Source organism: Rhizomicrobium sp., assembly GCA_037200985.1.
Lineage (GTDB): Bacteria > Pseudomonadota > Alphaproteobacteria > Micropepsales > Micropepsaceae > Rhizomicrobium.
The window spans coordinates 3,873,398-4,094,544 of record JBBCGJ010000001.1; the positions used below are offsets into that span (position 1 = coordinate 3,873,398).

The following is a 221,147-nucleotide window of genomic DNA, read 5'->3' on the forward strand; positions in this document are numbered from 1 at the left end:
GACCGCACCATTCTCGCTCGCGCCGCTGCCGTGGGACGAAGCCGCGCTCGAACCCGTGATCTCCGCGCGCACGATCGGCTTTCACTATCACAAGCATCACAAGACCTATGTCGACACGCTGAACACGCTGGTGGCCGGCACGCCCTATGCCGACATGCCCCTGGAGCGCGTCGTCCAGCAGGCCTTCAGCGCGGCCGAGGGTTCCAAGGAAAAGAAGATCTTCAACAATGCCGGCCAGGTGTGGAACCACGATTTCTACTGGCGCTCGCTGGCGCCCAAGCCCGGCAAGCTGACCGGCAAGCTGGCGCAGGCGGTGGAGCGCGATTTCGGCTCGGCCGCCGCGCTGATCGAGCAACTCGCGACCGGGGGCAAGGACCAGTTCGGCTCCGGCTGGGTGTGGCTGGTGTCCAAGGGCGGCAAGCTCGCGGTCGAGAAGACCGCCAATGCGATCTCGCCGATGGCCATGGGCGTCAACTGCCTGCTGACCCTGGATGTGTGGGAACACGCCTATTATCTCGACTATCAGAACGAGCGGCCGCGATATCTCGAAGCGGCGCTCAAGACGCTGATCGATTGGGATTTCGCGGCGGCGAATCTCGGCAAGGAAGATCACGCGGTGCGCGCCGCGGCGGAGTGATCCTCCGCGCCTCTCCCCGCTTTGCGGGGAGAGGAAAGCGCATGCTTTACGCGCGTTCACCGTGTTCTTTCATTTTCCGTGAATGAAGCCGCCGTAATCTTCGCTGCTTGGGCAGAGGCGCGCGATGGCGGCGACATTCGGCAAACGGGCCGTGCAGACGACGATGCCGCGCGTTGCGGCGCACGCGCCGGTCGCTGCGGCGGCCGTCGCTGCCGTGCCGGTCGCGACGTCGCCCCGCATCGAGCTTCCCACGATCCGCTTCCCGCTGGTCACGATCGGCCTCCTGGTCCTGCTCAGCCTCGTCTTCCTCTGGGAAGCGCATGCCGCGCCGGTCCTGCATCGCGGGGTGTCGCCCGGCGTCGACGCGCTGATCGGCTTCGGCGCGATCGATCGCGCGCTGGTTTTCGCGGGCGGCTGGTGGCGCGTGCTGACCGCGCCGCTGCTGCACGCCAATCTCAGCCATCTGATCTCCAACGGCGTCGTGCTGGGCCTGATCGGCTTCATGCTGGAGCCGCTGATCGGTCCGCGCTGGTTCGCCGCGATGTATGCCGCCGGCGCCGTCGGCGGCTCGCTGTGCTCCATCGCACTCAACGAGGCGGACATTCCTTCGGTCGGCGCCTCGGGCGCGATCATGGGCGTGCTGGCCGGCGCCTTCTTCTGCGGCGCCAGCGCCAAGGCGGGACCCAAGGGCCGCAAGATGCAGACCTGGGCGCTAAGGCTGATGCTGCCGGCGCTCATTCCGCTCGCCGCGGATTCGCATGTCGACTATGCCGGCCATCTGGGCGGCGTCGTGGCCGGCCTGGCGATGGGCGTGCTGCTGCAGATGGCCTGGCCGCGCGGCGCCGAGCGGCCGGAGCTCGGCAACACCGCCGCCGCGGTCGGCGGCGTCGTCCTGGCCGGCGGGCTGTTCGCGCTGGTGCTCGTGCCCCATGGCGCCGTGACCGCGGCGATCGCCGCCTCGACCCCCTCGACGCTGATGCCCGAGGAGGAGGTGCCCGATATCGCGGCGGTGACGTCCGACCGCGCCCGCGATCTGCTCACGCGCTATCCGCACGATCCGCGCGCCCATCTGCTGCGCGGCTTCGCCTTCCTGCGCGACGACCGCGACCTCGCCGACGCGGAAGAGCAGTTCCGCCAGGCGCTGGCGGCCAAGGACGTCGCCGGCCTCGATCCGGATTTCGCCAAGACCGTCACGGTCTTCCTGGCGCTGACCGTCGCCTATGAACACCGCCCCGACGAGGCCCGGGCGCTGGGCGCGCCGCTCTGCGGCTTCGCGGAGCAGCACCTGCCGGAGATTTCCGGCAATCTGCGTGAAAAGGGCGTCTGCGTGTAGCGGGCGCGGCGCGGCTTTCGCGCCGTCGGAGCATCCTGTAAGTCCTTACCCATGACCGACTATGTCCGCCAGAAGGGCAGCGCCGCGTTCGGCACGCGCCTGCGGCGCCTGTCCGAACGCCTCGACCGCCAGGTGCTCGCGGTCTATCGCGAGCACGATTCCGCCTTCCAGCCGCGCTGGTTCGCGGTGGTCGGCGCGCTGCGCGAGAAGGAGTGCCTCGCGGTCGGCGAACTTGCGGCGCTGCTCGGCATCACCCATGCCGCCGTCAGCCAGTTGCGCGGCGAGCTGATCGCGGCCGGGCTGGTGCGCGCCAAGGCCGATCCCGCCGACGCCCGGCGCCAGCTCCTGGAGCTGTCGCCGAACGGCCGGCGTGCCGTGGCAAGGCTCGAACCGCTGTGGTCGGCGATCGCCACGGCCACCGGCCAGCTCGTGGCCGGCGCGGCGCCGCGCCTGCTCGACGACCTCGGCCGGCTCGAAGCGGCGCTGGACGAGACCGAGCTGGCGGAGCGGGTACGCGCAATACTAGCCTCGACGGCTAGACCGGACTGAACACCAAATCGGGTAGGAATTTTGACATAAAATGACACGATCAGTCGCGGCCATGAAATTTTCACGACGCGCTTGACGTTGACGTAAGCGCCGTTCCAATATTCAAGAACTGAGAAATTATCAGGGAGAGCGGGCGACAAGGCGTCAAGCCGAGCGACCCGCAAGGGAGACCATGAGCCACGTGAACCGTACCTACACCATCCGTCAGCTCACCAAGGAGTTCGACGTCACCGCGCGCACGCTGCGCTTCTACGAGGACGAGGGCCTGATCGCGCCGGAGCGGCGCGGCCAGACCCGGATCTACGGCAGCCGCGACCGGGTGCGCATCATCCTCATCCTTCGGGGCCGGCGCGTCGGCTTCTCGCTGAGCGAGATCCGCGAAATCCTCGATCTCTACGACACCCACCATGACGGCGGCGTGACGCAGACGCTGCACGCGCGCAAGAAGTTCGAGGAGCAGCTCCACAAGCTGGAGCGCCAGAAGATCGACATCGAGGATTCGCTGACCGAGCTGAAGCGCGCGATCTCCACGATCGACGATGCCATCGCCAAGGGCGAGCTCGCCAGGCCGATGCACCCGCACCAAGTCGCGGCGGAATAGGGTTACGGCGCGAGCGCGGCGGCGGCCGCCGCGTTCAGGCCGGCCGGACCGAACGGATTGCGCACGGTGACGGCGCCGAGCTTGGCGCCGTCCTTCATGTCTTCGCTCAGAAGCGTGGTGCATCCGGCTTCGGCGGCGGAGGCGAGCAGGACGCAATCCCAATAGGAGAAACGGCCCGCGGCGGCCTCGCGCGCGGCGATCCGGTGCGCGTCTTCCGTCGCTTGGAACAACGGGAATGTCGCGAGATAGCGCAGCGCGATGCGTCCGGCGTCGGCCGGCGCCAAAATCTTCTTGCGCGTCGACGCGGCATAGAACTCGCCTATGCCCTGCAGACCGAGCAGGCAATCCCGCAATGCAGCCGTGCGCACGATCTGCTCGGCGATCGATTGCTTCAGGGGATCGCGAAAATCCGCGGCATAGACCAGAACATTGGAATCGAGCGAGAAGCGCCTAGCGCTCATGCATCTCGTCGCGGGTCAATTTTCGTCCACGCGACTTGCCGCGAACCCGATGCGCGATGTCAAACATCTCCTTCAGAGCGGCCTCTTGTTCCGGCGTCAGTTTGCGCACGGCGCTCTTCTTCTCGGCAGGATGTATTTCGACGGCCAGTTCGCCATGCCGGTAGACCGAGACGGGCTCGCCGGTCTCCTGTACCTCGCGCACGAGCCGGGAAAAGCGCTGGTTCGCTTCCCTGAGATTGACCTTCCGCATTCCTGCTCTCCAATGTAGCACATATGTAGCACAACCTTGCCCGTGCGGCAATCGCGGCTTCGGCTATGCTCCGCGCCAGCGGCAAACAAGGGACGCGCCATGGCCTATAAGGAAATCCTCACCGAGCTCTCCGAGAACATCCTCACCATCACGCTGAACCGGCCGGAGAAGCTCAACGCCTTCACCGGAACGATGATGAACGAGCTGATCGACGCGTTCCGCGCCGCCAATGCGGATGACGCGGTTCGCTGCATCATCGTCACCGGCGCGGGCCGCGCCTTCTGCGCCGGCGCCGATCTGTCGGCCGGGGCCGCCACCTTCGATGCGACCAAGCGCGCCGACCGGCCGGAGCGCAATGCGGGGGCACCCGACAGCCCGGACTTCAATTGGTCCGACGAGCGCGTGCGCGACGGCGGCGGGCGCGTGACGCTCGAGATCTTCGAGAGTCTGAAGCCCGTCATCGCGGCGGTGAACGGCCCGGCGGTCGGCATCGGCGTCACCATGCAGCTTCCGATGGACATCCGCATCGCATCGGAGACCGCGCGTTTCGGCTTCGTGTTCGCCCGCCGCGGCATCGTGCCGGAAGCGGCGTCGAGCTTCTTCCTGCCGCGCATCGTCGGCATCGCCCAGGCGCTTTCCTGGTGCTTCTCCGGCAAGGTGTTTGACGCAGCGGAAGCGCTCAAGGGCGGCCTCGTCAGCGAGGTCGTGCCGCCGGACCAGCTCCTGCCGCGCGCCCGCGCCATCGCGCGCGAGATCGCCGACAACACCGCGCCGGTCTCGGTCGCGCTGATCCGCCAGATGATGTGGCGCGGCCTCGGCATGGATCACCCGATGGAGGCGCACAAGGTCGACAGCCGCGGCATCTATTCGCGCGGCGCCTCGGGCGACGTGAAGGAAGGCGTGGTCGCGTTCCTGGAGAAGCGCCCGGCGAAATTCCCCGACGTCGTGTCGAAGGACCTGCCGTCCTATTTCCCATGGTGGAGCCCGCGGACCTATTCATAAGAACCGGCGGCGCGACGCCGGGACAGGTTCGCGCGGAGACGCGAAGGCGCGAGCGGAACGCTCCGCGCCTTCGCGTGAATCGCACGTTGTGCCGAAGGTCCCGGGCTGTGCTAGCGTCGAATCCTCGTTCGAGGGGGAAATCCTGATGATGCGTAGGATCGGCGCAGTCGCCGCTTTGGCTTCGGCCGCACTGGCACCCGCGGCGCTCGCCGACGACAGTTCGGCGATGCTGGGCGCCGGCGGCATCGTGCTGACCAAGAGCGCCGATATCCGCATGGCGGTCGAGGATCTGTTCCTGAGCCCCACGGCGGTCAAGGTGCACTACGTTTTCGCCAATGACAGCGCCAACGACATCGACACCATCGTCGCCTTTCCCCTGCCGGACATCGACAATTACGAATATTCCGAATCCCCCATCGGCACGACGCTCGATACCACGCCGAATTTCGTCGGCTTCAAGCTCCTGATCGACGGCAAGCCGGTCGCCGCGACGGCGGAGGTGCGCGCCATCCAGGACGGGCGGGACGTGACGGCGCAGGTGCTGGCCGCCGGCGCGCCGCTCGATGTCGTGATCGGCGGCGGCTACGACAAGCTGCAGAAGCTGTCCAAGAGCGCGCGCGCCAGCCTGATCAAACAGGGCCTGCTCGAAGGCGACGACAGCTACACCCACGCCAAATGGACGACGACGACCAAATACTGGTGGAAAATGCACTTCCCGGCCCATGGCACGGTGAGCGTCGACCACACCTATCAGCCGGTGACCGGCCAAACCTTCTTCACGACCTATGCGCTGAGCGACAAGGAGCAGTGGAGCGACTATGCCAAGAATTACTGCATCGACGCGTCGACGCGCGCGACGATCGCCGGCGGTTTTGCCGCGATGAAGAAGGCGACCGGCAATGACGGACTGTTCAACCAGTACACCACGCAATTCGTCATCAAGACCGCCAACAACTGGAAGGGCCCGATCGGGCGTTTCCACCTGACGCTCGACAAGCTGAAGCCCTCGAACATCCTGTCGCTGTGCTGGGCCGGCAATCTCGCCAAGACCGGCGCGACGCGGTTCGAATCGACGCTGACGGATTTCGCGCCCAAGGCGGACATCAAGTTCCTGGTGCTGGAGCTGCCGGCGCCGGGGCAGCAATAGGATTTACCCTCCCTCAAGGGGAGGGTAGGCGGAAGGCCGTATTCGGGACCTACTGCTTCTTGAACATCGCGCGCAGGGCGCGGCGGAGGAATTCCGGCAGCAGGGGCGTGCTCGGGTGCGGCTCGTAAGCAGCGCGATTCGGAACCAGCAATCCCAGCATCGAAAGCTCCTCATAGAGAGCATTAGCGACGTACACGGATTATGTGACAGTTTGCCTGTCGGCTTACGCTGTCAAGCGTCCACGATGCGGAAAAGTGGTTAACCGGTCGTTAAGGCTTCGGCTCGATGCGCCTATCGCGCGCCCGGCGCGCCTCAACGCACGTAATGCGTCAGCCGCTCGCCCCAGGAATCGAGCAGCCCGCCGGCGCAGGCGCCGGTCGACATCTGGCTGGTCTCGACCCGCGTCCACGGCTCGGCCGCGACGCCGGCGTGCGAGCGGCGCGCCCGCTCCACCGCCAGCGCCCGGCAGGGATCGGCCTGGCCATAGGCGGCGAACAGCGAGCCGAAGGCGAAGAACAGCACGCCGAACAGCACCAGGAGCCCGGCGCGCAGCCGGGGCGTGCGCAACAGCGCGCTCACGGATTGGGTCTCTGGTCGGGCAGGTCGCTGGAATTGGGATTGCTGCTGCGATTGTACTGGTTGTTGCACAGCGCATAGCCGGAGCCCCAGCCGGAGCGATAGGGCTGCGAGGTGGCGTAGAGCGACTCGTCGCGGATCTTGTCGCCGCGATAATTGGTGCCGCGCGAATTGGCGCTGGCGCAGCCGTCCGAATAGCCGGCCTGGAAGGACGGGTCGTTGCGCATGGCGCGATCGCGCTTGCTCTCGAAGAAGATGCAGCCGGTGAGGGCGAAGGCGAGCGCGATCGCGGCGGCCCGGCGAAGGATGGTTCCATGGGTCATGCGCCAGTGTACCAGCCCCGCACGGCATCCGAAACTCGCCCGCGCCCCACTTAACCGCAGTTTAACGCGTCCTCGGTCATCCTTGGGCGTTGGGAACGGTGAACATGATCGGATCGGCGGATCTTCGCAATCTGCACGTGCTGCTCGTCGGCGGTCGGCCGGCCAGCATTCAAATCCTGCGCACGGCCTTCGGCCTTCTGGGCATGAAGCAGGTCACGGTGATCGGCGAGTCGGCGCGCGCCATCGAGACTCTGCGCGCCCAGACCTTCGACGCGATCTTCTGCGACGCCGGCGCCGAGCCGTACAAGAACATGAGCTTCCCCGCCGCGGCGCGCCGCGCCAACGGCATCCTCAATCCGATGGCGCCGCTGTTCGTCATCTACACCAATGCGCGCCAGCGCCAGGTCGAGCAGGCGCGCGACGTCGGCGTCACCGACGTGCTCACCCATCCGGTCAGCGCCTCGACCATCGCGCGCAAGCTCGAAGCCGCGATCGTGGCGCCGCGCCCCTTCATCGCCGCGCCGACCTTCTTCGGCCCCGACCGCCGCGCGCGGCGCGGCACGACGACCTGGAGCGGCGACGAGCGGCGCAAGCGCACCGCCAAGAAGACCAAGGTCTCGGTCGCCGAAGCGCCCGGCGCCGACACGACGTTCGTCTAGCTGCCGCTGGGACCACCCTCCCAAATCCGATTTCGCTCCCACAACCGGGAATAGTCCGTGCGCGGAACATTGCCCGGCGTCGACCCCTCCCGCCGGACCCCGTCGGCGGCCACAAACGGCGCGGTTCGGGTAGGCCGGGGTGTGGATAACTCGGCCGGAATCGGGATATTTTCCCGGGATTTTCTAGTATAAGTTGTATTTCTTATCCAACACACCCAGAAGTAGGATAATCTTCCTCCGAAGGCCGTCCTGAAGGAGGCGCGGCCATATCGGCAAAAACAGGGGTGTTTTCATGGATTCGTTCTACCGCAATGACAAAAGGCCCGGCGCGCTCGCGCCGCTGCACGCCGGCATGATCCAGATCGTCGTCGCCCACGCCTATGGCGTGACGCTCGACGACCTGCGCTCGCCGTCGCGCGTCGGCCATGTCGCGCTCGCGCGCCAGGTCGCGATGTATCTCGCGCATATCGTGTTCTCGATGAGCATGACGGAGGTCGGCCGCGGCTTCGGCCGCGACCGCTCCACCGCCTGCCACGCCATCCAGCGCGTCGAGGCGATGCGCGACGATCCGGAGCTCAACCGGACCCTGGGCTGGCTCGAAGCGACCTTGCGCGTCGTCGCGGAGAAGCGGCCGTGAGCGCGCAAGGCGAGGTCGAGCGCGAGGCGCGCCGCATCTTCCGCAAGCTGGCGGCGCCGGGCGCGCATCTTGTCCCGCAAGGGACCGATGCATTCCGGCTCGTCAGCCGCGACGAGCTCCATGCCGCGCGCGTCGCGCCGCTCAGCGCCGCGACGGTGGAGGCGTTCGCGCGCCAGGGCTGGATCCGGCGCGCCGGCGCGGCCAGAACCTATGTGCTCAGCGACGCCGGCAAGGGCTGGCTGGAGCGCGCGGGCGCCACAGGCGATCCGTTCGAGGAACAGCACCAGCTTCGCCGCACGCGGCTCGTCAAGGACGCGCGCGGCGTCGAGCGCCGCGTGACGGTGGACGAGGGCGAGTCGCCGCTGGCGCGGCTGAAGCAGCGCGGCCTGGTCGACGGGGCGCAGTTCGACGCGGGCGAAAAGCTCCGGCGCGACTTCACGCTGGCCCAGCTCATGCCGCGCCTCGGCGTCGACTATTCCGCGGCGGTGGCGATGGGCAAGCGCGGCCAGAAGAACGAGGCCGAGTTCACCGACATGGTGGTGGCGGCGAAGCAGCGCTTCGCCAACGCGATGCGCGCGGTCGGGCCGGGGCTGTCGGACCTTCTGTTCGACGTCTGCTGCCATCTGCGCGGGCTGGAAGAGGCCGAACGCGCCAATGCCTGGCCGAGCCGCTCGGCGCGCGTGGTGCTCGGCCTGGCGCTGGATCGGCTCGCCGATCACTACGGCCTGCGCGGCCAGACCCGCGCGCGGATGCGCGCCTGGGCGATGGAGGGGGAAAAAAGCGAGATCTAATCCTCGCTCTTTTTTTCCTCCGCGATGTCCGCTCCTGTGCCTTGATCGTATGCACCAACCATCGAGTGACCGGCATTGCCCAGTTCGGAAAACGGCCCTCATGGACGATTTGCCGATACCTGTTTTCAATCCTTTCAATTTCAAGGAAAGGCACCAACCTGGCGTGTTCCACGATGGATTTTCGATACGAATTATCGAAAAGGACAGTTTTCTCGCAAAGACCTATTGCGGCAGGCAAGAGCGCCAGCGATCGGTGATAGCGTTGCTTGATGCGATCCACCGGAACATCGTGGCCGCCAAGATCGACCCGCTGGGCTACACGCTCGACGTTCAACTCCGGCGAATCAGTGGCGATAAAGTACAGGACATTTCGAAATCCGTTCCGCTGCGCCTCGGCAAGAACGTCGATCTTGGAGGAGTGCGATGACCGTTTCGAACGAGAAGTCCCGCTTGTCTCGAATGCATTCGGCTCTCAATTCGTCCGCGATCGTCTGAGCGCTTGCGACACGCTTGTCATAAGCGCCTGTCAATTCGGCAGCGATGTCGTCGGGATTGATATACCGACCGAGATCAAGGCCCTCGGCGATCAATTGCTTCGTGAGAGTGGATTTCCCCGACCCATTCGGGCCGGCAATCATGAGCAGAAACGGCGCTTCGCTCACGCGACCTTGGATTTGTCTTGGCGCAGACTCTTTCGTCCAGTGTAGACCTTCCTACGCGGCGTTAGATCTGGAAGAGCCCGGGGCAATTCACCCTCAAGCGCGGCAGGAACGATGCCCTTCGCGCGGGCGATTTCGTCTGCGCCTTTCGCTGCCCGGTCAGCAATGACGGCCAATTCTTCAACCGTGAGGGATATGGGCGTCTTACGCATGCAAACGCTATAACTCAGTGCAGAATTGAAGCAATTCTTTTCAAGGGAATTCTCGCAGCCGCATCAAATACTTATGCGTCCCGTCCAGCACCAGTTCGCTTTTCTGGTTGTGCACGGTGGCGCGCATCGCGACGATGCCGGTGGTCTTCTGGCGCACCAGCTCGGCGACGGTCAGCGCCGGATAGAGCGTGTCGCCGGCAAAGACGCCTTTGAGGAATTTCGCGTTCACCTCGATGAAGCCGATCAGCGTCTCGCCGACGACATGCGGGAACAGCCCGGCGCCGGCGGCGGTGAAGCCGAGGACCTGGAGCCCATGGGCGAGCGGCGCGGGATAGCCCAGCCGCCTGCAGTATTCGACGTCGTAATGGATCGGATGATTGTCCAGGCTCACCGTCTGGAAGGCGGCGAAATTCGCCTCGGTCAGGGTGCGCGAGGGCAGGGCGAACACCTCGCCGATCGCGAGTTCGTCGAAGCCGCGCAGCGCGACGAGGCGGTGCTCTTTGGGATCGAAGCTCATGGCGGTGTTCTAGCGCGGCGCGCGGGGCGGGTCGATCCGACCTTACGCCGGGACGCGGCTAATGCACCTTCGTCCGGTTCGCCTCGATATCGGCGCGCACCTGGTCGAGCGAGCGCACCGCATAGGCCTGGAAACCGTCGAGGACGGAAAGGCCGCCGGCGCAGGCCTCCTTGTGCTGGGCGCAGGCATCCTGCACGTCGGTCGACTGGATCAGCGAAGCGATGGAGGCGGGCGAGACCGCCACGCCCGGCCGGCCGAAGCCGAGATCCGGCTCGCGCGGCATGAGAAACGAGACCAGTCCGATCCAGAAGATCGCGCGCATGATCATGAGACACCCTTCAAGGCTTACCCGCCTTCATGCAGCGATCATGCGCGGGCCGCTTTAGGGGGACCTGAAACGTTTCGGTAAAGTTCGAGACAATCCGGTTAATTCAGGGCCTTAGGCCGAAACTTGCAAAAAATTCTCTGCCGGTTTCGCGCAAATAAGACTCAAGCTTTGCGCCAGTTCGAGACGAATTTTGTTCGACTTCGACACAAGTTTTGCGCGTCCTTGATTCAAGTTTGAATCGAATCCTCGCGTGAAGGCCCCCGCGTGATAGTTCCGGGCAGACAAGGGGATGCGCGCTTGTCCGAGATACTGTCTCTCGACGCGGCCGCGCAGTTGCGGCGCTTGCCGGCGACGGCGATGCCGGCGGGCGTCATGCCGCAAGGACGTCCGGTCGGCGTGCAGCTCATCGGGCCGTGCGGCGGCGTTATCCCGCCGCCGGCAGATCGATCGTCGCGGTGAAGCCCAGGCCGGGAGCGCTCTCGACGGCGAGAAGGCCGCCATGCAGTTCGGCGAAGGCCTTCACCAGCGTCAGGCCCAGCCCCGCGCCGGCCGCATGATCGGTCGTGGCGCGCCCGACCTGCTCGAAGGGCTCAAGGATGCGGGCGAGGTCTTCCGCCGCGACGCCCGGGCCGTTGTCGCGGACGCTCAGGCAGACGCGCCCGCCTTCCGCCCGCGCGGCCAGCGCGATGTGTCCGCCCTCCGGGGTGAAGGCGATGGCGTTGTCGAGGAGATGGCCGATCATCTGGCCGAAGGCGTTCTCGTCCGCCTCGACGATCAGCCCGACCGGGCAGGCGTCGGCGTCGATCACCAGGCCCTTGGCCGCGGCGCGCTCGGCGGCCGCGTCCTTGGCGATCCACATCGCGCCGCCGGCATCGATGCGCACCTTCTGGGTCTCGAACCGTCCGGCGGCGACCTTGGTGAGGTCGAGGATATGGTTGATGAGCTTGAGCAGGTTGTGGCCGCCGGCATGGATGAGGCCGGCATATTCGCGCACCTGGGCGGTGTCGAAGCGCTCCGCCATCTGGCCCAGGAGGTCGGAGAAGCCGATGATCGCGTTGAGCGGCGTCTTGAGCTCGTGGCTCATGGTGCGCAGCAGCGTCTTCTTCGTCGTGTCGGCGGAGGCCGCGGCGGCGTCGAGACGCCTGGTCAGGTCGGCGAGATAGGTCGCCTGCTCGCGCGAGGTGGCGAGCTCCGCCCTTGTCTGCGCCAGGGCCTTCTCGACGCGGCGCTCGTCGGTGACGTCGGTCAGCACGACGACATGTCCGTCGCGGGTCTTGCGGTCGCGCACCAGATAGGCGGCGCCGTCCGTCATCTCCAGCGTCATCGCGCCGGACGCGGCGCGGTGCAGGTCGAGGCGGCGGCGCAGCCAGGCCTCGCCGTCGCCGTCGACGCGCACCCGGCCGTTTCCCACCGCCTCGCGCAGGATATCGCCGAAGGCCGCGCCGCGCATCGTCTCGACGCCGCAGCCGTGCAGCGCGGCATATTCCTTGTTGCACACGACCAGCCGCTCGCTCCGGTCGTAGAAGGCGAAGGCGTCGGCCGAGAGGGCGATCGCGTCCTCCAGCCGCCCGAAGACCTGGCGCGCGAAGGTCACGTCGCTCCACAGCGCGATCCAGCCGCCGGCAGGGGCGCGCCGCGACTTGATCTCGACGATGCGGCCGTCGGCGAGTTCCAGGTCGAAGGGCTTGAAGTCGCCGCTGGTGAGCTGGGCGCGCCGCCGCGCCACGAAATCCTCCACGCCGCGGCCGAGCGCCTCGGGCGCGATCTCGCCGCCCGCAGCCTCCAGCCGCACGATGTCGCCATAGCTTTGGCCCAGGAGCAGGGCGCGGGCGGGCAGGCCGCGGAACAGATAGTCGAAATGCTGGTTGGCGTAGGTCAGCCGCTCGTCGCAGTCGTACAGCGTGATCGCGATGCGCAGGCAGTCGAGCGCCGGTACCAGGCCCGCCGCCATGGCCGCTTCGACCGCGTCGTCCTCCGGCGCGCGCACCTTCTGTGCCGTCGCAGTTGCCACCCGGTCCCTCCTTCGACAGGGGCGGGATTGTTGGCCCAAGGCGTTGCCGTTTGGTTGCGCGATACCGGACTCCGCCCGAATCGCGTCATCATCCCTAATAAGCGGTGAATATGTCCCGCCACAGGTGTTGCCGATTAACGAACGAAGTTCCCGGGCGTTCAAGGTTCGTTAAGTTTGCGGACCCATCCTCGTGGCCCGGGTGGTGGTCCTTGAGTCGGCGAAGTCCTAATGGCGGTTAACGACGAAATCGCAAGCTATGCGGGCGACAGCCGCGCGCTGCGCCGCCTCTTCGTCTCGGTGCAGGCGTCGAAGGCGGTGGTCGGGGCGGTGCTGGGCCTGGCCTTCGTGTCCTTCATCGGCCGCCCCGACGCGGCGGAAGCCATCGCCATCGCCGGGCTGATGGCGCCGGCGATCCTGGCGCTTCTCGCCTTCACATCCGTTCCCCTCGCGCTGCTGGAACAGGCGGCGCTCGCCATCTTCGCGGTCCTGATCGGCTATCTCGCGGCGCTGACCGGCGGGGTGCTGTCGCCGCTGGTCGTGTGGTTCGCCCTGGTGCCGGCGGAAGCGGCCCTGGCGGGCGGGCGGCCCGCCGTGCTGCGCGCCGCGGCCGCGGCCTCGGTCGCGCTCATCATCGTCGCCGCCATCGGGGCGCTGGGCGCGCTGCCGGTGTCGCGCCTGCCGGTGCCGCTGTGGGAACTCTACGCGGTGTCGGTGCTCGCCGCGGTGGTCCAGGCGGCGCTCGTCGCCGCGGCGGCGCAGGACCGCCAGCGCGCCGCCGACGAGGCCGCGGCGGAGGGCGCCGCGATGTACCGCTTCCTCGCCGACAACGCGATGGACCTGATCACGCGCCATTCCTCCGACGGGCGGGTGCGCTTCGCGAGCCCCGCGGCGCAGACGATCCTCGACATGCCGCCGGAGAACCTGATCGGCGCGGCGCCGGCCAGCCTGGTGCATCCCGACGATCTGAAGCGCATGCAGGCCGCCTTCATGGAGTCGGCGTATTACGCGCGGCCCGCGACCGCGGAAGTGCGGATGAAGCGGCGCGACGGCTCTTATGTGTGGGCGGAGATCCGCTGCCGCCCGGCGCCGCCCGCCCATGGCGAGGCGTCCGACATCGTCGCCGTCACCCGCGACATCACCGAGCGCAAGGCGCAGGAGCGCGAGCTGATCGCGGCCCGCGACGCGGCGGAATCGGCCAGCCGCGCCAAGTCGAGCTTCCTCGCCAATATGAGCCACGAGCTGCGCACGCCCTTGAACGCCATCCTCGGCTTCTCCGAAGTGATGACGCATGAGATGTTCGGCCCGGTCGGCAGCGCCAAATATCTCGAATATTCGCGCCTCATCCACGAATCGGGCGGCCATCTGCTGGAGCTGATCAATTCGGTGCTCGACATGTCCAAGATCGAGGCTGGCAAGCTCGATCTCTACGAAGAGGTGTTCGACCTCACCGGCACGGCCGAATCCGCCGTGCGCTTCGTCAAGCTCCAGGCGGAGCGGGCGGGCGTCGCGCTGCGGCTCTCCGTCGGTCCCGGCGCCGGCACGATCTTCGCCGACAAGCGCGCCGTGAAGCAGATGCTGATCAACCTTCTGACCAACGGCATCAAATACACCCCGCGCGGCGGCGATGTGCGGCTGAAGGCGCAGCGCGACGAACGCGGCATCGTCATCGAGGTCGCCGATTCCGGCGTCGGCATCTCGGCCAAGGACCTGCAGCGCCTGGGCCAGCCCTTCGAGCAGGTCGAGGGCGAGCATGTGCGCGCCAAGGAAGGCACGGGTCTCGGCCTCGCGCTGGTCAAGGCGCTGAGCGCGCTGCATGGCGGCGAGGCGCGGATCGAATCGGTGCTGGGCGAGGGGACCACGGTGATCATCCGCCTGCCCTTCGCCTCGGTCGACGAGAGCGGCCAGGCGCTGCGCCCGCGCGAAGCCAAGATCATCCCCTTCAAGGGCGCGGCCTGAGCCCGCCTAAGTAGATTTCCCTAAGAGGAGATTTACCGGTCGTTCACCGGATGGGACGAGGTTTGCGGTATGCCGCCCAACCTCATGCAGCCGAACCGCCAGCCGCCCTGGGACGCATTCAATGCCCGCGCCGGGCGCGAGGGATGGACGGTCGTCTGCGATGCGTCGCTCGCCTTCGACTGCGCGCGCCTCAAGGAGCTGCTCGAGATCTGGCGCCGGGTGAAGGGGCCGCGGCACCTGCCGACGCGCGCGGATTTCACCGCCCGCGCCCTGGTCCGCCATCTCAAGGACATCGTCTTCATCGAGCGCTTGCAGGAGCCCGACCGGTCTCGGCGCTACCGCTTCCGCATGGTCGGCCGCGACCAGGTCCGCAGCGGCAGCGACGTCACCGGAAAATATCTCGACGAGGTCATCCTGCCGCCCTTCCTCGCGAGCTGGTACGACGCCTACGACATGGCGCTCGACATCGCCGCCCCGCTGCGTTTCGTTTCGCATCTCCGATCGCTCGGCCTCGACCATATGACCGCCGAAACCCTGATCACGCCGCTCGGCGACGCGGCGGGCGCGCCCTGGGGCCTTCTGACCTCCACGGCCTTCGAGCCGCGCACGGCATAGGGCGCGCAAATCGTCTATAGTCGGCGCATGACCGCCCCCCGCCTGAAAGCCGGCATCTTCGTCCGCGCCGTCATCCGCCGCGCCGAGGTCGAGGGTGCGCAGGCCTATGTCGCCAAGAAGGGGATCGAAGAGTCGGGCGCGGTGTTCCTCAAGATCAACCGGCTCGACGGCCATGTGCTGGTGCTGTCCCAGGCGCGGCGCGGCGACGGCGAACTGGTCTGGGCCCGCCCGCTCGGCGACTGGTCCGACGAGGAGAAGGCGCGCGCCTATCTCGACAAGCAGATGAAATTCGATCCGGACCTCTGGATCGTGGAGATCGAGGACCGCCAGGGCCGCGCTTTCGTCGACGATCCGGTCGTCTAGGCCGTGGAGGTCGTCGAAATCCGGCACGGCAAGGGCGCGTTGTGCGCCGAGATCCTCGCCGCGCTGCCGGAGTGGTTCGGCCTGGCGGAGGCCAATGCCGCCTATGCGCGCGACGTGGAGACGATGGCGATGTTCGCCGCGGTCGCGGGCGGCGAGACGCTCGGCTTCGCCGCGCTGAAGCGGCACACGCCCCACGCCATGGAGATTCATGTGATGGGGGTGAGCCCCGCGCATCACCGCCAGGGCGCCGGCCGTGCGCTGATCGACGCCGCGCTGCGTCATGCACGCGAACAGGGCGCGCGTTTCCTTACCGTGAAGACGCTGTCGGACCGCCATCCCGATCGCGCCTATGCCGGGACCCGCGCCTTCTACGAAGCCGTCGGATTCCTCGCCGTCGAGGAACTTCCGACGCTGTGGGGGCCGGACAATCCCGCGCTGATGCTGATCCGGCCGCTGGCCTGAAGGACCGCCGGCGATCTTGCCGACGCGGCGCGGGCTTGCTAAGCGCGAGGCCGTGACCACGCTGTACAACCGCATCGCCGGCCGCAACCGGGAGCGCCTCGCGGCGCTCTCCGACGGCGTCTTCGCCTTCGCGATGACGGTCCTGGTGCTCGACATCCGCCCGCCGCCGCTGGAGGACATCCACAGCGAGGCCGACCTGGTGCGCGCCCTGATCCATCTCGGCCCGCGCTTCGTGACCTTCCTGATGAGCTTTATGACCCTTGGCATCTTCTGGCTCGGCCAGCAGACCCAGCACGACGCGCTGGCGCATGCCGACCGCTCCTATGCCTGGCTGCATATCGGCTTCCTGATGGCGGTGTGCGTGCTGCCGTTCTCCACCGCGCTGTTGTCCGAATACATCGAATTCCGCGCGGCGCTGCTGGTCTACTGGTTCAACATCCTGCTGCTCGGCGTGTTCCTCCTGGCGGGCTGGTACCGCGCCAAATGGTTCGGCCTCGTCCGTCCCGACGCGCCGCCCGATGTCGACCGGGCCTTCGTGCGGCGTGTGCTGATCGCGCAGGCGCTCTATGCCGCCGGCGCGGCGCTGTGCGTGTTCTCGACCTGGTGGAGCATCGCGGTGATCTTCGCCGTCCAGCTCAACTACGTCATCGCCCCGCGCGTCTGGCCGTTCAACCGGATGTAGCCGCCGTTCAGTGCAGCGCCGCCTTGAAGCTGCCGGCGATGTCGGCCTTCTGCCCCGGCACGCAGAAATGGATCTTGCCCGCCAGCGTGTTGCCCGTCTTCTGCCCGAGTTCGACGCGGATCGCGGCGTTCTCCTGCGTGAAGCTGGTGTCGACATCGGCGGCCTCGAGCTCGAGCCCCCAGCCCTGCACTTCGGGCGTGCCCGGCGCGGCGGCGGGCTGGGCTCCGATGTCGCCGGTCGGCAGCACGCGGAAGACGCGGCCGGCCGGCGTCTTGCCGAGCGGCACCAGCATCGTCACGGTCATCTCGTTGAAGATGCCGTCGGTCATGATCGACAGCGTGTATTTGTCGAACTTGGCGTCGTCGATCTCCATGCCGTCCCGGGTGACGTCGATGCGGGTCTCCTTCGGCACGAAGGGCTTGCCGGCGACGGTGCCTAAGACCGGCGTGTCGGGGATCGCGCCCGTGCTGCAATCGGCCGCCGCGGCGGGCGCGGCGATGAGGGCACTGAGCACCAGGGCACGGGCGAACATCGTCATCGCGGTCTCCAAATCGGATCGCGCCAGCTTACGCCTTCCCGGGGGGAATATCCTCTCCGGCCGTTCCGCGAACGCGCCTAATTCGAAGACGGCGCTGCGGGGCTCCAGGCGTCGGCGCGCGCCTGCGCCTGCGCCCATGTCGCCGCGGTCAGGACGGCGTCCAGCCGCGCCTGCAGGTCCGCCGAGATGCCCGGCAGGCCGAGCGCGAAGCGCGCACCGTTCGCGCGATAGATCAGCGCCCATTTGCCGGCTTCGACGGGATCGGGCGCGACGCCGTTGCCGTCGAGATACAGCACCGCCAGGCTGAGCTGCGCCTTGGGGAGGTTTTGGCTCGCGGCTTTGAGGATGAAGGCGGCGCCTTCCTGCTTCAGGCTCGCAGCGCGCTGCGCATCCGGATCCGCCTTGCCGGTATCGAGCAGGCACAGGCCGAGATTGTACTGGGCAAGTTCGTGGCCGTCGCCGCCCGCCGCCAATTGGCGAAGGATCGGGATGGCCTCGTTGCATTTTCCGGCCAGCCGCAGATCCTCGGCTCTGCCCTCGGGATCGGGCGGGAGGCCGGCGGGGCGCGACAGCGTGCTGCCGTCCGGATCGATCACCTGGTCGGCCGGGCCGCCCTGCGCCTGGGCGGCGCCCGGAACGGCAAGGCAAGCCAGGATCGACAAGACCGCAAGCGCTGTTTTCCGTTTCATCCCGCATCGTCCCGTCGCCGCCGTTTCTTTCTAATTGGACGGCGGCGCGCCCGTCCACCCCGGCGAATATCGGCCGCGGCCGGCGGCGGAGATGACAGGGCTTTGCGATCCTGCTACGCCCCCGCCGTCATGAGTACGCCCGCCTCCCAAGCCGCCCGGCGCCGGACTTTCGCGATCATCTCGCACCCGGACGCCGGCAAGACGACGCTGACCGAGCATCTTCTGCTGCTCGGCGGCGCGATCCATGCCGCCGGCCGCGTCAAGGCGCGCGGCGAGGCGCGCCGGGCGAAATCGGACTGGATGAAGATCGAGCAGGAGCGCGGCATCTCGGTGACCAGCGCGGTCATGACCTTCGAGTTCGAGGATGCGGTGTTCAACCTGCTCGACACGCCGGGCCATGAGGATTTCTCGGAAGACACCTACCGCACGCTGACCGCCGCCGATTCCGCGGTGATGGTGATCGACGCGGCGAAGGGCATCGAGACCCAGACCCGCAAGCTGTTCGAAGTCTGCCGGCTGCGCGACATCCCGATCATGACCTTCGTCAACAAGATGGACCGCGAGGCGCGCGATCCGCTCGAGCTGCTGGACGAGATCGCCGACCAGCTCCAGCTCGAATGCGCCCCGATGGTGTGGCCGGTCGGCATGGGGCTGAACTTCCGCGGCACCGTCGATCTCTATACGGAGGAATTCTCCCCCTTCGGCGGCGGCGCAAAGCTCGGCGGCAACGCGGTGGCCGCGCTGCTGAGCGCCGAAGAGAAGGACAAGCTCGACGAGGACGTCGAGCTCGTCCGCGCCGGCATGCCGCGCTTCGACCACGGCACCTATCGCGAGGGCCACCAGACGCCGGTCTATTTCGGCTCGGCGCTGAAGAATTTCGGCGTGCGCGACCTGCTCTCGGCGCTGGCCCGGAACGCGCCGCCGCCCGGCCCGGCGCCGACCCGCGGGCGCACGGTCGAGCCGTCCGACGGCGAAGTCACCGGCTTCGTGTTCAAGGTCCAGGCCAATATGGATCCCAACCACCGCGACCGCGTCGCCTTCCTGCGCCTCGCGTCGGGAAAATTCCGCCGCGGCATGAAGCTCACGCAATCGGGCACGCATAAGAGCATCGGCGTGCACAATCCGATCCTGTTCTTCGCCCAGGAGCGCGAGACGGTGGACGAGGCCTGGCCGGGCGACATCATCGGCATCCCGAATCACGGCGTGCTGCGCGTCGGCGACACGCTGTCGGAGACCGGCGAGGTCGTGTTCACCGGCATCCCGAACTTCGCGCCCGAGATCCTGCGCCGCGTGCGGCTCGGCGATCCGATGAAGCAGAAGCACCTGACGCGCGCGCTCGAAAGCCTCGCGGAGGAGGGCGTCACGCAGGTGTTCAAGCCGCAGATCGGCTCGGCCTGGATCGTCGGCGTGGTGGGGCCGTTGCAGCTCGATGTCCTCAAGTCGCGGCTCAACGCCGAATACGGCCTGGACGCCGACCTGGAGCCGGCGCCTTACGAGACCGCGCGCTGGCTTTCCGGCAGCGACGCCGAGCTGGAGAAATTCCAGGCGTCGAACCGCGGCGGCATGGCGGCGGACCGCGACGGCGCGCCGGTTTTCCTGGCGAAGAGCGCGTGGGAAGTGGGCTATGTGGCGGACAAATTCCCGAACATAAAATTCGCCAAGACCCGCGAACGGCACGACGTGAACGCGGAAAAGTAGTTTTTGCAAAATAATGACTGACGCGTGACGCTCGTCACGGCGTCATGGCCACGCCCTTCTGTTGAATGCTCTTGCCGGCGGTTTCCGCAGGCATCGCTATGGGGGCGACCATGCTGTTCAAGGCCGACAAGGACAAGATTCTGATCATCGCGGCGACGCTGAAGCCGAACGCGATGGGTGCACGGGGCTGGTACACGCTGAACCGTTACGCGGCCGCGGGGCGGAGCGCGATCGGAAATTCCGGCGCTACCGGCAGCGAGCACTACGCTTTCACCTTCTCGCCGACCGACATCGCCGGCTGGGACAAGGCCACGCAACTGGAATTCGACGTGCTCGCGACCTTCCTGGGTGCCACCAGCGCGGATTTCCTGATCGATGTGCTGCAGATCGATCCAGCCACTGGCGCGCACGTCCCGTGCGGCAATCTCGACGCCGTTCCGGCCGGAAAGCCGCCGAACTACCGCTTCACGGTCGATACGCCCGATATGCTGCTGCCTTCGGGCACGTTTGCGGTCGTCTTCTGAGGAGCGGGCCGGTGAAACGTCTCCTGATCGTCTGCGGTCTTTCGGCCGCCGCGTTTCTCGCTTGCCTTCCGCCGTCCGCGAGCAAAGCCGCCGGACGTGCTCACGGCTCGGCCGATGACAACGCGGCCGCACCGGCCGGCGCGGCGCCCCTATCTGACGATCAGAAGGCATCCGACGCGACAATTACTCTGTTCAAATCCGATGCGCAGAACAAAGACATTTTTGCATTCGACTACGGTGTGCCGGTTTCGCCGGCGCTCGCACTGATCGGCACGAACGAAACGCTGTCCGGTTCCGCGGCGCTCAAGCCCTACACGCTTCAGGCGCCCGCGGCGGACGGCGGCGCAAAGGGTGCCCAGTCCTTCGCCGCCGACATAGCGCCGGCCTGGTTCCTGCTCGGCAGCGACGTCAATAACTATGACAACTATATCGGCACCGGGAATGGCGGCTACGACGGCGCCTATGGCCTGCGTCTCGCGAACCGCACGCGGTTCGGCACGTCGCTTTATCTTGGCGACAAGGGCGGCGGCGATCCTTCTAAGGCCAAAGACTCCCGCCTCGCGCTCGGTCTGAGCATCGCCGTCCTGGATCAGAGCGATCCGCTCGCCGCCATCTACGTGCCCGACAAAGGACCGAACAAGGGGCGGATCGAGCCAGTATGGGCGGAATGCGCCGACACCGTCTATGCGACCCTCTATCCGGACTACGACGCGAAGTATCTGGCCGCCATCAAGGACGAGACCGACGAGCAGCATTCGCTGCGGACGTACCGGGGGTCGTTCGATGGCCTTGCCGCGGAAGCGCATATCGATCCGGCCGGGGTCACCCAGGCGAATATCGATGCCGCAGCGCCGGACGTCGACGGTTGTCTCGACGATGTTTGCAACAAGTTTCCCGAACTGGCTCAAAGGCTTCACGACGCATTGCATGCCGACAGCAGACCGGCCGACAAGGCGATTGCCGTGCACGCCGTCTTCGAGGAGATCAACCTCGCGATTACCGACAGGGCGGGCGATGCCGCCAAGAAAATCGCGAACAGTCTCAACGTCACCAAGGCCTTCGACGTCTGTATCGCCAAGGCGAACGCCTATGCCCGCTTCGGCAGCAAACTCGATCTTGGCGGCGGCGTCGTATGGGACGGCGAGCCGGGCACGGCAAACGGTTTTTCCAAGACCAGCGGCGCGGTCTGGATCGCGGGACGCTATCCGCTCAACTTTCCCGAAGATCCGACCGCCGACATCGATCTTCTCAGCTACTGGATGATCGGCGGCACGGTGCGGGCGGGTCTGAACGAAACGGTGGCGACGGGAAACGCCGGGACGCCGAAATTTGACGCGAATACGGTCGATGCCTGGGTCGGACTCGAAAGCTATTCCGCGGATCTCAAATTCGCGGCGCTTGCCGGCTATAAGGACACGATGGCTGTGCATGCAGCCGATGCTGCGTTCGCGAGTTCCGGCTTCCGCTGGCAAATTTCCGGCGCGATCCGGTTGTCGCGCGTGCTGAGCGGCCTGGTCGGCCGATTCGGTCCGGACGGCAATGCCGCCACAACCGGCGCTTGGCTCAACGTGTCCTACGGCTCGGCCAATGGGACGGTAAAGACACTCGACGACAAGGCGATCCTCGTCACGCTGTCTTTCTCGCCTGGCCGGGACAATCTCTTGGGCGAAGGCGGCTGAGGAACGACTCGGCGCATCCGACCCGAATACCGCGCTATTTCTCCAGGAACGCCGTCACCATCGCAACCGTCGCGTCCGGGTTCTCTTCCATGATCCAGTGGCCGGAGTTCGGAACGATCCCGCCCGTGACGTCGCTCGCGGCCGCGCGCAGGATGTCCGCCTCCTGCGCGCCCATCGACTTCTCGGCGCCGAGCGCCAGCACCGGCATCGCAAGCTTGCCGCCGGCCGCCAGCAGGGCCTTGTCGTCGATCGCGTCCTGCGAAAACGCGGCGAACTGCTCGAACGCGTCGTGCATGGCATGGGGGCGGGCGTAGAGCGCCGCATAGTGCCGGCGCGTCGCTTCGTCGATGCGGCGCGGATCGGCCGACAATTCGTTGTAGAACCTGTCGAGATAGATGCGCTCGCGCCCCTTGACCAGCCGCTCCATGTCGGGCCCGCGGAAATTGAAATGCCAGAGGAGCGGGCTCTTGAGGATTTCCTCCCAGGGACCGATGCCGGGGATCGGCGCGTCGATCACCACCCATTTCGCGATCCGGGCGGGAAACTGCGCCGCCAGCGCGTAGCCGACCATGTTGCCGATGTCATGGGTGACGAGATCGGCGCGTGCGATCTTCAGCGCATCCATCACGCCGGCGATGTCAAGCGCCTGGTTCTTCTTGGTGTAGCCGGTGTCCGGATGCGCCGAGAGCCCCATGCCGCGCAGATCGGGCACGATCACGGTGTGATCCCGGGCGAGCCTGACGGCCAGCGGTTCCCACATATCGCCGGTGTCGGCGAAGCCGTGCAGCAGCACGACCGCCGGGCCGTGGCCGCCGACGCGGACATAAAGGCTGATGCCGTTGGTCGCGATTGTGCGGGCCTGGAAGCTCTTGGGGTAGGGCAGGACCTTGGCGGAGGCGGGAGCGGCGAGCATCAGCGCCCCGAACAGGGCGGCGGCAAGGCGGCGCGACATGGCGAATCTCCGAAGGAAGGACCTCCAGTGTCGCGCACTGCCGCGCGCGGCGATACCCACGGGGCCGGGCGATATTTTCCTTAAGCCGCCCGCTCGACCTGGGCGGAGCCTTCGCCGCGGGCGCGCCAGAACGCGACGAGCTGGCGGGCGCCGTTCTGCGGCACGCCGTCGAACACGCCCAGCATGGCGAAGTTCTCATGCACCGAGCGCGCCGGCCCCGCCAGCAGCGCCATGGCGGAGAAGGTGGCGCGGCTGACGCCGGTGGCGCGCGCCAGCGCGGCCAGCGCGCGCGCCGACGGATCGCCGAGCATCGCGGCGGCGACGGGAAGGGGAAGGCCGGCGACCTGTGCAAGCTCGGCCGCGAAGTCCCGCGCCGTCCGCGCCGCGTGAAGCAGGGCCTCGGCGTCGACCGGGGCGCATTCGATCGGGCCTTCGGCGTCGTTGCGCATCAGGATCGCGTCCTTCATCGGCGCCGGCGCGAACAGGAAGAATTCGTTGAGCAGCGACAGCGGGAAGTCGCCGCGGTCGCGGAAACGGGCCGCCAGCACGGCGCGGCCGGGCCCCGTCATCTCGCGCACGATCTTCTCCAGGAGCGCGACGAAGGTTGCGCGCATCCCTTCGGGGTACTGCGCCGGCCAGTCGAGCAGGAGGTCCGCGACCTCGTCGGCCAGATGGGCGCGCTCGCCCGCGCCTTGCGCGGCGAGTTCGAGAAGGTGGCTCAATCGCTCTTTCGGTGTCGGCATCATGGGTATCCCGAGAAGGACCCTAGCCGAAACACGTTAACGCTCTGTTGGCCTTGTAATGCCAGCTATTTCAGGGGTTTGACGGTCGAGGCGATCCGGTTGAGCAGGCCGACCACCGCCGCGTGGTCGAAGGCCGGCGGGGCGTTCGCACCCTGTCCCTGACCGTAAACCAGGATGTAATGCGCCGCGATGCAGGGCTGGCGCACCCCGATCAGCACGATGTGCTCGATGGTGTAGAGGTCGCCCGCCTTGGCCACGGTGCGCACCGCGTCCGGCCTGTCGACCGGCCGTTCGGTGAAATAGTCGGGCGGCGGATCGACCAGGAAGGCCCGCGCCTCGCAGCGGTCGGCCGGCCGCGCGGTCTCGATCGCGAGCACGAGCTGGGGGCTCTCCAGATTGGTTCCCGGCGCGAGATCGACGGTCGGCTTCAGCGCCACGCCGTCGCGATAATCGTCGGTGTCGCCCTGGAAGAAGCCATAGCCCTTGTCCTTGAAGCCGGGATCCACGGTCCAGCCGTCGGGATAGTCGATGGAAAAGCCGCGCTTGGCGTCGGTATAGGTGTGCCAGGCCGGCTCGGCTGCGGCGCCGGTCGCGAGGACGATGCTCAGCGCTATGCCGATGGCAAGGCGGTTCACTAATTCCCCACGATCGCCCAGGTGTCGGGGAAGAAGCCGTTGAAGGTCGTGCGCACCGCCACCGAATAGGCGCCCATATAGTCGAACACGATGAAATCGCCCGGCCCGACATTGGCCGGCAGCATGATCGGCCGGGGCAGTACGTCCAGCGTATCGCAGGTCGGGCCATAGACCCGGAACGGCAGCGTCGCGCCGGGCAGCGGCAGGGCGCGGCCCTTGCCGTCCAGGGTGAACACCCGCACCGGATAATCCGCGTTCCAGCCCGGCAGGGTCAGCTCGTCGAACGAGCCATAGACGCCGTCGTTGATATAAAGTCGGTCGCCCTTGCGCAGGATCACCTGGGTGATCAGCGACAGGCCCTCTGCGATCAGGGCGCGGCCGGGCTCGCAGATCAGCGGCACTTTGGGATTGGGCAGAGTCTCGAGCGCTTCCTTGATGGTGTCGAAATACCAGTGATAGGGCGGCACGTCGTCGCCCTGATAGGGCCCCGGAAAGCCGCCGCCGATGTCGAGCGCCGCGATCTCCACGCCGGCGATCTGCGCCGTGCGCCGCGCCATCTCGATCGCCTGGGCATAGGAGAAGGGCGAGAGGCACTGCGAGCCGACATGGAAGGTGATGCAGGGCGCGGCGCCGGATTCCTCCACGCGCTTGAGCAGCCGGGCGGCCTCGGCCGGGGGCACGCCGAACTTGCTCGACAGTTCCAGCACCGCGCCGCCGAGCGGCGTCGCGATGCGCACGAAGATGCGCAGCTTCCTGGGCGCCTTGGTCTCGGCCAGGAGCTTGTCGAGCTCGTAGTCGCAATCGACCACATAGTCGGTCACGCCGAACTGCTCGAACGCCTTCTTGGCGGCGCCGACCTGGCGCACCGGCGACATGAAATGGCAATGCGCCTCGGGAAAGCGGGTCTTGACGATCTCGATCTCCGGAACCGAGGCGGTGTCGAAATGGCGGATGCCCGCCGCCCACACCTGGTCGAGCACATGCGGCGCCGGATTGGCCTTGATCGCATAAAGCGGATCGCCCGGAAACGCGTCGAGGAAGCGCTTCGCCGCCGCGGCGAATTTCTCCGGAAAGATGCAATAGACCGGCTCGCCCGGCTTCATCGTGGCGATGGCCTTTTCGATCGTGCCGAAGCGGGGAAGCGTGTCGATGCGTGCGGGTGCGTTCACGGCCGGCACCTCATTTCCGTTGCGCGGCCTCTTTGGGGCAAAGGGGGGTGGGGGTCAAGAAATATAGTGTGACAGGTCTATTCGACCTTTGCCTCCAGCTTGTGGCCGTCGGGATCGATGACGAAGGCGGCGTAATAGTCGGCGCCGTAATGGGGGCGCAGGCCCGGCGCGCCGGCATCGGTTCCGCCCGCCGCGAGCGCCGCCGCATGGAATGCGTCGACGGCATCGCGATCGGGTGCCGCGAAGCAGAGATGGAACCCGGCGCCCGGCGCCCGCGCCGCGGCGCCGCGCGCGAACAGCGCCAGCCGGTCCTCGCCGCCCGCCGCGCCGAACCCGCTGCCGCGCGGGTTGCGCCACACGCAGACGAATCCAAGCGGTGACAACACCGCCTCGTAGAACGCCGTGGCGCGGGCAAGATCGTTAACGCCGAGAGAAAGATGGCTGAGCATTCTTGAACGGCCTCCCATCGGCGCGCGGTTCGTGGCCCAACCGCCGTCCGATGAGCTTTGTGTCGGAATTCGACATAGGGCGGGCATCGAGATGCGATTTGGCATTGCGCCGAAATCAGCCTAGCTTGACCGAAGCGCCGAGGGGATGGCGCTCCAGAGGTTCCTTGCAATGACGATTGCGCCGAACGCCTTTTCTCGCGGCCTCGATCTGCGCCGCGTCGGCGCCCATCCCGATTATTGGTATCCGCTCGCCTGGAGCGGCGAGGTCAAGGCCGGCAGGACGCTGGCGCGGCGCTTCGCGGGCGAGCCCATCGTGCTGTTTCGCGGCGCGAGCGGCACGGTGTCCGCGCTGGAAGACCGCTGCGCCCACCGCCAGGTCCCGCTGTCGCTCGGCGTCGTGCAGGGCGACACGCTGAAATGCGGCTATCACGGCTGGGCCTATAGCTGCGCCGGCAACTGCATCGACGTGCCCTATCTCGGCCGCGACCGGCTGCCCAACGGCGTGCGCGCCTATCCCACGCGCGAGGTCGACGGCCTGATCTTCGTCTTTCCCGGCGATCCGGCGCTGGCGGAGGACCGCGCCCCGGCCGCGCTCGGCTCGAAGGCCGACGCCGGCTACAAGACGCGCCAGCTCAACCGCGAGGTCGCCTGTCACTACAGCTTCATGCACGAGAACCTGTTCGACATGAACCATCAGTTCCTGCACAGGAGCCTGATGGGCACGATCAAGGCGACGTGCCTGGGCCGCCGCCAAGGCGACGATTGGTGCGAGGTCGACTACACATTCACGCGCACCGCCGGGCGCCAGTCGCTGGGCGAGGCGGCGATCCTCAACGTTATGCGCAGCGAGGATGAGGGCGTGAACGCCGATCTGATGACCATCCGCACCGGCTATCCGTATCAGAGCCTGAAAGTGTGGGTGAACGGCGGCGAGCCGGTGCTCGACGTCTGGCTCGGCTACACCCCGCTCGACCAGCAGCAGCGCACCAACCGGACCTTCGGTTATCTCTCGGTGAAGAAGCCGAAGCTTCCCGGCCTCATCCATGCGGCATGGCCGTTCATCACCTGGTTCACCGAAGGCATCTTCGCGCAGGACAAGCACATCGTGGAGCAGGAGCAGAAGGCGCACGACGCCCAGGGCGGCGACTGGAACAACGAGGTGTTCCCGCCGGTCAAGGACCTGCGCGCGGTTCTGGCGCGCTGCGGCGTGCCGATGGACGGCGCGGAGGCGGCGCCGTCCGCCGAGCGGCTGCCCAGCATCGCGGCGGCGGAATAGGCGCCGCGGCGCTAGCGCCGTGTATCGAACATTGGCCTCATGAGGTCGGCCGTCCAGGCGCCGATCCAGCTTCCGGCGACGGGAAACATCCATCGCATGTCGTCGAAGCCGCCGCGCAGCGGCGCGGCGACCGCCATGAAGAGAAGCAGAACGACCGGCGTCAATATCAAGCCGTAAGCCAAGGGCTTCGGCCATTCGACGTCGTCGGCGTTCTGCGCCGCGACGGATCGCGGCCGCAGAAGCAAAAAAATGAATGTGAGGACGCCGGCCAGGGATGGCGCCATCACGACCCAGGCGAGAAAGCCGTTCGTCGTCATGAAGCGCCAGGCTTCGTATGCGTCGCAGGCGTACAGGACGACGGTCGCGATCAAGGCGCCGCCAAGGACGTGTCTGTGACGGATGCTGTCCATTGTCCGTATGCCGTTTTGGTTCTCACGCCTCTATTATGCGCCGTCGACAGGTGCTCAAGGCGAAACAAGCGTCACGGTGGGGAAGTAGGTCTCTATGAAACCCCGGTCTCGGGTGAGCACCGCCGCGCCCGAGACGAAGGCATGGGCACCGATGAAAAAGTCGGGCAGCACGCCCGTCTTCGTGCCCCGCCGCCGGTATTGCCGAAAGGCATGTCCGGCCAGAAAGAGCGCCAATTTCGGCGTTTGCGCGCGCGCAACACGCAATGTCGCCAGCGCCTCGTCGAGCTTCGCCATCTCTCGATAGCCCGACGCGAGTTCGGCGTAGACGACATCGTCGATGAACAGTTCGTCTCCGCCGGCCGATTCTTCCAAAGCGGCCATGGACCAGAACCGCCAAGCCGAGTGGGTTCCCACCACATCGAGAATGACGTTGGTGTCGACGAGGATCAATCTTCTCCCCGCAACATGTCCATGTATGCGTCGACCGACATGCCGAGATCCAGCGTGCCGATGACGCTTTCGATGCGCTTGCGATAGTCGCTCTTGGTCGCCTTGCCCACCGGCTTGATCAGAACACCTCCGTCCCGATATTCGACCGTCACCTTGGTCCCGGCTTTCACGCCGGATGCATCGCGCACCCGCTTGGGGATCGTCACTTGGCCTTTGCTCGTAACATTCGTGGTGGCCATCGCGGTATTACCGGGGAGTTTCACGGTAATACTTATCACACGGGGCGGTGCGCTGCAAAGGCGCCTACTTTCCTGCTCGCAGCTCGCGGATCGTCTTCTTCCCGTCGGCCGAGGGCTGGTAGACGTTTGTCATCTCGGTCAGCGCGCGGTTGAAGTCGTCCGCGGTCAGCGGATGCGTCGGGTCGAAGCCGTCGAAGCCGACGCGCACCAGATAGGCGATCTGGTCGTAGATATAGTCGCCCACCGCGCGCACCTCGCCCGTATAGCCCAGCCGCGTGCGCAGCATCCGCGCCCAGGAGAAGCCGCGCCCGTCGGCGAATTTGGGAAATTCGATGGCGACGACCGACAGCCGCCCCAGGTCGGGGCCGAGGCCTTCCGGCGTCTCGTCGGATTTCAGCCGGACGCCGATCGGCGCGTTGCGCGCCAGCAGCGTCTCGCGGTCCTTGATGAAGCGCGCCAGCGAGACGATGGCGCCGCCGTCTTGCGGCAGTGCCGCGTCGTCGGATACGGACACGAAGCCGTCCTCGGCCGCCGCGGCGCGGCCGCCCTCAACCCGTATGAACGCCATGCGCCCCGGTCCCGTAAGCGACGGTCTTGAACGGCTCCATGCCGATGCGGCGATAGGTGTCGAGGAAGCGCTCGTCGCCTTGCCGCTCCTTCAGATAGAGGTCGACCACGCGCTCCACCGCGTCGGCGATCTCGTGCTCGCCGAAGCCGGGCCCCATGATGTCGCCGATGGCGGCATCTTCCGCGCCGGAGCCGCCGAGCTGGAGCTGGTAGAACTCCACGCCCTTCTTGTCGACGCCAAGAATGCCGATATGGCCGGCGTGATGATGGCCGCAGGCGTTGATGCAGCCGCTGATCTTGATCTTCAGCTCGCCGATATCCTGCTGGCGGGCGAGACCGGCAAACCGCCGCGACAGGTCCTGCGCGATCGGGATCGAGCGCGCATTGGCGAGGTCGCAATAGTCGAGCCCCGGGCAGGCGATGATGTCGGTGATCAGCCCGGCATTCGGCGTGGCGAGATCGAGTTCCTTCAGCCGGGCATGGATCGCCGGCAGGTCCTTCTTGCGGACGTGCGGCAGCACGAGGTTCTGCTCATGGCTGACGCGGATTTCCTCGATGCCATAGGCGTCCATCAGATCGGCCAGCGCGTCGAGCTGCGCGTCGGTCGCGTCGCCCGGCACGCCGCCGATGGGCTTCAGGGAGACCGTCGCGATGGCATAGCCCGGCGCGCGATGCGGATGGGTGTTGGTCTTTGTCCAGTCCGCGAAATCGGCGTCGCCCGCCGGAATCGTGTCCGGCAGCGTCTCGAATTTCGGCGGTGCGAAGTATGCGTCGATGCGGTCGAGTTCCTCGCGCGGCACCTGCAGCGTGCCGGCCCGGCTGATCTCCTCGAATTCGCGCATCACCTGGCGGTGCATCTCTTCGGGCCCGAGTGCATTGGCCAGGATCTTCACCCGCGCCTTGTACTTGTTGTCGCGCCGGCCGGACTGGTTGTAGACGCGCATCACGCTTTCGAGGAAGGCGAGGATGTCTTCCTTCGCCACGAACTCGCCGATGACGAAGCCGACATAGGGCGTGCGCCCCATGCCGCCGCCGACCAGCACGCGATAGCCTGTCTCGCCCGCCGCGTTCTTCACGATCTCGACCGCCATGTCGTGGAATTTCAGCGCCGCGCGGTCGTGCGGCGAACCGCTCACGGCGATCTTGAATTTGCGCGGCAGGAAGACGAATTCGGGATGCAGGCTCGACCATTGCCGGACGATTTCGGCCAGCGGGCGCGGATCCTCGATCTCGTCGGCGGCGGCGCCGGCGAAATGATCGGCGGTGACGTTGCGGATGCAATTGCCCGACGTCTGGATCGCATGCATCTCGACCGTCGCGAGGTCGGCCAGGATGTCGGGCACGTCGACCAGCTTCGGCCAGTTGAACTGGATGTTCTGCCGCGTGGTGAAATGGCCATAGCCCTTGTCGTATTTGCGCGCGATATGCGCCAGCATGCGCATCTGCCGCGCGTTCAGCGTGCCGTACGGCACCGCGATGCGCAGCATATAGGCGTGCAGTTGCAGGTAGAGCCCGTTCATCAGCCGGAGCGGCTTGAACTCGTCCTCGGTCAGTTCGCCGGAGAGGCGGCGCGCCACCTGGCCGCGGAACTGCGCCACGCGCTCGGCGACGAATTTCGCGTCGAACTCGTCATACCTATACATGCGTCGCCTGCTTGCCGAGGTCGTGGCGCACCGTCGGCCCGGCGGCGCGGATGACCTCGCGCTCCTTGACGGGGGTGACGCCGCCGCCGTTCCGCTTCACCTCGAACAGATAGGGCGCCACCACCACGTTCCCGGTCACATATTTCTGTGCCGCCGCCAGGGCCGCGTCGGCGTCCTTCGGGTCGGCGAACACGTCGCCTTCGACCAGCGTCAGCACCCAGTCGCCGCCTTTCCAATACAGAACGTCGCCGTCGACCAGACGGTTCGCGGTCAGCATCTGCGGATTCTGAACCTTTGACATGGCGGCTAGATCACATGCCGAGCCGCAAACTTCAATGCTTCACAGGGAGTTTGTGTGAATTTGAAAAAATAACATATTCTTTCGTGTGAATTTTGTGCAGCCGCAGTATATACGTGTATATACATGCAGCGTCCCCTGTGCTAGAATATTGTTCGTGGAGCAAATCGCCATGCGCAGCAAAGTCTTCCGATCCGGCAACAGTAACGCCGTTCGCCTGCCCGCCGAAATCGCCTATCCGGTCAACACGGAGGTGGAGATCACGCGCCACGGCGATACCGTCACGATCCGTCCGGCCGCGGGAAGCCTCCGGGAACTGGTCGCCATCCTGAACGGGATGCCGAAGCCGGACACGATCGAACCGCTCGAGCGCACGGACGTCCCCGAACGCGAATGGGACTGACCGCCTTTGCTCTATCTGCTCGATTCCAACACGGTCATATATGCGCGTGACGGATCGGGGCCTGTGCTCGCGAAGTTCGCCCAGTTCGACGGTTCGATCTCGATGTCGGCCATCGTCCTCGCCGAATTGCAACGCGGCTTCTTCAAAGCCGGATCGCAAGCCGACCTGCGAAAGGCGAGACTCGAAGAACTTGTCGCGCGCATTCCGGTCGTCGCGTTCGATGCGGACGCGGCACGCCGCTACGGGCGCATCATCGCCGATGTTGGCTGGGCGCGCGGGAAGGACTTCGATCGCATGATCGCCGCACACGCGCTCAGCTTGGGCGCCACGCTGGTGACGAACAACCAAGCCGACTTCTCCGACATACCCGGCCTTGTCCTGGAAAACTGGACCGTTCCCTAGCCGATTGCGCCGCCTGCCGCCTGCTGGCACGCTCGGCCCGGGATGGGCGAAGACACGGAATCCGATCGGCGGAACGAAGCTTCGGGGGCAGGGCCGGCGGTGGCTCTGGCCGCGGCCAGCCGCGCGCGCGCCGATGCCTTTCTCGCCGAGCAGACCGAACTCACCCGCCTGCAGATCGAGCGCGAGCACAAGGAAGAGCGGCTGCGCAACTGGTCGCAATTCGTCGACTACGCCAGCGCGGTCCTGAAGCTCGCCTTCGAATTCGTCGTCGCCCTGATCGTCATCGTGATCGGGGCCGCGGTCGGCGCCGCCCTGTGGACCGCCGCCCACGACAAGGGGCTCGTCATCGAGGCCTTCTCGGTGCCGCCGGACCTCGCCGATCGCGGCCTGACCGGCGAGGTCGTGGCCGGCAAGGTGCTCGACCGCCTGACCGCCTTGCAGGCGCAGACCGTGTCGAACCGCGCCGCTTCGAGCTACGTCAACAATTGGGGCACCGACATCAAGGTCCAGATTCCGGAGACCGGGGTGTCCATCGGCGAGCTCTACCGCTACATGGCGCAATGGCTGGGCCATGAGACGCACATCGCCGGCGAGATTTATCGCGACGACAAGGAGCTTTCCGTCACCGCGCGGGTCGGCGGCCAGCCGGCGACCACGATCCAAGGCACCGATGCCGAGCTCGACACGCTGATCCAGAAATCCGCCGAGGCGGTCTATCGCCGGACCCAGCCCTATCGCTATGCCGTCTATCTCGCGGCGCATGGCCGCGGCGCCGAGGCGACCGCGATCTACCGCGAATTGATCGCCGGCTCTTCGGTCGACGACCGCGCCTGGGCCTATATCGGCATCTCGGCGCAGAAGAGCGCCGCGGGCGAATTCGCCGACTCCAACGCCGCGCTCATGCGGGCGATGGCGATCAAGCCGGACATCCCGCTGATCTACGGCAACCTCTCGGCCAATCACGGCTCCCTGCAGCATGACGAGCTGTCGCTGTATTATATCGGCAAGACCCTGGAGACGACCGCGCGGCGCGGCCGCGACGCGTCGATGGGCGAGCTCGATGTCCGCATGCTCGATCTGCAAAGCCGCGGCGGGCGGGCGCAGGCGCTGGGAGACTTCGCCCAGGCGGCGCGCATCAACCGCCAGCTCGAAGCGATGGGCGACGACAATGGCAGCCTGCAGCAGCAGCGCATCAACGATATCGGCCTATGCGGCACGATGCGCGACTATGCCTGCTATCAGGTGGCGCTGGACGAGACCTCCGCCGCCGCCGGCGTGCCGGCGCTCAACCGCGCGGCCTCCATCCAGCAGGCCGCCTTCTTCTTCGAGAACTGGCGCGAGGCGATCGCCCAGGGCGATCTGCTCGTCGCGCGCCTGAAACGGCTCGGGCCGGTGGGGGCCATGTTCATCGCGCGGGCGGTCAGTCCGCTGCTCGCCTGCGCCCATGCGGGCGCCGGCGATTTCAAGGCCGCCGACGCCGCCCTGGCGCCGATGCCGCCCGATTGCGACACCTGCCTGCGCGCCCGCGCCCGCATTGCCGCGCTGAAGCATCGCTGGGCAGCGGCCGAATACTGGCTCGCGCGCGCCGCCGCGTCCGCGCCGTCGACCCCGTTTCCGTTCGGCGATTGGGGCGAGATCCTGCTGTGGAAGGGCGATCCCGATGCCGCCATTTTCAAATTCCGCCGCGCGCTGGACCGCGGCCCGCACTACTTCCCCGCGATGGAATTGTGGGGCGAGGCGCTGATCGCGAAGAACCGCTCCGACCTCGCCCTCGCCAAGTTTTCGATGGCGAACAGCTTCGCGCCCAATTGGGGCCACCTGCATCTCAAATGGGGCGAGGCCTTGCTGTGGACCGGCGACGCGGCCGGCGCGCAGAAGCAGTTCGCGCTCGCCGGCGCGCTCTTCCTCACGCCCGCCGACCGCGCGATCCTCGCGCGGCTGAAGGGAGACCATGTCTGAGGACGGCGACAGCGCGAGGCCGTCGGATGCGACCGGCGCGGCGGCGGCCGGTCTGGCGCTGGGCGCCGCTCCCGAATTCGCCGCGGATGCGCGCGCCTATCTGCGCGAGCAGACCGATCTCACCCGTCTGCAGAAGGCCAATCTTCTGGAGCAGAACGCCTTCGAGCTGTCGCACTTGCGCTTCCGCCGCTTCAGCGATTGGGCGAAGTTCGCGCTGGAGCTTTCCGTCGCGCTGGTCGTGCTGCTGCTCGTCTGCGGCCTGGGTACCATGGTGTGGAACGCGGCCCAGGATCGCGATCTCGTTGTCGACGCCTTCTCGGTGCCGCCCGATGTCGCGCAGACCGGCATGACCGGCAATGTGCTGGCGGCGCGCGTGCTCGACCGCTTCGGCGCCATGGACGCGGGCATCCTGACCTTCAGCGAGGACTTCTCCGGCTATCACGGCCGCGCCGCCGACGAGGTGCGGGTGGAGATTCCGTCGACCGGCGTCTCCATCGGCGAGATCGACCGGCTGCTGCGCGCCTGGCTCGGCCATGAGACGCATGTCTCGGGCGAATTGGTGCACACGGCCAAGGGCCTTGCCGTCACCGTGCGCTATGACGGACAGCCGGGCGTCACCGCCGGGGGGCCGGCGGACGGACTGGATGCGCTGATCCAGACCTCGGCGGAGAACATGTTCGCCGCGGTCAGGCCGCTGCGCTTTGCGGACTATCTTTCCTCGCACAACCGTTTTGCCGAGGCGCTGGCGATCATCCGGCGCGAGAGCGCGACCGGCGACGCCGCCCATCGCGTCGCCGCCTATTTGAGCTGGACCTATCTCGATTTCTGGGAGGGCGACAATGATGCCCTCGCCGTCCACAGCGCGATGGCGCTGGCGCTGGATCCGGCCAATCCGGTGGCCCATTTCGCCCATGTCGCGGCGGCGAACAATGTCGACCATAACGAGGCGCTCTATGTCGGGACGAAGGCTTTTCTCGCCGTCGCGCGTGACGCCGCGCATGGCGAGATCGATCCCGTCGCCGCCGCCGCGACCGCCGTCTCGATGCGCTCGGGTCTGCTGGCCGATCAGGGCGACGGGCTCGGCGCGATCGCGACGTGCCGGCAAATGGTCGGCCCGGGTCGAGGCGCCTGCGATGCGAGCGGATTTGGGTTTCTCTACGCCGGTATCCACGACATCGAGCAGGCGCAGCGCGCTCTCGACCGGGCGCCGCTCACCGACGGCCGGGGCCGGCTGAACTTCGCCGCGACGTTCACGCGCTCCTATGTCGCGCTCGCAGCCGGCGATATCCCGCGGGCGATCGCGCTATCCGCCAGGGCGGACGCGCTCAGCGCGGCGGACCCGGGCGAAAAACTGGATCGCGAGATATTTTTTTCCCCCCTGCGGGCCGAAGCGCTGGCGCGGGGCGGCCAGATCGCCGCCGCGCGGGCGATAATCGCGGCCACGCGGACGGATTGCGACGCCTGCGCCTTGGCGCGCGGCCGCGTCGAGGCGGCGGCGCGCGACTGGGCCGGGGCGGCGCGCTGGTTCAAGCTGGTGTCGGACCGCTCGCCGCATATTCCTTTCGCGGACGCCGATTGGGGCCGCATGCTGCTCGCCAAGGGCGATCCCGCCGCCGCCATCGCGAAATTCGCGAGCGCGCATGCGAAAGGCCCGCGCTTCGCCGATCCGCTGGAAATGTGGGGCGAGGCGCTGATCGCGACGAACCGCTCCGACCTGGCGCTGGCGAAGTTCGAAGAGGCGGCGCGCTACGCCCCCAATTGGGGAAGGCTGCATCTGAAATGGGGCGAGGCGCTGCTATGGGCCGGCGACCGCGAGGGCGCGGGGCGCCAGTTCGCACTGGCGGCCACGCTGGTCCTTGCGCCGAACGAGGCGGCGGAGCTGGCGCGGATGCGAGGGCGGAATGGCTGAGGAAAGCGATGCCATGGCCCCCGGCGCGGCCGGGGACGGCGCCGCGGAGCAGCTCGCGCTCGCCGGCGCCAGCCGCGACAAGGCGGACACTTATCTCGACAAGCAGGGCCGCCTCGCCGAGCTGCAGGCGCAGAACCTGGTCGAGCAGAACGCCTTCGAGCTGTCGCACCTACGGTTCCGCCGCTTCAGCGACTGGGCGAAGTTCGCGCTGGAGCTGTCCGTCGGCCTGGTCGTGCTCCTGATCGTCGCCGGCCTGGGCACGATGGTGTGGAACGCGGCGCAGGACCGCGATCTGGTGGTCGACGCGTTCTCGGTGCCGGCCGACGTGTCGTCCGGCGGCATGACGGGGGGCGTGCTGGCGGGCCGGGTGCTCGATTCCTTCGGCCGCATGCAGGGCTCGATCGCCCTATCGGTGCTGCAGGGGGCCGATTCCTACCGCGCGCGGGGCGGCGAAGAGGTGCGCGTCGAGATTCCGCAGACCGGGATTTCGCTCGGCGAGCTCGATCGCTATCTGCGCGGCTGGCTCGGCCACGAAACCCGCGTCACGGGCGATCTGGTGCGCACGGCCAAGGGCTATGCGCTCACCCTGCGCTATGGCGGCGCGCCGGGCATCACGGTCGAGGGCGCGGATCTGGATGCGCTGGTCGCCCAGGCGGCCGAGCATCTGTTCGCCGCGGTGCGGCCGCTGCGCTATCTCGATTATCTCGTGAAGGACAAGCGCTCCGCGGAGGCGCTCGCCGCCGTCGCGCCCTTGGCCCTCGATCCCGATCCGCAGCGCCGCAGCTCGGCGCTGGCCGCCTGGGCCGGGCTTCTGAGCGACACCGGCGACCTCGATGCGGCGGATGCCAAGGCGCATGCGGCGGTGGAGGCCGATCCCGCCAACCCGCGCGCCGTGGGCTGGCTCAGCGCCACCCGGGGCACGCTCGGCCATGACGATGCGTCCTATCTGCTGGCGGCGCGCAATATCGGCTTGTGGACGGGCGCCGAGGCCGCGGACCTCGATCCCGCCTTTGCCGCTCAAGCGCCGCTGTTCTTCACCCGCCGCGCGGCCAGCAAGATCGGCGATTACCGCGCCGCGATCGCGATCGACCTGGACGCAAGGCGCCGTGGCTATGACTTCTTCGATCCGCTCGAGGCGACCGAGGCCGCGGCGCCCAATCACGACATCGCGCTGGCGCGAAGCCTTGCGGCGGAGATACCTGCGACGGTCGACGGCAAGCCCAGCACCGACCTCGCGGCGGTGCGCCTCCATATTGCCCTGGCCGAGCGCGACTGGGGCGCGGCCGTCGCCGCCGGCCGCGCGGCGGAAGCGGTTTTCGGCACCGATCCGAGACTGTACCGGTATCTGCACCGTTATATCTGGCCCGGGCTGGCCGTGGCCCTTGCGCACACCGGCGATTTCAAAGCGGCAGATGCCATCGTGTCCCAACTGCGCGCCGACAATGACGACGGCACCCGCGCCCGCGGCGCGATGGCGGCGCTCCGGCGCGATTGGCGCGGCGCGGCTGAGTCCTTCGCCGCCGTCGCCGCGCGCGAGCCGCACATCCCCTTCGCCGACACCGATTGGGGCGAGATGCTGCTGGCCAAGGGCGACCGCGACGGCGCCATCGCGGAATTCGACATCGCCCACAGGAAAAGTCCGCATTTCGCCGATCCGCTGGAAATGTGGGGCGAGGCGCTGATCGCCAAGAACCGCTCCGACCTCGCATTGGCGAAATTCAGCGAGGCGGACAAATACGCCCCCCATTGGGGAAGGCTGCATCTGAAATGGGGCGAGGCCCTTTTGTGGTCCGGCGACACGCCCGGCGCGGCGAAGCAGTTCGCGGCCGCCGGCTCTCTTTTCTTGACGCCTTCCGAACAGGCCGAGCTTTCGCGCGTGAGGACATCGCATGGCTGAGCTGCCGCCCAAGATCAAACTGGTCGATGCCGCGCTTTACACGCTGGCGCTCGGCACCGGCATGCGCTGGATCGCGGTCGCGGCGGCGGTGGGTCCGTCCTCGCTGCCGCTCTGGCTGCTGGCGCTCGCGACCTTCTTCCTGCCGCTGGCAATCGCGACGGCGGAGCTGACGGCGCGGTTCGACGGCGAAGGCGGCATCTATGCCTGGACGCGCCATGTCCTGGGCCCGATGGCGGGCTATCTCTGCGGCTGGTCCTATTGGATCGCGCAGCTCCCCTATTTCGCCGGCATCCTCTATTTTCTCAGCGGCCTGATCCTCGCCGCGCTCGGCGGCGATCCCAAGGACACGCTGTCCTATCTGGCGATCTCGCTGGCGTTGCTCGCGCTCGTCACCGGGGTGCAACTCGCGGGGCTGCGCTACGGCAAATGGCTGCCGAATTTCGGGACGCTGGGCGGCTGGATCGTGCTCGCCGTCATTCTCGTCGTCGGCGTCGCGATCGCCGTGAAGGGCGAGGGCGCCACGTCGTTCCGCAATGCCGCCTACCTGCCGTCGCTGAATTTCGACACCCTGATCCTCTGGGGCACCATCGTCTTCGCCTATAGCGGGGTCGAGGCGGTCGCCTTCCTGCGCAACGAGGTCGAAGGCGGCATGAAGAGCATCCTGCGCGTGCTGACCATCGTCGGCCTCGGCACCACCTTCATCTACATCGCCGGCACCGTCGCGTTCCTGGTGATCTTGCCGCAGAGCGCGCTGACGCGGCTGAGCGGTTTTCCCGATGCGCTCCGGCTGGGCCTTGCCCATGTCGGTGCCGCCGGCTGGGCGGCGCCGGTGATCGGGCTCTTCGCGCTCTCGATGCTGGGGCAGTTTACCGCCTGGTTCGGCGTGGGCGCGCGGCTGCCCTTCGCGGCGGGCATCGATGCCTTCCTGCCGAAGGCATTCGCGCGGCGCCATCCGAAGACCGGTGCGCCGACCGTCTCCATCCTGTTCCAGGCGGCGATGACGGCGGTCATGGTGTTGCTCAGCCAGGCCGGCGCCAGCGTCGCCGGCGCTTACGACTTCCTGGTCGCGATGGGCGTGCTGACCGCGACCATCCCCTACGTCTTCATGTTCGCCGCCTATCTGAAGGCGGCCCGCCTCACGCCCGTCGCCGGCGCCTGGGCCCCGCCCGGCGGCCTGCGGACGAGCTTTGTCCTGGGCTGGATCGGCATGGTCTCGACGCTTCTCGCCATCGCCTGCACCCTGGTGCCGGGGCCGGGCGAGGCGCATCCCGTCGCCGCGATCTTCAAATTCGTCGGTTCGGCCGTCGCGATGGGCGCGGTGGGCCTCCTGCTCTACTGGCTCTCCAATCGCCGCCGCATCGCCGCGACCGGAGCGGCGGCATGACCGATGTTGCGTCGGGCGTCGAATCCTTCGGCTACAAGCAGGAGCTGAAGCGCTCCCTCAGCCTGTTCGATCTTCTGGTCTACGGCCTGGTCTTCATCGTGCCGGGCGCGCCGGTCGCGGTGTTCGGCATCGTGTTCAACGCCAGCCACGGCATGGTGCCGCTGGTCTACGCCATCGGTCTCGTCGCCATGGTGTTCACCGCGCTCTCCTATATGGCGATGTCCAAGGCGATCCCCGTCGCCGGCTCGGTCTATGCCTATGCCGCGCATGCGCTGGGCCCGGCGGCCGGGTTCTTCGCCGGCTGGGCGATCCTGCTCGACTATCTGCTGCTGCCGACGCTGAACTATGTCGCCTCCGCCATCGCGGTGCACGCGGCCTTTCCGTTCCTGCCGGCATGGACGGTCGTCGTCGCCTTCCTCGTCTTCGCGACGGTGGTGAACTATTTCGGGATCGAGACCACGGCGAAGACGAACGTCTATCTCCTGGTGTTCCAGCTCGTCATCCTCGGCATCTTCGCCGCGGTTGGGGTGTGGGCGCTCGTCCATGGCGTGGCGGGGGCGCATCTGTCGACGCTGCCGCTCTACAATCCGAAGGAGGCGAGCTTCGGCCTCCTGTTCGGCGCGCTGTCGCTGGCGGTGCTGAGCTTTCTCGGCTTCGACGCGATCTCGACCCTGTCGGAGGAATCGCGCGGCGGATCGCATGCCATCGCGCGCGCCACCATGGCCTCGCTCTGCGTCTCGGCGGTGCTGTTCGTGGCCCAGACCTGGCTCGCCTCGCTCTTCGTGCTCGGCCGCACCGGCTTCGCGCCCGGCGATCCGACCAATGCCGCGTTCTACGACATCGCCCAGGCCATCGGCGGCTATTGGCTGAAATTCCTCCTGACCGTGCCGGTCGCGGCGATGGCCGGCGTCGCGGGCGCGCTGACCGCCCAGGCGGCGACGGCGCGGCTGCTCTTCTCCATGGCGCGCGATGGCAAGCTGCCGCGCGTCCTCGCCCATGTGAACCCGCACCGCCGCGTGCCCGACCGCGCGATCTTCGCGGTGGCCGCCGTGACGCTGGTGCTCGGCGTCTTCCTGGTCGACAAGCTGGAGCTGCTCACCTCCATGGTCAGCTTCGGCGCGCTGGTCGGCTTTCTCCTGCTTCATGTCTCCGTGATGGCCTATTTCCTCGGGCGCAAGCAGAGCCGCGACTGGCTGCGGCATCTGGTTCTTCCGGCCATCGGCTTGGCCATCGTCGCCACCGTGCTCGTCAACGCCGAGGCCAACGCCAAGATCGCCGGCGTGCTCTGGATGATCGGCGGGCTGGTGCTGTTCGTGGTCCTGCGCCTGCTCGGCCGCTCCACCGTGCTTCCGGTGGACCAGGTGTGAGCGCCCCCGCTTGACGGTCCGTTTACCATCCTTGGTTAGCCTCCGGGACGGTCGTGAAGACGCGTTCGGGGGAACGATGAAGGCCAAGGTCCTGGTACCGGTCGACCGCGACGCCGCGGTCGAGGCGATCCGCGCGCTGGACGCGCTGGGCGATGCGTTGCGCGAGACCGGCTGGCCCAAGAAGCTCAAGCGGCAATACCGCCAGGCGCGGCGTGACCTGGTCGACGCCATCGGCTATGCCGCGCTGTTCGCCGGCATCGCGGACGCCATCGACTGACCGCGCCGGCGGCGGCGATGGACTTGCGCCGCCAAGATCGTGCAATGCTAGGCGCTCAGCCTCATCCGGAGCGCCCGTGTCAGACGTTGCCGCCGTCAACCCGCCCGTCATCAAGCGCCGCCATGTCGCCGCCGCGGTCGCGGGCAATGCGCTCGAATTCTACGATTTCACGAGCTACGCGTTCTTCGCCACCGCCATCGGCCAGGCGTTCTTCCCCTCCGGCCCCGCCGGTCTGACGCAGACCGAATTCGGCAGCCTGATGGCCTCGCTCGGCACCTTCTGGGCCGGGTTCCTGCTCCGACCCGTGGGCGGCATGGTCATCGGCGCCTATTCGGATCGCGTCGGCCGCCGCCCCGCCATGCTCCTCAGCTTTACGCTCATGGGCGTCTCCATCCTCGCGCTGGCGCTGATCCCGTCCTATAGCAGCATCGGAGTCGCGGCGCCCATCCTCGCCGTCCTGGCGCGCCTGGCGCAGGGTTTCGCGCTCGGCGGCGAAGTCGGCCCGACCACCGCCTATCTCGTGGAAGCGGCGCCGCCGGCGCATCGCGGCCTCTATGCGAGTTGGCAGGGCGCCAGTCAGAGCATCGCCAGCTTCACCGGCGGCGGCGTCGGCGTGCTGCTGTCGCTGGTCCTGGCGCCGCATCTGCTGGATGTCTGGGGCTGGCGCATCGCCTTCCTGATCGGCGCGGTGACGCTGCCCTTCGGCCTCATCCTGCGCCGCACGCTGCCCGAGACGCTGCACGCGCCGGACCACCTGCCGGTCTATGACGCAAAGCAGGCGGGCGCGGTGCAGATCGTGGGCGATCATGCGCGGCCCATCATTCTCGGCCTCCTGATCCTGGCCGGCGGCACGATATCGACCTATGTGCTGAACTACATGACGACCTTCGCGCGCACCACCCTGCATATGGGCTCGACCGTGGCGTTCTCCGCGACGCTGGTCCTCGGGCTGTTCGGCGCGCTTTCGTCGCTGGCCGGAGGCTGGCTGTCCGACCGCTATGGACGGCGCAACATCATGGTCTGGCCGCGCATCGTGTTCTGCCTGTCGATCATCCCGCTGTTCACCTGGATCGTGACGCAGCACAGCGCCTTCGCGCTGCTCGGCGGCTCGGCGCTGCTTGCCATCATCGGAAGCATCAGCAGCTCGGCCTTCTATGTCGCGTTCGGCGAAAGCCTGCCCAAGCATGTGCGCGGCGTCATTTTCGCCACCGTCTATGCCACCTCGATCACCGTGTTCGGCGGCTCGACGCAATCGGTCATCACCTGGCTGATCCACGTCACCGGCAATCCGATGGCGCCGGCGTGGTATCTGGTCGCCGCCACCGCCGTCAGCATCGTGGCGATGTATCTGATGGCCGAGACAGCGCCCGTGCGGCTGGCGAAACCGGAGCCCGCGGAATGACCGATCGCGCCGCCGATCCGCAACCGCTGTGGCACAGCCTCGGCATCGAGAAGGTGGTCGACCATGGCGCGGGCGGCCGCGCCGTTCTCCACATCCGCGCGCGGATGGAGATGTGCCATTCCGGCGGCATCGTGCAGGGCGGCTTCGTCACCGGCTGGATCGATGCGGCGATGGCCCATGTCGTGATCGCGGCGACGAATTTCGAATTCTCGCCGCTCAGCCTGGAAATAAAGGTCTCCTTCCTGCAATCGGCCGCGCCCGGCCTGATCGTCGCCGAGGCCTGGATCGAGCGCCGGGGCCGCAGCACGGCCTTCCTCGAAGGCCACATCAGGAACGAGACGGGCGAGGTTCTCGCCAAAGGCTCCTCGACCGTGCGGCTCGTGCCGATGAAGCGGGCAGGTTAGTTTTCCCGCTTCACCGCGCTCTCGTGCCAGCGGTGGAGCAGGGCCCATTCCAGGGCCGTCATCGCGAACAGGATCGCGATGCCCAGGATCGACAGCAGGGCCAGCGCGGCGAATTCCTGCGCCGTGTCGAGATTGCGGTTGGCCAGCGTGATCACCCAGCCGAGCCCCAGATCGGTGCCCGAGCCGGCGACGAACTCGGCCGTCACCGCGCCGATCAGCGCCAGCCCGCCGGAGATCTTCATGCCGGTCAGGATGTAGGGCAGGGCGCCGGGCAATTGCAGCCGCCACAGAACCTGCCAGCGCGACGCGCCATAGAGCTTCATCAGGTCGATCAGGTTGTGGTCGGCGGAGCGCAGGCCGGTGATGGTGTTCGACAGCACGGTGAAGAAGGCGATGATCCAGGCCAGCACGACCAGGACCTCGGTGACGTTGTCGTAGCCGATCCAGATCAGCAGCAGGGGCGCGATGGCGACCACCGGCGTCACCTGCAGGACCACGGCGAAGGGATAGAGCGCGTATTCGATCAGCCGGCTCTGGCTGAACAGGACCGCGAGGCCGACGCCCGCGACGGTGGCGAGCACGAAGGCGAAGGCGGTGATCCGCACCGTGAACAGCAGCGCCGGCAGGAGGATGTCGGCATGTTCGAAGAACGCGGCCCAGATCTCGTTCGGTGTCGCCAGCACGAGCGGCGAGATGCCCAGCGCGTGCACCCGCCATTCCCAGAAGGCGAGCGCCGCCACGAACACCAGCGCCGGCACGACATAGCGGGGCCAGGTCTTCATGCCGCCATCGCCTGTTTCAGCGCCGCCGAGACCCGCGCCGCCTCTTTGGCGAACTCCGTCGTGAGGCGCCAGCTCTCGTCGCGAACCGGCGGCGGCGCCAGCGCGATCTGGGCCGCCACGCGACCGGGCCGGGGCGTCATCACCACCACGCGCGACGACAGATAGGTGCTCTCATAGACGCTGTGGGTGACGAACAGCACGGTCAGCGCGTCCTCGTGCTTCAGCTTCAAGAGGTCGTCGTTCAGCGCCTGGCGCGTCAATTCGTCGAGCGCCGCGAAAGGCTCGTCCATCAGGAGCAGCTTCGGCCCGGCGGCGATGGCGCGGGCGATGGAGACGCGCATCTTCATGCCGCCGGACAGCTCGCGCGGGAAGGCTTTCTCGAAGCCGGCCAGACCGACGCGGGCCAGCGCGCGCGCCGCGCGGTCGTTCGCCTCGGAGCGGTTCACATGTTTGAGGTCGAGCGGCAGCCGCGCATTGGCGAGCGCCCGCGCCCAGGGCATCAAGGTCGGCTCCTGGAACACGAAGCTCATTTCCGGTTTGCCGGCCGGGAACGCCACCGTCCCGGCATCCGGCTTGAGCAGTCCCGCGACGATGCGCAGCGCCGTGGACTTGCCGCAGCCCGACGGCCCCACCAGCGACACGAATTCGCCGTCCGCGACATCGAGATCGAGGCGCGCGATCGCCTGCGTGCCAGAGTCGAACCGCTTGGCGATGGCGGAGAGGGAGAGGAGGGGTGCGTCTTCAGCCATAATTGTCATGGCCCGCAAAAGCGGGCCATCCAGCTGCGAGCGGCATGTCATTTGCCATTGGCGACGGCCGACGCGTTCGCTGCGATCAGCCAGTCGGGAGGCCCTGCGGGCGCGATCATGTCTTCGTACAAATCATGCCATTCTACGTTCGACGCCTGGACTAGATCGATCTTCCACTGGCGCCTCGATTTCTTTAGCCGCTTCTCGCGATGAATCGCTGCATGGACATCCTCGAACATCTCATAGTGCACAAGGTGCTTGACGTTATGTTCGCTCGTGAAGCCCGGGATATGGCCTTCCCGATGCTCCCAAACGCGCCGAAGGAGATCGTTGGTCACACCGATATAGAGCGTGCCATTGCGCTGGCTGGCCACGATGCAAACGTAGTAGAGCTTCGACATGGAAGGCAGCTTCAACTGGATGGCCCGCTTTTGCGGGCCATGACAACTATAGTTGAATCGAAATCCCCTTCTACTGGAAATTCATCGGCATGGCGCGCACGAAGCGCAGATCGTATGCCTGCTTGTACGGCAGGTTCTTGTCGTAGAGCCCGTCCTTCACCATCGTGTCGAAGAACTCCTTCCACCTGGCGTCCGTCATCGTGCCCAGGCCCAGCGTCACCGCGTCGCCCGAGATCGCGATGCCATAGGCCTTCAGCTTGGCGATCGCCTGGCGGATCAGCGCGTCGCTCTCCTCCGGGTTGTCGCGCTTGATCAGCGCGTTGGCCGGCGCGGGATTGCCGTTCAGGTAGTCGAGCCAGCCGTGCTGCGTCGCGTTGACGAAGGCCTGCACCGCCTTCGGATTGCCGTCGATCCAGCGCTGCGGCGCGAACACCATGTTGGCGTAGCCGGGAAAGCCGTTGTCGGCCAGAAGGAACACCTGCGGGCGGATATGCGCCTGGGTCTGGATCGTATAGGGCTCGCTCGACAGATAGCCTTCCTGGATCGCCAGGGGATCGACGATGAACGGCGCCAGGTTGAAGGTGTATTTGCGGATCTGGGAATCCGTGAAGCCGTATTTCTTCTTCAGCCACGGCCACCATGCCACCGTCGCCGCGTCGGACAGCAGGATGGGCTTGCCCTTCATGTCGGCGAGCCGCTTCACATCGGGGCGCGGATGGGTGATCAGCACCTGCGGGTTCTTCTGGAAGATCGCCATCACCGCCTTGATCGGCGCATGCTGGCGCACGAGGTTGAGCGCGATGAAGCAGTCCGAGCCGATGCCGAGGTCGGCCGCTCCGCCGGCCAGCATCTGCGGCACGTTCACCGACGGGCCGCCCTCGATGATGACGACGTCGAGCCCGGCCTTCTTGTAGAGCCCCTCGGCCAGCGCCTCGTAGAAACCGCCATGCTCGGCCTGCGCCTTCCAGTCGGTGACGAAGCGGATCCTGGTCAGCGGCGCGGCTTGGGAGGAGGCGATAAATAGCAGCGACGCCATGACGAACGCGGACAGCGATTTCATGTAAGCCCCGATTTCGATGCCGACAGTCTACCCTCCCCCGAGGGTGGGTCGAAATTTTCTTCGCACGAAGTGAGAAGGAAGTTTCGCGGAGGGGTCAACCCTCGCCGCCGGACCCCTCCCCGAAATGTCTTCGCCGCGCTACGACATTTCGAACCTCCTCGAGGGGAGGGTGGAACAATGCCTTCTGGCGGGACCGATTTGCGCGCATACTGTGCCATGACCCTACTGGAGCCCGTTCAGCAGTCCGCGCCGGTGCTGCGGGGACGCGCCCGCGCCGTGCTATTGGGCGAGCGCCTCGCGATCGATCGCGCGCGCTTCGCCAATGTCGTGTCGACGGCGCCGTTCGGCTATCGGGTCGGCGAGGGCTATGTCGTCGCCTTTCGCTACGGCGTGGTGGTCCTGGTGGGTCTCGACGAGGCTGCGGAGCAGGCGGCGCTGGCGCAGTTCGACGGCGATGTGCGCCATGCCGCGCCCGTCGAGGAAGAGAAGGTCCCGTTCGAGACCGCCGGCGCGGAAGACGGGCCGACGCCCGACGGCATCCTGCGCCTGAGGACGCTGAGCGTTCCCCATGTGCTGGTCCTCGCCGACATCCTGGCCAAGAGCGTCGCGCTCGCGCGCTATGAGCGCGAGATCGCGCAGGTCTTCGACACCATCGAATCCGCCGCCACCGAGCTTGCCGCCAGCGGCCGGGTGCCGAGCGAGAAGAAGCCGCTGCTGCGGCTGATCGGCTCGGCGCTGCTCGCCCAGCACCGCGTCTCGGGCCGCATCGCCTTCGCGGAGAAGCCGGACATCCTGTGGGATCATCCCGAACTCGGCCGCTTCTACGCGAGGTTGGAAGACGAGTACGAGATCGTGGAGCGCGGCACGCTGCTCAACGGCAAGCTCGACGTCATCGGTACGGTGGCCGAGACCTTCATGGACATGATCGACACCGCGCGCTCGACGCGGCTGGAGCTGCTGATCGTCGTGCTGATCCTGGCCGAACTCGTCATCGGCATCGTGGCGCTGTTCCGCTGACGCGGCGTCCCGGCCGATAGGGCTCGCACGCCGCAGCCCAAACAAAAAGGGCGCCGTTGCCGGCGCCCTTTCCGTGCCCACTGTTCGGACTATTCGTTACGCGGCGACCTCGTCGCCGACCGCCGGGTCGCGCAGGACATAGCCGCGGCCCCACACCGTCTCGATGTAGTTGTCGCCATTGGTCGCCGCCGCCAGCTTCTTGCGCAGCTTGCAGATGAACACGTCGATGATCTTGAGCTCGGGCTCATCCATGCCGCCATAGAGATGGTTCAGGAACATCTCCTTGGTCAGCGTCGTGCCCTTGCGCAGCGAGAGCAGCTCGAGCATCTGATATTCCTTGCCGGTCAGGTGCACGCGCTGGCCGTCGACCTCCACCGTCTTGGCGTCGAGATTGACGATCAGCTTGCCGGTCGTGATCACCGACTGGCTGTGGCCCTTGGAGCGGCGCACCACCGCCTGGATGCGTGCGACCAGCTCGTCCTTGTGGAACGGCTTGGTCATGTAGTCGTCGGCGCCGAAGCCCAGCGCCTTGACCTTGGCCTCGACGATCGCGTTGCCGGAGAGGATCAGGACCGGCGTCTGCACCTTGGCGACGCGCAGGGCCTTGAGCACTTCGAAGCCGCTCATGTCGGGCAGCTGGAGGTCGAGCACGATGATGTCGTAGTCGTAGAGCTTGCCGAGGTCGATGCCCTCTTCGCCCAAATCCGTCGTGTAGACGTTGAGCCCCTCGCTGCGGAGCATCAGCTCGATGCTGCGCGCCATGGCGCTGTCGTCTTCGATCAGGAGAACACGCATATCGAATAACCCCTCTCAGGCAGGTCGTCGCTTAAGGAACCCTATCCTTAACTGGTTAACATCTTGTTGCATTGATTAATGGCAACTCACTTCCGACTCATCCGGGCTTAAGAAACCGTTCGCGGGCGGGGGGCATCCCCTTGATTCGCTTTATTAAGTTTACCGCCACTTAAAACCTTGTCGGCAAGATCAACCCACATCGCCGGACAGAAAGTCTTCGCGAAAAGGGCCCCATGCACGCATTGCTCAAGGATATCGCCGCGATTACGCCGGTTCGCCGCTTCGGCCGCGTGGCCCGGATCGAGGGTCTGCTGGTCGAGATCACCGGGGCGGCCGGGGCCATCAGCCTGGGCGGACAGGTACGCCTAACCTCAGGTTCCGGCAAGCAGATTCCCTGCGAAGTGGTCGGTTTCCGCGACGGGCGGGCGCTCGCCATGCCGCTCGGCAGCCTCGACGGCATGACGCTGGGCGCGCGCGCCGATTTCGACAACCAGCCCGCCACCATCTTCCCCAGCCGCGCCTGGCTCGGCCGGGTGGTCGACGGCTTCGGCAATCCGGCCGACGGCAAGGGCGCGCTTGCCCGCGGCACCGAGCCCTATCCCCTGAAGGCCAATCCGCCGGCCGCCGCGTCGCGCGCGCGGGTCGGCGCCAAGCTCGACCTGGGCGTGCGCGCGCTGAACGCCTTCGCGACCTGCTGCCAGGGCCAGCGCATGGGCATCTTCTCGGGTTCGGGCGTCGGCAAGTCGACATTGCTTGCCATGCTGGCGCGCAATTCCGACGCCGACGCGATCGTCATCGCCCTGGTCGGCGAGCGCGGCCGCGAGGTGAAGGAATTCGTCGAGGACGACCTCGGCGAAGAAGGCCTGGCGCGCTCCGTCGTGGTCGCCGCGACCTCGGACGAGCCGCCGCTGGTGCGTCGCCAGGCGGCCTATGTCGCGATGGCGGTCGCCGAGAAGCTGCGCGACGACGGGCTGAACGTCCTGCTTCTGATGGATTCGGTCACGCGCTTCGCCATGGCGCAGCGCGAGGTCGGTCTCTCCGCCGGCGAGCCGCCCGCGAGCAAGGGCTACACGCCGACCGTGTTCGCGGAACTTCCCCGCCTGCTTGAACGCGCCGGACCGGGCCGGCAGGGCGAGCCGGGTTCGATCACCGGGCTCTTCACCGTCCTGGTCGAGGGCGACGATCATAATGAACCGGTCGCCGACGCGGTGCGCGGCATCCTGGACGGCCATATTGTCCTGGAACGGAACATCGCCGAGCGCGGGCGCTTTCCCGCGATCAACATCCTCAAATCGGTCTCCCGCGCCATGCCCGGCTGCAATAGCGAGGCGGAACAGGCGCTTGTGCAGCGCGCGCGGGCGCCGCTCGCGGTTTACGACGACATGGCGGAGCTGATCCGTCTCGGCGCCTACAAATCTGGCACAAATGCTGAAGTGGACAGAGCCGTAAAGGTTTATCCGCAGCTCGAAGCTTTCCTGGCACAGAACAAGGACGAGCGCGCGTCGTTTACCGAATGCTATGCCGGCCTTGAGAAGATCATGGGGCCGGGGAAAGGTGATGGATCATGAAGCGTGGGGACACTTTGATCCGGTTGCGTCGCTTCCGCGTCGACGAGATGAAGCGCCGCATGGCGACGCTCGACGGCATGAAGGCCGACGCCGAGCGCAAGCTCGCCGATCTGGAAGACAGCGTCGCGCGTGAGCGCCAGCGCGCCGGCGATTCCGACATCGGCCGTCTCGCCTTCCCGTCCTTCCTCCGCTCCATCGAGGCGCGCCGCGAAAATCTCCGTGCCACGCTCAAGGATCTCGAGCGCGAGCGCGTCACCGCCCAATCCGAACTCAACGTCGCCTTCCAGGACCTGAAGAGCCTGGAATTCGCCACCGAGCAGCAGGCCAAGCGCGCCCAGGAGATCGAGGAACGCCGCGCCCAGTCGCGCCTCGACGAAATGGCGCTGGTCCGGCACCTACGCAAACACGCCCTGCGCGGGGCGTAAAAACTGTCGTCCCCGACTGAGCGTTGCGATAGCAACGCGAAGGGAAGGGGACCCAGGCGGATAGACCGGGCCCGGTCTATCCGCCTGGGTCCCCTTCCCTCGCCGCGCTTCGCGCGGCTCGCCGGGGATGACAGCCATATATCGCGCTGCGCTGTACACTCCTCCCGCTGATTCGCACGGGCGCCTCGCCATGTCGTTCTCCGAATACATCTCTCCCCTGATCGGCCGGCTGATCCTGGCCTGGTTCTTCCTCAGCGCAGCGCTCGACTACGGCAACCAATGGGACGCGACCATCCAGCTCATGGCGCTCAAGGGCATTCCGGCCGCGCCGCTGCTCCTGGCGCTGGCCCTGATCGCGCTTGTCCTGGGCGGGCTGTCGCTGGTGTTCGGTTTCCAGACGCGCTATGGCGCGGTCATGCTCTTCGGCTTCACCATCGTCGCCTCGGTGGCGATGCACGACTACTGGCTGATCACCAATCCGATCGATCGCGCCGCCGATTTCCAGGTCTTCGCCCGCAACATGGCCATCGCCGGCGGCTTGCTGCTGCTGGTCGGCCTGGGACCTGGGCCTGTCGCGATCGACAGCATAAAGCCGAAGAAGCGGTAGCGGCCCGTGTCTGTAGTTTGCTGCATTCAATAACGATGTCATACCCCGCGAATGCGGGGTACCCAGTTGACGCTTGCACCGGCAGCGCAGGTTTCAGCTGGGTCCGCCGCATTCGCGGCGGATGACACCAAGTGATGTGAACTGCCGGTCAGGACCATAACATCTCACCAGCCGCCGCCGCCACCACCGCCTCCACCGCCGCCGGAGAATCCGCCGCCGCCCGCGCCCGAGCCCGGTGCGACCGAGGCCGACGCGACCGCATTGCCGATCGATGCGCCGATGGACGAGACGAACATGGCGGTGCCGAGCGTGCTGAACGAAGCGCCCTGGTACCACATCGGCATGTAGGGATGGCTTCCTCCGCCGGCATCGCCGGTGCCGGCCGCCGCCGTCATGGCTTCGAATTTGCGGCTCCACGCGTTCTCGCAATCGAGCGCGATGGCATAGGGCAGGTAGGCCTCGAACATTTGCGGCGTGACCTCGGGCGGCTGCAAGGCTTCGAGGCGCGGCTGCTCGGCGGTTTTCAGGAACAGGGCGAATCCGTCGATCTCGTCGCGCAATTTCTGGCCGGCCAGAGTCGGCGCGCGCAGCAGCGCATAGAACGCGATCGCCGCCGCGCCTTCCGCCGCCAGGATCAGGATGGTCAGCGGCTGGATTGCGTCGTTCAGGAAGAACGTCACGCCGATCAGCGTCGCCACGAAGGGCAGGGCGCACAGCGTGCGCAACAGCGCGATGCCGAGATGCACGATGCGCGAGCCGGCGCCGCTCACGACATTGCGCCACGCCTGAAACGCGAAATAGGCGAACATGCCGGCCGCCACGCCGAACAGTCCGCTCCACAGAAAGACGAGGAAGGCGCCGGAGGGATCGTCCGACAGCAGCGCGGCGGCGAGCGCGCTCAGGCCGATGACGCCCAGCCCCGGCCAGAACCAGGCCTGGTTGCGGTTGAAATAGACCTTCTCGTATTCGTCGCTCAGGTCTTTCTTCAGCGTCGCGATGGCGGCGGCGATGCGGCCATGGCTCGCCTGCGTCAACTCGCATTCGTCCTCGCCGAAGCCGAGCAGCGCGTCGAACACGCCGGCCTCGGGCGCCGAAAGCGTTTCGCGCGGCCCATCCGCGCGCCGGAGCGTGTAGACCGGTCCCAGGAAATGCTCGGTCTCCGCGATGGCGACGGCGCCCTTCACCGCCAATCCGACGAGCGTCGCGGCGAACGCCTTGCGGTCGTAGTGCATGCGATGGATAAAGCGCGCCGCGGCCGGCGAAAGCCCACGCGGCGGCGCGAACAGCGGCACGATGGTGCCGCGCTTCGGGTCGCGCCCGACCAGTCCCCACGCGACGAGAAAATAGACGAACAGCAGGGTCAACCCCGCCAACGCGCCGGCCGCGCCTTCATTGTCGCGCAAAAGGAAACGCGCCTTATCGCCTCGCGTCGGCGGCGCCACCGCGCCCTTGGCGAAGTCGATGGCGACCGTCAGGCCTTGATTGGGATCGAGGGCCGCCGTCGTCTCGAACGCCATGGCGTTCGGCGCCAGCTTCCGCGCGATGGCGTTGCCGGCGCGCGCGCCTTGCCCGCCGGTGAAGAAGTCCGCGCCGGTGATCGTCGCGCCCGGCGGCAGATGCACCTCCGCCCGCACTCGGTCGATCCGGAAATCCCAGCCATTGCCGGTGACGTTCCAATAGATCTCGTCATGATCCTTGAGGAACGCGACCTGCCGGTCGGTGATGTAGCGGAAGCGGAAGACATGCGTCCCGCGGCTCAGCGTCGTGTCGGCGTCGCCCATCCTGAGGCGCCGCCCGTTCTCGATGCCGGATATGTCGGTGGGCGTGTCGCGGCCGTCCAGCGTCGCGCCGACCACGTCGAACGCGACATGCACATTGCCCGAGGCGCGATAGATCGTCGGGAAGTCGCGAAAGATGCCGTGGACGATGAAATCGCCCTGGGCGTTGACCGTGATCGTCTCCTCGACGTCGAGCCGGCCGTCGCGTTCCACCGCGACGTCGGCGCGATAGTCGACGATGCGCTCGATATCGTCGGCGCGCGCCGCGGATGCGGCGCAGGCGATGGCGAGAAGGACGAGGGCGCGCAGCGCGCTACCAGCCGCCGCCGCCGCCACCGCCGCCGCCCCCGCCGGAGAACCCGCCGCCGCCCGATCCCGAACTCGATCCCGGCGCGGTCGAGGCGGACGCCGCGGCGCTGCCGATCGACGAGCCGATGGACGAGGCGAAGCCCGCCGTCCCGAGATTTCCGAAATTGCTTCCCGTGTACCAGACCGGCACGTAGCCGTAGTTGTTGTCCGCGCCCATGCCGGCAGCCGCGGCCTCCGCCTCGAATTTCCGGCTCCACTGGTTCTCGCAATCGAGCGCGATGGCATAGGGCAGGAATTTCTCGAACACCTCGGGCGTGACGTTGGGCGGGTGGAGCATTTCCAGCCGGTCCTTCTCGGCGGTGACGAGGAAGAGCTTGAAGCCGTCGATCTGGTCCAGGATCGCCGCGCCCGCCGCCGTCGGCGCCTTCAGCAGGTAATAGAAGACATAAGCGAGGACGCCGCCCGCCACCAGTGCCGCGAGGGAGGCGGACGAGACCGAGAGGCCGAACATGTAGAAGGCGAAGACGAGGCCGCCGGCGAAGGGGATCGCGAAGATGCTTGTCACCACCGCGCCCGCGAAATTCGCGACGCGCGATCCGGGGCCGGCGAACACGCTCACCCAGCCTTGCCAGGCCTGGTGCAGCAGGAAGGCCGCGGCCACCGACCAGACCGACACGAACAGCATGAGCGGGATCGCGGTGCCCGGCTCCTCCGCCAGCAGCGCCGAGGCGAGGCCCGTCAGGCCCAGGATCGCGAGGCCGCCGGCGAACCAGCCGGCATTGGTGACGAAATAATGCCGCTCGCACTCGTTCTTCAGCCCGTTCTTCAGCGCCGTGATGGCGCGCTGGATGACGGTATGATTGGTCTGCTTGAGTTCGATGGAATCCGTCGGGCTGTCGAACAGCGCATCCGCCATGGCGATCTCGTTCGGCGACAGCCCGCAATCGCCCACCGTCTTGCCCGTCCGCGTCAGCGTATAGGTGCCGCCGTCCTCCGAGATGGTGAGGAAACCCTTCACCGCCATGTTGATGAGCGCCGCCGCGAACGCCTTGCGGTCATAGGCCATCTTGTGGATGAAGCGCACCGATTCCGGCGACAGGCCGGCCGGCGGCGCGAACAGCGGGATGATCGTGCCGCGCCTGGGATCGCGCCCCACATGCCACCAGGCGGCGAGATAGAAGATGGCGAGCACCAGCACGCCGAGCAGGGCGACGAAGGTCCCCGCATTGGCGACGATGTAGTCGCGGCGCAATTCCTCCGCGCTCGGCGGCAGCACCGCGTTCTTGGCGAAGCCGACGGCGATGGTGAGGCCCTGATAGGCCTCCAGCGGCGCCGTCGTCACGAAGCGGATCGTGTCGCTCGAAAGCTGATCGGCGGTCGCGTTGCGGTCGGTCGAGCCCTGGCTGCCGGTATAGACCGCGTCCTGCAGGATGCTCGCGCCCTTGGGCAGGCGCACCGTCGCGGACGCCTTGTCGATCGGAAGCACCCAGCCATTGCCGGTGACGTTCCAGTAGAGCTCGTCGTATTTGACGAAGAAGCCGATCTGCCGCGCCGTGATGTAGGTCAGCACATAGGTGTGGTCGCCGACGTCGACATAGGTGTCCTTGTCGCCGATCTTCACGCGCACGCCGTTGTCGATGCTCTCGGTCGCATAGGGCTCGTCGTGCCCGTCCATCGTCACGCCCACGACGTCGAAGCGCACATGCACGTTCGCGCCGTGCCGGTCGGTGTAGCGGGTCGGGAAGTCGCGATAGATGCCGTGCTTGATCACGTCGTCCGCGGCATGGACCTGGATGGTCTCGACCACGGTCATCGTGCCGTTGCGCGCCACCGTGATGTCGCTGTCGAAGGCGATGATGCGCTCGGTGTCGTTGCGCGGATCGACCGCGGCCGCCGGCGGTTCCGCGGGCTCCGGACGCTCCGGCACGGTGCCGCGGCGATGCAGGGGTTCGCTGGTTTCGGATTGCTGGGCGGCGGCGGGTAGGACCGCGAGGGCGAACAGCAGCGCGAGCACGCTGCGCAGCATCAGCCGAACGAGACCTTCGGCGCGTTGCGGTCGGCGGGGTTGTCGAGCTGGAAGAACTGCGCCGCGGTGAAGCCGGTCGCATTGGCGACGAGGTTGGAGGGGAATTGCTGCACGCTGACGTTCAGGTTGCGCACCGCGCCGTTGTAATAGCGCCGCGCGAGCTGGATCTGGTCTTCGAGATCGGCAAGCTCGGTCTGGAGCTGCTGGAAATTCGTCGACGCCTTCAGCTCGGGATAGGCCTCGGCCACCGCCATGATCTTGCCGATCGCCGCGGTGATCGCCTGTTCGGACGCCGCGCGCTGCGCCGGGTCCTGGCTGCCGCCTTGGCTGCGCAGCCGCGCCAGTTCGTCGAAAGTGGTGCGTTCATGCGTGGCATAGCCCTTCACCGTCTCGACCAGGTTCGGGATCAGGTCGGCGCGGCGCTTGAGCTGGGCATCGATGCCGCTCCAGCCTTCCGCCACCATGGCGCGGCGCGAGACCAGGCCGTTATAGGTCAGGATCGCCCACAGGACGACGACCACGACGACGGCGATGACGAGGTAAAGGACCATGCGGCGAAGCTAGCCGCTTCGCCGCTCGGCGTCCATGCCGGAACGGGCGTCTCTAGCGGTCGAGGATCAGTGACCGCGCGGCATGCGCGATGGCGATGGCGACGGCGAAGATCACGCCATAGGCCAGAAGCGTCAGCATGTGCAGCTCCTGGAAGGCCTTCCAGTCGGCGGTCGCATAGGCCGAGGCGTTCTGCTTGCCGATGGTGATCGCCACCGCATATTCGACCAGCGCGAAGGCGACGAGGGCCACGACCGTGGCCGAGACCACTGAGCCGAAGCTCTGCATCAAATAACCGGCGCCCAGCGCGATGACCGCCATGATCGCCAGCGTCTTCCAGTCGGAGGACAGGACGACGTCGTGGATGGCGTGCCAGATATCCATGAGAAAAGGCATGAGACCCCCGTGTGACAGACGCTTCGCGCGAACAGCTTCGGGGCCACCCCGGACCCGTGCTGCTTGTTAAGGGATCATACACCAGTTCCGATCTGCCGAGAATTCAGGCAGCGGGAAAATCCATCAATGACGATTGAGGGTTAACGCAGCCCCGCCGCCACCAGAGGCGCCCCGGACCGGCCGTGCAGCTGCAGCGCAAGGGACTCGATGGCGGTCGCCGCGAGCGTCTGCGGGAAGAGCGCGAGCAGCGGGCTTTGCCGCCGGACGGCCTCGGAAACCCGCGCATCGTGGGGGATATGCCCGAGATAGTCCGGCGTGCATTTCAGGAAGGCGCGCGCCGAATTCATCAGCGCCTCGGCGATGCGCCGGCCCTCGGTGGCGTTCAGCGCCATGTTGACGACAAGTTGCGGCACGCGTGTCGTTGTGCGGCGCAGCAAGAGTTTTGCGAACGCGTAGGCGTCGGTCAGCGACGAGGGATCGGGCGTCACCACCAGAAGGACATCGTCGGCATGGGCGGCGAAGGTCATGATCCGCGCGTCGACGCCGGCGCCCAGGTCGATCAGCACGCGGTCGTACTGCCCCGCCTGCGCCACCGCCTCGATCAGTCTCTCGATCGCGTCCTCGCCGGCATCGGCGAGCGCGCCCGAGCCGGACGGCGCCGCGAGAATGTCGAAACTGTTGTGCGGCCCGCAGGCGACGCGCGCCACGGCCTCTTTCAGGGTCTTGCGGCCCGCGAGCAGGGCGCCGAGATCGCCGGTTTCGGAAAGCCCCAGATGCACGCCGGCATTTGACAGGCCGAGATCGGCATCGCACAGAAGAACGCGCTCGCCGCGATGCGCCAGCGCATGCGCGAGACTGACCGCGATCAGGGTCTTGCCGGTGCCGCCCTTGCCCGAGCCGATGGCCGTCAGACGAGTCGTCATTGTGCGCTCCGTTGTTCGTCGAGCAGGTGCCGCGCCAGCGTCAGCGAGGTCGGCAATTCCAATCCGCCCGCGATGAAGGGCGAGCGGGTGACATGGGCGAGGGGAAGGTCCTGCGCCGCCACCGCGATCAGCGCGCCGGCGCGGCGCGCCAGGTCGGCCTGGGTGACGATGAGGCGCTTGGCGCCGAGCGCCGCAAGCGCCTGCGCGATCTCGGCGGCCTCTTCCGCGTCGTTCAGCGCCGAGACGACGCCGATGGCTTCGAGCTTGGGCGTCTGGGCGAGGGCGGCGAAGGCGGTGCGCGCCCGGGCGTCGCGCGGATCGAAGCCGGCGGTATCGACGATGACGAAGGTCTTCTTGGAAATGCATTCGCCGACCAGCGCGTTCAGCTCGGCGGCGCTGTCGGCGGTGGTGACGGCGCAGTCGAGATGGCGCGCGAAGGTCTCCAGCCGCGCCACCGCGCCGGCCCCGGCGGAGTCGGAGGCGACGAGCGTGATGCGGCGGCCTTCGAGCCGCGCATGGGCCGCGATCTTGGCCGCGACGGCGGTCTTGCCGGCGCCATTGGGTCCGACCAGCAGCAGCGCCGTAACGGCGGCCATGTCGATCGGATGGGGCTTGAAGCGCTTGTCGAGAGCGAAGGCCAGCGCCAGCGTCATGTCGGTGAGCTGCGCCTTGGCGGCGGTTTCGGCCAGGCCGTGGGCGAGCGCGTCGGGCAGGCGGTGGCGGGCGAGCGCGGCGAGAAGCTCGGTGCGACCGAACGACAGGCGCGCCTTGGTTTCGCCGGCGCCGCGCAGGCGGCGCAGCAGGCCCTCGCGATAATGCAGGTCGAAATCGGCGACCGGCGATGCGGTCTCGGTCGGCGGCGCCGGTTCGTCGGGGTCGGAGGTATCCAGCGCCGCGCGCACCATAACGCCGCCGCTCTTGGCTTTCTCGGACGCGATGATGACCGCCTCCGGCCCCATATCGGCGCGCACGGTGGCGAGCGCTTCTTTCATGTCCTTGGCGAGGAAGGTACGAAGTTGCATCTACGAGACCTCACCCTGCGCTTTTCCTCCCCCGCTGTTGCGGGGGAGGTGCCGAGCGAAGCGAGGCGGAGGGGGCCCGCCGTGCCCCCTCCGTCGCGCCTTCGCTTCGCTGCGGCGCGCCACCTCCCCCGCAACAGCGGGGGAGGAAAACAAGTCGCGCGAACCGACCAAAATCATCACACCTGCCCCATCGTGCGAAGTTTTACCGAGGCGTGGATCTCGTTCTGCGACATCACCACGGTCTGCGAACGGAAGCGTTCGACGATGGAGCGCACGAAGGGCCGCACCTGCGGGCTGGTCAGCAGCACCGGCACCTCGCCCTTGCTGCTCGCCTCGTCGAAGCGGTCGCGCACCGTCTGGATGAACGCCTGGAGCTGCGACGGCGCCATGGCGAGCTGGCGGTCCTCGCCCTGGCCGACGATCGACTCCGCGAAGGCCTGCTCCCAGGCCGGCGACAGCGCGACCAGCGGCAGGTAGCCGCCCGGCGACAGGTTGGCGTGGCAGAGCTGGCGTGCCAGCCGGGTGCGGACATGCTCGGTGATGTACATCGCGTTCTTGGTGTGGCCGACCGCTTCGGCGATGCCTTCCAGGATCGCCGGCAGGTCGCGGATCGAGACGCGCTCGCCGAGCAGGGTCTGCAGCACGCGCTGCACGCCCGTCACCGCGATCTGCGACGGGATCAGCTCGTCCACCAGCTTCTTGTTCTCCGGCGGCAGGTCGTCGAGCAGCTTCTTGGTCTCGGCATAGGAGAGCAGCTCCGACATATGCGACTTGAGCACCTCGGTCAGATGCGTCGTCAGCACCGTGCCGGGATCGACCACGGTATAGCCCTTGAAGCTCGCCTGTTCGCGCAGCGCCTGGCTCACCCAGGTCGCCGGCAGGCCGAAGGCCGGCTCGGTGGTGTGCGTGCCGGGCAGGTCGACCGGCAGGCCCTTGGGATCCATGACCAAGAGGCTGCCCGGATAAAGATCGCCGCGGCCCGAATCCACTTCCTTGACGCGGATGCGGTACTCATTGGCGCCGAGCTGCATGTTGTCCAGGATGCGCACCGCCGGCATGACGAACCCCATCTCGGTGGCGAGCTGGCGGCGCAGCGCCTTGATCTGGTCGGTGATGCGGTGGCCCTTCACGTCGTTGATCAGCGGCAGGAGGCCATAGCCCAATTCGACGCGCAGGAGGTCGAGCGCCAGCGCGGTGGAGATCGGCTCCTCCTTGGAGGTCTCCGCGGTCTTGCTCTTTTCCTCCTCGGCGCGCTCGACGGCCGCGATCGCGTCCTTCTTCTTATAGGCGACATAGGCGAGGCCGCCGGCGCCGCCCGCCAGTCCCAGGAAGACCAGCGTCGGCATGCCGGGCAACAGGCCGATGATGCCCATCACGGCCGAGGCCATGCCGAGCGCCTGCGGGTAGTAGGAAAGCTGGCCGATCAGCGCCTTGTCGGTGGCGCCCTCGACGCCGGCCTTGGAGACCATCAGGCCCGCCGCGGTGGAGACGATCAGGGCCGGCATCTGGCTGACCAGGCCGTCGCCGACGGTGAGCAGCGTATAGGTCTGCGAGGCGTCCACGAAGCTGACGCCGTGCTGCGCCACGCCGATGATGATGCCGCCGATCACGTTGATCGCCACGATCATCAGGCCGGCGATGGCGTCGCCGCGCACGAATTTGCTGGCGCCGTCCATGGCGCCGAAGAAGTTCGATTCCGCCTCCAGGTCCTTGCGGCGCCGCTTGGCCTCCTTCTCGTCGATCAGGCCGGCGGAGAGGTCGGCGTCGACCGCCATCTGCTTGCCGGGCATCGCGTCCAGGCTGAAGCGCGCCGCGACTTCGGCGATTCGGCCCGAGCCCTTGGTGATGACGATGAAGTTCACGATCACCAGGATGGCGAACACGATCAGGCCGATGACGAAATTGCCGCCCATGATCAGCTTGCCGAACGCCTGGATGACATAACCGGACGCGGCGGTGCCCTCGTTGCCGTGGCCGAGGATCAGCCGCGTCGAGGCGAGGTTGAGCGCCAGCCGCAGCATCGTGGTGATGAGCAGGATGGTGGGGAAGGAGCTGAATTCCAGCGGCTTTCGGATGAACACCGCCGTCATCAGGATCAGGATCGAGAAGCTGAGCGACAGCGCCAGCGAGATGTCGAGCAGCCAGGGCGGCAGCGGCAGCAGCAGCACGACGAGGATCGCCATGATGCCGATGGCGAGCGCCAGGTCGGAGCGCTTGAGGATGTCGACGATCTGGCCGGCGCTGAAGTTGAACGCGCCGGCGGCGGGCGCGGCGGTCGTATTGGCGGCGGAAACGTCAGCCATGGATCACCGCGGTGTTTCCTCCCCCGCGTTTGCGGGGGAGGTGGCACGCCGAAGCGCAGCGTAGGCGTGACGGAGGGGGCCCCTCCGCCTCGCTGCGCTCGGCACCTCCCCCGCAACAGCGGGGGAGGAAAATGTATGCGCGATCGCGTTCATCCCGCCGCCACGCGCTGTTCGCCGTGGTTGGGGATCGCCAGGCCCGATTGCGAATATTCCCGCAGCTTGTTGCGCAGGGTGCGGATCGAGATGCCCAGGATGTTCGCGGCATGCGTGCGATTGCCCAGGCAATGGTCCAGCGTGTCCAGGATCAGGTCGCGCTCGACATCGGCGACGGTGCGCCCGACGAGGCCGCGCGTCACCGCGACCGCGTTGTTCACCGCGGTCTGCACCGGCGCGGGCAGATCGCTCACCGCCCGGTTTCCGACCTGGGTGCCGTCCGGAAGGCGGATCGCCTCGGGCTGGATGTCCGGCCCGCTCGCGAGGAGCACGGCGCGATGGATGGTGTTCTCCAGCTCGCGGACATTGCCGCGCCAGGGATGGCCGGCGAGCAGCCTCTCCGTCACGGGCGCGATGGCGCGATAAGCCACGCCGTTGGCCTGGGCGTATTTGTGCGCGAAATGCCGCGCCAGCGCCTGGATGTCCCGCGGGCGCTCGCGCAACGCGGGCAGCCGAAGGTTCACGACATTGAGGCGATAGAGCAGGTCCTCGCGGAACGTGCCGTGCTTCACCGCTTCGGCGAGGTCGCGGTTGGAGGTCGCGATGATGCGGATGTCGACCTTGACCGGCTTGGTGCCGCCGACGCGGTCGATCTCGCGCTCCTGGATGGCGCGCAAGAGCTTGGCCTGCAGCCGCGCGTCCATCTCGCTGATTTCGTCCAGCAGCAGCGTGCCGCCATTCGCTTCCTCGAACTTGCCGATGCGCCGCGCGATGGCGCCGGTGAAGGCGCCCTTCTCATGGCCGAACAATTCGCTTTCGAGCAGGTTCTCGGGGATCGCGGCGCAGTTGACCGAGATGAACGCCTTGTCCGCACGCTGGGACTTCCTATGGATATAGCGCGCCATCACCTCCTTGCCGGTGCCGCTTTCGCCGGTGATGAGGATCGAAGCCTCGCTCGGCGCCACCTGGTCGGCGAGGGAGATCACCGCTTCCATCGCGGGATCCTCGAAGATCATCTGGTGGCTTTCGTCGGCCACGGCCGCCAGCACGGCGGCGATCAGCTCGGGATCGGGCGGCAGCGGCAGGTATTCCTTGGCGCCGGCGCGGATCGCGTCGACCGCGCTCCTCGCATCCGTGCCGATGCCGCAGGCCACGACCGGCGTGCAGATGCGCTCGGTGGAGAGCCCGCGCACGAGCTGGCCGATGTCGCATTTGACGTCGCAGAGCACGAGGTCGGCGCCCTTGCCGCCGCGCAGGCTCGCCAGCGCCTGTTCGATGTCGATGGCGTGGGTCACCTTGGCGCCGCGGTCCATCGCGATCTTGGTCGCGGTGGTGAGCTGGCCTTGGAGCTGTCCGACGATGAGTAGTCTCATGGCACTCTTCCTTCCGCCGCTTACGACTGACCGGCTTTGATGATTTCCGTCATGGTGACGCCCAGGCGGTCCTCGACGAGGACGACCTCGCCGCGCGCGACCAGCCGGTCGTTGACGTAGATGTCGATCGCCTCGCCGACCTTGCGGTCGAGCTCGACGATGGTGCCCTTGCCGAGCTTGAGGAGCTGGCTGACCTCCATCGCCGACTTGCCGAGCACGGCCGAGACCGTGACGGGCACGTCGAACACCGCTTCCAGGTCCTGGGCGGTGCGCTTGATGTCGGCCTCCTGCGAGGCGTCGTTGGTCAGGAGCGCGTGGCCCGTGCCCGGCGCGTCATGGCCCAGATCGGGCAGATCGACATTGTCGCTGGCTGCCATGGTCTATTCCTCCGACGGATGTGAAAAACGCCGCGCGATCAGTTCGCCGATCGCGCTCTCGATCTGCTGGGCGGACCGTTCGGCCCCGCCGCCGCGCCATTCGATGCGGCAGTCCGCGGCGCCCATGGCCGCCTCGCCGCTGACCACGACGCGGCCCTCGAAGCCTTCCTCATGCGCGATCTCCGCAAGCTTGGCGCGCAGCAATTCGGCGACGAGCGGGCTGGTGTGGAGCACGATGCGCGGCTCGCCGAGGGCCTGGTGCAGGGCATGGCGCAGCACGTCCTCGACGTCGGCTATGGGCAGTGCCGCGACGGCGGCACCGGCAAGCTTGCGCGCCGCGGCGAGCGCGAGCATCGAGGCTTCCTCGCGCACCTCGTCGGTCGCTTTTGCCGAGCGCGTCACGACGGCCTTCAGCGCCTCGACCAGCTTGGTCACTTCCTGCGTTTGGGCTTCGGCGGCGCGGACCTGGCCGGCCTTCATGCCCTGCTCGCGCGCGCGGGCGGAGAGCTGGTCGATCTCGTCCATCGTATAGGCGCGCTTCTGGCGCGCCCGCGCGGCGTTGGAGACGAGGTCGCCCTCGGGGCGGAATTCGATGTCGAAGGTGTATTTCGCGGCTGTGCTCATCAGTACACCAGCTCGTCTTCGGCGTTGCCGTTGGCGATCATGATCTCGCCCTTGTTGGCGAGGTCCTTGGCGACGTTGACCATGCGCATCTGCGCCTCGTCGACGTCCTTCAGGCGCACCGGGCCCATCGCCTCCATGTCCTCGCGGAGAATCTTTCCGGCGCGCTCGCTCATGTTGGAGAAGAACACGTCGCGCAGCGTGTCGGTCGAACCCTTGAGCGCCAGCCCCAGCTTGTCCTTCTCGACATGGCGCAGGAGCGTCTGGATCGAGCCCGGATCGAGCTTGCCGAGGTCCTCGAAGGTGAACATCAGCGCCTTGATGCGCTCGGCGGAATCGCGGCTTCTCTCTTCCAGCGCGGTGACGAAGCGGCTTTCGGTCTGGCGGTCGAAATTGTTGAAGATTTCCGCCATGTGCTCATGCGCGTCGCGCTTGGCGGTGCGGGCGAGGTTGGACATGAATTCGATGCGCAGCGTCTGCTCGACCTTGTCGAGGATCTCCTTGGGCACCGATTCCATCCGCAGCATCCGCTGCACGACCTCAAGCGCGAATTCCTCGGGCAGCGAACCCAGCACGCGGGCGGCATGCTCCGGCTTGATCTTGGAGAGCACCACCGAGACGGTCTGCGGATATTCGTTCTTCAGGTAGTTCGCCAGCACGGTCTCGTTCACATTGGCGAGCTTGTCCCACATGGTGCGGCCGGCCGGTCCGCGGATTTCCTCCATGATCTGGGAGACTTTTTCCTCCGGCATCATGCGCGAGAGCAGCCGCTCGGTGGATTCGTAGGAGCCCATCAGCGAGCCGGTGCCGGACATCTGCGACACGAAATCGACCAAGAGCTTCTCGACCAGGTTGGAGCTGACCGAGCCCAGGGTCGACATGACCTGGGACACTTCCTTGACCTCGTCCTCGTCCATGAGCTGCCAGAGGCGCTGCGAATGCTCCTCGCCCAGCGACAGCATGATGATGGCCGAGCGCTCGGCGCCCGTGAGCTGGCGGACGTCTTCCTTGGTGGCGGATTTGCTGCGGGGTGCCATGGTCTCTTATGCCGGTTCGTGGAGCCAGGTGCGGATGATGGCCAGCGCTTCCTCGGGATGCGCGCTGACCACTTCGCCGACCTTCTTGATGGAGGAATCGCGCACCTGCCCCTCGAACTGCGCGATGTCGATGGAGGACCGTTGCGGCGCCGCGATGGCGAGCGGCTGGCCGCTGGCGTCGAGCTGCGGCGTGCCGGGCGAAGGCGCGGCGCCGGCCGGCGCGGGCAGGGCGCCGGCGACCACCGGGCCGCCGCCGACCGTCGTGGTGGTCACGGTGATCGGCGAGAACATGCGCGCGATCAGGGGCCGCGCCACGAAGAAGCCGATCAGGAGCGCGGTCAGCGACAGGATCGCCACCTCGATGATCTTGAACCAGTCCTGGCCGTCGAGGCCGAGCAGCGGCGTCGGCGCCGGCGTGCCGTCGCTCACATCCATGCGGGCGAACGCCATGTTGTCGACCTGCACGATGTCGCCGCGCTTGGCGTCGAAGCCGATCGCCGACTTCACCAGATCGGAGATCTGCTTCATCTCGGCGGCGGTGCGCGGCTTGTAGGCGCCGCCGGTGCCCGGCGTTCCGTCCACCACGACCGCGACGGAGAGCCGCTTGATCGCCCCGCCGTCGACGGTGGAGGTCGTGATGTCCTTGTTGATCTCGTAGTTGGTGGTTTCCTCGGTGCGCGAGGCGTCGGATTTTCCGGCGTCGCCGGCCGGCGTGGGAGGGGCGCCGGGAAGCGCGCTGCCGACCGACACCGCCGCGGCGCCGCTGCCATTGGAATCGGTGTTGTTGGATTCGACCGTCTGGGTCGAGCGGACCACCTTGCTGTCCGGGTCGAAATGCTCGCTCGTCGTCGAGGTATGGGTGTATGACATGTCGGCCGTGACCTGCACGCGGACATGGCCGGGCCCGACCACGGAGGCGACGATGGATTCGACGCGATTGCGCAGCCGGTCCTCGAAATCGCTGGTTTCGGTGGCTTCGCCGATCGAGGCCGCGTTGGGTCCGGTCTTGCCGTCGCCGCCGGCGAGCAGGTCGCCCTTGTCGTCGACCACGGCGACGCGCTCCGGCGTCAGCCCGGCGACCGCGGCCGCCACCAGGTGCTGCACCGCCAGGACCTGGCCGCGTCCGAGCACGCCGCGCGTCTTGAGCACGACGGAGGCGGTGGGCGACTGGTCGTCGTGCGAAAAGATCTCCTTCTCCGGGATGACGAGGTGCACGCGCACGCCGTCGACGCCGTCGATGGTCTGGATCGACCGCGCCAGCTCGCCCTCGAGGGCGCGCAGGCGGTTGATGTTCTGCACGAAGGCGGTGGCGCCGAAGGCGTCCGACTTGTCGAAGATCTCATAGCCGACGCCGGCCGCCGGCAGATTGTCGGAGGCCAGCGTCATGCGCAGCTTGGTCACGTCGTCGGCGGGAACCAGGATCGTGCCGCCGTCGCCCTTGGCCTCGTATTTGACGTTCAGCGAGTCGAGCTTGGCGGTGACGGCCGCCGCGTCGCGCGGCTCCAGGCCCGAGAACAGGATGGATTTGGGCGGCTCGGTCAGCGCGCCGGCGATGTACAGGAAGAATGCGGTCAGCGCCGCGGCGACGCCCGCCATGACGCCGAACCGCGCCGCACCGATCGCTTTGACGAATTCCGGCAAAGTGCCCTCCGCTCTCGAACGCGAAGCCGAAGGGGCCCCGCGCCGTGCTAGGCAAACATTGCCGTGCGGATGGTAAAGCCGGACTTAACGATGGACTGCGTCAAAGCGAATGGCGAATGGCCGATAGCGGGTAGGGATTCGATAACCTTTTTCGTCCCGCGCTCCCCCACTCGCTACTCGCCATTCGCTAGTTACGATACTGCTGCACGCGCGTGGCGCGCAGGCCCGGCATGCCGAAGCGGTCGATCGCGCGCTGCCAGGCGAGGAATTCCTCCACGGTCAGCGTGTAGCGCTTGCAGGCGTCGTCGAGGCTGAGCAGGCCGCCGCGCACCGCGGCGACCACTTCGGCCTTGCGGCGGATGACCCAGCGCCGGGTTCCCGGTGGCGGAAGGTCGGCGAGCGTCAACGGGCTGCCGTCCGGCCCGATAACGTAGCTCACGCGTCCTTTTCTTTCTTCGACCATGTTTTCTGGTCTCCCAACTTCATTACCCTCGCGCAAGCTACGCGCCCGGCCTCTAAGATTTTGCCAAGGGGCGTGGTAAACGAAGTCGTACGATTGCTCTTCCAATTTTACCGTTTGCGGAACTATCGGCGCCGCGCCTGCGGCGGGCGCCGATGTTTCCGCGACTGCGTTACTGGATTTGTTCCAGCGTCTGCAGCATTTGATCGGCCGTGGTGATGATACGGGCCGACGCCGAATAGGCGCGTTGCGTCGTGATCAGGTTGGTGAACTCGGCGGCGAGATCGACGGTCGAACCCTCGAGCGCCTTGGACTGGATGGTTCCGGCGCCGCCAAGAGAGGCTTCGCCGATGGTCGGCGCGCCGCTCGCATTGGACGCGGCATAGGCGTTGCCGTCCACCGCCTGCAATCCGTCGGGATTGGCGAAGGTGGCGACCGGCAGCTTGAACACTTTCTGCGTCAGGCCGTTCGAGAAGTGCGCCGACACGAAGCCGTCGGAATCCACCGAGACGCTCGACACCGCGCCGAACAGCGAGCCGTCGACCGAGGACGACACCAGCGCAGACGGGTTGTCGAACTGCGTCACGCCGTCGGAATTGCCCGGCGTGCCCATGTCGAGGGAGATCGTCTGCGGGTTGAGGCCCGAAGCGGCCGCCCAGGGGATGGTGACGTTGATCGACCCGGTCGGCGTCGCGGACGCCGTGTTCGCCGTCTGCAGCGTGCCGTCGGCGTTGAAGGCCATCGTGCCCGAGGCGATCAGGTTGTTCGTCGGGCTGCCGATATTCGCGCCCGCCCCCTGATAGGTCACTTCATACGCCCAGGTGTTGGCGCCGGTCTTGGTGTAGGAGATCTGCAAGGGCTGCGTGCCGCCCTGGCTGTCGTAGATGTTGATGGTGCGCTGGAAATCCGGCGTGACGGCGCCGGACGCCATGGCGCCCGCGGTGTAGGGCGAGGTGATCGTCGTGCTCGACTGCAGATTGGCCTTGAACGACAGCTTGGTGGTCGCTTCCGCCTTGCCCGACAGGTTGTTCAGGTTGATGTTGGTCAGGTCGTTGCGGTCGGTCGGCACATTGCCGCTGCCGTCGAGCGGCCAGCCCATCAGGTAGAGCCCCGCCGCGTTCTGCAGATTGCCGCTGGAATCGGGCAGGAACGAGCCCGCGCGGGTATAGAGGTAGGACTGGCTCGCGCCCGAGCCGCCCGAGGTCGGGCTGACGACGAAGAAGCCGTTGCCCGAAAGCGCCAGGTCGGTGTTCGACTGGGTCGAATTGATGCCGCCCTGCGCCGTGACGTTCTGGATGGTGTGTGAGATCACGCTGGCCGAGGCATCGCTGCCCGAGCCGGCGCTGGACGCCAGCAAGGTCGAAAACGCGCTGTCGCTCGTCTTGTAGCCGACCGTGTTGACGTTCGCGATGTTGGACGAGGCGACGCTGAGGGCCTGGCTGTTGGCGCCAAGGCCCGCGACGCCGATCATCATTGCGCCATACAAGCTCATTGTTTTCACTTTCCTTCCGCTGCGCGCCGGCTTCGGCCGACGCTGAGCGTTTCAGGCGCCCGTTTCTCGGGCGCAGGGTTTCAATCGAGGCTCTGGACGCCCGCGACGTCGGTGAGCTGCACCGGCATCGGGCCGACCATCAGCACGGGCGAGGCGCCGGTCATGTCGACCTCGCCCACCACGCCGGTGCTGGTCACGGTCGAGGTGACGGTGCTGCCGTCCGCCGCGGTCGCGGCTACCGTCAGCTTGTAGGTGCCGTCGGGAAGCTGCGTGCCGTTGGTGTTCTTGCCGTCCCAGGTGAAGGCGTGGGCGCCCGACGCGGTCTCGCCCGTGCCGCTATAGACCACGGTGCCGTTGGTGTCGGTGACGGTGAGCTTGGTGTTCGTCGCGGTGGTGTCGAGGTTGTAGGCCCAGATCGCCTGGCCCTTGGCGAGCGGCGCCTGGCCGTTCGCGATCGTCACCGCCTTGCCGAGATAGGATACCGCATAGGAGCCCGTCTGGCTCGAGCCCTGGCCGATCAGGGTCTTGAGGTTGTCGTTGGTGTTGATCTGCTGCTCGACCTGGCTGAACTCGACCAATTGCTGGGTGAACTGGTTGGAATCCATCGGATTCATCGGATCCTGGTTCTGCAGCTGCGTGGTGAGCAGCGTCAGGAAGGTGTCGAAATTTCCCGCGAGCTGCTGCTGCGCCGTCGGCGGCGTGGTGGCGGGGGGCGTCGTACCGGGGGGCGGTGTCGTGGAACTGGGAACGGTCGTCATGGCTGTGGCCTCAGACTCGGATGTCGAGCCGTGTGTCGCTCGACGACACCTGGCCCAGGGAAACGGTGGATGCGGCGCTGTCGACGGCCGCGATGGCGCGCGCGGCGAGCGTGCGGCCGCGCGAGGAGGCGGCGCTGCCGCCGCCATGGCCGCTGCCTTGCTGCTGGCCCTTGAGCGAGAAGGCGAGGCCGTTCTGCGACAGGTCGAGGCCGGCATCCTTCAGCGCGCGTTCGAGCTGCGGCTGGTCCTTCTGCAGGAGTTCGAGGGTCTGCGGCTTCTCGACCGACAGCATGGCCTGCGCCTTGCCGGCATCGTCCACCGTCAGGCGCACATCGACGCGGCCGAGCTCGGCCGGGTCGAGCCGGATGTCGAAATGCCTGGAGCCGCCTTCCGATTTCGATGCGATGTTGAAGGCGAGCGTCGCGATGTCGGGCTGTGCCGGATGGCCGATCTGAAGCTGGGCCGAGACCGCGGCGTTGGCGGCCGCGGGCTGCGACGGCGCGGCCGGCGCGGCGGCAAGAATGGGCGGCGCCGGTTGCGGCGGCGCGGTTTGCGCATGGGCCGGCGGCGCGGCGGCGGGCGCATCGGGAAGCTGCGGTGCATTCGAGGACGTCTGCGTCGCTTTGCTGTCCGGGTTCGGGGGAGCGGACGGATCGGTCGCGGGCGGCGTCGCCGGCTTCGCGGCATCCGCCGGCGCATGCACCGGCAGCGCGCTCGCCACCTTCTGATCGGTGAAGACGCGGCCCAGCGCCTTGCCGGCGTCGGCGAGTGCCGATGCGGCGGACTGGCGGCCCTGCGACTTCGCGTTGCCGATCTGCGGCTTGGCGGCGTCGCCCGGCTGGGCCGGTTTGGCGATCGTGCCGGCCGGCTGCATCGCCGCGGCGGCAATATCGGTGGCGGCCTCCTGCACGGGGACGGTGGGCAGCGGGGCAGCTTGCGGCGCGGCCGGGGGCGCTGCCGTTTCCGGGTCGGTCGCCGGCGCGGGATCGGAGGGCGGCGCCGTGGTCACCGTCGCCGGATCGACGACGTTCGGCGTCGCAGCGCTCGCGGGCTGCGGCGGCGTCTGCGCGAGGTTCGGATCGGTCGCGTCGGACTGGCGGTGCGCGGCATGCGATGCCATGCGCCCCGGCTGTGCGCGAACGCCGCGATGCGGCGCGTCCGCGGTCTTGAGCGGCTTGGCCGATGGGCTCTTCGACACATCGGGCGTCGCGTCCGGATCCTCGGCGGCGGCATCGCTGCGCGGTTTGGCGGACACCGCGTCGTCGCTATCGCGCGCCACGGCATCGTCCGCCTCGGTGGGGACGGTTTGCGCCGCTGCCGGTGTCGCAACGCCCGTTTGCGCAACCGGGGTCGACGCGTCGGACGGCGCGGGATCGGCCGCGACCGGCAGCGAAGGATCGCCGGCGGTCTGTACCGAAGGATCGGGCGCGCTCGGCGCATCGCTCGGCGCGGCGGTGACGTTCGCGCCGCCGGCGGCCTGCACGATCTCGTCGAGCAGGGCGGCGAACGCATCGTCCGTTGCCGTCGGCGGTGCAACGGCGCCGCCCGCGGCAATGGCTTGCCGTCCGTTGGTCACGACATTCGCTGCAAGGGTGCTCACAAGCCGATCCGCGCTGTTCCGCACGGCGTCGTAGCAAGGCCCGGACCAGATGGTTTTCGCGCGCCTTTGCGCGTCTTACGGCGAAAGCCGCCGCCGCGCGGTCGGCGCGAGGGGGCACGAACTGCCGCGACCGGCAAACTCTGCCGGCCCGGGTGACGATTCCTGCCGCGGCGACGGCGCAATGCCTGCGAAAATCGCGCGAAAGCCATGGCATAGGCCTTGCGATCCCGTCTTCGGCGGCAAAGCAATTCGCGGGATCGATCGCGTGAGTTTGAACGGCATCGCAGCGTCGGCGCTCAGCGCGCTCCAGACCAACAGCACGGCGCTGCGGGTGGTCTCGAACAACGTCGCGAACCTCAACACCCAGGGCTATGCGCGCCGCGTCGTCAACGAGGCGACGCTCAGCAATGGCGGCACGCTCGGCGGCGTCACGATCGCCGACATCCAGCGCGTCGCCGACCAGTTTCTCGATGCCGAGCAGCTCGCATCGGGCGCGTCGTCCGCGCGCTACGACACCCAGGCATCCGTCTTCGACCAACTGAACGGCATCTTCGGCCAGCCCGGCGACGGGACCAGCCTCACCGCGCAGCTCAGCAATGTGTCCGCCGCGCTCGGCCAGGCGGCCCTCGCGCCCACGTCCAGCGCCAACCAGGTCGGCACGCTGAACAGCCTGCAGAACCTCGCGGCCACGCTCTCCAGCCTGTCCTCGCAGGTCTCCGGCCTGCGGGGCCAGGTCGACCAGCAGGTCGCGGCGACGGTCACCGGCGCCAACGCGCTGATCAAGCAGGTCTACGACCTGAACATGCAGATCAAGACGGCGCAGTCCGGCGGCGACACCGCCTCGGCCCTGCTCGACCAGCGCGACACCGCGCTCCAGAGCCTGTCGCAGTTCGTCGGCGTCCGCACTGTGCCCCAGGACGACGGTCGCATCACCGTGATGACGAATGACGGCATCAGCCTCGTCGGCGACAGCTACGCGCAACTTTCCTATTCACCGGGCGCCAACAACGGCACCTATGGCTCGATCACCACCCAGGACATCAATCCGGCCTCGGGCCAGCCGATCTCGCCGCCGCAGAATTTCGAGCCGCACCTGGATTCGGGCAAGCTCAAGGGCCTGCTCGACATGCGCGACGGCACGCTGTCCGATCTCGGCCAGGAAATCGGCAATCTCGCGCGCACCACCGCGCTGGCTTATAATACGCAGCACAACGCCAACACCGCCTTTCCGCCGCCGGCCTCGCTGACCGGCCGCAACACCGGCCTCACCGCCGCCGATGCGCTGAACTTCTCCGGCAAGACGACGATCGCCGTGACGGATTCCAGCGGCACGATGGTCAGCCGCATCGACGTGAACTTCGGCGCCCGCACGATTTCGGTCAACGGCGCGCCCGCCACCTCCTTCGCCAACACCGTCGGGGGCTTCGCCACCGCGCTCAACACCGCGCTCGGCGCCAATGGCAGCGCCAGCTTCGCCAACGGCGTGCTCAGCGTCTCCGCGTCCGGCGGCAACGGCATCGTCACGCAGGACGACGCGACCACGCCGGCCGACCGCGGCGGCTCGGGCTTCGCGCAGTTCTTCGGCCTGAACGACCTCTTCCGCTCCGCCGCGCCGTCGATCCTCTCGACCGGGCTTTCCGCCGGCGATGCCAGCGGCTTCGCCGCCGGCAGCCAGATCAGCCTGCAGCTCAAGGGTCCCAATGGCGAGGTCGCCAAGACCGCGACGGTCACGCTGACCGCCGGCATGACGATCGGCAATGTGGTGACGGCGCTCAACACCGCGATGGGCGGGGCGGCGACCTTCACGCTCAACCCCGACGGCTCGATCGGCGAGACCCAGTCCAACAGTCTTTCGACCTATTCGCTGAACGTCACCAACGACACCACGGCGCGCGGCAACACCGGCATGAGCTTCAGCCAGCTCTTCGGCATCGGCACCAACCAGACCGCGCTCGCGGCCTCCGGCTTTTCGGTCAACAGCCAGATCGCGGCGGCGCCGCAGCGCCTCGCCTTCGCGACCGCGCAGATCACATCGTCGACCTCGGCGGGCGATGCGATCGTCGGCCATGGCGACAATTCCGGCGCGGTGGCACTGCAGAATGTCGGCTCGGCGACGCAGAGTTTCGCCAAGGCGGGCGACATGGCGGCGCAGACCGGCGCGCTCAGCGACTATGCGGCGGCGTTCTACCAGGACGTCGCGACCCGGGGCTCGGCCGCGGCCGCGAACCAGGCCGCGCAGGACGACCGCTTCCAGGAGGCGCAGTCGCGCCAATCGGCGAATTCGGGCGTCAATCTCGACGAAGAACTCACCAACATGATGACCTATCAGCAGGCCTATAGCGCGGGCGCGCGGATGCTGTCGGTCGTCCAGCAGCTCTACGACACGCTGCTGCAGATCCAGTAAGAGCGAGCCATGACGATCGAGCGCACCTCCACCTCCGGCCAGTCGCAATTCCTGCTGTCGCAGATCCAGTCCGCCGTGCAGCAGCTCGACAAGACCCAGGCCCAGGTCGCCAGCGGCAAGGCGTCGACCGACTATTCGGGCCTCGGCGACAAGGTCTCGGTGCTCGAAGCCGCGCGCACCGCCGCCAGCAAGGCCGACGCCTACCAGGCGAGCACCACCCAGGCGGTGAGCCAGGCCGATCTCCAGGATTCGCAGCTCAGCTCGCTGTCCGACCTCGCCAACCAGCTCCGCCAGGCGATCACCACCTCGGTCGCGAACGGCGACGGCTCGACGCTGATGGCGACCGCGCAGGGCATCTTCGACCAGGCGAGCCAGATCCTGAACACCAAGGACGCCAACGGCAATTATCTCTATGGCGGGGAGAAGGACAACACGCCGCCGGTCAACGTCACCTCGCTGTCGCAGCTCGCGGCGCTGCCGTCGGTCTCGGGGGCGTTCTCCAACGGCACGATGAAGAAGTCGGTGATGGTCGGCGACGGCCAGAACGTGCAGGTCGGCGTGCTCGCCTCCGACGTCGCCACCGGCCTGATGCAGACGCTGAAGGACCTCGCGAGCTTCGATGCCGGCCCGTCCGGCAATTTCGCCGCCACCCAGAACCTGACCCAGGCGCAGAACAGTTTCCTCACGGGCGAGATCCCGACCGCGGCGGACGCCGCGACCGGGGTGAACGCCGCCGCCGCCGCGAACGGCTTCGTCTACAACCAGCTCAAGGACGCGTCTGATCACCAGACCGCGCTGTCGACGCTCTACAAGGGCTTCGTCTCGGACATCGAGAACGTCGACATGCCGACCGCGATCACCCAGCTCAACCAGAACCAGATCGCGCTCCAGGCCGCGCTGCAGGTCACGGCACAGCTGAACCAGGTCTCGCTGCTGAACTATCTGCCGCAGTCCTAGCCCGTCTAGGCTTCCACCCCCGCCGGAATGACATAGCCGGCGCGCGGCAGCAGCAGGCGCAGCAGCGGTCCTGTCATCACCGTGGTGACGACCGCCATGATGACCAGCATGGTGAAGACGTTCTGCGGGATGAATCCCAGGTCGAAGCCGATGTTGAGGACGATCAGCTCCATCAGGGCGCGGGTGTTCATCAACGAGCCCAGGATCATGGACTCCTGGTGGTTGAAGCCGGAGATCCGGCCGGCGAGATAGACCGGAACGATCTTGCCCAGGATCGCCGCGGTCAGCACCACGGCCAGCCATTGCCAGTCCGACGCGCTCGCCAGCCCCAGCACATTGGTGCGCAGGCCCGTATAGGTGAAGAACACCGGTAGGAAGAACACCAGCACGAACTTGCCGATCTGCGCCCGCCAGGCCTCGACGAAGGTCTTGTCCTGGTGGAACAGGAGCCCGGCGAGGAAGCCGCCGAAGATCGTGAAGATGCCGAGCTTGTAGGTGCAGATGCCCATCACGAAGATCAGGCAGAGCACGACCGTCATCAGGTTGGGCGGCACATGGCCGTCGGCGACCGGTATCCTGGCCAGCAGCCATCTCACCAGCGGGCGCAGCAGCAGCCACGCGACGGCGGCCAGGACGAATATGCCGCCCACCTGCAAGCCGATGGCGCCGGTCGAGAACTGCGCCGAGGCATAGGCCGAAATGCCCGCGAGCAGCACCCAGCCCGTCACGTCGTTGCTGGCCGCAGCCGAGATCGCCACCACGCCGATCTCGGTGCGCGTCAGATCGAACTCGCGCAGGATGCGGCCGAGGATCGGCACCGCCGTGATCGCCAGGCCGACGCCGAAGAACAGGCTGTAGGTCAAAGGATCGATATGCGGCGCCAGGTAGGACGACGAGTATTGGCCGATGCCGAAGCCGAGCGCGAAGGGCACGGCGACCGAGGCCGCCGCGATGCCCAGCGTGCCGTTGCGATTGCGCTTGCGCGCCATATGGCCGAACTCGAAATCGGTTCCGATCTGGAACATCAGGAGCACCAGCCCGATCTGGCTGATGATGGTGATGGGCGGCGAGGCCTTGGCGCCGAACAGCGCCATCGAGGCGTCGGGAAAGAAATGTCCGAACAGCGAAGGGCCGAGCAGCAGGCCGGCCAGGATCTCGCCGATGACGCCTGGCTGTCCGAGGCGGCGCAGGATCTGATTGCCGATTCGCGCCGCGGCGATCATGACGATGAGCTGCAGCAGGACCGCAAACAGCAGGTTTTCCGTTTGATGGACCGACGAATGCATGGCGCTCCCTCCTGTTTCATCTCTTCCGAACTTGCGGCGCCGCTCAGGGCGTCTGTGCGGCGGACACCGGGGACTCCAGCTCGCGCAGGTCGCGCCCGCGCGTCTCGCGCCCGTAGAAGGCGACCAGCGCCAGACCCAGTATGGTCGGAACGGCGATCAGCAGGGCCGCGGCGCCCAGCGTCGGCACCGCCGCGGCCACGCTCAGGCCCTGGCAGATGAGCCCGCCCGTCTTGCTGCACCCCGCCACCCAGCCGGTCGCCCGTCCGCGCACCCGCACCGGATAGTTCTCGGCGGCGTAAGGCAGCAGGATCGAGATCACCCCCGTCGAGCCCAGGATCAGAAGCGTGATCGGCACCAGCGGATTGGACACCGCCGGCAGCCCGCTCTGGCGCAGCATCACCGCCAGCATGCCGAGCACGGTGATGCCGATCATCACGATGAGCGAGCCCCGCGTGCTCCATCGCGTGTAGAGAAAGGCGGCCAGCACCACGACCGGCGCCGCGATCAGCGAGGATTGCGCGATGATCTTGCCCGCCGCGCCCATGTCGCGTCCCTCGGCGATCAATTCGCTGGGCAGCCACAGCAGCAGACCGAAATTGACGAAGCCCCAGGACAGCGCCACGAGGGTGAGCGCGATTGTGGTGCCGAGATAGCGCCGATCCGCGGGCGGCAGGTGCGAATGATCCTGTCTGGCCTCCTCGTCCCAGTCCTCGCTCTGCGTCGCGATCACCGAGCCGAAGCGCGCCAGCACCGCATAGGCCTCCCTTGTCTGGCCGATATGCATCAGGAAGCGCGCCGATTCCGGAATGAAGGCGCTGAGCCCGATCAGCATCAAGCCGGTCGGCATGTTCAGGAACCACATGATCCGCCAGCCGAAGATCGGTTGCAGCAGCGACGCCAGGCCCGAAGCCGCGAGATAGCCGCCGACCGCGCCGATGCCGCCGACGATCACCAGGCTGAGGCCGCGATATTTGGTCGGCATGATCTCGGCCAAGAGGGCATAGGCCACGGGCAGCATGCCGCCGGCCGACAATCCCATGAGGAAGCACATGAACACGTTCCACCACAGCGACGGCATGGCGCCGCAGATCGACGTGCCGATGAACATGACGGCCGAGAGCAGGATCGTGGCGCGCCGCCCATAAATGTCCGCCAGCGCCCCCCAGATGAAGGAGCCGAGCGCCGTGCCGATCAGGGCGGAGAAGGGCAGGAACGCGACCACGGCTTTCGAGACGTTGTACTCGACCCGCATGCCCGGCGTGACCAGCCCCAGGCTGGCGGGTTTCATAATGTCGATGACGAGCGCCATGGCGAGCGCGATCGCCGCGAGCCAATGCGCCAAGGTGAGCGGCGCGTCTTCCGGCGCCATGATCTTCTGGTGCGGCAGCAGCGCGTGCGCGCTCGCCTCCCTGGGCACCAGGCCGTAAGCGGCGAAGCCGATGCCGGCGACGATGAGTGCCATCCCCCACAGCATGCCGGGATCCATCGGCATGCCGGCCAGGACAAAGCCCATGTCCTTCGCCATCAGGAACATCGGCAGATGCAGGACCACGCCGGCCGTGACGGCGGCGCAGCCGATCCAGAAGACGAGCGCATTGCGCCGCGCGGAAAACATGAACAATCCCATGGCGTGGCCTGCCGACGCGGGACGAAGGAACAGGTCGACCGCCGGCGGACGCCGCCCCTTCGCGCCGCGGAGCCGGTAACGGAACCGCCGCGGCCGAAAACGCCGGTACGTGCCCGTTGACGATTTTGGTGTTTGCGCCGCGGCCCTCGAGCACGCGCGCGCATCCCTGTATAGCGCTACCATCGCAAATGATGCAATTCTAAAATTGCAGGCGGCGGTGCGAGAGCGCGCCTTGGTTAAGCCGCCGCCGGGAGGGAGCATCGTTCATGACCGACACGCGCATCCGCAGCGTGGTGATCGTCGGCGGCGGCACCGCCGGCTGGATGGCCGCGGCCAGCCTCGCCAAATTCCTGGAGAACATGAACGTCCGCATAAGGCTGATCGAATCGGAAGAGATCGGTACCGTGGGCGTGGGCGAAGCCACCATTCCGCCGATCATCGATTTCATCCGCGTGCTCGGCATCGACGAGAACGAGATCATCCGCCAGATCAAGGCGACCTTCAAACTCGGCATCGGCTTCGCCGACTGGACGCGGCCGGGCGATTTCTACTTCCACCCCTTCGGGCCGACCGGCTTCGGGATGGGCTCCGTCTCCTTCCCGTCCTACTGGCTGAAGATGCGCCTCGAGGGAAAGGCGTCGCGGCTGGAGGACTATTCGATGCAGGCCGTGGCGGCCGAGCAGGGCAAGTTCATGCGCCCGGTGCACGCGCCGAACACGCCGCTGAACAAGATCACCTATGCGCTGCATTTCGACGCCTCGCTGTTCGCGCGCTATCTGCGGACCTGGTCGGAGGCGCGCGGCGTGGTGCGCACCGAAGGCAAGGTGCGGCAGGTCTCGCTCGGCCTCGAGAACGGCTTCATCGAATCGGTGACCCTGGAAAGCGGCGAGACGGTCGCGGGCGACCTCTTCGTCGACTGCAGCGGCTTCCGCGGCGTCCTGATCGAGCAGGCGCTGAAGACCGGCTATGAGGACTGGACCCGCTGGCTGCCCTGCGACCGCGCCCTGGCCGTGCCCAGCGAGAGCGTCGGCGCGCCGGCGCCCTACACGCTGGCCACGGCGCGCGACGCGGGCTGGCAATGGCGCATCCCGCTGCAGCACCGCGTCGGCAACGGCCATGTCTATTGCAGCGGCTTCATCGCGGACGACAAGGCGGCCGATGTGCTGCTCGCCAACCTGCAAGCCAAGGCGCTGCGCGATCCGATGCCGTTGCGCTTCACCACCGGCCGGCGCCGCAAGGCCTGGAACAAGAACTGCGTCGCCCTCGGCCTCGCCTCCGGCTTCCTCGAACCCCTGGAATCGACCAGCATCCATCTGATCCATCGCGGCATCGCGATGCTGCTGAAATTCTTTCCCGACCGCAATTTCGAACAGGCCGACATCGACCGCTACAACAAGATCTTCGAATTCGAGTTCGGCCGGGTGCGCGACTTTCTGCTGCTGCACTACACCCACACCGAACGCGAAGGCGCCTTCTGGGAGCATTGCCGCAACATTCCCCTGACCGACAGCCTTCAGGAGAAGATCGACCTCTTCCGCAGCCATGGCCGCATCCTGCGCGAGGACACCGAACTCTTCCCGATCCAGAGCTGGCTGTTCGTGATGAGCGGCCAGGCCATCGTGCCGCGCGGCTACGATGCGATGGTCGACAGCCTCGACGCGCAGAAGATCAAGGCCAATCTGGACGACATCCGCGTCGTGGTGCGCCGCTGCGCCGACGCCATGCCGTCGCACCAGGATTTCATCGACCAGAACTGCTCGTCGTTCCGGGTCTCTCTGGCCGAGCCGCGCCCGGTCGATCCGAAAGTGAGCGCCTACACGCTGGCGCGGGACGCCGGCACCTAGGGTCGGCGGATCGCGCGGCGCGGAACATGAACAGCGCGGCAATCATCGGTGCGCCGTTCTGCCTGATTTTCGATCAGAAACGAATCGGCGAAACCGTGACTCCGTTGCAGGCGTGACGAGTCATTGCTCCGGTTCCTCGCTTCTGTATCAATGGACCGGACGGCAAGGCTGGGGGCGATGTGGCGAGACAGATTGACGGGGGCGCCGGTGCCGGCCCGGCCGGCGCGCGGGCCCTCATGCGCCGGTCCATCGCCGCCGCCACCGTCGGCAACGCGCTCGAATTCTACGACTTCATCACCTACGCCTTCTTCGCGATCCAGATCGGTCACGCCTTCTTCCCGTCGCACAACGCCTATGCCAGCTTGATGCTGTCCCTGGCGACGTTCGGCGCGGGGTTCGTCACGCGGCCCATCGGCGGCATCGTGATCGGGGCCTATGCCGACCGCGTCGGCCGCAGGCCGGCGATGATGCTCAGCTTCACGATGATGGGCTGCGCCATCATCGCGATCGCGCTCATTCCCTCCTATGCGACCATCGGGATCGCGGCGCCGATCCTGGCGGTCCTGGCGCGCATGGTGCAGGGCTTCTCGCTGGGCGGCGAAGTCGGCCCTACCACCGCCTATCTGCTGGAAGCCGCGCCGCTGAACGGACGCGGACTTGCGGTCTCCTGGCAGAGCGCGAGCCAGAGCGTCGCCGCCACGGTGGGCGGGCTGGTCGGCGTCGGCCTCTCGGCGTTCATGGCGCCGGCGGCGCTGGATGCCTATGGCTGGCGCATCGCGTTTCTGCTGGGCGCGGTGACCTTGCCGTTCGGGCTCTGGATCCGGCGCGGCCTGCCGGAAACGCTGCACGCGCCGGATCCGACCGGACCGGTCTCCACCGCGCGCACCGGGCTGGGCGCCGTGCGCGAGAATTGGCGCATCATCGTGCTCGCCCTGATCGCGCTGGCCTCCGGCACGATCGGCACCTACATCTTCGACTACATCACGACCTTCGCGCAGGACACGCTGCACATCTCGGCGACCGTCGCGTTCCTGGCGGGCGCGCTCGGCAATGTGGCGGCCATCGTCGCGGTGCTGTGGGGCGGCTGGCTCTCGGACCGCATCGGACGCCGGCCGGTGATGATCTGGTCCAATCTCGGCTTTCTCGTCCTGATCCTCCCGATCTTCTTCTGGATCGTGGAGACCCGCAGCGCGGTGGCGCTGCTCGTCGGCAGCATCACGCTCGGCTTCGTGTGTTCGATCAATGGCGGGGCGTTCTACGCCGCGGTGACCGAAACCCTGCCCAAGCGCATTCGCGGCGCCGCCTTCGCGACCATCTACGCCACCTCGATCGCGTTTTTCGGCGGCACGACCCAGCTTGTCGTCACCTGGCTGATCCACTTCACCGGCAGCGCGCTGGCGCCCGCCTGGTATCTGTTCGGCGCCACGATCGTGGGCCAGATCGCCTATATGCTGATCCTCGAAAGCGCGCCGGCGAAGAACCCGGTCGCTCCGGCCCCCGCCTGACGCGTTCGCGCCGATTATCCTGTTGATCGCGGCGGCGCGGATGAAGTAACTTTAATTTTGGGCGGAAATGGCGGGGGTGGGATGCGCGGCAGTGTCCTCAGTTTCGATCCGAATCGGGGCGAGGGGATCATTCTCGCCGACGACGGCAATCGCCGCCCCTTCACCGAACAATATTGGTCGGACAAGGCGTCCCGTCCGGTGGCGGGGCTTACGGTCGATTTCGTGACCGACGGCGAATCCGCCAGGGACATATTCGCGATCCGGCAGGCCCCGGCGTCCGCGCCGCCCCAGGCGCCGCGCGGTCCCGCGGCCAGTCCGTCCACGAGCGACGGGTCCCTGCTCGGCGGCCTGTCGCTGGGCGCGGCCGTATTGGGCCTGCTTCCCGGCTTCGGCGTGCTGTTCCTGATCGCCGGCTTCGTTCTCGGCATCATGGCGCGCCGGCAGGCCAAGATCGCCGGAAACTCGACGGGCCTGATGCTCGGCGCGATCGGCATCGCGCTCTCGTCTATCGTCGTCGTCGTGGAGCTGATCTTCGTCGTGTTCCTCGGCGCCGTGCTGTTCGCCAGCAGCACCGGCAGTCCATGAGCGATCTCGCCGACAAGGCCCGGCGGGACTATGAGGTCGTGAAGGGGATCGTCACCGCCAGCTATGACGACTTCATGCGCGTCCGGAAGGAAGACGGAAGCACGCTCGGCTTCAAGATGAAGGGTCCCGCCACCGGGCTTCAGCCGGGAACCCAGGTCGGCATCGTGGCGCATCGCGGCACCGACCAGGCGATCTTCCTCGTCGATCGCCAATCCGGTCAGCGCTTCGATCTGTCGATCTGGCACAACCAGGCCAACAAGGGCCCAAGCGCCGGATCGATCGCCCTGCGCATCGTCTCGCTGGCGATCCTGCTTATCCCGTTCCTCGGCCAGTTCGGGGCGCTCTTCGGCGGGCTCGGCGCGATCGTCGGCGGGCTGATCGTCTCGTCGAGCATGCAGGGCCAGGCGCGCGCGCCGATCTCCCGGATTCTCGTATCGCTGGCGATCTATTTCTTCGGCAGTGCCCTCTTCTTCATGGGCTGGTTCGGCGGCGATTCGAACCAGGCGGTCCTCGGCTATCTCATCCTGGCCGGCGGGGCCTTTGCCTATGCCTTCTGGGTGCATCGTCCCGTCACCCAATATTATCTCGAAGTGAACAAGCTGCTCGACGAGGCCGCCGCTTAGCCGCGCGGCCTTCGCAGCCCGCCGCGCAAAAAGCGCAGGAACGTGCAAGCGGCGCGGTCGCGCCGCCGCTCGTGAACGGCGTGCATGACGGGATGATTCCCGTCCCGAACTCCTACCGGCTGGCGGAGAACCTTCCGAACGCGGTGCTCCCGACCGATCCCGACGCCGGCCACGGCTCTCTATTTCAGTATCTGGAATCGTCCACGCGCCAGGTCGCGGCGTTCCTCGCATCCGACTCTCCCTTTGCGCCTTATTGAGGCCGGACACCGGGCTGCGCGCGAGAGATATCGCTCAACCCCATATCGGGCCTGCGGAAACCCATCGCGATCCAGGCGAGGATCAGTTTCAGCATGAAACGACCCGGATAACCGTCGTAGTTCGGGACGTCGTCCCGCAGCACGACGTCCGCGCGGCGTTCTTTTGTGTTGATCCGCATTTCTATCGGCGGCGCGCCGTCGGGAAGCCGCTTGCGGTAGATCGACAGCCAATGTCCTTTCGTGAAGTCCAGGAACATCGGCGCGTTGCAGCAGGTTGCGATGACGCGCCGCGTCGGGGAATCGGGCTTGAGCCTGAACTCTTGGAGATGCTCTTTCCCCGCTTCGCACCGGACGCGATCCTTCCGATACAGGACCATGGGGGTGCCGCCATCGGCATCCATCGCCAGCGGCGCGGAAGGCAGATTCGCGAATTCCTGCCCGGCTTTCTGGCAACTGCCGCAATAGCAGGAGGCGGCCAAAATGGGCGCGCGGTCGGCGCTGAATAAGACCTTGCCGCATAGGCAGGCGACCGCGACGGATTCGGCTTGTTTCTCGCGCATCGATCTTCCCGGTCTCGTCTTGGCGCAGCTTCCGCGATCCGGCGAAGAAAACAAGAATCGTGTCGGCGGGCAAAGCAGGGTTGGCGTTGCGGCTGCTCTGCCCGCCCGCCATGCGGGCGAACATTTTGGGTTGGCGGGCGGCAAAATGTTCGCCCGCCGGACAGGATTAAACTAAGAACCGCGCGGGCGGGCAAAGTAGGGTTGGCGTGGCGGCTACTTTGCCCGCCCGCCATCAAAAGTGGCGCGCCCTAGGGGAGTCGAACCCCTCTTGCAAGATTGAAAGTCTCGAGTCCTAACCGATAGACGAAGGGCGCGTGGCGGTGCCTATACTAAGCAAGCCGCCGGCTTGCAATGGACCTTCGGCGGCCCTTGTCGCCGCTGCCGCCCTGACGTTAAGAAGGCGCCTCGACCAGGGAAAGGGCCGCGAAACGCGCCGCCGGTTCCGTTGGGGGATCGTCTAATGGTAGGACAGCAGACTTTGACTCTGCTTATCATGGTTCGAATCCATGTCCCCCAGCCAATCCCTTGCTTTGGACCGGCCATTCGCTATAAGCGGGCCGGCCGCCCGACGCCGTCGCCCGCGGGCGACACAGGCCCGTAGCTCAGCGGTAGAGCAACAGACTTTTAATCTGCCGGCCGTGGGTTCGATCCCCACCGGGCCTACCACCGCAACGCCGCCGCGCCGTTTCCGGCGCCCGGCAGTGTCCTAATGCGACGAGAGCCGCTATCGTGGCCGCGACGAGCGGAGGCTGCCGATGGCGCGCATTACGGCATTTGGTGGGGTCTTCTTCCATAGCGCAAATCCACAGGCACTTGCCGCGTGGTATCGCGACACGCTCGGGCTGACGATCGAGGATTGGGGCGGCGCGATGATCCGCGCGGACGGCGCCGGTCCATCCTACGGGGTATGGGCTCCTTTCAACAAGGACACGGGCTATTTCGAGCCCTCGTCGCGCGAGTTCATGATCAATTTCGCGGTGGACGACCTGGATGGATTCCTGGCCGGGCTCGAGGCCAAGGGCGTCGAGGTGAAAGGCCGTCAGCACATGGACGGCATGGGCAAGTTCGCCTGGATCCTCGATCCCGACGGAACGAAGCTCGAATTTTGGCAGCCGGAGCCGTAGCCGCCCTCAAATCGGACAAGACAGAACGCCCATTCGGCGCGGGTTCGGCGTTTGTCGGAAGGCCCTGCCGCATTATATTGTTCCTCGAGATCTCGCAGGGAGGCGGCGGCGTGAATCCGGTCGGCCATGCGCTGGTGGTCGGCGGCTCCGGCATGCTCGCGGGCCTTTGCCGCTCGCTGTGCGCGCATGCGGAGCGGGTTTCCGTCCTGGCGCGCAACGACCGGCGCATCCGCGCCGTGGCGCCCGATATCGAACCTGTCGCCTGCGATTACAATGACGGCCGGGCCCTGGCCGAGACCCTCGCGCTGATCGAGCCGCCCGATCTGGTCGTCGCCTGGATTCACGGCCGTGCTCCCGCCGCGCGGCGTGCCCTGGCCGAAAGCGTCGCCGCCGAGGGGCGTTTCGTCCAGGTGCTGGGCAGCGCGCATGGCGATCCCGCCCATCCCGAGCGCCTGAAGGAGATGGCGCAGGCCACCGACGGTCTTCCCATCGACTATCAGGCGGTGGTGCTCGGCTTCGTCGTGACCGAGGGCCGCTCGCGCTGGCTGACCAATGACGAGATTTCGGACGGCGTGTTCGCCGCGCTCGAATCCGGCTCGGCATTCTCCATCGTCGGTACGGTGGAACCGTGGAGCGCGCACCCTTAGCGGTTCGAGCGCCGCACCGGATTGCCGTCCGGGTCTTGCCGTTGCAGAACTGGAACGCGTCCGATGCGTTATCCCGTCATGAAGACGACGAAGGCGAAGACGACGAAGAAGACGACCAAGCGGACGACGTCCGCTGCGCGCTGGTCCGGCCGGGTCACGCGCGAGAGCCATGCGCTGACGCTGGAGGACAAGGTCTTCACCGGTTCCGATCCGAAGAAGATCGCGCATTCGCTGAAGCGCTCGGCCGAACGCAGCCATGCGCGCAAGACCTCGCCCTACCGCTCGGCGCTGTCCATGCTCACCTTCTACATCAACCGCGCCGGCAAGGCGCTGCCGGCAAGCCGCCGCCGCGTGCTCGAACGCGCCAAGGGCGAACTCAAGACGCTATTCGGCCGTTAGCCGCGCCTGGAGCTTTTTCGGCGCCGTATACCGCCAGGCGGCTTCGACATAGGCGCGCAATTCCTTCGGCCCGAGCTTGGTCACGTCGACATAGAGCCACAGCAGTGCGCCTGCCCGCATCGGCGCGAAGGTGTCCGGCGCGGCCTCGACCAGCATCGTCACCCGATCCTTCGGCAGGCGCAGGGTCCACCGCTCCGACCTGCTCCCGAACAGCGCGAAGGTCTTGCTCCCGATATTGAACCAGATGCCATGGCCGTCCTGGATTTCCCGCGTGCTGGGCAGGGCCAGCGCCGCCTTCTTGATGGCGGCGTATTTCGGCGGCGTTTTGATGCGCGGGCTCGGCATGGCGGGGCAGATTATGCCACGGCCCGGCCGCCGGTCCCATCGGCAGGCTTGCCTTGACAGGCTTTCCCCCCGCCCATTACATGCCGCGCCGCGAAAGGTTTGGCAGCGTAGCTCAGTGGTAGAGCAGGGGAATCATAATCCCTTGGTCGGGGGTTCAAATCCCTCCGCTGCTACCAGACTTGCGATGAGGTGACGCGTTGGACGCACAGACCGCCCCGATCACCATCGACGATGTCCGCGCCGCCGCGCGCGCCATCCAGGGCGCGGTCGAGCGCACGCCGACCCGCCATTCCGAGACGCTCTCGCGCATCGCCGGCGCCGGCCTGCACCTGAAATTCGAGAACCTGCAATACACCGCCTCCTTCAAGGAGCGCGGCGCGCTGAACAAGCTGCTCTCGCTCTCCGAGGAGGAGCGCAAGCGCGGCGTCATCGCGATGTCGGCCGGCAACCACGCCCAGGGCGTCGCCTATCACGGCGGAAGGCTCGGCGTTCCCGTCACCATCGTGATGCCGCTCGGCACGCCCTTCACCAAGGTCCGGCACACCAAGGATTTCGGTGCCCATGTCATCCTGGAAGGCGCCACGCTAAGCGAATCCTACACTCACGCCCTCGCCATCGCGAAGGAACAGGGTCTGGCCTTCGTCCATCCTTACGACGATCCGATGATCATCGCCGGCCAGGGCACGGTGGCGCTCGAGATGCTGGCCGACGCGGAAGAGCCGCTCGACACCCTCGTCGTGCCGGTCGGCGGCGGCGGGCTGATCTCCGGCATCGCCATCGCCGCCAAGGCGATCAATCCCGCGATCCAGATCTACGGCGTGCAGACCCGCGCCTATCCCTCGATGTACGACACCGTCAAGAGCGCGAACCTGCCGAGCGCCGGCCAGACCATCGCCGAGGGCATCGCGGTCAAGGACCCCGGCAAGATCACGCGCGAGATCGTGCGCGCCCATGTCCACGACATCCTGCTGGTCGACGAGGCCCAGATCGAACAGGCCCTGGCCGCGCTGCTCGAGATCGAGAAGACGGTGGTCGAGGGCGCCGCCGCGGCGGCCTATGCCGCGGTGCTCGACAACAAGCAGCTTTTCCACGGCAAGCGCGTCGGCATTGTGCTGTCGGGCGGTAATATCGACATGCGGCTGCTGTCCAACGTCATCCTGCGCGAGCTGTCGCGCGAGGGCCGCCTGCTCAGCCTCGAAGTCGAGATCGAGGACCGCCCCGGCCTTCTGGCGCGCGTCGCCACGCTGGTCGGCGACGCCGGCGGCAACATCCTGGAAGTCAGCCACAACCGCATGATGACCGACATGCCGGTCAAGTCGGCTTATCTGGGCATGGTGGTGGAAGCGCGCGACAGCGGCCACGCCGACGAGATCCGCGCCGCGCTCACCGGCGCCGGATTCACGCTCAGGACGACGGGCGTCTGATTTACCCTCCCTCAAGGCGAGGGTAGTCACCGGCTGAATTTCTCGCTCAACACGATGGACGACACCGTCCGCGCCACGCCGGCGGTCTTGCCGATGCGGTCGAGCAGGGCGTCGATCCGCGCCGGCGTCTCGGTCTCCACGGTCGCGATCAAATCGAAGCTGCCCGCCACCGCCGCAAGGGAGCGAACCTCCGGCATCTTCTTCAGTTCCGCCGCCACCCGGTCGGCGCGCTTAGGATCGCTCGCGATCATCACCACGGCGCGCAGCTTGCCCGTATCCGCCTCGTCGGAGAGGCGTACGGTATAGCCCTTGATCGTTCCCGCGCGCTCCAGCCGCGCGATGCGCTCCTGCACGGTGGAGCGCGCCAGCCCCAGCTTGCGCGCCAGCGAAGCGGTCGGCTCGCGCGCATTGGCGCGCAGCAGGGCGAGCAGCCTGGCATCGGACTCGCGCATGGGAGAAATCCGGCGAATTGCCGGATAACCCTGCGATTCGCCGGAAGGAAATGCAACCCTCGGCGCATTGCCGTCTGCGAAACGTCTCTTTCCTCCTTCAAACTCCGTCATCGCCCGGCCCACGCCGTCGCTAGGCCTGTCCGGGCGACCCGTTTTCGTTGCCGATTGGATCGCCCGCATGCGCGGGCGATGACGGCTTTGGAGGTACGTATGAAAAACGTCATGCTGGTCGGCGGCGGCAAGATCGGGATCGCGATCGCCGAGCTTCTGTCGGGCACGGGCGATTATCGCGTGACGGTCGCCGACCGCGACGCCGCCTCGCTGGCGCGCATGCCGCGGACGAACGTGACGACCCGCGTCGTCGAGATCGCTGATCCCGCGTCCTTCGCGGCCGCGGTGAAGGGCCATGACGTCGTGCTCTCCGCCACGCCCTATCATCTGACCGCCGTCGTCGCCGACGCCGCCAAGACGGCCGGCGCGCACTATCTCGACCTGACCGAGGACGTCGAGTCGACCCGCACCATCCGCCGCCTTGCCGCGGGCGCCGACACGGCGTTCATCCCGCAATGCGGCCTCGCCCCCGGCTTCATCTCGATCGTCGCCGCCGACCTCGCCAAGAAATTCGACAGCCTGCGCGAGGTGCAGATGCGCGTCGGCGCGCTGCCGGAGTTTCCGACCAACGCGCTCAAATACAATCTCACCTGGTCGACCGACGGGCTGATCAACGAATACTGCAACCCTTGCGAATCGATCCGCGACGGCCGCCGGGGCGAGGTCCCAGCGCTCGAAGAGCTCGAGGAATTCGCCCTCGACGGCACCGAATACGAGGCGTTCAACACCTCGGGCGGCCTCGGCACGCTGTGCGACACGCTGGACGGCAAGGTCGAGAATCTGAACTACAAGACCGTGCGCTATCCCGGCCACCGAGACATCGTGAAGATGCTGGTGCGCGACCTGCGCCTGGGCCTGCGCCGCGACGTGCTGAAGGACGTGCTGGAGACCGCGATCCCGATCACCTATCAGGACGTGGTGCTGATCTTCGTCACCGTCTCGGGCCTGCGCGAGGGAAGGCTGACGCAGGAAAGCTATGCCCGGAAGATCTACGCTCAGGAGGTCGGGGGCCGGCTGATGAGCGCGATCCAGATCACCACCGCGGCCGGCATCTGCGCCATGTGCGACATGCTGGTGGACGGCAAGCTGCCGCAGAAAGGCTTCGTGCGCCAGGAAGAGGCGAAGCTGTCGGACTTCCTCGCCAACCGCTTCGGCCGCTACTACGCCGGTGCGCAGTAGCGCTCCGCTATTCGCGCAGCTTCGCCAGCATCGCGCGGAAGATGTCGGAATAGTCGTCGCTCCAGGCGCGCTGCGCCGGCATCACGACGCGCCAGCCGGGGCCGAGCTTCAGCGCCTTCAGGTCTTCGGCCGAACGGGCGACGAGCCCGATCTCGGCCTGAAGGTGCAGCGTATGCGGCGTCGGCACCGGATCGCGCCGCACGACCGTGATCATGCCGTTCTCCGCCGCAGCCGCGGCGACGACCTCGGCCAGCCTTACGTTCTTGTTGGAGATGTTGACGACGATGGCGCCGTGCGGCGAAAGCCGGGCGCGATAGAGCGCGAAGGCCTCGCGCGTCAGCATATGCGTGGGCACCGCGTCGGACGAGAACATGTCGAGCAGCAGCAGGTCGATCCCCGGCGCGGTCTCGCGCAGGGTGAGCCTGCCGTCGCCGATCACCGTGGCGGCGCCCGGCGCGCAGGTCGAGAAGGAGCGGAACAGGCTCCGGTCGCGCGCGATGGTGTCGCTCATCGGATCGAGTTCGTAGAACGTCCAGCGCTCGCCCGGCGCGCTCTCGCAGGACAGCGCCCCCATGCCGAGCCCGACCAGCGCGACCCGCGCCAGCCGTCCGCCGGCGCGCGCCCGCACCGCCTCGATGGCGCCGGCATAGGAGCCGCCGCGATAGTAATAGGTGAGCGGTTCGGGCCGCGCGGTCAGCGCCCGGCCCCGATCGTCGCGGATCTGCTCGCCGCCATGGGCGACCGTGCCCTGGTACAGCACGCGATATTTGCCGCCGTCGATGTCGACCGCCCGGTAGACCGCGTAGAACGAGCGGCCGCGATACACCGCGCTCTGCGAGATGTCGTAGAGATCGGTCACCGCGAACAGGAGCGCGGCCAGGCCGATCAGGCGCGCCGGATGGGCGCCCTGGAACGCCGTCAGCACCGCCAGCGCCATCACCGCGACGGCGAAATAGGCGGCGCGCTGCTCGAGGAAGAGAAACGGAACCGCGACCGCCGCGCCCAGCACGAGCACGAACGCACCGTCCTTCAGCCAGGCCGCGCGCGGCGTCGTCCACATATTCGGCCGCACCAGCAGCGCGGCGACGGCGAGCAGCGGATATTCCAGCACGGTGGTGAAGATCTGCGGCGCCAGCAGGGCCGCGAAGGCGCCGCCGAGCACGCCGCCCAGCGACATCCAGACATAGAACGACGTGATCTGCGCCGGCGCCGGACGGCGGCGATAGAGCTCCGCCTGGCACACCATCGCCGCGACGAAGAACGCGGCGAGATGGCCGCAGATCGCCAGCCCCCAGCCGATATGTCCCGTCCACAGCAGGAGCACGATCAGCAGGGCCGTGGTGAAAGGCTGCGCCGCGAGCATCAGCCGGGGCGCGATCGGCGGCCGGTCGGAGAACGCGAAGACGAAGGTGAGCAGATAGAGCGCCAGTGGCATGATCCACAGGAACGGCGCCGAGGCGACGTCGGTGGCGATATGCGCCGTCACTGCGACCAGCAATCCGGACGGAATGAATCCGAGAACCGCCCAGGACAGCTTGTCGCGCGCCGCGACCTTCGTCCGCGCGGCGGGCGCGGCCGATGCGGCGCCGCTCCGGCGCATCGCCAGCGTCCCGCTGGCGGCGATGGCGAACACCAGCACGATATAGCCGATGCTCCACAGCCGCGACTGCTGCGTCAGGCCGAAGCTCGGCTCGATCGCGAACGGATAGGCGAGCAGGACCGCGAAGGAGCCGAGATTGGAGGCGCGGTAGAGGTGATACGCATTGGGCGCGCCGGTCTGCGCGAGCCAGGCCTGGAGCAGCGGCGCGTTGGCCGACAGCGCGAAACAGGGCAGCCCGACGGAGGCGAGGAACAGCCCGATCAGCCAGAGCGACACCCCCGATTGCGGCGGGTGGACGAAGCCGGCGCCGATCGCGATCGGCAGCAGCAGCGTCGCGAGCGCCAGCACCGCGACATGCACCAGCGCCGCATGGCGCAGCGGCAGCAGCCGCATCAGCAGATGGGCATAGACATAGCCGGCCAGCAAAAGGCCCTGGAACACCACCATCGCGACAGACCACACCGCGGCGGAGCCGCCGAGGACCGGCAGCACCATCTTGGAGAACATCGGCTCGACGAAGAACAGAAGGGCCGCCGACAGGAAGGCGCTCGCGGAAAACACGAGCGTGGGCGCGGCCGCGCCGGGCTGCGCGCGCGAGACGGTATCGGCGTCCAAGGCGGTCATGAGGGTTCCGTTCGGCTGGCCGGCAAGGCTACGCCGGCCGGGTTAAGGCAAGCTTTCCCGGCCGCATTGATCGGGCCGCGAAAGCGGAGTACTGAGCCGCAATTCTCCCGTTTTTCGAGGGTTTCATGACCGCGCGCGATGTTCTGCAAGTTCTCGGCGTCGAGAGTTCCGGCGACCATGTCGTCCGCTCGCCCATCGACGGGGCGGAGATCGGCCGCGTCGCCTTCGACGACGCTGGGACCGTCCAAACCAAGATCGCCGCGAGCGCCGAGGCTTTCCGCGCCTGGCGCGACGTGCCGGCGCCGCGCCGCGGCGAGCTGGTCCGCCTGTTCGGCGAAGAGCTGCGCGCCAACAAGGACGCGCTCGGCCGCCTGGTGACGCTGGAAGCCGGCAAGATCCTCCAGGAGGGCCTGGGCGAAGTGCAGGAGATGATCGACATCTGCGACTTCGCGGTCGGCCTGTCGCGCCAGCTTTATGGTCTGACCATCGCGTCCGAGCGCCCCGGCCACCGCATGATGGAGACCTGGCACCCCGCCGGTCCCGTCGCGGTGATCTCGGCGTTCAATTTCCCGGTCGCGGTGTGGGCGTGGAACGCGGCGCTGGCGCTGGTCTGCGGCGACAGCGTGCTCTGGAAGCCGTCCGAGAAGACGCCGCTCACCGCGCTCGCCTGCCAGGCGCTGTTCGCGCGGGCCGCCAAGCGCTTCGGCGACGCGCCGGCGCACCTGTCCCAGGTCCTGCTCGGCGAACGCGATGTCGGCGAGGCGCTGGCGAAGGATGCGCGCATCCCGGTCGTCAGCGCCACGGGCTCGACGCGGATGGGCCGCGAATTGGCGCCCGTGGTCGCCGCGCGCTTCGGCCGCGCCATCCTGGAGCTCGGCGGCAACAATGCGATGATCGTCGCGCCCTCGGCCAAGCTCGACCTGGCGGTGCGCGCCATCTTGTTCGCCGCGGTCGGCACCGCCGGCCAGCGCTGCACCAGCCTGCGCCGCCTCTTCGTGCATGACAGCGTCTACGACAAACTGGTTCCGGCACTGAAATCCGCCTATGCGAAGCTCGCCATCGGCAGTCCGCTGGAGCCCGCCACGCTGGTCGGACCGCTGATCGACAAGGCGGCGTTCGACGCCATGGAGCGCGCCCTTGCCGCCGCGCAGGCGGAAGGCGGCGGCGTTACCGGCGGCGGCCGCGCGCTGACGGACGAATTCCCCGACGCGCGCTACACCCGTCCCGCCATCGTCGAAATGCCCGCGCAGACGCCCACAGTGTGCCGCGAGACCTTCGCGCCGATCCTCTATGTGATGCGCTATGCGAAATTCGCGGACGCGCTGGCGCTGCACAATGCGGTGCCGCAGGGCCTGTCGTCCTGCATCTTCACCCTGGACATGCAGGAGGCCGAGCGTTTCCTCGCGGCGTCCGGCAGCGATTGCGGCATCGCCAATGTGAACATCGGCCCCTCCGGCGCGGAGATCGGCGGCGCCTTCGGCGGCGAGAAGGAGACCGGCGGCGGTCGCGAAAGCGGCTCGGATTCCTGGAAGGCCTATATGCGGCGCCAGACCGCGACCATCAATTATTCCAACGCCTTGCCGCTCGCCCAGGGGATCGAATTCGGGGTGTAGCCGGGTTGTCATGCCCGCGAAGGCGGGAATCCAGTGCCGCAAGCTGGATGCCCGCCTTCGCGGACATGACAGCGGAGATTTGGCCGGATCGGCATTGCTCTGGAAATCCCCCGCGGCCTCCCCATATCTCGGCTGTCGCATTGGGGAGGCTGGCATGCTCCACGCGCTTCTGTTCTGGCCTTTCGCCTTCTGGGTGTTCGGACCGTTCCACGGCCTTTTGAGCCTTTTGGTCCTCATCCTGATCTTCGGGCTGATCTTCGGCCGCCGCCGCTACTATTACGGCTATCCCTGGTGGTGGCACGAGCCGGCGCCCGACAGCCGCGCCGGCGCCAGGCGCATCCTGGAAGAGCGCTACGCCAGGGGCGAAATCCAGCGCGACGAGTACCTGCAGAAGCGCCAGGACCTCGGCGGCTGACGGATTAACTCTTCCTTCACCAGTTCCTTCACCTCGCCGCGTCCTTCGCCTAGCCTCGGTGCGTTCACTGGGGGACGCGTGGGATGCCGAGGACCGTGGCGCAGCTGGCCGGAATGATCGTGACGTCGATCGTGGTGTTCGGCACCGATGTCGACGTGTTCACCGCGCTGCCGCTGGGCATCGTGGCCGGCGCGCTGGCGACCTTCTTCGTCGCGCTGTCGGACGAAAAGCGCAAGCTCGCGAAGGCTTAGCCGCCGTCCGGCGGGATGGTGTTCAGCGCCTCTTCCAACTCGGCGAAGGAAGGCTGCGCCTCGCTCGGCACGCTGCCGCGGCCGATCTCCACCGACACCTGCGCCGCGTTGCCGTGCAGATGCGCGACCAGGATGTCGCGGATGACGTGATAGAACTGCGCGTCCTCGTCGACGATGGCTTTCAGCCGCGCGCCCATCGGGCCGACGATGCCATAGGCCAGGAACACGCCCAGGAAAGTGCCGACCAGCGCCGAGCCGATCATGCCGCCCAGCACCTCGGGCGGCTCGCTGATCGCGCCCATCGTCTTGATGACGCCCAAGACCGCCGCGACGATGCCGAGCGCCGGCAGGCCGTCCGACATCGTGGTCAGCGCATTGGCGCCGACCAGCGCTTCGTGATGATGCTTCTCGAGCTGCTTCTCCATCGCGGTCTCGACCTGGTGCGGATCCTCCAGGCTCATCGTCATCATGCGCAGCGTGTCGCAGATGAAATCGAGCGCGAAATGGTCCTTCATGATCTTCGGATAGCGCTTGAAGATCGAGGATTCTTCGGGTTTCTCGATATGCGCTTCCAGCGCGATCAGGCCCTTGGACTTCATCGTCTTGGTGAGCAGGAACAGAAGGCAGAGCAGGTCGCGATAGTCGCCCGGTTTCCATTGCGGCCCGGAGATCACCTTGCCCAGGGAGCCCGCGACCTTCTTGACCGAATACATCGATCCGGCGATCAGCATCGCCGCGATGGCGGCGCCGAAGATGGTGAGCATCTCGTGCGGCAGCGCCTCGAACACGACGCCGAGCGAGCCGCCGGTCATCAGATAGCCGCCGAACACGCATGCGAAGAGAACTACGATGCCGCCGATCTGAAGCATGGCCCGCCCACGAGAAATCAGGCCGTTAGTATTAAGAAAAGGGCTTAAGAAGCGCTGAATGCTGTTCCAGCGCGATCCCGCGCCGGGTTCAGCGCCGTGCCGAAACCTTGGCCTCGGCCAGCTTGCGCGCGACCAGCGCGGCCAATTGCTGCGCCACGGCGTCGCCGTGGCGCGCCGCGTCGTCCTCGGTGCGGGCGGAGCGGATCACCGCGTCGAGATGCAGGCCGGCGACCGCCGCGTCGGGCTCGATCCCGAGCTGCGCAATCGAATCGAGATAATGGCAAAGCCCGTTGGCGATGCGCCCCGTGGCGACCAGCCCCGCCGTGCCGGCGAGGCCGCGGATTTCGTGCGTCGCGGAGAACACTGTGGGCCAGTCCCGCGCCCGCATCGCGGCGCCCAGCTCATCGACGAGCGCCAGCACCGCGCCGCGCAGCTCGGCGGTCTTCAGCGCGATGACGCGGCTCGCCCGGGCGAGCGTCTCGCTGCTCTTGAGCTTGGCCATCGCCTGCTTGCGCCCCGCTTCGGAAAGAAGCGGCGGATAGTCCCCGGCGGGGCCGGCATCGTCGGCGCGTCTGGCCATGATTTTCCTCAGCGGACCGCGACGTCGTTCTCGAAATCGTCGCGGCGGCGGAACGGCCCGGCATAGTTCTCCACGGCGTGGCGCCGTCGGTCGGGCCCGAAATAGCCGGTCGTCGCCTTCACGAAGGGGCGCGGCCGGTCGAGGATCTCCCCGATGCGCTGGAACAGGTTGGCCGCGGTGATCGGCTTGGCCAGCACCTCGGTCACGCCGGCGTCGCGCGCCGCCTCGATGCGGTGGCGCTCGGTGTGGCCCGTCACCATGATGATCGGGATATAGGGATTGGGACTGTCCTTGGACATGCGCACCCCGCGCGCGAAATCCAGCCCGTCCATCGGCGTCATCGACAGGTCCGACAGGATGATGTCGGGCTGCTTGTCGCGCAGAAGCACCAGGGCGTCCTCGCCGTTCGCGGCCTCGAACACCGTGTCGATGCCGAGCGCGTTCAGCAGCGAGCGCAGCAGCATGCGCATATGCTGGTTGTCTTCGACGACCAGCGCCTTCAGGTGATCGAATGCCCCCCCGGACATGGCTACCGCCCCGTGTCGCGCAATGGACTCATGACCAATCCGCGCCGCCGCATGCGATGCGGCCGGCCCTTTCTGACGATGTACCCAGCAACGTCAATATAGGCTTCGCTTTGTTTGGTCCCGGCAGGTTAGAAACAGCGGGTTATTAATTGGTTACGCAGGCCGCCCTCGGAGGAACGACATGCTTTCGCGACTGGGGCTCCGGGTGAGGCAGTTCGTCTTGGGATCGCTGGCGACGACGGTCCGGGCGCTGATCGCGCCGGTCGCCCTCGGGGCGCACGGTCTTCTGGTCGACGAAAGCGGCCGCGTCGGCCTGGTGCGCCACTCCTATCACCCCGGCTGGTCGTTTCCCGGCGGCGGGGTGGCGCGCGGCGAGCCGGCCGTCGCCGCGATGCTGCGGGAACTCGGCGAGGAGTTGGGAAGCGTTCACAGCGATCCGCCTCGGTTTTTCGGGCTTTACACGCGGTCCGCCGGTTGGGCGACCAACGTGATCGCGCTCTATCTCCTGACGAATGCACGGGTCCAGTTTCGGCCCAACCTCGAGGTTCGCGAGCTCATTTTCGTCGATCCGGCGGCGCCGCCGCCCGGAACCTCGCCCGGGACCCTGCGGCGCCTCGCCGAATTCGTCGGCAAGACGCCGCCCGACCCATATTGGTGATCAGCCCGCTGTCGCCGGCGAGACCGGAAAGAATTTTTCTTTCATCTGCTCGAAGCACTCCGTCGCGATGTCTTCCGGCGTCCAGCCGCCGTCCCTGGTCAGGTTCAGGATCGCGCGCGGCTGGCTGTAGAGCTCGATCGTGTCGCCGCGGGCGCCGAAGATCTGCCCCGAGACTTGCCCGGCGAGGTCCGACACCAGGGCCACGGCGAGCTTCGCCGGCTGATCGGGGCGGATGGTTTGCGCCATCGCTTCGCGCCGCTTGGCCTGCGCCTCGTCGCGGATCGGTATCGACTGGGTCATGCGCGTCCAGGCGACCGGGGCGATGATGTTCGAGCGCACGCCGTATCGCGCGCCTTCCATCGCGACGACGCGCGACAATCCCATGATGCCGAGCTTCGCCGCCGCGTAATTCGCCTGGCCGATATTGCCGATCAGGCCCGAGGTCGACGTGAACAGCGCATAGGCGCCGGCCTGCTGTTCGCGGAAATGCTCGATCGTGGCGCGGCAGACGTTGAAGGAGCCTCTGAGATGGACCTCGATCACCTTGTCCCAGTCGAATTCGGTCATCTTGTGAAACATGGCGTCGCGCAGGATGCCGGCGGGATTGATCACGCCGTGCAGCCCGCCGAACTCCGTCAGCGTCCGGTCGCGCAAGGCTTCCATCGCGGAAAGCGACGTCACGCTGTCGGAGTTGGAAAACGCCCGGCCGCCGCCGGCGCGGATTTCGGCCGCCACCTGCTCGGCCGGCGAGGCGGAGCCCTGGTCGGTCGCGTCGCCCTTGAAGCCGCCGCCCAGATCGTTGACGACCACGGCCGCGCCTTCCTTGGCGGCGATCAGCGCCGTGTCCCTGCCGATCCCGTTGCCGCCGCCGGTGACCCAGACGACCTTGCCCGCCAAGATGCCCATGACTTCCTCCGTTTGGCCGTTATGTCCTGCGTCGCGACAAGCGCCGCGTCCTACCCTCCCCTTGAGGGAGGGTCGAAAAATTCGCAGCGCAGCGAAGAATTTTTCGGGGGAAGGGTCGGTACGGTCACCTCACCCTCCTCCGAAATTGCTTCGCGACGCTCGGCCGGGATGACAGCGCCGCAGACGTCGCTACACCGGATCCCAGCCGAACGTGCCCGTGGTCGGCAGAAGGTCGGTGAAGCTCGGCTTCATCGCCGCCATGCAGTGCTCGGCGATGGTCGCCGGCGTCCAGCCCTCGATCTTGCCCAGGCCGCGCACCGGGCGCGGCTGGCTCATCAGGAAGATCTCGTTGCCGCGCGCGGTGAAGATCTGGCCGCTGACGTCCTTGCACCCCGGCGAGGCGAGCGAGACGGCAAGCTGCGCCACCTGGTCGGCGCGCATATAGTTCTTCATGCGCTCGACGCGCTTGGCCGAGGCTTCGTCCTTCACCGGGATGGTGGCGATCATGCGCGACCAGGCGAAAGGCGCGATGGTGTTGGAGCGCACATTCTTGGCCGCGCCCTCCATCGCGAGGATGCGCGACAGCCCGACCACGCCCATCTTCACCGCGGCATAGTTCGCCTGCCCGATATTGCCGATCAGCCCCGAGGTCGAGGTGAACAGGACATAGGAGCCTTCGTTCTGCTCGCGGAAATGATTGATCGTGGCGCGCGTCACGTTATAGGCGCCGTTCAGGTGGACATCGACCACCATGTCCCAGTCGGCGTCGCTCATCTTGTGGAACATGGTGTCGCGCAGGATGCCGGCGGGATTGATCACCGCGTGCAGGCCTTTGAATTCGTCCATCGCCTGTTCGATCATGTGCGCGACGCCCTTGCGGTCGGTCACGCTGTCGGAGTTCGACACGGCGCGCCCGCCGCTCTTGCGGATCTCCTGCGCGACCTGTTCGGCGGGCCCGGCCGAGCCTTCGTCGCCGCCCGCGACCGCGCCGCCGAGGTCGTTGACGACGACCGCCGCGCCTTCCTTCGCCGCGAGCAGCGCGCATTCCTTGCCGATGCCGTTGGCGCCGCCCGTCACCAGAACGACCTTGCCATCGAGTACGCCCATGTGCTTCCTCCGCCGGAATTTCCGTGAACCCCAAGACTACCGAGCCCGGCTTGAGCGACGCAAGCGAACCCCGTTGGACGATCCGGCCGGAGCGGCCCGAGGACGCGCCCCTGGTCGAGGCGCTGAACGAGGCGGCGTTCGGTCCGGGCCGCTTCGCGAAATCCGCCTATCGCCTGAGGGAAGGCGTGTCGCAGGTCGCGTCGCTGGCCTTCGTCGCCATCGAGGACGCGCAGTTGCGCGGTTCCGTGCGCTTCTGGCCGGTGATGATCGGCGGCCACAAGGCGCTGATGCTCGGCCCGCTTGCCGTTACGGCGGACCAGCGCGGCCGCGGCATCGGCGTGGCGCTGATGGAGCGCGGCCTCGAAGCGGCGCGCGCCGCCGGCTTCGAAGTCGTGGTCCTGGTGGGCGACGAGCCTTATTACGCGCGCGTCGGCTTCTCGAAGCTTCCGCCGGGTCGCATCCGCTTTCCGGGACCGGTGGACCAGTCGCGGATTCTGGGATTGTCGCTGAAGGCGGGTGCCGCGCTGACGCTGTCGGGCGAGGTTCGCCGCGCCCGGCTCGACGACACCGTCTGTGCCGACGGCGCGGGGGTGGGGTAGCTATTCGGCCGCGACCTTCTTCGGCCGGCCGCGCCCACGGCGCGTGACGGGCCGGTAGTGTGCCGCAAAGACGGTCGGATCGCTGTCGAGCGCCCGAAGCGCGATGGAGACGGTCTCCGGCAGCGCATCGGCATTGCGATAAGCACGAATGGTCCTTTCGGCCACATGCAGCAGTGCTGCCGTTTCGGCCGTGTTCAGATCATGCTTTTGCTCGAAAGCGATGAGATGCTTTCCGGACTGCGCCTGTTGCTGCTCGGACAGGGTCCGCAGCGTCGCCGCGCTATAGTCCAGGCCATTGTCCCAGCCGATGCCGGAGCCATGGCCGACCGGCTTTACCCGGCGGAACGCGGCCTGGTCCTCGGCGAAGCCCGCGAAATGCCGCGAGCTGTGCACCAGGCCGGTCAGGTCGACGCGCGATTTCGTGCCGTCGTCCCAGGTCACGCGCAGCGACAGCGGTTCCTTCGCGGCTTCCACGGCCCTTACGCGGGCCAGGTTCTTGCTCTTCGTCAATGCAGCTCGTCCCATTTTCGCAACAGCGTCTCGCGGTTGTCCGCGATCCACGTCATCGCCGTTCGTCATGCCCGCGGCGGCGCGGCACCTGCCAGAACGGCACCGTCCCGGATCGCCACGAGCATCTCGAATTCCCGCCCGACCACATGGACATGGGGCGGGTTGTGATCTTCGAAATACATGTCGATCTCGAAATTCGCGAAGCGCGAAAGCGTCGGCATCGTAAAGGATATTACGGCATATTCTGCCGGATTTCAAGAGAAATAACGGCAGATATTGCCGCCTTTATCGCCCCTCGACCCGCCACGCGATCAGCAGCGTGCCCAGCAGCAACAGCAGCGCCAGCCAGGCCGGCAGCAGCGGCTGCTGCTCCACGCTCGTCACGCGATAGGCGCCGTTGGCCCGAAGCCCGATCCAGTTCGATCCCGCCGCATTGCCGCCGGCGCCGACGCGGCGCACATCCGGCACGCCGTCGCTCAGCCAATGCACTGAGCCGCCGCTCGCATCCGCGATCGGCGACAGGATCGCCTGCGTCGCGCGCATGTCGGCGACCTCTTTCGGGTTCAGCGGTCCCGCCGCCGCCACCGCGGTCAGCGTCCCGTCGGTCAGCCGGTAGAGCCCGAGCTCGTCGGCCTTTGCGGTGGCGCGCCACACGCCGGGCTCGACCTTGGTCAGCGTCAGCGTCGCGGTCTTGCCCGACGGATAGGTCAGCGTCACCGGCGCCGCATGGTCCGCCATGGTGCGCCGCTCGACCGCGATGCGGCCGTCGGCGATGGTCGCGGCCAGGCGCTCCTCTTCCAGCTCCGGCTCCTTCATCAGCCAATGCGCCAGCCGGCGCAGCAATTCGGCCTGCGGCCCGCCGCCCTCGAAGCCGCGCGCCCACAGCCAGACCTGGTCGGACAGAAGCTCCGCGACGCGGCCCTTGCGCACTTTGTCGAGCACCAGCAGCGGCCGGCCGCCCGGCCCGCTCATCAGCGTCTCGCCGCCCACCTTGTTGGCGCCGATGACGCGGAACCAGCGGCCCCAGCTCGGGGCCGCCGTCTCGGTGTTGGCGCCGGGCAGGTCGCGCGTCACCGGATGCGCCATGCCCTGCGCCGTTACGACGGGCTTGTAGCCTTGCGTCACGATCTCGCCGGTCGGCTGCGCCGGCAGCACGGCGGCGAGCGGCGTATGCGAGATGCTCATCGGTCCGGCGAATTCCGGCCCCGACGACACCAGCAGCGCCCCGCCATTGTCGACATAGTCGGCGAGGTTCTCGAAATAGGGCAGCGGCAATATCCCGCGCTCGCTGTAGCGGTCGAAGATCACCAGGTCGAAACTGTCGAGCTTCTCGCTGAACAATTCCTGGGTCGGAAAGGCGATCAGCGACAGCTCGTTGACCGGGATCGTCGGGTCCTGTTTCGAGGGCGGCCGCAGGATCGTGAAGTGGATCAGGTCGACCGACGGGTCGGACTTCAAAAGATTGCGCCACACCCGCTCGCCCGCATGCGGCTCGCCGCTGACCAGCAGCACGCGCAGCCGGTCGCGCACGCCCGACACGGTGACGACGGCGCGGTTGTTCTGCAGCGTCAGTTCCGCCGGCCCCGGCTCGGCCTCGACCTCCACGACGTTCTCGCCGCCGTGGCGGACCGGGATCTGCAGCGTCGCGTTGCGCCCGACCGGCACGGTCTGCGTTCCCAGCGTCGTCCCGTCGATGCGCAGCACGATCCCCGCCGTTCCGCCGCCGCCGGAGCCGAAATCGTCGACCCGCACCACCATCGGGGCGCTCTGCGCGACGATGGCGAAGCGCGCCGCGTTCACGATGGTGAGCTTGCGGTCCTTCTCGCCGCGCCGCCCGGCGATCAGGGCATGGATCGGCGCATGGACGGCGAGCTTGTCCGGCGCCGGCGCGTCGTGCACCTCGCCGTCGGTGATCAGGATCGCGCCTGCGATCCGTTCCGGCGGCACGTCGGCGAGCGCGGCATTGAGCCCGGCGAAAAGCTGCGTGCCGTTGTCCTCGCCCGTCGCGGTCGTCGTCACCACGCTTTCGCGGATTTCCAGGGTCTTGTCGCCGGCGAGCTGTTTCTTGATCGCGGCCAGCGCCGCGTCCTCCTGCGCCTTGCGGTCGTCCACGCCCATGCTCTGCGAGCGGTCGATCACGATCGCCGCGACATCGGGAAGAGGACTGTGCGTCTCGTTGACGATGAGCGGATTGGCGAGCACGAAGATCAGCGCCGCGAAGACCAGCGCCCGCGCCCAGGCGCCGCGCGCCCGCAGCGCGAAGGACAGGATCGTGAGCGCGACGGCAATCCCCACCGCGGCCCAGAACAGCGCGAGCGGCACATGCGGCGCGAAGTCGATGCTGAGGTTCACGGCTGGCGGCCCATGCGCTTGAGCAGTGCCGGCCAATGCACCATGTCGGCCTTGTAGTTGCCGGTGAAGGCATACATCACCAGATTGACGCCGAAGCGATAGGCCATCTCGCGCTGGCGCTCGCCGCCCGGCACCACGTCGACCATCGGCGCGCCGTCGGGCCGCACGGCCCAGGCCGCCGCCCAGTCATTGCCGCCGATGATCACCGGCGAGACGCCGTCGCCGCCGCGCGCCGGCGCCGCGCCGGCATTGGGATCGGCCGGCGGCAGCGCCTCGACCCATACCTTGCCGCCGTCCCAGCGGCCGGGAAAATTCTGGATGATGTAGAACGTCTTGGTCAGCACGTGATCGGACGGCACCGGCTGCAGCGGCGGCAGGTCGAGCTTGGCGACCAGCCTTCGCAGCGTCTGCTCCCCCGGCGACTGCGCGCCACGCGCCGCGCCCAGCGTCAGGTCGCGGGTGTCGAACAGGATCGTCCCGCCGTTGCGCATATAGTCGCTGATCTTCGACAGCGCCTCGGGCGAAAGGTCCTTCTCGCGCGGGTCCATCGGCCAGTAGAGCAGGGGGAAGAACGACAGGTCGTCCTTCGCGACGTCGACGCCCATCGGGTCCTGCGGCTCGTAAGAGGTGCGTGCCCGCAATTGCAGCGCAAGGCCGGTCAGCCCTGCCCGGCTCATCTCGTCGACATCGGCAAGCCCGGTGACGACATAGGCGAGCCGCGTGTCGTCCGCGGCTTTCAGGTCGAACGCATCGTCCGCGCGCGCGCTGTGCCCGCGCACCGCGAACAGGAGCGCGAGCGCGACCGCCGCGATCCGCGTCAGCCGCAGCCGCGAAAGATAGCCGCGCAGCCAGAGCGACAGCAGCGCGTCGAGGAACAGGAGCGCGAGCGCCACGCCCAGGAACCACGGCGCCAGCGCCGTCACCGTCGATTGCGGATAGGGCTCGGTGTCGATGCCGGCGAAAGGCAGCAGCACCGTATCGGCCTTGACCGCGTTCAGCGCATCCTCGGTGCCGGCGACGCCGTAGAGCCCCGGCGGGTGGACCGGCGACGGCACGGTCTTCGCCAGATCGGCGGCGCGGATCGGCAGCACTTCGGCCGGCGGCTTGCGGGCCCGGCCGAAGCCGTCCAGCGTCGTCACCGGCGGCAGCGTCGTGGCGCTCTTCATGTCGCTGGCCTTGGCCCCCGCCGACAGCGCCAGCAGCCGCCGCATCATGTCGACGTAAAGTCCGGACAGCGGCAGCGATGACCAGCTCGGCCCCGCCGTGATGTGGAACAGGACGATGAATCCCTTGCCGCGATTCTCCGCGGTGACAAGCGGCGTGCCGTCCGCCAGCCTTGCCCAGCTCCGGTCCGCCAGTTCGACCGACGGCTCCGCCAGCACCTGCCGCGTCACCGATACGTCGGCCGGGATCGTCAATCCCGCGAAGGGACTGGAATCGGAGAACGGCGCCAGCTTCTGCGGCTCGGCCCAGGCCAGCGCGCCGCCGAGATAGCGCCCGCCGACCCGCAGCTTCACCGGCACCAGGTCGTCGGTGCCGCCGGTCATGCGCCCGCCCGCGAAGCGGATCACGAGCCCGCCGCCGGCGACGAATTTCGCCACCTTGTCGTAGTCGCTGCCCGTCACCCGTGCGACATCGGCCAGGATCAGCACCGACACATTGCGCGCCAGCACGGCGCCGATCGTGCCCTTGCGCACCTCGGCATAGGGCGCCAGCGCGCGCTCCAGATAATACGTGTCGGAGAGCAGCGGCTGGGTGTCCTCGGCGACGTCGGCTGCGACAAGGCCCACGGCGCGGCGCGATCCGCCGCCGCCCAGGAGCTGCACCGCCCCTGCCGAATCCGCGTTCGCGACGGCGATGCGCGTCGTCTCGTTGCGCACCTCCAGCGGAAGGCTGATATGCGCGTCCGCCCTGGCGCGCGCGCCTTCGAAGCGGAAGGCGCCTTCCGCCAGCATCTCGCCATGGCTGCCCAGCGCCTGGACGCGGCCGCCGCGCGCCCCGTCGGTGTCGGCGCGCAGCACCGAGACGTCGAAGCCGTTCGCCTTGTTGGCCGGCGGCAGCAGCGCCAGCGCCCCCTGGCCCGGCGCATCGGCATAGATCGTCAGCGCGCCGGCCTTCGCCAGCGCGTCGGCGGTGGCGCCCGCCGTGCCGTCCTCGATCCCGTCGCTCAGCCACAGGATCTGCGGCGGCGCCGCGAACTTCGCTCTGGCGATCGCGGCCGCGGCGCGACGGCGGTCCGGCAACCAGGGCTGCGGCACCAGCGCCTGCGCGATGCGCGCCGCGCGTCCCGCATCCATCAGGCTCACATCGGGAATGTCGGCGGTCGGCACGATGGCGACGGCGCGCCTCTGCTGCGTCGCGCTGCGCAGCACGTCCGCGATCACCGCCTGCCGCGCGTCCCAATTCGCGGCCGAGGTCCAGCCATTGTCGACCACCAGCACGACGGGTCCGGTTCCGGCGACGGTCGGGCCCTTGCCGAACAGGGGCTCGGCGAGCGCCACGATCACGCAGGCCGCCGCGATCAGGCGCAGCAGCAGCAGCCACCAGGGCGTCCGCGCCGGCGTCTCTTCCTTTCCGGACAATCCCAGAAGCAACCGCAGCGGCGGGAATACCAGCCTTCGCGGCAGGGGCGGCGTCACGCGCAGCAGCCACCACACCGCCGGCAGCACGATCAGGGCGCCGAGGATGAAGGGCGCGCCGAAACTCAATCCCGCGAGCAATCCGGCCACGTCAGGTGCCGCTCATGTCGGCATAGAGCGCGATCAGCGCGGTCTGCGGCGGCTTGTCCGTGCGGTGCGCGATATAGGACCAGCCCAGCCGCCGCGCCAGCGCGCCCAAGGTCTCGGCATGTGCCTTGAACCGCGCGCGATAGGCGCCTGCCACCGTCTCGGCGCGGCCGATCGTTTCGCTCAAGTCGCCCTTCGTGTCCTCGAAGCGCACGCGCCCGGCATAGGGAAAATCCTCTTCCGCCGGATCGATGATGTGCACCACCTGTCCCGTCACCGCCGAATGCGACAGCCGCCTGAGCGTCGCCTCGATATCGATCAGCGGCGAGAGAAAGTCGGAGAACCAGACGAATTGCGCGTTCTTGGTGATCGCCGCGTCGGGCGGCAGCGCGATGTCGCGGTCCGGTCCGTCCAGCAGCGTGTGCCCGATCCGCCGGAGCGCCGCGCGCGAACTGGCCGGCGCGTGTCCGTCGCCATAGAGCGCTACGCGCTCGCCGCCGCGCACCAGCAGCGACGCCAGCGCCAGGCCGAGCAGCTTGGCCCGCTCCGCCTTGGTGGTCTTGGCCGATGCGAATTGCATGCCGGCCGAGGCATCGCACCAGAACCACACCGACTGCGCCGCCTCCCATTCGCGCTCGCGCACGAAGAGATGCTGCGACTTGGCCGATTGCCGCCAGTCGATCGCGCTCGCTGCGTCCTCCGGCGTATAGCGGCGGAACTGCCAGAAGCTCTCGCCCATGCCGGCCTTGCGCCGTCCGTGCACGCCGAGACTCACCGCCGCGGCCAGCCGCTCGGCGTCGAGCAGGAGCGGCGGCAGGCCGGCGCCGAGCGCCTCGGCTTCATATTGGAGATTCGAACTCAAAGAATGCTCCGGCTGAGCCTTTCGATGACGGAGGTCACCGTCATGCCTTCGGCGCGCGCCGGGAAGGTGAGCGCCATGCGATGGCGCAGCACCGGCTGCGCCAGGGCCTCGACGTCGTCGGTCGACGGCGCCAGCCGTCCCTCGATCAGCGCCCGCGCCCGCACCGCCAGCATGAAGGCCTGGCTCGCGCGCGGACCCGGACCCCAGGCCACGGCGTCGCGGACGTCCTTGGGCCCTTCTTCGCCGGGCCGTGCCGCGCGCACCAGCTTCAGGATCGCGTCGACGACCTTCTCGCCGACCGGGATGTGCCGCACGATCTGCTGCGCCAGCATCAGGTCGGCGGCGCTGCACACCGCGACCGGCTTCTCCTCCTCGCCGAAGGTCGTGGCCGCCAGCATGCGCCGCTCGGCCTCCTTGTCGGGATAGCCGATGTCGATCTGCAACAGGAACCGGTCGAGCTGTGCCTCGGGCAGGGGATAGGTGCCTTCCTGCTCCAGCGGGTTCTGCGTCGCCAGCACATGGAACGGCTTGGGCAGGTCGTAGCGCTGGCCGGCCACCGTGACGTGCCGCTCCTGCATCGCCTGCAGCAGCGCCGATTGGGTACGCGGGCTGGCGCGGTTGATCTCGTCGGCCATCAGCAATTGGGTGAACACCGGACCCGCGATGAAGCGGAAGCTGCGCTTGCCGCCGGCCTCTTCCAGGACTTCGGAGCCGATGATGTCGGTCGGCATCAGGTCCGGGGTGAACTGGATGCGTTTCCAGTCCAGGCCGAGCACGATGCCCAGCGTCTCGACCAGCTTGGTCTTGGCGAGGCCCGGCACGCCGATCAGAAGGCCGTGCCCGCCGGCCAGGAGCGTCACCAGCGTCTGCTCGATCACCGCATCTTGGCCGAAGATCGCCCGCCCGACCGCCTCGCGCACCTTGGCCAGCGTGGCCGCGGCGCGCTCCAGATGGGCGGCGGCGCCAGAACTCTCAGCCACGGTATCGTTCATGAAGGGGGTCCGGATGCTTGGTTGCCGGTCCACGGACCGCACCTTATCTTCCGGGTGCGCCGGGACCGGACCTATCTACCCCGGCGATGCAGGCGCAACAAGGAAAACACCCGGTCCGCACAGGGCTGTGAAGGACGTGGTCCGATCGACATGAGCAGCTTCCCCCTCGGCCTCGCAAGCCTGCAGCGCGACGCCGCCGCCGGCCGCGGCCTGCCGCCCGTGGAGACGTGGAACCCGGCCCATTGCGGCGACATCGACATCCGCATCGCGCGCGACGGCACCTGGCATCACGAAGGCAGTCCCATCGGCCGCAGGGAATTGGTGCGCCTTTTTTCGACCATATTGCGCCGCGACCCCGACGGCTTCGTCCTCGTCACCCCGGCCGAGAAAATGCGCATCGTGGTCGAGGATGCGCCGTTTCTTGCCGTGCTGCTGGACGTCGAGGGCGAAGGCCGCGACCAGAAACTCGTCTTCACGACGAATGTCGGCGATGAGACCGTTGCCGGCCCCGCCAATCCCATCCGCGTCGAGACCGATCCGGCGACGGGCGAACCCGCGCCCTACGTCCATGTCCGCAAAGGGCTGGAGGCACGCATCGCGCGGCCGGTATTCTACCAGCTCGCCGATCTCGCCGTCCCCGGCGAAGGCGAACATCGCGGCACGCTCGGCGTGTGGAGCAGCGGCGTCTTTTATCCCCTCGGCCGTCCCGAATGAGCGCGCCGGAGGAATCTCCCGCCGCCATCGGCCGGCGCATCGTCTGCGGCGGCATCGATCTTTTGCGCTCGCGCCTGCTGCACGAACCGCCGCTGCTGCCGCTGATGCCGACGCGCGGCGACTACGACCTCAATCCGCAGAACCGCCCGGCGAAGACGCCCGATCTCACGCCCGCCGCGGTGCTGCTGCCGCTCATCCTGCACCGCGAGCCGCATGTGCTCCTGACCCAGCGCACCGACAGCCTCACCCGGCACGCCGGGCAGGTCGCCTTTCCCGGCGGGCGCGTCGAACCGAAGGACATATCCCTCGTCGAAACGGCCCTGCGCGAGACGCAGGAGGAGACCGGCATCGAACCCGCCTTCGTCACCGTGGCGGGCTTCCTCGACGCCTATGAGACCGGCACCGGTTTCGCCATCCTGCCCGTCGTCGGCATCCTGAGCGAAGGCTTCGCGCTTGCGCCGGACGCCAGCGAGGTCGCCAGCATCTTCGAAGTGCCGCTCGACTTCCTGCTCGATCCCGCCAACCGCCAGAAGCAGACCCGCGAATTCCAGGGCCGCATGCGGACCTTCAACGCCTTCACCTACGAAGGCCACTACATCTGGGGCGCGACCGCGGCCATGCTGATCGATTTCGCCGAGCGGATCACCGCGCCATGACCCGTTCCATTCTCGAGCGCATCCTGCTCTTCGCGGTTCCGTTCCTGCTCTATGGCGCCTATCTGCTGCTGCTGCGCCTGCGCCCGCCCGTGAACCGGCCCGTGACGCCCTGGACCTGGCTGACCATCGCCGGATTGTCGCTGGTGGCGCTCAGCTTTCTCGTGGTCGGCTTCCTCGAAGGCGAGCCGATCACCGGCCTCTATGTCGCGCCGCATGTGGTGAACGGCAAGATCGTTCCGGGCTATGTTGCGCCGGCACCGGAGAAGACGAAGTGAAGCTCGACCCCAAACGCCATCCCTGGATGACCGCGCGCGAAACGCGCGCCGTGCTCGATGCGCTCGGCGGGCAGGGCCGGTTCGTCGGCGGCGCGGTGCGCAATGCGCTGCTCGGAAAGCCGGTCGCCGATATCGACATCGCGACGCCGCTCCTGCCCGACGATGTGACGGCGCGGCTGAAGAAAGCCGGCCTCGGCGCGGTGCCGACCGGGATCGAGCACGGCACGGTGACGGCGGTTGCGAACGGCAAGCCCTTCGAGGTGACGACACTGCGCCGCGACGTCGCGACCGACGGCCGCCGCGCCGTGGTGGCGTTCACGACCGATTGGGCGGAAGACGCGCAGCGCCGCGACTTCACCATGAACGCGCTCTATGCCGATGCCGATGGCGCGATCCTCGACACGGTTGGCGGCATCGCCGATCTCGAGGCCCGTCGCGTTCGCTTTGTCGGCGATGCCGCGCGCCGCATCCGAGAGGATTACCTACGCATCCTGCGCCTCTTCCGCTTCCATGCCTGGTACGGCAAGGGGCCCATCGACTCGGACGCCCTGCATGCCGCCGCCGCGGAGAAAGGCGGTCTCACCATGCTCGCCGGCGAGCGCGTCTCGAAGGAGATGCTGCGCCTGCTGGAAGCCGACGATCCGGTGCCCGCGCTGCGCCAGATGGCGGCGAGCGGCATCCTGGCGGATATCCTGATCGGCAATCTGAACGTCCACCGCCTCGAACGCCTGGTGCGGATCGACGCCGAAGCCTTCTTCACGCCCGACGCGATCCTGCGCCTTGCCGCGCTGCTGCCGGCCGAGGCCGCCGAGGCGCGCGCCGTCGCCAAGGAATGGCGGCTATCGAACGCCGACGCCGACCGCCTCGCCGACATCGCCGGCGCGCGCGAGAAGATCGTCTCCTATCTGTCGGTGAAGGAGATGCGCAAGCTGCTCTACCGGCTGGGCGCCGGGCCGTTCAAGGACCGCGTCTTCCTCAAATGGGCGGAGGATCCCAAGGAGTCGAACGCCATTCAGTGGCGCATGCTGCTCGCCGTCGCCGACGCCTGGGCGCGTCCGCGCTTCCCGCTGACGGGCCGCGAGGTGATGCTGGCCGGCGTGCCCGAAGGCCCGCTGGTCGGCCGCATCCTGGAGGAGGTCGAAGACTGGTGGGTCGACGCCGACTTCATCGAGGACGAGTTCTCCCTCGCCGAACGCCTGAAGGCGGTGGTTCAGGCCATGGTATACTGATGCCCTTCCAAATCCTCGACACGATCTCCCTTCCCGGCGATCCCTATAAGCCGAACGACGACTCCTTCGGCCATGCGGACACCGCCGCCGTGGTCCTCGACGGCGCCACCAGCCTCGGCGATCCCCTGATGCCCGGCGACAGCGACGCCGCCTGGATCGCGCATTTCGGCGCGCGCCGGTTGATGGCGCATTGCCGCGACGGCGACGCGCCCAAGGACGCACTGCGCCACACGCTCGCCGACGCGGAGAAGTCGTTCATCGCGCTGCGCCGCCGCGCGCCGGAAGCGATGTGGGAGATGCCCTTCGCCTCCATGGCCTTCGCCGCCGAGGCGACCGGCGGCTTCGATTTCCTGTGGTACGGCGACTGTGCCGGCCTTCTGCTGCGGCCCGGCGAAAAGGTCGAGGTCCTGGGCGAATCCTTCGCCAAGAAGGCGCAGGAATCCGCCCATGTCGCGCGCCTCGCCAAGGAGAAGAACCTCTCGCCCGCCTCCGGCGCCAACCGTCCCGAATATCTGCCCTCGCTGCGCAAGGCGCGCGACCGGCTCAACAGCGGCAGCCATTGGGCCTTCAGCCCCGACGAACGCGCCGCCGGCCATGTCGCGAGCAGGCATGTGGCGGCCCCGGCGGGTTCGAGCCTGCTGCTCGCCTCCGACGGCTTCCTGGCGCTGACGACGGACTACGGCGCCCACACGGTGGATTCGCTGATGGCCAAGGCCCTGGACAAGGGCCTTGCCGCGCTGGCCGAGGAGCTGCGTGCCGCCGAAGAGGCCGATGCCGAAGGCCACAAATTCCCGCGCTTCAAGAAAAGCGACGATGCGACCGCGGTGCTCCTGCGGCTCGGCTAGCCGGTCGTTCCCTCGACCAGCATCCAGCCGCCCTGCCAGACCATCTTGATCGCGACATAGAGCACGATGAACAGCCCGGCATAGCTGATCCACGGATAGCGGCCGAGCGCCTTGGCGATCACGCTGGCCGCGATGCCCATCAGCCCGATCGACAGCATCAGGCCGACCGCCAGCACCGCATAGTTCTTCTGTGCCGCGCCGGCGACCGCCAGCACGTTGTCGAGCGACATGGACAGATCGGCGGCCGCGATCTGCACGATCGCGCGGCGCACCATCGCCGCGCTCGCCTCTGTGCTGTAGGGCCCGCCGAGCTTGCCCGGATCGGTCTTGAGCGTCTCAAGCGAATGGCGCTCCTCGGCCGCGTCGCGGATGTCGCGATAGAGCTTCCAGCACACCCACAGGAGCAGGATGCCGCCCGCGAACATCAGCCCGATGATATCGAGCAGTTCGACGGTGATGGAGGCCAGGAAGACTCGCAGCACCACCGCGGCGACCAGGCCCCAGAAGATCACCTTGCGGCGCACCACCTGCGGCACGCGGGCCGCCGCCATGCCGATGACGAGCGCATTGTCGCCGGCCAGCACGATGTCGATCAGGACGACTTGCAGGAGCGCGAACAGGGAGGCGTGACTGAACGAAAGCTCCAAAACAACGCACCTCGTCGAAAGATAAGGATCAGGGCCAGCGGGCTTCCGGCGGCATCGAAACCAGGATGGCGTCGATATTCCCGCCGGTCTTCAGGCCGAATTGCGTGCCACGGTCCCACAAAAGATTGAATTCCACGTAGCGACCGCGGCGGATGAGCTGGTGATCGCGGTCCGCCGTGGTCCAGGCCAGCTCCATTCGCCTGCGTACGATCTGGGGATAGATCGTGGCAAATGCGAGTCCCACGTCGCGGGTAAAGGCGAAATCCTTGTCCCAATCGCCGCTGTCGAGCCGGTCGTAGAAGATTCCGCCCGCTCCGCGCGGTTCGCCGCGGTGCGGCAGGTAGAAATATTCGTCGCACCATTTCTTGAAACGCGCGTAATAGTTCGGATCGTGCGCATCGCAGGCCTGCCGCAGCGCAGCATGGAAATCGGCGGCATCCGCTTCATTGGGAAACATCGGCGTCAGGTCGGCGCCGCCGCCCCACCACGACGTCGTGGTCACCATATGGCGGGTGTTCATGTGCACCGCCGGCACGTGCGGGTTCTGCATATGCGCGATCAGCGAGATGCCCGACGACCAGAAGCGCGGATCCTCCTGCGCCCCCGGGATCGTCTTGGCGAATTCGGGCGAGAATTTTCCGTACACGGTCGAAACATTGACGCCGACCTTCTCGAAAACCCGCCCCTTCATGACGCTCATCACGCCGCCGCCGGCATCGGCGCCGTCCTCGCCGGGCCGGGACCACGCCTTGCGCTCGAACTTCCCCGGCGGCCGGTCGGAAAGCGGACCGGCATGCTCTTCCTCGATCCGCTCGAAATCGGCGCAGAGGCGGTCGCGCAGGGATTCGAACCAGGCCCGCGCCTGGGCCTTCCGCTCGTTCCTGGGATCCTGTGTCGTCATGGAAACAACCCTGTCTGTCGCATCGCCTCGCCCAATACCATCGCGCCGGCCTGCGCCACGTTGATCGAACGCAAGCCCGATTTCATCGGAATGCGCAAGCGGGCGTCGGCCCGGTCGTGCACGAAATCGGGCACGCCGGCGCTCTCGCGCCCCAGCAGGATGCTGTCGTCGGCCGCGAAAGCGAAGTCCGTGTACGGCAGGGCACCCTTGGACGTCAGCAGCACGATCCGTCCCGTCTTGTGCTGCGCCAGATACGTCGCCCAGGAGGCATGCCGGACCATGTCGGCCTGTTCCAGGTAATCCATCCCCGCCCGCCGCATCCGCGCCTCGCCGAGCACGAAGCCGCAAGGCTCGACGATATCCACCGCGATGCCCAGGCAGGCGCCCAGCCGCAGCAAACTGCCGGCGTTCTGCGGAATATCGGGCTCGAACAGGACGAGACGCATCCTTGACAAGTTCCTATTTATTCCTTAGGTTTATTCCTGCAAATTAGGAACACAGGAACTATGCTGACCTATGAGCCTCTCCAGAACTATCTGTCCCGTCAAACGGAGGATGTCGTGGCGCTGACGTTCGAGGACATAGAACGAATCATCGGCGCGGAATTGCCGGCGTCGGCAATTCGGCGAAACGAGTGGTGGTCGAACAACGCGACCGGTCACTCGCAGGCAAAGGCGTGGCTCGACGCCGGGTTCGTCACCGCGAATCTGGATCGGAAAGGCAAGACCGTCGTCTTCCGGCGCGCATCCGGGCGGATTGCCCGCGGGGGCGGCTTGCGCGAGGAACCGGCAGAATTCAGGTCCGCAATGGAGGCTGATATGAACGCAACGCATCACCCGGCGTTTGGCGCGATGAAAGGGACTTTTACGATCGAGCCCGGCTATGACATCACCAAGCCGGTCTACACGGACGAAGAGTGGAATGAGATCGAGAGCGAGGTACTCGCGAAGTTCGATCGCATGTTTCCCGGCGATGCCAAATGACCTTCCCTTTCCTGCTCGATACCTGCGCCGCGATGTGGTTAGTCGACGGCGCGTTGCGCCCCAATGCTGCGGAAGCTCTCGCGGCTTCCTATCGTGCCGGCCGCACCACTTTTGTTTCGCCGTTCACGGCTTGGGAAATCGGCTTGCTGTCGGTATCGGGCAGATTTCGCTCGACATATTCCGTGGAAGGCTGGCTGAAGCGCGTCACAAGCCTTCCGGGAATTGCCCTGGCCGACCTACCTGCAAGGGTTCTGCTCGATTCCTGGAAACTTCCAGGCAAGCTCAATCGCGATCCTGCCGACAGGATCATTGCCGCGACAGCGCGCGAATTCGGCTACACGGTGGTGACGCGCGATCGCGCAATGCTGGCCTATGCGAAGCAAGGACATGTAAGCGTGCTCGAATGCTGATGCGTCGCTTCGTGCCAAGTCTGTGAATCTCCGGCATTTTCTGCGTCATCGTGCCGCAAGACCCACCAAATCCGTCTCTCTATTTTACCCCCGCAAAGCGGCGCGCGCTTGAGAGTCCCGGGGGTGGTGCGCACGCGGTTTCCCGCCGCCCGGAGCGTCTCGAACGATTGATAAAGGTGAAGCCTTGGCCACCACGACGACCGCCGAACCGACGCGGCGCGACTTCCTCTACATCGCCACGGCCTCCGTCGCCGCCGTTGGCGCCGCCGCTGTCGCCTGGCCGCTGATCGACCAGATGAACCCGAGCTCCGCCGTCCTGGCGCTCGCCTCCATCGAGATCGACCTGACGCCGATCCAGGTCGGCCAGTCGGTCACGTTCAAATTCCGCGGCCACCCGCTCTTCGTGCGCCGCCGCAGCCCGGCCGAGATCGCGACGGCCAAGGCGGTTCCGGTGTCGGAGCTGATCGACCCCATCGCCCGCAACCTCAACCTGCCCGAGGACGCCCCGGCGACCGACGCCAACCGTGAGACCCATCCCGAATGGCTGGTGGTCTCGGGCGTCTGCACCCATCTGGGCTGCACGCCGACGGCCTATGAAGGCGATTTCGGCGGCTGGCTTTGCCATTGCCACGGTTCGCAGTACGACGTCGCCGGACGGGTGCGCAAAGGCCCGGCGCCGCAGAACCTCGAAATCCCCGTCTATTCCTTCCTCTCGCCCACCCGCGTCAAAGTCGGTTGAGGAGCATCCAGATGTCCGGTCCATCGACTTACGTGCCTCAAACGGGCTTCACCCGCTGGCTCGACGCGCGGCTGCCGATCCTGCGCCTCAGCCACGACACCATGCTGACCTTCCCGACGCCCAGGAACCTGAACTTCTGGTACGCCTTCGGCGCCATCCTCACCTTCTGCCTCGGCGTGCAGATCGTCACCGGCATCGTGCTGGCGATGCATTTCGATCCCAGCGCCAATGTCGCCGCCGTCCCCGGTTCGAGCGCGGCCTTCGACAGCGTCGAGAGCATTATGCGCGACGTGAATTACGGCTGGCTGCTGCGCTATGTGCACGCCAACGGCGCCTCGATGTTCTTCCTCGCGGTCTATGTCCACATGTTCCGCGGCCTTTATTACGGCTCCTACAAGGCGCCGCGCGAGATCCTCTGGATCCTCGGCGTGATCATCTATCTGCTGATGGTGATGACCGCGTTCATGGGTTACGTGCTGCCCTGGGGTCAGATGTCGTTCTGGGCCGCCACCGTCATCACCAACCTGTTCTCCTCGCTCGACCAGGTCACGGGTGGGCTCAAGGTCGGCAGCCACATCGCCACCTGGCTGTGGGGCGATTTCGCGGTCGGCGGCCCGACGCTGAACCGCTTCTTCTCGCTGCACTACCTCCTGCCCTTCATCATCGCGGCGGTGGTCGGGCTGCACATCTGGGCGCTGCACGTGCCGGGCAACAACAACCCGCTGGGCATCGACGTGAAGGGGCCGCAGGACACCGTGCCCTTCCACCCCTACTACACCGCGAAGGACGCGTTCTATGTCGGTCTCTTCGCGATCCTGTTCGCCGTGCTGGTGTTCTTCGCGCCCGACTTCGTCGGCAATCCGGACAATTACATCCCGGCCAATCCGCTGGTGACGCCGGCCGACATCGTGCCCGAATGGTACCTCTTGCCGTTCTACGCGATGCTCCGCTCGATCCCGCAGAAGCTGATCGGCGTGCTGGTGCTGGGCGGCGCCATCGTGACGCTCGCCTTCATCCCCTGGCTCGACACGTCGAAGGTGCGCTCCAACCGTTTCCGCCCCCTGATGAAGCAGTTCTTCTGGCTGTTTGTGGTCGACTGCCTCGTGCTCGGCTATTGCGGCTCGCAGGGCGTCGATGCCGCGGTCGTCGGCATTCCGCTGGTCTGGGTCGCCCGCCTCGGCACGGCCTATTACTACGGCTTCTTCTGGGTGCTCATGCCGCTGATCGGCCTGATCGAGACGCCGAGGCCGCTTCCCGACTCCATCGCCAAATCCGTGCTGGGCGCCGCCCCCGCACCCGCCGAGTGAGGACTTCCATGCGCTTCGCGCTCGCAGCCGGCCTTATCCTGGCTCTCTCCGCCGCTTCGCCCGCGCTGGCGGCGGACGGCGATCCGTATCCGCTCAAGACCCCGCCTCAGGGCTGGTCGTTCGAAGGCCCGTTCGGCAAGTACAACGAGGCCGACCTGCAGCACGGCTTCCAGGTCTACAAGGAAGTCTGCTCGGCCTGTCACAGCCTGAACCGCGTCGCCTTCCACACCCTGTCGGAGCCGGGCGGCCCCGGCTTCAGCGACGCGCAGATGAAGGCGATCGCCGGCTCGTACAAGGTGCTCGCCGGCCCCGACGACAAGGGCGACACGGTCGACGACAAGGGCAATCCCCTGACCCGTGCCGGCACGCCGGCCGACACCTTCCCGCCGCCCTTCCCGAACGAGGAAGCGGCCCGTGCCGCCAATGGCGGTGCGTTGCCGCCCGACCTCTCGCTGATCGAGAAGGCGCGTGCCGGCGGCCCGAACTACATCTACTCGCTGATGACCGGCTTCCACGAGACGCCGCCCAAGGGCTTCGCCGTCACGGCGAACAAGTACTTCAATCCGTATTTCATCGGCTGGGACATCTCGATGCCGCCGCCGCTGGCCGACGGCCAGGTGACCTTCGTGGACGGCGCGCCGAACAAGATCGCCGACGAGGCCTATGCCGTCGCCAACTTCCTGGCCTGGACCAGCGAGCCGCATCTGGACGACCGCCACCGCATCGGCGTCGGCGTGATGCTGTTCCTGATCGTCCTCTCGGGCCTGCTCTACCTCTCCTACCGCAGGGTCTGGAAGGACGAGGCGCACTAACTTCGAACTCTTTCCTCCCCCGCTTGCGGAGGAGGTGGCACGCCGTAGCGCAGCGGAGGCGTGACGGAGGGGGCCGCCGCCCCGCACAGTCCCCCTCCGCCTCGCTTCGCTCGGCACCTCCCCCGCAACGGCGGGGAGGAAAATGTTGAGGCACCTATGACCAAAACCGTCCTCGGCGTCATCGGCGGCAGCGGCGTCTATGACATTCCCGGCCTGGAGAATCCGCGTTGGAAGAAGATCGCCTCGCCCTGGGGGGCGCCGTCGGACGCGCTCCTGTTCGGCACCTACAAGGGCACCGATCTGGTCTTCCTGCCGCGCCATGGCCGCGGCCATATCCAGACGCCGTCCTCGATCAACTACCGCGCCAATATCGACGTGCTCAAGCGCGCCGGCGTCACCGACCTGATCAGCGTCTCCGCCTGCGGTTCGCTGAAGGAAGAGCTGCCGCCTGGCACCTTCGTCATCGCCGACCAGTTCATCGACCGCACCTATGCGCGCGAGAAAAGCTTCTTCGGCCCCGGCCTCGTCGCCCATGTCTCGATGGCCCATCCGGTCGACGGCCATATCGCGAACGCGCTCGGCCTCGCCTGCGCCGAGGAGGGCATCGCCTATGCCCGGGGCGGCACCTATATCTGCATCGAGGGTCCGCAATTCTCATCCCTGGCGGAGAGCAATCTCTACCGCTCCTGGGGCTGCAGCGTGATCGGCATGACCGCGATGCCCGAGGCCAAGCTCGCCCGCGAGGCGGAGCTGCCCTACGCCATCGTCGCCATGGTGACGGATTACGATTGCTGGCATCCCGACCACGACCATGTGACGGTCGACGCCGTGGTGAAGATCATGCATGCGAATGCCGAACATGCGCGCAAGCTGATCATGAACGTCGCCGGCAAGCTCGGTCCGGCGCATGCGCCGTCGCCGGGGATCGAATCGGTGCTCGACACCGCGCTCATGACCGCGCCGGCCAAGCGCGATGCGCGCCTGATCGCCAGGCTCGACGCCGTGGCGGGGCGCGTCCTGCCGAAGCGGCGGCCCGCGAAGACGCCGGCGAAGAAATCTAAGCGCCGGAAATAGCGCGGCGCAGCGCGGCGATCAGCGCGTCCGCATCGTCCGCCGGCACGAGCGTCAATCCATTTTGCGGCGGCAATCCGCAAGCTTGCGTCGCGACGACCGGAACGCCGCTCGCCAGCGCCTGAAGCAGGCGGCGCGGCGCGTCTTCGAGCAGGGCAGGCTGCACCACCGCCGCGACACCATCGAGCCAGTCTTCCGAAGTCGCCTGGCGGGAGCGCACGCCGTCCCAGAAATCCGCGCCTTCCAACGCGCTGCCGACGAGCATGATCTCCAGATCGAGCGCCTTCGCCGCCTCGCGCAATTCGTAAGCGCCCTTGCGCGCGATGGTCGGGCCGGGAAACGTGATGCGGCGCGGCACGACGGCGCCCGCCCGCGCACGGGCTTTCGGCATTGCCCAGTCGAGCCGCACGGCGCGTTCGCCGAACAATTCGGCGATGGCCGCATGCGGCGTGACGATCGAATCCGCCGCCGCCAGGGCCTCGCGCTCGGACGCGACCAGCGCGGGATCGGCGCGGAAATCCGCCAGCGTGCGCCGCCCGGGATGCCGCGCCGCCGCCGCGTCCAGCCGCGCCTCGATCTGCTCCATCGGCATCCGCGTCATGAGGACCGAGAGCCGCCGCCCGCCCAGATGCCTCTCGCGCCACAGGAAGGGCAGCAGCGATTGCGCCGCCACGACTTCTGTCACGTCCGGCGTCAGCGCCTGCGCCAGCCGCCGCGCCAGCGCCTCGGCGCCGCGCATGTCCGCCGCGCGCCGCTCCGCCCCGTCCTTGGCGAAGCGCAGCCGCAGGCTGCGCATGAGGGCCGTCAGGCTCGCCGGCGCCACGCGGCCGAAGCCGCCCGTGTCCCAGGCATAGCGCGCCGCCCTCCATCGCGCGCCGTCGAGCGGCAGCGCCAGCACGTCGCCGTCCCGCCGCGTTTGTGCGACATGGCGGCGAAATTCCGGCCAGTTCTCGTCGACCAGGAACGCGGTGCGCCCCTCCGGCGCCGCGTGCCCGCCTTCATGCCGGAAGCAGCCCGTCTCCGCGCAGATGCCGCAACTCTCCGTTCCACCTCCCGGCATCGCGGGGAGATCGAAAATCGTGAAGCGATTTTCGGGCGGGGCAGCGACTCCCTGCGCAACCAGCCGCACCACCAATTCGTCCCGCTCCACCGCCACCCGCAGCATCGCCGCGCGCGGCGCCGCGAACCGCAGGTCGACATAGTTCCACGCCACCGTCGCATCGCGCCCCGTCGTGCCGCGCGAGCCCGGCACGATCCGCGAATGCGCATGGCGCTCGACGATCGCGCATCCGGCCGTCAGCGCCGCGTCGTAGAGCGCGTTGGAAAGCTGGCACAGCCCGCCGCCCGTCGCCGGCACCAGGCAACCCTCCTGCAGCATCCGCCCCGCGACGAAGCCGCGCCGCGCGCTCGCCCGCCCCATTTGCCGCCAGAAGCTGAACACCGCGCCCGCCGGCAGCACGGTCCGGTCGAGCAGCCGGGCCGCCACCCGCAGGTTCTGCACCTTGCCCCATTGCAGCGCGCGCTCGCCGGCGCGCGGGTCGCTCCACAGGGGCGAGCGGCTCTCGGCCAGGACCGCGGCGAAGCCCGCCGGATCGCCCTTCTTGAGCCGCGCCGGCGCCCGCCCGAGCTCGGCCGCGAAGCGCCGCGCGCGGAACAGGTTGGCCTTGAGCTGGAACAGCGCCGCGCCGAGCCGCGTGGGAACGCTCCGCTCCGGCAACCGCGATCTGGCCTCGGCAAGCGCCATCTGTGGAGGAAATCCCCGCTTCGACGGTGCCGATTGTCGCGCCGGATCGTGTCCAAAGCCAGGCGGACTTGGGGAATTGCCGCGATCTGTATAGAACGTCTCGTCATCCGCCCGAGACCGCCATGAACTTCAAGGACACCATCCGGACCATTCCGGATTATCCCAAGCCCGGCATCATGTTCCGCGACGTGACGACCCTGATGGGCAATCCGCGCGCCTTCCGCCGCGCGATCGACGAGCTGGTGCAGCCCTATGCCGGCGTCGACATCCACAAGGTCGCGGGCATTGAGGCGCGCGGCTTCATCTTGGGGGGCGCGGTGGCGCACCAGCTTTCCACCGGCTTCGTGCCGGTGCGCAAGAAGGGCAAGCTCCCCTTCACCGTGCTGGGCGAGGACTACGACCTCGAATACGGCACCGACCGGGTCGAGATCCATACCGATGCCGTGCACAAGGGTGAGAACGTGATCGTGGTCGACGACCTGATCGCCACCGGCGGCACCTGCGTGGCGGCGATCAAGCTGCTCGAGCGGGCCGGCGCCAATGTGGTGGGCTGTTCCTTCGTGATCGACCTCCCCGAGCTCGGCGGCGCCGACAAGATCAGGAAGCTCGGCAAGCAGGTGACGACGCTGGTGGCGTATGAAGGGCATTGATTTTCCTCTCCCGCTCGCGGGGTCCGTAGCGACAGCGTAGGGACGCGTAGCGAAGCGGAGCAGGAGGACGCAAAATCCTGCACTTAGCGGAGCGAAGCGCAGCCAAGTGCTTGGATTTTGCTAGGTGAGGGGTAAGGCCGCGCGACAGCCCCTCATCGCCTCGCTTCGCTCGGCACCTCTCCCGCAAGCGGGGGAGGACATCGAAGTCATAGTGGCGACAGGTTTGCAATGAAGCTCTACACCCACCCCGCATCGCCCTTCGCGCGCAAGTGCCGCGTCGTCGCCCATGAGCTGAATCTCAAGCTGGAGGAGATCGTCGTCGCCAATGCGCGCGACGACGAAAGCATCCGCCGCATCAACCCGCTCAAGAAGATTCCGATCCTGATCCTCGACGACGGCTCGGCGCTGTTCGACTCGTCCGTGATCTGCGAGTACCTGAACAATATCGGCGGCGGGAAGTTCTTTCCCGGCATGACGATCTGGCGCAGCGTCTCCGGCCGCTGGCGGGCGCTCGGGCTCCAGGCGCTGGCGGACGGCATCATGGATGCCGCGGTCGGCTGCCGCTATGAGCGGCTTGTGCCGGAAGAACGTCAGAACCAGGACCACATCGCCCGCCACATGACGACCGTGAAGGCCGGCCTCGACGCGCTGGAGCGCATGAAGCTCATCGACCCGCCGACCATTGGCGAAGTCGCGACCGGCTGCGCCCTGGGCTATCTCGATTTCCGCTACCCGGACCTCGCCTGGCGCGAGGGACGGCCGAAATTGGCGCAATGGTACGAGGGATTCTCGAAGTTCGCCTCGATGCAGGCGACGGTGCCGCACTGATATCCTCTTCCGCGCGCGGGAGAGGACGCAAAATCCTGCACTTAGCGGAGCGAAGCGCAGCTAAGTGCTTGGATTTTGCTGGTGAGGGGTAAGGCCGCGAGACGGGCCCTCACCGTCTCGCTTCGCTCGCCACCCCTCCCGCTCCGCGGGAGAGGACAAATCGCGCTAGAGCCCGCCAACTTTTCCCGCTAAACACCGCCCCATGAAAATCAACGGCAAGCACTACCGCTCGGTCTGGCCCGTCGGCGAGGATGCGTTCGGCATCATCGACCAGACCAAGCTGCCCTTCGCGTTCGAGACCCTGACGCTCACCTCCGCCGCCGACGCGGCGCACGTCATCAAGGCGATGATCACCCGCGGCGCGCCCTTGATCGGCGCCGTCGCCGCCTACGGCCTGGCGCTCGCCGTCCGCGCCGACCCGTCCGACGAGAACCTCACCGCCACCCACGACATGCTGGCGGAAACCCGGCCGACCGCCATCAACCTGCGCTGGGCGCTGAAGCGGATGTGCGACGCGCTCCGCAACCACCCGCGCGCCGAACGCGCCGCGCTGGCGTGGAAGGAAGCCGCCGCCATCGCCGACGAAGACGCCGCGATGTGCGAAGCCATCGGACGCAACGGCCTCGCCATCATCCGCAACCTCTACAAAGAGAAGAACCGCAAGCTCAACATCCTGACCCATTGCAACGCCGGCTGGCTGGCGACGGTGGACTGGGGCACCGCGCTGGCGCCGATCTACATGGCGCATGACGAAGGCGTCCCGCTCCATGTCTGGGTCGACGAAACCCGGCCGCGCAACCAGGGCGCCTCGCTGACGGCGTTCGAGCTCGGCGGCCATGGCGTCGCCCACACCATCCTCGCCGACAATGCCGGCGGCCATTACATGCAGCACGGCCAGGTCGATCTCGTGATCGTCGGCACCGACCGCGTCACCGCCAACGGCGACGTCGCCAACAAGATCGGCACCTATCTGAAGGCGCTCGCCGCCAAGGACAACGGCGTACCGTTCTATGTCGCGCTGCCGTCCTCGACCATCGACTGGACGCTGGCGCGCGGCGCAGACATCCCCATCGAGGAAAGATCGCAGGACGAGGTCTTGAAAATGACCGGCCGCACCCCATCTGGAACCATCTTGACGGTCGAGATCGCGGCACCCGGTTCGGGGGCGGCGAACCCCGGCTTCGACGTCACGCCGCAGCGCCTCGTCACCGGTTTCATCACCGAACGAGGGACTTGCGCGGCGACGGAGCAGGGCCTACGCAGCCTTTTCCCCGCCGCCTGATGGCCCTGTGTTGGGCGGCGGGGACTCTCACCGAGACCTCGAAAACAATACGATGTGTTCCGGCCGATCCGACGGCCCCAAGATGTGGTGGTTGAACGACGATGAAGTCCCGCTGGGTTGAGTCCGACGCCGACGATTTCGTGACGCGCTACGCCGAGAAAGGCGTCAACGCCGATCTCGCGATCCGCACCTATACCACGCGTCTCCTGGGCTCCGATCCGAAGCTTGTGCTCCATGGCGGCGGCAACACGTCTGTGAAGACCACCGCCAAGGACCAGCTCGGCGAAGACGTCGAGGTCCTGTGCGTCAAGGGCTCGGGCTGGGACATGAGCAATATCGAGCCGCAGGGGCTTCCCGCCGTGCGCCTCGCCGAGCTGCGGCGCCTGCGCCGTCTCAATACGCTCAGCGACGAGGACATGGTCAATTTCCAGCGCATCAACCTGCTGGACGCCTCGGCACCGAACCCCTCGGTGGAGACGCTGCTGCACGCCTTCCTGCCGCACAAATTCATCGACCACACCCATTCCACCGCCGTGCTCGCGCTGACCGACCAGCCGGACGGCGAGGCCATCGCGCGCGACATCTACGGCAAGCGCGTCGCCTATGTGCCGTATTTCATCCCGGGCTTCACGCTGGCCAAGGCGGTCGCCGACGTGTTCGACGCCAATCCGGACGTCGAAGGCCTGATCCTGCCGCGGCATGGCATCTTCACCTTCGCGCAGGACGCAAAGACCGCCTATGAGAAGATGATCGAATTCGTCACCCTGGCGGAGGACCGCCTCAAGCAGAACCGCAAGCCGCTGAAGCCGGCCGCGCTGCCCGCGCACCTCGCCCGCGTCGCCGACATCGCGCCGATCCTGCGCGGCGCCGTCGCCATCGCGCGCAACCCGATGGCCGGCACGGTCAAGCGCCAGATCCTCTGCTTCCGCACCAGCCCGGCGATCCTCACTTATGTGAACGGCGCCGACCTCGCGCGCTATTCCCAGGTCGGCGTTGTGACGCCCGACCACACGATCCGCACCAAGAACTGGCCGCTGGTCGTGCCCGCGCCGGACGCCCACAAGCTCGACGACTGGAAGAAGTCCGTGCACGACGCGGTCGAGGCCTTCGTCGCGCGCTATCACGATTATTTCCGCCGCAACAACGAGACCTCGAACCCGAAGAAGAAGGAGCTCGATCCGCTGCCGCGCGTGATCCTGGTCCCCGGCCTCGGCCTGTTCGGCATCGGCGCCAGCGCCAAGGACGCGGCCATCGCCGCCGACATCGCGGAGAACACGGTGGAGGTCATCAGCGACGCAGAGGCGATCGGCGAATATCGCTGCATCTCCGAGAACGACATGTTCGAGGTCGAATACTGGTCGCTGGAGCAGGCCAAGCTTGGCAAGGGCGCGGAGAAGACGCTGGCCCGTCAGGTCTGCGTCATCACCGGCGGCGGCTCCGGCATCGGGGCGGCGACGGCGCGCGCCATGGCGGCGGAGGGGGCGGAGATCGCCATACTCGACCGCGATCATGACATGGCGGTGAAGGCCGCCAAGGCGGTGCACAGCCACGCGCTGGCGATCCAGTGCGACGTGACCGACCCGGCCTCGGTGAAGGCGGCGTTCGACAAGGTGGTGGAAGCCTTCGGCGGCGTCGACATTGTCGTCTCCAACGCCGGCGCGGCCTGGCAGGGCGCCATCGGCAGTGTCGACGACGCCGTGCTGCGCAAATCCTTCGAGCTCAACTTCTTCGCGCACCAGTCCGTGGCGCAGAACGCGGTTCATATCATGCGCGCGCAGGGCACCTATGGCTGCCTCTTGTTCAACACGTCCAAGCAGGCGGTGAACCCCGGCAAGGATTTCGGCCCCTATGGCCTGCCCAAGGCGGCGACGCTCTTCCTGGTGCGCCAGTATGCGCTCGACCACGGCAAGGACGGCATCCGCGCCAACGCGGTCAACGCCGACCGCATCCGCTCGGGCCTTCTGACCGACGAGATGGTCGCCGCCCGCGCCAAGGCGCGCGGCATGTCGGAAGACAGCTATATGTCGGGAAATCTGCTGGGCCGCGAGGTCTATGCGTCGGAAGTCGCGGAAGCCTTCGTCTACCTGGCCCATGCCGAGAAGACGACGGCCGCGGTTATCACCGTCGACGGCGGCAATATCGAGGCGGCGCTTCGCTGAGCGATGCGCCGCGCCCGGACAAAATAGGGCCGGCCTGTACGGCCAGCCCTACCGGTCTTACCAGCTGCGGCAATAGCGGTGATGATGGCGATAGCCCCAGCCGCGGCAGCCGTGATGATGGTGGCCGTGCACGCCGAGACCGATGCCGAGACCGCCGACATGGACGCCGATACCCGCCGCGCTCGCGGTACCGGACAGGAGCGTCAACGCAACAATGGATGCGAACAGGGTTTTCATGTTTCGAGCCTTGGTTGGTTCCACCGTTAACCCCGGCGCGCACGGATAAGTTCCGGCGCCGGGCCATGTTAGGCGCCGCCATCGCGAAGATGCCGGCGCCCACACCGCGGGTTCAATCGCCGTCGTCATCGTCGTCGCCGCGATAGGCCGATTGCGAATAGCCGGACTCCCGCGCATCGGCGATGGCGTCATGCGCCTGGTCCATCGCGTCGCGATAGGCGTCGTGCTCGCAGCGTCCCATATCCATCCGGTTCAGGTCGGTGGCGCTGTCGGTCCGGTCGCGCAGCTCGGCGCAGACCTCGCGCGCCGTGTCGCGCACCCGGGAGCGCAATTCGCGCGCGCCGGCCCGCGTCGAAAGATCGAGATCGGCGAAGGACACTTCCCGCGACAGCGTCACCGTGCCGTCCGGATAGCGGCGAAGATCGTCATAGGACGGACGCACGATCACGCGTTCCGTGCCGTCGGCGCCATAGACGACATCGCGATAAGCACCGTCCTGTGCCTTTGCCGCCGTGGCGGTCAGGCCGAGGCCGATGGCGCCCGCCAGCAGCGCGAGGCGCAAGGGATTGAGAGAAGATCGGAAGGACATGAGCAACTCCTAAGCTTGCTTGTGCCCCGTTGCCCGACTCCCAAACGATCATGCCACGCGTGCCGTTCCGGTTCCGGAATCCGGCACAAATGCGGCGCGCTATCCCCCGTGCGCCCGGAACAATTCCAGCGTCCGCTTGCGCGCCAGCGCGGCGGCGTCGGGGTTGAAGTCGGTGCGGCGGTCCGAATTGAATCCGTGGCCGGCGTCGTAGAGGAACACCTGCACCTTGGGATGCGCCGCGGCGATCTTCTGCACCGTCTCCATCGGGATGCCGTGATCCTTCTCGCCGAAATGCAGGATGGTCGGGCATTTCGGTTCCAGGTCGATCATCTGGCCGATATTGCCGCCGTAATAGCCCGCCGCCGCCGCCAGCCCGGTGCAGCGCCCTGCCGCTGCCCAGGTCACGCTGCCGCCATAGCAATAGCCGGTGATGAACACCGCCCCGCGCGCCTTCAGGTCGTCGATGCAGGTCTGCGTGTCGGCGATGGAAAGATCGAAGGGATGTTCCGCCCGCGCCAGCTTGATGCCGGTCTGGATGTCCTCCGGCGAATAGGTCGCCTGGAAGTTCGGATGCTCGCGGTCGTAGAGTGCCGGGCCCAGCACCTCATAGCCGTCGGCGGCATAGCCGTCGCACAATTCCATGATGTGCTCGGTGACGCCGAAGATCTCCTGGATGAGCACCAGCCCGCCGCGCCGCGCCCCTTCGGGCTGCACGCGATAGACGCCGATCTGGGCGCCGTCGCTCATCGTCATCTTTTCCATCTTGCCTTTGGGGGCCATGGTCCGTTCCCGCGTTTTATCCGGCCGGAACGATGGCCTTTTGCCGCCGCCGAAACAACCGCCACAGCCACGAGACCGTGTAAATTCCCGCCGCCAGGATCGGCAGCCACGGGATCGCGGCGATGACGAACAGCACCGCGCCCGCGGCGTTCTCGGCGAGGACGTCGCCCGCGTTTTGCAGCATGCGGCCGAAAGGCCCGACGGGCACGATGCGCTCCGACAATTGGACGGTCACGCTTTCCCGCGCGATACCCGCGTTCAGCCCGCGCGCGGTCGTCCGCGCCGTGTCGAGATCGTCCTCGACCCGGGCCCGCTCCGCCTCCAGCTTGATGATGTCGTCGATGGCAAGATTGGGCCGCATGGCGATCTCCGCCAGCCGGTCGCGATAGGCGGAAAGCTGCGCCGCCTTGCGCCCCGCATCGCCGGCTTCGGTCTCGACGCTCTGCGCCTGGGTGGAACGCGACGTCATCGCGGCGTCTCCGGCCGCCTCGCCGGCCACCGGCGCCAGCAGCGCGCGCTCGAACGCCTCCAGCCCGGCATGCGGCAACTGCACGGCGAGCGAAGCGGAGACATAGCCGTCGTCGCCGCTCGTGAGATTGGCGGTGACGAGCTTGCAATCCAGCGCGCGGTCCTTGAGGCAAAGATCGCGCGCCCGCCGGAAGCGCGGCGCCACGGCGGCGCGCGCCATCTCCACCGTCCAGGCGTGGCTGTAGCTGAATTGCTGGGATATGCCCGGGACGAGGGACGGCGGCGGCGCGACATCCGGAACGGGAGCAGCAAGGTTCATGACTCCGCGGCGTGCGTCCGCGAGGCCGTACGGATTGCGGCTACCCGGCGGGCCGGAGCGGTCGCCGCAACCCGCCAACAGCAACACACAGCTGACGAGAAAAATGGATCGACGAACCATGACGCATCCCCTCCGTTCGGTTCGACCGAAAGGCTGGGCGCGCAATGGGGCGCGACTTGGGTGCGATTGCGGCTTCTTTATGCGTTGAAGCGGAAGTGCATCACGTCGCCGTCGGCGACGACATAGTCCTTGCCTTCCAGCCGGAATTTGCCCGCGTCGCGCGCGCCCGCCTCGCCGTTATTGGCGACATAGTCGGCGAAGGCGATGGTCTCGGCCCGGATGAAGCCGTGCTCGAAATCGGTATGGATCACGCCCGCCGCCTGCGGCGCGCGCGAACCTTTCGTGACGGTCCAGGCCCGCGCCTCTTTCGGCCCCACGGTGAAGAACGTAAGCAGGCCCAGCAACGCATAGCCGGCGCGGATCAGCTTGTTGAGGCCGGGCTCGTCGAGGCCCAGGCTCGCGAGAAATTCCTCGCGCTCGCCGGCCGGCAATTGCGCGACCTCTTCCTCGATGCGGCAGGAGATCGTCACCGTGCCCGCGCCCTGCGCCTTGGCCATCGCTTCCACCGCAGCCGAGTATTTGTTGCCCGTCGCCGCCGACCCTTCCTCGACATTGCAGACATAGAGCACCGGCTTGGCGGTCATCAGCCCGAGCTGGGAGAACGGCGCGCTCTCCTCCGGCGTCAGCGCGGCGTCCCGCGCCGGCTTGCCTTCGCGCAGCAGGACGATGGCCTTCATCATCAGCGCGAGCTGTTCCTTGGCTTCCTTCTCCCCCGAGTTCGCCTTCTTCTCGAGCGGCTTGATGCGCTTCTCCAGGCTCTCCAGGTCGGCGAGCATCAGCTCGGTCTCGACCGTCTCGGCGTCGCCGACCGGATCGATCCGGTTCTCGACATGGGTGATGTCGTCGTCCTCGAAGCAGCGCAGCACATGCGCGATGGCATCGACCTCGCGGATATTGGCGAGGAACTGGTTGCCGAGCCCCTCGCCCTTCGACGCGCCGCGCACCAGCCCCGCGATGTCCACGAAGGTGATGCGGGTCGGGATGATCTCCTGCGACTTGCCGATCCGCGCCAGCGTCTCGAGGCGCGGGTCCGGCACCGCCACGTCGCCGACATTGGGCTCGATGGTGCAGAAGGGATAATTCGCCGCCTGCGCCGCCGCGGTCTGCGTCAGCGCGTTGAACAGCGTCGACTTGCCGACATTCGGCAGCCCGACAATTCCACACTTGAAGCCCATCTATCTTCTCTCTCTGAATGGACTCACGCGGAGACGCGGAGTCGCGGAGGATTGTAACTCCGCGTTCTCCGCGGCTCCGCGTGAATCATTCCGGCTTCGCCGGTTTTTCTTTTTTCGCCGGCGGCTTCAGGATCAGCGCCACCTTGCTCATGAACCCCGCATCGTCGTCCTTGGCAAGCATCGGCGCGGCCTCGGCGATGGCCGACAGCATCGGCACCAGCCAATCCTCGTCCGCCTTGCTGAAATTGCCCAGCACATGGCCCATCACCCGGTGCTTCTCGCCCGGATGGCCGATCCCGATCCGCACCCGGCGGTAGTCCGGCCCGATCGCCGCGGTGATCGAACGGGCGCCGTTGTTGCCCGCATCGCCGCCGCCCGTCTTCACCTTCAGCTTGGCCGCCGCGAGGTCGAGCTCGTCATGCATGACGACGATGGCCGACAGCGGCAGCTTGAAGAACCGCATCGCGTCGCCGACCGACCGGCCGCTCTCGTTCATATAGGTCGTGGGCTTGAGCAGATAGGTCTTGCGGCCGTCGAGGCTGCCTTCGCTGATCAGCCCGTGGAAGCGCGCCCGCCACGGTGCGAACGGATAGCTCGCCTGGATCGTGTCGACCGCCATGAAGCCGACATTGTGGCGGTTGCGCGCATACGCCGCGCCGGGATTGCCGAGCCCGGCGATGAGGAGAGGCGTATCGGCCATGGAAGCGTCCTGCGCCGGCGCGCGAGGTTACTTCTTCTCTGGAGCCTTGGCGGCGGCGGCCGGCGCGGCACCCGCGGCGGGGGCGGCACCCTCGGCGGCGGCGCCTTCCTCGGCGACCGGCGCGGACGCGGCGGCTGCTGCCGCGGCGGCTGCGGCCTTCTGCTCTTCGAGCACGCTGGTCGGCGCGACGATGGAGCAGATGGTGAAGTCGCGGCCGCGGATGATCGGCTTGACGCCCTCGGGCAGCTTCACGGAGTTGATATGCACCGAGCCATGGATGTCGAGGCCGGTGAGGTCGATGTTGATCTCTTCCGGAATGCTTTCGGCCGGGCACAAGAGCTCGATCTCGTGGCGCACGATGTTCAGCACGCCGCCCTTCTTGAGGCCGGGGGAGTCGCCCTGGTTGCGGAAATGCACCGGAATGGCGAGCCGCACCTTGGCGCCTTCGCCGAGCCGCATGAAATCGACATGCACCGGGCGGTCGGTCACCGGATCGACCTGCACTTCGCGCGGGATCACGCGGGTCTTCTTGCCGGCGACGTCGAGCATCACCAGCGAGGTCGTGAAGCTGCCGGTCTGGTAGGCGCGCTCCAGCGTGCGGTAGTCGACCGAGACGTTCTCGGGGGCGTCATCGCCGCCATAGACCACGGCCGGCACCTGGCCCTGCAGACGGGTCTGGAAGGCCGATCCCTTGCCGGTGCCGCTGCGCGGCTGGGCGACGAGTTCCTGGGGCTGGCGCATGATCTGGAATTCCTTGGGCTTTTTCAGGCTCTGACGCATGAAGAGCCCGCGAAGGCGCGGCTTTTAGCGGATGCGCGGGCCCCGCGCAACGGGGCTTTCCCCATCCCTTGCCCCGTCATCGCCCGCTTTACGCGGGCGGCCCAATTTTCCTTGGCCGGAAAAAATGGCTTGCCCGGACGAGCCTGGCAATGACGCCGTGTTATATTGCGGCACGCTTGGCCTAACTATTTGATAGGATTATATTTTACAGCTCCGCATGGCCAACAAAGCCGCCCGCGCCCTGGAACGTCTCGCCTATGCCGTCCAGGACGGCGCGCTGAAACTCGCCCTCCCGCTCATCGACAGCCGCGTCCCGCGTTCCGGCTACCGCGTGCTGGCGGACCTCGCCTACGGTCCGGCCGCCCGTCAGAAGCTCGACCTCTACGTCCCCGACGGCCTGACGGCGCCCGCGCCGGTGCTGCTGTTCTTCTACGGCGGAAGCTGGCAGAGCGGCTCCAAGGCGATCTACCGCGCCTTCGGCCAGGCCTTCGCGAGCGAGGGCATCGTCACCGCGGTCGCCGACTACCGCCTCTATCCCGAGGTCCGATATCCCGCCTTCGTCGAGGACGGCGCGCTGGCCTTGCGCTTCCTGCGCCGGCAGGCGGGCGCGCAGGGCGGCGATCCGGATCGCCTCTTCGTCAGCGGCCATTCCGCCGGCGCCTATATCGCGACGATGCTGGCGGTGAACGCGGATTATCTGAAAGCGGTCGACCTGTCGCCCGCCGCCATTCGCGGCGTCATCGGCCTCGCCGGTCCCTACGACTTCCTGCCGCTCTACGATCCGGCGCTGATCGACATCTTCGGCGGCGCCCGCGTGATGGCGACGCAGCCGATCAAGCATGTCGCCCCCGGCGCGCCGCCCATGCTGCTGGCGCACGGCACGGGGGACACCACGGTCGGCGCCGGCAATTCGCGGCGCTTCGCGCGGCGCCTGGCCGCCGCCGACAACGCGGTCGAGCTGATCGAATACAGGGGGATCGGCCATCTCGGCATCATCCTGTCGCTGGCGCGCGACCTGCGCCGCCGCACGACGCTCCACGCCGACATGCTGCGCTTCATCGCGGCGCTTTAGATTTTGTCGTTGCCGTCTTGGCCTTGGGCGGCGGCGGCAGGTTCTTCGTCCACGCCTCGCGGATCAACGCCTCCAATTCGCGCTTGGAGATCTTGTCGATCTGCACGATCACATTGGCGGTCTTGCCCCACATATATTTGACGAAGACCTTGGGATCGGCCTCGAACAGAAATTCCTTCCGCGCCTCGTCGAGATTGAGATAGAGCCCGTCCGGTCGCATCACCGCGAAAATGCGCTTGGCGGTACGATAAGCCGGCCGCCCCCAGTGATCGACCTCCGTCACGCCGTCGAGGGACAGCGCGATCTTGCGGACGTCCGACGTGCTAGGCATTTGCCGCTCGCCCTTTCGTTATCGCCGGCTGACCGACCTCAGGTTTCGGCAGTGGGAGCTGCCACATCCGCAACGGAGGAAGTCGTCGCTTCCACGTCGGCCGCCGACCTGGGCGCTCTCGGAACCCTGTTGAGTTTCCTGACGGCTTTCGCCGCGACCTTCGCCTCATCGGCTTCAATCAGCTCGCGCTTGATGACCTGCGTCTCGATGATATTTCGAACGTCATCGATATCGGGATTGATTCCGTCCGCAAGTTTGCGCAGTTCACGGCGGACCATGCCGACGACCGGATCGGACAGGAGAAGCTGTGCGATGGAATATTTGCTCATGGCCTGTTTGGCCTTGAACATTTGCGACATCGAATCGGGCGTGAACACCTCGCGACTCAAGCCGCCGAAGAGATCGAACAGCTCCTCTTCCTTTAAATTGCTCGTACAGATGTCGACGTCCAGCACGAGGGTGCCGGCGATGGGCTTGTTGAAATTGACCTTGTAGGCCTGCCAGCGCGCGCCGTTGGTCAGAACGACCCAATCGGCGGGAAGATTTGCCGCGTAGTTCACGATCTGGGTGACGTGCACTTCCTTTAATTCGATATTGATCGCCTTGACCTCCACCAGAAAGCGGAAGGCATTGCCGACTTTTACGGCGAGATCGGCGAATGTGCCTTTGATCGCCTTCTCCGAGGTGATCTCCTCGATTTTCTTGTAGCCGAAGACATCGCATAGAATGTCCATCGCGAGATGAGCGGTGTCGGCCTCATTGATGTCGCGCTTGCGCGCATCGATTACGGTTGCCTGATATCGCTTAAGCTGCTGAGCGACTCGGCCCTGGACCTTTGCAGGAATTTTGATCGACATCTTCCACCCCGATAGAAGCCCTATTGGGGTAGACTACAGGTTGTGGCGCGCGAGTAAAAGGACGCCAACGAGAGTCAATCGAACAGGCTCGACACGCTCTCTTCGTGGTTGATCCGCCGCATCGCCTCGCCGATCAGGGGGGCGATGGAGATGCGCCTGATGTTGGGGCATTTGCGCTGCTCCTCGGTGGCGGCGATGGAATCGGTCACCACCATCGATTTGAGCTTCGATCCCGCGATGCGCGCCACCGCGCCGCCCGACAGCACGCCATGGGTCGCATAGGCGCAGACGTCCTTGGCGCCGTTCTTGAGCAGCGCCTCCGCCGCGTTGCAGATCGTGCCGCCCGAATCCACGATGTCGTCGATCAGGATGCAGCTTCGCCCCCGCACGTCGCCGATGATGTTCATCACCTCCGATTCGCCGGCCCGCTCGCGCCGCTTGTCGACGATGGCGAGTTCGGTGCCCAGCCTCTTGGCCAGCGCGCGCGCCCGCACCACGCCGCCGACGTCGGGCGACACCACCATGAGGTGATCGCCGGTGCCCAGATAGTCCTGGATGTCGCGCACCATCACCGGCATGGCGAACAAATTGTCGGTCGGGATGTCGAAGAAGCCCTGGATCTGCCCGGCATGGAGATCGACGGTGAGCACGCGGTTGGCGCCCGCCTCGGTGATCAGGTTCGCCACCAGCTTGGCCGAGATGGGGGTGCGCGGGCCGACCTTGCGATCCTGCCGGGCATAGCCGAAATAGGGCAGCACCGCCGTGATGCGCCGCGCCGAGGCGCGCCGGAGCGCATCGATGATGATCAAGAGCTCCATCAGGTTGTCGTTGGCCGGGAAGCTGGTCGACTGGACGACGAAGATGTCCTCGCCGCGGACGTTCTCCTCGATCTCGACGAACACTTCCATGTCGGCGAAGCGGCGCACCGTCGCCTTGGTGGAGGGCAGCTTCAGGAAAGCCGCGATCGATTTGGCCAGTTCGGGGTTGGAGTTGCCCGCCAGCAGCTTCATTCCCGTCGATCCGTTCGGTTCGGTCATGAAAGCGGCCCCGCGCATGTGATGTTTTGATGACGGGCTTGTAGCAAGTGACATCGAAGATGTCATCCCGGACGCGCAGCGTAGCGGAGCGATCCGGGATCCAGAACACCGAATCGCGGGAAGTGTCAGCGCAGCACGATCGCCGATATTTCGCGTCCGTAATCGGGTTCCTTGGCGTGGGTGGCGCGGCGGAAGCTGAAAAAATCGGCGCCGCGCGCATAAGTGCAGGCGCCGAGCGCGTCGACGTTGTCCACACCGGCCCGCCTCAGCCGCGCCGCCGCGAAACCTTCCAGGTCGAAGCGGTGATGGGCGTCGCGGTCGCTGGGGATGAAGAACCTCGTATTGCCCGCGTCGGCGGCGGCGAATCGCGCCGCGAATTCCGGTCCGACCTCGTAATTCGCCTGCGAGATGCAGGGGCCGATGGCGGCGGCGATCCGGCCGCGCCGCGCCCCCAGCGCCTCCATCGCGTCCAGCGTCGCCTCCAGCACGCCGCCGAGCGCGCCCGTCCATCCCGCATGCGCCGCGCCGATCACCCGGGCCTCGGCATCCGCGAACAGCACCGGCGCGCAATCGGCGGTCAGGATGCCGAGCGCGATCCCGGGTGTCGCCGTCACCATCGCATCGGCTTCGGGGCTTTGCGCCAAATCCCAAGCCGCCGACACGCAAACGACTTTCGCGCTATGGATCTGGCTCAGGGTGACGATCTGCGCTCCGCCGAGTGCGTCGGCGACGCGGCGGCGGTTCTGCACCGCGGCGCCCCAGCCGTCCTTCTCGCCGGCCAGCCTGCTGAAACCGCAATTCAACGACTCGTAGATTCCGGTGGAAACGCCGCCGGTCCGCCCGAAGAAACCGTGCGCGATGCCGGGTAGGTCGGTGAGGTTGGAGGACGTGAGCGTAAGCATCTTTACAACCAATCCGTCATCGCCCGGCTTGTCCGGGCGACCCAATTTTCTATCTCGGCCGGCGTCATCGTTTTCGGATACCACGTCTCGGCCAGGTCGTTCCAATCGGGATTGTCCGTGCGGATCAGGTTGATCTTCCACGCACGGGGCCATTTCTTGATTCGTTTCTCGCGCTGGATGGCAGCGTGCGCCTCGGCATGTTCCTCGAGGTAGACGAGCGTCTTCACGTCGTACTTCTTGGTGAAGCCATCGAACCGTCCTTCGCGATGCTGAAAGACCCGTGCTTCGACGTCGCTTGTCACGCCTGTATAAAGCGTGCCCCATGGCTTGCTGGCCATGATGTAGACCCAGAAGCGCTTGATCATCGAGATTGCCCGCCGACAGCGGCGTATTATAGCAAAGACGAAATTGGATCGCCCGCATGCGCGGCGATAACGATCATATTTTTATCTCAAAGAAATCTCGTCATCGCCGGGCTTGTCGGGCGACCCATTTTTCTTTCTTCTTGGGGCCAAATTGGATCCCCCGGATCGCTCGCTGCGCTCGCGACCGGAGGATGACGGGATTTGTCAAAACCCCGCCGGTGTCGGCGCGCCCTTCGGCACGATCGCCAGCGCCTTGAACAGCCTACCCATCTGCTCGGGCAGGATCAGCCGCTCCAATTGCCGCCGCACCTCCGGCGCCTCGCTCGGATGGCCGGTCCAGCGGCCGCGCCGCGCCAATCTCTCGGCCCGCGCGACGATGCCGAGCGCCGTCAGGAACGCGCCCTGTTCCACCGGGCCGCTGGCGCTCGCGCCGCCGCGCACCGCCGCCTCGGCGAGCGCGTTGAAATCGACATGCGCCGACAGATCGCGCGTGCCCGGCGCGTCCAGCACATCGGCGAAGGCGTGCCCCGCCACCGCCTGCAGCGTTTCCCCGAACCCCGGCGCGTCATAGCCGTAATCGACGATCAGCGCCGCGCCGCCCTGCGCCGCGATCCGATGCCCGATCTCCTCCGCCACCGCCGCGCCCGCCGGCGAGATCTCGTGGACGCCGCCCGGCGGCGTGTCGTCGCGGCCCGGCGGCGTGGACGGCAAAGCCACCGGCGACAGCGCGAAGGCGAGCGCGCCCTCCGCGTCAACCGTCACCATCCGCTCGCACCAGCCGCGCGCGGTCTTCACATATTGATGGATCGGCAGCGCATCGAAGAACTCGTTGGCGATGAGGAACAGCGGCCGGTCCGCCGGCACCGCGTCGAAGCTCGCGACCGACCGGATCGGAACGTCGATGTGCGCGAGCGCCGCCTGCTGGATCGTCTCCAGCACCGGGCTCGCCTCGACCAGCACGACGTCGATCTGGCCGCGCAAATCCGGCACCAGCTTGAGCGCCCGCAGCACGTCGCCCATCAGCGTGCCGCGTCCCGGCCCCAGTTCGACCAGCAGCGGCCGCGCCGGCCGGCCCTGGTCGGTCCAGGCCTGCGCCAGCCACAGTCCGATGAGTTCGCCGAACATCTGGCTGATTTCCGGCGCGGTGATGAAATCGACGCGCAGCGGATCGCGCGTCGCATAATAGCCGTCCTTCGGATCGAGCAGCGCCATGGTCATGAACTGCGCGATCGTCATCGGCCCCTGGGCGTCGATCGCGACCGCGATGCGCGCGCCGAGCGCCGTCATGCGCGTCCGTTTGCGTGTGGCTTCAGCGCCGCCCACAGGAAATAGCCGGCCGCGATCCACAGCGGGATCGACAGCGCCATGCCCATGCTGAACCAGCCGATGAACGGCCCGTCCGGCTCGCGCCAGAACTCGACCACGAAGCGGAACACGCCATAGCCGGCGAAGAACAATCCGGTCAGCAGGCCCGGCCGCTCGTTCGCCTTGTAGACGCGCAGCGCGACCTGCAGGATCGCGAACAGCACGAGGCCTTCGAGGAACGCCTCGTAGAGCTGGCTCGGATGGCGCGCGATGGGCCCGGCCGGGCAGACTCCATGGATCGCCTCGATATATTTGTTGCAGAACACCATCGCCCAGGGCACGTCGGTCGGCTTGCCCCACAATTCGCCGTTGACGAAATTGGCGATGCGGCCGAAGAACAACCCGATCGGCGCCACCACCGCGATCATGTCGGCGACCGGGAAAAGCTGCAGCTTGTTTTTGCGGCAGAACAGCCAGATCGCCACTGCCACGCCGGCGAGCCCGCCGTGGAAGGACATCCCGCCCTCCCAGATCGTGATCAGGTGCATCGGGTGATAGAGAAAGCCGAGCGGCAGCGGCGGCCCGCCCGCCACATGGCACATCGCCGTCTCCGGCGACGCCGCGCACAGCGCGATGCCGTAGAACAGGATCCAGCCCAGCCGCCCGCCCAGGATCACGCCGAAGGTCGCCCACACCACCAGGTCGCCGATCTGCTCGGCGGTGATCGGCGCCTTGCCGGCGAAGGTCGGGTTCGTCCACAGCCCGCGTTCCCGCGTCGTCCGCGACGCCGCCCACCAGCCGAACAGCAGGCCCGCGATATAGGAGATCGCGTACCAGCGGATGGCGAGCGGCCCCAGCTGGACCAGGATGGGGTCGATGGCGGGATAGGGCAGCAGGGCCGGAATCATGGGCGAACCACGTCTGTTTCGCGCGTTCCTGTCAAGCGTCGCGCCTTGTCGGACTTCGCTCGAAGCGCCATATCAGTTTCCTCCCCCGCGTTTGCGGGGGAGGTGCCGAGCGAAGCGAGGCGGAGGGGGTCGTCGTTCCCCCCCCACCGCTTCGCGGTCCCCCTCCCCCGCAAACGCGGGGGAGGAAAGATGTTTATCGGAGGCTTGCATGGCTCAGACCGACAACCCGTTCCTCGACGGCATGGCCCGTCTCTTCACCGACGCGGCCGGCGCGGCCAAGAGCGTGCGCGACGAGATCGACACCTTCGTGAAGCACCGGCTGGAAAAGCTGGTCGCCGACATGGATTTCGTGCCGCGCGAGGAGTTCGAGGCGGTCAAGGCAATGGCCGCCAAGGCCCGCGCCGAGAACGAGGCGCTCGCAGCGAGGATCGCGGCGCTGGAGTCGAAAGCGGCGCCGCCTGCCGCCACCGCATAACCGTCATCGCCCGCTTCATGCGGGCGACCCATTTTTCTCGCCGCTCCAAGATGGATCACCCGCATGCGCGGGTGATGACGAGTGTGGGCAAAGGGCGATATCCCCCGATTCAAATCGCCGCATCCCGAACCCTGTGGATGCCCCGGACTGTCCAGAGTCTGTTGGAGTCGGACTCTTGTGCCGCCACAAAATCTTGTGCCAGTTTGATTCACGACTGCTTCGCGTTGCGTCGCGGTCGTATCCGGAGCACGCGATGACCGTCATTCACCACGACGAGGCCCCCGCCGCCATCCATCCGATCGACATGCTCGAACGGGCGGTCGAGGAGAACGGCTGGGCGTTCGAGCGCGCCGGACGCGACGAGCTCAACCTCTCCGTCGCCGGGCGCTGGAGCGACCATCATTTCAGCTTTTCCTGGCGCGAGGATCTGCAATCGCTGCATCTGTCCAGCGCCTTCGACATGCGCATCACGGACGGCACGCGCCGCAGCAACGTCGCCGATCTCTTGATGTACGTGAACGCGCGGCTGTGGATCGGTCATTTCGACCTGTGGCCCGAGGACGGCACCATCGTCTTCCGCCATGCGATGATCTTCCCCGACGCGCGCGCCTCCGCTTCGCAATGCGAGGCGCTGCTGAATCTCGCGCTCGAATCCTGCGAGCATTATTATCCGGCCTTCCAGTTCGTGCTGTGGGGCGGCAAGACCGCCGAGGAGGCCGTCGCCGCCGCGGTGCTGGAGTGCGCGGGGCAGGCGTGAGCCCGATCCTCCTGATCGGTGCCGGGCGCATGGGTTCGGCGCTCCTGAAGGGCTGGTCGGCGCGGGGGCTCGGCCCCGTGATCGCGGTCGAACCGTCGCCGTCGCCGGCGCTGAAAACCCTCGCGAAGAAGAACCGCATCGCGCTGTTCGCGAGCGTCGCGCAGCTCGACACCGTCCGCGCGCGAGCCTGCGTCGTCGCGCTGAAGCCGCAAGTTTTGAAGACCGAGGCCGCCGCGCTCGTCCCGCTGGCGCGCAGCGGCGCGCTGATGATCTCCATCGCCGCCGGCACGACGATGGGCGCGATGCGCAAGGCCTGGGGGCCGCGCACCCGCATCGTCCGCGCCATGCCCAACACGCCCGGCGCCATCGGCCGCGGCATCACCGCGCTCTGCGCCGCCAAGGGCGTCACGGCACAGGACAAGGCGCTCGCCAGGAGCCTGCTGTCGGCCTTGGGCGAGACCATGTGGGTGACGCGCGAATCCGACATGGACACCGTGACCGCCGTCTCCGGCTCCGGTCCCGCCTATGTCTTCCTGCTGGTCGAGTCCCTGGCCGACGCCGCGCGGGCCGAAGGCCTGCCGCGTGCCCTCGCTGAAAATCTCGCCCGCGCGACGGTGGCCGGCTCCGGTGCCTTGCTCGACGCCGATCCGTCCGCGCCCGAAGCGCTTCGCCGCGCCGTCACCAGCCCCGGCGGGACGACCGAAGCGGCATTGGAAGTGCTGATGGCAAAGAACGGTCTTGCACCGCTGATGCGCAAGGCCATCGCCGCAGCCCGCAAGCGCGCCAGAGAACTCGGACAATAGCGATTCGCGCTGCCCGTCCATCCGGCGCGCACTCGCGCGCCAAAGATTCACGCGGAGCCGCGGAGAACGCGGAGTTTTTCCTGAATCTCCGCGTTCTCCGCGGCTCCGCGTGAATCACATCGCGCTTCGCGCGATGGGGGTTGCTACACCGGCAACCTTATCGTCGCCCGCAATCCGCCCATCGGGCTCTTGTCCAGGATGATGTCTCCGCCATGCGCCCGAGCGATATCCCGCGCGATCGCCAAGCCCAAGCCGGACCCGCCGGTCTGCAGGTTGCGCCCCTCATCGAGCCGGTGGAACGGACGGAACGCCTCCTCGCGCCGCTCGGCGGGAATGCCCGGCCCGTCATCGTCGACGACGAGCCGCGCGAAACGGTCGTCGCGCGCCACCGTCACCTTCGCCTGTCGCCCGTATTTCAGCGCGTTCTCGATCAAATTGGTCAGGCAGCGGCGCAGCGCCTTGCGCTTGACGTCGAGCAGGATTGGCCCCGGCGCCTCGACCGAGACATTCGCCTGCTCCATGCCGAGCGCTCCGGCGCAGGCCGCCGCCGCGTCGCGCGCCAGATCGCTCAAATCTTCCGGCGTCGACTGCTCGCCGCCCTCGCCGCGCGCGAAGTCGAGATATTCGTTCAGCATGTATTCCATCTCGGCGATGTCGCCGCGCAGCGCCTGGATGTCCGGGCTCTCCTCCATCATCGCGAGCTGCAGCTTCATGCGCGACAAGGGCGTCTTCATGTCGTGGCTGATGCCCGCCAGCATCTCGGTGCGCTGGCCGACATGGCGCTCGATGCGCTGGCGCATGGTGAGGAAGGCCTGCGCCGCGCGCCTGACCTCGGTCGCGCCATAGGGCTTGAAGTCCGGCACGGCGCGGCCCTTGCCGAACGCCTCCGAGGCCAGCGCCAGCCGCTCGATCGGCCGCACCTGGTTCCTCAGGAACAGGATCGCGATGGCGAGCAGGATCAGCGAACACCCGGCCATCAGTCCGATGAAGATGTCGGGGCTCGTCACCGTCACGCGGCTGCGCGGCACCAGCATCTGCAGCACGCCGTCATGCACCTCGATCCTTATGTCGATGGTGCGGTCGCCGCTCGACACCTCGAAATGCCGCTTGACCGCGATCTGCGCCACCACATCGTCCAGCGCCCGGTCGATGGTGCTGCGCCGCTGCCGCGCCGGCGGCTCGATCTGCCGGCCCGGCAGGAAGACGACCGGATAGTCCAGCATGCGGGCGGCCAGCGCCCGCAGCCGCACCCGCTCCGCCGGCGGGCTGGTGTCCTCGATCGCCACCAGGAACGCGGCGTCGGCGGCGATGTCGCGCGCCATCCAATGCGTGGTGGTGTCGAGGTGCCGCTCGAAGAAGACATAGGTCATCACGCCTAGCAGCAACACCATCGGCATGCCGATGATCAGCAGCGATCGCCAGAACAGCCCGCGCGGCAGGACGCGCTTCACATAGCGGAACGGATCGTAGCGCGCGAGATCAGCTGACACGGTCGGGCACCAGGACATAGCCGACGCCGCGCACCGTCTGCAGATAGAGCGGCAGCTTGGGGTCTTCCTCGATCTTGCGGCGCAGCCGCGTCACCTGCACGTCGATCGAGCGTTCCAGCGCCACGCCCAGCCGCGTGCACAGGTCGCTGCGGGAAAAGCTGCGCCCCGCATTCGCCGCGAACAGCTTGAGCAGTGCGCTTTCCGAGCTCGTCAGGTGCACCGGCTTGCCCTTGCGGCGAAGCTGGCCGCGCTCGGGATCGTAGACCGCCTCGCCCATCCGCACTTCCGCATGCGCGTTCGCAGCCGGCGGGCCGGCGCGGCGCAGCAGCGCGTTGACGCGCAGCACCAGCTCGCGCGGCTCGAACGGCTTGGGCAGGTAGTCGTCGGCGCCCAGTTCGAGGCCCGCGATGCGGTCCTCCGCCTCCGCCTTGGCGGTCAGCATCAGGATCGGCACGGTGGAATTCTCGCGGACGGATTTGGTGAGGTCGAAGCCGGATTCGCCCGGCATCATCACGTCCAGCACCAGAAGGTCGAAGGCGAAGCTTTTCATCAGGGCGCGCGCTCCGGCGGCATCCGCCGCCGCCGTCACGCGATAGCCGTTGGAGGTCAGATAGCGGTGCAGCAGCGTGCGCAGCCGCTCGTCGTCGTCCACGACAAGCAGGTGCGGGTCTTCCATCGAAGACTGGGCGGCGGTCATGGCAGCTATTCCCGATGCCTTGTTTGCATGCCCTTGTCCGGCGCTATAATACCGAGAAAGGACGCTAACCCCTTGCGATAACTAGGCTGAACCCGCCCTGCGGGCAAGGCCGGAGAGACCCCGATGGCCGACATCCTCCCCTTCGATCAGCGCGAGGGCCACCTCTGGTATGACGGCCATATGGTGAAATGGGGCGATGCGAAGACCCATGTCCTGACGCACGGCCTGCATTACGGCTCCTGCGTGTTCGAGGGCGAGCGCATCTATAACGGCCGCATCTACAAGCTGGAGGAGCATACCGCCCGCCTGTTCGCCTCCGCGAAAATCCTCGGCATGCACATCCCCTTCAGCCAGGAGGAGATCAACAAGGCCTGCATCGAATCCGCCGCAATCCAGGGCATCGTCGACGGCTATATCCGCCCCGTGGTGTTCCGCGGCAGCGAGCAGATGGCGGTCAGCGCCCAGAACAGCCACATCCATGTCGCGGTCGCCTGCTGGCAATGGCCGAGCTATTTCGATCCGAAGGAGAAGCTGAAGGGCATCCGCCTGACGATCTCCGACTGGAAGCGGCCGGCGCCCGACACCGCCCCGACCCAGGCCAAGGCCGCCGGCCTCTACATGATCTGCACGCTGTCCAAGCACGCCGCCGAAGCGGCCGGCTATGCCGATGCCTTGATGTACGACTATCGCGGCTATGTCGCCGAGGCGACGGGCGCCAACGTGTTCTTCGTGAAGGACGGGGAGCTGCACACGCCGACGCCGGATTGTTTCCTGAACGGCATCACGCGCCAGTCGGTGATCGAGCTTGCCAAGGCGCGCCAGATCCCGGTGAACGTCCGCCATATCGAGCCGAAGGAGCTGATCCATTTCACCGAATGCTTCATCACCGGCTCGGCGGCGGAAGTGACGCCCGTGAGCGAGATCGGTCCCTACCGGTTCAAGCCCGGCCAGATCAGCGAGACGCTGATGAACGACTATGCCGACGACGTGCGGGCGGAGAAGAGCCGCGTCGTGCTGCCGAAGGCGGGTTGACGGCCTTCAGGATTTCGGCGGCACCACGCCTCCCGGCGTCATCGCGTCAACCGCGTGCGGCAGCACCTCAGCCAGCTTCGCCGCCAGCTCCTGCGGCGTCATCCCCGCCTTGGCCGCAAGCTCGTTGATCGTCTGGTCGCCGAAGGTGCTCTGGACGTGCTGCGGCGTGATCGGCGTGTTCGGGCCTTCCTTGACCCAGGAGTTCACCGTCGCTCCCAGGCCCTGGGTCTGGAACTGGTTCACGATGCCTTGCACGCCGCCATGCTGCTGAATCAGGTTGTTCACGATCGGCACCATCGCCGCCCCGACCATGCTGCCGACCATGCTGTCCAGAAATCCCATGCCCATGCTCCTTCGTCGCTTCCCGGCGCCAGGATAGGCCGTCCGGGCGGCACAGGTACACAGGCTTGCCGCGCGGATTTCCGCCGCGGCGCCCCTGAAAGCCGCCTTTGGCGGCCGCCAGGGACGCACCCATTTAGCCTACGGGGCGTTGTCAGGTCTGGGAACTCTGTCAACTCAGATCTCCGCGACATCGAGCCGTGGATCACTCACGGACGAAGACATGGAGACTGCAGTCGTGCTGGTTGTCGAGAGCGAAGCGCTGATTCGGATGAGCGCCGTCCATATCGTGGAGGATGCGGGCTACCCGGCCCTCGGCGCCTCGAACGCCGACGAGGCGATCGCGATCCTGGACGCCCGCCGGGACATCCGCGCCGTCTTCACGGACATCCGCATGCCAGGCACGATGGACGGATTGCGGCTGGCGCATGCGATACGCCATCGCTGGCCGCCCATTCGCCTGCTGGTCACGTCGGGACTGAATGTGTCCCCCGACGAGGAATTCCCGCCGAATTGGCGGTTTATTCTCAAGCCCTACACCGCCGAACATGTCGCGGCCGCGTTGCACGACCTGCTCGGCTCGCATCCCGCGCCGCTGCGATTGGTCGCCGACAGTCGCCGGAACGATGGTAAGCTCGCGCGACGATAATGTATGGGCCGCGCACGGCCCGGACGATTTGCAGAATTTGTCCCGGGGTACGGCTTTCGCTTCGCGAGCCTCCGGTTCTCAGAAAGGGGTAGCCATGGCTCCCCACTCGACCGATGTGGCACGCAATCTCGCTTTGGCGGTCATCGCCTCATCGACCGCGCCTCTATTGCTGCTGGACGGCGACCTGACGCTGGTCGCCGCGAGCAAATCGTTCTGCCGGTCGTTCCAGGTCGATCCGGCGGGCATCGCGGGGCGCGCGCTGCACGAGCTCGGATCGGGCGAATGGGCGGTGCCTCAACTCATGGCCCTCCTCAAGGCGACGGCAGCCGGTTATGCCGAAGTCGACGGCTATGAGATCGACCTCAATCGCGCCGGCCGTGAGGGCCGCCGCCTCGTCCTGAACGCCAAGAAGCTCGACTACGGCAGCCCCGACGATATCCGGCTTCTCGTATCGGTCTCGGACGTCACCGAGGCCCGCATCGCCGAGAAGCTGAAGGACGAGATGCTGAAGGAGAAGGCGGTCCTCCTCCAGGAGCTTCAGCACCGCGTCGCCAACAGCCTGCAGATCATCGCCAGCGTGCTCCTGCAGAGCGCGCGCAAGGTGCAGTCCGACGAGACCCGAAGCCATCTGCACGATGCGCATCAGCGCGTCATGTCGGTGGCCGCGCTGCAGCAGCAGCTCGCCGCCTCCAAGGTGGGCGATGTCGAGCTCCGGCCCTATTTCATCGCCCTGTGCGCCAGCATCGGCGCCTCGATGATCCGCGATCACGCCCAGTTGGCGCTCGACGTGAACGTCGACGACAGCGTGACCAAGGCCGACGTCTCGGTCAGCCTCGGCCTGATCGTCACCGAATTGGTGATCAATGCGCTCAAGCATGCCTTTCCCGGCGATCGCGGCGGCAAGATCAAGGTCGACTACCAGTCCCACGGGCCGAACTGGGTGCTGAGCGTCACGGACAACGGAATCGGAATGCCGGCTGACGCGGTCGGCGCCAAGCCCGGTCTCGGCACCAACATCGTCCAGGCGCTGACCGCCCAGCTTCAGGCCACGGTCCAGATCGCCGACGCCAAACCGGGCACGGCGGTGACCGTGGCGCACACGCAGATTTCCGCCGTGCGGAACAGCGCGACGGCGGACCGCGCGCTATAGCTCAAGGCTGCCCGCCGCCGCCCGCCGCGCCGTAGATCTGACCCGTCGCATAGCTCGCATCGGCGGCCGCGAGCTGCACATAGATCGAAGCAAGTTCCGCCGGCTGGCCGGGCCGTCCCATCGGCGTCTGGCCGCCGAACTTCTCCAGCTTCTCCATCGTCGCGCCGCCCGAGACCTGCAGCGGCGTCCAGATCGGTCCCGGCGCCACGCCGTTGACGCGGATGCCCTTGGGCGCGAGCTGCTTGGCCAGCGATTTGACGTAGTTCATCGTCGCCGCCTTGGTCTGCGCATAGTCGTAGAGCTCGGGCGATGGGTCATAGGCCTGCTCCGACGCCGTGGCGATGATCGCCGATCCCGGCTTCAGATGCGGCAGCGCCGCCTTGATGATCCAGAACGGCGCGTAGATGTTGGTCTTCATCGTCGCGTCGAAATCCTCGGTCGTCACGTCCAGGATCGATTTGCGCGTCTGCTGCCGCGCCGCGTTGCACACCAGGATGTCGAGCCCGTCCAGCCCGCGCACCGCCTTCTCCACCAGCGCCTTGCAGAACGCCTCGTCGCGCAGATCGCCCGGGATCGAGAGCCCGATGCGTTTCTCGCGAAGGATGAGATCGATCACCTCGCGGGCATCCGCCTCTTCGGCCGCCAGATGGTTGATCGCGACATCGGCACCCTCGCGCGCGAAGGCGATCGCCGCCGCGCGGCCCATGCCGGAATCCCCGCCGGTGATCAGCGCCTTGCGCCCGGCGAGCCGTCCCGAGCCCTTGTAGCTCCTCTCGCCGTGATCGGGCGGCGGCTCCATCCTGCCGGCAAGGCCGGGCCAGGGCTGTTCCTGCTTCTTGAAGGGCGGCTTGGGATATTTGTCGTTCGGATTGCTATCGGACATGTGAACCTTCCGCGAATGACCCTGCTGGAACGGCTCAGGCCGGCGAAAAGTGCCGTGGAACTTCAGCGGTGCGAATAGACCAGCAGCACGGCGCCCGCGACCAGCAGCACGATCCCCGCCGCCTCGCGCGCCGTGGTCTTCTGGCGGAACACGATGTGGCTCACCATCTGCGCGAACAGCACGTCGATCAGCCCCAGCGTGCGCACGCTGGCGGCCGTCGCCAGCGCGAAGGCGAGAAACCAGAATTCGCTCGCCGCCGCCCCCATGAAGCCGGCGAACAGCGAAGGCCGCCACAGCCGGACGATCGCGCGCAGCACGGCAAAGTCGCGCACCGCCAGATAGAGCGTCAGGATCGCCGCCTGCGCCACCAGCCCCACCGCCAGGGTGAAGGTCGCCGGCATCACATAGCCGGGCATGTGCAGCGAAAGGATCGCGCCGCGATAGCCGATGGCCGAGACCGCGAACATCGCGCCGGCCGACAGGCCGTAGAGCGCCGAATGGATCCCGCCGCCTTCCGCGATGCGCCCGCGCAGCGAGATGAGGACCACGCCCACCGTCGCGATCACGATCGCCGCGCCCATCCCGAGGGTCAAAGGGTCGTGCAGGAAGGCCAGTCCCAGCCCCGCCACGAACAGCGGCTCGGTCTTCAGATACGCCACCGTCACCACGAAGGAGCGCTCGGTCATGGTCTTGAGCATCAGCGCGGTGCCGCCGATCTGGGTCAGCGCCCCCGCCAGCACCCAGAGCCAGAACGCCGCATTCGTCGCGGGCAGGGCTGTGTGGGTGAAAAGCGATGCCGCCGTCAGGAAGATGAGCGCGAAGGGAAAGCCGAACAGGAACCGCACATGCGTGGCGCCGACCGAGCCCAGGCTCGCCGTCAGCTCGCGCTGCATGGCGTTGCGCGCCGTCTGGCCGGCGGCCGCGACGACGGTGAAAAGCACCCAAAGGAAATTCATGTCTTGCGCCAGCGCCCCGCCGCCGCATCGTCGGAAGGCTTGGCCTCGACCCAATCCGCCGCGCCGCCGCGCTCTTCCTGCTTCCAGAACGGGGCGCGGGTCTTCAGGTAATCCATCAGGAACTGGCAGGCCTCGAAGGCGCTGCCGCGATGTGCGGCCGCGACCGCAACCAGCACGATCCGCTCGCCGACCTCGAGCCGCCCGACGCGGTGGATGACGGTGATGCCGCCGAGCGTCCAGCGCCCCTCAGCCTCCCGCGCGATGCGCGCGATCTCGCGCTCCGTCATGCCAGGGTAATGTTCGAGCGTCAGCGCCGTCAGCCCGTCGCCGCCGCGCACCAGGCCGACGAAGCTCGCCACCGCGCCGGTCCCGTCGCCGCTCAGCGCCTCGATCTCGTCGTTGAGGTCGAAGTCTTCGTCCTGGATGTGGATATTGACGATCATCCGCCGGTCACCGGCGGAAAGAACGCCACTTCGTCGCCCGCGGCCAGGATGGCGTCCATCCCGGCATGGTTCTGGTTGACCGCGGCGCGCAGCCGGCGCAGGTCGCCGAATGCCTCGCCATAGCCGCCGCCGCGCGCCCGCAGCATCGCGGCCAGGTCGCCCACCGTGCGCAGGGCCGGCGTGTGCTCGATGGTTTCCTCGGTGCGCCCCGTCTTCTGCCGGACCCAGGCGAAGTAGAGGACGTTCATGTCGGCTTGCGGCTGTCCGCGATATGCGCGAAGGCCACGACGACATGGTCGACGAGATAAAGGACGGCGCTCGCCACCGCGAGCCAGAACAGCGTCATCGTCACCGGCAGTCCGCGGACCGGCTGCGCGCTGCCGCCGGCCACCGCTTCGATGATGATCGCCGCCTGCGCCACCAGATAGACCGCGATGCGCAGCCGCGCCGAGAAGCGCACGCCGACCGGCCGCCCCGCCTGCTGCGCGAAGACCCGCAGATAGGGCGGAATGAACTCGCAGATATAGATGACGATGAAGCCCCACACCGGCAGCCAGTGATTGCCCAGGAACACGACGAACAGCGTCAGGCAGAAGATCGCGATGGAGGCGCGGCCCAGGGCGGCGAAGGCGCGGGGCCAAGCCTCGCCGCTGCGTTGGAATCCGAACAGCGCCATCGCGCTGACGCAGGCGGTCAGGACGAGAGCGACGGCCAGCGCCAGCCGGTTGTCGGTCAGCAGCAACAGGCCCGCCGCCGGCGCCAGCAGCGCCGGAACGGTCGGATAGTAGCGGGCCAGGGTCGGATGCAAGGTGCGGAACCGTCTTGTGTCGCGCCAGCCTAACCCGGCGGGGCGCGATTCTCTATGACGTTTCCTGCAGGACCGAACATCAGCGCCTCGTGGCGCATCAATTCCGCGAAATCGCCATGGAAATATCCCGCCTTCGCCCGCCACAGCCGCGACAGCCGGTATTGTTCCAGGTCGTGGAGGCGCGAGATCAGCAGCGTCTTGCCGGCGCGGTGCACGTCTTCGCTCGCGCGCCGGATGCGGTCGGCGCTCCCCCACCAGCGGACCGCGATGCCGTCGATCTGGGGCATCTCGGTCAGGGGCACGAAGCGCGGAACCACCTGGTCCGGCGCAAGGACCATGGCCTTGCCACCGCTCACATACTCGCTGTGCAGCGTGACCGTCAGGTCCGGGCGCATCGCCTTCACCCGGCTCGCCAGCTTGAGCGAGAACCCGTCGATCCAGTATCGCCCCGCGAAATCGCGGTCGAGCAGGCCCAGCAGCCGCTCGATCGCCCCTCGGCCGCGTCCGACCTTCAGCTCGATGGCCAGGAACACGGAGGCTGGCACCAGCGCCGGCAGATCCTCCACTCGAATCAAGGCGGTTCCGGCCGCGTCGATGGCCCGCGCGTCCAGGCTGTCGAAGATGCGGCGGGGATGGCGGAAATAGAGATCGCTGCGCCCGTCGGCGAAATTCCAGCACACATCGCCTTCGAAGACATGCGTCACCTCGGGGAAGGCGGCGGCGGCGCGGCCGGCCGCGGCCAGCGCGGCGCGGTCGTTCAGGGCGCGATGATGGATATAGCCATAGGTCCCGAAGCGGGAGAACGGCATGCCTCAGCGGCCCGCCGGCTGCGGCCCGAGCACGCTCAGCGTGTAGTCGACGAAGGAATAGGCGGTGACAAGAACGGCGATGGTCAGCATCGCCGAGCGGAGAACGGCGAAGGTTTCGGGATGGGCGGTGCCGAACAGGGCGAAGAAGCCGACGATGCTGAGCTGCGCCGCGGCCTGCGCCACGGCCTTCCACTTGCCGCTGTCGCGCGCCCCCAGCGTCTGCTGGCGCGCCTCGGCGAATTCGCGCAAATGCGAGACGGCGACGTCGCGGATCAGGATCACCGCCAGCATCCACATCGGCATCCAGCCGATGGCGAGGAAGGCGATGAAGATCGACCCGCGATAGAGCCCGTCCGCCATGGGATCGAGGATCTTGCCGACCTTGGTCACCTGCCGCGCCGACCGGGCGACATAGCCGTCCAGGGCGTCCGAGATCTCGGCCAGGATCATCAGTCCCAGCACGGCCCAGATCGAGCCCGCCATCGGATAGGCCAGCAACAACAGGCAGAGCGGCCCGGCCACGAATCGATAGCCGGTGATCGCATTGGGCAATGTCCACAATTCCCGCGCCATGCGCCGGCAACCTTCTCTGCTGCGTGCGGCCGCGAGCTTAGACGAATTCCATCGGCGGTGATAGAAACCGCGACAAGAGGACATCCCGCTTGCCCGACGCCATGCTCCCGCTGTCCCGCCTGTCGCCGAGCCGGGCGGCCCGGTTCCGTTTCGTCCTGAGCGACATCGACGACACGCTGACCGAGGACGGAAATCTTTCGGCCGCGACCTACCGCCAGCTGGAAAAGCTGGGCGACAGCGGCCGCAAGGTGATCCTGGTCACCGGGCGCCCGGCCGGCTGGTGCGATCTCATCGCGCGCTTCTGGCCGGTCGACGCCGTGGTCGGCGAGAACGGCGCGTTCTATTTCCTCTACGACCGGGCGGGACGGAAGATGATCCGCCGCTTCCACCGCAGCGAGGCCGAGCGCGCGGTCGACACGGCGCGGCTGAAGAAGATGTTCGCGAAATTGCGCAAGGAATTTCCCGGCATCGAACTCGCCGCCGACCAGGCCTTCCGCATCAGCGACATCGCCATCGACGTCTGCGAGGACCGCGCGCCTCTGCCGGCCGAGACGGTGGCGCGCCTCATCGCGCGGCTGGAGGCGATGGGCGCGACGGTGAAGCTCAGCTCGATCCACATCAACGCCTGGATCGGCGATTTCGACAAGCTGGGAATGATCCGGCAATTGCTGCGCGGCGTGTATCGGCTGAGCGATACCGAAATGCAGCGCGCCTGCGTCTATCTCGGCGATTCCCCGAACGACGAGCCGATGTTCGCCCATTTCGAGAATTCGATTGGCGTGGCGAACATCCGCGCCTTCGCGTCCCGGATGAAATCCCTGCCGCGCCACGTCACGCGAAAGCCCGGTGGCCGTGGCTTCGCCGAATTCGCCAGGCTGGCGCTGCGGCCCGGCACCTAAACGGTATCATGGCCCGCAGTCGCGGGCCATGACAGTGTTGGGTGTGGCGGCAGTGCGCTCACCCGCTCGGATGGAAGAAGTCATAGATCTTCTTCGCCATATTTCCGCTGACGCCCTCGACCGTCTCGATATCGCTGATCCCCGCCGCCGCCACCGCGCGGGCCGAGCCGAAATGCTGCAGCAATGCCCGTTTCCGCGCCGCGCCGATGCCGGCGATTTCGTCCAGCGGGCTCGCTCCGATCGCCTTGCTCCGCTTCTTGCGATGGCTGCCGATGGCGAAGCGGTGCGCCTCGTCGCGCAGGCGCTGCAAATAATAGAGCACCGGGTCTTTCGGATCGAGGCGGAACGGCTCCTTGCCCGGCAGGTAGAAATGCTCGCGCCCCGCGTCGCGGTCCGGGCCCTTGGAGATGCCGACCAGCGCCACGTCCTCCACGCCCAGATCGGCGAACACCTGGCAGGCGATGGCAAGCTGCCCCGGCCCGCCGTCGATCAGCGCGATGTCGGGCCATTTGGTCTTGGGATCGTCGCCTTCCTTCACCAGCCGCGCGAAGCGCCGCGTCAGCACCTCGCGCATCATCCCGTAGTCGTCGCCGGGCGTGAGCTCGGTCGATTTGATGTTGAACTTGCGGTACTCGCCTTTTTCGAAGCCCTCCGGCCCGGCGACGATCATGCCGCCCAGCGCATTGGTCCCCATGATGTGCGAATTGTCGTAGACCTCGATCCGCTTGGGCGGCTGTTCCAGGCCGAAGACGTTCGCCACGCCTTCCAGCAATTCGCGCTGCGCCGAATTCTCCGCCATGCGGCGTCCGAGCTGCTCGCGGGCATTGGTGAGCGCCATCTCGACGATCTCGCGCTTCTCGCCGCGCTGCGGCACCGAAATCTCGATCCGGCGTTCCGCGCGCAAGCTCAGCGCCTCGGCCAGCAGGTCGTCATTGGGGATCGCATGGCTGAGCAGCACCAGCGCCGGCGCGGTGCGATCGTCATAGAACTGGCCGATGAAGGCCTCCAGAACCTCGCCTTCACTCTCCTCTATCCCGGAGCGCGGGAAATAGGGCTTGTTGCCCCAGTTCTGCCCGGCGCGGAAGAAGAACACCTGCACGCAGGTCTCGCCGCCCTGGGTGTGGAGCGCGAACACGTCGGCGTCCGAGAAGGTCGAGGGATTGATCCCCTGGTTGAGCTGGATATGGCTCATGGCGCGGATGCGGTCGCGCAGGCGCGCCGCCTCCTCGAACTTGGTCTCCTCCGCCGCGCGGGTCATCTCGCGCACCAGAAGGTCCTGCACCGCGCGGCTCTTGCCGGTGAGGAACTGCTCGGCCTCGCTGACCAGCTCGGAATAGCCCGCCCGGTCGATCCGCCCGACGCAGGGCGCGCTGCAGCGCTTGATCTGGAACAGAAGGCAGGGCCGGGTGCGCGACTCGAACACCGAATCCGAGCACGACCGCAGAAGGAAGGCGCGCTGCAGCGTGTTGAGCGTGTTCGTCACCGCCTTGGCGCTGGCGAAGGGCCCGAAATAGCTGCCCGCGGTCGATTTGGCGCCGCGATGCTTGAGGAGCTGCGGATAGTCGTGATCCTCGCGCAGCAGGATGTTCGGGAAGGACTTGTCGTCGCGATAGGAGACGTTGTAGCGCGGCTTGAGCTGCTTGATCAGGTTGGATTCGAGCAGCAGCGCCTCGATCTCGCTCTTCGTGGTGACGAACAGCATCTCGGCGGTATCGGCGATCATCCGCGTCAGCCGGTCCGAATGCGGCCGGCCGCTGGCATAGGCCGCGACCCGCTTCTTCAGGCTCTTGGCCTTGCCGACATAGAGCACGTCGCCCTTGGCATCGAGCATGCGGTAGACGCCCGGCGCGTCCGGCAGCGTCTTCAGATAGGCCGCGATGCGCTCGGCGCCTTTGAGGGGCGCGGCCGAGGATGTCTGATCGGAATCCATGTCACGGATATAATAGCGGATTTCCATCCGGCACGGGTCAGCAGCGACGCGCCTAGGGCCGCGCCCGCTCGATCTCCACGCCGCCGGATTCGGCACCGGGGAGCGCGTGCAGCTTCTCGACCCGGATGCGCGCGGTCGCCACGCGGGCGTCCTCGAAACAGGCCGTCGCGATCCGCTCCGCCAGCGTCTCGGCCAGGTTGATGTGCCCCGCCGCCAGGATCGCGCGGATCTTGCCCGTGATCGCGTCATAATCGACCACGACCTCCAGCCGGTCCTCCAGGATGGCGGCATCCTCGACCGCGAGGTCGACATTGATCCGCACCGGCTGGAGCTTGCCCTGCTCGTGGCCGTGCACGCCGATATGCGCCAGCACTTCCAGATTGCGGATGAAGACGTGCCGGATCGCCAGCGCCGCGCTGGCGATGGGAAGGCGGCTGACATTTGCGTTGCTCATGGGGTCGAGTTGTACCCCTTTGGCCGCGAATGCTAAAGCGGGACCATGAAGAAAGCGCCGAAGCCGGCTCCCACGCCCGCCCATTGGACCGCGGACCGGGGCTATGTCCGCATGATGATCCGCGACCTCGTGACCGAGGTCCGGCTCGGCCTGCATCCCTGGGAGCGCCATCCGGAGAAGCCGCAGCGCATCGTGGTGAATGTCGAGCTCTACGCCGCGCCGCAGACGATCGGCTACAGTCACGTCTCTTCCGTCGTCGATTATGACTATATCCGCGACGCGCTGAAGAAATGGCCCCGGCGCAAGCATACCGTGTTCATCGAAACGCTGCTCGACGAGCTGGTGAAGCTCTGCTTCAAGGACAAGCGCGTGCAGGCGGCCCGCGTCTCGATCTTCAAGCCGGACATCTACAACGAGGCGGCCGGCGCCGGCGTCGAGATCTACCGCGTGCGACCATGACCGGGTTCCCCGACGCCAGAGGCTATGCGCTCGTCACCGGCGGCGGCGCGCGCATCGGGGCGGCCCTGGTGCGGCGGCTCGCGGCCGACGGCTGGGCGGTGGCGATCCACCACCGCAGCTCCGCGCAGGGCGCCGAAGCGCTCGCAAGGGAGATCGTCGCCGGCGGCGGCCGCGCGGTCGCGCTCGGCTGCGATCTGGGCGCGGCGGCCGAATTCACGGATCTCTTCGCCCGCGCCGGCGCGGCGCTCGGCTTCTGTTCGCTCCTCGTGAACAGCGCATCCGCCTTCGAGTATGACGACATCTCCAACGTCACCCGCGAGCATCTGGAAAAACTGTTCGCCGTGAACCTGCATGCGCCGGTGCTGCTCGCCCGCGACTTCGCCGCGCAATTGCCGGAGGGCGCCAAGGGCCTGATCGTCAACCTGCTCGATCAGAAAGTGTTCAATCTCAATCCCGATTTCCTGTCCTACACGCTGACCAAGTCGGCGCTGGAGGCGGCCACGCGTCTGCTGGCGCAGGCGATGGGTCCGCGCATCCGCGTTTGCGGCATCGCGCCGGGCCTCACGCTGAAAAGCGGCGAGCAATCCGAAGCGGGCTTCGAGGCCGCGCACGGCCAGACGCCGCTCGGTTTCGGCAGCCAGCCGTCCGACATCGCCGAGACGCTATCCTACTTGGTGAAAGTCCCCGCGATCACCGGCCACACGATCCTGGTCGACGGCGGCCAGCACCTGCAGCCGCGCACGAGAGACGTGATGTTCACCTACGGCATCCCGGAGGATGCGCCGGTGGGAAAGCAATAACGCCTGTCATCCCCGTTCCCTCGCGCCGCTTCGCGGCGTTCGGCCGGGGATGACAGGCGGAACGCTTAAACCGCGAACCCCACAACCTTCTTCACCTCGGCCACGATCGGCCCCGCGATGGCGCGCGCCTTCTCGGCGCCGTCGGCCAGCAGCCGATCGATCTCTCCTTGATCGGCCATCAGCCGGCGCATCTCCGCGGTGATCGGCGTCAGCTTGGCGACCGCGAGGTCCGCCAGCTCGTTCTTGAAGGTCGAGAATTGCTGGCCGCCGAACCGCGCCAGCACCGCCTTCGCGTCCTCGTCCGCCAGTCCGGCATAGATGTTGATCAGGTTCTCCGCTTCCGGCCGCGTCTTGAACTCCGCCGCGTCGGAGGGCAGCGGCAAGGGATCGGTCTTCGCCTTGCGGATCTTCTGCGCGATCGTGTCGGCGTCGTCGGTCAGGTTGATGCGCGAATTGTCCGACTCGTCGGTCTTCGACATCTTCTTGAGCCCGTCGCGCAGGCTCATCACCCGCGTGCCGGGCCCGGTGATCACCGGCTCGGGCTGCGGGAAATAATCCGCCACCTGATAATCGTTGTTGAACTTCTGCGCGATGTCGCGCGCCAGTTCCAGATGCTGCTTCTGGTCCTCGCCCACCGGCACATGCGTCGCCTTGTAGACGAGGATGTCCGCCGCCATCAGCACCGGATAGGTATAGAGCCCGACCGAAGCGCGTTCCTTGTGCTTGCCGGATTTCTCCTTGAACTGCGTCATGCGGTCGAGCCAGCCGATCCGCGCCACGCAGTTGAAGATCCATGCCAGTTCGGCATGCTCGGGCACGCGGCTCTGGTTGAAGATCGGCGAGCGCTTGGGATCGATGCCCGCCGCGATATAGGCGGCCGTCACCTCCAGTGTCGCGCGGCGCACGTCGTCGGGCTTGGCATAGCCGGATTCCTGCGTCAGCGCGTGCATGTCGACGACGCAGAACAGGCAGTCCATCTCGTCCTGCATGCGCACCCAGTTCTTGAGCGCGCCCAGATAATTGCCCAGATGGAGCGTGTTGGTCGGCTGCATCCCGGACAGGACGCGCTTGGTATGGCTTGTGGTCATGGGGAAGTTCCGAAAAGCAAGAGGGTGGTTCGAAAAGGCGCGATTACGCGCGCCACCACCGCCGCGACGGCAGGGGCGAACCGGACAGGATGTCTGTATGCCGTACGCGCACGGAACGACCCGTCGATGCTTGCAGGGCCGGATATAGCCTGTCGGCGGCCCGGTTGAAAGGGCCTCAGCTATTGTCCAGGGCGGCCAGGAGCTGCTCGCGCACCGCCGCCAGCCGCGCCTCGTGCCGCACCTTGTGGCCGAAACCGTCGCGGACATAGAAGACGTCGACCGCCCGCTCGCCATAGGTCGACACCATCGCCGACGAGATCGACAGCCCCGACTGGAAGATGGCATCGGTCACGTCGTAGAGCAGGCCCGGCCGGTCGAGGCCCTCGACCTCCACCACCGTCGCGCGCGCCGACGCCTCGTTGTCGAAATTGACGCGCGGGGTGACGCGGAACGCGCTGGTGCGCTTCCTCGCCGTCCGCTTGGCGATCGCGTCGCGCGGATAGCTCGCCCCGCGCAGCGTCCGCTCGATCGACTGGCGCAGCCGCTCGATCCGCGCCGCGTCGCCGAACGTGCCCCCCTCCGCGTCCTGGACCGAGAACACGTCGAGCGCGAAGCCGTCGGACGTGGTGAACGCCTTGGCATCCACGATGCTGCCGCCCGATCCCGACACCGCGCCGGCAAGCTGCGAGAACAGGCCGGGATGATCGGGGGTATAGAGCACGATCTCGGTCACGCTGCGGAAATCGTTGCTCTCGGCGTTGAGGGCGAACAATTCGCCCTTGGCGTCGGCCTCGGCCATCATCCGCGCATGGCGCTCATGCGCCGCGTCGTCGAAGGCGAGCCAGTAATGGTCGTAGTGCCGCGACAGCAGCCGCTCCTGCTCCGCCTTCGGCAGGTCGCCGATGCGTCCCGCCAGCGCGATCTTCGCGGTCTCGACGCGCGCGGCGCGGGCCGGCGCGCCGTCGCCGCCGGTCATCACGCTTTCGGCCTCGTAGTAGAGCTCGCGCAGGAGCTGGCCCTTCCAGCCGTTCCACACGCCGGGACCGACGGCGCTGATGTCGGCCACCGTCAGCACCAGCAGCAGGCGCAGCATCTCCGGCGTCTGCACCAGCGCGACGAAATCCTTTACCGTCTTCGGGTCCGATATGTCGCGCCGCTGCGCCGTGTCGCTCATCACCAGATGGTTCTTCACCAGCCACATCGTGGCGTGGGTGTCCTCGGCCGACAGGCCGAGCCGGGGGCACAGGCCCTGGGCGATCGCCTCGCCGACGTCGGAATGATCGCCCGGCAGGCCCTTGGCGATGTCGTGCAGCAGCATCGCGACATAGAGCGTCTCGCGCGACTTGATGCGCTTGATGATGTCAGTCGCCAGCGGATGCTCGGCGCGATGCTCGCCGCGGTCGATGGAGGCGATATAGCCGACGGCGCGGATCAGGTGCTCGTCCACCGTATAGTGGTGGTACATGTTGAACTGCATCAGCCCGACGACGCGGCCGAACTCCAGCACGAAGCGCCCGAACACTCCGGCCTCGTTCATCAGCCGGAGCGCCCGCTCCGGATCGTTGCGCGAGCTCAAGATGTCCAGGAACAGGGCGTTGGCGGCGGGATCGCGCCGCACCTCGTCGTCGATCAGGTCGAGGCTGCGGGTGATGGTGCGCAACGCGTCGGGATGGATGTCGACCTTCTTGGCGTCGGCGATATGGAAGATGCGGATCATGTTGACCGGATCGGCGCGGAAGATCTGCGCCTTGGCGCACAGCCTGCCGTTCTCGACATAGAAGTCGTCGCCCGAGGTGCGCGGGCGCAGGAAGCCCGGCAGCATGGAGGCGAGGCTGGGCCGGCGCTTCCTGTTCTGGTCCTCGAGCGCGGCGCAGAAGATGCGAGTCAAATCGCCGACGTCCTTGGCGACCAGGAAATAGGCCTTCATGAACGCCTCGACGGCGCGGCGCGGATTGTCGCCGAAATAGCCCATGCGCGACGCCAGCTCCGGCTGGACGTCGAAGCTCAGCCGCTCCTCCGCGCGCCCGACGAGATAGTGCAGCTTGACGCGCACCTCCCACAGGAAGGCCTCGGCCTTCTGGAAAGTCTTGTACTCGTCGCGGGTCAGCACGTTGTGGTCGACGAGGTCGGCCGCGTCCTCCAGGTGATAGACGTATTTGCCGATCCAGTAGAGCGTCTGCAGGTCGCGCAGCCCGCCCTTGCCCTCCTTGATGTTCGGCTCGACGAGATAGCGGCTCTCGCCCTGGCGGGCATGGCGCTCGTTGCGCTCGGCGAGCTTGGCCTCGACGAAGTCCTGGCCCGTGCCGGTCGCGACCTCGCTCCAGAACTTCTTGCGCAGCTCCTCGAACAGGTTCTTGTCGCCCCAGAGGTAGCGGGCTTCCAGGATCGCGGTTCTTATCGTTATGTCCTGCTTGCTGAGGCGCACGCATTCGGCGAGCGAGCGCGTGGCGTGGCCGACCTTCAGCCCCAGATCCCACAGCATGTAGAGGATGAATTCGATGACGCTTTCGCCCCAGGGCGTCTGCTTGAAGGGGCGGATGAACAGCAGGTCGATGTCCGACCCCGGCGCCAGCTCGCCGCGGCCGTAGCCGCCGGTCGCGACCACGCAGATGCGCTCCGCCGCGGTCGGGTTCTGCGCGTAGTAGAAATGTTTGGTCGCAAAATCGTAGAGCACCTGGATCGTCGCGTCCTGGAGCACCGAGAGCGCGCGCGCCGCGGCGAGCCCGCTCAGCGTGCCGCCCTCGACCCCCGCCTTGACCCGGGCGCGGCCGTCCTGGAATTCCGCTTTGATCAGCGCAAGCGCCTCGGCGCGCAGCCGGGTCTTGTCGGTCGAGGCTTGCGCCAGCGCGGTCAGCGCGTGCCGAAGCGCGTCGCCGTCCAGAAGCGTGGCCAGGGCCGGTCCTTCATATCCCATGCAAACGCCATATCACGGCGGGGCAAGCCCGTCTCCACGGCACGATTCCGGCAACATAATTGCCGCACATGCAACGGGCGACAGCAGCGATCCGTGTGGCGGGTCCTACGTCGCGAGCTTCTGCGAGGTCTGCCGTTCGGTCTGGTGCGACACCAGCCAGCGCTGGACGAGCCCGGCGAGACCCGCGCCCACCAGCGGCATCACCCAGAACAGCCAGAGCTGCTCGATCGCCCAGCTTCCCTGGAAGATCGCGACGCCGGTCGCGCGCGCGGGATTGACCGAGGTGTTGGTCACCGGGATCGAGATCAGGTGGATCAGCGTCAGGCACAGGCCGATGGCGATCGGCGCATAGCCCGGCGCCGCCAGCGTCGAGTTCAGGATCACGATCAGGAACATGAAGGTCATCACGCCCTCGCACACCGCGCAGGCGAGCAGCGAATAGTGCTGCGGCGAGTGATCGCCGTAACCATTGTTGGCGAAGCCGGCGCCCGGATCGAAGCCGGCGGCGCCGCTCGCGATCACATAGAGCACGGCGCCCGCCGCGATGCCGCCCAGCAGCTGTGCGATCCAATAGGCCGCGATGTCCTTGGCCGGAAAGCGTCCCGCGACATAGAGGCCGAAGGTCACCGCCGGATTGAAATGCCCGCCCGAGATGTGCCCGAAGGCATAGGCGCCGGTGAGCACGGTCAGCCCGAAGGCGAGCGCCACGCCGGCATAGCCGATGCCGACATCCGGCACGCCAGCCGCCAGCACCGCGGCGCCGCAGCCGCCCAGCACCAGCCAGAACGTGCCGAGAAACTCGGCGGCGATCTTCTTCGAACTGTCCATTGGTCACCCCTCGTGTCGGCCGCAGTCTGAAGCGGAATCTTCGGCGTTGTCTATCCTCCGGCCGATCGCGGCGAGGCGATTTGCTGCAAAGCAAAACGGCGCGGGATTTCTCCCGCGCCGTTCGCTTGTCGAAAGTTCGTCCGACTTAGACGAGCTTCAGATTGACGGCCTTGGGGCCGCGCTTGTCGGCTTCGACGTCGAAGTTGACGCGCTGGCCTTCGTTCAGGCCGCGAAGACCCGCCGCCTGGACCGCGGTGACGTGCACGAACACGTCCTTGCCGCCGTCTTCCGGAGCGATGAATCCGAAACCCTTCGTGGTGTTGAAGAACTTAACTTGACCGATCATTACGGCTTTCTCCTGAAAGCATTTGAGCTACCGCGAAGGACACCGTGTCCCACGCGATCGTCGAACCCGCGACTTTTTTCAGGAAAAGCGTCGTCGTCACTCCAGCACTGTTCCCCGGTGGAATGGGGCCTCGCTTGGGCACGGCTCTGAACTTCTCTAAAGGCTGCGCGGCCTCGACTGCGCGGCGATATAGTCACTCGGCCGGAGCAAGGCAAGTCACCAGCGTTCACCGAGCGGGATGTGCCCGGGCTGCTCGGCGACGCGCGCCAGCCAGCGCGAAACCGCCGGATAATCCGCCAGTTCGAACCCGCCATCCGCCGCGCTGTGGGTGTAGCCGTAAAGCGCAATATCCGCGATGGAGCAGCGGTTCCCGGCGAACCAATCCTGCGTCCCGAGATGGGATTCCATCACGCACAGGGCCGCATTGCCCTTCGCGTGCCATTCCGGAACCAGATGTTTGCGCTTCTCTCGTTCCGCCTCGGGCGCGAAGGCGAGCCAGAAGCGCGCCACGGCGATATAGGGCTCGTGGCTGTACTGTTCGAAGAACATCCATTGCAGCATCTGCGCGCGATCCCAACTGCCCTCCGGGATCAGGGCCGAGCCCTCGGCGAGGAAGGACAGGATCGCGCCGGACTCGGCGAGGAAGCGGCCGTCCTCCAGTTCCAGCAGCGGCACGCGCCCGTTCGGGTTCTTCGCGAGAAATTCCGGCGTCCGCGTCGCGCCGTCATGCAGGCCGTATTCGCGCAGCGCGAGCGCGATACCGAGCCGGCGCGCCGCCAGCCGCACCTTGTAGCAATTGCCCGACATCTGCATCTGATGCAGCGCATACATGACCGCCTCCGCCTCGCACGGCGCGATCATGCACGAAACGCCGTGCGCTACTTATGCGCTTTGCGCTTGCCCGGCTTGCGCGACGCCGGTCCGACGGTGCGCATGATCACGCCGCAGGCGATGCGGTCGCCGGAATTGCCGGCGGGCTGGCTGATGTAATCGTCGGCGCGCGCATGCACGATGATCGATGCGCCGTCGCGGTCGAAGATCGATTTCTTGCCGTTGCCGAGCGAGAAGGCGTTGCTGATCGTGCTCGCATGCAGCGTGCCGTCGGCGGCGGCGAACTCGTTGGGCAGATCGCCCGGATGCGGGCTGTGCTGCGCCATATAGCCGTGCATCTTCGTCGGATCGGGCGAGAAATGCGGTCCCGCCGAGGCGAAACCGACCTTGGGATCGCAATTGCCCGAGGTGTGGATGTGGATCGCATGCGCGCCGGGCGTGAGCCCTTTGAGGTTGTATTCGATCAACACGCCATGCGATGTTGCGGCGAAGGTGATCGTGCCGACGGGGCTGCCGTCGCGCGCGATCGGTCTGGCGATGGCACGGGCTTTCGATGCGGCTGCCCCGGCCGGTGCCGGCGCGGCCAGGATCGCCGCCAGGCCCAGGAAAATCATCGCCTTTCGCATTTGCACGTCCCCGTTGCTCACCGGTGGCACAATACAACTTTCGCACCGCGCGCCAACGTCAAGGAGAGCTTGACAAAACTGTCAGGGTGATCTTGACTGTCAGGGTCTCCTTGACAGAGGGTCCGATGACCGCGAAGCCCACCCCCCTCCTGTTCTGCTCGTTCTGCGCCAAGTCCCAGCACGACGTGAAAAAGCTGATCGCCGGTCCCGGCATCTTCATCTGCGACGAATGCACTGCGCTTTGCGCCAGGATCGTCGCGGAATCGCCCGCCGCCGATCCCGAGGCGAGGATCGACTGGCCGTCCACCGTCGAGACCGCGCAATTGCTGACCTATCTCGGCGCCGCCGATTCGGTGCTGCAGCGCATCCGCGACCGCGTCCAGGAAACCGTCGACATCTTGCGCCGGCGCGAGGTGAGCTGGGCCGATATCGGCGCCGCGCTCAAGGTCTCGCGTCAGGCGGCCTGGGAGCGGTTCTCCTGAGCCGCCGGAACAATTGATCGGCCGCAACGTTTCTGCCATGCGAGTCGCCCATCCTTGCCGGCGATCTGCAGGAGGATTCCATGATGATGTTTCCCGCCGCCGCGATTCTGCTCGCCCAGGCCGTGACCGCGCCCGCCATGCCCCAGCCCATGGCGATGGACACGCCGGTCTCCTTCGGCGGCGTCCAGGCCGCCTGCACCGGCGTCGGCTCGGCCAAGGACGATCCGCAATGGTCCTCCTATCCGATCCGCATCGAGTTCTCGAATGGCGGCGCGCAATATCTGTCCGGCGCGCATGTGACGCTGACGAGCGGCGCCAGCGCCGTCGCCGACATCAACTGCGCCGGCCCCTGGGTCCTGGTGAAGGGCACGCCCGGCGCCTACCGCGTCAGCGCCACGATCAACGGCTCGCAGGCCAAGCCCGTGACGGCGGCGTTCACCCTGGGCACGGGCGCGCAGAAGCGCATCGTGCTGCGCTTTCCCGATTTCCAGGCGAACGAATAGCCGTCTCGAACCGCTGATCGGTTGACGCGCCGCGAACGGCGCTGAATATCTGCCCTGCGGACACGCGGGGGCGATCATGTTCGGCAGGATATTGACGGCCGGTCACGGCCTGGTGTCGATCGCCGTGCAGATCTGGGCGATGATCACCATTCCGCTCGCGGTCGTCAGCGCCGTCCACGATCTCACCCATGCGCGCGGAATCCTGTTCGGCCTTTCGAAGGAATGGAGCGGGCTGTTGCGGACGCAGTTGCCATGGCCGTCCCATCTCCCGGACTGGGCGATGTCGCTGTCCTATATCGCGATCCTGTGCGCCGGGCTGGCATGGCTTTATTGGACGAGCGTCGTGCTCGTCTCCAAAAGCTACTACGCCGCGGCGCTGCACGGCGATCTCGGCCCCGTTGCGCCGCAGATGACCGGCCCTTCCGGCGCCGAATCCGCGGTCGCCGGCGTCGGTATCCTCGCGATCCTCGGCGGCACGCTCGCGGGTCAGTCCGCCGCCGCCGCGGGCCTGGCCCTGATGGGGCCCGTCGGCATCAGCATCGTCGTGATCGCCGGCGGCTGGGCCATCCTCGTCGGCGTGAGCAAGAGCGAAGAGGCGCGCAACGAGGCCATCAAGGACCAGGCCCGGCAAGCCACCGAGGAGCTGGTGCGCAAACGCGAGGCGCTCGCGGCCGAGGCCGTCGAACAATACAAGTCCCAGGAAATCCGACGACTGAAAATGTCCGGTGTCGTCGTCTTGGCGCTGGTGGCGATCAACTTCGCGGCGCCCCTGATCCTGCCGCTGTTCGCCGGCCGCTAGACGACCACCTGTTCGCTGACCTCTTCGGCCTCGACCTCCGCCTCGGTCAGGCCGTCGATGATGCGCCGCTTCTTCCAGTCGCCGCGGGAGAACCACAGGAAGCTCATGACCGCCGTGATCACATTGGCGACCGGGAACGCCCACCAGATGCCGTGCGCGCCCAGATGGGCGCGGTGCGACAGCACGAAGGCGAGCGGGAAGGTCAGCATCCACTGCGATACCAGGCTGATCGTCATCGCCGCGAACATGTTGCCGCTGGCGCGCAGCACGCCCATCAGCGCGAACTGGACGCCGATGAAGCCGAAGCTCCACGACACGGTGCGGATGAACACGCTCGCCTCGTGGACCACGGCCTTGTCGTGCGGCACGAAGAACGCCGCGATGTGGTTGGCGAAGGCGAAGGCGAACAGCCCGAAGGCCGTGAGCACCGAGAAGGTGATCAACGTCGCGAGCCGCGCCACGGCTTCGGCGCGCTTGATGTTCCCGGCGCCGATGTTCTGGCCGACCAGCGTCGAGGTCGCCATGGAGAAGCCCATCGCCGGGATGACCGCAAATTGCAGCATGTTGCCGCCGACGCCATAGGCCGCCGTCGTCACCGTGCCGAAGCTGGTGATGAGGAACATCATCACCGTCACGCCGAGGCCGCGGGCGGAGCCCTCGATCGCCGCCGGATAGCCGAGGTTGACCGCGCGCTTGATGAACGCGAAATCGGGCCTGAGCTCGCGGATCCTGAGCTGGATGCCGTAGCGGCCCTGGACCAGCAGCACGATGGCCGCCGCCGCCGCGATCGTCTGGCTGATCACGGTCGCCAGCGCCGCGCCCATCACGCCCCAGCCCATCCAGAAGATGAACACCGGATCGAGCACGAAATTGACGAACACCGTTCCGGCCGTGAGATAGAGCGGCACCGTCACCTGGCCCATGCCGCGCATCTGCGACTGGAAGCAGAAGAAGACGAAGGCGAGCGGCAGGCCGATGAACTGCACCCGCAGAAAGCCGAGCGCGGCGTGGTAGACGTCGGGCGCCACCTCCATCAGTTCCAGCAGGTAGGGCGCGGCCACGAAGCCGAGCAGGCCGAGAACCGCCGATACGGCGACCACCGTCAAAAGCGTCTGACCGGCGACATGGTCGACCATGGCGCGGTTGCGCGCCCCGACATATTGCGCGATCAGGGTCGAGCCGGCGATGGTGAAGCCCATGCCGATCGCCATCATCAGGAACCAGAACGGCAGCGACACCGACACGGCGGCGACCGCCGTCGCGCCCAGCCGTCCCACCCAGAACGCATCCACGAGCTGATAGGCGATCTGCAGGAGGCTGCCGCCCGTGATCGGGACGGCGAGCAGGAACAGGGACCGCGAGATCGAGCCCTCGAGCAGTCTCGGATCGAAGGCACGGCCTCCGATGCCGCGCCCGCCGGGCATATAGGCGGCGGGTCGCGCCGGCGGCGACTGATCCTTGTCGGAAGACATGCCGTCATTTTCGGCCATTCGCGGGGTCTTTGGCAAATCGCGGGGCTCGCTATAATCCTTGATCGTCGCCGACCTCGAAGAGCCCGCGCCCATGCGTCCTGCGTTCCTGATTTGCGCCGCCGTCCTCCTTGCCGCGACCTCGGCCCGCGCCGAGAGTTGGCAGCACACCCGCGACAATGGCGGCGGCTATCCCATGTGCTTCGACAAGGACAGCGTCACGACCAAGCCCGACGGGCTCACCTACTACGCGGTCAAGATGTGCAAGGATGCCGTGCCGCAATACTACGCGGTCGACTGCACGAAGAACTTCAAGGTCGAGCTGCTGGTGCGCATCTACGACGTCGGCTCGACCACGCATTTTCGCGAGATAACCGCCGACTATCCGCAATCCGGCATGGCGCTCGACGCCGACATGGCCTGCCGCAAATAGCGCGGCCCCGAAACGAAACGGCCGGCGGAGGTCCGCCGGCCGTTCCATTGAAAGCGTGGCCGCTCGTCAGACCGCCTTCAGGTTCACGGCCTTGGCGCCGCGCGCATCGGGCTGCACGTCGAAGGACACTTTCTGCCCCTCATTGAGACTGCGCAGGCCCGCCGCCTCCACGGCGGTGGCGTGGACGAACACGTCCTTGCCGCCGCCTTCCGGCGCGATGAAGCCATAGCCCTTTGCTGTGTTGAAGAACTTCACGGTTCCGATCGTCATGTCTCAGTCGTCCTGCTCACGAAGTTTCCACACCGGCCTCATGCCGCCATGGGACGAAAAACGGCCATCGGGGAGAGGAAGGGAGGCTGTCTCGTCCAGCGGAAGGAAACGGTAACAGTCGAGCGCTTTCTCTGACGGGACGCCGTCCACGCGCGCAAAGGCTATCCCAAACCGGAGAGCAGTCAATCTCTCGGCCGGGTTCCTTGCTACGCGGTCTTTTCGGTCTTCTTCTTCGCCGCCGCGGTTTTCTTGGGCGGCGCTTCGGCCGCCAGCTTGATCGCCTGCGCCGCGTCCGCCGCCTCCTTGGCGAGTCGCAGCGCGCGCAGCTTGGCGGTCTTGACCTCGAACGCCTGGCGCTCGGCCTCCAATTCCTTCTTCACCAGCGCGTCGCGGGCCTCGGACGCGGTGAAGGTCGCGCCGGTCTTGCGGCGGCCCAGATCTCGGATCGGTTCGGACATGACGGGCTCCTCTGCTGACGCGGGGTCCGGGTCCGCCCAGGAGGCGGGCAGGGGCTCTGCGGTGGGCCGGCGCCGAAGCGCGGGTCCGCGAATGCGATTATAGCCGAAAATGCTGCGCTGCGGTGCGGAAATATTCATGCGTGTACGCAGCATTTCCGCGCCGGCGCGCCGTTTGGCGCGCTTTTTTTGGCTACCGGGCCGCCCGATTTTCGCAGGCCGCCGGCGAAGATGTCTGGGACATGAACGGCGGCGCGCGGACGCCGTTCATTTCGAAGGGATCAGTGTCGCCGTCTCGATGCACTCAAGGAGAACGACATGACCAAGGCCAGACTGCTCAAGACCGCGATCGTCGCCGCCATCATCGGCGTCGCCGGCGCGGCGTCCATCGCGCCCGCCAGCGCGCGCGACCACGACCGGAACAATGCCAGCTTTCGCGGCGATCACCGCGACAACGATCGCTTCGACCGCGGCAACCGCCACGATCATCGCTGGCACCATCGCCGTCACCACCGCTTTCATCGCGGCTGGTACTGAACGCGACGGGCGGGCGCGGCGGCTGGGCCGCGCCCGTTTCGCCGCCCCTTGCGGCGGCGCGAAATGCTCATAAAGTCACCGGCGCATCGTCCGGAGACACCGTCATGATCCGTGCAATGATCTTCGCCGCGGCGCTCCTCGCCGCCGCGCCGGCGGCAGCGTCGGACCAGGGCGATCTCGCCGCCGCCGTCAACGCCTATAACGACACGCTCAACAAGAACGATTTTCCGGGCGCCGCCGCCTTCTACACGGCATCGCCGTCCATCGTCGACGAGTTCTCGCCGCATGTCTGGTCGGGCGCCGACGCCTTCGCGCAATGGGGGGCCGATTACGGCGTCTATGCCAAGGCGGAGCAGATGACGGAACCCTTCATGGTGCTCGCCAAGCCGACCCATGTCCTGGTCGAGGGCGATCGCGGCTACGCCGTGTTTCCCGCGAACTTCACGTTCAAGCGCGCCGGCAAGCCGGTGCGCGAGCCCGGCATCATGACCTTCGCGATGCAGAAGATCGACGGCAAATGGAAGATCGCCGGCTGGTCGTGGACTGTGAAATAGCGTCTACGCCTTCGCCGCCTTCAGGAACGCCGCCGCCGCGGCCGGATTGCGCACCTTCGCGCCGGCGATGAAATAGACGAAGACGTCGCGCTTCTTTTTCGCCGGTGCCTTGGCGAGCAGCGTCATGCCCTTGGGCGCGCCGCCCGCCTCCCAGGCCTTCGCGGCGGCGACCCAGTCCTTGATCGCGGCGGGGCTGTAGCCGGTCTCGATCTTTTCCTGCGATTCCTGCAGCCGGCAATAGACGAAGTCGGCCGTCGCGTCGGCGATCGTAGGAAACTTTTTGGCATCCGCGAACACGATCGCCGCGCCGTATTTGCGCGCCAGGGCGACGAAATCCCCCGTCTTGAAGCTCTCGTGCCGGGGCTCGACCGCGTGGCGCAGCGCGACGCCGTCGATGCTCTTCGGCAGGAGCGCGAGGAAGGCCTCGAAATCCGCCGGATCGAATTTCTTCGTATGCATGAACTGCCACAGGATCGGTCCGAGCTTGTGCTTCAGTTCCGACACGCCGCTTTCGAGGAAGCGCGCGATGGAAGGCCCCGCCTCGCCCAGCACCTTGCGGTTGGTCGCGAAGCGGTTCGCCTTCAGCGAGAAGACGAAATCCTCCGGCGTCTCGTCATGCCATTTCTTGAAGGTCGGCGGCTTGAAGGTCGAATAGAAGGTGCCGTTGACCTCGATGCTCGAAAGCTGGCGGCTGGCATAGGCGAGCTCCTTGGCCTTGGACGTGCCTTTCGGGAAGAACACGCCGCGCCACGGCTCGAAATTCCACCCGCCGATGCCTGCCCGGATCATGTCGTCGTCGCCCGCCTCGAACCGCGTGCGAGCTTAGTCTATCTCGGCGGCGTCGCCCAATCGGCGAAGCCCGGCATCGTGCCGAACACGGTGCGCAGGCCGCGCGACAGCGCCGCGGGATAGACCGAATGATGCGTCTCGCCCGCGAACACCTCCAGCGCCAGCCGAAGCTTGCGGTAGCGCCGCCGGCGCAGGCGCGCATCCAGCTCGTAGACATTCGATACCATGCGCGCCGCGCCGTGCTCGGCCTCTTCCAATCCGCCGACCGAGAGGAAGAGATTGACGGCCGGCTCGCCGCCGCGCGCCGCGCTGGCGGATTCCTGCTCCAGGATCGCGCGGCCGTTCCACCAGATCGATGGGCTGGCGACGACATAGCGCTGGAAATTCCTGGGTGAGTCGAACAGCGTGTGGAGCGCGAACAAGCCGCCCAGCGACATGCCGGCGAGCGTCTGGTCGTCGGTATCGACCGGATAGCGTTCTTCGATCAGCGGCTTCACCTCGTCCTGGAGGAAAGTTAGAAACGCCGCCGCGCCGCCAAGCGGCAGATCGGCCGGTACCGCGTTCGCCGTGCCGGCCACCATGCCGCGATAGGCGGGGTCGTCGGTCGGCGTGAACTCGCGCAGGCGAAGCTGGCCGATGCGCGCCGCGTCGAATTCCGCCGGATAGCCGATGCCGACCAGGATCGCCGGCGGCAGGGCACCGCCGGACCGCAGCAAGTCCACGATCTGCGCCGCCATGCCGAAGCCGGAACTGCTGTCGAGCAGGTAGATGACCGGCAGCTTGCGATCCGCCTCGGCGGGCGGCGCGAGAACGTCGATCTGGAAAATCTGGTCGATCCCGCGCGCGGCGAGCGCGAAGCTCTCGGCGCCGCGGATGACCGTCGGCGCCGGATCTTTCAGCACCGTCACTCCGCCGCCACCGCCAGGCGCGCGCCGAGTTTCGCCTTCGTGTCGTCGTATTCGCGCTTGAGCCGCGCCACCAGTTCGCCGGCGGGGACGACCGCCTTTACCCGGCCGATGCCCTGCCCGCAGCCCCAGATGTCCTTCCAGGCTTTCGCCTTGCTGCTCCCGCCCGAGCCGAAATTCATCTTGGAGGGATCGCTGACCGGCAGATTGTCCGGGTCCATCCCCGCCGCGACGATCGACGGGCGCAGATAATTGCCGTGCACGCCGGTGAACAGGTTGGTGTAGACGATGTCGTCGCCCGCCGACCGCGCGATCATCGCCTTATAGGCCTCCTGCGCATTGGCCTCCTCGGTCGCGATGAAGGCCGAGCCGATATAGGCGAAATCCGCGCCCAGCGCCTGCGCCGCCAGCACCGCGCGCCCCGTGGAGATCGCGCCCGACAGCGCGAGCGGTCCGTCGAACCATTCGCGGATTTCCTCGACCAGCGCGAAGGGTGACAGCGTGCCGGCATGGCCGCCGGCGCCCGCCGCCACCGCAATGATGCCGTCGGCGCCCTTCTCGACCGCCTTGTGGGCGAAGCGGTTGTTGATGATGTCGTGCATCACGACGCCGCCATAGGAATGCACCGCGGCAAAGACGTCCTCGCGCGCGCCAAGCGAGGTGATCACGACCGGCGCCTTGTACTTCACGCAGAGCGCCAGGTCCTGCTCCAGCCGGTCGTTCGACTTGTGCACGATCTGGTTGACGGCGAACGGCGCCGACGGGCTTTCCGGATGCGCCCGGTCCCACGCCGCCAGTTCCTCGGTGATGCGCGCCAGCCATTCGTCGAGCATCGAGAGCGGCCGCGCGTTCAGCGACGGGAACGAGCCGATGATGCCGGCCTTGCACTGCGCCAGCACCAGTTCGGGGCCCGAGATGATGAACAGCGGCGAGCCGATCACCGGCACGGACAGCTTTTTGGCCAATGCGCCTTTGAGAGTCATGGGATTTTCTCCGGTTGCGGTTGCGATTTGAAGCGCGGCGTCCTGGTGCGCGTCGCGGGGGTGCGCGCGCCGCGGAAGGTGAGCCGCATGGTCTCGAAATAGAGGTCCTCGACCTTCATCCCGGCCGGCAGGCGCCCGGCGAGATGCAGCACGATGACGCCATGCGACGCCGCCCACAGCGCGTTGCCGATGACCTTGGGATCGCCCTGCACGATGCCGGCGGCGACAAGGTCCTTCACATGCCGCGTCACCGTCTCGCCGGCACGTTTGCCGGCGCGGCGCAGATCGGGATGCCGGGCTTCGTCCGGCGGATCGAGGTCGAACATCAGCCGGTAGGCGTTGGGATGGGCGAGCGCGAAATCGAGATAGGCGCGGCCCACGGCGCGGGCCCGCGCGAAGCCGTCGCCGCCGGACGCGAAAGCGCCCTCCAGCGCATCGGAAAAACGGTCGAACGCATCGGCGCGCACGAAGGCCAGGATCTCCTCGCGGTCGGCGAAATAGCGGTAGAGGCCCATCGGGCTGCGGCCCAGCTTCTTGGCGATATCGCGCATCGTGATCGCGTGGACGCCGCCGGTCGCGTAAAGCGCCGCCGCCGCCTGGCCGATCCTGGCGCGGACGGCCTCGAAATCTTCGCTGGAAAGCTCGCGCGGCATAGAGTCTCGTACGATGTACGCGTACCCTGTACGGGACGGCCGCCGCGAGTCAAGACCGTTCAGGAAAGCGAGTGGCGCAGCACTTCGGCGATCAGGATCGCAACCCGCGTCCAAAGTTCGGCGCGCAACAGATCGCCGGTGCTGCGATTGTCGTGGGCCAAGGCGTCGGCGATGCGAAGCGCGTCCTGCGGAAATCCCTCGGCCAACAGCAAGGCCGTCCGGCGGACTTCCTCTTCGTCTGGTGCGTTCGCTGCCAACACGCGGCCCCCCGGCCCAGTCTGGTGGTTCACCGCGTAGCAGAATGAAGAAGGCCGCGCTGATCTGGAAGGGACTCGGCTCGGCTCCAAGTGCGATTAGGGTGAGCCGAATGTCTTCGTCGCTAGTCAAAATGGGGAAATCGGGATAAGCGGGTTCCGGCGCGCATGCCGCCGGGGCCGGCGCCGCGCACGGTTTATCGCCGCGCGACAATCATCGTAACCTGCGACATGAACTTGCGCTCCTTCCCGCTTGCCGCCGTTTTCTGCCTCGCGGCCACCGGCGCCTCGGCCGGGGTCGAAACCGTCGTGGTGACGGCCAGCCCGCCCGATCCGGTCGGCAACGCGGCATTCTCGGTGGTGACGCTGGGGGCCGCCGATATCCGCGGCGCGACGGAACTCGACCGTGCGCTGGGCCAGGTGCCCGGCCTGTCGCTGTTCCGCCGCGACTCCAGCCTCTCGGCCAACCCGACGACCCAGGGCCTGTCGCTGCGCTCCATCGCGCCCTCCGGCGCCGGCCGTGCCCTGGTGACGCTCGATGGAGTGCCGCAGAACGATCCGTTCGGCGGCTGGGTGATCTGGTCCTCGCTGCCGCCCGAAGACATCGGCGGGGCCGAGATCGTGCGCGGCGCCGGTGCCGGCCCTTATGGCGCCGGGGCGCTGACCGGCGTGGTCGCGCTCAGCGAGCAGCGCGGCGACGGATTGGTGGCGGGCGATGCCTCGCTGGCGCAGTTGAACGGCAAGCGCCTCGCCGCCGCGGGCGGCACCGCGATCGGACCGGTCACGCTGTTCGCCAGCGCCTCCGACGAGGACAGCGACGGCTGGATCCCGGTCGATCCGGCCCAGCGCGGCCCCGCCGACGATGCCGTCACCTATCACGCCCGCAACGTCTCGCTGCGCGCGGAAACCATGCCCTGGACCGACACGCTGCTGTCCCTGCGCCTCGGCGCCTATGGCGAGAACCGCGATTCCGGCCTGGTCGGCTCGCGCTCCTCCGCCGACGGCGTCACCGCGAGCCTGACCCTGGCGCATCCCGAGAGCGACGGCGATCTGGGCTATCGCCTGCAGGCCTGGATGCGCAATTCTGGCTTCTCGAACACCTCCGCCACGGTCATCCAGCCCGGCCGCAGCGGCACCACGCTTTCGAACGACCAGTTCTCGACGCCAGCGCTCGGCTGGGGCTTCAACGCGGCGCTGCGCGGCGCCTGGTCCGTGATCGATTGGGAAATCGGCGGCGATGCGCGCTTCACGCAGGGCGAGTCGAAGGAGCATTTCCAGCCGGTCGCCGGCGTGTTCAGCCAGGGGCGCATCAGCGGCGGCCGCACCTTCGTCGGCGGCGTCTATGTCGAGACCGCGGCCCGCTTCGACGGCCTGCTGCTGACCGCCGGCATCCGCGCCGACCGATGGGCCTCGACCGGCGGCCATCTGATCCAGACCACGCTCGCGACCGGCGCCGTGACGGTGAACCAGCGCACGCCTTCGAAAAGCGGCGTCGTGCCGACGGCACGGTTCGGCCTGCGCCAGGACCTGGGCGACGGTCTCTTCATCCGCTCCGCCGCCTATGGTGGCTTCCGCGCCCCGACGCTCAACGAGCTCTATCGCCCGTTCCGGCTCGGCAGCAATCTCACCGAAGCCAATCCCGGCCTCGCGCCGGAGAAGCTCTACGGCGCCGAGATCGGCGTCGGCCAGACGGCGGAGCGCTTCGATTGGAACGTGGCCGGCTTCTACAACCAGCTTCACGGCGCCATCACCAACGTCACCGTCGCGCGCGGCCCGGTGACCGTGCCCGGCCTCGGCGCCGTGCCGGCCGGCGGCCTTCTCATCCAGCGCCAGAACGCCGGCAATATCGACGCCTATGGCATCGAGTCCGAAGCGCATTGGCGGGTGCGCGACTGGCTCGGCCTCAACGCCGCCTTCGATTATGTCGACGCCCGCGTCCAGGGCGGGACGGCCGCGGCCCAGCTCACCGGCAAGCGCCCGGCCCAGGCGCCGCGCTTCACCCTGACCGCCGGCATCCGGGCCGAGCCCTTGGAACGGCTGACCGTAACCGCCGACATCCGTCACGAGAGCACGCGCTTCGCCGACGACCAGAACACGCTGGCGCTGGCGCCGGCCACGACGGTCGATGCCCGCATCTCCTATCGCCTCTGGGAAGGGCTTTCCGCCTATCTCGCGGGGGACAACCTGCTGAACGCCCGCGTCGCCACGACGGAGAGCGCGGACTTCGTCACGAATTTCGCGTCGCCCCGCGTGTTGCGGGTGGGCGTTTCCTGGACGGAATGACGCGCGCGCGCCGCGCGGGCCCGCGCTATAGTCGCCGCCGCTCTCTGCCGGGTCCGCCATGAAGAAAAAAATCCATCCCGACGCCAAGGCCGCGCTCGACGGCCTTCTGTTCGACGGCATGACGATCATGTCCGGCGGCTTCGGCCTCTGCGGCATTCCCGAGAAGCTGATCGCCGCGCTGGTGGACTCCGGCGTGAAGGACCTGACGGTGATCTCCAACAATGCGGGGGTCGACGAGTTCGGCCTCGGCCTTTTGCTGCAGACCCGCCAGATCAAGAAGATGATCTCCTCTTATGTCGGCGAGAACGCGACCTTCGAGCGGCAATATCTCGCGGGCGAGCTGGAGCTCGAATTCAATCCGCAAGGCACGCTGGCCGAGCGCATCCGCGCCGGCGGCGCGGGCATCCCCGGCTTCTACACCAAGACCGGCGTCGGCACGCTGATCGCCGAGGGCAAGGAGCACAAGGATTTCGGCGGTGTGACCTATGTCCTGGAGACCGGCCTCGTCGCCGATCTGTCCATCGTCAAGGCATGGAAGGGCGACGCGCAGGGCAATCTCGTCTTCCGCAAGACGGCGCGCAACTTCAACCCGATGATGGCGACCGCCGGCAAGGTGACGGTGGCGGAGGTCGAGGAGCTGGTCCCGGTCGGCGCGCTCGACCCCGACACGATCCATACCCCCGGCATTTTCGTCCAGCGCATCGTCGAGGGCGCCAACTACGAAAAGCGGATCGAGAAGCGCACGGTAAGGCAGACCGCCTGACGAGCCGGGTGTTTATGCGCTATAGTCGGGCGGAAAGGACGATGCCATGAACGCGCTGCTCAAGCGCATCAACTCCGGCCCCAAGATCATGGTCGGCAAGCCCATCATCCGCGGCACGCGGATCATGGTGGAGCAGCATCGATGACGGGACGGTATTCAGCCTCGCGCAGGATGGAGGCCGCGTCCTTCTGGCGAACGATCGGGATTTCGGCCTGATCGCCGAGCGCGCGGAGACGCGGCCTCCGGCCGTCATGCTGATGCGGCTGGAACGGCCTCGGTCTTCCTCGCCGTACGGAGATTGTGCTGCGTACTTCGCCGAGCTGGGCGACGGCATCGATAGTCGCTTCATCGTGATCGAACCTCATCAGGTCCGAACGCGGGTTTACGAACCTTAGGAGACGCCCATGCCCTGGACACGTGACGATCTCGCAAAGATTGCGGCGCGCGAATTGCGCGACGGGTTCTATGTCAATCTCGGCATCGGCATCCCGACCCTGGTGGCGAACTACATCCCCGAGGGCATGGACGTCACGCTGCAGTCGGAGAACGGCATGCTCGGCATGGGGCCGTTCCCGACCGAGAACGAGGTCGATCCCGATCTCATCAATGCCGGCAAGCAGACCATCACCGAGCTCGACCGCACCTCCTATTTCTCCTCCGCCGACAGCTTCGCGATGATCCGCGGCGGCCATATCGACTTGTCGATCCTCGGCGCGATGGAAGTCTCGGAGACCGGCGATCTGGCGAACTGGATGGTGCCGGGCAAGCTGGTGAAGGGCATGGGCGGCGCGATGGATCTGGTCGCCGGCGTCAAGCGCTGCGTCGTGACGATGGATCACACCGACAAGGCCGGCAATTCCAAGCTCCTGAAGGCCTGTACGCTGCCCCTGACCGGCAAGGCCTGCGTCCATCGCATCATCACCAATCTCGGCGTCTTCGACGTCGTCCCCGGCGGCCTCAAGCTGATGGAACTGGCGCCCGGCGTGACGGGCGACGAAGTCACCGCCAAGACGCAGGCGAAGCTGGTTTAACTTCCCGGCCCGCTGACCGTCAGTCCGGCGGCCTCCAGCCGCTCCAGCACGCCGCCCTTGCGCAGGAAGAAGCCCATCGGCATCACCGCGAAGGTCTTGCCCGGCGTCTTCAGCGCGGTCAGGATCGCGTTCGTCATGTCGCGGTTGGCGGTCTCGCGCAGCGCGCGATAGGCCGAATTCTGCTGCAGGCAATCGTCGAGGCGCGTCTCGAAATAATGCGCCTTCATCCCCGCCAGGTCGCCGACCGCCCAGGCCTGCGCCGCGGCCGCCGCATGCGCGGTGGCCGTGTCGATGTCCGTCAGCGCGAAATCGAGGCAGGCCAGATGCGCCGCCGGCGTCATCTTCGGCACGTCGCGGATCACGTCCATCGCCGGATAGGTCGCGGTCGTGCGCACCGGCACGCCGGCATGCGAGGCGATGTTCTCCACCGTCTTCTGCGGCCCGTTCGGCGTCAGTTTGGCATAGCTGAAATAATCGCCCTCCAGCCGGAGCGCCGCGACGCCGCCGAGAAACTTCGCATAGCGGTCGGCGTCCTCGCCGATGCGCGTGCGCGTCGCGACGAAGCGGCCCTTCAGCGGCTCCGGCAGGGTCGTTTCCAGTTCGACGCCGTCCGGCTGCTCGAGCTTGTCCATGCCGGTCATCCAGAACCACAGGCCCTCGAACACGCCGAGCGTCGCGCGCGGCGGCAGCAGCAGAACCTTCGAGCCCTTGATCTCGCCGGAGACGAACTTGCCGTCCCATACGAGGTCCTTTGGCACCGGCGAAACGGTCGGTAGGATCCAGACCTCGGCGGTCGGCGTCGCGATGTGCCACAGCGCCGGGCCCGCCGCCTCGGGCGTCACGACCACCGTCTCGACATTGGACCAGTCCCGGGTCGGCGGCGCGTCGGGCACCGGCGCCGCTGCCGTCAGCGCGACGAGCCCGGCCAGGGCCAGGGGACGAAATCGCGAGAAACGCATGCCTGCTCCGATCGAGAATTCGATGAAAACTCTTCGCGAAACCGAGTCAATTGCACGGCCGCCTTTTCAACGCACCGTAACGCCTCGCGCCGATGATGAAGGTTAGCACATCTGGCCGGTGGGTCCGGCGAAAGGGGCGGGATGCACGTTCTGGTATTGGCCTCCCAGAAGGGCGGCTCGGGCAAGACCACGCTGTCGGGCCATCTGGCGGTCGAGGCCGAGGCCGCGGGCGTCGGCCCCGTCGCCCTGATCGACACCGATCCGCAGGGCTCGCTGTCGCATTGGTGGAACGCCCGCCAATCCTCGACGCCGCACTTCGCCAAAGTCGGGCTGCGGGATCTCGGCGACGCGCTCGGCCAGATGAAGGCGAGCGGCATCCGCCTCGCGGTCATCGACACGCCGCCGGCCGTCACCGCCTCGATCTCCCAGGTCGTCGCGCATGCCGATCTGGTCGCCGTGCCGACGCGGCCGAGCCCGCACGATCTGCGCGCCGTCGGCGCCACCGTCGACATCGCCGAGCGCCACGGCAAGCCTGTGATCTTCGTGGTGAACGGGGCGACGCCGCGCGCCCGCATCACCGGCGAGGCCGCCGTCGCGCTGTCGCAGCACGGCACGGTCGCGCCGGTGACGCTGCATCACCGCGTCGATTTCGCCGCCTCCATGGTCGACGGGCGCACCGTGGGCGAGGTCGTTCCCAAATCGCAATCGACGAAGGAGGTGCGCGATCTGTGGCTCTACATCCAGGAGCGCCTGGCGCGGCTGACCGGCGACCTGGCGTTCCTGCCCGAGGTGCGCCCCATCCATTTCGCCACCGATGCGCTCTCCGCGCTCGGCGACGACAAATCCCTCTCGATAGAGCCCGAGGTGCCGCCGGCGATGGAAGACCTGGCGCCGCCGCCCTTGCCGGAGCGCCGCTTCGTTCCCGAGCGCCGCGGCAATGTCACGCCGTTCGGCGGCGTCGACCGCCGCGTCCATCCGTTCGGCCGCCGCGCCGCCGACCGCCCGCAATAGGAGCAACCGACTTTGAGCACGCAGCGTTTCGCGCCCTTGACCTCGAACCTCTTTGCGCGCAAGGGCGATGCCGCGCCGTCCGCGCCCAAGCCGTCGCTCTTCTGGACGCGCGAGCCGCCGCCGGCGCCGAAGCCCGACATGCCGGCCCCGCCTCCGCCGCCACCGGTGGACCGGCCGCACCGCATGATGGTGACGCTGTCGCCGACAGAATACGAAAAGCTCGGCATAGCCGCGGTGAAGAAGGGCATGACGCGCCACCAGGTTCTGCGCACCGCGCTTGACGCGCATCTGGACCGCCTGAAGCGCGAATATGGCGGCTGCGGCTGCATGGCGATGCCCTGCCAGGACGGCTGCCCGTGAGTCGACCCTCCCCTTGAGGGAGGGTAGGCGCCATGGGAGGGCAGGCGGTATGCTCCATCCATGGACTACAAAACACTCGGCCGCACCGGCCTGAAGGTCAGCGTCGCGGGATTGGGCTGCGGCGGCCACAGCCGGCTCGGCCAGGCCTACGGCAACACGACGGAACAGAGCGTCGCCGTCGTCCGCGGCGCCATCGATCTGGGCATCAACTGGATCGACACGGCGGCCGCTTACGGCACGGAGCCGATCGTCGGCGCGGCCGTGCGCGGCCTGCGCGACAAGGTCTATATCTCGACCAAGACGGCGATCGGTTCGTGGAGCGGCGGCCAGACGCCGTCCTTCACCGGGGCGCAGGTGCTCGAACATCTCGAGCAGAATCTCGAGCGTCTCGGCACAGACTATATCGATCTCTACAATCTGCACGGCATCGTGTCGGCCCAGCTCGACTATGTCGCGGCGGAGATCGTGCCGGCGCTGATCAAGGCGCGCGAGCAGGGGAAAATCCGCTTCCTCGGCATCACCGAACATTTCGGCAGCGACACCTCGCACAAGATGCTGACCGCCGCGGTGCCGACCGGCATGTGGGATGTGGTGATGGTGGGCTTCAATCTGCTGAACCCGTCGGCCCGCCGCGACGTCCTGAAGCTTACCCAGGCGCACAAGGTCGGCGTGCAGGACATGTTCGCGGTGCGCCGTGCCCTCTCCGATCCGCGAGGTCTCAACGATGCGCTCTCCGAGATCGAGAAGGCCGGCCAGATCGACCGCGCCAGGCTCGACGCCGCCGATCCGCTGGGCTTCCTGAAAGACGGCACCGAAGGTATCGTCGACGCCGCCTACCGCTTCTGCCGCCACGAGCCCGGCATCGACATCGTGCTCACCGGCACCGGCAAGGTCGAGCACCTGAAGGAGAACGTCGCCTCGATCCTGCGCGGTCCGCTGCCGGCGAAGACGCTGGCGAGGCTGGAAGAACTGTTCGGCCGGGTCGATTCGGTATCGGGGAATTAGGCGACGGCCATGCGCGTCGAGACACCGCGATGCGCGTCAGATCATGATCTCGGCGATGCCGCGGGCGAGCAGCGGCGCGATGTCGTCCACGCCGGCGGCGTCCAGCACGCGTGTCGGCACGTCATAGATCGCTTCGAGCGATGGACCGCGGTGCGGATGCGGCTCGACCGTCACCAGCCAGTCGATCTGCGGCGACAGCCGCGCGGCGAACAGCCGGGACGACGGCGCCTCGCCCGAAGGCCGGTCCGGCCGCATATCGGCGGCATAGGGCGCGACCAGCCCGACGCTGGCGGCGCCCAGTTCGCTCGCCGTGCGGGCCGCGAACAGCAGCGGCAGGAATTTTGCGTCCGGATCGTCCAGCGCGCAGACCAGGGCCACGCGCCGGCCATGCAGGTCGATGTCGAGGCGGAAACGGGGCTCGCCGTCGGGCAAATGCCGCATCTCGGGAATGCGCAGTTCGCCGTCGAGCAGTCCGGCCAGCCGAGCCGCGATGGCCTCGTTGCCGGAAAGCGGGATGAGGACGAGCCTGCTCGTGGTTGCCATGGCACACTTAAGGCCCTGTCTCGGAGCGTCCGATTGATCGAACGCAAGGCCTTGGGGATTTGACGCGCCTCAATGACCGGCAAACCCGATCCGCGGGAAGCTTCCGGTCGGTTTGCAGGGATACACATCATGAGCGCGGCGAGCATCGCGAAACGGCATTTCGACCTGGCGATCTCCGAAGCCGTCGCCGCCGGTTATGACGCGGAAAGTACGGCGCGTTACATGCTAAACTGCGTGGTGGAGAAATATCTGGAGACCCGCGGCGTGGCCGATGTGAGATCCGAATTGCAATTCGTCGCCGAGAACTGCGATCCCGACGCCGATTTCATGTTCATGCGGCCCTAGTGGACACGCTCGTCATCCTGCAGCGGCTGCTTCTGGCGCTGGCCATCGGCCTTCTGGTCGGGGTCGAGCGCGGCTGGCAGGAGCGCGACGGCAAGGAAGGCAGCCGCGCCGCTGGCGTGCGCACCTTCGCCCTGATCGGCCTTTTGGGCGGCGTTTCGGCGCTCCTGAGCGGGTTCGCCGGGCCGCTCTTCCTCGGCTTTGCCATCGTCGCCTTCGCCGCCGGGCTGCTGCCTTTCGTGTGGCGCGAGGCCGCCGCCGCCGGCAGTTCCTCGGCCACCGGCATGATTGCCGGCCTCGTCACCTTCGCGTTCGGCGCCTATGCCGTGATCGGCGACGCGGCCGCGGCGGCTGCGGCCGGCATCGCCGCGACCATCGTCCTGGCCGAGCGCAAGGCACTGCACGATTTCGTGTCGCGGCTGCGCTGGAGCGAGCTGCGCGCCGCGCTCCTCCTCCTCACCATGACCTTCGTGCTGCTGCCGATCCTGCCCGACCGCACCGTCGATCCGTGGGATGCGCTCAATCCGCGCCAGCTCTGGCTGATGATGGTGGTGATCGCGGCGGTGTCCTATGTCGGCTATATCTGCGTGCGCGTCGCGGGCGAGCGTGCCGGCCTGATCTACGCCGCCGCGGCCGGCGGGCTGGTGTCGTCGACGGCGGTGACGCTCGCCTATTCCCGGCTTTCGAAGAAGAGCCCCGCGAGCGCCGTGGCGTTGGCCTCCGGCGTGACGGCGGCGTGGACCGTGTCGCTGCTGCGCCAGTCGACCATCGCCGTCGCGATCGCGCCGGCGATGCTCGTGCCCCTGGCCGCGACGCTCGGCCCGCCCGCGGCGCTTCTGGCGATCGTCGCCCTCGGCCTCTACATCCGCGCCGGCAAGCACGAGGAACCGTCGCCGCTGGTGCTCGCCGATCCGTTCGAACTGAGCGAGGTGCTGCGCTTCGGCCTGCTGCTCGCCGTCGTCCTTCTGGCCGCAAAGCTTTCGGGGTCGTGGACCCACGAGATGAGCCTGGTGCCGCTCGCGGCGGTGTCGGGTGCGGTCGACGTCGATCCGATCACGCTGTCGGCCGCGAAGCTGTCGGGGGCGGGTATCGCGCCGTCTTACGCCGCGACGGTCGTCATGGTCGCGGCCGGCGCCAATATCGTGTGCAAGAGCACGGTCGCGCTGCTGCTGGGCTCGCGCGTCTTCGCGGCGATCGTGCTGGGTTCGGCGGCGGCAGCGGCTGCCGTGGCTGCCGCCGCCTGGTTCGTTCTCGGCTAGCGCTTCGGCTTGCCGGGCGCGACGACCGAGCCATAGGCCAGCGCGAGCCCGAAGGTGACGAAGGACACGACGAGAATGATGAGAAAGATTTCGCTCTCGACCGGCATGAGCAACTCCTCTTGGGAAGATCGAACGGGCCGATCATTCACAATCGGGACGCCGCAAACCTTGAGCGAGGTCAAGGACGCGGCGAGTGCCCGAGCGCGCGGATATAGGCGACGATGTCGTCGAGATCGCGCGGCACGAAGCGTTGTTCGCGCATCGGATGATCGGGCGCCAGGATAAAGGCGCGCAAACCTGCCGCGTCGTGGCGGAATTTGCCGCCGATGGCGGCGAAGGACGGCGCCGCGACGGCCTCGGCGGTGTCGGGATCGGCGACCGGCGCCGGGCGCGGCTGGCGCGCCGTCACCTGGTGGCAGGCGGAGCAAGCCTCGATGGCGAGCCCGCGGCCGCGCGCCGCATCGGGCATGCCCGCCGCGGCGGCGGTGGCAAAGACAAGCGTGAGACCGAGAGTGCCGAAGAAGACGCGCATGGCCAGTTTCCTTCCAGCGCCCGCCCCCGCACGGGAATGCGCTTCCACATATGGCAAGTTAACGGGTAAAGACGTTATTCGCCTTGACCGCAATCAACACGCCTTCGAAAATCGCGTCCGCCCATGACCGCCAAGCCGATGCCCCCGACGCGCCTTGCGACCGACGACGGCGGCTCGCTGTTCGACGCGCTGATCGGCATGGCGGTCGACGGCATCATGATGATCGACGAGAAGGGGATCGTCCGGGTCTACAACAAGGCGTGCGAGACCCTGTTCGGCTACGAAGCGCCGGAGGTGATCGGCCGCAATGTGAAGATGCTGATGCCCGAGCCCTATCATGCCGAGCATGACGGTTATCTCCACCATTATGTGAAGACCGGCGAGAAGCACATCATCGGCATCGGCCGCGAGGTCTCCGGCCGCCGCAAGGACGGCACCACCTTCCCCTTGCGGCTCTCGGTCGGTGAGGGCGTGGTGCGCGGCGACCGTATTTTCCTGGGCATCATCACCGACATCTCCGAAGGCCTGGAACAGGACCGCCGGATCGAGGAATTGCAGGCCGAGATGCTGCATGTCAGCCGCCTCACCGACATGGGCCAGGTCGCCGCCGGACTGGCGCATGAACTGAACCAGCCGCTGACCGCGATCCTGAACTACACCAATGCCTGCATCGATATCGCCGAGGAGCGCGGCGACGCGCGGATGCAGGAGATCTTCGCCAAGGTCGCCGAGCAGGCGACGCGCGCCGGCAACATCATCCGCCGCCTGCGCGGCTTCCTCGAGAAGCGCGGCCCCAACATGGTGCCGGAGGACATCGCGCGCACCGTCGATGAGGCGATCAGGCTCGGGCAGATCAACGCGGCCGAGCGCGGCATCAAGCTCAAGGTTGCGATCGAGCCCGGCCTGCCGCCGGTCCGGATCGACCGCATCCAGATCCAGCAGGTGCTGATCAACCTGATGAAGAACGCCGCCGAGGCGATGGAGACATCGCCGCGCCGCGACCTGTCGGTGACGATCGCGCGCGCCGCGCCCGAGCAGGTCGCCGTCTCCGTCGCCGATAGCGGGCCCGGCATCTCCAAGGAGGTGTCGGAGAAGCTGTTCCAGCCTTTCGTCACCACCAAGGCGCACGGCATGGGGATGGGGCTTTCCATCTGCCGCGGCATCGTGGAGGCGCATGGCGGCAAGCTCACGCTGGCGGACAATCCCGGCGGCGGCGCGCTGTTCCGCTTCACCGTCGCCGTGGCGCCGGAGGATCCGCATGACGCGTGAACGCACCGTATGCGTCGTCGACGACGATCCGGATGTGCGCGATTCGCTCGCGGTCCTTCTGGCGCGGCGCTATCGCGTTCAGGCCTTCGAATCCGCGCGCGCCCTGCTCGATGCCGGCATCCAGGCGCGCGACACCTGCGTCCTCGCCGACGTCCGCATGCCGGAGATGGACGGGCTGGCGCTGCAGCGCGAGATCAACCGGACGATCCCGGGCCTGCCGGTGATCATCATGACGGGCCACGGCGACGTGCCGATGGCGGTGCAGGCGATGAAGGAAGGCGCGGTCGAATTCCTGGAAAAGCCGTTCGAGCGGGCGGCTCTGCTGGGCGCGCTGGAAAATGCGTTCGCGCACGCCGCCCTCGCGACGGCGGCCGCGGTCGGCACGGCGGCGGTCGATGCCGCGGCGCGCCGGGCACTGACCGGCCGCGAGCAGGACGTGTTCGATCTCCTGGTCGAAGGCCACCAGAACAAGGTGATCGCCCACAAGCTCGGCATCTCCGCCCGTACGGTGGAGGTCCACCGCGCCCGGGTGATGGACAAGCTCGGCGCGCGAAGCTTGGCCGACCTGGTGCGGCTGTCGCTCGGACGCGGCGCGAAGTAGCCGCTACGTACGTAGTCCCCCTAAGTAGCGCGGCGGATTCTTCGCCCGTTACGTACGAAGAACTCCCAATTTCTGCGGACATTGCGGGCTGTCAATTTGCTCTCGTCGAACACGGAGAGAGCCATGAGCGCCGCAGGTTATCTGACCCCCGCAAGAGTCCCGCTGCCCGCCATGCCCCGCGCGCCCGAGGCGCGTTCGACGTTGGCCTCGCTCGGCACCATCGGCCATTTCGACCGCAATGCGACGATCTTCAGCGAAGGCGACGACGCGGACTATTCCTACAAGGTGCTCGCCGGCGCGGTGCGACTCTCCAAGATGATGTCCGACGGCCGTCGCCAGATCGCCGAATTCGCGCTCCCCGGCGACTTCATCGGCATCAACTGGCTCGCGGAGCACGCGATGACCGCCGAGGCGCTGAACGACGTCACCGTGGTCGCCTATGCCCGCGGCCGGCTGGAACGGCTGGGCGACGAGAACCGCGAAATCCGCGCCGAGCTCTTCGCCAATCTGCGCCACGATCTGTGGTCGGCGCAGAACCATCTCGTCATCCTGGGACGCCAGAGCGCGCTGGAGCGCGTCGCGAATTTCCTGGCGCAGCTCCTGGAGCGCAGCCGCAGCGCCGACAAGACCCGTCTCGACATCCCCATGACGCGCCAGGACATCGCCGACTATCTCGGCCTCACCATCGAGACCGTCTGCCGGATGCTCACCAAGCTGAAGCTGTCGGGCATCATCGGCATTCCCGACCGGCACACCATCACCGTCCGCAACGCCGCGGGCCTCAGGCGCGCGGCGCAGCCCGAAGAGTGATCTTCCCCACGGGAGCCTACCCATGCCTTACAGCGTCGAAGGATATGCGGATCGCGCGCAGGAATGCGTCACGCTCGCCAACCAGGCGAAGGATCCGATGATCCGGATGGAGCTGCTCAAGCTCCGCCAGACCTATCTGACCATCGCCGAACGCCTGCGCCGGCAGGGCTTCGAGGCCGCATCCGCCGAACGCGCCAGGGGAGCGGCCCATTGACCGCCCGTCCGTTCGTCGGTCCCTACAGGCAGCACCATGCGCTGGCCGTCGCTGGCCTGCTTCTCGTGGCGCTCGTCCTGCTGTTGTGGAGCACGCGCGGCCTTTCCCATCCCAATCCGGCCGACACCCGCGCGCCCGCCGCCGCGCTTCAACGGCAAGCGGAGTCCGAGCGCGATGCCGCGGTCACGCGCCTGACGATGATGTGCCTGGAGGCGCTGGCGCGGGGCCAACTCAAGGCGGCGGTCGGCCATTGCGATCTCGCCATCGATCTGGATCCGAACAACGTCACGCTCCTCGATCTGCGCGGCAATGTGCGGCTGCTGGCCGGAAATCCCGGCAAGGCGCTCGCCGACTTCTCCCGCGCCGTCGCGCTCGCGCCGACCAATCCGGAAGCCTATCGCTACCGCGCCAACGTCTATTTCACCCAGGGCCGCGATGCGCTGGCGCTCGCCGACTACGACCGCGCCATCGTGCTCGATCCCAAGAACGCGATCGGCATCGAACTGCGCGGGCACTTCCATCAGGCGCGGGGCCGCTACGCACTGGCGATCGCGGATTTCTCCCGGGCCATCGCGCTCAAGCCCGGCGAGGCGCGGACATGGAATTCGCGCTGCTGGACGCGCGTCCTCGCCAATAGCGGCCTCGATGCCGCGCTCGCCGACTGCGATCGTGCCATCGCGCTCGCGCCGCGTTCGGCCAGCGCCCATGACAGCCGCGGCTTCGTCCATGTGCGCATGAATAGATTCGCGGCTGCCATCGCGGATTTCGACCGCGCGCTCGCGCTCGAGCCGAAACAGGCCTCGTCCCTGTTCGGCCGCGGCCTCGCGAAACAGAGGATCGGCGACGCCTCGGCGCGCGTCGATCTGGCGTGGGCGCGCCTCCTCGATCGCACGATCGAAGCGCGGTTCGCCGCGATGGGCTTTCGTTTGAAGCCAAACGGCGTCTCGGGCGCCTGAAGGAACGGCCATGAAACACGCGGTCATCGTCGCCCACCCCAATGCGGACAGCTATACCGCCGCGCTGGCTTCGGCCTATCGCGAAGCGGGACTCGCCGCCGGCCACGAGGTGATCTTCCGCGACCTCTACGCGATGGGCTTCGATCCCAGGCTCGCCGAGAGCGAGATTCCCTGGTCGCCGCATTTCGCGCTGAAGGACGACGTGATCGCCGAGCGTGCGCTGCTGCAGGACGTCGACGTCTTCGCCTTCTTCTATCCGCTCTGGCTCAATTCGCCGCCGGCGATCCTCAAGGGCTATCTGGAGCGCGTCTTCGGCCTCGGCTTCGCCTATCGCCGCGAGGGCGCGGGCAACGCGCCGCTGCTCAAGGGCCGCAAGATGATCAGCTTCACCGCCTCTGGCGCGCCGACCGAATGGGTCATCCAGTCCGGCGCCTGGGCCGCGATGCGCACGCTGTTCGACAGCCATTTCGCCACGGTGTGCGGGCTGGAGGTGGTCGACCACGTCCATTTCGGCGGCATCCATCCCGGCATTCGCGCCGATTCGGTCCGCAACGATGGAGACACCGTGCGCGCCACGCTCGCCAGGCATTTCGCGGCACGTCCGCGCCTCGCCGCCGCGGGTTGAGAGAAATCAAGGGCATCTCTCCAGATTCTGCTAGTTTGGTGCTGTCATCCCCGCGCAAGCGGCAATCCAGTCTTGGTCGCCGGCGACCTGGATGCCCGCTTGCGCGGGCATGACAAAGGCTGCCCGGAGAGACTCGTGACCGTCCGCAATCTCGACATCTTCTTCAAGCCGAAGAGCATCGCTCTGATCGGCGCCAGCAACAAGCCGCACTCCATCGGCGCGGTCACGGCCGACAATCTGCGCCTCGCCGGCTTCGACGGGCCTATCCTGCCGGTCAATCCGTATCATGCCGCGGTCGCCGGCGCGCTGTCTTATAAAGACGTTGCCGCCCTGCCGCTGACGCCCGATCTCGCCGTGATCTGCACGCCGCCCGAGACCGTGCCCGGCCTGATCGCGGAGCTCGGCGCGCGCGGCACCAGGGCCGCCATCGTGATCACCGCCGGCTTCAAGGAGGCTGGCAGCGCCGAGGGCCACCGCCTGGAACAGGCGATGCTCGACGCCGCCAGGCCCCATCTGATGCGCATCGTCGGGCCCAATTGCCTGGGCGTGATCTCCACGCCGCAGAACGTCAACGCGTCCTTCGCGCAGGCCATGCCGGCAAAAGGCGGCGTCGCCTTCGTGGCGCAATCGGGCGCCATGGTCACGACCGTGCTCGACTGGGCGAACGGCCGCGGCATCGGCTTCTCGCACCTGGTCTCGCTGGGCGACATGAGCGACGTCGATTTCGGCGACATGCTCGACTATCTCGCGACCGACGATTCCACGACCGCGATCCTGCTCTATATCGAGGCGGTGACGAGCGCGCGCAAATTCCTCTCCGCGGCGCGCGCCGCGGCCCGGCTGAAGCCGGTCATCGCCATCAAGGCGGGGCGTGCCCCGGCCGCCGCCAAGGCCGCGTCGTCGCACACCGGCGCGCTCGCCGGCATGGACGCGGTCTACGACGCCGCTTTCGAGCGGGCCGGCATCCTGCGCGTCAACGATCTCGACGAGGTGTTCGACGCGGTGGAGACGCTGTCGTCGCGGCCCGACATCAGGGGCGGGCGGCTGACCATCGTGACCAATGGCGGCGGCGTCGGCGTGCTCGCCACCGATTCGCTGATCGCCCAGGGCGGCGCGCTGGCGGCGTTGTCGCCGGAAACCGTCGCCAAGCTGAACGCCGTGCTGCCGCCGACCTGGAGCCACGCCAATCCCATCGACATCATCGGCGACGCCGGGGCGAAGCGTTACGCCGACACGCTCGCCATCCTCGCCGGCACGCGCGAGCAGGACGCGATCCTGGTGCTCAACTGCCCGACCGCCGTCGCTTCCGGCGGCGAGGCGGCCGACGCGGTCGCCGCAGCGGCGAAGACCTCGAAGATCCCGATCCTGACCAATTGGCTGGGCGCCCGTTCGGCGGAGCAGGCGCGCCGCACCTTCGCCGCCGCCAGACTGCCGGGCTACGACACGCCGGAAAAGGCGACGCGGGGCTTCATGCACATGGTGCGCTACCGCCGGCTTCAGAACCTGCTGATGGAAGTGCCGCCCTCGATCCCACCGGGCGAGCAGCCCGACCGCGCGCGGGCGCGGGCGATTCTCGCGAAGGCCGAACCCGGCTGGCTCGATGCGCTGTCGGTGCAGGCGCTGCTCGAATCCTACCGCATCCCGCTCGTGCGCCTGATGCGCGCCGCGAACGCGGACGAGGTCGCGGCGGCGGCGGCGAAGATCGGTGGGCCGGTGGCGCTCAAGATCTTTTCGCCCGACATCACGCACAAATCCGACATCGGCGGCGTGGTGCTGGACATCGTCGGCGCCGAGGCGGCGCGTGCCGCCGCGCGCGACATGCATTCCCGCATCGCGAAGGCCGTGCCTTCGGCGCGGCTCGAAGGCTTCCTGGTGCAGGAGATGGTGCACCGGCCCGACGCCCATGAGCTGATCCTCGGCATGGCGTCGGATGCGACCTTCGGACCGTTCCTGCTGTTCGGCCAGGGTGGCGTCGCGGTTGAAGTGATCGACGACAAGACGCTCGGCCTGCCGCCGCTCAACCTCAAGCTCGCGCGCGAGATGATCGACAAGACGCGCGTGAGCCGACAGCTCAAGGGCTATCGCGATCATAAGCCGGCGGCGATGGACGCCATCGCGCTGACGCTCGTCCATCTCTCGCAATTGATCTGCGATTGGCCGCAGATCGCCGAGCTCGACATCAACCCGCTGCTCGCCGACGAGACCGGCGTCATCGCGGTCGATGCGCGGGTCAAGATCGCGCCGGCCGCCCGTCCAGACCGCATCGCCATCCGCCCCTATCCGGAAGAACTGACCCACGCTGAAGCTGTGCCGGGCATTGGCCGGTTCACCCTGCGTCCGGTGCGCCCCGAAGACGCCCCGGCGTTCGAACGCTTCTTCGAACGGCTCGCGCCCGAGGACATCCGCATGCGCTTCTTCACAGCGCTGACCATGCTGCCGCCCGCCATGCTGGCGCGGCTGACGCAGATCGACTACGACCGCGAAATGGCGCTGGTCCTGTTCGACGATGCTGGCGCCATGGCCGGCGTCGTCCGCCTGGCCGCCGACCCCGACGGCGCCCGCGCCGAGTTCGCCGTCCTGGTGCGCAGCGACCTGAAGGGCCATGGCGTCGGCACGCTGCTGATGGCACGCCTCATCGCCTATGCCCGCGCCCGCGGCATCGGCGAATTGTGGGGCGACGTGCTGCCGGAGAACCACATGATGCAGGCGCTGTGCCGCGACCAGGGCCTCGTCCTGGCGCCGTCGCCGCACGATCCCGCCATGCTGCGTGCGACGCTGAAGCTCTGAGAATTCCGCGCGCGTTCCTGACCTCGGTCAATGCCCTTCTGGCGGCGACGCGCAAAGGTTCCGGCGTCATCGGAGTCCCATATGTCGATTGCCAAGATCCTGGTGCCGGTCAGCGGTGCCGCCTGCGATGCGGCAGCCATTGCCACGGCCATTGCGGCGGCGCGGCCTTTCGGCAGCCATATCCAGCTTTTCGCGATCCACGAAGACCCGGCGCTCGCGGTGCCGCTGGTCGGCGTGCCGCTGCCGCCCGATGCCATTGCCTCCATCATCGAGGGCCAGACGCGCCACGGCAACGATGCCGCGTCGCGCGCCCGCGCGACGATGCGCGAGGTCTGCGGCCGCGAAGCGGTGCGCATCGTGCCGGCGGCGATGCGGGACGCGGCGCCGACCTGCTCCTTCCGCCAATGCTGGGGCAATGTCGCCGTCGGCATCGGCAACGCGGCGGCGCTCAGCGATCTCGTGGTGCTGGGACCGATCTGCTGGGACAACGACCAGGCCTTCAACGAAGCCTTTCTCGACGTGCTGCGCGATGTGCGCCGTCCGATCCTGGTGGCGCGGGGCGCGCCCCGCGAACCCAGGCGCATCGTCCTCGGCTGGGACGGCAGTTCGGCGGCGGCGAATGCGGTGGCGAGCGCCATGCCCTTCCTCGAACGCGCCGAGGCGGTGACGGTCGTCACCGTCGCCTGCCGCGGCGCGATCTGCGCGTCCACCGCACCGTTGGCCGATTATCTCGTCCGGCACGGCATCGCCTTCGAGCATCGCAAGATCGACGCCGGCGAAGCGTCGGCGGGCGAGGCGCTGCTCGCCGCCGCGAAGGATGCGGGCCTGCTGGTGGCCGGCGCCTATGGCCACGATCATCTCGGCGAAACGCTCTTTGGCGGCGCCACGGAAACGCTGGCGGCCGGGGCCGGGCTGCCCGTGCTGCTGGCGCATTGAACGGACGGGCACGATGACCATCGCGGAAATTCTCCTGGCCTTGAGCGGCACGCCGGCCGATGCGGTGGCGCTGGACACGGCCTTCGCCGCCGCCGCGCCCTTCGGCGCGCATGTCACCGCGCTCTACGCGGTCCAGGACGCGCGCGAGGCCGTTTCGGCCGCGGATCTTCGAGAGGCGGTGCCGGCCCGCGGCGAACGGCTCGCCGGCGCGCGGGAGGAAACGCGGCTCGCCTTCGCCGGCGCGGCGCGAAAGGCCGATGCCGCCATCCGCGCCGGAGCGGCACGCTGCGGCACGCTGTCGGCGTCCTATCGCGAGGTGCCGGGCGCGCTGGCCGGCGTTTTTTCCGACGCGGCGTTGTTCGCCGATCTCGTCGTCTTTCCGCACGGCGCGGCGGAGGGCGCGCAGCGCGCGGCCTTCGTCCGCCTCCTGACGCAATCGGAGAAGCCGGTCCTTCTCGCGGGCAAGGTCGCTGCCCGGCCGTCGCGCATCGCGGTCGGCTGGGACGGCAGTCTTCCCGCCGCCCGCGCGATGACGGCCGCATTGCCCTTGCTCGAGAAGGCCGGGACCGTGGAACTTCTCGTCGTCGGCGAATGCACCGGCATCGCCGCCGCCGAGGCGCTCGAATATCTCGCGCTGCACGGCGTGACGGCATCGGTCCGCACGCTCGGGGCGGCGCCGGTGCCGGTCGGCCGAACCCTTCTGGCGGGCGCCGAAGATGCCGATCTCCTGGTGCTGGGTGCCTATGGGCATAGCCGTCTGCTCGAGCGGCTGTTCGGCGGCGTGACCGCGCATGTGCTGGCGGATGCCGACAGGGCGATCCTGCTGGCGCATTGAGACCCGCAATCCCGTCCGGCATCGGCGACGATCGCGGGGCTCGCGGAAGGCCCGTTCCGTGTCCCTTCAAAGGGATAGCGGCCGCCGCGCCACGGCGGCACGAAACGCTTGAATGCCAACGGCTTAGGCAATAGAAGCGTCGCTATTCTGTCAGAACGCCGTTCCGCCAGAATAGGGTGGGAGCTGTGGCCGAGAGGCTGAAGGCGGCGGTTTGCTAAACCGTTATACGGTTGAAAAGCCGTATCGAGGGTTCGAATCCCTCCGGCTCCGCCATCATACTGTCATTCAGATCAAATGGTTAGTGGGTATTCGAGCTCACCAAACGCCGAGGCATTCAGCGCAAATTTGCGACGCCGGTCTGCGGCTGCAGCGGAGTTCCGCCAGAAGCGTCGGATGAGGCCATCGCGCCACGCCGCGGCCAAATTGGCGCTTCATTTTTCTCTGTGAGCGATCCGATATTGATGGGACTCAACGCTTGATTGGCGGCGAGCACGCCGGGAATCTGAGGCATGACTCACAAGCTTGCCGGACTGGTGAAATGGGCGGAACGCGAAGAGTGGCGCGAGCCGTTCAGCGAACTGATGATCCTTCATCTGGGGCCAGCCTGTGCGAAGGCCGGGGTCGCCATCGAGGATCTTCCGGACGTCATCGGCGACGACAGGACCGGCGTCTTGTGGGGATGCATCTTCGAGGATTTCCTGACGCGCGAGCTCGAAGACGGCAGCAACGTCGCCGATGACTATCTAAAGCGGCGCGGCTGGAAGGAGAGCGTTCCGACCAGACGGTATGTGGCAGCGCTCCGCTCGTCGGTGATGAGCCTTTACGAAATCAGCGAGGTGGTGCGCGACCAAGGCTTTCTGGCCCGTGACCTGATACGCGGCGGCGAACCGGTGCGCGTGAGTGAAAAAACGGGAACGCATTCGCTCAAGCAATGGGACCGGATCGCGGTGCGGATCGTACCGCTAGGCCCGAAGACGGAAATGTCGGGCGGAGCCCTGCCTTTCGATCATGATCTGAGTGAGACTCTTCTCGATAGCCTTCGCAAAGCGGGCAAGAAGGCGCGGACGGCGCTGGACACCGAAACGCTGCGCACGACGGCTTTCATGTTCACCGGCCTGTGGCTGGACGGTGTCTTGCACAGGACGCTTCATCCGACCCTGCCGCGGCTATGCAACGGCGATGGAGATGACATCGCGTGGACGACGGCACGCTATCCGCTGGAGCCTACGGTCGGCGCCGGGGCGGTGAATCTCGTCCTTGCGGCGCTCCCCGCCTTTCGCCCGGCCGGCGAGACGTTCTGGAACTGGATCGGCGTTGAGTGGCGAAGCGGCGGCAAGGGGCCGGCGAACGCGCAGACACTCGTCACCACGCTCGACGACGGCTCGGTGGTTCTCGGAAGTCTGGAACTGAAAGACGGAAATTTGATTTTCGAAGCGAATTCCCGCGAGCGCGCGGAACGGGGCCGCGCCCTGATCGAGCCTCATCTTGCGGGTCTTGTCGGCCGGCCCAAAATCGAGTCGAGAACGGTTGCCGAAATGATGGCGTCCCGACCGGAAGGAGAACCCGAACGCCTGTCGAGTGGTCTCTCGCCCGATGAAGAGCGTGCCATCCTGCATGCGAACCTGGAACGGCACTACGCAAGCGTGCTCGATGAACCGGTGCCGGCGCTCGGAAACATCACGCCGCGCCGGGCCGCGAAGACCGCAAAAGGCCGGCTGAAGCTCGTGGATTGGCTCAAATATCTCGAAAACGGTGCGGCCAAGGACAACTCTGCGGCGGGGGCCTACGATCTGCGCTGGATGTGGGATGAACTCGGGATCGGAGACCTGCGGCGCTGAGTTCGGCGTGAGCCGGCTGGAGTCCCGGCGGCGGCGTAGGCACGAACGCCCGCGGCGGAGAATGTTTGTTCTAAGTTCCCGCCACTTCAACGACTTGGTCCGGTCTTGCACACCGCTGCGGGAGCTGCCCGTGACCCTCTTTGCTCCGTAGTCTCGATTCGCAACTGAATATGTGGATGACGACCGGATTTCAACCGATCGCAGTCATGTCGGCTTCTGCTTGTCACGTTGAAGCGTGTGTCGATGGCATGGTGCTGTTTACCGTCTCAGCACGGTTCGCATCGAACCCGATATGGCCGGGCGCGGGGTTACTTCGCCGGACACCGCTAAGAGCCGGGTGAAGGTTTTTCGCTCTACTTTACGGGGACCGATTCTGTCTGATTGGATAGTGCCGGTTGAAGAAGGCCGCACTTGCAAGCGCGGACGGCGTTTCGACGTTCGTCGGTCGAGCGGATCACAACGGACATCGCTCGCATTCCCCCCGGCCTGCTAGACGCATGGAGGGTCCATGACCCTCAATGATCGCCCTGAAAAAAAAGACACCGCCTGCCCACGGCCTGATCTAAAGTTTCTAGAGGTGGGGTGCGTGGCGTGGCGGACGAGGAACCGGATTCGGGCTTTTGGGTGCGGGCGCTCAAGCAGGTGGTGCGCCGCACGCATGGGAATCCGGACGCCGAAGACCTGTTGCACGCGGCCTATCTAAGGCTCGAAGCTTACCGGGCCCAGCAGCCAGTCACGCAGCCTATCGGATTTCTCGTTCGCACGGCGGTCAATCTTAGCATCGACGAACATCGCCGGGCCTCGCGCAATGTCGAGGACGGCGAAACCCATATTCTCACCGTGGTCGATGACGGACCGCTCGCCGATGAGGTAATTGCCGCGCGCGAACGTCTAAGAAGGGTGAAGCAGGGCCTCGAAAAAATGCCTGCCCGCCGTCGGGAGATTTTTCTCATGCACCGGATAGGGGGGCTTACCTATCGACAGATCGCGGTCCAGGTCGGCCTCTCCCAGAGTATGATCGAGAAGGAAATGGCCAAGGCGATCCTGTTCCTGACGGAATGGATGGACGGCTGGCAATGAGCGGCTCTCCTCCTCCCCTCTCCCCGTTGGTGCGGGCGGAGGCTGCCGCATGGATCGCGCGTCTGCGCGCGGACGACCGTTCGTCCAATGACGAGCAGGCATTCCGCGCCTGGCTTCAGGATGACCCGGAACACCTGCGCGCGTTCGACGCCGTGACGTCGGTGTGGGATGTCGTGGGTGGTTTTCGCGATGCGGTCCCGACCCAACGGCGCATCGCGGACAGGGCGATACCGCGGCGAGCGGTGCTGGCAAGCCTGGGCGTTCTCACGCTTGCGGGCGGCACCTTTGCGACATGGCGCGCCGCCTATGCCGGCATCTACGAGACCTCGGTCGGCGGGCAGGAGCACATCGCCCTGGAAGACGGCACGCAGGCCTTCCTCGATACGGATACGCGGATCCGCGTGCTTTATGCCGACGAGGAGCGAGCGGTGCGGTTGGACCGCGGTCGCGTGAACTTCCGGGTCGCGTCAGATCCGAAGCGGCCCTTTGTCGTGGAGGCCGCCAACCGGCGCATCATTGCCACGCAGACGACGCTCGACGTCTATCGCGACGGCGATCGGCTCTCCGTCGTGCTCCTGCGTGGGAGCGCTTCGGTTGTCGATGTGCAGACCGCGGCAGCGATGCCCAAGGTGCTCACGGCGGGAGAGAGACTCCTCGCCACCCCCGTCTCGGTCCATACCGACCGGCCGAACCTGACACCGCTCCTCGCCTGGCAGCTCGGGCAGGCCATTTTCGAAAACGAGACCCTTGCGGACGCCGCGGCGGAGATGAACCGCTATTCGACGGTCAAGCTTGAGATCGACGATCCGCAGGCGGCTCGTCTGAGGATTTCCGGCGTCTATCGCGTCGGCGACACCGCGGCTTTCGCGCGCTCCGTCGCGTCGCTGCTGCCGGTCGAGGTCGAGTTCGCGGACGATCGCGTGCACCTTGTTTCCGATCCGGCACACCTGCAAGGAACCTGACGAAAAGGAGTGAGGCGAGCGTCGCGTTCATACGTCCTTCATATGAGGCATTAGGGGGCGCCTTGCTCTGACGGCAAGGCCATAAGGGGGTAACGTATGCGTATGCGTTTGACGGCCGCGCTTCTTGCAAGCGCGGCAATGACGATTTTCGCCGGCACGGCACTGGCCCAAACCGCCGGCATCAGCACGCCGGAAGAACCGCTTGCTCAGTCCCTGCGCGAAATCGCGCACCAGACCGGCACCAACATCCTGTTCACGCCGGACGCGGTCGAGGGCATCAAGGCGCGCGCGCTCCAAGGCACGATGAGCGCCCAGGAGGCGGTGGAACAGCTTCTGGCCGGCTCGGGACTCGAGGCCGTGTCCGACGGCAATGGCGGCCTCATCGTGCGCAAGAAGGAAAGCGCAAGACCGCAGCAGCACGCGGAGTTCGTGCCGGAAACGGTGATCGTGACGGGCACGCGCATTCCCGGCGCGGACGTCGCGTCGCCGGTGATCGCCATCACGCAGGATCAGATCAAGCTCCAGGGCTACACCGATCTGGGGCAGGTCGTGCGCGGCCTGCCGCAGAACTTCAACGGCGGCCAAAATCCCGGCGTCCTGTCGGGCGCGCCGAGCGTCAACGACCAGAACATCACGTCTGCGTCGAGCGTGAACCTGCGCGGGCTGGGCGCCGATGCAACGCTTACCCTGCTGAACGGCCGCCGTCTGGCCTATGACGGCTTCACGCAGGCCATCGATATCGCCTCCATTCCGGTCGACGCGGTGAACCGGCTCGAAGTGCTGCTCGACGGCGCCTCGGCGATCTACGGTTCGGACGCGGTGGGCGGCGTCGCCAACGTCATCCTCAAGCGCGATTATGACGGCATCGAGATGACCGGCCGCTTCGGCGCCGCGACCCAGGGCGGCGACGTCCAGGCCGAATACGACGCTGTCGGCGGAACGACCTGGGAGGGCGGCGGCTTCCTGCTGACCTATGCCGGCGAATGGGACTCGGCCATCGACGCGCCGCAGCGCAGCGTGTCGGCCTTTCTCGGCCCGCAGAATTCCCAGCTCCCGTCCATCATGCACCAGAACGTTCTTTTCAGCGGCCATCAGGACATCGTCCCGGGCGTCGAAATCGACCTCGATGCGGTCTACAGCTTTCGCGACAGCCATCAATCGGTCAACGCCTTCGGCTTGCTGGGCCTGTCGCTGTCGCGCGGCGAGACTTGGGTCGTGTCGCCGACCCTGCGCGCCGATCTTCCGGCCGGCTGGACGCTGGCGGTGAACGGCTCCGTCGGCATCGACCACGCGCGATCGATCCAGTCGCAGACCTATTTGGGCATGGTCTTCCCGCCGACCTCGACCTGCTATTGCAACACCGCGGTGTCCGGAGAGGCCGATGCGGAAGGGCCGCTGTTCGCGCTGCCGGGCGGCGACGCCCACGCCTCGATCGGCGCCGGCTATCGCGACAACGACTTCAAATACGATTCCGGATCCGGCCTGGCGATCAAGGGTTCGCGCAATTCCTATTACGCCTTCGGCGAGGTCAATCTGCCCTTCCTGTCGCCCGAGAACGAGATCCCGTTCGTCCGTCGGCTGTCGCTGGATGCCGCGGTGCGTTACGAGAACTATTCCGACTTCGGCTCGGTCGCCACGCCGAAGATCGGCGTGATCTGGGGACCGCTTGCCGATCTCGACTTCAAGGGCACCTGGGGCCAGTCGTTCAAGGCGCCGACGCTGTTCCAGGAATTCTCGCCGAGCGTCGTCGACCTCGCGCCGGCGGTTCTCTTCGGCGGAACGGCACCGCCGACCGCCGTCGGCTTTCTCCTGCAAGGCGGCAATCGCAACCTCGATCCCGAACGCGCCAACACCTATACGATCGGATTCGACGCGCATCCCCGCTGGGTCCCCGGCCTCGACGTCCAGCTCGACTATTATGCCGTTCACTACAACAACCGCGTCATCAGCCCGGTCGATATCGTGAGCAGCGCCTTGAGCGATCCCGCCTACGCCGAGTTCGTCACGCACAATCCATCGGTTGCGCTGCTGCAGACATACTACAATCAGGCGGCGGCGGTGCTGAACCAGGTCGGCACGCCGTTCGATCCGACCACGGTCACCGATCTGATCGACGATCGCTACACCAACGCGGTGCGTCAGCGGATCAGCGGCATCGATCTCACCTTCACCTACGTCAAGGAGCTCGCCGTCGGTACGCTGTCCACCAACGGCAATTTCGCATGGCTGCAGGGAACCCAGCAGAACTCGCCGACCTCCGCGGTGATGAAGACGATCGGCACGATCTTCCGTCCGGCGAAATTCCGCTTCCGCGGCGGCGTGGACTGGACGACGGGCGGGCTGACCCTCGGGGCCTATGCCAACTACATCGGCGGGGTGCTCGACACCCAGGTCGCCCCGAACGAGCCCGGCGACGGCATGACGACGATCGACGCCATCGCCGACTACCGGATCGACGAATGGGGACCCATCAAGAATCTCGAGTTCAATCTTTCGGTCCTCAACCTGGCCGACGAGAAGCCGCCGCTCTTCAACAGCGTCAATGCCTTTGTCGTGAATTACGACTCCACGAATTATTCCGCCGTCGGCCGGTTCGTGGGGCTATCGATCACCAAGCGCTGGTGAGCGGCTGGCGGGCGGCGGCGGTTTCCCCCTTTGGGGTTGTCCGCCGCTCGCCGAAGCCGGCGCACCGGTAGGAGCGCAGTCATGGCAGGTCCCATCGGCGCGGTATCCGCGCGGCTGTTCCCGCGCGCCGCCAAAGCCGTTCTTTTGAGCGCCGCATTGTCGATCGCCGCCGCGACGCATGCCGTCGCCGGCGACGTCCCGCGTGCGGTCACCATCGACGATCTGCTGAACGCGGAAACCCTTGACCGCACGGAGTTCTCGTCCGACGGCCGCTGGCTCGTCTTCGTGCGCGAGGTGCCGGCTACGCAGCAGCCGAGCTGGGGCTATATGGATGCGAGCCGGGTGCGCGCGCGGATCTTCGTCGCGCACGCCGACGGCACGTCGCTGCACGAAATCGCCTCGCGTCCCGACGTCCGATACGCGTTGGCGCCGAACGAAATCTGGTCGCCGGACGGCAAGGGGCTTTTGCTGCTCGCGTCGCGGCGCGGCGGTTACGGCGTTGCTTATGGCGATCTCGCGACCGGCGCGGTGACCGAGTTTCCGGGCCAATCCTTCTACGGCATCGGTGCCTGGATGCCCGACGGGCGCGTCGTCTACGCTGCGATGGCGGATGGCGAACGGCCGCTCGACCTCGAAAGCTCGGTGCTGGACGGCCTGGACAAGCGCTGGCGCGGCGCCTGGAACGGACACCGGCCGCAGGTCACGGTCAGCGCGCCCAATCCCGTTTTCCCGACGCCGCCGCCGCCGGCCGGCGCGCTGATGCTGGCCGATCCGCATGGCGGTGCGGCGCAGACCGTCGCGCGGGGCAACTTCAGCGCAATCGCCGCATCGAGCGACGGCCGGCACATCGCTGCGATCGGCGCGGCCGAGGAGCTGCCCGATGCGATCGCCGGGCGCGGCCTTCGCAGCGAGCTTCGGATCTTCGCGATCGACGGCAAGGGCGCGCATCTGGTGCGCCGCTATCCGGGCATCGACCTTCCGCAAGCCGGCAGTCTCGCCTGGTCGCCCTCCGGCGGCAAGCTGATCTTCATCGGGCGGCCGCTGCGCGACGCGCAAAGCCGGCCGATCGATTACGGCCGGGACCTGCATGGCGGGCTTCGCCTGTATGAGACCGACGCCGCGGGCGCGCCGCCGCGCCCGCTGACGGATGCGGATCAATCGATGGCCGATTGGAACGCGAAGGGCGTTCTGCCGATCGGCTGGCTCGGCGAGCGTCCGATCGCGGCGGTGGCACATTCCGCCGCGGACGCGGCGCCGTCCTCTTCCCCTGTTCTGCAGAGTCATCTGGAGTACGGCCAGGCGCGCGGCACGCGGATCGACGTCTTTGCCTTTGACGGCCGTTCGCGCGAGAACCTCACATCCTTCGCCAAGAGTGCGGTCGACCAGTTCCTGGCGCCCAAACGCGGACAATTCGCCTTCGTCGTCGCCGACGGCGCGCTTTGGAGAGTGCAGCCGGGGCAGGGCCCGCAGCGCATCTCGCCCGGCGGCGCACCGCCCATCCTGGGCTTCGGCACCGAAAGTCGCTATCTCGACGCAACCGGCGGCGCGTATTATCGCGGCACCGACGCCGAGCGCATCTCGCTCACGACCCTGTCGGGCAGCAACGTTGCCCGGCTGGTGCTGGACTTGAAGTCCGGTACCCTTTCGGCGCTTTCGCCGCCTGGCACGATCGTCGCGACGGCGCCGGATCAGTTGACGACCATCAGCAGACGCGTCGACGGCTGGTCGTCGACCGTGCATCTGAACGGCTCCCACGACCGCATCCTGGCCGATTTGAACGCGGATCTGCGCGACCGCGCCGTGGCGCCGGCCGAGAAATTCACCTTCGCGTACAAAGGCGCGACCTTGACCGGTTGGCTGGTCACGCCGCCGGGGACGCCGCTCCCGCACAAGCTGCCGGCCATCGTGTCGATCTACGGCGGATCGATGTACGGCGACACGGTACCGATCTATGCGCGCACGGACATGCCGGTGCCCCAGCTCGGCGCCCAGCTTTTCGCGGCGCAAGGCTATGCCGTCATCTATCCGAGCACGCCACTGGGCGCGGGCGCCGACACGGACATGATGGCAACACTGGCCGGCGAGGCGGTCGCCGCCGTCGATGCCCTCGCCGCCAAGGAGATCGTCGATCCCGCCCGCGTCGGCATCACCGGTCAGAGCTTCGGCGGATTTTCGACCGCGGCGGTTCTGGCCGAACGCTCCGACCGTTTCCGGGCGGGCGTCGCCCTGGCGGGCATATATGACTGGGTCCACGGCTACGGCCTGCGCGACATGGCGGCAATGCTGGACGGCGGCAGCGACATGCTGGCGCCCGAGATCCTGATGATCGAATCGAGCCAGGCCCGGCTTGCCAGGCCCTTCTGGGATTCGCCGGACGCCTATATCCGCAACAGCCCGATCTTCCGCGCCGACAAGATCGACGCGCCGCTGCTGCTGCTGCACGGCGATCTCGACATGGCTGTGACGGGCCTGTCGGGCGCCGAACGGCTGTACAACGCGATGCTGCGGGCCGGCAAAACGGCGGCGCTGGTGCGCTATTGGGGCGAAGGCCATGTCGCGGTCGACGACTGGGCGATCCGCGATCAGTGGCAGCGGATGAACGCCTGGTTCGACTTCTATCTCAAGGGAGCGAAGCCGGCTGCCGCGCATGACTAGAACAGCGTTCCAACCGTTCCTGTTGCTTGCCTGCCTGGCGCTTGCCGGATGCGCCTGCGGCGACGCGTTCATGCCGGTCGCCGGCGAGACGCCGCATGCCATGCAGCTTCGCTATCTCGACTGGAGCGCCCATCGTCCCGGCTGGTCGCACAGCGCCAGCGGATTGCTCTATCGCCGGATCGGGGACGCCCATCCATCCGGCGCCGTGCCCAAACCCGATTCCATCGTGACGGTGGCGTGCGACGGCCATTTCGTCGACGGCAAGCCGTTCTTCGCGACCGAACCGGACAAGCCACTCGTCGCGCCGGTGACGAAGTTCATCAAGGGCTGGCAGGAAGGCCTGTTGCTGATGCATGCGGGCGAAAGCTTCGAATTCGTGCTGCCGCCCGACCTTGCCTATGGCGAGAAGGGCCGGCCGCCGCAAATCCCGCCCGATGCCGCATTGCTGTTCAAGATAGAGCTGCTGGCCGTCGTCCAGCCAAGCGAGAGGACCGCACCATGATCCCGACCCTTCGCCGTTGTGCGGTGCTTGCCGCCGCGATTGCGCTCGGCTGTTTCGCGAGCGTCGCCGAACCGCCGGCGGCCGGCGCGCCGCATCCGGTCACCCTCGACGACATGACGGCGATGGAAAGCGTCCAGCGCATCGAGATCGCGGGCGGCGGGCGCTTCGTGCTCTATGATAAGCACGGCCCGAACGAAGGCTTCACGGATTACGGCATCGACGATCCGAGCGCATCGAGCCGTATCTATGTCTACGACCGCGCCGCCGGCACGACCAGGCGGCTGCTCGACGGTTTCGCCTTTCCCAATTGGATGGGCGCGGTTTCGCCCAGCGGCGGCAAGCTCGCGATCTATTGGTTCGAGAACGGCCATGTCAAAGCGGGCGTCGTCGATCTGGCCGGCGGCAAGCTCACCGGTTTCGCCTTCACGCCGACCTTCGATTTCCAGGTGAGCGCGCCGGTCTGGGTGTCGGACAGCACGCTGATCTATGCCGCCGATCCCGATGGGGCCTTCTCGCCGCGCACCGATTTTCGCCGCCGCGCCGCGCTGATCCAGGAAGAAGGCCAGCGCCGCGCCTGGCAAGGCGGGTCCTCGGCGATGGTGCTGGAGAACCGGCCGGCCGGCACCCTGCCGGAGTGGCGGCCCGGTTCGCTGCTGCGTGTCGACGCCGACAGCGGCAAGACCGAAACTTTGGCCGACGGCCATTATGTCGAGATAGCGCTGTCGCCGGACCGGCGCTTCCTCGCCGTGGCGCGGCAAGGCCATTTCCTTCCGTTCACGACCGATGTCGGCAAGCAGGTGTTCGATCTGCATCGGCTCGAGCCGTTCGTGATCGATCTCGCCCATCCGCATGCGGCGGCGGCGATGTGCCCGCATTGCCAGCTCGGCGGCATCGGCGATTTCGCCTGGTCGCCCTCGGGCCATCGCGTGAGCTTCTTCGCGCGCTTCGGCAAGGAGTTGTGGGAGCGCGCGCGCTTCCATGTCTACGATGCCGACCGCAAAATACTGACCGAGATTCCGCATGTCGGCCTCGACCTCGCCTCGCAGCGCGAAATCACCGGCGCCCTGAACGGTCCCGTCACCGCCATTCCGTTCGGGGCGGGGGCATTGATGCCGGCGCGCAAGCAGGCCGATCCCAAGGCAGCGCCGATCTTCACGCTGAAGGATCCGGTCAGCCTGGCGCGCATGGGGATCGTGCGCAGCGGCTACAAGGCGACGCTCGGCCGGCTGGACTGGTACTATGTGGAGCCCGACGGCTCCTCGCGCGCGCTGACGGCGGGCCTCGACGACGTGCAGCCCAGCTCCGTCGCCAGCGATCCGGGCGGGCTGTATTTCATGGGCACCAGCAAGGTCACGCGCCTCGCCTATGACGGCAAGGCGGAGGAGGTCGCGACGCTGGCCGGCTTCGGCATGATCTATAAGCTGGACGGTTCGGTCGATGCGGGCGGCCATAGCCTGGCGGTATCGATGACGCCCGACGGGGGCCGCGTCCTGCAATTCTTCGAAGGGACGAAAGAAACGGGTCGGGTGAAGGCGGGCGCGGAGACCGGCTTCCCGCTCGCGGCCGACGCCGCGTCCGGCGTCGTGGTGCTGGAAGGCTCCAGCGCCCAGGGCACCGTCATCACCCTGATGGACCGCGACGGGCATGTGACGACGATCGCGTCGCTCAATACGCATCTTAAGCAGGTCCTGCCGGCCAAGACGGTCATGGTGAAATACACGCTGCCGAGCGGCGAAGCGCTGCAGTCCTGCGTCCTGCTGCCGCCCGGCGCGCCGGCGGGCAAGCCTTTGCCGACCATCGTCTCGGTTTATCCGGGCGCGATGGGCTGTTTCAGCACCTGGCAGCATGGCCTTGGCAACCCCTATGACGAGGAGCTGTTCACCGGCCTGGGCTACGCGGTGCTCAAGCCGGCGACGCCCGCCAACCTGCTGCGCCAGGGCGACGATCCGACCGCCCATTGGGGCGCGCTGGTGGAGGCGGCGGTGAACGCCGCGGCGGCTCAGGGCTATGTCGATAAGAGCCGGCTCGGTCTTTGGGGCCTGAGCCATGGCGGCCATAGCGGCTTGTCGACGCTGTCGCAGACGTCGATCTTCAAGGCCGGCGTGGTCGCCAACAGCGCCACGGACTTCTTCAGCCATTATGGAACCCTGGGCGTGGTCCGCACCATGCTGTCGGACGACCTGTTCGCCGCGGGGTCCTCGACGCTTTACGAGAGCGCACCGGAGGAGGGGCTTTATATCGGCGCCGCGCCCTGGGAGAAGCCGCAAGCCTATGCCGTTGCAAGTCCGCTGTCCCATGCCGGGCAGATGAACACGCCGCTTCTCATGCTTGCAGGCGATCTCGATTGGAATTACCAGCCGTCGGAATTCGACCAATATTACGTGGCGCTTATTCGCCAGGGCAAGGAAGCGACCTATGTGCGCTATCTCGGCGAAGGCCACGGCAACACCAGCCCAGCCAATCTCAGCGATTCCTGGCAGCGGATACGCGATTGGTTCGCGAGCCACATCAAGTGAAGCGGCGGCCCGCTTCCCGTTCGGCCACTGGACGGTCGCGTTTCGGTTAGCCTGCCGCTAGTCCCGGGCCTTTCGAAGCGCGCCTTCGAGCTTCTTCCGCTCGGCGTCCCATCGCCGCTCTTCGGCTTCCGACCTCCGGTCGAGCGCATCCCGTTCGGAATCGAGGGCGGCAACGCTCTCCTCGTGCCGTTCCCGCGCCCTATCGAGCGCGCCCTGCGCTCTCGCAACGGCGCGTTCGCGCCGCGCGCGCTCCCGTCCACGAGCCGCCTCGTCCCTTGCGTGCTCGCGTTCCTGCCGCTTGTGCTCTCTGTCGTAGTCGGCAGCAGCGGTCCGCGCGGCGCGTTCGCTCGCGAGATCGACGACCTTCGCCGGCCGGGTGCCGGTCTTCGGCTTCTTCCCTTTGTGCCTGACATCGGCCGGCACCGCCCTTGGCAGCTTCGCCGGCAGCGAATTCGGCAGCTCGGTATTTTCCGTGAAAGGCCCGTTTGATCCCACCGGCCGTCGAAGAACGGTTCCCGGCCTTGCCATCGCCGCCGCTACGATCCTCGGGTCGACGGTCTCATGCGCGAAACCCTGATGAAAGAGATCGCGCGACACGCCCCAGGCTTCGAGCGCCGCCTTCATGGACGGTGCGGCGACCGCGAGGTCGTAAAATCCGAGGGAAGTGGCGAATGTCCTGAGCTTGCGGGGCATCATTAGGGCCGGTTTGGGATGGATGAGGTCTTCACTGGTGCCAACGCATGACCCGCGCCAGAAGTGCAATGAAAAGGTCCCGTGTTCGAGGCACGCGGGCGTCACCAGGACGTCCGCAACGAAAATTGACATCAAAAAGCCCCACTGCTAGCCCTGAATACGCTGGCAACCTCGTTGGACGAACTTGAAGCGCGCACGCCGATTCCTGTCCATGTTGCTTGTCGCGCTGTTGGCTGTCGCGGCGCTGGACAACGCCGTGTGCTACGCTGAGGACATCCAGGCATCCGCGGTCACGGGCGTGGCGGACAAAGGCACGCCGGCCCAATCGCCGGATGCGGATCATGTGTGCCAGCACGGTCACCATCATCAGACGTCGATCCCTGTGCTGGGCGAAAAGGGCCTGACCTTGGCCGTATGCTTGTCCGACGCCTTCTTCCCGTCCGAGCGGGCGCACGCGTCCCTCGTGTCGGCGTCGCTTGAACGGCCCCCGCGTATCTGAACCCTCCGTTTGTTCGTCTCGTCCGACCGCGCGGTGCGAACCGTACGGGCGACGATCTCGCCAATGTCGCCGGAGCCATGCGCTCGGCGCAAACGGGTTCATTCCATGTCGAACACCGCATGGGGCGGTTATGCCGCCCGCCTTCGTCGCGTTATCGCTCTTTCGCCGCTTCGGATCGCCGGCGTTGCGGCGGCCATCCTTCTCGCGCTCGTCGCTTGGCTTATGTGGCCCAAGACGCCGGAAAGCGGTCCACGGGGAGTTCCCACCGGCGCCATCGTGCTCGGCGCAGAGCAGCGCCGGGCCGCGGGGATCGTCGTCGCGCCTCTCCGGGCATCGCCTCTGCCGCGCATCTTCCGCGCGCCGGGCGAAGTGAAGGCGGACGACTACACCTCCGGCATCGTGGCTCCGCGCGTCACCGCCAGCGTGGTTTCGCGCGCGGCAAAGCTCGGCGACCATGTCGAGAAGGGCCAGGCACTCGTCACGCTCTACAGCCAGGACGTCGCGGCGGCGCAGAGCGAGTTTCTGCTGGCGCGGCGCAATCTGGGCCGGATGACGCGTCTGAGCGGCATGGTTGCGCGGCAACTGGTCGATGAAGCCGTGGTCAAGGAACAGGAAGCGCGGGGTCGTCTCGAAAGCTTCGGCTTGACGGCATCCGACATCGCGTCGATCGCGTCCAACGGCCTGAATGGAACACGCCTCGGACAGTTCACGCTCTCCGCGTCGCAGTCCGGCTCCATCATCGAGGACAGCTTCCGCGTCGGCGACGTGGTGGACGCGGGCAAAACCCTGTTTCAGATCGCGAACCTGACGGGCGTCTGGATCGAGGCGGCGGTCAGCCCCTCGATTTTGCCGCGGATCGCGGGCGGCGACGCCTTGATTGCGACCGGTGAGGTCGTGCGCAGAGCGGTTGTCCTGCAGCGGCGCGATACGGTCGACGAGGCGACGCGCACGGTGGGCGTCCGGCTAAAGGCGGAGAACGCCGACGGCCTGCTGCGCCCCGGACAATTCGTGGATGTCGAACTCTACGGCAGCCGCGTTCCGGTGCTGCATGTGCCGACGGCGGCGGTGTTGCGGGAACCAAGCGGGCGTTGGGTCGTCTTTGCCGAGCGGCCGGACCACCGGTTCGTGGCGCGTGCCGTGACCGTTCTTTACGCCGCCGGCGACCGAACCGCGATCGGCGGCATCCCTCCCGGAACGCCGGTCGTTGTGGCCGGCGCGTTCTTTGTGATGTCCGAGGGCGGCAAGGCCGCTTTCGGCGAAGACGAGTGAGGGACGCCATGCTTGACCAGGCTGTCCGTCTCGCCGTCGCGAGCCGTCTATTCATCGTCCTCGCCGTCATCGGTGCCTGCATCGGCGCGGGTCTGCTGCTGCCCCGCCTCAACCTCGACGCCTTTCCGGACGTGACCAACATTCAGGTCACGGTGAACACGGAGGCACAGGGCCTGGCGGCGCCGGAGGTCGAACAGCTCATCACCTATCCCATCGAGGCGTCGATGTACGCGATGGCGAACGTGGCCGAGGTGCGTTCCATTTCCAGCACCGGCCTTTCCATCGTGACGGTGGTGTTCAAGGAAGGGACCGACATCCACTTTGCGCGGCAACAGGTGTTCCAACAGCTTCAGGCGGCACGCGCGAGCATTCCGACCTCGGCCGGCACGCCCGATCTGGGACCCGACACATCCGGCCTGGGCCAGGTCTTCCAGTACATCCTTTATTCCGAGAAACCCGGCGCCTACGACAAGGCGACGCTCCGCAGCCTGAATGACTGGGTGGTGAAGCTGCTGCTGCGTCCCGCCGACGGCGTGACCGATGTCGTCTCGTTCGGCGGCGAGGTCCGCCAGTATCAGGTCAACCTCGATCCGTCGCGGCTCATCGCCCACAAGCTTGCGCCGGGGGACGTGGTTCGCGCCATCGAAGCCAGCAACCGGAACGTCGGCGGCTGGTATCAGGATCGCGGCGCGGAGCAATTGGTCATTCGCGGTATAGGCTGGATGCGGCCCGGCGATGCCGGTCTTGCCGACATCGCCAATGTGCCGCTCAAGGAGGCGGACGGAACCGTCGTGCGGGTGCGCGACGTCGGGACCGTCGCGTTCGGCGGCGAAATCCGCCAGGGCGCGACCGCGATCACGATACGCGACGGCGCCTCGAACCCTCTGCCGCTCGGCGAGGTCGTGACCGGCATCGTCCTGAAGCGTTTCGGCGCCGATACCGACGCGACGATCAAGAGCGTAAAGGCAAGGTTGCCGCAAATCGAGGCCGCGCTGCCGCCGGGTGTGAAGCTGCGGGTGATGTACGATCAGTCGGACCTGATACAGGCGGCGATCAAGACGGTCACCAGCGCGCTGCTGGAAGCGTTCGTTCTGATCGTCATCGTCGTCATGCTGTTCCTGATGAACGCGCGCGCCGCGGCGCTTGTCGTGTTGTCGGTTCCGCTGTCGCTCCTGTTCGCTCTTGCGGCGATGGCGTATTTCGGGGTTTCGGCGAACCTGATGTCGCTTGGGGGGCTTGCGATCGCCATCGGCATGATCGTGGACGGCTCGGTGGTGATGACGGAGAACATCTTCCGCCATCTGACGGAGGCCGAAGGCAGTCTCGCGCCGCGCATCCGGGAAGCTGCCCGCGAGGTCGCGCAGCCGGTGTTCTTTGCCGTGCTGATCATCGTGGTGGTGTTCGCGCCGCTGTTCGGACTCGAAGGTGTCGAGGGCAAGATGTTTCAGCCCATGGCCGTCGCCATCGTCTTCGGCCTGCTCGCTTCGCTTGCGGTCGCGATAATGGTCGTGCCGGCGCTTGCCACATACCTCTTCGTGCGGCCCCCGGTGCATCGGGACAGCCCCGTGCTTGCGGGGGCCGAGCGCTTCTACCGCCGCGCTCTCCCGTGGATCAGGGCGCGCCGCAAGGCGGTGATGATGGTTGCCGGGGGAGCCTTTGCGGCATCGCTGGCGCTGGTGCCTCTTTTGGGCACAGAGTTCGTGCCGGAGCTTGAGGAAGGAAGCCTGATCGTTCGGCTCACCTATGCGCCGTCCATCAATCTGGACACCGCGCTTCGGCAGGCCCAAGGCGTCGAGAAGACGCTGATGCGGTTCCCGGAGATAACCTATGCCTGGAGCCGGATCGGAAGGCCCGAGCTCGGCGGCGATCCCGAGCCGGTCTCCAACGACGAAATGTATATCGGCCTCAAACCGCAGGCCGAATGGACCTCTGCGGGATCGCGCCCCGAGCTGCAGGAAAAGCTGGCCAAGGCGCTTTCGGTCTATCCCGGCGTCGCCATTGCGTTCAGCCAGCCGATTGCCGCCCGCGTCGACGAGCTGTTGTCCGGCGTAAAGGCCGCGCTCGCCATCAAGCTCTTCGGTCCCGACCTGAACGTCCTTGCGCAAAAGGGCGCCGAAATCGAAGCGCTGACCCGCACCGTGCGGGGCGCGTCGGACGTTGCACTTGAACAGATTGCGGGCGAAGCGCAGCTGTCCATCGTGCCGGACAGAAACAAGCTCGACCGCTACGGCCTTGGGGTGGGCGACGTGATGGACCTCGTGCAGAACGCCATAGGCGGACAGGCCGCAGGACAGATCATCGACGGCAACGAGCGCTACGACGTGTATGTGCGGCTCGGCGCACGCTATCGCAACACGCCGGAGGCAATACGCGATCTTATTCTCAAGGCGCCGAACGGTTCGCTCGTCCGTGTCGGCGACATTGCCAAGGTTGAAATCGTGAGCGGGCCGCCCCAGATCCGGCGCGACGACGTTCAGCGGCGCGTCGTCATCCAGGCCAATGTCAGCGGTCGCGACATGGGCGGGCTCGTCGAAGAGCTGCGGCAACGGATAGCAACCGAGGTCAAGCTTCCGCCGGGATATAGCATCGCCTTCGGCGGGCAGTTCGAAAACCAGCAGCGCGCCCAGGCGCGTCTGATGCTGGTGGTGCCGCTGTCGCTCGGCATGGTTTTCCTGTTGCTCTATTTTGCCTTCGGCTCGGTCGGACAGGCCATGCTGATCATGCTCAACGTTCCCTTGGCTCTGATCGGCGGCATCGCGGCGCTGTTCCTGACCGGCACCTATTTGTCTGTTCCCGGTTCCATCGGGTTCATCGCGCTGTTCGGGGTGGCCGTACTGAACGGCGTGGTGATGGTCAACGCCATCAACCAGCATGTGGGACGGGCGGCATCCGTGGGCGACGCGATCGACGCCGGGGCCATGTCCCGGCTGCGGCCGGTCCTGATGACGGCGGCGATCACGGCGCTCGGGCTGATACCGTTGCTCCTGGCGAGGGGGATCGGGTCGGAAGTTCAGCGGCCATTGGCGATCGTCGTGATCGGCGGATTGCTGAGTTCGACATTGTTGACGCTCGTTGTGCTGCCGGCGGGATATGCCTGGTTTTCAAAGGCGAGACTCCGGTCGGCGTCGAAATCGACCACGGAGGAAATCTGATGGGCAATGGCGGATGCCGAGCGCTCAAGACCGCGCAAGCCGGTGGCACCTCCCGATCGCCGGGCGGGCAATTTGGGCCGGATCGCACGCCGCTCCAGGGGACGCAGAGCTCATCGCGCCGGCGGGCAAACTGAGCCGACAATATGTCTTCGAACTCTGTGCCTGACCGTTCCGGATCAATACACCGGCCACCGCGTTAACAAGTGTGGAGTGACCCGCGCATGGCGCGGCGTTTACGGACGGGGATCCAATGATTGCCGAAATCGTCGAAGACGCGTCCATCATCCGCCCGGACGCCGTGCGGATCGCGGAGGCCCTCGATGCCGCCGCGGCGTAAGAACGTGAACACAGGTTGGTGGGCGCTCTCTGCCGATATCGCGATGGCGGGCTTCGACGCCCAGCGGGTGATTGCCCTGCGACTCGCCAAACTGTCCGCCGGCGGTCCGAAAGCGCAGCGGGAGGCGCAGCTCATGGTCGTGGAGAAATTGGCGGCGTCGGCCGAGGCGGCCGTCACGCTGGCCGGCGGCGGCTCGGCCCGGACGGTGATTGCCCGCTATCGCGCCATCATGCGGGCCAACGAAAGACGCCTGTCGAAGCGTACGCGTTAGCCTCATGAATCCCGTCGAGCCCGCCACTGCCGCAGGTTCAGTGGTCTGTATCCTGAACGCGCATGCCGGCTCGGACGGCGCGGGGAAAGTCCGCGCGCAGCTCTCCGAATTGTTCGCCGCGACCGGAATGCCCGTCACCATCGTCATGGCGGAGAGCGGCGACGCGCTTGCCGTCGCCGCGCGGCAGGCGGTCGCGCAACGCTGCCGGCTGGTCGTTGCCGCGGGCGGCGACGGCACGGTGAGCACCGTCGCATCCGCGCTGGCCGCGACCGGCATCGTGTTGGGCGTGCTGCCGCTCGGCACGCTCAACCATTTCGCCAAGGACCTGAAAATTCCGCTCGCCCTGGAGGCGGCGGTGGCGACGTTGTTCGCGGGGCGTGTGACCGCGGTCGATATCGGCGAAGTCAACGGGCGGCGTTTCGTGAACAATTCAAGCATCGGCCTCTATCCGACGGTCGTCCGCCGGCGCGAAGGGCTCCAGGCACAAGGCAGCCGAAAATGGACGGCGTTCGTGCAGGCCGCCGCCTATGCCGTGCTGCGCTATGCGCGCCTCACCGTGACGCTGGACGTGAAGGGCGGCGAGACTGTGCGGGAGGACACGCCGTTCGTCTTCGTCGGAAACAACCGATATGAACGCTCCGGCTTGCGCGTCGGCGAGCGCAGCCGCCTGGACGAAGGGCGGCTGTGGATTTACCGGGCGCCCCGCGCCACGCGGGCGGGACTTCTTCGCCTCGCGCTGCGGGCGTTGCTCGGTCGGCCGGCGGACGGCGATCTTCTGCAGATCGAGGCCGCGGAATTTCGGATCGTCACGCGCAGGAAGCGCATCCCCGTCGCGACCGACGGCGAAGTGGCGATACTGGCCACGCCGCTTCACTATCGCATCCTCCCGCACGCGCTGTGCGTTATGGTTCCGGCGGCGGACCAGCCGGCAGCCTGAACGGAAAGCAGCCTTGCGCACCATCGCCCATATCTCCGACCTGCATTTCGGGCGGCTCAACGACGACGCCTTGCCGGCGCTGCGCGACGCGATCCGCGCGGCGAAACCGGATGTCGTGGCGGTCTCGGGCGACCTGACGCAGCGGGCGCGCTCGGCCGAGTTCGTCGCGGCGCGGCGCTTCCTGGACACTCTGCCGCGGCCCCAGATCGTCGTGCCGGGCAATCACGACGTGCCGCTGTTCAACGCTTTTGCGCGATGGCTGACGCCGCTGGCCAAATATCGCCGCTATGTGACGGACGACCTGGAGCCGTTCCATGCCGACGACGAGATCGCCGTGATCGGCCTCAACACCGCCCGCTCGCTAACCGTCAAGGGCGGGCGCATCAATGCGCTTCAGGTGGCGAACGGCTGCGCCAGGTTCCATACGACGGGGGAGGGCGTCACGCGCATCCTGGTCACGCACCATCCGTTCGACGTCGCGGAAGGCGGCGATGTCGGAGACGTCGTCGGCCGTGCCGGCATGGCGATGGCGGGCTTTGCGCAATGCCGCATCGACATGCTGCTGTCGGGCCATGTCCATGTCAGCGGCACCGGCAGCAGCGCGAAGCGCTACGACATCGCGGGCTATTCGGCGCTGCTGGTCCAGGCCGGGACCGCCACCTCTTCGCGACAGCGCGGAGAAGCCAATACCTGGAACCTGATCCGGATCGAGCGCCCGCATATCACGGTGGAATGCCGGAGCTGGGACGCGGCGCGCGGCGGCTTCGAAGTCTCGCGCACCAGCGCCTTCACCTATGGCGCGGCCGGATGGGCTCCGGCGCGCGACACCTCCGCTTAAGCCGAGGGTTTGCCGGCCTTCTTCGCGCTGGCGCGATGGGCCTTGCGGCGATCCTCCGCCAGGCGCTCCGCGACCGGTATCGGACGACCCTTGCCTTCCATCTCGATGCCCGGATGCGCGTCGGTGTGCGGCTGCATCGCGGGCTTGGCGCGGGTCTTCTTCATGGGGATCTGTTCGTCATTGCACGGCCTGGCGGTCGTCCTCGTCGCGTGCCGCCATCGCAGCCGTGATCGACACGATCGCGCCGAAGACCAGCGACAGGGCGAGCCATAGCGCCGTGTAGCTCGCGGCTTTCCGCGCGTAGTTGGCGGCGCGCTCGACCTTGGTCGTGATCTCGGCCTGCATCCGGTCGACGCGTGTCGCGGCATCATGCGGCGCGATGCCGGCCTGGGACGAAACCAGATCGACCAGGCGGGCGCGGTCGGCCGGCGCCGCGGGCTGTCCCAATCCGATGCCGGCATCCACGATGCGCCCGGCCTCCGCGCGCGCGGCGATGTTCGCCGCCACGTCGGCCGGCACGCCTCCGGCGGCGGGCCGGAACAGGACATCGACGATATAGGTGGAAGGCGTCGTCTCGGTTTTTGCGGGCGACACGCCATACAGCGCGGCGGTGGCGGCGCCGGTCGAGGCGACCGTCAATCCCGCAAGTCCGACCATCGTCACGGTCGCGAGCACGGCGACCGCCCAGGCAATGAACCCATGGGCTTCGGCACGGAATTCTTCCTGGGCGCGGCTTTCGACAATGGGACCGAGAAGCCGGCCGGCGAGATGGCCGCCAACGGCGAAGCCGAAGGCCTGCGCGGCGATGAAGTAGATCGCGCCGCCGGTCAGGAAACTCGGCAGTGACGGTCCGGCGTGCGTCTGCGGGTTGACCAGCAGAAGACCGAAGCCGGATCCGAGAGTCAGAAGAAAGAACGTGACGACGGCGGCGGCGACGCCGCCGGCGATCGCGAGCCCCCAGGAAAAGCGATAGCCGGTGTTTTCGGCGCCTTCGGCGATCACGACGGTCTCGGCCATGGCATGCTCCGCGACGGAAATGGGATCAGGCGTGGCCGGTGATGAGCCACAGAATGATGATGATCGGAATCGGAATGCCGATAAGCCAGAGAAGTGCGGAGCGCATGTTGGTCCCCCAGATGTGATCCCTTATGAAATGTCGCTGCGCGAAGATTGTTCCGCCTGCCCGACAAATGGGCATGCCAAATCCTATGTCCGAAGACGCACCGGCGCGCTCCAGCCGCAAGCCGCCAGCACGCGATAGTCTGCGCGACCGGCTTGGCCGGGCGCGCGGTTCGCGCGATCTGTTCGAAGGTGCATTGCGCCCCGGATCGGGCAGCGCATCGGAGATGCGCGCTTCCATCGGCGCAAGTCCGGCGAGCTGAAGGCAGGCGGAACGGGGCACCCTAACGTTTGCGCTTGGCCTTGCGTTTCGCCTTTTTCGGCACCTTCTTGCCCTTCTTGCGGGCTTCCGACAGGCCGATGGCGATTGCCTGTTTGCGGTTCTTGACCGTGCCGCCCTTGCCGCCTCGGCCGCTTTTCAACGTCCCCTTCTTCTCGCGATGCATGGCGCTCTCGACATCCTTGCTGGCGCTCTTGGAATATTTTCTGGCCATCGAACGCTTCCAAGGGGTTGCGACCAGCTAACGCAACATCCTTGTCGTGGTTGCAACAATCGACCGAAGGAGAGCGCGGGGACGTTCCTGGAGGTCGCGACCACGCCCAGGCTTAGAGTGCCACCCCGGCGGTACGAAGCGGTTGCGGCACGGGCGGCGGATCGGAAATCCAGACCTGCTTGCGTCTTGTATCGATCCAAAGCGGGCGGTCGCCCAGCGCGTCGATGCCCAATATGCCGGCGAGCGGTTTGCCGTCGGGCCCGAGGGATGCCGGCGCCGTGTCGGTGCGAAGGGCGACATCCGGAAATTCGACGGAGCCGATCCGCAGCATCGCATGAGGCGAGCCGTGCAGGCCGGGCGACACCGATGACGCCGCGCTATCGATGTCGAGCTTCATCCAGAGCGGCCGGTTGCCGTCGATGCCGACCGGCAGGAACACATCGTTGCCCCGGAAACGCGCGGGCAGATGGGTCAGCGCCGGCGCGGCGCAGGCCGGCGCCGCGGCCAGCAACGAGACGGCAAGAGCGAGAATCGGAAGACGCGCGGTCATGGGGCGTTGTCGTCGGCGGCAAGAGGCATAATCGCTCCAGCGATCACGTGTCATCCATGAGAATGCGCCAGACCGTTCGCCGATCCCGGGCGTCGAACCGTACGCGTTCGGACCGTTCAGCATGTCAACATGGTCCGGGAACCTTCCGCACAGCGTCTTGTTATCGCTCGACAGACAGCGAAGGGCCGACGATGACCAAAGCACAAACGACAGACGCGTTCGCACTGCTCAAGGCGGATCATCGCAAGGTCGAAGACCTGTTCGACAAATACGAGAAAGCCCGGAGCGACGACAAGAAAAAGGCGTTGGCCGGTCAAATCTGCCTCGAACTGACGGTCCACACCAAGATCGAGGAAGACGTGTTCTATCCCGCCTGCAAGGGGGAGATCGAAGACGGCGACCTGCTCCTCGAAGCCTATGTCGAGCACGACGGCGCCAAGGTGATGATCGCCGAGATCGAGGCCGGCAATCCCGGAGACGAATTCTACGATTCCAAGGTCAAGGTGCTGTCCGAGATGATCAAGCATCACGTCAAGGAAGAGGAAAAGAAGGCCGGAAACATGTTCGCCCAGGCCCGCAAGGCCGGCCTCGACGCGAAGGCGTTGGGCGTCCGCATGGCGGCGGAAAAGAAGGACTTGGCCGCCAAATATAAGGCCGACGGCCTGCCCAGGCCGGCGACGCCGACGTTCACCGGCACCAAGCTCGCATAGGCGCCTCCCCGCGCATCGGCGGAGGACGCCCATGCCAGAACCCGAAAGTGCCGCCTGGTATGTGCTGGTCTATGCCATACTGCCGCTGTGGATGATCGCCGGTTTCGTCGATTATCTCTGCCATCGGGCGACCCGCATCGCGCAAGCCAACGGGGCGAAGGAATCGATCCTGCACTGGCTTATGCTGGGCGAGGTCGGCATGCCGCTGCTGGCGGCGGTATTCCTGAAGATCAACGCCCTCCTGTTCGGACTGATGATCCTGTGCTGGATCGCCCACGAGATCACCACCCATGTCGATCTCCAGCTCGCCATACGGACGCGCAGGGTCACCGCGTTCGAACAGCAGGTGCATAGCTTTCTCGAAGTGCTGCCGGTTGCCGCGCTGGCCTTGCTGGCGATTCTGCATTGGGACCAGGCGTTGGCGCTGTTCGGCGCCGGGCCGCAGCGCGCCGACCTCGCCTTGGCACTCAAACCCCTCCCGCCGCCGGCGCAACTGGCCGCGCTATTCGGCGGTCTGCTGGTGTTTGGCGTCGGCCCGTACGTCGATGAGCTGTGGCGCGGGCTGCGCGCGGAGCGCGCCGGCAATAACGGCGTCGGCTGAAGCCCGTTGCGGCGAAATTCAATTGCGGCGGAGCCGGCGCCACTTGCCTGGGCCGTAGGTCTCGTGGCGCGTGAAAACCCGCGTGAGGTGGCTTTGGTCCGAAAAGCCGCACGCGACGGCGATTTGCGCCAATCCGAGATCGCCGTCGAGCAGCAATTCCTTTGCGCGCTCGACGCGCCTTCTCATCAGCCATCGATGCGGCGGCACGCCCGTCGCCTGTCGAAAGGCGCGGGCAAAGTGGCTCGGTGACAGGCGGCACTCCCGCGCGAGGTCGGCAAGGGAGGGATCGCCGTCGAGGTGAGCGTCGAAAAAGGCTTGGGCCCGGCGAAGCTGCCAGGGCATGAGCCCGGCGCGGACGGCGGCGTCTCCTTCGCGTGCGTCGCCATAGGCCCGCATGACATGTGCGTGGAACGCGAGCGCGACCGAATCGAGGAAAAGCGTCGCTCCTGCGCTCGGATTCTCGAACAGGGGCAAAAGCGACAGCGCCAGGCCGCGCATCGTGGGATCCGGATTGCCGACGGAATTGGTGCGCACGCCGCCGATCCGACGCAGACCGCGATCGTAAGCGAGCTGGTCCAGCGTGGTCACGGGAAGATAGAACCGCAAAAAGTCGTAAGGCGGCACCAAATTCGCGACCGGATTCGCGGTCAGGCTGAAGACGAAGGTGTCGCCGGGGGATGCCTGGAGCTTGCCGTACTTCCCCTCGATCCAGATTTCGCCCCTCGACATGGGCGCAAGTGCGATCTGGAAGGCGAAGGCGTCGTCGGGCGATGCCGCGATCGTGCGCCCGGTATGGCCGCCCTCGACGCGCAGTCTGCTGAAAGCGATCGGCGACGCCATCTGCAGCTGGGCAAGACGTGTCGGCGCCTGTTGCAGCCTGAACTTCCTGGCGACTTCGTCCTCGAATTTGGTCGTCTGCATGCGCATCCCCGGCTGTCGGTTCGGGACATCTCGGCGGCGTCCTGCCGTTCCCAAGTCCCGATCCTGAGCCAAGCGGCGTCGGGGCGTTAATAAATTGGTGAAAATTCTCGTTGCGCCGCAACACCAAGGCGCAAATACTGATCGCTTCGTTTTGCTCATTATTTCAACCGATTAGCTTGTCGGGATTTCACGCGCGTCACGCGAAGCGGCAAAGCGGCGTAAAGGAGTGTCGGGTGCCACGACGGCCGAGCGCGACAAGCACGCAGGTATTGACGTTCGGCACCTTCCGGCTTTTTCCGGCTCGGAATTGGCTGCTGGACCGCGACACGCCGGTCCGGGTCGGCAGTCGCGCGCTCGACATCCTCACGATCCTGGCGGAGCACGCCGGCGAAATCGTGAGCAAAGAAGAGCTGATGGAATATGCGTGGCCGAACACGACCGTGGTCGAGGCCAATCTTCGCGTTCATGTCGCCGGGCTTCGCAAACTGCTCGGCGACGGCCAGACGGGCACCCGTTACATCGTGAGCGTGATCGGACGCGGCTATCGCTTCGTGGCGCCGGTCAGCCTTTCGCAAGCGCCGAATGTCGTTTCGCTGCCGCCGGCTTCCGGGCACGACGCCGGCCTGCCGGCTCAGCTCACGCGCATGATCGGCCGCGCCGATCTCGTGGCCGCTCTTTCCGCAAAATTGCCGCGGCGGCATTTCGTGACGCTTGTCGGACCGGGTGGAATCGGCAAGACGACGGTCGCCGTCGCGGTGGCGGACGGGCTGGCGCCGTCCTACCGCGATGGAGTCCGGTTCGTGGATCTGGCACCGGTCGCAAATCCCCTTCTGGTGCCGAGCACGCTCGCATCCGCGCTCGGCCTCGCCATCCGGTCGGACGATCCCGGCCCCGGCCTGATCGCCTTTCTGCGCGACAAGCACATGCTGATCGTGCTGGACAATTGCGAGCACGTCATCGCGGCGACGGCCGCCCTGGCGGAGGGGATCCTCAAGGCTGCGCCGCGCGTGAACATCTTGGCCACCAGTCGCGAGCCGGTGGGCGCCGAAGGCGAGGTGGTGCAGCGTCTGGCGCCGCTCGCATTTCCGCCCCGGGAAAGCAGGCCGACCGCCGCCGATGCGCTGACGTTTCCCTCGATTCAGCTTTTCGTCGACCGCGCCGCGGCGAATCTGAACGGATTCGAGATGAGCGACGAGGAGGCGCTGTTCGTCTCCGACATATGCTGCAGGCTGGACGGGTTGCCGCTTGCCATCGAACTTGCGGCAAGTCGCGTCGACGCCTTCGGGATCGGCGGGCTGGCGGCCCTGCTGAACGATCGGTTCAGCCTGCTCATACGAGGCCGCCGCACGGCGCTGCCGCGACACCAGACGCTCGGCGCGACACTCGACTGGAGCTACGACACGCTGACGGAACCGGAGAGGGTGGTGCTGCGCCGGTTGGCGGTCTTCGCCGCCAGCTTCACATTTGAATCGGCAAGCGCCGTTACCTCGGGTTCCGGCGTCGTCGCGGCCGAGGTTATCGACCAGCTTGCGAATCTGGTCGCGAAGTCGCTCGTCGTGGCGGATATCGGCGGCGCCAACGCCCGGTACCGGCTGCTCACGACGACACGCGTTTATGCGTCTCAGAAGCTTGCGGAGAGCGGCGAATTGGGGCGGCTTTCCCGCCGGCATGCCGAGCATTGCCGCGAACTGGTCGAGCGTGCCGGGGCGGGACGCGAGCAGCAGTCCACCGGAGCGTGGCTGATCGTCAACGCAGAACAGATCGACGACGTACGCGCCGCCCTGACCTGGGCGTTCTCGCCGGGCGGCGACCTGGCGCTCGGCGTGGCCCTCACGGTCGGCTCGGTCCCCTTATGGACGCATATGTCGCTGAACGAGGAATGCCGCGCATGGGTCGAGACGGCATTGGCGAGTCTCGACGCGGTCAAAGGCCAACAGACATACGACCGGCTGAGGCTCTTCGCGGCTTTGGGCGGTGCGATAAAATACACGCGGAGCTCGGCGTCGGAGAAGGCCGCGCCGTGGGAGCGTGCGTTGGCGATCGCGGAAGATACCGGGAACACCGATTATCAGCTGCGGTCGCTGTGGGGGCTGTGGGCCGACAACATGGAATGGGGCGAAAACCGGAAGGCATTGGTGCTCGCCGAGAAATTCGCCCGCGTCGCGACGGCGTCGGCCGACCCCACGGACACCATCGTTGCCGACCGGATGATCGGCTACACGTATTATATCCTGGGCGATCTGGTTCCGGCCCGAATCCATATCGAGCGCATGCTGCGGCGCTATGCAGCCCCGGCCAACCGGCTGGATATCGTCCGGTATCAGTTCGACCAACGCGTGATGGCGCGCATCCCGCTGGCGGGCATTCTTTGGCTCCAGGGTTTCCCCGATCAGGCCATGCGTGCCGCGACGGAAAATATCGACGAGGCGAGAGAAATCGATCACGAGATTTCGCTGACCTATGCGCTGGCGCAATCGGCGTGCCCCATTGCTCTTTATGTGGGCGATCTGGACGCGGCCGGACGATTCCTGACAATGCTTCTCGACCGCCCGTCGCGACATGCGATGGAGCCGTGGGAGCGGTGGGGCCGGTGTTTCAAAGCCGTCCTGCTGTTGAGACAGGGGGACCTCGCGAACGGACTGCGGATGCTGAGCGCAACGCTCTCCGAATTTCCCGCGAACGCGGTCCACATGCGTCACGTCGCGTTTCTCGGTGAGCTGGCCGCCGGCCTCGGTCGCGCCGGCGAGGTCGCCGCCGGTCTGACCACGATAGAGCGCGCGCTCGATGCATGCCGACGCTACGAGGAAAACTGGTGCATCGCGGAGCTGCTGCGTATCCAGGGCGAACTTCTTTTGCAGCAAGGCGCGGCAGACGCCGTCGCCTCCGGCGAAGCGTGTTTCCGCGACGCGCTAGACCGGGCACGCGGCCAGGGCGCGTTGTCCTGGGAATTGCGGGTGGCGACGAGCCATGCCCGATTGTGGCGCGACCTCGGGCGGCGCGGCGACGCCCGGGACTTGTTGGGCTCGACGTATAACCGGTTCACGGAAGGCTTCGCGACGAGCGATCTGACGGCGGCGAAAACGCTTCTCGACGAATTGTCGTGAATCGCCGTTCTTCTTGAACGCATCTCGGCGAGCCTGAATACGCTGCGTCGCCATCCGGACGACGCCATACCGCGAGCCGCCTTCCCGACCGGTGGTCGAAAAGTCCAATTCGCGCCTGTCCGATTCAATTCGCCGGCATCGCGGCGGACAAATATCCGGCCGAACGACGCGCTGGCGCCAGGAGAGAAAGATGTCGAAACCGCTCGAAGGCAAATTGGCGCTCGTCACGGGCGGCTCGCGCGGCATCGGCGCCGCGATCGCCAAACGTCTTGCCGCGGACGGGGCGAGCGTGGCCATCACCTACGCGAAAGGCGCCGACGCGGCGGCTTCGGTCGTCGAGAGCATCGAACGCGCCGGCGGACGGGCGATCGCGATCCAGGCGGACGCCGTCGACGCCAGGGCCGTCGGAGCCGCGATGGAGAAAGCCGTCGCGACCTTCGGCGGGCTCGACGTGCTGGTGAACAACGCGGGCACCGCCATTCCCAAGCGATTCGAGGAGGCGACGCTGGAGGAACTGGACCGCGTCATCGACATCAATCTCCGCGGCACCTTCATCGCGACCCAGCAGGCGCTGAAACGTATGAACGACGGCGGACGCATCGTCATGATCGGCTCCTGCGTCGGCGAACGCATGATGACCCCCGGCCTTGCGGCCTACGCCGCGACGAAGGGCGCGATCAAGATGTTCGCGCAGGGCCTGTCCCGGGAGGTCGCCGATCGCGGCATCACCGTCAACAATATCCAGCCCGGCCCGATCGATACGGAGCTGAATCCGGCCGCGGGCGAATGGGCGATCCCCCAGACGGCCAACACGGCGCTCAAGCGCTACGGCACCGTCGACGACATCGCCGCGATCGTGTCGTTCGTCGACGGTCCCGAAGCGTCCTATGTCACCGGCGCGAGCCTGACCGTCGACGGCGGCACGAACGCCTGATGGACGCGAACAAAAACAGCCGACCCCCTCGCTGCACAAGGACCCCTGCCATGACCAAGACGCTCTCGGGCAAAATCGCTCTCGTTACCGGCGCCTCTCGCGGGATCGGCCGCGCCACCGCGCTGACGCTTGCCGAGGCCGGAGCGAATGTGCTCGTCCACTATGGAAAGAGCGCCGCCGAAGCGAACGCCGTCGTCAAGGACATTCGCGACGGCGGCGGCCAGGCCCAGGCCCTTGGGGCCGACTTGGTCGCGCCGGACGGGCCGCACAAGCTGGCCGCCGAGGTGCGCCGGATCGTCGGCGAGCGTCTCGACATCCTGGTCGCCAATGCCGGCGTCGCCAAATCCGTTCCGATCGATGGCTACACGGTCGAGGACTTCGACACCCTGTTCGCCGTCAACGTCCGCGCGCCCTTCTTCCTGGTCCAGCAATTGATGCCGGTCCTGGGCAACGGCTCCAGCGTGATCCTGCTGTCTTCGCTGGCGGCCCACGCCAATGTGGGAACGCTCTCCGCCTACGCGGCGACCAAGGGCGCCATCGACACGCTGGTGAAGCACTTCGCTGCCGCCCTGGGCGAGCGCGGCGTGCGCGTCAACGCCGTTGCGCCCGGCGTGGTCGAAACCGACATGTCGAGCTTCGCCGGCACGGAGGCCGGGCGGGAGATCGTCTTCGCGATCCAGGCCCTGAAGCGGATCGCCCAGCCGGACGACATCGCCGCCGCCATCGCCTTCCTCGCCTCCGACGCCGCCCGCTGGATCACCGGCGACACGCTCCGCGTCGACGGCGGCTCGAAGATTTGATCGCCGGCGCGTTGCGACCCTTTCGAGGAGCTGAGAGATGACCACGTACACGCACCAGACCGCACCGACGCAATTCGTCGAGGCCAAGGGAATCCGCTTCGCCTATCGCCGGTTCGGCGAGACGGGCGGCATTCCGATCGTCTTGAACGTCCATTTCCGCGGCACCATGGACCATTGGGATCCGGCCGTGACCGATGGCTTGGCGCAGCATCGCGAAGTGATCTTGTTCGACAATGCGGGTATCGGCGCCAGCTCGGGCCGGACGCCGGCGAGCGTGCCCGGCATGGCGACGGACGCCATCTCCTTCATCGAGGCGCTCGGGATCGGCAAGGCCAATATCCTGGGCTATTCGATCGGCGGCAAGGTCGCTCAGGAGATCGCCGTGCAGGCACCCGATCTGGTTCGCAAGCTGATCCTGGTGGGCACCGGGCCGCGCGGCGCCGACACCGCCGCCAGCAAATCCGCGGAGATCTTCTCGGCCACCTACGATCCGCCCGAACATCTCTGGATCGCCGCGCATTTCCTGCCCAATGCGGCCGGCCGCGCGGCTGGACTGAAGTACCTCGAACGCAAGCACCGCCGTCAGGATCGCAGCCCGGAAGTCAGCGAGGTATCCGCCGCTGCTCAGTTGCAAGCGATCGTCAGCTCGAATGAGAAGACCGAGGGCGTGCTGAACTACCTGGCGGATATCCACCAACCGGCGCTGGTGGTCGATGGCAGCAACGATCTGATCATCCCCACAATCAACGGATTCACGCTGCAACAGCACCTGCCGAACGCGCAGCTCATCATCTATCCGGATTCTAGTCACGGGCCTTTGAACCAGTATCCCGAATTGTTCGTGAAGCACGTCACGCTGTTCCTGGACGCGTGACGCTTGAATGGCGATGAAACCGGAGTGACCCATGCCGCGCGGCGTGCGTATCCATGCTTTCGGCGGACCGGAGGTCCTGACGATCGAGGAGGTCGCGGTGCCCGTTCCCGGCCCCGGCGAGGTGCGCCTGCGGGTCAGGGCCATCGGCCTCAATCGCACCGAAGTGACGTTTCGTACCGGCAGGTCGGCCGTCCGACCGCGGCTGCCGAGCCAGATCGGCTTCGAAGCGGCGGGTACGATCGAAGCGCTGGGGCCCGGCGTCGAAGGTTTTGCGATCGACGACCGCGTTGCCGTCATTCCCGCCTATGGCGCCGGCGAATATGGCTTCTACGGTGAAGTGTCCCTGGCGCCGGCCCGTTCGCTCGTCGCCGTGCCGCCTGCCACCACATGGGAGGAGGCGGCCGCAACCTGGACCGCCTTCGCCACCGCCTGGGCGGGGCTGGCGGACATCGCGCGGCTTTCGGCCGGCCAATTCGTCTTGATCTCCGCGGCGTCGAGCGGCGTCGGGCTCGCGGCGATTCAGGTGGCGCGTGCGCTGGGCGCGGTGCCGATTGCGCTCACCCGCAGCTCGTCCAAAGCAAAAGAATTGTACGCGCGGGGCGCGGCGCATGTCGTTGCCGCCGGCGAACAGGATTTGGTAGCCGAGGTCAAGCGCATCACCGACGGCAAGGGCGCGGACGTCGTGTTCGATTCCGTGGCCGGGCCGGACTTCGCGCAGCGGATCGAGGCGACGGCCCCTGGCGGTCTGGTGATCGTCTATGGCGCGCTGGGCGGCGCCGAGGCGCGGTTGCCGGTCATGCCGCTGCTCGGCCGCAATCTCACCATACGCGGCTTCGGGCTGCCGGCGATCACCAGAGACGACGCCAAGCTCGCGGCGCTCAAGGCCGTCGTCATGAGCGGCCTCGTATCGGGTGCCTTCAAGCCCGCGATAGCCAAAGTTTTCCGCTTCGACGACATCGTGGCGGCGCATCGCTATCTGGAGTCCGGCGAAAAGATCGGAAAGGTCGTCGTGACCGTGTGAGCATTTCAATCCCCTCGTACCGGAGCGAGCCGTGACCAAATCCACCGCAGAAGCGAACAAGACTCTGGTGATCGAAGCGTTCGACGCGCTGTTCAACAGGCGGGACTATGCGGCGGCCGAAAAATTCTGGTCGCCGGACTACGTCCAGCACAGCGCCCACATCAAACCCGGCCGCAAGGGTCTGTTCGACCTGGTCAAGAGTCTGCCGGAAAGCCTGCGCTACGAGCATGGGCTGATCCTCGCCGGCGACGACCATGTGATGGTGCATGGCCGCTTCTCCGGCCATGGCCGGCCGCGCAGCTGGATCGGCGTCGATATTCTGCGCATCGCCGACGGCGTGCTGGCCGAGCACTGGGACGTTCTGCAGGACGAAGCGACGCGCGCGGAATCGCAGAGCGGGCTGCCGATGTTCGGCTCGACCTTTGCAACGTGAGGCGAACGACGATGACCGACCTTCCCGCCGACGCGCTTGCAGCCCATCGCGGCTCGGATCGCCGGAGGATCGGGCGTTCGGCGGATATGACGGTCGATTTGTCCGGAACGCTCTTCGACGATCGACACAGGTGCTTCGCCTCCGATGTCGTCGCCGGTCTGTCGGAGAAAGAAAAGAAACTGCCGCCGAAATATTTTTACGACGCAGCAGGCTCTCGTCTGTTCCAGGAAATCTGCAGGACGTCGGAATATTATGTGACGCGCTCGGAAACCGCGCTGCTCCGGCAGATCTCGGCGGAGCTCGCCGCGGGGATCCCCGATGGTGCCGCGCTGATAGAGTTCGGAAGCGGCGACAGCGTCAAGACGCGTTTGCTGCTGGACGCCGCGCCGCAACTCTCGGCCTATGTGCCGATCGATATCAGCAAGGACGCGCTGGCCGGCGCCGCGGCGGACCTGGCACGAGACTATCCGTGGATGACGATCGCGCCGGTGGTCGAAGACTTCACCGGACGGTTCGATCTGCCGGCTTCCGTGGAGGGCTGTCCCAAGGTCGGCTTCTTTCCGGGCTCGACGCTCGGCAATTTCGATCCGGACGACGCGGTGGAATTCCTGTCTTCGGCGCGGCGGATACTGGGGCGGCACGCCACCATTTTCGTCGGCGTGGACCTGGTCAAGGACGCGGAGACGCTCGCCGCCGCCTATGCCGATTCCGAAGGCGCCACCGCACAATTCAACAAGAACCTGCTGACGCGCATAAATCGCGAGCTGTCCGGAGACTTCGACGCGGACGCTTTCGATCACCTGGCGCTGTGGAACCGCGAAAGCGGCCGCGTCGAGATGCATCTGGTGAGCCGCAGGGACCAGGTCGTCAAAGCGGCCGGCCATAGCTTCGCCTTCAAGAAGGGCGAGCGGCTTCACACCGAAAATTCCTACAAATTCACCGCCGACTCGTTCGCGCTTCTGGCCGCGCGATCCCATTGGTCCGTGGCCGGCGCCTGGGTCAGCGCCAAGCCGGAGGTTGCCCTGTTCCGTCTCGTATCGGCGCCCGGCGATCGCGCCGAAGACATGCGTGCAAGGCCGTGACGCGTTTCCTTCGGTGGGCCGGCGGTCTGGTCGTTTTGCTGGGTATAGGGATATTTCTCGTTTTCTGGCTCAGCCCCTGGCCGGCGGCCTATCTCATCTCGCTGGCGTTCGCGCGCGGCGATGCTGCGTCCGAAGCGGCGCTGGCGAAGCATGTTCCCGCCGGTATCGCCGAACGGCGCGACCTTGCTTATGGCCCCGCCACGGCCGAGCGGTTCGATATCTTCTACCCCGCGGGCACGAAGACGCAGCGGCCGGCGATCGTGTGGGTGCATGGCGGCGGATGGATCGCCGGCAGCAAGGAAGGCGTCTCGAACTATCTGAAGGTGCTGGCCGGTCATGGCTACACCGCTGTCGCCCTCGAATATTCCATGGGCCCGGAATCGAAATACCCCGAGCCCGTCCGGGAGGTGAACGAAGCGCTCGGATACCTGGTTCACAACGCAGCCGCTCTGCACATCGACCCTGGCGCGCTTGTCCTGGCGGGTGATTCCGCGGGCGCCCAGATCGGCGCGCAAACGGCCATTCTCAACACGGACGCGGGCTATGCGCGGCGGCTCGGCATCAAGCCGGCACTGGCGCCCGACGGGATCAGAGCCGTCATGCTGCTGTCCGGCTTCTACGACGCCGGGGCGGTCGATTTCCGCGGAGACTGGGGCTGGCTCTTCAGGACCATCCTGTGGGCCTATTCAGGCGTGAAGAATCTCCCGCGGGACGAGCAGTTCAAGCTGCTATCCGTGACCGACTATGTGACGCCTGCATTCCCGCGAACGTTCATCTCGAGCGGCAATGGCGATCCGCTGGCGCCGCAGGCGGTTGCGCTGACGCGGAAGCTCGAAGGTCTGGGCGTCGGCGTCGACAGTCTGTTTTTCCCGGCCGCCTACGCGCCCGCGCTCCGGCACGAATATCAGTTCAACCTCGACACGGCCGGCGGACGATTGGTTCTGACGCGGATGCTGGCGTTCCTCGCCGCAACGCTGAAAACCAGGCGATCTCCGCCGGCTGCAGCCATGCGTCATGCGAAATTTCTGGGTCCCAGCGGCGCCTTGCGGACCGCGACATGAGAAGCGAAGCGCGTCATGCCCGCGCGCGGAGCGGAACGACGATCGGCTCCTTGCGGGCCGACCAACGCGTCCGCATCAGTTCGGCGACGGCCTCGGTCTGTTGCGAGAGGAACCGCTCCGAGGTGGGATCCGCCGACCAGACGCGCTGCGCCTCGCGCGGCGACAGGAAGAAGAACGAACAGGCGCCCATCAATATGTAATAGTCATGCACCGAAACCGCATGGCCGAGCGCCCCCTCGAGCGCGGCGACGAACCGGCGGATGTGATGCTCGATCGCGTAATCCGCCAGCGCGCTGCCGCGGCGGCTCTCGATCACCATGATGCGCATGAATTCCGGGGTCTCCGCGTTGGCGACGACGAGGGCCCGCACGACCGCGTTAACCGTGTCGTCCTTGCGACCGGCCGCCGAAAAAATCCGCTGCATGGATTGCCCGACGCGATCGGCCAGGCGGTCGATCACTGCGCGCCAAAGTCCCTTGCGCGAGCGGAAATGGTAAACGAGCAGCCCGCGCTCGACCTTCGCCGCCCTTTCGAGCGCGAGCGTCGAGGCGCCCTCGAACCCCGACCTGGCAAAAGCCTTGGTCGCGGCGTCGAGCAGCCTGGTCTTTGTCGCTTCTGCTCGCCTTTGAGGCGCGCGCCGGCGACGACGGGGGGAAACCGTTGGCATGGCAACATCGCGTATAACCACCCGTCACATTACGTTCAATAAATTTGCTGTTGAACAAATTTAATTTTCGGGATGAAATAAGTTGCGCTCAACTCGGGTCGGCGTCGAATTCCAGAGCCCGGCGGCGCAAGATGTCATGTGCGTGCGGATATCGTGCCGCACGGGGTGGGGTGATTTTGGCTGGCGGCTTTAGGCTTCGCGCGCGCGCGGGCATTGTCATGGCATTCGCGGCGTCGACCTTGGCGCTGACCCTCGCGCCGGCGTCGGCCGACAACACGATCTGTACCGATCACGGCACCGGCACGGGCAATGGCGCCCAAGCCTCGACGAACCATTCCACCGCCTGCGGCGCAAGCTCCTTTGCAAACGGCGCCTTTTCCTCGGCTTATGGCGACAGCAGCTCGGCATCGGGCACCCAGAGTGCGGCCTTCGGCAACGGAGCCTCCGCGTCCGGCATCAGTTCCGCCGCCTTCGGCGACGACACGGTGGCGTCGGGCGACTACACGATTGCGGCGGGCGCGAACGCGGCCTCGACCGCGCCGTCCGCTGTCGCCTTGGGCGGCGGCGACGGCCTGTCGACGATGGGCGCGCAGGCGAGCGGCACCGGTGCGATCGCGGTCGGCACCAACAGCATCGCGCTGAACAATGGCGACACCGTCATCGGTTATGCGGCCCAGGCCGCCGGCGGCAACAGCTTCGCCGGCGGCATCAATTCCACCGCGACCGGCGCCAGCGCCGTCGCCCTCGGCGACAGCGCTTCGGCGGCCGGCGACTACGCCTTCGCCGGCGGCGTGGGCACCATCGCCAACAGCAACGAATCCGTCGCGATCGGCGGCGGCGGCGGCAGCGACGCGGGCGCCGATGCCGAAGGCATCGGCTCGCTCGCCTTTGGCGCCAACAGCGTCGCCGGCGGCACGGGAAACCACAACATCGCGCTAGGCTTCGGCTCCAGCGCCGATGGCGGCGACAGCATTGCGGCGGGGTCCGGCGCGATCGCCACCGGCACGCGCGGCGCCGCGTTCGGCTACAATGCGCAGGCGCTCGGCACCGCCTCCTTCGCGGGCGGCACGGGCGCGACGGCCCATTCCGACTACGCCATCGCCATCGGCGGCGGTGACGGCGGCGGCAATGCGTCGGCTGCCTCCTATGGCGACGACGCCGTCGCCATCGGCGCCAGGAGCGTCGCTGGCGTGGCGACGACCGATCCCGCCTACAATTTCCAGAACCACGACACGGCGGTCGGCTTTGCGGCCGAGGCCACCGGCGGCGACAGCCTTGCGCTGGGCTACGGCGCGATCTCCTCCGGCGGTACCAGTACCGCGCTCGGCCACAATGCGAGCGCCGCCGGCAATGACAGCTTCGCGGGCGGCTACAGCGCATCCGCAAGCGCCTTCGATGCGATCGCCATCGGCGATACGGCGAATGCCGGCAGCAGCAGCGCCATTGCCCTGGGCAGCCATTCGGCGGCGGTGGGGGCCGGCGGCATCGCCATCGGCGGCGGCGACGGCACGCCGGGCAACATGGCGGCGCAAGCCTTCAACGACGATTCCATCGCCTTGGGCGCGAAGAGCGTAGCCGGTGTGAACTCCTCCGACCCCGCCTACAACTTTCAGAGCCGCGACACGTCGATCGGCTTTGCGGCGCAGGCCACCGGCGGCAACAGTGCGGCCTTCGGTGCCTCGAGCGCGGCGAGCGGAGCCTACAGCCTGGCCGGCGGCTCCTTTGCGAATGCTGGGGGCGCCAATTCCGTCGCCATCGGGGGCGGAGACAATGGCGGCAACGGCCATGGCGCGGTCACCTACAACACCGGCGACATCGCCATCGGCACCGACAGCGTGGCCGGCGTCAGCGGCAGCGCCACGGCCACGCAGGACGTCGCCATCGGCAGGTTCGCAAGCGCCACGGGCGGCGATGGCTCGGCCTATGGCAGCGGCAGCACGGCAAGCGGTTCCGCGGCCTCGGCCATCGGGGTGGACAGCACGGCGAGCGGCGATCTGAGCTCCGCTTTCGGCGTGTTCAGCACGGCGAGCGGCAATTCCAGCGTGGCCCTCGGCGCCGGCGGCACCGCGAGCGGCGATCTGAGCACGGCCTTGGGCGCGTCAAGCTCGGCGGGCGGCGTTTTCAGCCTGGCCGGCGGTTCCTTTGCGCATGCGGTGGGTGCCAATTCCGTCGCCATCGGCGGCGGGGACAACGCCGTCAACGGCAACGGCGCCGTCACCTACAATGCCGGCGACATCGCCCTCGGCACCAACAGCGTGGCGGGCTTCGACGGGACGTCGAGCTCCTATGCCGGCCAGACCTACGACACCGCGGTCGGTTTCGCCGCTCAGGCGACGGGCGGCTCCGCGCTGTCGCTGGGCTATGGCGCGAGCGCCACGGCGAGCAATGCGGTCGCGCTCGGCGCGGGCTCGGTCGCGAACGTCGCGAACAGCGTCTCGGTCGGAACGCCGTCCGGCCTGCGCACCATAGAGAATGTCGCCGACGGCACGGTCGCGTCCGGCAACCATCAGGCCGTCAGCGGCAACGAGCTCTACACCGCGCTGCAAGGCGTCTCCGGGGTCGCCGATTCGATCTCCGATACCGGCACCGGCACGGCCACGGCGAGCGGCACCGACGCGCTGGCGGTCGGCGCCGGCGCGAGCGCCACGGGCACGAACGCGATCGCCTTCGGCATCGGCGCGGTTTCGGCGGCGAACTCCGTCGTTACCGGCAACAGCGCGACCGACAATGGCGCCACCGGCGTCTCGATCTACGGCACCGGCGCCAGCACCGGCGCCACCGCCATCGATTCGACGGTGATCGGCTTCAATGCCACGGCCCAAGGCGCGAACGGCATCGCCATCGGCGGCAGCGCGACGAGCGCCGATGCCGCGGCCAGCTACAGCACCGGCGCGATCGCCGTCGGTACCGAGGCGGCCGCGGGCTCGCTCGCCAGCAGCGGCACGAAGCAGATCGCCATCGGATACGGCGCCAGCGCGCGCGACGATGCCGATATCGCGCTGGGCGCCGGCGCCGCGGCGTCCAGTTCCAGCGCCGCCGCCCTCGGCAACAATGCACGCGCCACGGGCGCCTACAGCCTCGCCGCGGCACACGGCGCCACCTCCTATGGCGCCAGCAGCGTCGCGCTGGGCGACGGCGCGACGGCCTGGGGCAACAACACCTTTGCCGGCGGTCATGGCGCCAATGCCTATAACAGCGGCAATATCGCGATCGGCAATGGCGCAGCCGCCGGCGTCTTCGGCACCTCCCTGACCGGCGATACCGCGATCGGCAACGCCGTCGC

The 221,147-nt window shown here is 67.1% G+C and carries 236 protein-coding genes and 5 tRNA genes (2 of these 241 running past the window's edge); 127 read left to right on the plus strand and 114 right to left on the minus strand.

All coding sequences use genetic code 11. From position 1 onward, the window contains the following. The 4 genes from WDN01_19120 to WDN01_19135 all read left to right on the plus strand — a co-directional run. Nucleotides 1–637: the 3' portion of a superoxide dismutase gene (locus WDN01_19120; protein ID MEJ0028144.1), read on the plus strand. 2 nt of this gene lie to the left of the window's left edge; 637 of the gene's 639 nt are visible here — the last part of the coding sequence; its start codon straddles the left edge of the window (only 1 of its three bases is visible, at nt 1); its stop codon occupies nt 635–637. Between the two features lie 124 nt (nt 638–761). Next, complete coding sequence (locus WDN01_19125) at nt 762–1,970, plus strand: rhomboid family intramembrane serine protease (protein MEJ0028145.1); 1,209 nt, start codon at nt 762–764, stop codon at nt 1,968–1,970. A 51-nt stretch (nt 1,971–2,021) separates the two neighbouring features. Next, complete coding sequence (locus WDN01_19130) at nt 2,022–2,519, plus strand: MarR family transcriptional regulator (GenBank protein ID MEJ0028146.1); 498 nt, start codon at nt 2,022–2,024, stop codon at nt 2,517–2,519. A gap of 172 nt (nt 2,520–2,691) precedes the next feature. Beyond that, nucleotides 2,692–3,120 (plus strand): MerR family DNA-binding transcriptional regulator, encoded by a 429-nt coding sequence (locus WDN01_19135; GenBank protein MEJ0028147.1) that lies wholly within the window; start codon nt 2,692–2,694, stop codon nt 3,118–3,120. Between the two features lie 2 nt (nt 3,121–3,122). On the opposite strand, the gene WDN01_19140 is transcribed toward WDN01_19135, so the two are convergent. Next, on the minus strand, nt 3,123–3,581 hold the full coding sequence (locus WDN01_19140; GenBank protein MEJ0028148.1) for a PIN domain-containing protein: 459 nt from the start codon (nt 3,579–3,581) through the stop codon (nt 3,123–3,125). Continuing rightward, a complete protein-coding gene (locus WDN01_19145; protein MEJ0028149.1) occupies nt 3,571–3,831 on the minus strand; it encodes a type II toxin-antitoxin system Phd/YefM family antitoxin in 261 nt (86 codons plus the stop codon). Before WDN01_19145 ends, WDN01_19140 begins: the two co-directional genes overlap by 11 nt. 99 nt (nt 3,832–3,930) lie before the next feature. Here WDN01_19145 and WDN01_19150 point away from each other — a divergent pair, with 99 nt between their 5' ends. Further along, complete coding sequence (locus WDN01_19150; protein MEJ0028150.1) at nt 3,931–4,833, plus strand: crotonase/enoyl-CoA hydratase family protein; 903 nt, start codon at nt 3,931–3,933, stop codon at nt 4,831–4,833. Nucleotides 4,834–4,978: 145 nt separating this feature from the next. Beyond that, nucleotides 4,979–5,980 carry a DUF4424 family protein gene (locus tag WDN01_19155; protein MEJ0028151.1) on the plus strand — a complete coding sequence of 334 codons (1,002 nt, stop codon included), beginning with the start codon at nt 4,979–4,981 and terminating at the stop codon, nt 5,978–5,980. A 312-nt stretch (nt 5,981–6,292) separates the two neighbouring features. Here WDN01_19155 and WDN01_19160 read toward each other — a convergent pair whose 3' ends face one another. Both WDN01_19160 and WDN01_19165 read right to left on the minus strand, forming a co-directional pair. Continuing rightward, nucleotides 6,293–6,559, minus strand: a complete 267-nt coding sequence (locus WDN01_19160; protein ID MEJ0028152.1) for a hypothetical protein — start codon at nt 6,557–6,559, stop codon at nt 6,293–6,295. Next, a complete protein-coding gene (locus tag WDN01_19165) occupies nt 6,556–6,879 on the minus strand; it encodes a hypothetical protein (GenBank protein MEJ0028153.1) in 324 nt (107 codons plus the stop codon). The genes WDN01_19160 and WDN01_19165 overlap by 4 nt, the downstream gene beginning before the upstream one ends. Nucleotides 6,880–6,983: 104 nt before the next feature. Here WDN01_19165 and WDN01_19170 point away from each other — a divergent pair, with 104 nt between their 5' ends. The 4 genes from WDN01_19170 to WDN01_19185 all read left to right on the plus strand — a co-directional run bounded on the left by WDN01_19170 (nt 6,984) and on the right by WDN01_19185 (nt 9,393). Continuing rightward, nucleotides 6,984–7,538 (plus strand): hypothetical protein, encoded by a 555-nt coding sequence (locus WDN01_19170; protein ID MEJ0028154.1) that lies wholly within the window; start codon nt 6,984–6,986, stop codon nt 7,536–7,538. A gap of 292 nt (nt 7,539–7,830) precedes the next feature. Continuing rightward, nucleotides 7,831–8,175 carry a helix-turn-helix domain-containing protein gene (locus tag WDN01_19175; GenBank protein ID MEJ0028155.1) on the plus strand — a complete coding sequence of 115 codons (345 nt, stop codon included), beginning with the start codon at nt 7,831–7,833 and terminating at the stop codon, nt 8,173–8,175. Then, the gene (locus tag WDN01_19180; protein MEJ0028156.1) at nt 8,172–8,966 is read left to right on the plus strand and encodes a DUF6456 domain-containing protein; all 795 of its coding nucleotides are present in this window, start codon (nt 8,172–8,174) and stop codon (nt 8,964–8,966) included. The genes WDN01_19175 and WDN01_19180 overlap by 4 nt, the downstream gene beginning before the upstream one ends. Nucleotides 8,967–9,066: 100 nt before the next feature. Further along, nucleotides 9,067–9,393 carry a hypothetical protein gene (locus tag WDN01_19185; GenBank protein ID MEJ0028157.1) on the plus strand — a complete coding sequence of 109 codons (327 nt, stop codon included), beginning with the start codon at nt 9,067–9,069 and terminating at the stop codon, nt 9,391–9,393. A gap of 484 nt (nt 9,394–9,877) precedes the next feature. Here the strand turns inward: WDN01_19185 and WDN01_19190 are convergent, their stop codons facing one another. The 3 genes from WDN01_19190 to WDN01_19200 form a co-directional block, all read right to left on the minus strand. Further along, a complete protein-coding gene (locus tag WDN01_19190) occupies nt 9,878–10,354 on the minus strand; it encodes a MaoC family dehydratase (protein MEJ0028158.1) in 477 nt (158 codons plus the stop codon). A 58-nt stretch (nt 10,355–10,412) separates the two neighbouring features. Continuing rightward, nucleotides 10,413–10,682 (minus strand): hypothetical protein, encoded by a 270-nt coding sequence (locus tag WDN01_19195; protein ID MEJ0028159.1) that lies wholly within the window; start codon nt 10,680–10,682, stop codon nt 10,413–10,415. Between the two features lie 424 nt (nt 10,683–11,106). Beyond that, nucleotides 11,107–12,693, minus strand: a complete 1,587-nt coding sequence (locus tag WDN01_19200) for a PAS-domain containing protein (protein MEJ0028160.1) — start codon at nt 12,691–12,693, stop codon at nt 11,107–11,109. Nucleotides 12,694–12,921: 228 nt separating this feature from the next. On the opposite strand from WDN01_19200, the gene WDN01_19205 reads away from it, so the two are divergent. The 5 genes from WDN01_19205 (at nt 12,922) to WDN01_19225 (ending at nt 16,771) form a co-directional block, all read left to right on the plus strand. After that, entirely contained in the window at nt 12,922–14,649 is a 1,728-nt protein-coding gene (locus WDN01_19205) for a PAS domain-containing sensor histidine kinase (protein MEJ0028161.1), read from the plus strand. Nucleotides 14,650–14,718: 69 nt separating this feature from the next. Then, nucleotides 14,719–15,264 (plus strand): PAS domain-containing protein, encoded by a 546-nt coding sequence (locus WDN01_19210; protein MEJ0028162.1) that lies wholly within the window; start codon nt 14,719–14,721, stop codon nt 15,262–15,264. A 27-nt stretch (nt 15,265–15,291) separates the two neighbouring features. After that, the gene (locus WDN01_19215; GenBank protein ID MEJ0028163.1) at nt 15,292–15,627 is read left to right on the plus strand and encodes a DUF1491 family protein; all 336 of its coding nucleotides are present in this window, start codon (nt 15,292–15,294) and stop codon (nt 15,625–15,627) included. Nucleotides 15,628–15,630: 3 nt separating this feature from the next. After that, the gene (locus WDN01_19220; GenBank protein MEJ0028164.1) at nt 15,631–16,089 is read left to right on the plus strand and encodes a GNAT family N-acetyltransferase; all 459 of its coding nucleotides are present in this window, start codon (nt 15,631–15,633) and stop codon (nt 16,087–16,089) included. Between the two features lie 52 nt (nt 16,090–16,141). Further along, a complete protein-coding gene (locus tag WDN01_19225; GenBank protein ID MEJ0028165.1) occupies nt 16,142–16,771 on the plus strand; it encodes a TMEM175 family protein in 630 nt (209 codons plus the stop codon). 7 nt (nt 16,772–16,778) lie between these two features. Here WDN01_19225 and WDN01_19230 read toward each other — a convergent pair whose 3' ends face one another. Both WDN01_19230 and WDN01_19235 read right to left on the minus strand, forming a co-directional pair. Further along, nucleotides 16,779–17,309: a hypothetical protein gene (locus WDN01_19230; protein MEJ0028166.1), complete on the minus strand. Its 531-nt coding sequence runs from the start codon at nt 17,307–17,309 to the stop codon at nt 16,779–16,781. A gap of 77 nt (nt 17,310–17,386) precedes the next feature. Continuing rightward, nucleotides 17,387–17,998: a hypothetical protein gene (locus WDN01_19235; protein MEJ0028167.1), complete on the minus strand. Its 612-nt coding sequence runs from the start codon at nt 17,996–17,998 to the stop codon at nt 17,387–17,389. A gap of 129 nt (nt 17,999–18,127) precedes the next feature. Here WDN01_19235 and WDN01_19240 point away from each other — a divergent pair, with 129 nt between their 5' ends. The 3 genes from WDN01_19240 (at nt 18,128) to WDN01_19250 (ending at nt 21,899) form a co-directional block, all read left to right on the plus strand. Further along, nucleotides 18,128–19,696, plus strand: coding sequence for a peptide chain release factor 3 (locus tag WDN01_19240; protein MEJ0028168.1), 1,569 nt, complete (start codon nt 18,128–18,130; stop codon nt 19,694–19,696). 110 nt (nt 19,697–19,806) lie between these two features. Beyond that, the gene (locus WDN01_19245; protein ID MEJ0028169.1) at nt 19,807–20,220 is read left to right on the plus strand and encodes a hypothetical protein; all 414 of its coding nucleotides are present in this window, start codon (nt 19,807–19,809) and stop codon (nt 20,218–20,220) included. 11 nt (nt 20,221–20,231) lie between these two features. After that, complete coding sequence (locus WDN01_19250) at nt 20,232–21,899, plus strand: hypothetical protein (GenBank protein MEJ0028170.1); 1,668 nt, start codon at nt 20,232–20,234, stop codon at nt 21,897–21,899. 34 nt (nt 21,900–21,933) lie between these two features. On the opposite strand, the gene WDN01_19255 is transcribed toward WDN01_19250, so the two are convergent. The 5 genes from WDN01_19255 to WDN01_19275 all read right to left on the minus strand — a co-directional run bounded on the left by WDN01_19255 (nt 21,934) and on the right by WDN01_19275 (nt 25,847). Further along, nucleotides 21,934–22,851, minus strand: a complete 918-nt coding sequence (locus WDN01_19255; GenBank protein MEJ0028171.1) for an alpha/beta hydrolase — start codon at nt 22,849–22,851, stop codon at nt 21,934–21,936. Nucleotides 22,852–22,931: 80 nt separating this feature from the next. Then, nucleotides 22,932–23,594, minus strand: a complete 663-nt coding sequence (locus tag WDN01_19260) for a hypothetical protein (GenBank protein ID MEJ0028172.1) — start codon at nt 23,592–23,594, stop codon at nt 22,932–22,934. Nucleotides 23,595–23,659: 65 nt separating this feature from the next. After that, entirely contained in the window at nt 23,660–24,229 is a 570-nt protein-coding gene (locus tag WDN01_19265) for a hypothetical protein (GenBank protein MEJ0028173.1), read from the minus strand. After that, nucleotides 24,229–25,398: a hypothetical protein gene (locus WDN01_19270; GenBank protein ID MEJ0028174.1), complete on the minus strand. Its 1,170-nt coding sequence runs from the start codon at nt 25,396–25,398 to the stop codon at nt 24,229–24,231. Before WDN01_19270 ends, WDN01_19265 begins: the two co-directional genes overlap by 1 nt. Nucleotides 25,399–25,475: 77 nt before the next feature. Beyond that, the gene (locus tag WDN01_19275) at nt 25,476–25,847 is read right to left on the minus strand and encodes a VOC family protein (GenBank protein MEJ0028175.1); all 372 of its coding nucleotides are present in this window, start codon (nt 25,845–25,847) and stop codon (nt 25,476–25,478) included. 169 nt (nt 25,848–26,016) lie between these two features. Between WDN01_19275 and WDN01_19280 the strand changes: the two genes are divergently transcribed. After that, a complete protein-coding gene (locus WDN01_19280; GenBank protein MEJ0028176.1) occupies nt 26,017–27,123 on the plus strand; it encodes an aromatic ring-hydroxylating dioxygenase subunit alpha in 1,107 nt (368 codons plus the stop codon). 11 nt (nt 27,124–27,134) lie between these two features. On the opposite strand, the gene WDN01_19285 is transcribed toward WDN01_19280, so the two are convergent. The 6 genes from WDN01_19285 to WDN01_19310 all read right to left on the minus strand — a co-directional run bounded on the left by WDN01_19285 (nt 27,135) and on the right by WDN01_19310 (nt 30,733). Then, nucleotides 27,135–27,533 carry a hypothetical protein gene (locus tag WDN01_19285; protein ID MEJ0028177.1) on the minus strand — a complete coding sequence of 133 codons (399 nt, stop codon included), beginning with the start codon at nt 27,531–27,533 and terminating at the stop codon, nt 27,135–27,137. A gap of 54 nt (nt 27,534–27,587) precedes the next feature. Further along, nucleotides 27,588–27,983 carry a type II toxin-antitoxin system VapC family toxin gene (locus WDN01_19290; GenBank protein ID MEJ0028178.1) on the minus strand — a complete coding sequence of 132 codons (396 nt, stop codon included), beginning with the start codon at nt 27,981–27,983 and terminating at the stop codon, nt 27,588–27,590. Next, nucleotides 27,980–28,222 carry an AbrB/MazE/SpoVT family DNA-binding domain-containing protein gene (locus WDN01_19295; GenBank protein MEJ0028179.1) on the minus strand — a complete coding sequence of 81 codons (243 nt, stop codon included), beginning with the start codon at nt 28,220–28,222 and terminating at the stop codon, nt 27,980–27,982. Before WDN01_19295 ends, WDN01_19290 begins: the two co-directional genes overlap by 4 nt. A gap of 64 nt (nt 28,223–28,286) precedes the next feature. Then, nucleotides 28,287–28,790, minus strand: a complete 504-nt coding sequence (locus WDN01_19300; GenBank protein MEJ0028180.1) for a DUF934 domain-containing protein — start codon at nt 28,788–28,790, stop codon at nt 28,287–28,289. Next, nucleotides 28,771–30,432, minus strand: coding sequence for a nitrite/sulfite reductase (locus WDN01_19305; protein ID MEJ0028181.1), 1,662 nt, complete (start codon nt 30,430–30,432; stop codon nt 28,771–28,773). Before WDN01_19305 ends, WDN01_19300 begins: the two co-directional genes overlap by 20 nt. Continuing rightward, on the minus strand, nt 30,425–30,733 hold the full coding sequence (locus WDN01_19310; protein MEJ0028182.1) for a DUF2849 domain-containing protein: 309 nt from the start codon (nt 30,731–30,733) through the stop codon (nt 30,425–30,427). Before WDN01_19310 ends, WDN01_19305 begins: the two co-directional genes overlap by 8 nt. Nucleotides 30,734–30,887: 154 nt before the next feature. On the opposite strand from WDN01_19310, the gene WDN01_19315 reads away from it, so the two are divergent. From WDN01_19315 to WDN01_19360, 10 genes are all read left to right on the plus strand, one after another. Continuing rightward, complete coding sequence (locus tag WDN01_19315; protein MEJ0028183.1) at nt 30,888–31,133, plus strand: hypothetical protein; 246 nt, start codon at nt 30,888–30,890, stop codon at nt 31,131–31,133. A gap of 6 nt (nt 31,134–31,139) precedes the next feature. Beyond that, the gene (locus WDN01_19320; protein MEJ0028184.1) at nt 31,140–31,535 is read left to right on the plus strand and encodes a type II toxin-antitoxin system VapC family toxin; all 396 of its coding nucleotides are present in this window, start codon (nt 31,140–31,142) and stop codon (nt 31,533–31,535) included. A 99-nt stretch (nt 31,536–31,634) separates the two neighbouring features. Then, nucleotides 31,635–33,494 carry a hypothetical protein gene (locus WDN01_19325; protein ID MEJ0028185.1) on the plus strand — a complete coding sequence of 620 codons (1,860 nt, stop codon included), beginning with the start codon at nt 31,635–31,637 and terminating at the stop codon, nt 33,492–33,494. Next, complete coding sequence (locus WDN01_19330) at nt 33,487–35,403, plus strand: hypothetical protein (protein MEJ0028186.1); 1,917 nt, start codon at nt 33,487–33,489, stop codon at nt 35,401–35,403. Before WDN01_19325 ends, WDN01_19330 begins: the two co-directional genes overlap by 8 nt. Continuing rightward, nucleotides 35,396–37,300, plus strand: a complete 1,905-nt coding sequence (locus WDN01_19335; GenBank protein MEJ0028187.1) for a hypothetical protein — start codon at nt 35,396–35,398, stop codon at nt 37,298–37,300. The genes WDN01_19330 and WDN01_19335 overlap by 8 nt, the downstream gene beginning before the upstream one ends. Further along, nucleotides 37,293–38,684 (plus strand): APC family permease, encoded by a 1,392-nt coding sequence (locus WDN01_19340; GenBank protein MEJ0028188.1) that lies wholly within the window; start codon nt 37,293–37,295, stop codon nt 38,682–38,684. Before WDN01_19335 ends, WDN01_19340 begins: the two co-directional genes overlap by 8 nt. Further along, on the plus strand, nt 38,681–40,051 hold the full coding sequence (locus tag WDN01_19345; protein MEJ0028189.1) for an APC family permease: 1,371 nt from the start codon (nt 38,681–38,683) through the stop codon (nt 40,049–40,051). Before WDN01_19340 ends, WDN01_19345 begins: the two co-directional genes overlap by 4 nt. Nucleotides 40,052–40,127: 76 nt before the next feature. Then, complete coding sequence (locus tag WDN01_19350; protein ID MEJ0028190.1) at nt 40,128–40,328, plus strand: hypothetical protein; 201 nt, start codon at nt 40,128–40,130, stop codon at nt 40,326–40,328. Between the two features lie 76 nt (nt 40,329–40,404). Next, nucleotides 40,405–41,730 carry an MFS transporter gene (locus tag WDN01_19355; protein ID MEJ0028191.1) on the plus strand — a complete coding sequence of 442 codons (1,326 nt, stop codon included), beginning with the start codon at nt 40,405–40,407 and terminating at the stop codon, nt 41,728–41,730. Beyond that, nucleotides 41,727–42,134 (plus strand): PaaI family thioesterase, encoded by a 408-nt coding sequence (locus tag WDN01_19360; protein ID MEJ0028192.1) that lies wholly within the window; start codon nt 41,727–41,729, stop codon nt 42,132–42,134. The genes WDN01_19355 and WDN01_19360 overlap by 4 nt, the downstream gene beginning before the upstream one ends. On the opposite strand, the gene WDN01_19365 is transcribed toward WDN01_19360, so the two are convergent. From WDN01_19365 to WDN01_19380, 4 genes are all read right to left on the minus strand, one after another. Next, complete coding sequence (locus WDN01_19365) at nt 42,131–42,916, minus strand: ABC transporter permease (GenBank protein MEJ0028193.1); 786 nt, start codon at nt 42,914–42,916, stop codon at nt 42,131–42,133. The genes WDN01_19360 and WDN01_19365 overlap by 4 nt on opposite strands. Further along, on the minus strand, nt 42,913–43,665 hold the full coding sequence (locus WDN01_19370; protein MEJ0028194.1) for an ABC transporter ATP-binding protein: 753 nt from the start codon (nt 43,663–43,665) through the stop codon (nt 42,913–42,915). The genes WDN01_19365 and WDN01_19370 overlap by 4 nt, the downstream gene beginning before the upstream one ends. Nucleotides 43,666–43,712: 47 nt before the next feature. Continuing rightward, nucleotides 43,713–44,066 carry a GIY-YIG nuclease family protein gene (locus WDN01_19375; protein MEJ0028195.1) on the minus strand — a complete coding sequence of 118 codons (354 nt, stop codon included), beginning with the start codon at nt 44,064–44,066 and terminating at the stop codon, nt 43,713–43,715. 70 nt (nt 44,067–44,136) lie between these two features. Continuing rightward, nucleotides 44,137–45,126 carry an ABC transporter substrate-binding protein gene (locus WDN01_19380; protein MEJ0028196.1) on the minus strand — a complete coding sequence of 330 codons (990 nt, stop codon included), beginning with the start codon at nt 45,124–45,126 and terminating at the stop codon, nt 44,137–44,139. 216 nt (nt 45,127–45,342) lie between these two features. On the opposite strand from WDN01_19380, the gene WDN01_19385 reads away from it, so the two are divergent. Continuing rightward, a complete protein-coding gene (locus WDN01_19385; GenBank protein MEJ0028197.1) occupies nt 45,343–46,143 on the plus strand; it encodes an RMD1 family protein in 801 nt (266 codons plus the stop codon). Nucleotides 46,144–46,239: 96 nt separating this feature from the next. Here the strand turns inward: WDN01_19385 and WDN01_19390 are convergent, their stop codons facing one another. Further along, the gene (locus tag WDN01_19390) at nt 46,240–46,938 is read right to left on the minus strand and encodes a response regulator transcription factor (protein ID MEJ0028198.1); all 699 of its coding nucleotides are present in this window, start codon (nt 46,936–46,938) and stop codon (nt 46,240–46,242) included. Between the two features lie 233 nt (nt 46,939–47,171). Here WDN01_19390 and fliI point away from each other — a divergent pair, with 233 nt between their 5' ends. From fliI to WDN01_19405, 3 genes are all read left to right on the plus strand, one after another. Next, nucleotides 47,172–48,506, plus strand: a complete 1,335-nt coding sequence (fliI, locus tag WDN01_19395; GenBank protein MEJ0028199.1) for a flagellar protein export ATPase FliI — start codon at nt 47,172–47,174, stop codon at nt 48,504–48,506. After that, a complete protein-coding gene (locus WDN01_19400) occupies nt 48,503–48,931 on the plus strand; it encodes a flagellar FliJ family protein (GenBank protein MEJ0028200.1) in 429 nt (142 codons plus the stop codon). The genes fliI and WDN01_19400 overlap by 4 nt, the downstream gene beginning before the upstream one ends. Nucleotides 48,932–49,121: 190 nt before the next feature. After that, complete coding sequence (locus WDN01_19405; protein MEJ0028201.1) at nt 49,122–49,538, plus strand: DoxX family protein; 417 nt, start codon at nt 49,122–49,124, stop codon at nt 49,536–49,538. Between the two features lie 164 nt (nt 49,539–49,702). Here WDN01_19405 and WDN01_19410 read toward each other — a convergent pair whose 3' ends face one another. From WDN01_19410 to WDN01_19485, 16 genes are all read right to left on the minus strand, one after another. Continuing rightward, nucleotides 49,703–51,652: a DUF2207 domain-containing protein gene (locus WDN01_19410; GenBank protein ID MEJ0028202.1), complete on the minus strand. Its 1,950-nt coding sequence runs from the start codon at nt 51,650–51,652 to the stop codon at nt 49,703–49,705. Then, nucleotides 51,630–53,651: a DUF2207 domain-containing protein gene (locus WDN01_19415; GenBank protein ID MEJ0028203.1), complete on the minus strand. Its 2,022-nt coding sequence runs from the start codon at nt 53,649–53,651 to the stop codon at nt 51,630–51,632. The genes WDN01_19410 and WDN01_19415 overlap by 23 nt, the downstream gene beginning before the upstream one ends. Beyond that, nucleotides 53,651–54,202, minus strand: coding sequence for a LemA family protein (locus tag WDN01_19420; protein ID MEJ0028204.1), 552 nt, complete (start codon nt 54,200–54,202; stop codon nt 53,651–53,653). Before WDN01_19420 ends, WDN01_19415 begins: the two co-directional genes overlap by 1 nt. A gap of 52 nt (nt 54,203–54,254) precedes the next feature. Next, nucleotides 54,255–54,596 carry a hypothetical protein gene (locus tag WDN01_19425; protein ID MEJ0028205.1) on the minus strand — a complete coding sequence of 114 codons (342 nt, stop codon included), beginning with the start codon at nt 54,594–54,596 and terminating at the stop codon, nt 54,255–54,257. Between the two features lie 140 nt (nt 54,597–54,736). Beyond that, nucleotides 54,737–55,519 (minus strand): P-loop NTPase, encoded by a 783-nt coding sequence (locus WDN01_19430; GenBank protein ID MEJ0028206.1) that lies wholly within the window; start codon nt 55,517–55,519, stop codon nt 54,737–54,739. Next, nucleotides 55,516–56,541, minus strand: coding sequence for a hypothetical protein (locus tag WDN01_19435; protein MEJ0028207.1), 1,026 nt, complete (start codon nt 56,539–56,541; stop codon nt 55,516–55,518). The genes WDN01_19430 and WDN01_19435 overlap by 4 nt, the downstream gene beginning before the upstream one ends. A gap of 176 nt (nt 56,542–56,717) precedes the next feature. Further along, nucleotides 56,718–58,844: a flagellar biosynthesis protein FlhA gene (flhA, locus tag WDN01_19440; GenBank protein ID MEJ0028208.1), complete on the minus strand. Its 2,127-nt coding sequence runs from the start codon at nt 58,842–58,844 to the stop codon at nt 56,718–56,720. A gap of 149 nt (nt 58,845–58,993) precedes the next feature. After that, a complete protein-coding gene (locus WDN01_19445; GenBank protein MEJ0028209.1) occupies nt 58,994–60,370 on the minus strand; it encodes a sigma-54 dependent transcriptional regulator in 1,377 nt (458 codons plus the stop codon). Between the two features lie 20 nt (nt 60,371–60,390). Continuing rightward, nucleotides 60,391–60,747 (minus strand): flagellar motor switch protein FliN, encoded by a 357-nt coding sequence (gene fliN, locus WDN01_19450; GenBank protein MEJ0028210.1) that lies wholly within the window; start codon nt 60,745–60,747, stop codon nt 60,391–60,393. A 3-nt stretch (nt 60,748–60,750) separates the two neighbouring features. Then, the gene (locus WDN01_19455) at nt 60,751–61,371 is read right to left on the minus strand and encodes a FliH/SctL family protein (GenBank protein ID MEJ0028211.1); all 621 of its coding nucleotides are present in this window, start codon (nt 61,369–61,371) and stop codon (nt 60,751–60,753) included. Continuing rightward, complete coding sequence (gene fliG, locus WDN01_19460; protein MEJ0028212.1) at nt 61,371–62,405, minus strand: flagellar motor switch protein FliG; 1,035 nt, start codon at nt 62,403–62,405, stop codon at nt 61,371–61,373. Before fliG ends, WDN01_19455 begins: the two co-directional genes overlap by 1 nt. Before the next feature lie 6 nt (nt 62,406–62,411). Beyond that, entirely contained in the window at nt 62,412–64,046 is a 1,635-nt protein-coding gene (fliF, locus tag WDN01_19465; GenBank protein ID MEJ0028213.1) for a flagellar basal-body MS-ring/collar protein FliF, read from the minus strand. Between the two features lie 187 nt (nt 64,047–64,233). After that, nucleotides 64,234–64,509, minus strand: coding sequence for a DUF1153 domain-containing protein (locus tag WDN01_19470; GenBank protein MEJ0028214.1), 276 nt, complete (start codon nt 64,507–64,509; stop codon nt 64,234–64,236). Between the two features lie 169 nt (nt 64,510–64,678). Then, complete coding sequence (locus WDN01_19475; GenBank protein MEJ0028215.1) at nt 64,679–65,998, minus strand: flagellar hook protein FlgE; 1,320 nt, start codon at nt 65,996–65,998, stop codon at nt 64,679–64,681. Nucleotides 65,999–66,078: 80 nt separating this feature from the next. Then, nucleotides 66,079–66,756 (minus strand): flagellar hook capping FlgD N-terminal domain-containing protein, encoded by a 678-nt coding sequence (locus WDN01_19480; protein MEJ0028216.1) that lies wholly within the window; start codon nt 66,754–66,756, stop codon nt 66,079–66,081. 10 nt (nt 66,757–66,766) lie between these two features. Next, entirely contained in the window at nt 66,767–68,356 is a 1,590-nt protein-coding gene (locus WDN01_19485) for a flagellar hook-length control protein FliK (GenBank protein MEJ0028217.1), read from the minus strand. A gap of 265 nt (nt 68,357–68,621) precedes the next feature. On the opposite strand from WDN01_19485, the gene flgK reads away from it, so the two are divergent. Both flgK and WDN01_19495 read left to right on the plus strand, forming a co-directional pair. Beyond that, nucleotides 68,622–70,760 (plus strand): flagellar hook-associated protein FlgK, encoded by a 2,139-nt coding sequence (gene flgK / locus WDN01_19490; protein MEJ0028218.1) that lies wholly within the window; start codon nt 68,622–68,624, stop codon nt 70,758–70,760. A 9-nt stretch (nt 70,761–70,769) separates the two neighbouring features. Continuing rightward, nucleotides 70,770–71,717, plus strand: a complete 948-nt coding sequence (locus tag WDN01_19495; GenBank protein MEJ0028219.1) for a flagellin — start codon at nt 70,770–70,772, stop codon at nt 71,715–71,717. Between the two features lie 5 nt (nt 71,718–71,722). Here the strand turns inward: WDN01_19495 and WDN01_19500 are convergent, their stop codons facing one another. Both WDN01_19500 and WDN01_19505 read right to left on the minus strand, forming a co-directional pair. Beyond that, complete coding sequence (locus WDN01_19500; GenBank protein ID MEJ0028220.1) at nt 71,723–73,003, minus strand: cation:proton antiporter; 1,281 nt, start codon at nt 73,001–73,003, stop codon at nt 71,723–71,725. Between the two features lie 43 nt (nt 73,004–73,046). Continuing rightward, complete coding sequence (locus tag WDN01_19505) at nt 73,047–74,630, minus strand: MFS transporter (protein ID MEJ0028221.1); 1,584 nt, start codon at nt 74,628–74,630, stop codon at nt 73,047–73,049. Between the two features lie 266 nt (nt 74,631–74,896). Between WDN01_19505 and WDN01_19510 the strand changes: the two genes are divergently transcribed. The 5 genes from WDN01_19510 to WDN01_19530 all read left to right on the plus strand — a co-directional run bounded on the left by WDN01_19510 (nt 74,897) and on the right by WDN01_19530 (nt 79,444). Further along, entirely contained in the window at nt 74,897–76,474 is a 1,578-nt protein-coding gene (locus WDN01_19510; GenBank protein ID MEJ0028222.1) for a tryptophan halogenase family protein, read from the plus strand. A gap of 179 nt (nt 76,475–76,653) precedes the next feature. Further along, complete coding sequence (locus WDN01_19515) at nt 76,654–77,979, plus strand: MFS transporter (protein MEJ0028223.1); 1,326 nt, start codon at nt 76,654–76,656, stop codon at nt 77,977–77,979. An 81-nt stretch (nt 77,980–78,060) separates the two neighbouring features. Further along, complete coding sequence (locus WDN01_19520; protein ID MEJ0028224.1) at nt 78,061–78,564, plus strand: hypothetical protein; 504 nt, start codon at nt 78,061–78,063, stop codon at nt 78,562–78,564. Then, the gene (locus WDN01_19525; protein MEJ0028225.1) at nt 78,561–79,187 is read left to right on the plus strand and encodes a hypothetical protein; all 627 of its coding nucleotides are present in this window, start codon (nt 78,561–78,563) and stop codon (nt 79,185–79,187) included. Before WDN01_19520 ends, WDN01_19525 begins: the two co-directional genes overlap by 4 nt. Beyond that, nucleotides 79,142–79,444: an alpha/beta hydrolase gene (locus WDN01_19530; protein ID MEJ0028226.1), complete on the plus strand. Its 303-nt coding sequence runs from the start codon at nt 79,142–79,144 to the stop codon at nt 79,442–79,444. Before WDN01_19525 ends, WDN01_19530 begins: the two co-directional genes overlap by 46 nt. Here the strand turns inward: WDN01_19530 and WDN01_19535 are convergent. Continuing rightward, nucleotides 79,438–80,004: a hypothetical protein gene (locus WDN01_19535; protein MEJ0028227.1), complete on the minus strand. Its 567-nt coding sequence runs from the start codon at nt 80,002–80,004 to the stop codon at nt 79,438–79,440. The genes WDN01_19530 and WDN01_19535 overlap by 7 nt on opposite strands. Before the next feature lie 239 nt (nt 80,005–80,243). Next, a tRNA-Glu gene (locus WDN01_19540) sits at nt 80,244–80,318 on the minus strand. 132 nt (nt 80,319–80,450) lie between these two features. Between WDN01_19540 and WDN01_19545 the strand changes: the two genes are divergently transcribed. From WDN01_19545 to WDN01_19565, 5 genes are all read left to right on the plus strand, one after another. Beyond that, nucleotides 80,451–80,524, plus strand: a tRNA-Gln gene (locus WDN01_19545). Between the two features lie 71 nt (nt 80,525–80,595). Further along, nucleotides 80,596–80,670: transfer RNA gene (locus WDN01_19550), tRNA-Lys, on the plus strand. Between the two features lie 89 nt (nt 80,671–80,759). Next, on the plus strand, nt 80,760–81,128 hold the full coding sequence (locus tag WDN01_19555) for a VOC family protein (GenBank protein ID MEJ0028228.1): 369 nt from the start codon (nt 80,760–80,762) through the stop codon (nt 81,126–81,128). 110 nt (nt 81,129–81,238) lie between these two features. Beyond that, nucleotides 81,239–81,775: a hypothetical protein gene (locus WDN01_19560; protein MEJ0028229.1), complete on the plus strand. Its 537-nt coding sequence runs from the start codon at nt 81,239–81,241 to the stop codon at nt 81,773–81,775. A gap of 63 nt (nt 81,776–81,838) precedes the next feature. Then, complete coding sequence (locus WDN01_19565) at nt 81,839–82,174, plus strand: DUF3175 domain-containing protein (protein MEJ0028230.1); 336 nt, start codon at nt 81,839–81,841, stop codon at nt 82,172–82,174. Here the strand turns inward: WDN01_19565 and WDN01_19570 are convergent. Further along, nucleotides 82,160–82,519: an MmcQ/YjbR family DNA-binding protein gene (locus tag WDN01_19570; protein ID MEJ0028231.1), complete on the minus strand. Its 360-nt coding sequence runs from the start codon at nt 82,517–82,519 to the stop codon at nt 82,160–82,162. The genes WDN01_19565 and WDN01_19570 overlap by 15 nt on opposite strands. A 101-nt stretch (nt 82,520–82,620) precedes the next feature. On the opposite strand from WDN01_19570, the gene WDN01_19575 reads away from it, so the two are divergent. Together WDN01_19575 and WDN01_19580 are read left to right on the plus strand one after the other, a co-directional pair. Continuing rightward, a tRNA-Met gene (locus tag WDN01_19575) sits at nt 82,621–82,695 on the plus strand. A gap of 21 nt (nt 82,696–82,716) precedes the next feature. After that, nucleotides 82,717–83,943 (plus strand): threonine ammonia-lyase, encoded by a 1,227-nt coding sequence (locus WDN01_19580; protein ID MEJ0028232.1) that lies wholly within the window; start codon nt 82,717–82,719, stop codon nt 83,941–83,943. A gap of 26 nt (nt 83,944–83,969) precedes the next feature. On the opposite strand, the gene WDN01_19585 is transcribed toward WDN01_19580, so the two are convergent. After that, nucleotides 83,970–84,395 carry an Lrp/AsnC family transcriptional regulator gene (locus tag WDN01_19585; protein MEJ0028233.1) on the minus strand — a complete coding sequence of 142 codons (426 nt, stop codon included), beginning with the start codon at nt 84,393–84,395 and terminating at the stop codon, nt 83,970–83,972. 210 nt (nt 84,396–84,605) lie between these two features. Between WDN01_19585 and WDN01_19590 the strand changes: the two genes are divergently transcribed. After that, nucleotides 84,606–85,685 (plus strand): saccharopine dehydrogenase family protein, encoded by a 1,080-nt coding sequence (locus WDN01_19590; GenBank protein ID MEJ0028234.1) that lies wholly within the window; start codon nt 84,606–84,608, stop codon nt 85,683–85,685. 7 nt (nt 85,686–85,692) lie between these two features. On the opposite strand, the gene WDN01_19595 is transcribed toward WDN01_19590, so the two are convergent. Next, entirely contained in the window at nt 85,693–87,909 is a 2,217-nt protein-coding gene (locus tag WDN01_19595; protein MEJ0028235.1) for a hypothetical protein, read from the minus strand. Nucleotides 87,910–88,034: 125 nt separating this feature from the next. Here WDN01_19595 and WDN01_19600 point away from each other — a divergent pair, with 125 nt between their 5' ends. The 3 genes from WDN01_19600 to WDN01_19610 all read left to right on the plus strand — a co-directional run bounded on the left by WDN01_19600 (nt 88,035) and on the right by WDN01_19610 (nt 90,188). Further along, the gene (locus tag WDN01_19600) at nt 88,035–89,522 is read left to right on the plus strand and encodes an aldehyde dehydrogenase family protein (GenBank protein MEJ0028236.1); all 1,488 of its coding nucleotides are present in this window, start codon (nt 88,035–88,037) and stop codon (nt 89,520–89,522) included. A gap of 154 nt (nt 89,523–89,676) precedes the next feature. Next, nucleotides 89,677–89,937: an SHOCT domain-containing protein gene (locus WDN01_19605; GenBank protein MEJ0028237.1), complete on the plus strand. Its 261-nt coding sequence runs from the start codon at nt 89,677–89,679 to the stop codon at nt 89,935–89,937. Nucleotides 89,938–90,020: 83 nt separating this feature from the next. After that, nucleotides 90,021–90,188, plus strand: coding sequence for a hypothetical protein (locus WDN01_19610; GenBank protein ID MEJ0028238.1), 168 nt, complete (start codon nt 90,021–90,023; stop codon nt 90,186–90,188). Here WDN01_19610 and motA read toward each other — a convergent pair. From motA to WDN01_19625, 3 genes are all read right to left on the minus strand, one after another. Further along, nucleotides 90,185–91,057, minus strand: a complete 873-nt coding sequence (motA, locus tag WDN01_19615) for a flagellar motor stator protein MotA (protein ID MEJ0028239.1) — start codon at nt 91,055–91,057, stop codon at nt 90,185–90,187. The genes WDN01_19610 and motA overlap by 4 nt on opposite strands. 88 nt (nt 91,058–91,145) lie before the next feature. After that, nucleotides 91,146–91,637, minus strand: a complete 492-nt coding sequence (locus WDN01_19620; protein MEJ0028240.1) for an Hpt domain-containing protein — start codon at nt 91,635–91,637, stop codon at nt 91,146–91,148. Between the two features lie 8 nt (nt 91,638–91,645). Then, nucleotides 91,646–92,164 (minus strand): response regulator, encoded by a 519-nt coding sequence (locus WDN01_19625; GenBank protein ID MEJ0028241.1) that lies wholly within the window; start codon nt 92,162–92,164, stop codon nt 91,646–91,648. Nucleotides 92,165–92,345: 181 nt separating this feature from the next. Here WDN01_19625 and WDN01_19630 point away from each other — a divergent pair, with 181 nt between their 5' ends. Then, the gene (locus WDN01_19630; GenBank protein ID MEJ0028242.1) at nt 92,346–92,822 is read left to right on the plus strand and encodes an NUDIX domain-containing protein; all 477 of its coding nucleotides are present in this window, start codon (nt 92,346–92,348) and stop codon (nt 92,820–92,822) included. Here WDN01_19630 and WDN01_19635 read toward each other — a convergent pair whose 3' ends face one another. Together WDN01_19635 and WDN01_19640 are read right to left on the minus strand one after the other, a co-directional pair. Further along, a complete protein-coding gene (locus WDN01_19635; GenBank protein MEJ0028243.1) occupies nt 92,823–93,728 on the minus strand; it encodes an SDR family NAD(P)-dependent oxidoreductase in 906 nt (301 codons plus the stop codon). A 189-nt stretch (nt 93,729–93,917) separates the two neighbouring features. Beyond that, nucleotides 93,918–94,835 (minus strand): SDR family NAD(P)-dependent oxidoreductase, encoded by a 918-nt coding sequence (locus WDN01_19640; protein MEJ0028244.1) that lies wholly within the window; start codon nt 94,833–94,835, stop codon nt 93,918–93,920. Between the two features lie 23 nt (nt 94,836–94,858). On the opposite strand from WDN01_19640, the gene WDN01_19645 reads away from it, so the two are divergent. Beyond that, nucleotides 94,859–95,434, plus strand: coding sequence for an N-acetyltransferase (locus WDN01_19645; protein ID MEJ0028245.1), 576 nt, complete (start codon nt 94,859–94,861; stop codon nt 95,432–95,434). On the opposite strand, the gene WDN01_19650 is transcribed toward WDN01_19645, so the two are convergent. From WDN01_19650 to WDN01_19675, 6 genes are all read right to left on the minus strand, one after another. Beyond that, nucleotides 95,435–96,013 (minus strand): hypothetical protein, encoded by a 579-nt coding sequence (locus WDN01_19650; GenBank protein MEJ0028246.1) that lies wholly within the window; start codon nt 96,011–96,013, stop codon nt 95,435–95,437. Beyond that, complete coding sequence (locus WDN01_19655; GenBank protein MEJ0028247.1) at nt 96,010–96,165, minus strand: DUF4160 domain-containing protein; 156 nt, start codon at nt 96,163–96,165, stop codon at nt 96,010–96,012. The genes WDN01_19650 and WDN01_19655 overlap by 4 nt, the downstream gene beginning before the upstream one ends. Before the next feature lie 64 nt (nt 96,166–96,229). Next, nucleotides 96,230–98,296 (minus strand): hypothetical protein, encoded by a 2,067-nt coding sequence (locus WDN01_19660; protein ID MEJ0028248.1) that lies wholly within the window; start codon nt 98,294–98,296, stop codon nt 96,230–96,232. After that, the gene (locus WDN01_19665) at nt 98,293–101,025 is read right to left on the minus strand and encodes a DUF4159 domain-containing protein (GenBank protein ID MEJ0028249.1); all 2,733 of its coding nucleotides are present in this window, start codon (nt 101,023–101,025) and stop codon (nt 98,293–98,295) included. The genes WDN01_19660 and WDN01_19665 overlap by 4 nt, the downstream gene beginning before the upstream one ends. A gap of 1 nt (nt 101,026) precedes the next feature. Continuing rightward, a complete protein-coding gene (locus WDN01_19670; protein MEJ0028250.1) occupies nt 101,027–101,884 on the minus strand; it encodes a DUF58 domain-containing protein in 858 nt (285 codons plus the stop codon). Next, nucleotides 101,881–102,876, minus strand: a complete 996-nt coding sequence (locus WDN01_19675) for a MoxR family ATPase (protein MEJ0028251.1) — start codon at nt 102,874–102,876, stop codon at nt 101,881–101,883. Before WDN01_19675 ends, WDN01_19670 begins: the two co-directional genes overlap by 4 nt. A 150-nt stretch (nt 102,877–103,026) precedes the next feature. On the opposite strand from WDN01_19675, the gene WDN01_19680 reads away from it, so the two are divergent. The 5 genes from WDN01_19680 to WDN01_19700 are packed head-to-tail and all read left to right on the plus strand — an operon-like array spanning nt 103,027 to nt 106,595. Beyond that, the gene (locus WDN01_19680; protein MEJ0028252.1) at nt 103,027–103,590 is read left to right on the plus strand and encodes a DUF1285 domain-containing protein; all 564 of its coding nucleotides are present in this window, start codon (nt 103,027–103,029) and stop codon (nt 103,588–103,590) included. Then, the gene (locus WDN01_19685; protein MEJ0028253.1) at nt 103,587–104,246 is read left to right on the plus strand and encodes a CoA pyrophosphatase; all 660 of its coding nucleotides are present in this window, start codon (nt 103,587–103,589) and stop codon (nt 104,244–104,246) included. The genes WDN01_19680 and WDN01_19685 overlap by 4 nt, the downstream gene beginning before the upstream one ends. Next, nucleotides 104,243–104,521 (plus strand): DUF6111 family protein, encoded by a 279-nt coding sequence (locus WDN01_19690; GenBank protein ID MEJ0028254.1) that lies wholly within the window; start codon nt 104,243–104,245, stop codon nt 104,519–104,521. Before WDN01_19685 ends, WDN01_19690 begins: the two co-directional genes overlap by 4 nt. Further along, the gene (locus tag WDN01_19695; protein MEJ0028255.1) at nt 104,518–105,750 is read left to right on the plus strand and encodes a CCA tRNA nucleotidyltransferase; all 1,233 of its coding nucleotides are present in this window, start codon (nt 104,518–104,520) and stop codon (nt 105,748–105,750) included. The genes WDN01_19690 and WDN01_19695 overlap by 4 nt, the downstream gene beginning before the upstream one ends. After that, nucleotides 105,750–106,595: a hypothetical protein gene (locus WDN01_19700; GenBank protein ID MEJ0028256.1), complete on the plus strand. Its 846-nt coding sequence runs from the start codon at nt 105,750–105,752 to the stop codon at nt 106,593–106,595. The genes WDN01_19695 and WDN01_19700 overlap by 1 nt, the downstream gene beginning before the upstream one ends. Here the strand turns inward: WDN01_19700 and WDN01_19705 are convergent. The 3 genes from WDN01_19705 to WDN01_19715 are packed head-to-tail and all read right to left on the minus strand — an operon-like array spanning nt 106,592 to nt 108,589. Further along, complete coding sequence (locus WDN01_19705) at nt 106,592–107,242, minus strand: TerC family protein (protein ID MEJ0028257.1); 651 nt, start codon at nt 107,240–107,242, stop codon at nt 106,592–106,594. The genes WDN01_19700 and WDN01_19705 overlap by 4 nt on opposite strands. A gap of 28 nt (nt 107,243–107,270) precedes the next feature. Continuing rightward, on the minus strand, nt 107,271–108,143 hold the full coding sequence (gene hemF / locus WDN01_19710) for an oxygen-dependent coproporphyrinogen oxidase (GenBank protein MEJ0028258.1): 873 nt from the start codon (nt 108,141–108,143) through the stop codon (nt 107,271–107,273). Then, entirely contained in the window at nt 108,140–108,589 is a 450-nt protein-coding gene (locus WDN01_19715) for a tRNA (cytidine(34)-2'-O)-methyltransferase (GenBank protein MEJ0028259.1), read from the minus strand. The genes hemF and WDN01_19715 overlap by 4 nt, the downstream gene beginning before the upstream one ends. A 60-nt stretch (nt 108,590–108,649) precedes the next feature. On the opposite strand from WDN01_19715, the gene WDN01_19720 reads away from it, so the two are divergent. The 6 genes from WDN01_19720 (at nt 108,650) to WDN01_19745 (ending at nt 113,468) form a co-directional block, all read left to right on the plus strand. Continuing rightward, complete coding sequence (locus tag WDN01_19720) at nt 108,650–109,126, plus strand: hypothetical protein (GenBank protein ID MEJ0028260.1); 477 nt, start codon at nt 108,650–108,652, stop codon at nt 109,124–109,126. Continuing rightward, the gene (locus WDN01_19725) at nt 109,123–109,536 is read left to right on the plus strand and encodes a type II toxin-antitoxin system VapC family toxin (protein ID MEJ0028261.1); all 414 of its coding nucleotides are present in this window, start codon (nt 109,123–109,125) and stop codon (nt 109,534–109,536) included. Before WDN01_19720 ends, WDN01_19725 begins: the two co-directional genes overlap by 4 nt. A 184-nt stretch (nt 109,537–109,720) precedes the next feature. Continuing rightward, nucleotides 109,721–110,275: a ubiquinol-cytochrome c reductase iron-sulfur subunit gene (gene petA / locus WDN01_19730; protein ID MEJ0028262.1), complete on the plus strand. Its 555-nt coding sequence runs from the start codon at nt 109,721–109,723 to the stop codon at nt 110,273–110,275. An 11-nt stretch (nt 110,276–110,286) separates the two neighbouring features. Next, nucleotides 110,287–111,582 (plus strand): cytochrome b N-terminal domain-containing protein, encoded by a 1,296-nt coding sequence (locus tag WDN01_19735; GenBank protein ID MEJ0028263.1) that lies wholly within the window; start codon nt 110,287–110,289, stop codon nt 111,580–111,582. A gap of 8 nt (nt 111,583–111,590) precedes the next feature. Next, complete coding sequence (locus WDN01_19740; protein MEJ0028264.1) at nt 111,591–112,394, plus strand: cytochrome c1; 804 nt, start codon at nt 111,591–111,593, stop codon at nt 112,392–112,394. 156 nt (nt 112,395–112,550) lie between these two features. After that, a complete protein-coding gene (locus WDN01_19745; protein ID MEJ0028265.1) occupies nt 112,551–113,468 on the plus strand; it encodes an S-methyl-5'-thioadenosine phosphorylase in 918 nt (305 codons plus the stop codon). Here the strand turns inward: WDN01_19745 and WDN01_19750 are convergent. After that, nucleotides 113,452–115,209, minus strand: coding sequence for a VanW family protein (locus WDN01_19750; protein MEJ0028266.1), 1,758 nt, complete (start codon nt 115,207–115,209; stop codon nt 113,452–113,454). The genes WDN01_19745 and WDN01_19750 overlap by 17 nt on opposite strands. A 122-nt stretch (nt 115,210–115,331) precedes the next feature. On the opposite strand from WDN01_19750, the gene WDN01_19755 reads away from it, so the two are divergent. From WDN01_19755 to WDN01_19770, 4 genes are all read left to right on the plus strand, one after another. Beyond that, complete coding sequence (locus WDN01_19755) at nt 115,332–115,859, plus strand: adenine phosphoribosyltransferase (GenBank protein MEJ0028267.1); 528 nt, start codon at nt 115,332–115,334, stop codon at nt 115,857–115,859. A gap of 228 nt (nt 115,860–116,087) precedes the next feature. Further along, complete coding sequence (locus WDN01_19760) at nt 116,088–116,687, plus strand: glutathione S-transferase (protein ID MEJ0028268.1); 600 nt, start codon at nt 116,088–116,090, stop codon at nt 116,685–116,687. Nucleotides 116,688–116,889: 202 nt separating this feature from the next. After that, nucleotides 116,890–117,969 (plus strand): S-methyl-5-thioribose-1-phosphate isomerase, encoded by a 1,080-nt coding sequence (gene mtnA / locus WDN01_19765; protein MEJ0028269.1) that lies wholly within the window; start codon nt 116,890–116,892, stop codon nt 117,967–117,969. Nucleotides 117,970–118,070: 101 nt separating this feature from the next. Further along, nucleotides 118,071–120,128 carry a bifunctional aldolase/short-chain dehydrogenase gene (locus WDN01_19770; protein MEJ0028270.1) on the plus strand — a complete coding sequence of 686 codons (2,058 nt, stop codon included), beginning with the start codon at nt 118,071–118,073 and terminating at the stop codon, nt 120,126–120,128. Nucleotides 120,129–120,185: 57 nt separating this feature from the next. On the opposite strand, the gene WDN01_19775 is transcribed toward WDN01_19770, so the two are convergent. From WDN01_19775 to WDN01_19805, 7 genes are all read right to left on the minus strand, one after another. Continuing rightward, nucleotides 120,186–120,365 (minus strand): hypothetical protein, encoded by a 180-nt coding sequence (locus WDN01_19775; GenBank protein ID MEJ0028271.1) that lies wholly within the window; start codon nt 120,363–120,365, stop codon nt 120,186–120,188. A gap of 112 nt (nt 120,366–120,477) precedes the next feature. Next, nucleotides 120,478–120,954, minus strand: coding sequence for a UrcA family protein (locus WDN01_19780; GenBank protein MEJ0028272.1), 477 nt, complete (start codon nt 120,952–120,954; stop codon nt 120,478–120,480). Between the two features lie 99 nt (nt 120,955–121,053). Then, nucleotides 121,054–121,734 carry a dienelactone hydrolase family protein gene (locus WDN01_19785; protein ID MEJ0028273.1) on the minus strand — a complete coding sequence of 227 codons (681 nt, stop codon included), beginning with the start codon at nt 121,732–121,734 and terminating at the stop codon, nt 121,054–121,056. 16 nt (nt 121,735–121,750) lie between these two features. Continuing rightward, nucleotides 121,751–122,521, minus strand: coding sequence for a DUF4349 domain-containing protein (locus tag WDN01_19790; GenBank protein MEJ0028274.1), 771 nt, complete (start codon nt 122,519–122,521; stop codon nt 121,751–121,753). 197 nt (nt 122,522–122,718) lie between these two features. Beyond that, complete coding sequence (ychF, locus tag WDN01_19795) at nt 122,719–123,816, minus strand: redox-regulated ATPase YchF (protein MEJ0028275.1); 1,098 nt, start codon at nt 123,814–123,816, stop codon at nt 122,719–122,721. Nucleotides 123,817–123,901: 85 nt separating this feature from the next. Next, nucleotides 123,902–124,516 carry an aminoacyl-tRNA hydrolase gene (gene pth, locus WDN01_19800; protein ID MEJ0028276.1) on the minus strand — a complete coding sequence of 205 codons (615 nt, stop codon included), beginning with the start codon at nt 124,514–124,516 and terminating at the stop codon, nt 123,902–123,904. A gap of 27 nt (nt 124,517–124,543) precedes the next feature. After that, nucleotides 124,544–125,296 (minus strand): 50S ribosomal protein L25/general stress protein Ctc, encoded by a 753-nt coding sequence (locus tag WDN01_19805; protein MEJ0028277.1) that lies wholly within the window; start codon nt 125,294–125,296, stop codon nt 124,544–124,546. Between the two features lie 217 nt (nt 125,297–125,513). On the opposite strand from WDN01_19805, the gene WDN01_19810 reads away from it, so the two are divergent. Further along, nucleotides 125,514–126,368 (plus strand): alpha/beta hydrolase, encoded by an 855-nt coding sequence (locus WDN01_19810; protein MEJ0028278.1) that lies wholly within the window; start codon nt 125,514–125,516, stop codon nt 126,366–126,368. On the opposite strand, the gene WDN01_19815 is transcribed toward WDN01_19810, so the two are convergent. The 7 genes from WDN01_19815 to lgt all read right to left on the minus strand — a co-directional run bounded on the left by WDN01_19815 (nt 126,352) and on the right by lgt (nt 132,073). Then, nucleotides 126,352–126,699: an MmcQ/YjbR family DNA-binding protein gene (locus tag WDN01_19815; GenBank protein ID MEJ0028279.1), complete on the minus strand. Its 348-nt coding sequence runs from the start codon at nt 126,697–126,699 to the stop codon at nt 126,352–126,354. The two genes, WDN01_19810 and WDN01_19815, sit on opposite strands and share 17 nt — an antisense overlap. Before the next feature lie 38 nt (nt 126,700–126,737). Beyond that, a complete protein-coding gene (locus WDN01_19820) occupies nt 126,738–127,556 on the minus strand; it encodes a type I restriction enzyme HsdR N-terminal domain-containing protein (GenBank protein ID MEJ0028280.1) in 819 nt (272 codons plus the stop codon). A 74-nt stretch (nt 127,557–127,630) separates the two neighbouring features. Then, entirely contained in the window at nt 127,631–128,593 is a 963-nt protein-coding gene (locus WDN01_19825) for a ribose-phosphate pyrophosphokinase (GenBank protein MEJ0028281.1), read from the minus strand. A gap of 125 nt (nt 128,594–128,718) precedes the next feature. Beyond that, on the minus strand, nt 128,719–129,495 hold the full coding sequence (pgeF, locus tag WDN01_19830; GenBank protein ID MEJ0028282.1) for a peptidoglycan editing factor PgeF: 777 nt from the start codon (nt 129,493–129,495) through the stop codon (nt 128,719–128,721). 2 nt (nt 129,496–129,497) lie between these two features. Next, nucleotides 129,498–129,860, minus strand: coding sequence for a GIY-YIG nuclease family protein (locus WDN01_19835; GenBank protein ID MEJ0028283.1), 363 nt, complete (start codon nt 129,858–129,860; stop codon nt 129,498–129,500). A 204-nt stretch (nt 129,861–130,064) separates the two neighbouring features. Continuing rightward, entirely contained in the window at nt 130,065–131,147 is a 1,083-nt protein-coding gene (locus WDN01_19840) for an SAM-dependent methyltransferase (GenBank protein ID MEJ0028284.1), read from the minus strand. Then, complete coding sequence (lgt, locus tag WDN01_19845) at nt 131,144–132,073, minus strand: prolipoprotein diacylglyceryl transferase (GenBank protein MEJ0028285.1); 930 nt, start codon at nt 132,071–132,073, stop codon at nt 131,144–131,146. Before lgt ends, WDN01_19840 begins: the two co-directional genes overlap by 4 nt. Nucleotides 132,074–132,281: 208 nt before the next feature. On the opposite strand from lgt, the gene WDN01_19850 reads away from it, so the two are divergent. The 3 genes from WDN01_19850 to proC all read left to right on the plus strand — a co-directional run bounded on the left by WDN01_19850 (nt 132,282) and on the right by proC (nt 134,108). Beyond that, entirely contained in the window at nt 132,282–132,548 is a 267-nt protein-coding gene (locus tag WDN01_19850; protein ID MEJ0028286.1) for an accessory factor UbiK family protein, read from the plus strand. A gap of 253 nt (nt 132,549–132,801) precedes the next feature. Continuing rightward, complete coding sequence (locus tag WDN01_19855) at nt 132,802–133,305, plus strand: YbjN domain-containing protein (GenBank protein MEJ0028287.1); 504 nt, start codon at nt 132,802–132,804, stop codon at nt 133,303–133,305. Then, a complete protein-coding gene (proC, locus tag WDN01_19860; protein MEJ0028288.1) occupies nt 133,302–134,108 on the plus strand; it encodes a pyrroline-5-carboxylate reductase in 807 nt (268 codons plus the stop codon). The genes WDN01_19855 and proC overlap by 4 nt, the downstream gene beginning before the upstream one ends. 143 nt (nt 134,109–134,251) lie before the next feature. On the opposite strand, the gene WDN01_19865 is transcribed toward proC, so the two are convergent. Both WDN01_19865 and WDN01_19870 read right to left on the minus strand, forming a co-directional pair. Beyond that, nucleotides 134,252–135,598 carry an ATP-binding protein gene (locus WDN01_19865; GenBank protein ID MEJ0028289.1) on the minus strand — a complete coding sequence of 449 codons (1,347 nt, stop codon included), beginning with the start codon at nt 135,596–135,598 and terminating at the stop codon, nt 134,252–134,254. Further along, nucleotides 135,588–136,295: a response regulator gene (locus WDN01_19870; GenBank protein ID MEJ0028290.1), complete on the minus strand. Its 708-nt coding sequence runs from the start codon at nt 136,293–136,295 to the stop codon at nt 135,588–135,590. Before WDN01_19870 ends, WDN01_19865 begins: the two co-directional genes overlap by 11 nt. 123 nt (nt 136,296–136,418) lie before the next feature. On the opposite strand from WDN01_19870, the gene WDN01_19875 reads away from it, so the two are divergent. Beyond that, complete coding sequence (locus tag WDN01_19875; GenBank protein ID MEJ0028291.1) at nt 136,419–137,327, plus strand: branched-chain amino acid aminotransferase; 909 nt, start codon at nt 136,419–136,421, stop codon at nt 137,325–137,327. Between the two features lie 6 nt (nt 137,328–137,333). On the opposite strand, the gene WDN01_19880 is transcribed toward WDN01_19875, so the two are convergent. Then, nucleotides 137,334–137,669: a YidB family protein gene (locus WDN01_19880; protein MEJ0028292.1), complete on the minus strand. Its 336-nt coding sequence runs from the start codon at nt 137,667–137,669 to the stop codon at nt 137,334–137,336. A gap of 220 nt (nt 137,670–137,889) precedes the next feature. Here WDN01_19880 and WDN01_19885 point away from each other — a divergent pair, with 220 nt between their 5' ends. Together WDN01_19885 and WDN01_19890 are read left to right on the plus strand one after the other, a co-directional pair. Then, nucleotides 137,890–138,315, plus strand: a complete 426-nt coding sequence (locus WDN01_19885) for a response regulator (GenBank protein ID MEJ0028293.1) — start codon at nt 137,890–137,892, stop codon at nt 138,313–138,315. A gap of 94 nt (nt 138,316–138,409) precedes the next feature. Further along, on the plus strand, nt 138,410–139,465 hold the full coding sequence (locus WDN01_19890; GenBank protein ID MEJ0028294.1) for a sensor histidine kinase: 1,056 nt from the start codon (nt 138,410–138,412) through the stop codon (nt 139,463–139,465). 1 nt (nt 139,466) lies between these two features. Here WDN01_19890 and WDN01_19895 read toward each other — a convergent pair whose 3' ends face one another. The 7 genes from WDN01_19895 to pgsA form a co-directional block, all read right to left on the minus strand. Next, nucleotides 139,467–140,348, minus strand: coding sequence for an SDR family oxidoreductase (locus WDN01_19895; GenBank protein ID MEJ0028295.1), 882 nt, complete (start codon nt 140,346–140,348; stop codon nt 139,467–139,469). A 62-nt stretch (nt 140,349–140,410) separates the two neighbouring features. Further along, complete coding sequence (locus WDN01_19900; protein ID MEJ0028296.1) at nt 140,411–141,304, minus strand: DMT family transporter; 894 nt, start codon at nt 141,302–141,304, stop codon at nt 140,411–140,413. Then, nucleotides 141,301–141,747, minus strand: coding sequence for a molybdenum cofactor biosynthesis protein MoaE (locus tag WDN01_19905; protein ID MEJ0028297.1), 447 nt, complete (start codon nt 141,745–141,747; stop codon nt 141,301–141,303). Before WDN01_19905 ends, WDN01_19900 begins: the two co-directional genes overlap by 4 nt. After that, nucleotides 141,744–141,995: a molybdopterin converting factor subunit 1 gene (gene moaD, locus WDN01_19910; protein MEJ0028298.1), complete on the minus strand. Its 252-nt coding sequence runs from the start codon at nt 141,993–141,995 to the stop codon at nt 141,744–141,746. The genes WDN01_19905 and moaD overlap by 4 nt, the downstream gene beginning before the upstream one ends. Continuing rightward, nucleotides 141,992–142,555 carry a hypothetical protein gene (locus WDN01_19915; protein MEJ0028299.1) on the minus strand — a complete coding sequence of 188 codons (564 nt, stop codon included), beginning with the start codon at nt 142,553–142,555 and terminating at the stop codon, nt 141,992–141,994. Before WDN01_19915 ends, moaD begins: the two co-directional genes overlap by 4 nt. Before the next feature lie 29 nt (nt 142,556–142,584). After that, nucleotides 142,585–143,364 carry a hypothetical protein gene (locus WDN01_19920; GenBank protein MEJ0028300.1) on the minus strand — a complete coding sequence of 260 codons (780 nt, stop codon included), beginning with the start codon at nt 143,362–143,364 and terminating at the stop codon, nt 142,585–142,587. A 3-nt stretch (nt 143,365–143,367) separates the two neighbouring features. Next, a complete protein-coding gene (gene pgsA / locus WDN01_19925; GenBank protein ID MEJ0028301.1) occupies nt 143,368–143,937 on the minus strand; it encodes a CDP-diacylglycerol--glycerol-3-phosphate 3-phosphatidyltransferase in 570 nt (189 codons plus the stop codon). 89 nt (nt 143,938–144,026) lie between these two features. Between pgsA and WDN01_19930 the strand changes: the two genes are divergently transcribed. Continuing rightward, a complete protein-coding gene (locus WDN01_19930) occupies nt 144,027–144,836 on the plus strand; it encodes an HAD-IIB family hydrolase (GenBank protein ID MEJ0028302.1) in 810 nt (269 codons plus the stop codon). 58 nt (nt 144,837–144,894) lie between these two features. Here the strand turns inward: WDN01_19930 and uvrC are convergent, their stop codons facing one another. After that, entirely contained in the window at nt 144,895–146,793 is a 1,899-nt protein-coding gene (gene uvrC / locus WDN01_19935) for an excinuclease ABC subunit UvrC (protein ID MEJ0028303.1), read from the minus strand. A 25-nt stretch (nt 146,794–146,818) separates the two neighbouring features. Next, complete coding sequence (locus WDN01_19940; protein ID MEJ0028304.1) at nt 146,819–147,220, minus strand: dihydroneopterin aldolase; 402 nt, start codon at nt 147,218–147,220, stop codon at nt 146,819–146,821. A 45-nt stretch (nt 147,221–147,265) separates the two neighbouring features. Here WDN01_19940 and WDN01_19945 point away from each other — a divergent pair, with 45 nt between their 5' ends. Continuing rightward, the gene (locus WDN01_19945) at nt 147,266–147,679 is read left to right on the plus strand and encodes a dihydroneopterin aldolase (protein ID MEJ0028305.1); all 414 of its coding nucleotides are present in this window, start codon (nt 147,266–147,268) and stop codon (nt 147,677–147,679) included. Continuing rightward, nucleotides 147,676–148,479, plus strand: coding sequence for an SDR family oxidoreductase (locus WDN01_19950; protein ID MEJ0028306.1), 804 nt, complete (start codon nt 147,676–147,678; stop codon nt 148,477–148,479). Before WDN01_19945 ends, WDN01_19950 begins: the two co-directional genes overlap by 4 nt. A 65-nt stretch (nt 148,480–148,544) precedes the next feature. On the opposite strand, the gene trpS is transcribed toward WDN01_19950, so the two are convergent. From trpS to WDN01_19980, 6 genes are all read right to left on the minus strand, one after another. Then, nucleotides 148,545–149,567 carry a tryptophan--tRNA ligase gene (trpS, locus tag WDN01_19955; GenBank protein MEJ0028307.1) on the minus strand — a complete coding sequence of 341 codons (1,023 nt, stop codon included), beginning with the start codon at nt 149,565–149,567 and terminating at the stop codon, nt 148,545–148,547. Between the two features lie 175 nt (nt 149,568–149,742). Then, on the minus strand, nt 149,743–152,481 hold the full coding sequence (locus WDN01_19960; protein ID MEJ0028308.1) for a [protein-PII] uridylyltransferase: 2,739 nt from the start codon (nt 152,479–152,481) through the stop codon (nt 149,743–149,745). A 105-nt stretch (nt 152,482–152,586) separates the two neighbouring features. Further along, nucleotides 152,587–153,309: an aquaporin Z gene (gene aqpZ / locus WDN01_19965; GenBank protein MEJ0028309.1), complete on the minus strand. Its 723-nt coding sequence runs from the start codon at nt 153,307–153,309 to the stop codon at nt 152,587–152,589. A gap of 145 nt (nt 153,310–153,454) precedes the next feature. Continuing rightward, nucleotides 153,455–153,655 (minus strand): cold-shock protein, encoded by a 201-nt coding sequence (locus tag WDN01_19970; GenBank protein MEJ0028310.1) that lies wholly within the window; start codon nt 153,653–153,655, stop codon nt 153,455–153,457. Nucleotides 153,656–153,871: 216 nt separating this feature from the next. Beyond that, nucleotides 153,872–154,516 (minus strand): glutathione S-transferase family protein, encoded by a 645-nt coding sequence (locus tag WDN01_19975; GenBank protein ID MEJ0028311.1) that lies wholly within the window; start codon nt 154,514–154,516, stop codon nt 153,872–153,874. 17 nt (nt 154,517–154,533) lie between these two features. Beyond that, the gene (locus WDN01_19980) at nt 154,534–155,112 is read right to left on the minus strand and encodes a superoxide dismutase family protein (protein ID MEJ0028312.1); all 579 of its coding nucleotides are present in this window, start codon (nt 155,110–155,112) and stop codon (nt 154,534–154,536) included. 125 nt (nt 155,113–155,237) lie between these two features. Here WDN01_19980 and WDN01_19985 point away from each other — a divergent pair, with 125 nt between their 5' ends. The 3 genes from WDN01_19985 (at nt 155,238) to WDN01_19995 (ending at nt 156,896) form a co-directional block, all read left to right on the plus strand. Continuing rightward, nucleotides 155,238–155,594, plus strand: a complete 357-nt coding sequence (locus WDN01_19985) for a ClpX C4-type zinc finger protein (protein ID MEJ0028313.1) — start codon at nt 155,238–155,240, stop codon at nt 155,592–155,594. An 80-nt stretch (nt 155,595–155,674) separates the two neighbouring features. After that, entirely contained in the window at nt 155,675–156,097 is a 423-nt protein-coding gene (locus WDN01_19990; protein ID MEJ0028314.1) for a hypothetical protein, read from the plus strand. Nucleotides 156,098–156,173: 76 nt separating this feature from the next. Continuing rightward, complete coding sequence (locus tag WDN01_19995; GenBank protein ID MEJ0028315.1) at nt 156,174–156,896, plus strand: hypothetical protein; 723 nt, start codon at nt 156,174–156,176, stop codon at nt 156,894–156,896. On the opposite strand, the gene WDN01_20000 is transcribed toward WDN01_19995, so the two are convergent. Further along, nucleotides 156,893–158,368, minus strand: a complete 1,476-nt coding sequence (locus tag WDN01_20000) for an MATE family efflux transporter (GenBank protein MEJ0028316.1) — start codon at nt 158,366–158,368, stop codon at nt 156,893–156,895. The two genes, WDN01_19995 and WDN01_20000, sit on opposite strands and share 4 nt — an antisense overlap. A gap of 91 nt (nt 158,369–158,459) precedes the next feature. Between WDN01_20000 and WDN01_20005 the strand changes: the two genes are divergently transcribed. After that, a complete protein-coding gene (locus WDN01_20005; GenBank protein MEJ0028317.1) occupies nt 158,460–158,798 on the plus strand; it encodes a hypothetical protein in 339 nt (112 codons plus the stop codon). Between the two features lie 66 nt (nt 158,799–158,864). Here WDN01_20005 and WDN01_20010 read toward each other — a convergent pair whose 3' ends face one another. Both WDN01_20010 and WDN01_20015 read right to left on the minus strand, forming a co-directional pair. Continuing rightward, the gene (locus WDN01_20010) at nt 158,865–159,068 is read right to left on the minus strand and encodes a cold-shock protein (protein ID MEJ0028318.1); all 204 of its coding nucleotides are present in this window, start codon (nt 159,066–159,068) and stop codon (nt 158,865–158,867) included. Between the two features lie 206 nt (nt 159,069–159,274). After that, nucleotides 159,275–159,526, minus strand: coding sequence for a hypothetical protein (locus tag WDN01_20015; protein MEJ0028319.1), 252 nt, complete (start codon nt 159,524–159,526; stop codon nt 159,275–159,277). Nucleotides 159,527–159,841: 315 nt separating this feature from the next. Here WDN01_20015 and WDN01_20020 point away from each other — a divergent pair, with 315 nt between their 5' ends. Next, the gene (locus WDN01_20020; protein MEJ0028320.1) at nt 159,842–160,060 is read left to right on the plus strand and encodes a hypothetical protein; all 219 of its coding nucleotides are present in this window, start codon (nt 159,842–159,844) and stop codon (nt 160,058–160,060) included. Nucleotides 160,061–160,164: 104 nt separating this feature from the next. Then, on the plus strand, nt 160,165–160,614 hold the full coding sequence (locus WDN01_20025; GenBank protein ID MEJ0028321.1) for a nuclear transport factor 2 family protein: 450 nt from the start codon (nt 160,165–160,167) through the stop codon (nt 160,612–160,614). A gap of 3 nt (nt 160,615–160,617) precedes the next feature. Here WDN01_20025 and WDN01_20030 read toward each other — a convergent pair whose 3' ends face one another. The 5 genes from WDN01_20030 to WDN01_20050 are packed head-to-tail and all read right to left on the minus strand — an operon-like array spanning nt 160,618 to nt 164,204. Continuing rightward, nucleotides 160,618–161,403, minus strand: coding sequence for a DUF72 domain-containing protein (locus tag WDN01_20030; protein MEJ0028322.1), 786 nt, complete (start codon nt 161,401–161,403; stop codon nt 160,618–160,620). Nucleotides 161,404–161,441: 38 nt separating this feature from the next. Then, the gene (locus WDN01_20035) at nt 161,442–162,305 is read right to left on the minus strand and encodes an alpha/beta hydrolase-fold protein (GenBank protein ID MEJ0028323.1); all 864 of its coding nucleotides are present in this window, start codon (nt 162,303–162,305) and stop codon (nt 161,442–161,444) included. 2 nt (nt 162,306–162,307) lie between these two features. Next, complete coding sequence (locus WDN01_20040; protein ID MEJ0028324.1) at nt 162,308–163,291, minus strand: nitronate monooxygenase family protein; 984 nt, start codon at nt 163,289–163,291, stop codon at nt 162,308–162,310. Beyond that, on the minus strand, nt 163,288–163,944 hold the full coding sequence (locus tag WDN01_20045) for a TetR/AcrR family transcriptional regulator (protein ID MEJ0028325.1): 657 nt from the start codon (nt 163,942–163,944) through the stop codon (nt 163,288–163,290). Before WDN01_20045 ends, WDN01_20040 begins: the two co-directional genes overlap by 4 nt. A gap of 59 nt (nt 163,945–164,003) precedes the next feature. Continuing rightward, complete coding sequence (locus WDN01_20050) at nt 164,004–164,204, minus strand: hypothetical protein (GenBank protein MEJ0028326.1); 201 nt, start codon at nt 164,202–164,204, stop codon at nt 164,004–164,006. Between the two features lie 225 nt (nt 164,205–164,429). Here WDN01_20050 and WDN01_20055 point away from each other — a divergent pair, with 225 nt between their 5' ends. From WDN01_20055 to WDN01_20070, 4 genes are all read left to right on the plus strand, one after another. Beyond that, a complete protein-coding gene (locus tag WDN01_20055; protein ID MEJ0028327.1) occupies nt 164,430–166,481 on the plus strand; it encodes a TonB-dependent receptor in 2,052 nt (683 codons plus the stop codon). A 58-nt stretch (nt 166,482–166,539) separates the two neighbouring features. Then, on the plus strand, nt 166,540–167,244 hold the full coding sequence (locus WDN01_20060; protein MEJ0028328.1) for a CoA transferase subunit A: 705 nt from the start codon (nt 166,540–166,542) through the stop codon (nt 167,242–167,244). Nucleotides 167,245–167,290: 46 nt separating this feature from the next. After that, the gene (locus WDN01_20065; protein ID MEJ0028329.1) at nt 167,291–167,389 is read left to right on the plus strand and encodes a DUF433 domain-containing protein; all 99 of its coding nucleotides are present in this window, start codon (nt 167,291–167,293) and stop codon (nt 167,387–167,389) included. 259 nt (nt 167,390–167,648) lie between these two features. Continuing rightward, complete coding sequence (locus tag WDN01_20070) at nt 167,649–168,275, plus strand: CoA transferase subunit B (GenBank protein ID MEJ0028330.1); 627 nt, start codon at nt 167,649–167,651, stop codon at nt 168,273–168,275. Here WDN01_20070 and WDN01_20075 read toward each other — a convergent pair. Beyond that, entirely contained in the window at nt 168,272–169,234 is a 963-nt protein-coding gene (locus tag WDN01_20075) for a TraB/GumN family protein (protein ID MEJ0028331.1), read from the minus strand. The two genes, WDN01_20070 and WDN01_20075, sit on opposite strands and share 4 nt — an antisense overlap. A 141-nt stretch (nt 169,235–169,375) precedes the next feature. Here WDN01_20075 and WDN01_20080 point away from each other — a divergent pair, with 141 nt between their 5' ends. From WDN01_20080 to WDN01_20090, 3 genes are read left to right on the plus strand one after another with little or no spacing between them, the layout of a single operon-like run. After that, on the plus strand, nt 169,376–170,245 hold the full coding sequence (locus WDN01_20080) for a ParA family protein (protein MEJ0028332.1): 870 nt from the start codon (nt 169,376–169,378) through the stop codon (nt 170,243–170,245). Nucleotides 170,246–170,257: 12 nt separating this feature from the next. Next, complete coding sequence (locus WDN01_20085) at nt 170,258–170,605, plus strand: hypothetical protein (protein MEJ0028333.1); 348 nt, start codon at nt 170,258–170,260, stop codon at nt 170,603–170,605. A 60-nt stretch (nt 170,606–170,665) separates the two neighbouring features. Then, nucleotides 170,666–171,610, plus strand: a complete 945-nt coding sequence (locus WDN01_20090) for an aldo/keto reductase (protein ID MEJ0028334.1) — start codon at nt 170,666–170,668, stop codon at nt 171,608–171,610. 36 nt (nt 171,611–171,646) lie between these two features. Here WDN01_20090 and WDN01_20095 read toward each other — a convergent pair whose 3' ends face one another. Further along, the gene (locus WDN01_20095) at nt 171,647–172,153 is read right to left on the minus strand and encodes a ribose-phosphate pyrophosphokinase-like domain-containing protein (GenBank protein MEJ0028335.1); all 507 of its coding nucleotides are present in this window, start codon (nt 172,151–172,153) and stop codon (nt 171,647–171,649) included. A gap of 129 nt (nt 172,154–172,282) precedes the next feature. Here WDN01_20095 and WDN01_20100 point away from each other — a divergent pair, with 129 nt between their 5' ends. Further along, entirely contained in the window at nt 172,283–172,498 is a 216-nt protein-coding gene (locus tag WDN01_20100; protein ID MEJ0028336.1) for a hypothetical protein, read from the plus strand. After that, a complete protein-coding gene (locus tag WDN01_20105) occupies nt 172,498–173,754 on the plus strand; it encodes a DUF4010 domain-containing protein (protein ID MEJ0028337.1) in 1,257 nt (418 codons plus the stop codon). The genes WDN01_20100 and WDN01_20105 overlap by 1 nt, the downstream gene beginning before the upstream one ends. 178 nt (nt 173,755–173,932) lie before the next feature. On the opposite strand, the gene WDN01_20110 is transcribed toward WDN01_20105, so the two are convergent. Next, nucleotides 173,933–174,286 carry a c-type cytochrome gene (locus WDN01_20110; protein MEJ0028338.1) on the minus strand — a complete coding sequence of 118 codons (354 nt, stop codon included), beginning with the start codon at nt 174,284–174,286 and terminating at the stop codon, nt 173,933–173,935. A gap of 123 nt (nt 174,287–174,409) precedes the next feature. On the opposite strand from WDN01_20110, the gene WDN01_20115 reads away from it, so the two are divergent. From WDN01_20115 to WDN01_20195, 17 genes are all read left to right on the plus strand, one after another. Further along, a complete protein-coding gene (locus WDN01_20115; protein MEJ0028339.1) occupies nt 174,410–175,555 on the plus strand; it encodes an ATP-binding protein in 1,146 nt (381 codons plus the stop codon). Beyond that, on the plus strand, nt 175,545–176,156 hold the full coding sequence (locus WDN01_20120; GenBank protein MEJ0028340.1) for a response regulator: 612 nt from the start codon (nt 175,545–175,547) through the stop codon (nt 176,154–176,156). The genes WDN01_20115 and WDN01_20120 overlap by 11 nt, the downstream gene beginning before the upstream one ends. Nucleotides 176,157–176,279: 123 nt before the next feature. Beyond that, the gene (locus WDN01_20125; GenBank protein ID MEJ0028341.1) at nt 176,280–176,966 is read left to right on the plus strand and encodes a helix-turn-helix domain-containing protein; all 687 of its coding nucleotides are present in this window, start codon (nt 176,280–176,282) and stop codon (nt 176,964–176,966) included. 22 nt (nt 176,967–176,988) lie between these two features. Continuing rightward, nucleotides 176,989–177,180, plus strand: a complete 192-nt coding sequence (locus WDN01_20130; GenBank protein MEJ0028342.1) for a hypothetical protein — start codon at nt 176,989–176,991, stop codon at nt 177,178–177,180. Continuing rightward, the gene (locus WDN01_20135) at nt 177,177–178,136 is read left to right on the plus strand and encodes a tetratricopeptide repeat protein (protein ID MEJ0028343.1); all 960 of its coding nucleotides are present in this window, start codon (nt 177,177–177,179) and stop codon (nt 178,134–178,136) included. The genes WDN01_20130 and WDN01_20135 overlap by 4 nt, the downstream gene beginning before the upstream one ends. A 10-nt stretch (nt 178,137–178,146) precedes the next feature. Next, on the plus strand, nt 178,147–178,761 hold the full coding sequence (locus WDN01_20140; protein MEJ0028344.1) for an NAD(P)H-dependent oxidoreductase: 615 nt from the start codon (nt 178,147–178,149) through the stop codon (nt 178,759–178,761). A gap of 135 nt (nt 178,762–178,896) precedes the next feature. Beyond that, nucleotides 178,897–181,548, plus strand: coding sequence for a bifunctional acetate--CoA ligase family protein/GNAT family N-acetyltransferase (locus WDN01_20145; protein MEJ0028345.1), 2,652 nt, complete (start codon nt 178,897–178,899; stop codon nt 181,546–181,548). 81 nt (nt 181,549–181,629) lie between these two features. After that, nucleotides 181,630–182,484: a universal stress protein gene (locus tag WDN01_20150; protein ID MEJ0028346.1), complete on the plus strand. Its 855-nt coding sequence runs from the start codon at nt 181,630–181,632 to the stop codon at nt 182,482–182,484. Between the two features lie 13 nt (nt 182,485–182,497). Beyond that, nucleotides 182,498–183,319 (plus strand): universal stress protein, encoded by an 822-nt coding sequence (locus tag WDN01_20155; protein MEJ0028347.1) that lies wholly within the window; start codon nt 182,498–182,500, stop codon nt 183,317–183,319. Nucleotides 183,320–183,498: 179 nt separating this feature from the next. Then, nucleotides 183,499–183,592 (plus strand) — tRNA-Ser (locus WDN01_20160). Between the two features lie 236 nt (nt 183,593–183,828). Next, a complete protein-coding gene (locus WDN01_20165) occupies nt 183,829–185,157 on the plus strand; it encodes a hypothetical protein (protein MEJ0028348.1) in 1,329 nt (442 codons plus the stop codon). A gap of 591 nt (nt 185,158–185,748) precedes the next feature. Next, nucleotides 185,749–186,237, plus strand: a complete 489-nt coding sequence (locus tag WDN01_20170; protein ID MEJ0028349.1) for a sigma-70 family RNA polymerase sigma factor — start codon at nt 185,749–185,751, stop codon at nt 186,235–186,237. After that, entirely contained in the window at nt 186,234–187,199 is a 966-nt protein-coding gene (locus WDN01_20175) for a FecR domain-containing protein (GenBank protein ID MEJ0028350.1), read from the plus strand. Before WDN01_20170 ends, WDN01_20175 begins: the two co-directional genes overlap by 4 nt. A gap of 138 nt (nt 187,200–187,337) precedes the next feature. Continuing rightward, nucleotides 187,338–189,824, plus strand: coding sequence for a TonB-dependent receptor (locus WDN01_20180; GenBank protein MEJ0028351.1), 2,487 nt, complete (start codon nt 187,338–187,340; stop codon nt 189,822–189,824). A gap of 81 nt (nt 189,825–189,905) precedes the next feature. Continuing rightward, entirely contained in the window at nt 189,906–192,479 is a 2,574-nt protein-coding gene (locus tag WDN01_20185; protein ID MEJ0028352.1) for a prolyl oligopeptidase family serine peptidase, read from the plus strand. Continuing rightward, nucleotides 192,472–192,981, plus strand: a complete 510-nt coding sequence (locus tag WDN01_20190; GenBank protein MEJ0028353.1) for an FKBP-type peptidyl-prolyl cis-trans isomerase — start codon at nt 192,472–192,474, stop codon at nt 192,979–192,981. The genes WDN01_20185 and WDN01_20190 overlap by 8 nt, the downstream gene beginning before the upstream one ends. Then, entirely contained in the window at nt 192,978–195,497 is a 2,520-nt protein-coding gene (locus WDN01_20195; protein MEJ0028354.1) for a prolyl oligopeptidase family serine peptidase, read from the plus strand. The genes WDN01_20190 and WDN01_20195 overlap by 4 nt, the downstream gene beginning before the upstream one ends. 57 nt (nt 195,498–195,554) lie before the next feature. On the opposite strand, the gene WDN01_20200 is transcribed toward WDN01_20195, so the two are convergent. After that, nucleotides 195,555–196,190 (minus strand): cell envelope biogenesis protein TolA, encoded by a 636-nt coding sequence (locus tag WDN01_20200; GenBank protein MEJ0028355.1) that lies wholly within the window; start codon nt 196,188–196,190, stop codon nt 195,555–195,557. Nucleotides 196,191–196,401: 211 nt separating this feature from the next. On the opposite strand from WDN01_20200, the gene WDN01_20205 reads away from it, so the two are divergent. The 6 genes from WDN01_20205 to WDN01_20230 all read left to right on the plus strand — a co-directional run bounded on the left by WDN01_20205 (nt 196,402) and on the right by WDN01_20230 (nt 203,493). After that, the gene (locus WDN01_20205) at nt 196,402–196,689 is read left to right on the plus strand and encodes a hypothetical protein (protein MEJ0028356.1); all 288 of its coding nucleotides are present in this window, start codon (nt 196,402–196,404) and stop codon (nt 196,687–196,689) included. 9 nt (nt 196,690–196,698) lie between these two features. Beyond that, nucleotides 196,699–197,958: an efflux RND transporter periplasmic adaptor subunit gene (locus WDN01_20210; GenBank protein ID MEJ0028357.1), complete on the plus strand. Its 1,260-nt coding sequence runs from the start codon at nt 196,699–196,701 to the stop codon at nt 197,956–197,958. 8 nt (nt 197,959–197,966) lie between these two features. Next, on the plus strand, nt 197,967–201,110 hold the full coding sequence (locus WDN01_20215) for a CusA/CzcA family heavy metal efflux RND transporter (GenBank protein ID MEJ0028358.1): 3,144 nt from the start codon (nt 197,967–197,969) through the stop codon (nt 201,108–201,110). A 380-nt stretch (nt 201,111–201,490) separates the two neighbouring features. Beyond that, nucleotides 201,491–201,718 carry a hypothetical protein gene (locus WDN01_20220; protein MEJ0028359.1) on the plus strand — a complete coding sequence of 76 codons (228 nt, stop codon included), beginning with the start codon at nt 201,491–201,493 and terminating at the stop codon, nt 201,716–201,718. A 4-nt stretch (nt 201,719–201,722) separates the two neighbouring features. Next, nucleotides 201,723–202,655 (plus strand): diacylglycerol kinase family protein, encoded by a 933-nt coding sequence (locus WDN01_20225; GenBank protein MEJ0028360.1) that lies wholly within the window; start codon nt 201,723–201,725, stop codon nt 202,653–202,655. 13 nt (nt 202,656–202,668) lie between these two features. Continuing rightward, nucleotides 202,669–203,493, plus strand: coding sequence for a metallophosphoesterase (locus WDN01_20230; GenBank protein ID MEJ0028361.1), 825 nt, complete (start codon nt 202,669–202,671; stop codon nt 203,491–203,493). On the opposite strand, the gene WDN01_20235 is transcribed toward WDN01_20230, so the two are convergent. From WDN01_20235 to WDN01_20255, 5 genes are all read right to left on the minus strand, one after another. Continuing rightward, nucleotides 203,490–203,657, minus strand: coding sequence for a hypothetical protein (locus WDN01_20235; protein MEJ0028362.1), 168 nt, complete (start codon nt 203,655–203,657; stop codon nt 203,490–203,492). The two genes, WDN01_20230 and WDN01_20235, sit on opposite strands and share 4 nt — an antisense overlap. A 13-nt stretch (nt 203,658–203,670) precedes the next feature. Next, complete coding sequence (locus tag WDN01_20240; protein MEJ0028363.1) at nt 203,671–204,510, minus strand: hypothetical protein; 840 nt, start codon at nt 204,508–204,510, stop codon at nt 203,671–203,673. Nucleotides 204,511–204,535: 25 nt separating this feature from the next. Beyond that, complete coding sequence (locus WDN01_20245; protein ID MEJ0028364.1) at nt 204,536–204,853, minus strand: hypothetical protein; 318 nt, start codon at nt 204,851–204,853, stop codon at nt 204,536–204,538. A gap of 43 nt (nt 204,854–204,896) precedes the next feature. Beyond that, the gene (locus WDN01_20250) at nt 204,897–205,106 is read right to left on the minus strand and encodes a DUF6496 domain-containing protein (GenBank protein ID MEJ0028365.1); all 210 of its coding nucleotides are present in this window, start codon (nt 205,104–205,106) and stop codon (nt 204,897–204,899) included. A 112-nt stretch (nt 205,107–205,218) separates the two neighbouring features. After that, nucleotides 205,219–205,779 (minus strand): hypothetical protein, encoded by a 561-nt coding sequence (locus WDN01_20255; GenBank protein MEJ0028366.1) that lies wholly within the window; start codon nt 205,777–205,779, stop codon nt 205,219–205,221. 68 nt (nt 205,780–205,847) lie between these two features. On the opposite strand from WDN01_20255, the gene WDN01_20260 reads away from it, so the two are divergent. Then, on the plus strand, nt 205,848–206,366 hold the full coding sequence (locus WDN01_20260; GenBank protein ID MEJ0028367.1) for a hemerythrin domain-containing protein: 519 nt from the start codon (nt 205,848–205,850) through the stop codon (nt 206,364–206,366). Between the two features lie 31 nt (nt 206,367–206,397). Continuing rightward, on the plus strand, nt 206,398–206,967 hold the full coding sequence (locus WDN01_20265) for a hypothetical protein (protein MEJ0028368.1): 570 nt from the start codon (nt 206,398–206,400) through the stop codon (nt 206,965–206,967). Between the two features lie 18 nt (nt 206,968–206,985). Here the strand turns inward: WDN01_20265 and WDN01_20270 are convergent, their stop codons facing one another. Then, nucleotides 206,986–208,047 (minus strand): AraC family transcriptional regulator, encoded by a 1,062-nt coding sequence (locus WDN01_20270; GenBank protein ID MEJ0028369.1) that lies wholly within the window; start codon nt 208,045–208,047, stop codon nt 206,986–206,988. Between WDN01_20270 and WDN01_20275 the strand changes: the two genes are divergently transcribed. The 8 genes from WDN01_20275 to WDN01_20310 all read left to right on the plus strand — a co-directional run bounded on the left by WDN01_20275 (nt 207,999) and on the right by WDN01_20310 (nt 217,197). Then, complete coding sequence (locus WDN01_20275) at nt 207,999–210,992, plus strand: winged helix-turn-helix domain-containing protein (GenBank protein MEJ0028370.1); 2,994 nt, start codon at nt 207,999–208,001, stop codon at nt 210,990–210,992. The genes WDN01_20270 and WDN01_20275 overlap by 49 nt on opposite strands. A gap of 190 nt (nt 210,993–211,182) precedes the next feature. Beyond that, the gene (locus WDN01_20280) at nt 211,183–211,926 is read left to right on the plus strand and encodes a 3-oxoacyl-ACP reductase family protein (GenBank protein ID MEJ0028371.1); all 744 of its coding nucleotides are present in this window, start codon (nt 211,183–211,185) and stop codon (nt 211,924–211,926) included. A gap of 50 nt (nt 211,927–211,976) precedes the next feature. Further along, nucleotides 211,977–212,726 carry an SDR family oxidoreductase gene (locus tag WDN01_20285; protein ID MEJ0028372.1) on the plus strand — a complete coding sequence of 250 codons (750 nt, stop codon included), beginning with the start codon at nt 211,977–211,979 and terminating at the stop codon, nt 212,724–212,726. Between the two features lie 37 nt (nt 212,727–212,763). Then, nucleotides 212,764–213,600 carry an alpha/beta hydrolase gene (locus WDN01_20290; GenBank protein MEJ0028373.1) on the plus strand — a complete coding sequence of 279 codons (837 nt, stop codon included), beginning with the start codon at nt 212,764–212,766 and terminating at the stop codon, nt 213,598–213,600. A gap of 31 nt (nt 213,601–213,631) precedes the next feature. Next, on the plus strand, nt 213,632–214,621 hold the full coding sequence (locus WDN01_20295; GenBank protein MEJ0028374.1) for a zinc-dependent alcohol dehydrogenase family protein: 990 nt from the start codon (nt 213,632–213,634) through the stop codon (nt 214,619–214,621). A 31-nt stretch (nt 214,622–214,652) separates the two neighbouring features. After that, nucleotides 214,653–215,054, plus strand: coding sequence for a nuclear transport factor 2 family protein (locus WDN01_20300; GenBank protein MEJ0028375.1), 402 nt, complete (start codon nt 214,653–214,655; stop codon nt 215,052–215,054). Between the two features lie 11 nt (nt 215,055–215,065). Continuing rightward, nucleotides 215,066–216,136 (plus strand): L-histidine N(alpha)-methyltransferase, encoded by a 1,071-nt coding sequence (gene egtD / locus WDN01_20305; protein ID MEJ0028376.1) that lies wholly within the window; start codon nt 215,066–215,068, stop codon nt 216,134–216,136. Further along, nucleotides 216,133–217,197: an alpha/beta hydrolase gene (locus WDN01_20310; protein ID MEJ0028377.1), complete on the plus strand. Its 1,065-nt coding sequence runs from the start codon at nt 216,133–216,135 to the stop codon at nt 217,195–217,197. Before egtD ends, WDN01_20310 begins: the two co-directional genes overlap by 4 nt. 13 nt (nt 217,198–217,210) lie before the next feature. Here the strand turns inward: WDN01_20310 and WDN01_20315 are convergent, their stop codons facing one another. Then, nucleotides 217,211–217,864, minus strand: a complete 654-nt coding sequence (locus WDN01_20315; GenBank protein MEJ0028378.1) for a TetR/AcrR family transcriptional regulator — start codon at nt 217,862–217,864, stop codon at nt 217,211–217,213. Between the two features lie 218 nt (nt 217,865–218,082). On the opposite strand from WDN01_20315, the gene WDN01_20320 reads away from it, so the two are divergent. Continuing rightward, nucleotides 218,083–221,147, plus strand: partial view of a hypothetical protein gene (locus WDN01_20320; GenBank protein ID MEJ0028379.1) — the 5' portion only. 5,584 nt of this gene lie beyond the right edge of the window; 3,065 of the gene's 8,649 nt are visible here — the first part of the coding sequence; its start codon is at nt 218,083–218,085; the stop codon falls past the right edge of the window.

What these genes read in the sequence shown, in the direction of transcription:
- WDN01_20020 (MEJ0028320.1), top strand. Translation starts at nt 159,842, where the DNA reads ATGACCAAGGCCAGACTGCTCAAGACCGCGATCGTCGCCGCCATCATC.
- WDN01_19720 (MEJ0028260.1), top strand. Translation starts at nt 108,650, where the DNA reads ATGCTGACCTATGAGCCTCTCCAGAACTATCTGTCCCGTCAAACGGAG.
- WDN01_19375 (MEJ0028195.1), bottom strand. Translation starts at nt 44,066, where the DNA reads ATGTCGAAGCTCTACTACGTTTGCATCGTGGCCAGCCAGCGCAATGGC.
- WDN01_19370 (MEJ0028194.1), bottom strand. Translation starts at nt 43,665, where the DNA reads ATGGCTGAAGACGCACCCCTCCTCTCCCTCTCCGCCATCGCCAAGCGG.
- WDN01_19425 (MEJ0028205.1), bottom strand. Translation starts at nt 54,596, where the DNA reads ATGCCTTTTCTCATGGATATCTGGCACGCCATCCACGACGTCGTCCTG.
- WDN01_19420 (MEJ0028204.1), bottom strand. Translation starts at nt 54,202, where the DNA reads ATGGTCCTTTACCTCGTCATCGCCGTCGTCGTGGTCGTCGTCCTGTGG.
- WDN01_20080 (MEJ0028332.1), top strand. Translation starts at nt 169,376, where the DNA reads ATGCACGTTCTGGTATTGGCCTCCCAGAAGGGCGGCTCGGGCAAGACC.
- WDN01_19980 (MEJ0028312.1), bottom strand. Translation starts at nt 155,112, where the DNA reads ATGCGAAAGGCGATGATTTTCCTGGGCCTGGCGGCGATCCTGGCCGCG.
- WDN01_19295 (MEJ0028179.1), bottom strand. Translation starts at nt 28,222, where the DNA reads ATGGCCACCACGAATGTTACGAGCAAAGGCCAAGTGACGATCCCCAAG.
- WDN01_19510 (MEJ0028222.1), top strand. Translation starts at nt 74,897, where the DNA reads ATGACCGACACGCGCATCCGCAGCGTGGTGATCGTCGGCGGCGGCACC.
- WDN01_19595 (MEJ0028235.1), bottom strand. Translation starts at nt 87,909, where the DNA reads ATGACCGCCTTGGACGCCGATACCGTCTCGCGCGCGCAGCCCGGCGCG.
- WDN01_19175 (MEJ0028155.1), top strand. Translation starts at nt 7,831, where the DNA reads ATGGATTCGTTCTACCGCAATGACAAAAGGCCCGGCGCGCTCGCGCCG.
- fliG (MEJ0028212.1), bottom strand. Translation starts at nt 62,405, where the DNA reads ATGGCACCCCGCAGCAAATCCGCCACCAAGGAAGACGTCCGCCAGCTC.
- WDN01_19360 (MEJ0028192.1), top strand. Translation starts at nt 41,727, where the DNA reads ATGACCGATCGCGCCGCCGATCCGCAACCGCTGTGGCACAGCCTCGGC.
- WDN01_20030 (MEJ0028322.1), bottom strand. Translation starts at nt 161,403, where the DNA reads ATGATCCGGGCAGGCATCGGCGGGTGGAATTTCGAGCCGTGGCGCGGC.
- WDN01_19610 (MEJ0028238.1), top strand. Translation starts at nt 90,021, where the DNA reads ATGCCGAGGACCGTGGCGCAGCTGGCCGGAATGATCGTGACGTCGATC.
- moaD (MEJ0028298.1), bottom strand. Translation starts at nt 141,995, where the DNA reads ATGAACGTCCTCTACTTCGCCTGGGTCCGGCAGAAGACGGGGCGCACC.
- WDN01_19505 (MEJ0028221.1), bottom strand. Translation starts at nt 74,630, where the DNA reads ATGGGATTGTTCATGTTTTCCGCGCGGCGCAATGCGCTCGTCTTCTGG.
- WDN01_19590 (MEJ0028234.1), top strand. Translation starts at nt 84,606, where the DNA reads ATGAAAAACGTCATGCTGGTCGGCGGCGGCAAGATCGGGATCGCGATC.
- WDN01_19855 (MEJ0028287.1), top strand. Translation starts at nt 132,802, where the DNA reads ATGACCGTCATTCACCACGACGAGGCCCCCGCCGCCATCCATCCGATC.
- WDN01_19775 (MEJ0028271.1), bottom strand. Translation starts at nt 120,365, where the DNA reads ATGAAAACCCTGTTCGCATCCATTGTTGCGTTGACGCTCCTGTCCGGT.
- WDN01_20120 (MEJ0028340.1), top strand. Translation starts at nt 175,545, where the DNA reads ATGACGCGTGAACGCACCGTATGCGTCGTCGACGACGATCCGGATGTG.
- WDN01_20235 (MEJ0028362.1), bottom strand. Translation starts at nt 203,657, where the DNA reads ATGAAGAAGACCCGCGCCAAGCCCGCGATGCAGCCGCACACCGACGCG.
- WDN01_19970 (MEJ0028310.1), bottom strand. Translation starts at nt 153,655, where the DNA reads ATGATCGGTCAAGTTAAGTTCTTCAACACCACGAAGGGTTTCGGATTC.
- uvrC (MEJ0028303.1), bottom strand. Translation starts at nt 146,793, where the DNA reads ATGGAAATCCGCTATTATATCCGTGACATGGATTCCGATCAGACATCC.
- WDN01_19145 (MEJ0028149.1), bottom strand. Translation starts at nt 3,831, where the DNA reads ATGCGGAAGGTCAATCTCAGGGAAGCGAACCAGCGCTTTTCCCGGCTC.
- WDN01_19680 (MEJ0028252.1), top strand. Translation starts at nt 103,027, where the DNA reads ATGAGCAGCTTCCCCCTCGGCCTCGCAAGCCTGCAGCGCGACGCCGCC.
- WDN01_19605 (MEJ0028237.1), top strand. Translation starts at nt 89,677, where the DNA reads ATGCTCCACGCGCTTCTGTTCTGGCCTTTCGCCTTCTGGGTGTTCGGA.
- WDN01_19185 (MEJ0028157.1), top strand. Translation starts at nt 9,067, where the DNA reads ATGGACGATTTGCCGATACCTGTTTTCAATCCTTTCAATTTCAAGGAA.
- WDN01_19415 (MEJ0028203.1), bottom strand. Translation starts at nt 53,651, where the DNA reads ATGCTGCGCAGCGTGCTCGCGCTGCTGTTCGCCCTCGCGGTCCTACCC.
- WDN01_19995 (MEJ0028315.1), top strand. Translation starts at nt 156,174, where the DNA reads ATGTTCGGCAGGATATTGACGGCCGGTCACGGCCTGGTGTCGATCGCC.
- ychF (MEJ0028275.1), bottom strand. Translation starts at nt 123,816, where the DNA reads ATGGGCTTCAAGTGTGGAATTGTCGGGCTGCCGAATGTCGGCAAGTCG.
- WDN01_19655 (MEJ0028247.1), bottom strand. Translation starts at nt 96,165, where the DNA reads ATGCCGACGCTTTCGCGCTTCGCGAATTTCGAGATCGACATGTATTTC.
- WDN01_19330 (MEJ0028186.1), top strand. Translation starts at nt 33,487, where the DNA reads ATGTCTGAGGACGGCGACAGCGCGAGGCCGTCGGATGCGACCGGCGCG.
- lgt (MEJ0028285.1), bottom strand. Translation starts at nt 132,073, where the DNA reads ATGATTCCGGCCCTGCTGCCCTATCCCGCCATCGACCCCATCCTGGTC.
- hemF (MEJ0028258.1), bottom strand. Translation starts at nt 108,143, where the DNA reads ATGACGACACAGGATCCCAGGAACGAGCGGAAGGCCCAGGCGCGGGCC.
- WDN01_19950 (MEJ0028306.1), top strand. Translation starts at nt 147,676, where the DNA reads ATGACCGGGTTCCCCGACGCCAGAGGCTATGCGCTCGTCACCGGCGGC.
- WDN01_19125 (MEJ0028145.1), top strand. Translation starts at nt 762, where the DNA reads ATGGCGGCGACATTCGGCAAACGGGCCGTGCAGACGACGATGCCGCGC.
- WDN01_19170 (MEJ0028154.1), top strand. Translation starts at nt 6,984, where the DNA reads ATGATCGGATCGGCGGATCTTCGCAATCTGCACGTGCTGCTCGTCGGC.
- WDN01_19895 (MEJ0028295.1), bottom strand. Translation starts at nt 140,348, where the DNA reads ATGTCCGATAGCAATCCGAACGACAAATATCCCAAGCCGCCCTTCAAG.
- WDN01_19650 (MEJ0028246.1), bottom strand. Translation starts at nt 96,013, where the DNA reads ATGACGAACGGCGATGACGTGGATCGCGGACAACCGCGAGACGCTGTT.
- WDN01_19445 (MEJ0028209.1), bottom strand. Translation starts at nt 60,370, where the DNA reads ATGAGACTACTCATCGTCGGACAGCTCCAAGGCCAGCTCACCACCGCG.
- mtnA (MEJ0028269.1), top strand. Translation starts at nt 116,890, where the DNA reads ATGAAAATCAACGGCAAGCACTACCGCTCGGTCTGGCCCGTCGGCGAG.
- WDN01_19685 (MEJ0028253.1), top strand. Translation starts at nt 103,587, where the DNA reads ATGAGCGCGCCGGAGGAATCTCCCGCCGCCATCGGCCGGCGCATCGTC.
- WDN01_19150 (MEJ0028150.1), top strand. Translation starts at nt 3,931, where the DNA reads ATGGCCTATAAGGAAATCCTCACCGAGCTCTCCGAGAACATCCTCACC.
- WDN01_19985 (MEJ0028313.1), top strand. Translation starts at nt 155,238, where the DNA reads ATGACCGCGAAGCCCACCCCCCTCCTGTTCTGCTCGTTCTGCGCCAAG.
- WDN01_19840 (MEJ0028284.1), bottom strand. Translation starts at nt 131,147, where the DNA reads ATGACGGCGCTCGGCGCGCGCATCGCGGTCGCGATCGACGCCCAGGGG.
- WDN01_19350 (MEJ0028190.1), top strand. Translation starts at nt 40,128, where the DNA reads ATGAAGGCCAAGGTCCTGGTACCGGTCGACCGCGACGCCGCGGTCGAG.
- WDN01_19335 (MEJ0028187.1), top strand. Translation starts at nt 35,396, where the DNA reads ATGGCTGAGGAAAGCGATGCCATGGCCCCCGGCGCGGCCGGGGACGGC.
- WDN01_20070 (MEJ0028330.1), top strand. Translation starts at nt 167,649, where the DNA reads ATGCCCTGGACACGTGACGATCTCGCAAAGATTGCGGCGCGCGAATTG.
- WDN01_20090 (MEJ0028334.1), top strand. Translation starts at nt 170,666, where the DNA reads ATGGACTACAAAACACTCGGCCGCACCGGCCTGAAGGTCAGCGTCGCG.
- WDN01_19525 (MEJ0028225.1), top strand. Translation starts at nt 78,561, where the DNA reads ATGAGCGATCTCGCCGACAAGGCCCGGCGGGACTATGAGGTCGTGAAG.
- WDN01_19230 (MEJ0028166.1), bottom strand. Translation starts at nt 17,309, where the DNA reads ATGACGATGTTCGCCCGTGCCCTGGTGCTCAGTGCCCTCATCGCCGCG.
- WDN01_19455 (MEJ0028211.1), bottom strand. Translation starts at nt 61,371, where the DNA reads ATGAGCACAGCCGCGAAATACACCTTCGACATCGAATTCCGCCCCGAG.
- WDN01_19780 (MEJ0028272.1), bottom strand. Translation starts at nt 120,954, where the DNA reads ATGTCCTTCCGATCTTCTCTCAATCCCTTGCGCCTCGCGCTGCTGGCG.
- WDN01_19275 (MEJ0028175.1), bottom strand. Translation starts at nt 25,847, where the DNA reads ATGCTCAGCCATCTTTCTCTCGGCGTTAACGATCTTGCCCGCGCCACG.
- WDN01_19945 (MEJ0028305.1), top strand. Translation starts at nt 147,266, where the DNA reads ATGAAGAAAGCGCCGAAGCCGGCTCCCACGCCCGCCCATTGGACCGCG.
- WDN01_20180 (MEJ0028351.1), top strand. Translation starts at nt 187,338, where the DNA reads ATGACGATTTTCGCCGGCACGGCACTGGCCCAAACCGCCGGCATCAGC.
- WDN01_20195 (MEJ0028354.1), top strand. Translation starts at nt 192,978, where the DNA reads ATGATCCCGACCCTTCGCCGTTGTGCGGTGCTTGCCGCCGCGATTGCG.
- WDN01_19470 (MEJ0028214.1), bottom strand. Translation starts at nt 64,509, where the DNA reads ATGGTCGAAGAAAGAAAAGGACGCGTGAGCTACGTTATCGGGCCGGAC.
- WDN01_19435 (MEJ0028207.1), bottom strand. Translation starts at nt 56,541, where the DNA reads ATGCAACTTCGTACCTTCCTCGCCAAGGACATGAAAGAAGCGCTCGCC.
- WDN01_20175 (MEJ0028350.1), top strand. Translation starts at nt 186,234, where the DNA reads ATGAGCGGCTCTCCTCCTCCCCTCTCCCCGTTGGTGCGGGCGGAGGCT.
- WDN01_20130 (MEJ0028342.1), top strand. Translation starts at nt 176,989, where the DNA reads ATGCCTTACAGCGTCGAAGGATATGCGGATCGCGCGCAGGAATGCGTC.
- WDN01_19215 (MEJ0028163.1), top strand. Translation starts at nt 15,292, where the DNA reads ATGACCGCCCCCCGCCTGAAAGCCGGCATCTTCGTCCGCGCCGTCATC.
- WDN01_19745 (MEJ0028265.1), top strand. Translation starts at nt 112,551, where the DNA reads ATGACCAAAACCGTCCTCGGCGTCATCGGCGGCAGCGGCGTCTATGAC.
- WDN01_20060 (MEJ0028328.1), top strand. Translation starts at nt 166,540, where the DNA reads ATGAAGAAAAAAATCCATCCCGACGCCAAGGCCGCGCTCGACGGCCTT.
- WDN01_19825 (MEJ0028281.1), bottom strand. Translation starts at nt 128,593, where the DNA reads ATGACCGAACCGAACGGATCGACGGGAATGAAGCTGCTGGCGGGCAAC.
- WDN01_19190 (MEJ0028158.1), bottom strand. Translation starts at nt 10,354, where the DNA reads ATGAGCTTCGATCCCAAAGAGCACCGCCTCGTCGCGCTGCGCGGCTTC.
- WDN01_19345 (MEJ0028189.1), top strand. Translation starts at nt 38,681, where the DNA reads ATGACCGATGTTGCGTCGGGCGTCGAATCCTTCGGCTACAAGCAGGAG.
- pgsA (MEJ0028301.1), bottom strand. Translation starts at nt 143,937, where the DNA reads ATGGCGCGGGAATTGTGGACATTGCCCAATGCGATCACCGGCTATCGA.
- WDN01_20225 (MEJ0028360.1), top strand. Translation starts at nt 201,723, where the DNA reads ATGAATCCCGTCGAGCCCGCCACTGCCGCAGGTTCAGTGGTCTGTATC.
- WDN01_20100 (MEJ0028336.1), top strand. Translation starts at nt 172,283, where the DNA reads ATGAGCGCGGCGAGCATCGCGAAACGGCATTTCGACCTGGCGATCTCC.
- WDN01_19205 (MEJ0028161.1), top strand. Translation starts at nt 12,922, where the DNA reads ATGGCGGTTAACGACGAAATCGCAAGCTATGCGGGCGACAGCCGCGCG.
- WDN01_19260 (MEJ0028172.1), bottom strand. Translation starts at nt 23,594, where the DNA reads ATGCCGACACCGAAAGAGCGATTGAGCCACCTTCTCGAACTCGCCGCG.
- flhA (MEJ0028208.1), bottom strand. Translation starts at nt 58,844, where the DNA reads ATGGCTGACGTTTCCGCCGCCAATACGACCGCCGCGCCCGCCGCCGGC.
- WDN01_19770 (MEJ0028270.1), top strand. Translation starts at nt 118,071, where the DNA reads ATGAAGTCCCGCTGGGTTGAGTCCGACGCCGACGATTTCGTGACGCGC.
- WDN01_20010 (MEJ0028318.1), bottom strand. Translation starts at nt 159,068, where the DNA reads ATGACGATCGGAACCGTGAAGTTCTTCAACACAGCAAAGGGCTATGGC.
- WDN01_19640 (MEJ0028244.1), bottom strand. Translation starts at nt 94,835, where the DNA reads ATGGGCGTACTCGATGGCAAGGTCGTTCTGGTGACGGGCGGCGCCAAC.
- fliI (MEJ0028199.1), top strand. Translation starts at nt 47,172, where the DNA reads ATGCACGCATTGCTCAAGGATATCGCCGCGATTACGCCGGTTCGCCGC.
- WDN01_20260 (MEJ0028367.1), top strand. Translation starts at nt 205,848, where the DNA reads ATGACCAAAGCACAAACGACAGACGCGTTCGCACTGCTCAAGGCGGAT.
- WDN01_19535 (MEJ0028227.1), bottom strand. Translation starts at nt 80,004, where the DNA reads ATGCGCGAGAAACAAGCCGAATCCGTCGCGGTCGCCTGCCTATGCGGC.
- WDN01_19875 (MEJ0028291.1), top strand. Translation starts at nt 136,419, where the DNA reads ATGGCCGACATCCTCCCCTTCGATCAGCGCGAGGGCCACCTCTGGTAT.
- WDN01_19715 (MEJ0028259.1), bottom strand. Translation starts at nt 108,589, where the DNA reads ATGCGTCTCGTCCTGTTCGAGCCCGATATTCCGCAGAACGCCGGCAGT.
- WDN01_19165 (MEJ0028153.1), bottom strand. Translation starts at nt 6,879, where the DNA reads ATGACCCATGGAACCATCCTTCGCCGGGCCGCCGCGATCGCGCTCGCC.
- WDN01_19255 (MEJ0028171.1), bottom strand. Translation starts at nt 22,851, where the DNA reads ATGTCGCGCCGCCTTGCCGCCGCCCTGTTCGGGGCGCTGATGCTCGCC.
- WDN01_20280 (MEJ0028371.1), top strand. Translation starts at nt 211,183, where the DNA reads ATGTCGAAACCGCTCGAAGGCAAATTGGCGCTCGTCACGGGCGGCTCG.
- WDN01_19760 (MEJ0028268.1), top strand. Translation starts at nt 116,088, where the DNA reads ATGAAGCTCTACACCCACCCCGCATCGCCCTTCGCGCGCAAGTGCCGC.
- WDN01_19210 (MEJ0028162.1), top strand. Translation starts at nt 14,719, where the DNA reads ATGCCGCCCAACCTCATGCAGCCGAACCGCCAGCCGCCCTGGGACGCA.
- WDN01_20025 (MEJ0028321.1), top strand. Translation starts at nt 160,165, where the DNA reads ATGATCCGTGCAATGATCTTCGCCGCGGCGCTCCTCGCCGCCGCGCCG.
- WDN01_19340 (MEJ0028188.1), top strand. Translation starts at nt 37,293, where the DNA reads ATGGCTGAGCTGCCGCCCAAGATCAAACTGGTCGATGCCGCGCTTTAC.
- WDN01_19570 (MEJ0028231.1), bottom strand. Translation starts at nt 82,519, where the DNA reads ATGCCGAGCCCGCGCATCAAAACGCCGCCGAAATACGCCGCCATCAAG.
- WDN01_19905 (MEJ0028297.1), bottom strand. Translation starts at nt 141,747, where the DNA reads ATGATCGTCAATATCCACATCCAGGACGAAGACTTCGACCTCAACGAC.
- WDN01_20290 (MEJ0028373.1), top strand. Translation starts at nt 212,764, where the DNA reads ATGACCACGTACACGCACCAGACCGCACCGACGCAATTCGTCGAGGCC.
- WDN01_19555 (MEJ0028228.1), top strand. Translation starts at nt 80,760, where the DNA reads ATGGCGCGCATTACGGCATTTGGTGGGGTCTTCTTCCATAGCGCAAAT.
- WDN01_19815 (MEJ0028279.1), bottom strand. Translation starts at nt 126,699, where the DNA reads ATGCCTAGCACGTCGGACGTCCGCAAGATCGCGCTGTCCCTCGACGGC.
- WDN01_19835 (MEJ0028283.1), bottom strand. Translation starts at nt 129,860, where the DNA reads ATGATCAAGCGCTTCTGGGTCTACATCATGGCCAGCAAGCCATGGGGC.
- WDN01_20165 (MEJ0028348.1), top strand. Translation starts at nt 183,829, where the DNA reads ATGACTCACAAGCTTGCCGGACTGGTGAAATGGGCGGAACGCGAAGAG.
- WDN01_19990 (MEJ0028314.1), top strand. Translation starts at nt 155,675, where the DNA reads ATGATGATGTTTCCCGCCGCCGCGATTCTGCTCGCCCAGGCCGTGACC.
- WDN01_20270 (MEJ0028369.1), bottom strand. Translation starts at nt 208,047, where the DNA reads ATGAGCAAAACGAAGCGATCAGTATTTGCGCCTTGGTGTTGCGGCGCA.
- WDN01_19245 (MEJ0028169.1), top strand. Translation starts at nt 19,807, where the DNA reads ATGCTGTTCAAGGCCGACAAGGACAAGATTCTGATCATCGCGGCGACG.
- WDN01_20115 (MEJ0028339.1), top strand. Translation starts at nt 174,410, where the DNA reads ATGACCGCCAAGCCGATGCCCCCGACGCGCCTTGCGACCGACGACGGC.
- WDN01_19940 (MEJ0028304.1), bottom strand. Translation starts at nt 147,220, where the DNA reads ATGAGCAACGCAAATGTCAGCCGCCTTCCCATCGCCAGCGCGGCGCTG.
- WDN01_20200 (MEJ0028355.1), bottom strand. Translation starts at nt 196,190, where the DNA reads ATGCCCCGCAAGCTCAGGACATTCGCCACTTCCCTCGGATTTTACGAC.
- WDN01_19405 (MEJ0028201.1), top strand. Translation starts at nt 49,122, where the DNA reads ATGTCGTTCTCCGAATACATCTCTCCCCTGATCGGCCGGCTGATCCTG.
- egtD (MEJ0028376.1), top strand. Translation starts at nt 215,066, where the DNA reads ATGACCGACCTTCCCGCCGACGCGCTTGCAGCCCATCGCGGCTCGGAT.
- WDN01_20250 (MEJ0028365.1), bottom strand. Translation starts at nt 205,106, where the DNA reads ATGGCCAGAAAATATTCCAAGAGCGCCAGCAAGGATGTCGAGAGCGCC.
- WDN01_19600 (MEJ0028236.1), top strand. Translation starts at nt 88,035, where the DNA reads ATGACCGCGCGCGATGTTCTGCAAGTTCTCGGCGTCGAGAGTTCCGGC.
- pgeF (MEJ0028282.1), bottom strand. Translation starts at nt 129,495, where the DNA reads ATGCTTACGCTCACGTCCTCCAACCTCACCGACCTACCCGGCATCGCG.
- trpS (MEJ0028307.1), bottom strand. Translation starts at nt 149,567, where the DNA reads ATGACCACAAGCCATACCAAGCGCGTCCTGTCCGGGATGCAGCCGACC.
- pth (MEJ0028276.1), bottom strand. Translation starts at nt 124,516, where the DNA reads ATGGCCGATACGCCTCTCCTCATCGCCGGGCTCGGCAATCCCGGCGCG.
- aqpZ (MEJ0028309.1), bottom strand. Translation starts at nt 153,309, where the DNA reads ATGGACAGTTCGAAGAAGATCGCCGCCGAGTTTCTCGGCACGTTCTGG.
- WDN01_19565 (MEJ0028230.1), top strand. Translation starts at nt 81,839, where the DNA reads ATGCGTTATCCCGTCATGAAGACGACGAAGGCGAAGACGACGAAGAAG.
- WDN01_19785 (MEJ0028273.1), bottom strand. Translation starts at nt 121,734, where the DNA reads ATGGCCCCCAAAGGCAAGATGGAAAAGATGACGATGAGCGACGGCGCC.
- WDN01_19805 (MEJ0028277.1), bottom strand. Translation starts at nt 125,296, where the DNA reads ATGCGTCAGAGCCTGAAAAAGCCCAAGGAATTCCAGATCATGCGCCAG.
- WDN01_19385 (MEJ0028197.1), top strand. Translation starts at nt 45,343, where the DNA reads ATGACCCTACTGGAGCCCGTTCAGCAGTCCGCGCCGGTGCTGCGGGGA.
- WDN01_19400 (MEJ0028200.1), top strand. Translation starts at nt 48,503, where the DNA reads ATGAAGCGTGGGGACACTTTGATCCGGTTGCGTCGCTTCCGCGTCGAC.
- WDN01_20205 (MEJ0028356.1), top strand. Translation starts at nt 196,402, where the DNA reads ATGTTGCTTGTCGCGCTGTTGGCTGTCGCGGCGCTGGACAACGCCGTG.
- WDN01_19820 (MEJ0028280.1), bottom strand. Translation starts at nt 127,556, where the DNA reads ATGTCGATCAAAATTCCTGCAAAGGTCCAGGGCCGAGTCGCTCAGCAG.
- WDN01_20220 (MEJ0028359.1), top strand. Translation starts at nt 201,491, where the DNA reads ATGGCGGGCTTCGACGCCCAGCGGGTGATTGCCCTGCGACTCGCCAAA.
- WDN01_19305 (MEJ0028181.1), bottom strand. Translation starts at nt 30,432, where the DNA reads ATGTATAGGTATGACGAGTTCGACGCGAAATTCGTCGCCGAGCGCGTG.
- WDN01_19520 (MEJ0028224.1), top strand. Translation starts at nt 78,061, where the DNA reads ATGCGCGGCAGTGTCCTCAGTTTCGATCCGAATCGGGGCGAGGGGATC.
- WDN01_20285 (MEJ0028372.1), top strand. Translation starts at nt 211,977, where the DNA reads ATGACCAAGACGCTCTCGGGCAAAATCGCTCTCGTTACCGGCGCCTCT.
- WDN01_19755 (MEJ0028267.1), top strand. Translation starts at nt 115,332, where the DNA reads ATGAACTTCAAGGACACCATCCGGACCATTCCGGATTATCCCAAGCCC.
- WDN01_19285 (MEJ0028177.1), bottom strand. Translation starts at nt 27,533, where the DNA reads ATGGACAGCATCCGTCACAGACACGTCCTTGGCGGCGCCTTGATCGCG.
- WDN01_19390 (MEJ0028198.1), bottom strand. Translation starts at nt 46,938, where the DNA reads ATGCGTGTTCTCCTGATCGAAGACGACAGCGCCATGGCGCGCAGCATC.
- WDN01_19475 (MEJ0028215.1), bottom strand. Translation starts at nt 65,998, where the DNA reads ATGAGCTTGTATGGCGCAATGATGATCGGCGTCGCGGGCCTTGGCGCC.
- WDN01_19810 (MEJ0028278.1), top strand. Translation starts at nt 125,514, where the DNA reads ATGGCCAACAAAGCCGCCCGCGCCCTGGAACGTCTCGCCTATGCCGTC.
- WDN01_20150 (MEJ0028346.1), top strand. Translation starts at nt 181,630, where the DNA reads ATGTCGATTGCCAAGATCCTGGTGCCGGTCAGCGGTGCCGCCTGCGAT.
- WDN01_19480 (MEJ0028216.1), bottom strand. Translation starts at nt 66,756, where the DNA reads ATGACGACCGTTCCCAGTTCCACGACACCGCCCCCCGGTACGACGCCC.
- WDN01_19155 (MEJ0028151.1), top strand. Translation starts at nt 4,979, where the DNA reads ATGATGCGTAGGATCGGCGCAGTCGCCGCTTTGGCTTCGGCCGCACTG.
- WDN01_19700 (MEJ0028256.1), top strand. Translation starts at nt 105,750, where the DNA reads ATGCCCTTCCAAATCCTCGACACGATCTCCCTTCCCGGCGATCCCTAT.
- WDN01_20215 (MEJ0028358.1), top strand. Translation starts at nt 197,967, where the DNA reads ATGCTTGACCAGGCTGTCCGTCTCGCCGTCGCGAGCCGTCTATTCATC.
- WDN01_19850 (MEJ0028286.1), top strand. Translation starts at nt 132,282, where the DNA reads ATGGCTCAGACCGACAACCCGTTCCTCGACGGCATGGCCCGTCTCTTC.
- WDN01_20065 (MEJ0028329.1), top strand. Translation starts at nt 167,291, where the DNA reads ATGAACGCGCTGCTCAAGCGCATCAACTCCGGCCCCAAGATCATGGTC.
- WDN01_19880 (MEJ0028292.1), bottom strand. Translation starts at nt 137,669, where the DNA reads ATGGGATTTCTGGACAGCATGGTCGGCAGCATGGTCGGGGCGGCGATG.
- WDN01_19740 (MEJ0028264.1), top strand. Translation starts at nt 111,591, where the DNA reads ATGCGCTTCGCGCTCGCAGCCGGCCTTATCCTGGCTCTCTCCGCCGCT.
- WDN01_20095 (MEJ0028335.1), bottom strand. Translation starts at nt 172,153, where the DNA reads ATGGCAACCACGAGCAGGCTCGTCCTCATCCCGCTTTCCGGCAACGAG.
- WDN01_19235 (MEJ0028167.1), bottom strand. Translation starts at nt 17,998, where the DNA reads ATGAAACGGAAAACAGCGCTTGCGGTCTTGTCGATCCTGGCTTGCCTT.
- WDN01_19365 (MEJ0028193.1), bottom strand. Translation starts at nt 42,916, where the DNA reads ATGAAGACCTGGCCCCGCTATGTCGTGCCGGCGCTGGTGTTCGTGGCG.
- WDN01_20155 (MEJ0028347.1), top strand. Translation starts at nt 182,498, where the DNA reads ATGACCATCGCGGAAATTCTCCTGGCCTTGAGCGGCACGCCGGCCGAT.
- WDN01_20315 (MEJ0028378.1), bottom strand. Translation starts at nt 217,864, where the DNA reads ATGCCAACGGTTTCCCCCCGTCGTCGCCGGCGCGCGCCTCAAAGGCGA.
- WDN01_20240 (MEJ0028363.1), bottom strand. Translation starts at nt 204,510, where the DNA reads ATGGCCGAGACCGTCGTGATCGCCGAAGGCGCCGAAAACACCGGCTAT.
- WDN01_19790 (MEJ0028274.1), bottom strand. Translation starts at nt 122,521, where the DNA reads ATGAACCTTGCTGCTCCCGTTCCGGATGTCGCGCCGCCGCCGTCCCTC.
- WDN01_20015 (MEJ0028319.1), bottom strand. Translation starts at nt 159,526, where the DNA reads ATGTCCGAACCGATCCGAGATCTGGGCCGCCGCAAGACCGGCGCGACC.
- WDN01_19280 (MEJ0028176.1), top strand. Translation starts at nt 26,017, where the DNA reads ATGACGATTGCGCCGAACGCCTTTTCTCGCGGCCTCGATCTGCGCCGC.
- WDN01_19310 (MEJ0028182.1), bottom strand. Translation starts at nt 30,733, where the DNA reads ATGTCAAAGGTTCAGAATCCGCAGATGCTGACCGCGAACCGTCTGGTC.
- WDN01_19300 (MEJ0028180.1), bottom strand. Translation starts at nt 28,790, where the DNA reads ATGGCGTTCATACGGGTTGAGGGCGGCCGCGCCGCGGCGGCCGAGGAC.
- WDN01_20125 (MEJ0028341.1), top strand. Translation starts at nt 176,280, where the DNA reads ATGAGCGCCGCAGGTTATCTGACCCCCGCAAGAGTCCCGCTGCCCGCC.
- fliN (MEJ0028210.1), bottom strand. Translation starts at nt 60,747, where the DNA reads ATGGCAGCCAGCGACAATGTCGATCTGCCCGATCTGGGCCATGACGCG.
- WDN01_19920 (MEJ0028300.1), bottom strand. Translation starts at nt 143,364, where the DNA reads ATGCCGTTCTCCCGCTTCGGGACCTATGGCTATATCCATCATCGCGCC.
- motA (MEJ0028239.1), bottom strand. Translation starts at nt 91,057, where the DNA reads ATGCTTCAGATCGGCGGCATCGTAGTTCTCTTCGCATGCGTGTTCGGC.
- WDN01_19240 (MEJ0028168.1), top strand. Translation starts at nt 18,128, where the DNA reads ATGAGTACGCCCGCCTCCCAAGCCGCCCGGCGCCGGACTTTCGCGATC.
- WDN01_19135 (MEJ0028147.1), top strand. Translation starts at nt 2,692, where the DNA reads ATGAGCCACGTGAACCGTACCTACACCATCCGTCAGCTCACCAAGGAG.
- WDN01_19620 (MEJ0028240.1), bottom strand. Translation starts at nt 91,637, where the DNA reads ATGGCCAGACGCGCCGACGATGCCGGCCCCGCCGGGGACTATCCGCCG.
- WDN01_19675 (MEJ0028251.1), bottom strand. Translation starts at nt 102,876, where the DNA reads ATGAACGATACCGTGGCTGAGAGTTCTGGCGCCGCCGCCCATCTGGAG.
- WDN01_20040 (MEJ0028324.1), bottom strand. Translation starts at nt 163,291, where the DNA reads ATGACTCTCAAAGGCGCATTGGCCAAAAAGCTGTCCGTGCCGGTGATC.
- WDN01_19195 (MEJ0028159.1), bottom strand. Translation starts at nt 10,682, where the DNA reads ATGATCATGCGCGCGATCTTCTGGATCGGACTGGTCTCGTTTCTCATG.
- WDN01_19500 (MEJ0028220.1), bottom strand. Translation starts at nt 73,003, where the DNA reads ATGCATTCGTCGGTCCATCAAACGGAAAACCTGCTGTTTGCGGTCCTG.
- WDN01_20185 (MEJ0028352.1), top strand. Translation starts at nt 189,906, where the DNA reads ATGGCAGGTCCCATCGGCGCGGTATCCGCGCGGCTGTTCCCGCGCGCC.
- WDN01_20110 (MEJ0028338.1), bottom strand. Translation starts at nt 174,286, where the DNA reads ATGCGCGTCTTCTTCGGCACTCTCGGTCTCACGCTTGTCTTTGCCACC.
- WDN01_20055 (MEJ0028327.1), top strand. Translation starts at nt 164,430, where the DNA reads ATGAACTTGCGCTCCTTCCCGCTTGCCGCCGTTTTCTGCCTCGCGGCC.
- WDN01_20295 (MEJ0028374.1), top strand. Translation starts at nt 213,632, where the DNA reads ATGCCGCGCGGCGTGCGTATCCATGCTTTCGGCGGACCGGAGGTCCTG.
- WDN01_19635 (MEJ0028243.1), bottom strand. Translation starts at nt 93,728, where the DNA reads ATGGGCATCTTGGCGGGCAAGGTCGTCTGGGTCACCGGCGGCGGCAAC.
- WDN01_19725 (MEJ0028261.1), top strand. Translation starts at nt 109,123, where the DNA reads ATGACCTTCCCTTTCCTGCTCGATACCTGCGCCGCGATGTGGTTAGTC.
- WDN01_19380 (MEJ0028196.1), bottom strand. Translation starts at nt 45,126, where the DNA reads ATGAAATCGCTGTCCGCGTTCGTCATGGCGTCGCTGCTATTTATCGCC.
- WDN01_19625 (MEJ0028241.1), bottom strand. Translation starts at nt 92,164, where the DNA reads ATGTCCGGGGGGGCATTCGATCACCTGAAGGCGCTGGTCGTCGAAGAC.
- WDN01_20075 (MEJ0028331.1), bottom strand. Translation starts at nt 169,234, where the DNA reads ATGCGTTTCTCGCGATTTCGTCCCCTGGCCCTGGCCGGGCTCGTCGCG.
- WDN01_19960 (MEJ0028308.1), bottom strand. Translation starts at nt 152,481, where the DNA reads ATGGGATATGAAGGACCGGCCCTGGCCACGCTTCTGGACGGCGACGCG.
- WDN01_19430 (MEJ0028206.1), bottom strand. Translation starts at nt 55,519, where the DNA reads ATGACGACTCGTCTGACGGCCATCGGCTCGGGCAAGGGCGGCACCGGC.
- WDN01_19890 (MEJ0028294.1), top strand. Translation starts at nt 138,410, where the DNA reads ATGGCTCCCCACTCGACCGATGTGGCACGCAATCTCGCTTTGGCGGTC.
- WDN01_19630 (MEJ0028242.1), top strand. Translation starts at nt 92,346, where the DNA reads ATGCTTTCGCGACTGGGGCTCCGGGTGAGGCAGTTCGTCTTGGGATCG.
- WDN01_19735 (MEJ0028263.1), top strand. Translation starts at nt 110,287, where the DNA reads ATGTCCGGTCCATCGACTTACGTGCCTCAAACGGGCTTCACCCGCTGG.
- WDN01_19130 (MEJ0028146.1), top strand. Translation starts at nt 2,022, where the DNA reads ATGACCGACTATGTCCGCCAGAAGGGCAGCGCCGCGTTCGGCACGCGC.
- WDN01_20000 (MEJ0028316.1), bottom strand. Translation starts at nt 158,368, where the DNA reads ATGTCTTCCGACAAGGATCAGTCGCCGCCGGCGCGACCCGCCGCCTAT.
- WDN01_19975 (MEJ0028311.1), bottom strand. Translation starts at nt 154,516, where the DNA reads ATGATCGCGCCGTGCGAGGCGGAGGCGGTCATGTATGCGCTGCATCAG.
- WDN01_19885 (MEJ0028293.1), top strand. Translation starts at nt 137,890, where the DNA reads ATGGAGACTGCAGTCGTGCTGGTTGTCGAGAGCGAAGCGCTGATTCGG.
- WDN01_19140 (MEJ0028148.1), bottom strand. Translation starts at nt 3,581, where the DNA reads ATGAGCGCTAGGCGCTTCTCGCTCGATTCCAATGTTCTGGTCTATGCC.
- WDN01_19585 (MEJ0028233.1), bottom strand. Translation starts at nt 84,395, where the DNA reads ATGCGCGAGTCCGATGCCAGGCTGCTCGCCCTGCTGCGCGCCAATGCG.
- WDN01_20045 (MEJ0028325.1), bottom strand. Translation starts at nt 163,944, where the DNA reads ATGCCGCGCGAGCTTTCCAGCGAAGATTTCGAGGCCGTCCGCGCCAGG.
- WDN01_20255 (MEJ0028366.1), bottom strand. Translation starts at nt 205,779, where the DNA reads ATGCTGAACGGTCCGAACGCGTACGGTTCGACGCCCGGGATCGGCGAA.
- WDN01_19690 (MEJ0028254.1), top strand. Translation starts at nt 104,243, where the DNA reads ATGACCCGTTCCATTCTCGAGCGCATCCTGCTCTTCGCGGTTCCGTTC.
- WDN01_19495 (MEJ0028219.1), top strand. Translation starts at nt 70,770, where the DNA reads ATGACGATCGAGCGCACCTCCACCTCCGGCCAGTCGCAATTCCTGCTG.
- WDN01_20005 (MEJ0028317.1), top strand. Translation starts at nt 158,460, where the DNA reads ATGCGTCCTGCGTTCCTGATTTGCGCCGCCGTCCTCCTTGCCGCGACC.
- WDN01_20190 (MEJ0028353.1), top strand. Translation starts at nt 192,472, where the DNA reads ATGACTAGAACAGCGTTCCAACCGTTCCTGTTGCTTGCCTGCCTGGCG.
- WDN01_20265 (MEJ0028368.1), top strand. Translation starts at nt 206,398, where the DNA reads ATGCCAGAACCCGAAAGTGCCGCCTGGTATGTGCTGGTCTATGCCATA.
- WDN01_19750 (MEJ0028266.1), bottom strand. Translation starts at nt 115,209, where the DNA reads ATGGCGCTTGCCGAGGCCAGATCGCGGTTGCCGGAGCGGAGCGTTCCC.
- WDN01_20140 (MEJ0028344.1), top strand. Translation starts at nt 178,147, where the DNA reads ATGAAACACGCGGTCATCGTCGCCCACCCCAATGCGGACAGCTATACC.
- WDN01_19870 (MEJ0028290.1), bottom strand. Translation starts at nt 136,295, where the DNA reads ATGACCGCCGCCCAGTCTTCGATGGAAGACCCGCACCTGCTTGTCGTG.
- WDN01_19900 (MEJ0028296.1), bottom strand. Translation starts at nt 141,304, where the DNA reads ATGAATTTCCTTTGGGTGCTTTTCACCGTCGTCGCGGCCGCCGGCCAG.
- WDN01_20245 (MEJ0028364.1), bottom strand. Translation starts at nt 204,853, where the DNA reads ATGGAAGCGCGCATCTCCGATGCGCTGCCCGATCCGGGGCGCAATGCA.